Genomic DNA, 179,930 nt, shown 5'->3' on the forward strand with positions numbered 1-179,930 from the left:
GGACATGCTTCATCTATCGGTCGGCACGGTGAAGTCGCGGCTGCACCGCGCGCGAACGGCGGTCAACCGTCGGCTGTCCCAGGAAGCGTCTTGGACCGGGGAGGAAGAATGGACATGAAGGAACCGGTACATGATTGGGAGCGCCGCCTTGCGGGCAAGCCTCCCGTCAAGAATGGGTTCACCTCGGAACTCGAACGTAAAGTGAGGGAACGCATTCGAATGAACACGACTAAGCGAAAATCGCCCCTGCGGGCGGCGGCCGCCGGCATGAGCTTCGTCCTCCTGCTCGGAGGCGGGTGGTTGTACAGAGACGATATTGAGGGGCTGCTGCGCCCGGCTGCGACTTCGGACGTACCCGCGGCACTCAGCAAGGATCCCCTGGCGGACAAGGCGTATCGGTTGAAGGTGCAGCAGTTCGAGCAAATGAACACCTTCGAGTATTACCTGAAGAAGCCGTTCGTTATCCGGCACCCTTCCGTCCGCATGGACATGCTCAACGCCTCTTACGACCTGGCGGCAGATCCGGAGAAATTCGAGGCTTGGTTCGACAGCGAGCAGCCGGATTTCGTGCAAATTCCCATGAACGTGTATGCGAAGCTCGCGGCGGACGGGAAGTTGAAGCCGCTGGACGCTTTAATCAAGGAGGACCGATTCGATCTGGGCACGCTGCATGCGCCGCTGGTCGATTATCTTCGCCAAGCCGGCGGGAGCGGGGAGTTGTACGGCTTGTCCGCGGATTATGGCTCCTCGGCGCTCTACGTGAATGAAGACGTCTTCGCGGCCAAGGGCGTGCCGCTGCCGGCAGGCGAGCTGACCATCGGCGAGATTCTCCAGCTGGCGCAGCGATTCGAAGGTACCGGCGTGAATGGCTTGAGCACGGCGGACAGGAGCAATACATTCGCGATGGCGCAGCTGATCGGTCAGACGACGGGACTTCGGACATTGACCGATGCGGACGGCCGCTTGCAGGCAACCGTCGATTCCGATGCCTGGAGGAAGGTCTGGACGGAAGTCGCGGACGGGTATAACGACGGCTGGATCAACCAGTCGAAGCCGATCGACTACGGGAAGGGCAGCATATTAATGAAGGATCTTGCGAAGCAGGATACGTTCGTGCTCGGCCAAGCGGCAATGGCCATTAAGGAAAGCTATTATTACCAAAACCTCGAGACGTACGAGCAGGAAGGCGTCAAGACGCCGAACTGGTCGACGGTTCCCATCCATGTCGATGCGTCCGCTTCGAATCCGGATGCGTTTCTCAATACGCAGACCGTTTATGCGATAAATGCGGCTTCGACCCAGACGGATGCCGCTTGGGAGCTGCTTCGTTATGTTGTCGGAGGATCTTGGCGCACTGGCCTGGATGCGCGGAATATTCTAGCCCGGCAGCTGATGGCCAACAAGTCCGTCATGAACGAGGAAGGGAGCAAGCATTGGCAGGCATTCTACGATACGAAGGTCGACCCGGTCAAGGCGGCCAAGAGTATGGCGCTCAAAAGCAGCTCCTCATATATCAAGGCGGCAGGACTGGTCTATAAGCTTGGCGGCGAAGCGATGGATGCCGTCCTGAAGGGAACGTTAACCGTCGATCAAGCGCTCGGAGAGTTTCAGCAGAAGCTGGACGTTCAGCTTGCCGGCATCGGGAAGGAGGCGGAGAAGTGAGCCTGCTTCGCTCTAAGACCAAGTGCTGCGCGAAGAATGCGTTCGCGCTGCTAGCGAGTCTGCTGATTACAAGCCTGCTATTGGGCGGATGCGCGCAGAAGACGTCCGGCGGCGAATCCGCGGAGCAGGGAACGATACGCATCGCGCTTCCCAATAAGGATTCTTACGCGTACTGGCTCGGGGACTACGTATCGGCGGCTTACCCCGAGCTTAAGGTCGAGCTGATCGACATGGAGCCTGACTATAGAAATCCGGCGACGTTGGAGGAATACGAGCGGAAGCTGAAGGCAGAGAAGCCGGATCTGGTGCTGCTGGGGTTCTCGGGCAAATATCCCGGCTTGACGGCCGACGGGCTGCTGGAGGATTTGTCGCTGCGCATGAGCGCGGACGGAATGAAACAAGACGATTATTATCCCGGCATGCTCGAGAAGCTCAAGCGCGAGGGCGGCGGCAATTTGTACGCGGTCACTCCGGCGTTCCAAGCTTACGCGCTGTATTACAATGCGGATTTGTTTCATAAGTACAACGTAAGCCTGCCCCGAAACGGCATGACGATGATGGATGTGATGGACTTGGCCAGCCAGTTCGCCAGGGCGGGCAGCCATAAAGACGGCATCGTCGGGTATCATCAACCTTTCGGCAGCATGCCGAACCAACTTCTATTCACCTTATCGAATCGCGAAGGCGTGCAGGCCTATGATTTCAGATCCGGCCATGTCACGATCGATACGCCGGCTTGGCGGAAGATCATCTCTACCGTCGTCGAGCTCTATAAGAACGGCACGTTCTTGATGCAGGACGTGAAGGGCGAGATGATAGACGGCACGCTTACCTATGGACCCGATGAGGTGAACGAGGCGGATCTGTTCAAGAAGGGCAAGTCGGCGATGACGATCGCGGGGTATCATGACATGAGCGGGTTGAAATTCGAGACGGGCAGGGTCACGCCGCCCGTCAGCTCCGTGGATATGCAGCGATCCGTCGATATCAGCATGAACAACTACATGGCCATCCCTGCAGGCGCGGAGCGCGCTGACCTGGCGTGGGAGATTATTCGATTCATGCTGAGCGACTATGTCGCGAAGGTCAAATCCGGCTTGGACGAAGATATGCCGGTCAACAAAGCGTATATGAACTACGATACGGATCCCCTGCTGCCAGCGTTATACGAGATTCTGCCGAGCAATGAGCCATCGTCCGTATCCATGGAAGGGTATGATCCCAAGTTCACGTCGTTGTTCTTCGAGCTGGAGGACCGCGAAATCGCGGCGGCGGTGAAAGGCGAGAAAAGCGTCGAGGCCTGCATCGCGGCTATTCAGAAGGAAGGCCAGGCGCTCATGGATGCCGCCAAACCGAAGAAATAAGCATGGAAATCTGCGATGGCCGGTATTCATTTCCACAGGTCTTATGGTATAGTAAGTAAAGAATGGCCTAACAGGCAAAAGGAGCCGGCGGCAACCGACTCCTCGCGCGACTCACCGCTGTTAAGGGCGGAAGGCTCTGGTTCAGATATGAGATTTATAGTAGACCGCATACCTTTGCGAGAGGGCGGTCTATTTTTTTTTGAGGTAAGAGAGCAGTGCGAGAATAAACATGCCGAACGTGATCATCAGCGTTATCGCATCGTGTGTCTCCATGGCATCACCTCCCCTCGGGGAGAGCTAGCCGACCGCCCTTGCAAGCCACTCATCGCTTCTTCATTATATACGAACACAAGTTCGCATGTCCATCGTTATTTTGGGACATCTTGGCAGGGCGTTGGTCCTGTTTTAGGTGGCGTTAGAATTGTAGAGAACGGTGGCCGAGCATGTGACAGTGATTTGAAGGATATACGAACATGATTACCGTAGCAATCAAGGAGAAAGATCGGGAATATTATCAATCCGTTCGATACCTTCTACTCATGTAGTACATTTTAATTCCTCTGTTTTTTAGTGGTTACTTGCGATATGCTTATAGGTTGCGTGAAAGTTCAGGATAATCCGTGCAGAACGGGCAGGTGAGAAAAGTGATGTTAACCCGATTATTCACCCGATACCGCAATATGCTTATCCGTAGTAAAATCACGATCGTGTTTATTCCGATCGTTGTTTTGCCGCTTTTCGTCGTAATCTATACATCCAACTACGTTTTCACCAAATCGACCATCGAGAAAACGAAAGCGAATATCGCCGGAGAGTCAAGCTTGATCATCAGCCGAATCGATAGCTTATACAATAGCGTGGAGACGAGCTCCCGCGTCCTTACGGTGCAAATTAACAGCGCTTACCAGGAGAAGGCGAACAGCTTGGAGCTCCCGGAAGTTATGCTTCGCAATGAAATACAGACGGCGCTGAGTTTTAACTTGGATGCCTTTAAGGATATAGAGTCGATCGCCTTTATCGATACCCATGGGAGCATCTATGCTTCCAATACGAAATTGGGGAATAACCTGAACCTGGCAATAAAAAGCGAGATGGTCGCGAGCATTAAAAAGATTATTTCTCCGGTGCGCCTTTGGTTTCCGATGGAAATCAGAAATTTTCTGGTTACGGACGATAAAACGCCAATTCTTTCTGTGGGCAATAGAATCAACAATATAGATACGGGCGAGCTCCTAGGAGTTCTCGTATTCAATGTGAGGGAAGATACGATCTCTTCGATTTTTCCCAAAGACGAAACCTTAAACACTGGCGTATATACGTTAGTCGATAACACAGGGACAATTATTTCATCGCAGAACAAAGCGGACCTGCTGCAAAAGTCCATTGCCGATAAACGCCGCTATTTGGTTTCGACCACGTCCTTTTCCCAGCTGGGCTGGGAGTTAATCAATCAAGTTCCGCTTCGGCAATTGTCCAAGGACAAGCTTCAGAATTCGTTGATTATCCTCATCGTAGGGCTGCTTTGCACTTTGATCGCGGTATTCGGCGCTTTCTTCCTGTCGCGGCTTATTGCCAAGCCGATCGTTCAATTAACCCATACGGCCAAGCGGATACGCGAAGGGAACCTCAATACGACAAGCTTGATCCGAACTCAGGACGAGGTGGGTATTCTCGCAAGTGTATTTAATGAAATGATGGCACAGGTCAAATTGCTGCTGGAAAAGGTGGGGCAAGAACAGAAGAAAAAGCGCGAATACGAGTTTGCCTTGATCCAATCGCAAATCAAGCCGCATTTCTTCTACAACTCGCTGGATCTGATTTATGTGCAATGCGAATCGGGACAAGCCAAAGAAGCCGCCGAAACCACCATGGCTTTAGCCGACTTCTACCGGGTTTCCTTAAGCAAAGGCAAAGAAATCATTCCGCTTAAAGAAGAATTGCAGAATACGCAAGCCTATCTGTTTATCCAGAAGACGCGTTACTCCGATATCATCGATTTCAGCATCGACGTCGGCGAAGAGTTAGGGGAATATTCGATTATGAAATTAACGCTGCAGCCGCTTGTGGAAAATTCGATTTATCACGGTCTGCGAACGAAAAACGGCGGCGGCAAGATCGAAGTCAGCGGCTATAAGCAGCATAACGATATCGTTCTTGTGGTAGCGGATAATGGCGTGGGGATTCCGGCCGAGAAACTCCAGGAGCTTCAGGTATGGAATAAAGACGGTTCTGGCGTGCATTCTTTCGGATTAAGGAGCGTGAACGAGCGAATCAAGCTTTACTACGGAGAGGAATACGGAATCACGATTAACAGCGAAAAGAATGCAGGAACCGTGATAACCATTCGTATCCCTCAGCGTAGAGAGGTGTCGGATCATCAACGCGCCGGCTCGCAGATGACGATTTGAGGCGCCTCCGGCAACCCGGACGGAACCAGCATATAAGCCAAGGAAAATGCGTCATTCTCGGACAACCAATGGTCAGGACCATAACTTTCCGAGTAGACGGGTACTAAATGTAACGGACCGAACGTAATCCTCCGGGATAAAATAACATCCAGTTCAATCAGGGCCGGACCCTATTGCTGAGGCCGAATCCGTTCAGCAGTGCACCGCGATAGGGCTCATCGGTGAAAATGCCCTTAACGGATTTGCCGAACATATCTCCGCACGCTTGCTTATATTTATCATGCGTAAGCTTGAGAAATTGTTCGGTCGCTTCCCGGTTTAAAGTGTCCGCATAGGTAAAGCCGTTGTAGAAGCTTTCTTTCTCCATTTCGACGATCGTAAAAACCAATATGCTTGTTCCTTAGTACTCGGAGGGAGCGGATTGGGCATGCAGCTTTGTGGTGCCGTAGAAGGATAATTCCTCCATATGGCAGGAAAAAGCGGCAATAACCCCATCTTGCCATACAAAATCTTCTGCCGGCACGACATCCAATCGAATGAATATTCGCGCACGTGCGAGTAATAGAAACAGAGCCGGATTCCCTCTTCGCGGCATGCTTCCGCAAGCTCCAGCATCGGATCGCGTCCGAAAGGAGTCGCTTCCACGATATTATAATCGCTGACCCGGGTTCGAAACATCGAGAAGCCTTCATGATGCTTCGCCGTGATAACGATATATTTCATCCCCGTCTCCTTGGCCGTCCGCACCCAGGACCTGGCATCGAACCGCGCGGGGTTAAAGCGGATGGCCAGCTTCTCGTATTCCTTAATCGGAATTTGTTCCTGATACATGACCCACTCGCCCCGCGCCAGAAGGCTGTACAACCCCCAGTGAATAAACAAACCAAATCGGGCTTCGCGCCACCATTGCATTTTAAGATCGTGATCGTCCTTCATGAAATAAACCTCCCTTTATCGTGGATAGCGCATGTTGTTCGGATATGACATGAATTATAGCTAGCCCCCCTGATTACAAAAGCCACAATTCGGGCATCGCAATAGCAATATTCGGGACAATTTTGCCATGCGGGCAGCTTGTCTAAGACATTTTCCGGGTTCTATGTTATAACGGATGTACAATGACGATGATTCGAATGTCACAGTTCATGGAGGAAGACGGGATGTTCAAGGTACTGATCGCGGATGACGAAATGCATTTCAGGCACTATATGCGCAACGTGATCGATTGGCAGGAGCATGGTTTCGAGATCATCGGCGAAGCCAAGAATGGTCTGGAAGCGCTGGAACTGTCCGCGCAGCATCGTCCCCATATCGCGCTGCTCGATATCAATATGCCTTTTCTCGATGGCATCGCGCTGGCAGAGAAGCTTAAGGAACTTCATAAAGACATTCATATCGCGTTGATTACAGGCTATAGCGAATTCGAATATGCCAGGAAAGCGCTGCAACTCGGGGTGGAGGACTATATATTAAAGCCGTTTAAGAGAGACGATTTCTTAAGCACGCTGCTGCGGTTCAAAGCTAGGCTGCAGAAGCTGGAAGAAGAAGCGGCCCAAAGCAAGGATGATTCGTACTTCCTGAAAGAACGTTTCTTGAACACGTTGATCGGCGAAGAATACGATTTTATGGAAGAAGAGATTTTGCACATTTTCAGTCGGCAGGGGATTCGGATTCACTCGCCCTTGTTCCTTGTGGCCGCCATCGAAATCGATACTATGTACGAGCGATGGTCAAAGGCAAGCGAAATCGCGCTTTGGAAATTCGCCGTTGCGAACGTGCTGAGAGACATCGTGGTTTGCAAAGGAACGTCGCTGGTATTCAATGGCCCCGAGGGAAAGATCATTTCGCTGCTGAACTTTGCGGACGAGAAAGATAAGAGCGCGTTTAAGGCGAGCTTGTATCAGGAGTTTTGCGACTATGTAAAAAAATATTTTCGCTTTAGCGTCACGGTCGGGCTGGGCGATGAAATCATGCACATGCAAGAAATTCGCAAAGGCTATTTGGAAAGCTTGTTTGCCTTGCAGCATAAGTTGGTCGACGGTTCGGGAGCCGTGCTGGAATATGCGGCAATCGTGAATAGCGGAAGAAATGCCGACTTTAACCAAATGCAGCTGAATGATCGCATTCTCAAAGCGCTGCGCCGAAATGAACGAGACGAAGTGCAGGCCGGCCTGCAGCAAATCATGAAGCACATCAAGGACAACCGGCTTTCCGTCGATTTCACCTATGCGATCCTGATGGGCTTGGTATCGATCTGCTTAGCGCATATTACCGAAATGGGCGGCTCGATCGATCTGGTATTGGGCAAGGATTTCTATCCTTACCAAGAGCTTAGGAAGATGAGTTCGCTGGAGAAATCCATCGAATGGTTAATGGGCATCTACGAGAAAACCATTCGCAATTACAGCGGACAAATGTTGACGCGCTCGCAGAAGATCGTCGAGGGCGTGAAAGATTATATTCACATGCACTATATGGACGGCGAGCTGAACGTGGAGAGCATCGCCCATCATATGTATCTCGACTCCAGTTACATCCGCAAAGTGTTGGCCAAGGAATTGGAGATGAACGTGTCCGAATATATCACGTTGGTTCGCATGGAGCATGCAAAGGACTTATTGGTCCGGGGAAATATCAAGATTACCGAGCTGGCGGAAAAGGTAGGCTACAGCAAGGCGGGCTATTTTGCCAAATGCTTTAAAAAGCAGTACGGCGTGTTGCCAAGCGAGTATTCGGAGAGCTTGAATCCGCCAAAATGAGGGGAGAGATCTGCGGGGCAAGCCCTCGCCGATCTTTTTTTGTCCCGAATTTTGCTATCGGTTTGCACGATTTGTGGCTTTTTAAATGCTAGGGACGCAAGCTATAATCCATTCATAGCATAAGCGCTTGTGCTACTTCCTTACTAAAAATACGTTGGAGGGGTTTCTTAAAATGAGACGGACATACGCGAAATTCGTTTCCTTGGCACTGATCGCCTGTATGGCAATCGTGCTTGCGGCTTGCGGCAATTCATCGTCGAACAATAACGATTCGACGGCAACGGGCGCGAACGATTCAAAGACGGGTGCGACGGCCAATGCAACGAACGAATCAACGAATGATTCAACGAAGGATACAGCATCGAGTGCGGATAAGCCGGCCGAGCCCGTAACATTGACGCTGAATGCCCAATATTCGGCGCCGGACGAGAAACTTTCTCTTGATTACGCAATTGCCAAAATCAAAGAAGTATTGCCGAATGTCACCTTGGAGATTCAGCCTGCGAATGCAGACGACGGCACGCAGAAGCTGAAGGTGCAAGCGGCTACCGGGGATCTGCCCGATATTTTCGGCGTAACCCCCGAGATTATCGATCTCTTCAACAAATCGGGCGATATCGTGCAATTGGACGGCAATCCGGATATCGAGGATTTCAAAAGCAAAGTGTCTCCGGGCATGATCGACTCCGAATTGATGTACAAAGGCCATATCTATGCGCTGCCCATCTTCGGTTCCTTCTCGGTGGTCTGGTATTACAACAAGGATGTATTCGCGGCCAATAACGTCAAAGTGCCTACGAATTACGATGAGTTGACGGCTGCGGTGAAAGCGTTTACGGCGAAAGGGATCGTTCCGGTCGCCATGTTTGCCAAAGAACCGTGGCCGATCGGAGCCTACTTGGACAGCTTTATCATGAGAACGAATCCCGGCTCCACGTCGGACTTCTCCAACGGGGTGGCCAAAGCATCGGACCCGGGGTATAAGGAAGGAATCGAGAAAGCCGCGGCGCTCATCAAGCTCGGCATCTTCCAAAAAGGAGCAACCAGCACGGATTATGATTCGGCAAGAGCGATCTTTAATTCGGGCAAAGCAGCGATGCTGATTAACGGCGATTGGGAAACGCCGGACGGCATTACCGCGATCGGCGCGGATAAGCTCGGGATTCTGAATTATTATCCCGGAGCGGATGCGGGTAAAGAGGACGTCAATAAATATGCGATGGCCGGAGGCGGCGGCGTTGGCGGCTACGCGTTATCCGCCAAGACGAAGGACAAAGCATTGGGCATGAAAGTGTTGGCGCTGCTCGCCTATTATCAAGGGGAAGGCAGATACGTGAAAGGCGGCCATACCGACGTCATTATCAAAACGGACGGTTTGACGCCGGAAAATCCGCTTCCGGAGATCACCAAGGCGCTTGCGGCCGATCAGTCGAATTTTATCTACAAATCCAACTTTAACCATAGTCTTCCGAGCGCCTTCTCCAAGCCTTTCGGCGAATACTTGCAGAATCTGGTCGCAGGTCAATCCGCCGATAAATTCATCTCGGATACGGATAAGTTGATTGCAAGCCTGAAAAAGTAGGTTTAAGCCGACAAGAAGCAACGATAAAAATAAGCTCGAGGCGGAATAGCCCCTTATTCACCGGATATATTCCGTCTCGAGCCACTTAAGGTGATGAATATGAAGCACGGGATGGCCAGCAGATCGGCAGTATTGATTTTCACGTTGCCCGCAATATTGCTTTTTACGGTGTTTGTCATGTATCCCCTCGCGCAAACCTTCTATCGAAGCTTCTTCGATTGGGACGGGTTGACGCCGGGTACGTTTATCTTCTTGGACAACTTCAAGGAGATTCTCCATGATCCTATTTTCTATACCTCGTTATATAATGGGCTGTTTTTTGCCGTGATTCTCACGATCTTTCAATTTGTATTAGGCTCGTTTCTCGCTTTTGCCTTGTACGATCATAAGATTTTCGGGAAAAAGCTGCTGCGAATTTCCTATTTCATTCCGGTCATTCTCTCCGTTACGGTGGTTTGTCAATTATGGATGTCCATTTACAGTTCCCAATACGGCTTGCTTAATAAGATATTCGAATCGATCGGCATCTCGTACCGGCAAGATTGGTTAAGCGATTCCCACTTGGCCATATTCGCGGTTATTTCCGTCGCCGGCTGGCAATCCATGGGGTTTATGTTCGCTCTGATTTATACGGCCATTAAATCCGTGCCCGAGCATTACTTCGAGGCCGCCAAGCTGGAAGGCGCGACTAAATTTCAAATTCACACGAAAATTACCATTCCGCTTCTGGCAGAAACCTATCGGATGTGCCTCATGTTCTCGGTAGTCGGCGGGTTGAATGCCTACGGCCAAGTGGTTCTCATGACGAACGGCGGTCCCGGCACCTCTACCGCTACGCTTACCTTCGCCATGTTCCGTTCGGCCTATTCGCTGGACCGCTTCGGTTATGGATGCGCAACGGCAGTCATGCTCGTTCTGGAATGTTTGATTTGTATATTGATCATTAATAAATTGGTAGCGCGCGAAAGAATTACTTTCTAGGATGGAGTGTCGTGCCGTGCGAAAGACACGAAGGTTTAAAGTCAGTAATCCGATACTCAAGCTTTTTCTGTGGCTATACATGTGCATTTCGCTGTATCCGCTCGTGTATTTGATCTTCTATTCGCTTAAAACCAATGACGAGATCTTCAACACGAACCCGTTCGGAATCCCGACCAGCTTTCAGTGGGATAATTACGTGCGGGCGGTTCATGCATTCGATGTCTTGCTCTATATGAAAAACAGTGCCTTCGTTTCCGTGATTTCGGTTGCCGGCATCCTTTTGTTCTCGCTGACTTTCGCTTATGCGTCCGCCCGCATGGAGTGGCGGCTGCGGAAGCTGGCATCGACGTATATGATCGTCGGGCTTTTCGTACCGGGAGCGACGACTTTAATTCCCTTGGCGATTCTATTGAAGCATCTTCATTTGATCAATACGTTCGGCGCCTTGATTATTCCTTATATCGCCGGCAATCTATCCTTTTCGATTTTGATCTTTTACGGTTTCTTTCGAACCATACCCAAGGAAATGGAAGAATCGGCATTTATAGACGGGGCCGGCATCTATCGGACCTTTGCCCGCATCATTCTCCCTCTCGTCATCCCGGCATTTACCGTCGTGCTAATCTTGTCTTTTATAGGCGTCTGGAACGAATTCACCATTGCCAATACGTTTATTTCGAGTCAAAAGCTGAAGACGCTGCCCATCGGCTTGATTTTCTTCTCGGGAACTCATTTTACGGACTGGGGAGCGATGGGAGCTTCGCTCGTCATTGCAAGTATTCCCGTCATTGTCATTTACGTCCTATTCAGCGAGCAGATCGAACGAGCGTTAACGGTAGGCTCGGCAGTGAAATAAGCGGCAATAAGCGGCGCGTTTGAATGCCGCTTATTCTTTTTGAAGAAGTGGTAACGCTTTCGCGAACGCGATGCAGTCGCATGCAGATGCACGAAAGGGGGCGATATGACGAATTTTCAGGATGCATCCCGTCTTAGGCAGTCAGCAGCTTTGCAAAAAAATCAACGGAGGTAGAAGGACGATGAGAACGTTTGTGGCAGCGCATAAGCGCTTAAGCGCGATTACGATTCTAGGTTTCCTTGTCCCGGCCATCGGTTTGACCGCCGGTCCGGTTTCCGTCAGCGCCGCGACCAGCAAGACCATTACCGTCGATTTCAACGACGATAAGGGGGCGTTTAAAGCGCATACCGGATTTATCCTGACGCCCAATTACGACGTGCCGGACGGAAGGATCGTTCCGCTTAAGCCGGAAATCATCCGCGAGGACTCGAACGAGCAGGGATGGCTTATTTTCGGCAGAGACAACGGGTATAACCGCTTTAACGAATATGAATACAACACCCATAACCGGTTCAAGAATGCCTATGACAGGGCAACCAAATGGGGAGCTGAGTATTATCCGCTTTTGCTGACCAATCCCTCCTTTCTGCAAACGGATCCCTCCCAGAATAATGTGTATGGCATGCCTACCGATTTATTGAAGTATAAGCAGTGGGTTAAGGATTTTGCCCAGTTTGCCAAGGACAACAGCCTGAACGTCACTTATTGGGATTCCACGAATGAGCCTGAAGGCAGTATAGGGTACGCCAATGCCCGTACTTTATACAATTATCAATATGAGGCCATTAAAGAAGTCAATCCGAATGCGAAGCTGGCCGGACCTTCCTCCGTCTGGAATAATGTCGATGCGGTCAACGCATTGATCGACCAGGTCGCAGGAAACGGGAAGAAGCTGGACGTGGCCGCTTGGCATGAGCTAACGACGGGCGACGCCTGGAGCATCAATTCGAACCTTGCGGCGATTAAGGCGCATGCGGCTGCCAAACCCGCAGCGGGCGTCGGACAATACTGGGTGGAAGAATACCAGCAGAACGGCGAGGCGTATAACGCCTCAAGATTGGTAAGCTGGCTTGCGGCCATCCATGAGTACGGCTACGATCTTGGCATTCGCAGCACATGGAACAGCGCCAACTCGGCGAGCGATTATATGGTCTACAACGATACGGCAGCCAATAATGCCGCGCGGCAAACGACATGGTGGACGATGAAGGCTTATGCCGAAATGTCCGGCAGGCAGGTCGGGGTAACCCAGGACCATACGGTGAGCTCGGCTATCGCAGCCAAGGATACCGCAGCCGGGGAAGCCAAGATCCTCGTCAGCGGGCTGGACAGCGACGCCACGACCACGACGTTGAACTTGAACAATCAGCCTTTTGCCGGTTCGACGGTCCGCATCGATAAATATAAGGTAACCGGTACGGAGAACGATGGGCTGCAGCTTCAGGCTACCGAGAATCCTTCCTCCACTACGAACCTGAGCACGACGATCAACATGGCTCAAGGCGACGTATGGCTGATCGTTATTAAAAAAGCGGCAAGCGCTCCGGGCTCCTTCGTGCTGCAAACGCCGGATGACGGCGTTCCGGCAACGACTACGCCTACGCTAACCTGGCAGCAGGCCAGCGGAGCGACCGGCTACACGGTCAAGGTCTCGACCAACTACGATCTGTCCAGCCCCGTCATCAATACATCGGTGACGACGAACAGTTATACGGTCAGCTCGGCGCTGACTGCGGGCCAAACGTATTACTGGTCGGTAACCGCGACGAACGCGAACGGTTCCCTGCCCGCGGCTAACGGCATGGTCTACAGCTTCATTGCTTCCTCGAGCGCGAGCGTGCCGTCCGGCCGATTCAGCCTTCAGGTTCCGGTAGACGGAGAGACCGGGACGCCGCTTGCGCCGGTGTTCGGATGGACGAACAGCTATGGCGCAACCTCTTACAGGCTTCAGGTATCCACCAGCAGCACATTTGCGAGCACGGTTATCGATACGACGACCAACACGCCCATATCGGCCGCACAAGGAAACGTGGCCTATAACTACACGCCTTCCGCCAACTTAACGGCCAATACGACTTACTATGCCAGAGTGTACGCGGTCAACGCCAGCGGCTCGAGAATCATGAACGGTCCCGTCCATGTGTTCAAGACCGGGACGACCGGCGCGCCGCCAAGCTTCACGCTGCAGTCTCCCGCCAGCGGAACGACCGGCGTGTCCGTGGCAACCAGCCTGAAATGGAATATAGCCAGCGGCGCTTTCTTCTATAAGCTGACCGTGGACGACAATTCCGATTTCTCCAGCCCGGAATTCACGAGGGACTATATCACCACCAACGGATACACCTTTGCTCCGAATGAGCTGTTCCCGAACAAAACCTATTATTGGAAGGTCACTGCCTCAACCAAAGACCGCGCGTATTCCACCGTGGCTTCGAACAGCGGGCTCAGCTTTACGACGGACGGCTCGTTCGCCGCGGGACCCGTGGGAGAATGGATCGGCAACGAGCTATCCGGCAATACCGTATACGATTCGTCCGGCGGCCTGAATAACGGAACGCTCAGCAACGTCACGAGAAGCAATGACGCCTTGGTGTTTAACGGCACGAATAGCTCGGTCAATCTTGGCAATCCGTCCGCGTTGAATTTTACCGGCAAGATCACGATGTCGGCTTGGATTAAACCTAGTTCGATTACGGGAGCCGGGGCGATTCTATACCATCAGCAAACCAGTGGGGATTTTCCGCAAATGGTACTGCGGATAAACGGCAGCACGCTGGAGGGGGGGAGCTATTCGATCTCATCCGGCACTCATTTCGTCTCGATGCCTTTGACCTCCGGGGATTTGAATGTATGGATGCATGTAGCCTTAACCTATGACGGAACGGCTTGGCGCATTTATAAAAACGGCGTATTGGCGAACAGCTCGACCGATGCGCAGGGAGCCATCACGGTGTCCGGGAATTGGACGATTGGCGCTACCGCTTATGGCGATCAGTATTACTCGGGCTCGATCAAGGCCGTGAAAATATTCAATACGGCGCTTAATGGTACGGCCATTGGAAACGAGATGAACAAGGCGGAAAGAGGCCATTGGGTGCTGGGAGAAGGGACGGGGACAACGGCGAACGATACCTCCGGCAACGGATCGACAGGCACAGTAAACGGAGCTTCATGGGTTACCGGCCGATCGGGCTATGCGCTGCAATTCAACGGCACCGGCAATTATGTCGGATTGGGTTCGCCGTCTGTCCTTAATTTCAGCGGCAAGATTACGATGTCGGCCTGGATCAAGCCCAGCTCAATCACGGGGACCGGAGCGATTCTCTACCACCAGCAAACGAGCGGTGATAATCCGCAAATGGTACTGCGGATTAACGGCAGCACGCTGGAAGGCGGAAGCTACTCGATTTCATCCGGGTTGCATTTCGTATCCATGCCTTTAACCACAGGCGATTTGAATGTATGGATGCATGTAGCCTTAACCTATGACGGAACGGCCTGGCGCATCTATAAAAACGGCGTGTTGGTGAACAGCTCGACAGATGCCCAGGGGGCGATTACAGCGTCCGGAAGTTGGATGATTGGCGCGACTCCTTATGGGGACCAATTCTTCTCCGGACAAATTTACGATGCGCGCGTCTATAACTATGGATTGTCGGATGCCGCCGTCGCAGCGATTGCGCATTAAGCGATTCACGGGAGAGCGGGACGTGCCCGCTCTTCTCCTTTTGGAAGAGGGAGAGACTTCGCAATGAAAAAGGCGCGACGTATTTATTGGAAGTTGTGCGCGCAGCAAGGTGAGGAGGATTCAGAATGGAAAGCATTCAATGCACGAAACGCGTTGAACTGCCCATCGCGAAGCGTATCGTCTTTTTGGGGGACAGCATTACGGAGAATGGGACGTACATTCAGATGATCGATGCCTATTTTCAAAAGCATATGCCCGCAAGAAACTTCGAGTTCATTAATCTCGGCGTCAGCAGCGAGACCCTCTCGGGAGAAGACGAGTCGGACCATCCTTTTCCCAGGCCCTGCGTGCATGAACGACTGGATCGTGCGCTTGCCGAGACGCGGCCAGACTGGGTCGTGCTCTGCTATGGCATGAACGATGGCATCTATCACCCGTTCAGCGAGGAGCGATTTCTCCGCTATCAGTCGGGGTACATTCGGGCAGTGGAGCAAATTCAGGCTGCGGGAGCCCTGCCTCTTCTTATGACGCCGCCTCCGTTCGATGCCGCCACCTTCGAGGGGGAGCTTCAGCCGGCCGGCAGGGAAAGCTATGGCTTTCAGCGGCCATATGCGGGTTACGATAGAGAAGTTCTCGGGCGGTATACAGACTGGGTGCTGGATTACGGAAGGCGGGAGAAACTGGCGGTCGTGGATATCCGGGGGCCGCTGCTGCAGTGGATTCAGGTATGCCGCGAGCAAAATTCTGCCTATCGGTACGGAGACGGCATACATCCCGAAGCGGATGGGCATTGGGTGATGGCGCGGACGATACTAGCAAGGGTTTTCCATATTGAGTTGGAGCGGATACCGGCATGGATTGAACATCCGGAGTCGAGCGAGTATTATCGGCTGATTGGCGAACGCAGGCAATGGCTGGACGCTGCCTGGAGAGAGCATGTCGGTCATACGAACCCGAATAAAGCGAAGACGCCGGGACTGGTCGCAGCGCGCGAGCAGGCGCAGCGGCTTATGGTGTCGATCCGCGAAGCGGCCGATCGGGAGGGGGGAGAAACATCGCTCGCCGTCTCTGCCTGGAGCGGGGCGAAGCGAATGGACTTTTATCTCGATGGCAGGGAATGTATTTTGGTTGCTCCGCATGAGCCGGCGAAGGAGAAGCCGTGGGTCTGGCGCACCGAATTTTTCGATGCTTTTGCCGAGGCGGACCGCGCGCTGCTGCACCAAGGCTGGCACATTGCCTATATCCGACTAAGCAATCTATATGGGCATCCGGACGCGGCGGCCATGATGCGGTCGTTCCAGGATGAACTTGCCGCAACCAACGGGCTATCGGAACGGCCGGCGCTTTTTGGTTTCAGCCGGGGGGGCTTGTATGCTTTGCGTTATGCAGGGCTATATCCGGCCAAAGTATCTTCAGTCTATCTGGATGCGCCGGTCGTCGATATCCGAAGCTGGCCGGGCGGCTCGGGGAACGGTCACGGGTCCCCGGAAGAATGGAGCGATTGCCTGGGACTGTACGGCATAACAGCAGAGGAGGCCGGCGCAGTGACGGATGAGTTGCTGAACGGGATGACGAGAGCGGCTGAGAGCGGCATACCCATTCTGCTGATTTCCGGCGATTCGGATGAAGCGGTGCCGCTGGAGGAGAACGGTGCGCTGCTGGTTGCGAGCTACCGTGAGCAGGGAGGACGCATCGAACAAATCGTGAAGCCGGGCGGCAGGCATCATCCGCACGGCTTGCCGGATGTGGCGCCGATTGTCTCGTTTGTTACGGAGGCTTTTGCAAGTTATCACCCGGAAAGAGTAATCAAACCGACAACAAATTGCAGCGTATAGTTAACGCATTTATCGGAGTCGTGTGAACAAGGAGAGATTCGCATTGCACGCTAGCCAACCAATGGGAGGCGGAACCGCCGAGCACCGCGAACGGACGGATATTCCGCGTCATATCAGCAAGCGGGCGGAATGCTTTAACTATGAAGGATCTCTGCCGGCTTACGGGTTATTCGCCCGCCATGTTCGGGGATTAAGCTTGCACAACGTACGGATTGATACCAATGGTAAGCCTCTGACCTCTCACGCCAGTATTAATGTGGTTCGCAAGCGGATGTTCAATGAGGTTTGTGAAATTCCAAGAGACAAGGTTTAGGAAAAGGAGAGTCAAATATCATGCATCGTTTTCTGGAGTTCGCCGAGAGCGAGGTTCGGTTCGTGGATCCTGTCGGCTTCGAGTGGGCAAGCGGCGTCACGTTGAAGCGAACTTGGAACGGAGATGTCTGTTCCGTGACCGTGATGAACAGCCATTCATCCAATGCCGTAAGGATCAAAGAGATTGTCTTGTTCAAGGGGGCAATGCCGTTCAATCCTTCGACCGAAATATACGGCGAGGGTTATAGCAAATTATCGCAGTATGTCGGTACAGTGAGTAGGCCCCGGGATATGTGTCACTTCAGCGACCGCGCCCATTACAGGCTTCCAATAGTCGAGGGGCTTTTTACCGTCTACAATATGCTCTTGTTATCGCCGCAAGATGGAGACAAGGTTCTCATTGCCTTTGCTTCCTGTCATCGCTTTAGCGGGGAAATCCGATTTAACGAGCGTGAATATGAGATCGTACTCGATTATGAAGGGCTGGTGCTCGAACCGGGTCAGACGGTGGACCTGGAGGAGATTTTGTTCGCTTCGGGACCGGATGCGGCAACGCTGACGGACCGGCTTGGCGAAGCGATCAACCGGCATCATCCGAAGCTGCCTTTCCCGGAAGCGCCCTCAGGCTGGTGCTCTTGGTATACGTACGGACCCGAGGTGACGGAGTCCGATATTTACTCGAACCTTCAAGCGATCAAGGAGAAGCTGCCCGAGCTGAAGTACGTGCAGATCGACGAGGGCTATGCCGCTTACGAAGGAGACTGGCTCGATCAAGGCCAATCGTTCCCCGGCGGAATTCGCTCGTTGAGCGAGAAGATCCGGGAGCTGGGCTTCGAGCCGGCCATCTGGGTCGGTCCGTTCCTAGCGGAGATGAACGCGCGAGTCGTGCGGGAGCATCCCGAATGGTTCAAGCAGGATGGAGAGGGGAAGCCGCTTCGCTCCGATATCCACTCCTTCGGAGGCTGGTATCACGGACCTTGGTACATGCTGGACGGTACTCATCCGGGAGCGCAGGGTTATCTTAGACACGTCTTCCATACGATGCGTCACGAGTGGAAGATCAAGTATTTCAAGATGGACGGGACGATGTGGGGCGCTCTTCCGTTCGGCCGGCATCACGACCCGAAGGCGACTCGGGTCGAAGCTTACAGAGCCGGCATGAAGGCGATTCGGGAAGGAGCGGGAGAAGATAGCTTCCTGCTCGGCTGCAATGCGCCGATATGGCCGTCCCTCGGCACCGTGCACGGCATGAGGCTGTCGAACGACATCGCGCGCAATTGGGAGCATATCTCGCAGATCGCTAGAGAGATGTTCCGGCGCAATTGGCAGCACGGCAAGCTGTGGATCAACGATCCGGACGTCGTCGTGCTGGAGAATCAGACGAGGCGTCAGCTCGGTCCGGATGGGATGTGGATCGAATCATCCGACTCCGTTACGCCGGATGAGTACCGGTTTCACGCGACGGCGATATTCGCCTCCGGCGGCATGGTGTTATCGGGCGATAGCATTCCGAACATGCTGCCGGAGAGCGTGGAGATCATTCGGAAGCTGCTGCCGCCGGTGAACAAGGCCGCGATCTTCGAGGATACGATGTTCTCGGTCGGGTATACGCAGGTTCAGGACCGGGTTCTGGTCAGCGTGCTCAATTGGGAAGACGAGCCGAGAGATTTCCGCGTAAGGCTGGATGGCGCTTACCGTGTCACATCTCTCTGGACGGACGATCTGCTGGGCACGCATGTGGGCTCGCTGGAACTTACGTCTGTGCCTCCGCATTCCGGTTCGGTTTATGTTTGCGTTCCGGTAAGCGGAGAAGGATGAGGATGTAGCCATAACAATAATGCCGCGATTCTCGTTTCCTCAAGGGACGATAATCGCGGCATTATTTTTGTCGACTCAACGGGAGCTAATTCAGTTCGAGCCTTCCAAATACTCGGATGGATATATGCCGGTGATATTCTTGAAGATTTTATAGAAATAATCGGGATTCGGATAGCCGACCATGAGCGCGAATTCTTTGGTTTTGAGCGAACTGTTTTGCAGGAGCTCGACGGCCTTGCCGACCCTTAGCTCGTTCAAGTAGACCGAGAGTAGCTTCCCCGTCTCTTTCTTGAAGAGCTGGCCCAAATACGCGGTTTTCAAATGAAACTGAGTGGATAAACCTTGGCAGAAATTATGATCATGGACGTTGTGAAGAAGCGTTTGGAAAAAATCATTCTTAGTACTTGTGAAAATGACCCTTAATATACCAAGGTTTTTTCAGTCTATTTTCTCTGAATTAATGACGCCACCCATGTTGTTGTGATTTTTCATCATTAGCTGTAAATATTTCAAAAAAAGCTTTTGTTCCATCCATATAGCTCATACGCAATGGTGCATTTTTATTCGTTTGTTGTAATTATGCTTGGATCGTTTTTTATGGTTTATTCTGAGCATCCCACTGCACTATATTCGATGGCTTTCCTCCGCAAGCCTGCATCCGGTTCGTTCCAGACGGCGTAGTACCCCGCCGTTAGCGCAGCTATTTTTTCGCTAACTACATGCATCATACTCGTTCACCTGTCAGAAAGTACATCGGGGAAAAGGAAAGGACTTTCTAAGCCATTATTGAACGATCCTATTGCGAATCGCGAAAACGACAGCTTGCGTCCGGTCGTCGACGCCAAGCTTCCTCAGAATGTGATGGACGTGCGTTTTGACCGTGCTCTCCCCAATATATAGTTTGGCAGCAATCTCTTCGTTGCGCAGTCCGAAAGCCATTTGCTGAAGCACTTCGTGTTCTCGTTCCGTAATCGGTTCACCCGTCGAATTGCCGAGATCAATATCCGCCGTATTCACTCTTGCAGAGCGTACCACCCGAGACATTGCTTTGGAGGCAATGGCCGTGCGGAAGATTGCTTCCCCGCGGGAGGCTGCCCGAATGGCTTCAATCAGTTCTTCTGGCGAAGTGTCCTTAAGCAGGTATCCGATCGCTCCTGAACGGATGCCTTGGAAGACATATTCTTCGGTGTCAAACGTCGTGAGAATGATAATCTTGCAGTCGGGCCAGGCGGCCATAATATCGCGGGTCGCTTCGATTCCGCTGTATTCCGGCATCTGAACGTCCATGAGCAAGACATGCGGGCGGGCCAAGTCAGCCAATGTGACGGCTTCGCGTCCATTGGAAGCTTGGCCGACGACTTCCATGTCGGGCTGCGCATTGATTATATATTTGAATCCATGCCGGACCAGCAGCTGGTCATCTACAATGGCTACCCGGATCGGTTCAACGCTCAATTTTTTCACCTTCCTGCAACGGGTTGACAAGCGGGATTCGAATCGTCATTCGCAAGCCGTGTGGCTGCTGACTCCGAAGTTCGAACGAGCCTCCGATTCTCTCGCATCTGGCCATCATATTCATCATTCCGAACCCGGGCTGCGGAGGGGATTCGCTCCGGAATGGACCATTATCGGCAGCCGTCATCACGAGCTCCCTCTCGGATTCGGTGATCGAGACCTCAATTTCCGATGCGTTGGCGTGACGAATAATATTGGTCAGCGCCTCTTGCAGAATGCGATACAACGCTTCGGCAATCTCCGGCTGCCACTGTGTGATTGTGCCTTCCGTGACGAATCGAATATCGAGCCGACTCTGCTCCTTGACGGTCCGAATGAGGCTCTTCAAGGCAATCAGTCCGAGGCCCGCATCGTCTCGTCCCATCTGATGCACGACGCTGCGAACTTCCGTGAGGCAATTGCGGGCAACGTCCAAGACGGCTGCCATCGTCTGGTCAGCTTCCGATTCGTTGGCCTTGATCATATATGGCAGAGCCTGCAATTGTACGATAACGGATGTTAGACCGTGCCCAATCGAATCATGGATGTCGCGCGCGATCCGCGTTCGCTCCTCCAGAACCGCGAAGCGCAGAGAACGCACGGTGGCTTCCTCCAAATCGCGATGCATTTGTTGGAGATCTTGATGGGCTGACTCCAACTGAGCATGCATCTGACTGAGTTCGCGAATATAACGCTGCTGTGCTTGTTTGGATTCCCACCGCTGGTGAGTGGAGATGAGTAAGATGTACGTCACGAAGTGAACGAGAGTATAGGTAAGGATCTCATTCGGAACAAGCTGGCCTCCGATCTGCCAATTAGCCGCGTTAGCAGCCATTACGGCCGCGGCCAGGCCAGTGCGCAGAGATCCCGAGAATCGCAGCGCGATATGACCGATTAGGAAGTACCCAAGAAAGAAGATCAAGTAACTCTCGTCAAACGCAACGGAAGATAGGGCAGTTGCGGCCCATAACAGTGCTACAACGGCGACATGCCTTCGGGTAGGCTGGAGCCAGCGCGGAGGCGCCCAGAGAAATGCCAGATAGCCAATATGCAAAAACAGCGTCACCAAGGGAATGGAGACGCGTTCCACCGACTGATATAGAGAAGCCAGGAGCATGAGACTTAAGATGATGAGTCTAAACGGTCGCCTTGCAATCTTCATCTTTTTCAACAGTTGCTGGCTGAAACGGAAACAGGTTGCTATCAATGCTTACTACCTCAAAATCAAGTGGATTTTAAATGACGAACGTGCAATCGTTTGTATCTAGTATAATTTAAAAAGCGCCGCCCGCAAACACTTCCTACGGAAATAAAGAGCAAGGCATTGCTTATGAGGACCATGCGATGATCATTCCCTCCGAATTGATCGATGGCGAGACGCAGGAAAACGATGCCCGCAAGTATCGCAATTCCACCGATCGGACTTTGGGAAGTGATCGTTCTCGTGGCGGAATTCCAACGAACGTTGTCCATTTGACCTCTCCAGATACCTATCGCGAGTCCGATGACCACGCTGACTGCATAGAGGAAGATGTGAAGGAGATTAACGCTTTCGGTCTGCGTGGTTATCTGCAACACCAGGATTACATATAGAGCAGGCACGATCCAAAGGGTCGCCGGCCGGATGGTATTCTCGCGGGCCAGTCTGAAGCAGATGACAAGCATGATCAAGAGGTATATCCCATTGCCCAACATCATAAGGATTCTCCGTTCCTCGATTTATTTGGTTAACTCCATTATGAGCCGAGAACGAATTCCTTTCGTCCATCCATAGTTTTAAATTGCGGTTTTCCGTATCCACCTGCAGGTTGATATGGCGGGTTTCGCATTGACAATTTGAGCGGCAATTCGTATGATTCAAAATATTGTGAAAAAATGTAAATGGTGGCGAATAAGCATGGCGACAACTGGCCAGCGAAGCTGGACGAGGAACTGGAGGAGGCAGGTATTCGTTAAGATTTTTTCTACTCTTAGCTTACTTATGATAAAACTCCCTTGAAAGGATTCAGTTTACTCACTCAGACTCAGGAATTCGCAGGATTTCATCCTGTAGTTAAGTTGAATCTCCCGATAATTCATGTTTCTTGTCTTCGGTTTTTTCAAGTTTGCGTTTGCAATCAATTCATGAGTATTGGAGGAAATCATGATGATGAAGCTTCTCTATTATTTAACTTTTGCTTCCTCGTTGGGGGCCGGCTTGCTTGCTGGTGTATTTTTCGCTTTCTCGGTCTTCGTCATGCAATCGCTTGCCAAGCTTCCTACTGAACAAGGCATATCTGCCATGCAGAGTATCAATACAACGATTCTGCAATCGTCCTTTATGGTGGTCTTCATGGGTACAACTGTCTTAAGTGTCTTTTTGGGGATCCTTTCATTTATCAAATTTGGAAAAATAGGCGCGTTATACGTGATTGCTGGTAGCCTGCTCATCTTTGTCGGAGTGTTTCTGATGACAACTTTATTCAATGTACCGCTCAACGATACTTTAGCCTCCGTAACCTCCGGGAGCGCAGAGGGGGCACAAGCGTGGAAGGACTATTTGGACAGTTGGATGCCGTGGAATCATGTGCGGACGATTGCTTCTATCATGGCGCTGATTTTCTTTATCATCGCAATTCGCAGGTGGGAAGTATAGCGGTAATGAGGCCGCTCGATAGAGCGAAGCTGGTTTTGAACCATTGTTGAAAACTTTCTTTCATTTATTACAAGTGTTCGTGGCGGACTATACTGCAAAGGATGGCCTATTGACCAAAGTACCACCGATTTCTGGCATTTACGTTAGTTCAGTACAAACGCAGCGATTGGAATTTGCGATTAATGTGCCGATTTGTTTAATTACCATTCGTCAATTGAATAGAAGCAAGAATGATCGCTTCAATCTCACACGTTTGGGAAAGTGAAGATTATGGACGGTCCCTTCATTGAAACGAAGGAGACGATCGGTAGTGCTTTTCTCATAGAAGCACGGGACATGGAGGAAGCGGCCAGGATTGCTTCCTTACAGCTGGGAACCATCTTCAGCTTTCACTTTATTGGACAAACCACAGCGTCTATCGCTCTGGTTGCAGCGGGTGTTTTGCTGCTATTGAAAAGAAAGTCCGACGATACCCCCACCTATTAAAGCTTGCCTGACCCTCGGATACCCGTTTGACGGATTGAATAATAGAAGAGAGGCTGCAGCAAGGTCATAGACCTTGCTGCAGCCTCTCTTTTTTGGGTTCTTCCCATGATACTTCAAGCAAGTAGGCGAATGCATCAGTAACACTAGCGGAGCTTTTTTCATACGTATATGTCATGAACGATTATCGGCATATGACCAGTTTAGGCTAGTTCATTTGCATTTCCGATTTTGCGGGTACCGATGATCATCACATGAACAAATAACGGAGGCTACTAAGATGAATGAATTCAAGAACGATCTTTATAATCTGAATACGGATGCGTTTAAAGCGAGCGGCATGACGCCGAATGCGGGTCAAGGTCAAGTGGATCCGAATAATGCTCGTCTGTGTGTCGGCTTTTGCATCGGCTTTTGTATCGGCTTTTGTTCATGCGGCGGCTGTGGCGGCTGCGGCGGTTGCAGCAGTTGTGTCAGATGTGGAGGTTGTGCCACCCGTTGCGCCGGTTGCGCCGGCTGCGCCCGTTGCGGCGGCTGTGCCCGCTGCCGTTAATAAGCTAGCTATGGCGTGCGAATAAAGGTTCAAGACACCTCTGCTAACGCTTTTGGGATGCAGGGGTGTCTTTCTAAGCATGTGCTGGCATGACGGACAAATAGCCTTACATACCTTTATAAAGGAAGTCATATGACTACGAATCGTTAATTTCATAATAAGGAGGAATGAAATCTGGATCCTTCTACGCGCCTTAAAGTAAGAGGAGATACTTTTTTTCTCCCCAGCTCGGACGGAAGCGTCTATTTCCGCAACAATATCGGTTCATTTCGGATGGAAGGCAGCACGATTGATCAATGGATCGAAAAACTAATACCTGTATTTAACGGTGAGCATTCGATGCATGATTTAACGGATGGGCTGCCGGAGCAACACCGTGATCATATTTATGAGATTGCAAACGTCTTGTATGCGAACGGTTTTGTCCAAGACGTAAGTCAGGATCGCCCGCATCAGCTGGAAGAGCATATTACTAAAAAATATGATTCCCAAATTGAATTTTTGAACAGCTTTGACGGGTCAGGTGCATACCGATTTCAAGTATATCGTCAGTCCAGCGTACTTGTTGTTGGAGCTGGCACTTTTTTGGTTTCGCTCGTCAAATCATTATTCGAGTCTGGATTGCCACGATTCCACTTGCTAAGCTTGAACTCGGACAAGGCGAATCGACAACGGATTTTGGAGCTGGAGCAGCATTATCGTAATTTCGATTCGGAGGTCAAGGTGGAAGAGACCAGTTTGCCGAAGGATGGGAAAGTGGATTGGTCTTCGATTGTACAGCCTTATGCTGCCGTATTATTCGTATCGGATCAGGACGGGGAACCGGAGCTAAGATTGCTTAACGAAATTTGCCGACATACAAATAAGGTCCTGCTGCCGGCTGTTATTTTTGGGCAAGCCGGTCTAGCGGTTCCGCTGTCCTATTCGAATTCGGAGGGCGATTGGGAATCAGCATGGCGCAGAGTCCATCATTCTGCCATGTATAAGGATTCGAGCGTGCACACGGCTTCGTCCGTTTCGGAATCGCTGCTCGCTAACGTAATCGTCTTCGAATGGTTGAAAACAGCAGCAGGAGTAACAAAACTTGAGAAAAACAATAAATTATTTCTACTGAATTTAGAGACGCTGGAAGGGAACTGGCATTCGTTTCTTCCCCATCCGGTAGTTAATGGCCGACAATTCATCGAGAAGGTCGAAGATGTCGAGCTGCAAGCGGGAGCGGACTCAGCGAAACGAGCTTCAAGCGAATTGCTGCCTTTCTTCAGTCAGCTGACATCAACGGAAACAGGCATCTTCCATAAATGGGAGGAAGGGGAGCTGCGACAGCTGCCGCTTTCGCAGTGTCGTGTTCAGCCTGTTGATCCTCTGTCGGACGGCCCTGCGCTTGTGCTTCCCGAAATGATTTGCAATGGTTATAACCATGAGGAGGCACGAAGGGAAGCGGGTCTTAGCGGAATCGAAGCTTACGTGTCGCGTATGGCGAACGGCCTGCCGATATTCGACGAGATTGAAAGCGTAGGTGCCGGCGAGACGATCGAAGAGGGCGTCTGCCGCGCGTTGCAAAAGTATTTAATGGATGCCCGGATCAAGTTGTACGAAGCTCATACACCGTCTATCACGCTGGCGAAGCTGAGTCATGTAGGGGATAAACGATGCCGTTACTATATCAATGCCTTAACCACGATGCAAGGAGCACCAACGTTCGGACTGGGTAAGGACATATTCGGTTTTCCTAACGTGTGGCTGCAAGCAAACGACCGGTGGTATGACGCCGCCGATCTCACTGTTACTCGGGCACTTCGGGGCGTATTAAGGATTGCCTTGCTTGATGCTCAAAACAAGGCCGATCCATTTGCGGGGAACGTGCATCACGTTTCAATAAATGTCAAAGAATCCAATAGAGACGATCTGTCTATACCCGCTTGCGATCCATTCGAGCATCGAGAGGTTTTACGGATGGCTATGCAGCAGCTGAATGGCATCCGCAAGCGTCTGCAAGTGTTCGACATAACTTCAGAACCTTTTTTCAAGGAGGGGCTGGCGGGCGTATACGGCATCTCGCTTCGAGAGGAGGTTGAAGAATGAGCGCTATTGTGGCGATTGTTGGCGTAGGCCAGCTTGCGGACTTTGTAAACGATATATTGTCTGCAAGTTGTCAGCTTGTAAGGGTGAACGGAATGGCTTCCGAGTTGCCAGAAATGGCTGATCTTGCGCTCGTGCTAAGCGACGGCAACGATTCATCCTCTCATCTTATGGCCGAGGAGATATTCAAGCAATCCGGTATTCCGTGGCTGCGCGGTTTTGTGGCATTTGGTGAAGGCGTCATTGGTCCGCTTGTCGTTCAAGGGAAGGCAGGCTGCTCGCAATGCGCCGATTTGCGGCGTTTAATGGCCGGAAATGACCGGAAGGACATGTGGGAGCTGCAGCATTTGTTCATGCATGGAGAAGTTTTTCCCGATAGTTGGTCTTCTCGAATCGGTCTCTTGCATATGGCTCATCTGATTGCAGCAGAAGTCCATAACTTTCTTATCCGAAATACCGCTCATCTTGAGAATCATATCAAGCTCATACATTTGCAAACGCTCAATAGCTCGGCTCATTTTTTTTTACCGGATCCGCTGTGTGCCGTATGCGGAGAAATACCGGATGACACTGCCATAGCTTCGCGAATAAAGCTGCAGCCTAGCCCGAAAATCAGTGAGAACAGCTACCGCACCCGTTCGATGGCAGAATTGAAGGCGGTTCTTTCCGATGATTACCTAGACAATCGCAGCGGTTTCTTGAATGGAAGAATGATCGACCTTATGTCGCCATTTGCTGACGCTAGCATCATTTTACCGATGTTCTCAGGGGATGAAGGCTGCGCAGGGCGCACGCATTCTTTTGCGGACAGTGAAATGACAGCGATATTGGAAGGTTTGGAACGTTATTGCGGCATATCGCCTCGAGGAAAGAAGACGGCGGTTCATGACAGTTATCATCATTTAACAGAGATTGCGCTGGACCCCTCTCGAGTAGGAATACATGATAAGGCGCAGTACGAGCGGCCCGATTTTCCGTTTCAACCCTTTGATCCACACAGGAAAATCGATTGGGTGTGGGGATATTCGTTCTTGCAGGAGAAGCCTCTTCTCGTGCCGGAGCTGCTCGCTTATTACAGCTCCGGCTGTGGCCACGGCTTTGTATACGAAACCTCGAATGGCTGTGCTTTAGGCGGAAGCTTGGAGGAAGCTATATTTTACGGCATATTGGAGGTTGTAGAACGGGATTCGTTTCTAATGACGTGGTATGCGCAGCTGCCGCTCGCTCCTTTAGATCCCTATTCCTCGGGTGATCTTGAAATGAATTTAATGGTGGAGCGGCTGCGCGATGTCGTCGGTTACGATGTGCATTTGTTCGATTCGACGATGGAGCACGGCATTCCAAGTGTGTGGGCGCTTGCCAAAAACAGAACGGATCACGGCGTAAATATGATTTGCGCCGCTGGAGCGCATCCTGATCCCGTGAGAGCGGCAAAAGGTGCCATTCATGAGATTGCGGGCATGCTGCTTGCGTTTAACGAAAAGCTGGAGGCCAATCGCGAGCAATACGAACGAATGCTGCATGATCCTTTTCTCGTACGGCAAATGGAGGATCACTCCATGTTGTACAGCTTGAAGGAAGCAGAAGAACGTCTGAATTTCCTGCTCGATCATAATCGTCCCGTTCTCGCGTTTAAAGAAGCTTTTCAACCAAGGGAACAGCATGCGGATTTAACCGATGAATTAAACCAGTTCATCCAAACTTTCAGAGAGCTGAATCTAGAGGTAATCGTTGTTGATCAATCGACGCCGGAGACGCTGAGAAATGGGCTTCATTGTGTGAAGGTGCTTATTCCCGGCATGCTTCCCATGACGTTCGGGCAACACCTTGTCCGCTTGACCGGCCTGGAGCGGGTGCTGCGAATACCAGCAGAGCTGGGCTATGCGAAGGAGCGGCTTAAGCTGGAACAGCTTAATCGTTATCCGCATCCGTTTCCATAAGCAGCTTCTTCTCGTAAACGTCGGTTTTCCTTGTGCGGGGACTTAGGAGGAGGAGAAATGAGTCTAAAGGCATTTTTGCATCAATTGCAATACGAGCCTGACAAAACCAAACCACAAGATGCAGAGGTTGATTGGGAGAACGCGCCTCTGCCGTATAAGCTATATCGTCATTTGCCTGTATTTCCCCTCGCTTCCGATATTCCGCTGCAGCTAACGGGCAAGCGGGAACGAGGGAAGCCGACATTGCGGGATATCGGGTATTTTCTTTGGTACACCTTTGGTCTGGCACAGCTTAGTCAATCGGTTGCAGAGCAATATTCGGGGGAGGAATGGGCCAGCTCATTCCAGCATTGCAGACGATTTGTTCCTTCAGGCGGAGCGCTGTATCCGAGCGAAATGTATATGTATTTAAAGCTGGAGGAGTTGCCGAATGGCATTTATCATTACGATGCGGCCCATCATCGTTTGGTTTTATTGCGCGAAGGCCAATTTGATTCGTATGTGGGCAAGGCCTTAGGCGATCGTTGCGAAGTAACAAGCTGCTTCGCAGTTGCTTTTGTATCGACATTATTTTGGAAAAACTTTTATAAATACAATAATTTCTCTTATCGTTTGCAGGGACTGGACGCGGGTTTGTTAATCGGCCAGCTGCTTGAGGTGGCGAAGCGCTTCGACTTTGAGACGGGCGTGTACTTTCAGTTTCTTGACCGTGCCATCAACCATTTACTTGGACTGCCCGAGGCAGAGGAAAGTGTATATGCTGTCATTCCGCTTGCGGCAGATTCAAGCATGGAGTGGTTCCGCCATGACAGCGGACATAACAATCGGGTATCGTCAGCAGAATTATGCAGCGAGCTTCCAATTCTGAAGCATGACCACTATATGCGTTCAAAAAAAGTATTGGACTATCCGATGCTGACCGAGCTGAATGAAGCATCCCTGTTGGATTCTGCCCTTTCATTTAAACAGTTAGGAAGGGAGCAACAGGCGGTCCATCAAAACGATGATCATTTGTTGCCTCGAGTAAATAGACTGACGTATGATTTAGCAGCGGTATGCAGGCAGCGTTACTCGCCAGAAAATGAATTTGTATTGGAAGCGATGAGCGAGTCGGATTTGGCGGCACTATTGCAGGAGAGTATGACTTCCTATCCCTATCGAAATGATTTGGATGGTTCGATCCAGAGTCCGATACCTCGCGTAAGGCTATATGGCTGCTTTTATGGCGTTGAAGGCATTCGTGACGGCGCCTATCATTATGATGGTTTAGCGCATGCGTTGCAGCTTGTTAGGACCGGCGATCAAAGGCCATGGCTGCAGGATGGGATGTCTCTGGATAACGTGAACTTATTCCAGGTGCCGCTAAGCTTCCATGTGGCGGGTGATCGGGGACATCTTCATGCCGAGCTTGGTTACCGCGGCTACCGGATTCAACAAATGGAAACAGGAATGTTGGTTCAGCGCTTGCTGCTCGCTGCCGGTGCATCCGGAATGGAAGGACGTCCGCTGCTGGGATTCGACGTTAGTTCCATGAATGAGCTTTATGGATTGCCTCCGCTTGGACAAACGAGTTTGATCCAAATCCCGATCGGCCCGTGTCGAAATCGTTCACGGCTTGAGGGCAGTTTATCACAATAATTGATTTTGATAAAAGGCAGATTGAATGCCAATCCCATTCAATCTGCATTTATCATTTTATGGCTGTGTAACTGCTGCCTTCGTCTGCGGTACAACAGTTTGTTGGGATGCGACCGGCGAGGTGAAATGGTGAAGGTGATGATGCATATGCATGACAGGATGAAACCAAGCATGATGATAATCTAATGTTGTGAGCTCCCATCCATCATGATGATGATGGTCATCGAAGAACATGTGTTCATCCGACATTTCATGCATCATGGGGTCGAAATGATCCATCATCGGATGATAATGACCCATCATGGGGTCGAAATGATCCATCATCGGATGATAATGATCCATCATGGGGTCAAAATGATCCATCATCGGATGATAATGATCCATCATGGGGTCAAAATGATCCATCATCGGATGATAGTCATCCATCATGAGATGATAGTCATGGATGTGGTGGAAGTCGTGCATGTAAGGAAAGTGATGCATGTGATCAAAACCTTGATAGGGGGGCTGAGCCTGGGTCGGGCTTGCTTGCATTTGAGGGCCCTGGGTCGGGCTTGCTTGCATTTGAGGCCCCAAAATAGCCTGGGTCGGGCTTGCTTGCATTTGAGGCCCCAAAATAGCCTGGGTCGGGCTTGCTTGCATTTGAGGCCCCAAAATAGCCTGGTTCGGGTTGGCTTGCATTTGAGTTCCCAAAATAGTCTGGTTCGGGTTGGCTTGCATTTGAGGTCCCCAATTGGCCTGGTTCGGGCTGGCTTGCATTTGTTGGTAATGCCTGGGCATAACAGCCGATTGTGGCCTATAAGATTGATTGCTTATCATGGTGTGCCTCCTTTTTATCATACTCTACAATATGCTTTGAACGAAAAAAGGGCACTTATCCCTATAAATTGGGCTGCAACCTTAGACATTTAAGAATCTGCATAATTCAAATACCCAGGAGATCGATCATATTTCTACCACTTCATGGACAGGTTGAATGAAGGAATGTGGGAGCGCAGACTCTCAATCAATTTCTTCTCTATCATGACGTTATCCTCCCTCTATGGAGAATCACTTTGCTCTTAAATGCTCGCGTTTTCTTAGATGTTGACCGAGTGTTCTTCTTCGCAGCTAACATCTCAATGTTCACGGCGATCAACCCTCCCGCATCTCGACAGCAAGAAAATGAACAAGTTGTTGAGAACCATTTAATCGGTGGGGAGATTTATGATGATAAGGCACAATATCGATGGGAGGGTAAGAAGGTAGAGGATTGCAGGAAACGAAAACCCAAGAACCAGGTCACCGTAATGTTACATAGGCATAGAAAGGCAAAATCGGTTCGAAATCGGGTCTGTCAATTATTTTTTGAGGATACATATCTTTTTATTATGTTGGCTTGCGACTAAATTAAGACCGCCATTGTGAAGTGCCCCAAGTTATGTCATAGCTATCACCGGGATCTCCTTCGTGGAGCGGAGCCTGGGGCCGGTATCCCGGCGCCGCTCGTGCTATCCGGTGAACGGTGGGCGGAGTCCGAGGCCGTTCGACGCTTCTTTATGAAGAGAAGTACGGGACGATCATGTGCATTACGCAACGTTCCGCGAATGAACTGACCATTGAGCTCATTTTCTGGATGAAAACGCCATTCAATCCTGTTTATCATATCGTAAAGCGCTGTGCTGTCCGTTTGCTTCTCGAAAGGAAATCAAGACCTGGGGGAATATCATCTGGAGCTGTTGGAAGAGTGGGTGACGACGGAGGCGGCGATCGGGCATCCGCGGAAGGGGATCGGTTTAAAAGGATTCATTGGGGCCTTATCCTTTCGAAAAGTCTCGGCCGGAAGTGGAGGCCGGTGGAGTCGTCGAAAAAGAAGCGGTGAATATGATGGTTTTCCTTTCTAAAAGCAAAGGAGGTATCGTGAAGCTGGAAACTAAGCTTGCAGTTCGAGTGGATCGAATTTAAACGCGAGTAATCGGCAAATGAGGGGCTGGCCGGAGCAAAGCAGTAGGGCGGTGAGCGGGAAAACTGCGAATGTACAGGTTTCCCGGCTGAATGTCCCGCTTCAAGCTAATTCTAGGCTCAACCATGTTTCGCTTTAGTCCTGCTACGTTTCGTCGTTCCCCTTCACGGTCTCCTTATACTCCGTCGGGCTGCATCCTGAATATTCTTTGAACACTTTGGAGAAATAGTGCTGATCGTAGAAGCAGAGCGCGTCCGACAGTTCCTTGATTTTGATGGCGGGATTCGATCGGATGACCTTGCGCGCCTCGGCGATTTTCAGGTCCAAATAGTAATGCATCAGTGTGCTGTTCGAATGCTTCTTCATCACCCGGCTGATATAAGAGGGACTGACGTGAAAGGCGGCAGCCAGGTCGTTCATCGACAACGGCGTGTAGAGGTTGGATTTGAGATGGGCGTCGATCTGGCGGAATAGCTCGTAGCCGCCCTTCTTGTTCAGCGACTGCTCCTCGGTGAACCGCCGCTCGAACAGGTCCAGCAGCCCTGCGCAGAAGTCCGCGTAGCTCGGCAGGTCATAAAGCCGCTGCACGCCGGCGTGGAATTTTCCATTATTTTGATCCAAAGTCGGGAAAGCATTCACGATGTGTTCAACAATAAGCTGTAGCTGCGCGATACGCAGATTCTTCTTGCCCCATTTGACGAGCTGTTCGGAGAGCTGCAGGAGAAACGGTTCCTTCTGCAGCTTGCTGATCATATCGACGTAACGGGCGGCTATCCGTTCTGCATCCTCGCCGGCGTCGGCCGAGCGAGAAGCGGGGTGCGCCTCGTCCGCCAGCACGGGCTCCGCGATGGTCATCCGGCTGTCGAGCAGCTCGGACAATGTCTGGCTGCAGTCGGCTAGCTCCTTCGGATTCACGGGATAGAAGCGGCCGGCGATCGATGCCGACATGCCGGCTTCCTCTAATGCTGCGCGAATGTCTTCGAGGCGTTCCATCGGACCCGCATCGTTCAGGAAGGCCGGATCCGTCAGCGCCAGCAGCAGCCGCGGCTTCTTCGCCGCGAACACCCAGAAGGGATGAGGCGCGAACGCCCGTCCCAGCAGGGCTTGAACCTGCTCCGGTCCCCATGCGAGTACGGACGGACAGAAGTACTGCAGCTGCATGATCAGGACAAGCTTCTTGTTCCGGAAGAACTCCGGTCCCAGTATCTGCTCCGACCTGGCTGCCGGATCGATGATGCCGCTAAGTCCAGTAAATTCCGCCTCATACTCCTCCCTGATCTGGGCGATGACCTTCTCTATGACCTCGATAAAAGCGCTGCGCTCGATCGGCTTCAGCAAGTAGTCGGACACCTGAAGATTGATCGCCTTCCGCGTATATTCGAAATCGTTGTACCCGCTGATCAAGACAGCCTTCAGCCGGGGGTTGACTTTCTTCGCTTCGCTGATTAGCGCGAGCCCGTCCATCTTCGGCATACGGATGTCCGTCAGCAAGATGTCGACTTCATGTTCGTTGAATGCCTCCAGCGCGTCCGCGCCGTTCGGGGCCGTATGTACGATCTGGACCGGCAGCCCCGACGTTGTGATCAGCTCCTTCAGATTTCGCATAATCGGCTTGCTGTCTTCCGCGAGAAGAACTCGGTACATGGCCGCGCTCTCTCCTTCCCTCCAGGCTAGCTTTAGTAGAAATCCTTCGTCATCGACGCGATGATTTGAATCGTGGCGCCGACGTTCTCCCCGTTGTACATATTGAAGAACAACCGGTTCCGGTACATCAGTTCCAGCCGGCCCACGGTGTTCACGATGCCCATGCTGCCGATCTTCACCGGCTGCTCAACCGAGTTTTCGGCTTTGATTCGCTCGAGCGTCCGCTTGATGTCTTCCTCGGCGAAGCCTTGGCCATTATCGCTGATCTCGATGGCCCACAGTCCGTTGTAGAGCTTGATTTTGATTTGGATTCGCCACGGCGGGTCCGTCTGTTCGAAGGCATGCTCGATGCAGTTCTCCACGAACGGCTGAATGACGAGACGAGGAAGCAGAATGGATTCCGCGGCGGGGTCCATGTCGATCTCCCACTCTAGATCGTCCTCGTACTTCTGCTGGATTAACGCCAGATAATGCTTTGTATGCTCGATCTCATCCCTCAGCGTCACATGCTGGTAGGGCGAGCTAACGACATACCGCAGGCTCTCCGAGAGGTGCTTGCACATCTCGGTCACGACGTTCATGCGGTTTTCCTGCGCGGCGATGCTGATCAAATACAGCACGTTATGAATAAAATGCGGCGCGATCTGCGCCTGCAGCGCCGAGTTCCTCGCCATGACCTCCTCGTGAAGGGCCAGCTTCTCCCGTTCGATGGAGGACTGCAGCCGGTCGAGCAGCTCGCGGAAGGCCTCATTGAACAGGAAGAATTCGTTGTTGTACAGCCGGCTGTCCGTCTTCAGGCTCAAGTTGCTGTAGCTGATCTGCAGCACCTGCCTGCGCAGCTTGCGAATCGGAAGGACCAGACTCTTGGACGTAAAATAAATGTATAGGAAGCTGAACAAGGTGAGCGAGACGAACAGGATAACCGCGATATTCCGGACGGAGTTGACCGAACCAAGTACGGATTCGCGCGGAATGACGGTATATACGGTCCATTCGGTATGTGATGACTTATAGTAGGCAATATAGTGGCTCTGCGAATCCGTATAAATGCCCTGCTCCTTCGCAGCGGGCCGAATATTGCCGCGATCCTTCGCGAAGTCGCCGCTTCGGGACTGAATCACCAGCCCGTCTCGGTCATCCATCACGTAGACGGAGCCAAGATTTCCCGCATCTGACAGTTTGCGCAAGTCGGTGTCGTCCATCAGAATGGACAGATAGCCGTAGACGGTGCCGTTGATGTCGATGATGGAGCGGATGAACGATACGGGTTGCCCTTCTCCGGAATGGATCACATAAGCGCTGGTCTGAAGCCGGCGCCTCCATTCGAAATCGGCCAGCACCGGCTTGAGGGGCGGCGACGCTTCGTAACCGATATATGTGGCTACTTCCTCGCCCTTAAGACCGTAGATGACGATATCGCGAATGTTCATGCTGGGCCCTACGGCTTGAAACATAATGTCGCTGAGTATCCGGTACTGGTTCAGGGCTTCTTCGCTCTGGGACTTCTTCGTAAGTGCGCCGAACGAGAAGATCGCGCGGTTCGAGAGAATGCGCTGCGACAGCTGGTTCTGCGTATCGATATAGTCGTCGAGACGCTCGGAGATCATCGCCGTCGCCAGCAGCGTGTCTTTGATCGTTCGTTCCTTGGTCGGCTTGATGACGAGCAGGTTCGTAAAGATCAGGAAGCTGCCGAGAACCAGCGCGAGCAGCAGGCTGAAGATCACGATCAGCCTGCCGCGGAGGCTGAACTGAGGCCGCTTTCTTAAGAACGAACGGATCACCGGCAGTAATTCCTTTCTGGACGAGTCTTGAGATTTACCACCCAATATAGCACTGACCGGCGCGTTAGGCAACCGGTGGCGGTTCATAATAATACACATAAAGAGTCAACCACGAACATGTACGTTGACGGTCGGCTGGCTTTATAATTCAAGTGACATTGTGGAGGGGTTTCATCGTGAGAAACCAATGGAGAAGACTGGCCAAAGGCTTGCTGCTAGGAGGAGTGCTGCTGAGTTCCGCTGCATGCGCCGGCCCCGGAATACAGGAGATGAATTCGTATATGGTGCCGCCGGAGCAGGTGGGGGACGATACACAAACCATCGAACTGGCAATGACCAAGAGCTCGAAGAACGCCGTCTTTGTTTCCGAGGCGGTGACGAGCGAATTCGAGAAGCAGACGGGAATCCGCATCAAGCTTCAGCTTCTGCCCACCGAACAGGTGTCTTCCGTACTCAAGACCAAGTTAGCCGTCGGAGAGGCGCCGGACCTGATCTTGTATAACTTGAACACGGCCGCTTTCGAGCTGAACCTCGAGAATAATTTCGAGGCCCTCGACGGCGAACCTTGGGCACCCAGGCTGGTGAGCAAGCAGCAGCTATCTTATAACGGGCGAATGTACGGTTTCCATCTCACGCAAGACGCCGGGCAGCAAGGGATCGTTTATAATAAGAACATTTTCCGTCGGCTTGGCTTAAAAGTGCCGCGGGATTTCGGGGAGCTTCTGAAGGTATGCGCGGCCATCAAAGCGGCGGGCATCACGCCGTTCTTCATGCCCTTCAAGGATGCATGGGCGACCGAGCTATGGACAAGCTCTGCCTTCGCCGATTATGCGAAGAAGAACGACCCGATGCTGTGGTCCGATATCAATGCGGGCCGGAGAAAGTCCGCGGACATTCCGGCGTTAACCGCGATTACGCAGCAGCAATACGACCTCTATAAGCTGGGCTATACGAACAGCAACGTTCTAAGAGACAGCTACGATATGGCGGTCGATAAATTCATCGGCGAGGGAGCGGCCATGATGACGATGGGGGACTGGTTCATCGCCGACGTCCTCCAGAAGGTCCCGTCGATGGACCTCGGGTTGTTCCCGGTCCCCTATGCGAGAGGGGCGGATCTGGCGATCAGCCCGCTTGGGGGCCAACTGTTCATCCCTAAGAAAGCGAAGCATATGGCCGAAGCGAAGCGCTTCCTCGAATTCCTGGCGTCGAAGGAAGTAGCGCAGGAGATTATAGACCGTAACGACTTTATCTCGAATCTGCGCGATGTTGCGACTCCGGAGCAGCCGGCCTACAAGCAGGAAATCTTTGAGCGTTATATCAAGCCGGGACGGACCGTGATGACGGCCGCTTCCAGCCAGACCGTAGATCCGGGAGACAAGTGGAAATACTTGCAGGATATGTTCGCGGGCGGGATCACGGCTCATGAAGTGTGGGTCAAATGGGATAAACGCTTCGAGCAGCTGATGAAAGAGAAACAAGCGCTGGGCTTCTGGTAAACCGGTTGAGGAAAGTGTTACAAGGGGGAATGGGCATGAGAATCGGAATGGACTACTATCCCGAATGGGACGCGGAAGAGATGTGGGAGGCCGATGCAGGCCGGATGAAGGACGCCGGCGTCTCCATGGTCCGAATCGGCGAGTTCGCGTGGAGCCGGATGGAGCCGGATGAGGACCGGTTCGAATTCGGTTGGCTCGACAGGGCCATCGAGGTCATGCACCGGCACGGCATCGACGTCATTCTCGGAACGCCGACCTCCGCTCCGCCCAACTGGCTGATGGAGAAGTATCCGGACGCATACCTGATCGAGAGCGGCATGCAGCCGCGTTACGAAGGAATCCGCGGCCACCGGTGCGTCAACAGCCCGTCCTTCCGCAAACGTACGGAGCGGATCGTCACCGAACTGGCCGTCCGTTACGGCGGACATCCGGCCGTGATCGGCTGGCAGACCGACAACGAATTCGAAATGACGTTATGCAACTGCGGCTCCTGCGACGCGAAGTTCCGGGAATGGGTGCAGCGGAAATACGGCACATTGGAGAACGTCAACCGGGAATGGGGTCTTGTGGTTTGGAGCGGCGAATACTCCAGCTGGAGCCAGGTGCATACGCCGCGCGGCGGCAGGATCCAGCTGAATCCGTCCTTCCAGCTCGACTATCACCGGTTCCAAAACGAGTCGATCGTAGACTATCAGCGGATTCAGATCGATATTCTCCGCCGGCACTGCCCGAATCAATTCATTACCCACAACATGTGGGAGTCGCCGCTGCCGATCGATTATAACAGCCTCTTCGAGGAATTGGATTTTGCGTCGGCCGATTATTACATTACAAGCAGTCCGAAGCGGCTGCCCACATCGCCGTACAGCGGTGCCTTCTTCCTCGACCGGACGCGCGGCCTGAAGCGCCGCAACTTCTGGCTCATGGAGACGATTGCCGGCGGAACGTCGGGCGGCTGCTGGGGGCCGATGGGACGGACGACGCAGCCGGGATTCATGCGGGCCGTCATGTGGCAGAGCATCGGCAGAGGCGCCGACAATATCGTGCACTTCCTCTGGCGGGGCGCGGTTGCCGGCGGCGAGCAGCTGTCAACCGGCCTGCTGCATCACGGCGGCAAGCCGCCGGCCCACCGCTACTCGGAGTTTCTGCAGTTCTCCCGCGAGGTGAACCGGCTGTCCGGACAGCTGGACGGTACGGCCGTGCCGTGCGAGTCGGCAATCCTGTATTCGCATGAGCAGCACCGCGCTTTCCAGATCCAGCCGCATATCGAAAGTGGCTTTCAGTACGAGAGCATCCTGAAGTCCTACCACGGCGCGCTTGTCCGGCTGGGAGCGGGTACGGACGTTCTGCACTGGACGGAACCTCTTGACGGCTACAAGCTGGTGGTGGCGCCGTATTTGTACCTGATGGACGAAGAGATCGCCGCTAGGCTGAAAACGTTCGCTGATTCGGGAGGTACACTGATTCTGACGTGCCGCAGCGGTATCAAGAATCTCAATAATACCGTCTGGCCGATGGAGGTACCGGGACCGCTGGCCGAATGCTCGGGACTGATCGTGGAGGAGTGGGACGCGCTCTCCTCGGACACGGTGCCCGTGCAGATGAATAACGGCAAAACGTACCTCTGCTCGCAGTGGGCCGACATTATCGAGCCGGCCGGAGCCGAGCCGATCGGCTGGTATCGCTCGGAGTATTACGCCGGCAGAACGGCCGTAGCCGTCAACCGGTCCGGCAGCGGGTCCGTCTATTACATCGGCGCGAATTTCGGGCAGGACTTCCTGGCCGACCTGTTCGGCGGCATCCTGAATAATTTGAATATTCCGCATATTCAAGGGCTGCCGGAAGGGGTTCAGGCTTCCGTTCGCCGAAGCGGCGATGCCTCTTATCTGTTCCTGACCAACTTTACGACTTCCGACCAGACGATCGTACTGGACCGGGCGTACAAGAGTATCCTGTACGAGGGGACCGCGACCGAACGCATTTCGCTGAAGCCGTTCGGCGTTGACATTTTATCATACCGCTAGATAAGGAGAGGTTCCGAAGTGCCCAATACCATCCAAGCGCAATCCGGACCGGGCGCAGTACCGGTCAAGAAGCGGGCGTTCGAAATTCGCAACAAATATAAGCTGTTCCTGATGGCACTGCCGTTTCTGGTGCTGGTCTTTATATTCTCCTATATGCCGTTGTACGGCTGGACTTACGCTTTCTATAACTTCCGGCCGGGCATCCCGCTGGCCGTGTCCGACTTCGTCGGCCTGGAGTGGTTCAGATCGATATTCGGCAATCCGACACAGCGGGGGGAAGTGCTGCGCGTCATGCGCAATACGATGTCCATGAGCTCGCTGAACATCTTGGCCTCCGTCCTGCCGGTCATCTTCGCCATCTTCCTGAGCGAGATGCGGTCGCAGCGCTTCAAGAAATACGTCCAAATTCTGACCACGCTGCCGAACTTCATCAGCTGGGTCTTGGTCTACTCGTTCGCCTTCATGCTGTTCTCGGTAGATAACGGGCTTGTGAACCACATTCTGATCAACTTGGGATTTATCGACAAAGGGATCGGCTTCCTCGCCTCCGATAGCCACACATGGCTGAAGATGGCACTGTGGGATTTGTGGAAGGGACTCGGATGGGGAGCGATTTTGTACATCGCCGCAATCGCGGGGATTGACCAAGAGCTGTACGAAGCCGCACGGGTGGACGGCGCAGGCAGGTTCCGCACCATCTGGAACATTACCGTACCGGGTATTATGCCAACGTACTTCGTGCTGCTGCTGCTGACGATCGCCAACTTCATCAACAACGGCCTGGAGCAGTATTTCGTCTTCCAGAACGCGATCAACAAGAACCATATCGAGGTGCTTGACCTCTACGTTTATAATACCGGCTTGGTCGGCAACAACTTCTCGTTCGCCACCGCGGTCAGCATGCTGAAGTCGGTCATCAGCATCATCCTGCTGTTCTTTGCGAACGGCATGTCCAAATTGCTCCGCGGCGAGAGCATCATTTAATCCGATCAGCAAGGAGAGACACGTATGCAAAAGAAGCTTAACACTGGCGACGTCGCGTTCCATACCGTGAACTACATCGTCTTTGCACTCATCGCGCTGCTCTGTATTTTTCCGTTCTATTACTTGTTCATCAATACGATCAGCAACAACGACTTGAGCAGCAAGGGACTGATCACCTTCTATCCGAAGGAGGTCCATTTCAGCAATTATTCGCAGGTGCTGAAACTTCCGAACTTCATGCATTCCGGATTCATATCGCTCAGCCGGACGGTCATCGGCACGGCGGTATCCGTATGCGGGGCGGCCTTCCTGGGGTTCCTCTTCACCAAACAGGAGATGTGGGGACGGAAGGTGTGGTACCGGTTCCTCGTCATCACGATGTACTTTAACGCGGGGATTATCCCATGGTACATGACGATGCGCAGCCTGCACCTGACGGACAACTTCTTGGCGTACATTCTGCCGGCGATCGTCTCGCCGTTCTACGTCATCCTGGTCAAGACGTTCGTGGAGTCGATTCCGCTGGCGCTTCAGGAGTCCGCCCAGATCGACGGCGCGGGCTATTGGGTCATCTTCACCCGGATCATTTTCCCGCTGATCACGCCGATTCTGGCCACGATTGCCATCTTCTCGGCCGTCTCGCAGTGGAACTCGTTCACCGATACGCTGTTCCTCATGTCCAAGGAGAAGTTGTTCACGCTGCAGTACGTGCTTTACAAATATATGAACGAGGCGTCCTCGCTGGCGGCCATCGTGCGGAACTCTTCGGGGGGCCAAGGCCTCGATTTGGCCAATATGCAGACGTCGACCTCGATTCGGACGACCGTGTCCATGATCGTCGTGCTGCCGATTCTGCTGGTCTACCCGTACTTCCAGCGTTTCTTTGTCAAAGGGATCATGATCGGGGCCGTGAAGGGATAACCTTCCGCCCAGGCTCCTCCGACTTTATTGAAAGGGGTGAGGCCCGCCTTAGATTTTCCGTAAGCTTGTTGTTCGAAATGAGGATTTCACTCAACCTAGGGAGGTCTTTTACAATATGGCTAAATCGCTTACAAAAGTGAAAGTCGTCGCAGCCGCAACTGTTCTGATTATGGGAGTGTCGGCTTGCGGCAACGCAGAGAATGCGGGCAATGCGGGTACAAATGCAGGCGGCAACGCGGCAGCAGGTGCCGGCAACGCAAACGCAGCGAAAGAAACGTATCAGATCGAGGTGCTCTCGCAGCTTGCGAACTTCGCCGGCACGCAGGGCGGCTGGTACGGCAAGGTCCTGAAGGACAAATTCGGTCTTGAAATGAACATTACGGCTCCGAACCTCGCGGGCGGCGCAGCGAAATTCGCGACGCTCATGGCATCGGGCGACCTTGGCGACCTTGTCGTGTTCGGCAATGACGGCCAAGAGTATCGTGACGCCATCAAGGCGGGCTTGCTGCTGGATTGGACGAAGGACGGCTTGCTCGAGAAATACGGCAAAGACATTCTTGCAAACGTTCCCCAAGCGATCGAGAAGAACAAGCAGAACTTCGGCGACGGCAAAGCGGTATTCGGCGTCGGACATGATGCGTCGAACATGCCATCCGGCCCTTCCGAAGGCAACACGATGACATACCAGATCGATATGCGCTGGGATCTGTACCAGAAGCTCGGCAACCCGAAGATGACGGAGATGGAGGACATCCTGCCTGTTCTGAAGAAAATGCAGGAGCTGGAGCCGAAGAGCGATTCCGGCAAACCGACTTACGGTCTCTCGCTGTGGGGCGACTGGGACGGCAACTACATGACGCTCGCGAAGCAGCCGGGAACCATCTACGGTTATGACATTTCCGACGGCTTCAACCAAGGCACGCTGCTTGAGATTTCCGCGAACGAAGAGAAATACCAAGGCATCCTGGAAGACAACAGCTACTACCTGCGTTCGTTGAAATTCTACTACGACGCCAACAAAATGGGCCTCCTGGATCCGGACTCCATGACCCAGAAGTTCGATGACGTCGTCAATAAGTACAAAGACGGCCAAGTACTGTTCTCCTGGTTCCCATGGCAGGACAGCGCTTACAACACGCCTAACCACACGGATGCGGGCAAGGGCTTTGAGATGGTCGGCATCGGCGCGCAGAAGATCTACTCCTACGGTTACTCGCCGTTCGGCGGCAACCGCGTCTGGGCGATTGGCGCCAAGGCGAAGCATCCGGAGCGAATCATGGAATTCATCAACTGGCTGTATACGCCGGAAGGCATGATGACGACGCTGGACGGACCGGAAGGCCTGACGTGGGAAATGAAGGACGGTAAAGCCGCGCTGACCGATTTCGGCAAGAAAGCGCTGAGAGACACGTCGCAGCAGGTTCCTGCAGAGTTCGGCGGCGGCACGTACAAAGACGGCGCTGCGCAAATCAACAACACGACGCTGAAGACGACGACGACGAACCCGAATACGGGCGAGCCGTACGACTGGAATATGTGGTCGTCTGTGCTGAAGGATAACCCGAACCCGGTTGATAAATCGTGGCGCGAAGCAACGGGTGCCCTGACTCCGAAAGAATTGCTGACCAAGAACAACCAAATCGCCGTCAACAATGCGGTTTCCTCGACGGAAGCACCGGCGGTTATGGACACGATGCTGTCGCAGAAGTTGAGCCAAGTGGGCGCGGTCATCAAGGAATACTCCTGGAAGATGATTTACGCCAACGACGACGCGCAATACGACCAGCTGAAGAAAGAAATGATCAAGAAAGCGAAAGGTCTCGGCTATGACGAGATCATCGACTGGACGGTCGTACAGACGAAGAAAGTATTCGAGCTGCGCAAGCAATCGTAATCAGACATGGGCTGCCGCCCGAATCGACCCGGTCGGTTCGGGAAGGCAGCTCTTATCAATTTAGCGCGCCTAGCCAAGTTAGGCACAACTTGCCGGTGGAAGTCCGGTCGAGGTAGGAGCCGAGATCGCGGATAAGGTCGGTTGTCAGCATTCCTATTTCAATAAAATTTTCAACGGGAGCGCAGGCATGATACCGATGCAATACCGCGAGCAGAACCGATACGACTAACGAAGAAGTGGAACGTTGCAATTGCAGGAATGAGAGATTAAACATGCCTTGTTCGGCACGCGTGCGATGGCACACGGAAGGACGGAAGGACGGAAGGACGGGAAACGGAAATGATCAGATTATTCGAGACGCATCATATTAGGCCGGTAACCGAATTGGACGGTTTATGGGATTTCGCAACGCTTCCCGGAAATGAGGAGGATACCGGTGAATATCCTTACAGGCTTGTCGTCCCCGGCTGCTGGGAACAGCATTCGGAGCTCGCTACGTATCGCGGGCGGGGCGTCTACAGACGGATGATCCGGATCGACGAAGCGGTCTCCTTGCGATTGGCGTTCAAGGGCGTCAGCCATACGGCCAAAGTCTTCTTCGACGGGGAATTGATTACCGAGCATTATAATGCTTATACAGCCTTCACGGCAAAAGTGCGAGGCGTTCAGCCGGGGCTCTACGAGTTGCGTGTCGAGGCGGACAATTCATTCGGCGAAGCGTCTTCCTTGCATGTCCCGAACGACTATTACACGTACGGCGGCCTGATCCGGCCCGTCGCGCTGGAGAAGATCGGCGACTGCTATCTAGAGGACATAAGGTTTATCCCGTCTTGCCACGAGTCCGGCTGGAGCGGAGAAATCACGGCCGCCGTGTGCAACGATTCGCCGCACGCTAGGACCGTTCAGCTGCGGGGGACATTAGGGCAGGAGATCTTGGATTTCGGTTCGATAACGCTGCTGCCCGGTCCCGGGAAGGTCACGACGGTAACGCGTACGTTTCGTTTCGCGGACGTTATCCCCTGGTCGGGCTCGACGCCTCGGCTATACGAGTTGCAGCTGGAGCTGATGCTGCCGGGAGTGGCGGAGCCCTTTGACGATTTGGTAGAGCGGGTCGGCTTCCGGGTCGTCGAAGCGCGGGAAGGCGCGATTCTGCTTAATGGCGAGCCCGTCTTCCTGAAGGGGTTCAATCGTCATGAAGATCATGCCTTGGCCGGACCTTCGCTGCCGCTTTCGCTCATGGTCGGCGATCTGGAGCTCATGAAAGGAATGGGCGCGAACGCCGTCCGGACGAGCCATTATCCAAACGATGAGCGCTTCCTGGACCTGTGCGACGAGCAAGGTTGGCTGGTTTGGGAGGAGAATCACGCACGCGGCCTCAGCATCGAGCAGATGCGGAATCCCAATTTTATTTCACAATGCGAAGCCGTCAATCACGAAATGGTCACGCATCACGTTAATCACCCGTCGATCATCATTTGGGCGATCCTGAATGAGTGCGCAAGCGATACGGAGGAAGGACGCGAGCACTACCGCAGGCAGTTGAATCAAATCCGTGGACTGGACTCCAGCCGTCCGCTTACTTTCGCCTCGCATCACCGCGAGAAAGAGAAATGCTTCGATCTTGCTGACATCGTCTCGGTGAACGTGTACCCGCAGTGGTATACGGATGAAGATCCCGGTGAATTGTGCGACCGCGCAAGGGCATGGGCGGATGAACTGGGCGGCAAGGGAAAGCCGATGATCGTCAGCGAGTTCGGGGCGGACGGCTACTACGGTTTTCGTTCTCCGGCCCGGGTGAAGGGCTCCGAGGAACGGCAGGCGGACATCCTGGAGCTTAATCTGGCCGCCTACTTGAAGCGCCCGTATTTATCGGGCTTGTTCATCTGGCAATTCTGCGATTGCCGGGTCACGGAAGCGACCGGATGGCTGCTCACCCGCGCGATGACGAAGAACAGCAAAGGCGTAGTCGATGAATATCGCCGTCCTAAGCTGGCATGCGACGTTGTGAGGAAGTATTATAACGGTCAATAACAGCGCGGCAAGTCTGAATCGCTCGCGCCGACGAAATGGGACAGAAAGAAGCTGAAGGAGCGGTTGCTGCTTCAGCTTTTTTTGGTGTCTATTGCGCGATACGCCCGAGTGACGGTGAGGTTGTGAAAGGGCAACAGGCGGCGAATAATCTGCTAACGGCATCACGGTTTCTTTCGCTCGATTGAATGAAGGAAGACTGTTTTAGTAGGGAACGTACAAATCTCCTTTCCTTCAGATGTCATGACACACGCAGTAATAGAGTCTTTATGAACATCCATTCCACATGCGCGTTCAATTAGAACATCCATTGAAAGATTCCTTTCTACGGCTCTGTAATTGGAGCTGGTGGAACAACCAAAATAGGTTAATCTACCATGAGTGTTTCCCCAAAGGAGAGCGACATTCTGTGATGCACCGTGGTCGTTGGAGTCAGAAACATTCGGTAGTTCCCGACCGTCAACGTTTGAAACACTAGTTCCAGCCGTATCATTAATGGAAGAATAGGTGGTAATATATGTAGGTGAACAAATTCCAGTGCCTCAGGATCAACGTAAGTTAGAAATTCATTTCTCCAAAGATGGCTGGGGCAACATGGCGTATCGGGAGACGATAGTTCAACATCATGAGCGCTGCAAACCTGGCTGTCCTTCGTTACGCTACGGTATTTTAAATCCAACATGTGGTATGAATAGAACAAAAAAGGTGATTATGTGGAACTAATCAGAGTTTCTTTCGAAAAGAAAATGGTATTACGCAATCTTATGGAATTATATCAGTACGATATGAGCGATTTTGAAGACAGCGGCGAAGATGATGTAAATGAGCACGGTCTCTTTGACTACAGGTTTCTGGATTACTATTGGACAGAAGAAGGACGTTACCCCTTCTTTATTATGCAGTTTGGTAAGTTGGCGGGTTTTGTTTTAGTTCGGCAAACTACAGAAGGTGCAAAAAAGAAATTTTCCATTGCAGAATTTTTCATATTAAGAAAGTACCGGCGCCGTGGGATCGGTAAAGAAGCAGTGTACACGGTATGTGAGATGTTTAAGGGCAATTGGAGTGTCTCATGGCTTGAAAAAAACTTGCCAGCGAAGACCTTTTGGACGAAGGTGATTCAAGAATATTCAAATGGAAATTGTTCCGAATCCTCACATGCAGGAAAGCCGTCGTTAGTGTTTTCCTCATGATTCATTAAACTCCCTCGGTAAAATGTAGTTTTCTCACGAATGCTCGCTTATTCGCAGGATCTCTCCAACGGATAAAACGTTATCCGGATAGAAGAGAGCTGTACCGTCGAATTCGGCAACCGAAGCGCATGCAGGAACAGAAGGGGCGAGTTTTCGCTCCTTTTTTACTATGCTGTTGCACGTTGCTCCACGTACCTCCGGAGGCTTTCACTCCCATTTCTCGACGGCCCTTTCATTCCTTCGTAACGCCTATCCGATGGGTGGAGGCCGGTTATCCTGACCGTACGGGTCTGTGCCCTTTTGTTCAACGCAATCCGGTACTCCGTGCAGTCTTGAGATCCCGCGAATAAGCCAATATTCGTACTAGTTGGAGAAGTGGTTAAGCAGCAATAAAACAACCCGCGCTAAGCGCGGGTTGTTTATGCTTGATCCGGATGTACAGGAACTCGCTGAACGTGAAAAGCTAGATCGGCTTGTCCGATCTAACTTTATTCGGGCGGCTAAGCACCAAGCCGGCGAGCAGTCGCGTAGTTTTTCTTCCAGTACGTCGAGTTGATGCTCGAGATCTTAACGCCGCCTGCTCCGTACGTATTAAGCATTTTGCCATTTCCGACATAGATGCCGACATGGCCGATGAACTTGCCGCGGCTCGGCACTTTGAAGAAGACGAGATCGCCTTTCTTCAGATTCGACTTTGAGACGTAACGGCCGACTTTCGCCTGATTGCGCGCCGTGCGCGGCAGATTGTAACCGAGCTTTTTAAATACGTGTTTGGTGAAGGAAGAGCAGTCAAAGTAACGTGTCGTCGAAGTACTTGCGCCGAATTTATAGGGTGTGCCGAGGTAATTGTCGCCGTAGTTGATCAGCTTCGTTGAGGCCGTCGACGAAAATGCGTTCGCCTTCTGAGCTTGTCCGAAACCGAGTGCCGTAAGGCCGATCGAGGCGCATAGCCCTACGGCGAGTATCTTGCTTGCAATTTTCTTCAAGTTCTTCATGATGAGTCTCCTTTATACTGTGGAATTAGTACATATGCTAGCTGCATGACTACTATAGCAGAATAAACATTTCCTAAGAGTTTCCACGAAGAGACGAAACCAGCGCAGCAGCAAGGTTTAAACGTCTCTATGAAAAATTAATGAGAAAGTGCTCATCATAGAACTAATGTGAAGATCGGTAGTGAAATCCTCATTATCATCGGTTGAAAAATTCCCCACTCACATCCGGCATACGCTCTGGAGAGAGTCGAGATTGGTTTAATTATCGCTCCGGATTCTTTTTCCTCATCGTCCGCCGGCATAGAAAAAGAAGGGCTAGACGCCCCTCTCGGCAAAATGCTGCTATCCTCTATCCTCGGCCGAATCCTATTTCAACGCGCAAGCCATTCCCGCAGCTGCGCGTCCTCCGCTTCGGTCAGTGGCCCTTCGCCGACGGCCCGCAGATTGGCGTGAACCCACTCCGCCTTGCGCATAGAAACGACGACATGGTCGACAAGCGGCTCGGCGGCGACCCAGCGTAACAGGATGGCGGCAGCGGCGTCCTTGTCCGCTCCGATCTCATCCAGCTTCCATCCGCGGACGAACGGCGACAAGGCGATCGCGTCCATCCCCAGCGATCTCGCCGTCTCGAACAGCTCCTTGGCGTCTGGATGGAACGCATTGTACGGCGCCAATACGGCAGATACCGGATGAGCGGCCGGAAGCTGCCGCAAATGCCCGAGCCGCGCCATGCCGAGCGCCACCCGCTTGACCTTGCCCGCTTGCACCCAGTCCTGAGTAAGCACCAATTCTTTCAGGAGCTTCGCGGTATCGTCATGGGCGTGAATTACCAGGAGATCGATCGCGTCCGTCTGCAGTTCTTCCAACATAAGGTCGATATGCTGCGGTTCGTACGGCGTATAGTCGACCAGCTCGTGTTCCCGGCCGGGCTGCTTGAAGAAATTCCATGCCATGATCTTTGCTTCGTCCCGCCGGCCGAGCCGTTTCAGCACATGCCCGAGCGCGACGCGTTCCTGATAATACGTCGTGTCGATCAAGGCGATGCAGTTATCGAGACAATCGGCGACGATCGCGCACTGCTCTTCGAACGACGCATGGGGATCATTTCCAAGCTCCTCGATGAATGAATGTCCGCCTAAGCCCAGCTTTGATTCCTTGCTCATGATTTCCTAGCTCCTCTCTTCGCTCGGTTCGCTACGTTCAATCGACGATCGTTCCGTCCTGCGTGAATTCTTGGATGAAGGTGCCGAAATTATAACGCGGTTCATACCCGAGCTCCGCGCGTTCCCGCGATAAGTCCATCGTCTCGAGCCGGGCAGGCAGCTCTAGATGATAGGCTTCAATGAGCATCTTCGCACCGGTGTACAGCCGTTCCCGCGTGTGGCGGGAGAGGCCGCGTAGGCAAGCTTGTCCGCTTCGATGAACGCGTCATTCCGCACAATATGATACCTGCCGTAAACATCCACGTCTTCGGCCGCTTGATCCAAAGCGCCAGGCTCGCGGACATCCGCCGGATAGAACGGCAGCGTCTTATCCATCGCGGCGATATCCGACAAAAGGATCTCGTGCTGCGCGCGCAGCGCTTCGGCCGCGCCGGAGCCAACGTTCCCGGTCGCGCCGGTAATCAATAGCTTCATCTGCGTGTCCCCTCTCCATGACGGTCGTCTTCAGTATACCAGCGCGCGCCAGAGTCTGATAAGAACTGAAAAAATGATTACTCAGTAACCTTGAAGTAAGTAAAGGCCTTCACCATCGGTTGAGCCGCGAAGGGAATTCGCCGTTCTTCTACCGCTCGAAGAGCGAGAGGTTCTCCTTGACCGACACCAATGGAACCTCACGGTTTTGCAGCCTTATTGTTACAGTTATTCATGGAAAATAACAGTTTCTTCAAAGACCAACTTAATTACCTTCATACAAGATTGCTTGATTTACTATAATGTCCCTGGAGAATATTAAGAAGAACCTTGAAAATTGGACAAACATAGGGAAGGGAGCGGCCGTATATTCCCCATCCTCTAATAAGATGATGATTATGAATAATTCCCATTCCCTGGAACACCCGGCTGTTCTGGACAAGATTCCGATTAGCCCGATCAAACACATGCGGTCAATTCGTGGCCGTGCGCGGGCAGGTTATTTCATAATTCCGGTCGAGATCCTATGATGCTTCAAGATGATTGCCCTGAAATATTGCTCCTGTTCTCGGTTTTTGAACGACGCTTTGGGGATGTACCAGAAGTTGCGCTTGTCGTGGAATAATAAATAAAATTCTGCGTTCTCCCAGACGTTTACGAGATAATCGACGTTAATTTTAGAGCTTAGTTCAGGCGCTGACAACGAGAGTTCCATTTCGTCGAAAGCAAATGTAAACAGCTGGTTGTAGCGGGGATCTTTCATTTTCCTGCGGGGAGCAAGGACGAATTTCTTCCACGCATCGAATGCGGAGAGAATGACGACGGTGGGTATGGCGACCCAAAGAAGCCACGGATCCCACATTGCGATGGCAGCTAGGAAAAGCAGCATAATAAGCGCAAATACCGATATCGCGATCAGATTTCTTCGCACGTGAAAATAATGCGCCCTGTTAACCTGCTTTAACGACGACCCGAAATTAAACTGGATTTCCTGCATGGGCTCTCTCCGCTCATTTAAGATAGTTCTGCGCATATGATGGCTTCATGACACGTACGCCGAAGTGTCGATTATACGCATTACTCTATCAATTTTAGCATATTAACGGAGCTCGATTGCATAGCGAAAGGGGGATTCGATGCGTACGTATGGAATTGTTGGACTTATCCTTTTCTCCACCTTATTAGTCGGCTGCGGCTCGCGTGAAGAGGTAGTGGTCCATCCGACGACCGAAGTATCTGTTACTAAAGGCGATTTCACCTACCGCCTCGTGACGGCGAAGCCCGAGTACAGCCGCGGGGAATCAGTTCCAATTTACGCGGAGTTGACGTATAACGGAGATGAAGCGAGCGTCACAATCAACCATTTCGCTTCGCTGTTTTATTTTCCAGATTCAGGAGCTGAAACCGGGCTATGCCATCGACTACGCAATGAGTGATGCCGGCGCTAGCACATTACGCTGTGAATGGCTTTGCCGATTTTTCCTTGGCGGGCAGGCAGGCAGGTGCGAATCAATGCGCAGATTGATTTTCTCATTGATTAATTTACCTTGTTAAGCTGGGGGACTTTTAACTCATTCAGCTCTGGGAACTTTAGTTGAATCACTAAACTCAGGGCGTTTTTTAATCAGAGTAAAGGAGACCATCACATGTCGGTTAATAGATCGGTCATAAATTGGTTGCTTGATTCTGACCCTTCGATCCGTTGGCAAGTCATGCGTGATCTAATGAGTGCGCCTGCGGAGGAGGTAGCGGCCGAGCGCGCGCTGGTTGCCAGAGAGGGCTCCGGCGCTCGGCTGCTCGCATTGCAGAAGTCTGACGGATCGTGGGCCAGCGCGGCGTGGAATCGCGGGTGGGACTCCACGATGCACGTCCTGTCGCTGCTGCGAGAATTCGGTCTCGATCCGGCGAGTGAGGAGGCACGTCGAGCGGTTGGACGGGTAAGAGATCGAGTGACGTGGCAGGGATGGGACTTGGATGGCACGTGGCGGGGAGAGGAATGGAAAGGCAATCCCTTCTTCACGGGCGAGGTCGAGCCTTGCATCAACGGACAGGTGGCGGCGAGCGGCGCCTACTTCGGTCAGGATGTCGAGCGAATCATGAACCGTCTCCTCGGCGAGCAGCTGCCCGATGGCGGCTGGAACTGCGAGGCCGGAGGCGGCTCCCTGCGGTCTTCGTTCAACACCTCGATTTGCGTTTTGGAAGCCTTGCTCGAATACGAACTGGCCGGTGGGAGCCGTACCGAGGTGACGGAGGCCCGCGTCCGCGGGCAGGAGTACCTCCTTGAGCGAAGACTCTTCCGGCGGCGATCGACAGGCGAGGTCATCGGGCAAGACCGGAAGGGCGGTACCGACTGGACGCGCTTCTCCTTCCCGACCTGGTGGCACTACGATGTGCTGAGGGGACTTGAGTACTTTCGCAGATCAGGCGCCGCTCCGGACAAGCGCTTGGCCGAGGCGGTCGAGCTGGTGGAGTCGAAAAAGGGCGGTGACGGCCGGTGGTCACTCGAATACCAGCACCCGGGCACAATGGCGGTCGAGGTAGACGAGGGCGAGGGCCGACCGAGCCGCTGGAATACATTGCGCGCATTGCGGGTGTTGGATTGGTATTCAGCAGGTAAAACTTAGCTTACGTTTGAACAAACTATAATGGAATGAAGACACCACGGCAGCCGCCACACGAACGGCTGCCGATGTTCATTGTAGTAACGGGGAACTTTAGAACAATGAAAATTAGTGATGGCGAATAGCCGTCTATAATGAAGAAGGTGAGTGACTAATGAAGCTTATCAGTATCCTGGGAATAGTAGTGGGAATGGCAGGTTCGATTGTACTTGCAATAATCGGATTCACTGATGTTCACAATTTCGGTACTGATACAAGTGAATACCATAATGCGATGATATTAATTAAGTATGGTTTAGCACTCACACTAATATTTTTCGTTACATGGTGGCTAATGTACAAACAATTTTGGAAGATATGCCTTACAATTGGTTTTCTTTGTACAGCTTTATCAGTGCTCGGAATTTTTAGTATTGGTCCTTATATTATTTGGGGGTCTTTATTTATCTTCATATATAGCTTAATAAATCTAATTAGATTAAGTCACATTAACAAAGGTAATTGAACTCCCTCGTTAAAATGTAGTTTTCTCACGAATGCTCGCTTATTCGCCGGATCTCCCCAATGGGAAATGGCTACCCGGATAGAAGAGGGGACGTACTGTCAAGTTTGGCAACCGAAGCGCATGCGGGAACAGAAGGGGCGAGTTCTCGCTCCTTTTTTCTGCTTTGTTGCACGCTGCTCCACGTACCTCCGGAGGCTTTCACTCCCATTTCTCGACGGGGCGATGCCCTTTCATTCCTTCGTAACGCCTATCCGGTTGGTAGAGGCCGGTTATCCTAACGGTACGGTCTGTGCCCTTTTGCTCAACGCAATCGGTACTCCGTGCAATCTTGAGATCCCGCGAATAAGCTAATTTTCGTACGAAAAGAGAAGGGTCTAAGCAGCTTGTTTCAAAGGATGAGCTCGATCCGATTCGTAAGCTTCACCGCTTCGTACCATGGCAAAACGGGGGTCTCATTCCCGTTAATTTCATTTACATAGTCTGAAGATAATACTTGCACCGAACGGTTTATCGGTGTGGATCAAAATAGTGCAAGTAGAGACTAGCACTTATATATTAAAATAGCTAGAACGATTTCAATGAGGAGGAACAGAAGGTTTTTCATATTTATTAATGAGATAGAGCGTTCAATTCTCAGAACTTGGAGGTCACGAGCATGCAGAAAGCGGACATGGTTTTATTTGATACTGATATTCATAACGAAATCGCTGATCAAAGGCAATTGTTACCTTTCTTGCCCGAGATCTGGCACAAACAGTGGATGCAAGCTGGTACAGGCATCGGAATGCCATTCTTCTCACCAGTCGGTGTGCTTAGAAGGGATGCCATAACGGAGTCTGGAGGAACACCGGGGAGCGATCCTTCAATAATCGTCAAGGAGCATTTGGATCTGTATGGTTTTCGTTATGGGTTATTGAACTGGGGACGGGCGATCGAAATGTCGATTCATCCGGATCCAGACTATGCCAATGCCATTGTATCCGCTCATAACGATTTTATGGAGACGGAGTGCTTAACTACGGATTCTCGATTCAGAGGCTCGATCGTGATCAACCATTCTGATCCTGCAGCTGCAGCAACAGAGATTGATCGAATGGCTGGGCGGCATGGCTTTTTACAGGCCATTATGTGCAGCGCCTCGCGTATGCCGTTCGGCCAGCGTTTCTACCATCCGATATACGAAGCTGCCGAGCGCAACGGCATTCCGATCGCTATTCATCCCGGAACCGAAGGAAGAGGTATCTCGGGAGCGCCGACACCATCTGGCTATCCGACTCGTTATATGGAATGGCATAATATTCTTCCAACAAACTATATGACCCACGTTAACAGTCTTGTATGTGAGGGGGTATTTGAAAAATTTCCAAAGCTTAAATTCATATGTATCGAGGGAGGCATTAGCTGGATTCCTCACTTGATGTGGAGAATGGATAAAAACTACAAAGGGTTGCGCGCCTCAGCCCCTTGGCTAAAAGGACTACCGTCGGAATATATTCGAGAGCACTTCTATTTCACAACGCAGCCAATTGAAGAACCTGACAACAAGCGACATCTGGAGTATTTAATTGAAATGGGCGGATTGGAAGACAAGATTATGTATGCCAGTGATTATCCTCATTGGGACTTTGACAATCCGCAGGCTGTTATGAGAGCATTTTCCCCAGCTATCAGGGGTAAGATCATGGGTGAGAATGCTCTCCGCTTATATAAGGTTGGAACATAACGATTGGAGGCATCTGCGATGACAGTGCATTTTGTAGCCAATGAAGCTAGTATCGTTGATGGGAAGCCGATGATCGTTGAGATCCAAGGAAGGTCGATCGGCGTTTATCGGATCAAGGGCGAATTATTCGCTTTGCACAATTATTGTCCGCATGCAGGAGCACCGTTATGTAAAGGAGCTGTCGAAGGAACCGCTTTGGGGTCGAACGTGTATGAATACACATTCGGACGTAAGGGAGAAATCGTTAGATGCCCTTGGCACGGTTGGGAGTTTGATATTAAGAGTGGAATCTCTTTACATGATCCGGCTGTACGGGCTAAGAGCTATAAGGTCGTTGTAGAGGAAGGGAAAGTAGGCATTGTGCTGCGATGAAGACATAAATTAGTTAGTTTCCGCAAGTATGTAATATCCAGTTGAATGTTTTCAAGATTTAAATGAAGAAATCAAAATAATACAAGATTTCGCTTTTTAATCCGCTATAATAAGATTTATGAAAACGCTTTTATGACTGGCGATTGCGTTTTGTCGAAACGTTTTCGCACATGCTGTATTTTTTCGAATCGAAACACCTTGAAAGAGAAAAGGGAGGATTCACATGAAAAAGTGGGCAGGCATTACTCTTGCTGCTGCTCTGACGGTCGGCGCTCTCTCAGGCTGCGGCTCAGACAATAACAGCAACAATGGATCAAGCGGCAATAAAGCTTCGTCCGGCAATAATGCATCTTCATCCGGTAATAACGCAGCTTCCAACAAACCTGGCAAAGTAACGACAATCGATTTCTGGCAGTTGGATGGAACGGGGACGCAAGATTTTTATGTCACATTGATCAAGCAATTTGAGCAAGCCCATCCTGATATCAAAGTCAAAATGGCGAATATTCCAGAAGACGGCTTCTTCGAGAAGCTGAACGCTTCGTTCGCAGCAGGCAAAGGCCCTGACATGTGGGGCGGCTGGTATTCCACAGATGAATTCGAGCGTGGATACATAGCTCCACTTGATGAGTTCATCGCGCGCGACAATTATGATATGAGCAAGTATTTCCAACCGGCGACAGCGCTTCGTCTGCAAGGCGCGGACGGCCATTACTATGGTCTGCCTCGCGATATGTCTAATGCAGTCATTTACTATAACAAGGATTTGTTTGATAAATACGGCGTACCATACCCGAGCCCGGATTGGACGCTTGACGATTTCCACGATGCAGCCAAGAAGCTGACGCATACGGATGAAGGCGTGTACGGCACAGACCTCTTCGCGAGCGATTTCAACGCCATTACAGGCAATCCGATCATCTGGAATATGGGCGGCGACGTTGCGAGTGACGACGGCAAGAAGGTTAAAGGCTTCGTCGATTCCCCGCAAATGATCGAGCTGTTCCAATACGCGCAGACGCTGTCCAAGGAAGGCGTTAACGCTCCGTCCTCGGTTATGCAAACCGCAGGTGACCAAGGTCCGTTCTCTGCCGGCAAAATCGGCATGTCACTCGGCTTCTTGTGGGGCTATAACGATGTGAAGAAAGCAGCGTTCAAAGCCGGCGCAGTCGCATTCCCGAAAGATGCAGGCAGCGACCTCAACTTTTCATGGACAGAGGAAGTCAGCTGGTACATGAACAACAAGAGCGAGAAGAAGGACGCGACTTGGGAGTTCATGAAGTACTTGTCCAGCCCGGAGGTCGGCAAACAGGCAATCGATACGAAGTTCATGTGGGGCCCTCCAATGCCAAGCGTTTGGGAAGAGAAGGGACTAGAGCAGGATGAACTGCTGAAGGTATTCCTGGAGCAAGCGAAGCTGAAGACGAAAGCGCCTTCGTACGACCGTAACAGAACGTGGAACGAAGTTGGCGGGATGTTCACCCAAGCTTATACGGATGTCGTGAACCCCGTAGATGGCAAATCGTATAAGGATCCAGCGGCAGTATTGCCGAAAGTGGCGGATGAGATGCAAGCGAAGATTGACGAACTGCTCGCACAGCAATAATTCTTGCAGCTTAAGTTAGACCATATGTATGTCATAACGTTTCGACCCTATGCGCAGGCTTTGCATGCGCATAGGGTTTGTTTCCTTACAAGAACTAAGGATGTGATCGTATTGGAAAAGCTGCTGGAGAAGAACCTACTGGATCCGGAAACGGAAATTCATTACGCCTATCACAAATCGATCAAGTCGATCACCGATATGCACGACCATGATTTCTACGAAATCTTTCTTATCACGAAGGGTACTGTCATGCATCTCATCAATGGGAAGAAGGAGCGTCTTGAAGCAGGCACGCTTTGCTTCGTCAGGCCATCTGACAAACATTGTTATGCGGGTGATGGCAACCGTTCGGTAGAAATGCTCAACCTTGCATTTTCTTCTCGTATGGTAATTGCAATGTTCGCTTTTTTGGACGGCGGCATTGAAATGGATCGTCTTCTGAATGGTCCGATGCCGATGGTTAAACAAATTGGGACGTATCAAACCGAAATTATTCGCGACAAAATCCATGAGATTACGGTTCTTCCAGGCATGCATAAGAAACAGATTCGTTCTGAAATTCGCGTGCTTGTTGCAGATATAATGATGAGCTGCTTCTCAGATCGCCCAGACGCTCTAGCAGCAGTCGCTGTGCCGGATTGGCTGGTCGATCTCGCGAATGAAATGCGGATTAAAGAAAACTTTGCCGAGGGACTGCAGCGGCTGTACGAGCTGTCGGGCAAAAGTCCTGAGCATCTGACTCGTGTCATCAAGAAGTGCTTCGGCAAGACGCCGACGGAATGGATTAACGAAATCAGGTTGCAGTATGCAGCAAACTTGCTTATGCAGACCGACGATGCGATCGTTGCCATCTGTATGGAAGCAGGGTATGAGAATCTCAGTCATTTCTACCATCTGTTTAAGGAACGTTACGATTGCACACCGGCGAAATTCCGCAAAGGAAATCGCAAGGTGGCGATCCCGGCATCCGGTCAAATGGCGCAAAGCTTTTATGAAATGCCGGAATATCAAAATAGAACAAAATCGCGTTCCGTCTAAGACAAGATTGAGATGAAGGCGCCCCCTATAATGAAGATATCGAAGTAAAAACGATTTTACATTTCATTTTCATTCATCGAGGGGAGAGAGCAATTAATGACTTCTAAAATAACCGCAGAAGAAGTTGCATTCTATCGGGAGCATGGCTATTACCTGTACAAGAAACCGGTTTTCTCCGCAGAGCAAATGGCAAAGCTTACGTCTATCTTCGAAGAACAGCTGGCGGAGAAGGGCGATAAGCTCTCGGATGAACTGGATACGCCGCACTTCCGCGACCCGCGCTTGCTGGAGTTTTTGCTGTCAGATGAAGTGCTTGATCTGGTTGAGCCGATTATCGGTCCGGACATTATTCTTTGGTCCAGCCATTTTATTTGTAAAGATCCATACAAGGGCCGCCAGACGCCTTGGCACGAAGATTCCGCCTACTGGAATGGACGCTTCGATAAGTACGACAACATCGTCACGATCTGGCTCGCCATTGACCGCAGCAATAAAGAGAACGGCTGTATGCGGGTCATACCTGGCACCCATCACAACGGCTTCTCCGAATACGAAGATGTCGATATGGCGATCAACACGTTCCATGCCACGATCAAAAACATCGATGAGTCGCAAGCGGTCTATTTCGAGCTTGAGCCAGGTGAATGCTCGCTGCATGATTCCCGAATTATCCATGGCGCGACAGCAAATACAAGCCCATATCGCCGCTGCGGGTATACGATGAGATTTTTGTCTGCAGATACGAAGGTCGTTCCGGAGAAGAATGAAAATTGGCAAATCTTCTTGGCACGTGGCCAGGACCGTGCCGGAAATCAGTATGTGAACGTGAAGTAAATGAACCAAGTAATGGATGAACGTTAGGCCAAGAAGAAGTGCATCGGAAGAAGCATAAACTGCTCTTCCCTTGGCGATTTCGCACGTCCAGTTGCGTAAACGTTTTGACAAATTTGACGGTAAATGGGGGGCTATTATGGCAAATGCACGCATGAGCAAGGCCGATCGAAGGGAAGAGAGATTTGGGTTTTTGTTCATCTCTCCCTGGCTAATCGGTTTCATTGTATTCGCAGTTTTTCCGATTATCGCATCGCTTCTCATTAGTTTTATGAAATGGGACATTTACCGATCACCCTCATGGGTCGGCTTTGATAACTTCAAACATCTGTTCCATGACAAGCTATTTTACAAATCGATGCGCGTTACGCTCGTATACAGTGCTTTTGCAATTCCGCTTGGCCTGATCTTCGGACTTGCCTTGTCGCTGCTGCTCAACCTGAACATTCGGGGCATCAATACGTACCGGACCTTGTTTTACTTGCCATCCGTCATCTCGGGCGTAGCCATTGCCATGGTGTGGAAATGGATCTTCAACAGTGACTACGGCTTGCTGAACTACATGCTTTCGCTAATCGGCATTCACGGACCGAAGTGGCTGGAGGATCCAAACTGGATTCTGACAACTTATATCATCATGAGCCTTTGGGGTATTGGCGGAAGCGCGATCATCTTCTTGGGCGGTCTGCAAAATATTCCAGGGCATCTGTACGAAGCAGCTAAAATAGACGGAGCAAAGCTGCTTCAGCGTTTCACTAAAATCACACTTCCGCTCCTTACGCCGACACTGTTCTTCCAGCTCCTCATGGGCATTATCGGCTCGTTCCAAGTGTTCACGTCAGCGTTTATGATGAATGGCCGATCCGGCAGTGCGGGAGGTCCTGAGAATGAAGGATTGTTTTATATGGTTTACTTGTACCAGAAAGCGTTCAAGTCATTCGACATGGGCTATGCATCCGCCATGGCTTGGGTTGGCGGACTGATCTCATTCGTCCTGGCAATCATCGTCTACAAGTCGCAAAGCAAATGGGTGTTCTATGATGCCGACGACAACAACGGGAAGGGGAAAACGGCATGACCTACCGCATCCGCAAATTCGCCGGATCGAGCATATCTCATCTTGTTCTGGCTGCGCTGTCGCTTGCTTGTCTGATTCCTTTTATCTGGATGATTTCCACTTCATTGAAGACGAAGGCCGGCATGTGGGAATTTCCGCCCCGGTGGATTCCATCGCCACCGCTCTGGCACAACTATTACGACGCATTCAAGCTTGCGCCATTCGGCACCTACATTACGAATACGCTTACACTTGAAGTGCTGACCATCGCGGGTCAAGTCATATCTTGTACGCTCATCGCATACGGTTTCTCCAGATTCCGATTTCGCGGACGCGACGCCCTGTTCTTTCTCATGCTAGCGACCATGCTCATTCCCGAGCAAGTCATGATGATCCCGACGTTCTTGTTCTACAGCAAGCTCGGGTGGGTCGATACGTATCTGCCGCTCGTCGTTCCGGCGTTCTTCGGCAATGCGTTCTATGTCTTCCTCATGAGACAGTTCCTGCTGACGATTCCGAAGGATCTTGACGAAGCTGCCAAAATCGACGGTGCGAACGAGTTTCAAATTTTGTGGAAGGTACTCGTTCCGATTCTTCGGCCGTCGCTGACGATCATCGTTGTGTATACGTTTACTGGTGTCTATAACGACTTCTTGTCGCCGCTCATTTACCTCAATTCGCCGGAGAAGTTTACGCTTGCCATCGGACTTGCGAACTTCGTTTCATCCCGGTCAACAGAGTGGAACTTGCTCATGGCTGCATCGACGGTCATTCTTCTTCCGCTGCTTCTCATCTACTATATGGCGCAGAAGAATTTGATTGGCGGTATCGCGAGCCTTGGCATCAAAGGTTAACGAGGGGGAACAGACGCTTGAAAAAGACGGCTTTGCTGCATCCGGAGCTATCTCAGTTAATTGCATCACTTGGCCATACGGACAAAATCGTAATCGCGGATTGTGGTTTGCCCATCCCCCGCCATGTTAGACGAATTGATTTGGCACTCGTACAAGGCATTCCGAGTTTTGTCGATACACTGCAAGCGGTACTGAGCGAGCTTGTCGTTGAAGCTGCCGTAATTGCGGAAGAATGGCTGAGCAAGTCTGACGGGGTACAGGAGCGGGCGTTCGCCATGCTAGACGGTCTTCCAATTACGAAGCTTCCGCATGAAGAATTCAAACGATTCATTTCGGAAGAAGCTGCTGCCGTCATTCGTACAGGCGAGAATACGCCGTATGCGAACATGATCTTGCAAGCGGGCGTCGCTTTCGAAATATAAGCTGCATTAAAGGAGTGAATAGGCAATGAAAGCAGCCGCAATATTCGGCCCTGGCGACGTCCGTGTGATGGACATTGAGAAGCCGGTGCCTGGTCCCGGGGAATTGCTAGTTGAAGTGAAAGCATGCGGGCTTTGTTCCTCGGAGCTTGGCATGTGGGTCGATTCGAATTTCAAGACGGATGAACCGATCTTCTTCGGCCATGAAGTGAGTGGAAACGTTGTCGCAGCCGGCGAAGGAGTAAGCAAGTTCGCAACTGGCGACCGCGTGACCATCTTCACTGATCGAGGAGGCTATGCAGAGTTCGTCACTGTCCCGGAGGATTGGGCGATTAAACTCGCTGATCATGTTCCGTACGACTGGGCGCTCGGTGAGCCAATCGGATGTGCGATGAATGGAGCTTCAAGGTCCGGCATCGAGGTAGGCGACTCGGTCGTGCTGATCGGCATCGGCTTCATGGGCGGACTAATCCTGCAAGGCGCGCGCTTGAAAGGCGCGTCGCGTATCATCGCCGTCGATACGCGTCCGGAATCATTCGAGCTGGCTAAGAAGCTTGGCGCGGATTATGTGATCGACGCAAGAGAGGGAGATGCCATGCAGCGCATCCTTGAGCTGACCGGCGGAGAAGGAGCCGACGTCGTCATCGAAGCGACCGGTAAGCAGGGTGCGCTCGATATGGCGACCGAAGCGGTACGAATCCGCGGACGGCTTGTCATCTTCGGCTACCACCAGGGAGGCAAACGCACCATTGACGTGCAGGCTTGGAACTGGAAGGGACTCGACGTAATCAACGCGCATGAGAGAGATCCTCAGGCATATCTAAAGGGCATTAGAACCGGCATGAAGCTGCTCGAAGCTGGCCAGTTGGACATCGCACCGCTGCTTTCTCACTATTTTGAACTCAAAGATATTAACCGCGCTTTTCAGCTTGCTAAGAGTAAACCGGACGGTTTCTTGAAAGCCGTCATCACATTTTAACGTCAAAGGGGATCTATAAGCGATGAGAAGATTAAAAGTTGGTTTGGTTGGACTTGGCGAGGTTGCTCAAATTACGCATTTGCCTATTCTAGAAAATCTATCGGATCGTTATGAAATTGCGGCGTTGTGCGATATTTCTCCAGCCCTGCTTCAAGTGCTGGGCGAGAAATACCGCGTGACGAACCTGTATACAGACTACAAGGCGATGGCAGCTCAAGAAGATCTCGATGCAGTGTTCGTCCTCAACAGCGATGAATACCATGCAGACTCGGCGATTCATGCGCTCAAGCACAATAAGCATGTATTGATCGAGAAGCCAATGACGCTCAATCATGCCGATGCCGATGCAATGATCAAGGCGCGCGATGAAGCTGGCGTGCAGGTGATGGTCGGTTACATGCGCCGTTTCGCACCTGCATTCACAGAGGCGCTGGAAGAGATCAAGACGCTCGGCCCGATTCAATACGCGAAGGTTCGCGACATCATCGGACCTAACCGCAAAATCATCGATCAATCGAGCACGGTGTTTCGATTCACGGATATTCCGAAAGAGCTGATGGATGATCGCTTTGCGCGCCGCTCGGCAATGATTAAAGAAGCGATTGGCGAAGTGCCCCAGGATATCTACAACGCGTACGGACTTCTCGCCGGCTTAAACAGCCATGACTTGTCCGCCATGCGCGAGCTGCTTGGGATGCCGAAGCGTGTTGTTTCGGCGGCACAATGGAACGGCGGCGGATACATAACTGCCATTCTTGAATTTGACGGCTATTATGCGACATTCGAGACGGGCGTAGACGAACAGTGCCGCTTCGATGCTTCCATCGAGGTGATGGGCAAGTATAAGCAGCTGAACGTCAAATACGATACGCCTTATATTCGCCACCTGCCGACGACGCTGGAAGTGAAGGAGACGGTCGGCGAGCAGTACAACGAGTACGTGAAGCGTCCGACATTGAAGGATCCTTACACGGTTGAGCTTGAAGCCTTCTACGAAGTCGTTACGAAGAACATTGCTCCGAAGACGACGATTGAGGACTATAAGCAGGATCTGGACATTTTCAAAATGATTACGGATGCGCTGCTCGCGAACGAGCCAGAAGCGATTGATGTAAAGCTTGAAGTTTAAGGAGGGTTTCAGCATGGCCGACACGAAAAAATTGCCGCTTAAACAGTGGGCGTGCGGAGACGTCGTGTATACATTTGGCCAGGAGGATGGACGGCTTCACGCCGTCCAAGTCCGCGGCAAAAGTGTATGGCAGGGCGAATTGTCGCTCGATATCGGCGCTGACGGCACGTATGGGACGAGGCGTCTTGAATGGCACAGCTTTGAAGGTGCCAATACATGGGAGCTGCCTCGGATTGTGCCGGCGGATAGTGAAGGTGCAGAAACTCAGTGGCAATTCGTTGGCTGGGACGAACAGGATGAAGAGGTAGTAAATAGTGGCGTTACTATGGCTCCGGCGATTCTGGCTGCCCGATATCGCACTTCCGGACTATCATTGTCGGTTCGTTATAGTGCGACGGGAACGAATGCAGCAATCGGTGCGGTATTCGAGAATACTGGTGCCGCTACCATTCATGTGAACGGCGTTGCTTTTATGGCGAGCCAGCAGCTTGGGGCGGGCGGAACCGAATTTGATTTCCCAGGCAACGTACCTTACAAAGTGTTCGAAGCTTCAGCGCTAGACGACAGAATGCCTATCGAAACAGGGCTTGTTAATCCGGTTGTTAGGCTGAAGTCTGGCGATGAGCGGACGAACTTCATCTTCGTGGATGAAGAAGAGAAGTGGGGGACCGGCGTTTACCGTGATGGCGATAGGCTGCATCTGGTGAACCTTGCAGCGGTAGAGGCGAATCTGGCACCGGGCGAGAAGCTCGCATGCGGAACGCTATATATTCAGCCAATCGGAAGCGGCGACTCATTAGAACCGATACGCGAGTTGTACATCGGCAAAGGCTGGATACCGCCAACAGACGGTCATCGCGAAGGCGTGCTCTATTCCTGTCATCCGCATGGCACGATGGATTCGAACTTCCCGATTAACCGGGATATGGCTGCTTTTGCAGATGAGCTGCCGGCTCTTCGTGATATGGGTATCGATCATGTCTGGGTACTTCCGATTTTCGAGCATTTGGAACGCGGCGTCTATCATCCTACGGATCAGCGGATTGTGGACGAACGCTACGGCGGCGACGAGGCGGTCGAAACGTTTAGCCGCAAGCTGCACGAGCTCGGTATGACACTGCTCTTCGACTATGTTCCGCATGGTCCAGAGCTGGAGGATCCGCTAGGCATCGAATTCCGCAGATGGGCGTCCCTCCGCAGAAACGGTGAGCCGCAGATCGAATGGAACTGCTTGAGCTTCGATATGGCGAATCCCGAATACCTCGAGTATGCGAAGGAGCTCGTCAAGGAGCATGTCGAACGCTTCAATGTCGATGGCGCACGGATCGATTGCGCGATGGGCGGCTTAACGAATTGGCGTCCTTGCGGCACGAATCGTCCGAGCAACTCGAATCTCAAAGGCGGCATCGAGATCAGTAAAGCGATCCGCGATGGATTCCTCGAAGCAGGCAAGAAGCCGCTCTCGACGCCGGAGAATTTCAATCCGGTGCCGGCGTACGCGCCGTACACCGATGTGTTCTACGATATGGCGCTGTATCGAGTGTTCTTCGAGATGGAGGCGGAGGGCTTAGCTCCTGTCGACTTCGCGCGCGAGCTTACGCGCTGGCTGGAAGCCGAAATGCTGAGCAATGTTCCGGGCTACGTGAAGCTGCGCTTCTTAGGTAACCATGACACGGTATCGTGGGTGTGGAACAAGTCGCGTGCCACTGCGTGGTACGGCGAAGAGCGGGCGAGAGCGCTCTGGGTGCTGCTCAGCTGCATCGACGGGATGCCAATGCTCTATCAAGGTGACGAAGACCCTTCGATCTATATGAAAGAAGGACCGGATTTAAGAGGCTTCTTCCGAGAGCTGTTCCAAATGCGGGGGCAGTACCTCAATAACGATTTCACAACGGAATATGTATATACCGGCACGCCTGTCGTTACCTTCTGGCGGAAGAACGGAGCGGACACGCGGTTCATCGCGGTCAACCTATCGAACGAACCAGTAACGTTCGCTGCTCCGGCATCGCTGTCAGAAGCCGTGATCGTATACGGGAGTGCGGAGTCAAACTCGAATGCGGGTGGCGATACTGCAACAATCGGTGCCTATGGAAGTGCGGTATGGTCGATTTGAGAAAAAAAAGGCAAGCAGTAAAGGAGTGTTCTGACGATGGAACTGGAGCAATACGATGTGATCGTCGTTGGAGCAGGCGCCATGGGCATGTCCGCCGGGTACCACGCAGCTCGAGCAGGGCGAAGGACGCTCCTGATCGACGCGTATGATCCGCCGCATGCACAAGGTACGCATCATGGCGAAACACGGATAATCCGCCATGCTTACGGTGAGGGCAGGGCGTATACGCCGATGGCGCTCCGTGCGCAAGCGCTCTGGTATGAACTGGAGCGGGAAACCAGCCGCAAGCTGTTTCTGGAGACAGGTTTCTTGCAAGCCGGCGAGCCTGGTTCCCAAATGCTGACCGAGATGCAAGGCAGCGCCAAGGAGCATAGGCTTCCGGTCGAAGTACTGAACGGCTGTGAGATCAAGCGGCGGTGGCCCGGATTGGCACTTCCAGACTCGTTCGTCGGCTGTTACGAAGCGGGCAGCGGCGTGCTGCTCAGCGAAGCTTGCGTGCAAGCCTATCGGGATGCGGCTGTCGCGCGCGGTGCCACGATGCTGCCTAACACTCCGGTAATCGCGATTCATCCGAATAAAGAAGGTGCGGAGGTTGTGACTGCGTCAGGGAAGCTCTATCGGGCCAAGTCGCTTATCGTGACCGCAGGCAAGTTCGCCGGTCCGATGCTCGCGAAGCTTGGCTTGAGCCAGATGCCGCTGTCGCCGCTTCGCAAAACGGTGGAATGGTTCAAGCCGCTCACGGAGGATTATGCGCCGGACACATTCCCTGCCTTTCTGTTCGATCTCCCCGAAGGCATCTTCTTCGGTTTCCCGGATATCGGAGGCGAAGGCGTGAAGGCAGGACGGCATGACGGAACGATTCGGCCGATGCCGGCAGACGGCCTTCTGCTGCCTCACGGTACGTTCGAAGACGACGGCCAAGACTGCGCTGCATACATTGCGCGTTATATGCCAGGCATCAAACCGGAAATCATCAAAGGCAGCGCATGCACCTATACAATGACGCCGGATGAGCACTTCATACTTGACCGCCACCCGGATTATCCGCATATCGCGATTGGCGCCGGATTCTCCGGTCATGGCTTCAAATTCGCCAGCGCGAACGGCGAAATATTGGCGAAGCTGGCCGCGGGCGAAGACCCTGGTTTCGATCTTTCTTTATTCACACTGCGTCGCTTTAATCCCTAAACGCCGGAAAGCTGAAAGGAAGGCTGAAACGACTATGGAACGCGGCATTTACTTCGATGCATGGTACCGGGATGAACATTGCTTCCACCCGAGCTTGCCGATGCGCAGAACGCAAATGGTAGAAGATCTCAAAGATTACGAGGCGACGCTGCTCGTCTGGTCCGCTCTAGGCGGAGGCAGCCTGTCGCTCCCTTATTTGGAAGAAGAGGCGTACGGCGAAGTACCGCAGCGCCTTCGCGTATATGGCTATATGAACGACCAAGAGTTTATTCGCGAGTGCGACAAGCACGGCATCAAAGTGTTCGGCGTCGTGTTTGAAGTACAAGGCTGGGAGTTCCCGGCGGAAATCAGCGAAGACGGGACCCAACTGCTAAGCTTGAACATTCTCCGCGGTGAAGGCAACAAGACATGGTACGGGTTGCGCGAGTTCAGCCAGGACAAATATCCGAAGCTATTCAAAAAGACGTTCCGCGATTACTTCCCGGATGGTCTTACGAACAGTGCTGGCGAGCCGGTGACCGACCTGTGGGGAGAATGCGCAGCGCGCAAATGGGACGGCACTGCTGTTCATGCAGCTTGGGTCGAAGTGGTCGGTTATGAGCAAATCTGCTATCAGATGTGCCGCAACAATCCGGTATGGCGGGCATATTTGAAGAAGATTATCGAGATTCAAATCGATGCTGGCGTTCACGGCGTCCATCTGGACGAATGCGAGCTGCCGATTACGGCGATTAATTACGGCGGCTGCTTCTGCAAGGACTGCATGAAGCCGTTCAGTGCCTATCTGAAAGAACGCCAACAGCTTGGATTGCTGCCGGCCGAGTTTGCCGACATGGACTTCGACACGTTCCACTATGGCGAATACATCAAGGCGAACGGCATCGATTTCCCAGGACCGAATCGCGGGGCAATTCCGCTGTTCTCGGACTATTTCCAATTCCAGATGAAAATTATGACCGGTTACTTCAAAGAGCTGACCGACCATGTCCGCGCTTACGGCAAGTCCAAAGGACGCGACGTGCTGGTGTCGGGGAATTTCTTCCACGTTATGCACCAATACATGCCGCTGCAGCCTGAAGTGGACATTATCGCGACAGAGATGCGCAATACGCTGTACCGTCAAGCCTACTGGTACCGCTATGCGAACGGCTTCGCCGGCGGCAAGCCGATGACGGTCGTCGAGAACCCGTACGGCGGTATCGTACCGGAACTGCTTGAGAATTTGAAGAATGGCCGCATGGCAGAGCAATTCCAGCTCATGCTGCTCGAGGCGACGACGTTCGGCTGCAATTTGTCGATTCCATACGGCGGCTGGATGGGGAATACGATCCGCGACGCGTTCTATGCGCCGAAAGAGCCGACGATGGCGGTGCAGCAGTTCCTCAAGAAGAATGATCACTTGATCTCGAACATCTCCGGAGCTGAGATCGCAGTTAACTATAGCTATCCAAGCTACTGGCATCGGGAGAATGATGCCGTAGGCGATGACGGTGACCAAGCGACGATGCTGTCATCCGCGGTAAACAAGGACGTCATCATGCCGTTCTGGGATATTATTCGACAGATGAGCAAGCAGCATGTGCCGTATGATGTCATCATCTCGGATGATGGGGAGCTGTTCCAAGACGAATTTACGCTGGATCGCCTCTCCAAGTACAAATGCCTCGTGCTTCCGGATAATGACATCATGACCGCGAAGCAGCTTTCAACGGTGCTTGAGTATCTAGATGGCGACCGCAAAGTCGTCGTTTACGGACGACTCGCGAACAACGGCAGCGAAGAAGCACGCGCACTCGCTGCGCGCGTTCTTTCACATCCGGGTACGCAGATCTGCGAGGAGTCTGACAAGCTGTACGGCTTCATTACAGCCATTCGCGGCATGCTGCCGAACGCTAAGTTCCAGATCGAAGTCGACGGATCACCGGACATCGGAATTAACCCGCATGCCCTTGAGAACGGCGGCTTAGCGGTTCATCTTGTGAACTATGGCTTTGACCGCCAGCAGGATTGCGTTGTTCCCGTTACAGCCGCATTCCGAGTGAGGACACCGCGAGCAGTAACGGAAGTAACGGTCCACACGCTGAACGGTGAAGACCTTCAAGCCGAATGGCGTTACGATGCCGATTCGGATGGCTGCCTATCCGTACAAATCGCCAAGCTACCGCTATACGCGCTCGTAGAATGCAGGATGGTGTAGCCGATGAAATTGCTGCGGGTGAAATCATTGTGGGAGTACGTCTCTTTCGAAGGCTCACCGCTTGCGATCAGACTGGGCGAGGATAGAGGTGCACTCTTCGCGCGAATTGCGGAAGCCGGATACGGGGCGGTCGAAAGTCCGCTCCCCGTACCCGATCAAGACAATCTATTCAAAGAACTGCTGAGAACGAACGGGCTCAGCTTTATTGCCCAAACGCTTACAGATGGACCTGATCACGCGGCTTCGTTCCGAGCTCAGGCCGAGCGTGCAGCTTCATTTAACCCGATGTTTATCGTATCGCAAAGCTCAAAGGACAGTGACTCGCTCAGCGACCAGCTGCATTACTTCGAGCAGGCGCTGCAGACGGAAGATGCGATCGGTCTTGCTGTTGCGCATGAAACGCACCGCGGGCGGGCGCTTTATACGCCGTGGAACACAGCGGAGCTATTGAACAGGCTGGATTCACTAAAGCTTAACGCGGATTTCAGCCACTGGTGCTGCGTGACGGAGTCGCTTCTGGAGAGCCATGCGAGTGCAGTTCATCTAGCCTGCAGCAGATCGGTTCATATTCACGGACGAGTCGGACACGCCGAAGGCCCGCAGGTTGCGGATCCACGCGCACCGGAATACGCTCGTGAGCTGGCGGCACATGAGGCTTGGTGGAAACAAATCGTACGCGCAAGGCTCGCTGCGGGTGCGGATACGATTACGTTCACTCCGGAGTTCGGACCACCGGGTTATATGCCGACGCTACCTTTTACAAGGCAGCCGGTTGCTAACCTATGGGAAGTCAACTTATGGATGGCAGAGCGTTTCGAAACGCTTGCAATGAACTGGGCGGAGGAATTCGCGAGAGAAGGAGCGGTGGAGCATGAGTAAAGTGATTAGCAGCGCGGAAGCTCGGCAGTGGACGGTCGACAAGCTTGCCGAAATCGGCGTCGTGCTTACGGAAGACGAGAAACAACATGTCGAAGTGGCGGATATGGGGCTTGGCGAGCTGGCATTAAGCGGGCTTCAGCTCATTACCTATATCAACAACGAGCGGTACTGCGCGAAGGATCTGGTGCTGATGCCAGGCCAAACTTGTCCAGAGCATCTTCACCCTCCGCTCTCGGCGGAAAATCCCGGCAAGATGGAGACGTTCCGCTGCCGCTCTGGCGTTGTTTATTTATATGTGGAAGGGGAGGAAACGCCGCATCGCAAAGCGAATCCTCCAGTACGAAGCGAAGCCTTTTACACCGTCTTCCATGAGATTGAGCTTCATCCCGGGGAGCAGTACACGATTAAGCCAAACACGCTTCATTGGTTTCAAGCGGGGCAAGAGGGTGCGATCGTGTCGGAGTTCTCGAGTGCAAGCCATGATGAATCGGATATTTTCACCGACCCGCGCATTCAGCGCTTGCCGGTTGAAAGTTAGTAACCTTAAAGTCCACTCCCCGCGATGAAGGTGGGATACGATGAAAGCGACCATTAAGGAAGTAGCCAAAGAAGCGGGAGTGTCGATTTCGACGGTCTCACGCGTGCTCAATGGCAGAGACAGAGTAAGCCGCCATACGATTAATCGTGTGCGGGAAGTTATCGAACGTCTGCAATTTCAGCCGGACTTCGTCGCGCGCACTATGATTATGAAGAAGACGAGCACGATTGGTCTCGTCGTTCCCCAGCTATCCAATGAATATTGGGCTTTCATATCCGAAGTGATTCAAGATGAGCTTTGGGCGCATGGGTATACGACGCTTATTTGCTCGACGGATAATGAACCGGAGAAAGACAGCGCGTATTTGAAAATGTGCCTCGAGCGTCGAATGGATGGCGTCATCTACTGCTCCTCTCCGCACTACAGCTCGGAAACGAACGAACAGATCGACGCGCTGAAGGCAGCGGGCGTTCCTATTGTCTCGCTTGACCCGAGTATATTGGGCGTAAGCTGCGTTGTCGGTGATCATATGCAAGGCACGCTTACAGCGGTTGGGCATTTGATCCAGTGCGGCTATAGCCGTATCGCTTATATCGGAGGACCGGCGGTTTCGATCGAGCGCGAGTTTGGTTACCGCAAGGCGCTTATGATGTATGGCTATCAAGTGGATGAAAGACTGATTCGGCTAGTAAAGGGCCAGTCGTTTGCGGACGGCTACGAGGGGCTGCAATCGCTTCTATCGACAGGCATTTCGTTCGATGCACTGTTCTGCGGCAATGATCTGCTTGCTTTCGGTGCGATAAAGGCGATGGAAGAAGTGGGCATCCGTGTACCGGACGACGTTGGCGTTATTGGATTTGACGATATTTTCTCGGCGCGGCTGTTCAAGCCGGCACTGACGACCGTGAGACAACCGATTCAGGACATCGGCCAAGAGCTCGTTAATCTGCTGCTTCTGGCACTGGAGACAGAGCCGGAACGGCGTACGGTACGCAAAATCGTCATACCGACGGAGCTTATTATCCGGGAAAGCTCGGGCAGCGGACCCAAAAAAAGATAGCAAAAATACTGTCTTATTTGAATGCCGAATGCCGCCTCGCGAACAGCGTGTGCGGTATTCGTTTCATAAAAGGGGAGCGTGATCGGATGAAGACGATTAAAGTTGGAGTCGTAGGCATTGGGGCAATTGCGCATATCTTTCATCTGCCTAATTATAAGAACCATCCGCAAGTGGAACTTGCTGCAGTAGCCGACATTGATTTCGGACGCGCGCAGCAAGCGGCTGAGCAATGGGGAGCAGTGGCTTATGAATCTGCGGAAGCGATGTTTCGGGAAGCCGGACTTGATGCGGTGAGCATCTGTACGTTTAACAAAAGCCATGCGGAGCTCGCTATTGCGGCACTTGAGACGGGGCTCGATGTGCTCGTGGAGAAGCCGATGACGGCAACTGCCGAGGAGGCGGCGCGACTCGTCGAAACGGCAGAGCGGACGGGGCGCATACTGATGGTCGGCATGAGCAGCCGCTATCGCCATGATGTTCGCGCGCTGAAAGGCATTGCGGAGTCGGGCGAGCTTGGCGATATTTATTTTGCCAAAGCAAGAATCATTCGCCGTCGCGGCGTGCCGAAAGGCTGGTTTACATCGAAGGAGCTGTCTGGCGGCGGACCAATGATGGATATCGGCGTTCATGCGCTTGATGCGGCGTGGTGGCTAATGGGGATGCCGGATCCGGACAATGTACTCGGCAAGCTGTTCCACCGGATTGCACCGTACGAAACGAAGGTGAATGGCTTCTACGAGGCAGCATCGGTGGATAACAAAACCGAGGAAATCTATGACGTTGAAGATTTCGGTACGGCATATATTACGTTCGCGAATGGCGCGGCATTGACGGTCGAGGCGAGCTGGGCAGCCAACGGAGCGCAGGATGATGCGATGAAGATTGAGCTGTACGGCACGAAGGGGGGCGCAAGTCTGGATCCGCTGTTCCTCTTTAAGGAGTCGAATCTCGTACCCGTTGAAAGCAGTTTGAAAGTGGAAAGCAACGACTATTACAAAGAAGAAATTGATCATTTTATCCAGTGCGTCATTCACCGTGAACAGCCGGTTTCGGATGCTCGCCAAGGGCTGACGATTATGCGGATATTGGATGCGATTCGAGTTTCTTCCGAAACGAACGGTGCTGCGAAAGCAGCGAGCGTGGAGTAATGAGCCGCATCTATGCAGGCGTTGATGTCGGCGGGACAGGGACGGTAATCGGCCTGTTCGACGAACAGCGCCATTTACTTGTCAAAGTGCAGCTCGATACGCTCGGCAGCAATCGGGAACGGTTTGGAAATGCAGATGCGTATACAAGGATGGTTGCTCAGCATATACGGGATGCAGTAGCGAGACTGCCGGGAGATCCGGCGACGCTCGTCGCGGCAGGCTTCGGTATTCCGGGTCAAGTGAACCCGGAGGATGGCGTCGTATCGGATGCGACGAATCTAGGCTGGAGGCATGTTCCTTTTGCGTGGATGATGGGGGATCTTCTTCAGGTCCCCGTTCGGATCGACCACGATGTTCGCACGTTCGCGAAGGGCGAGCTTATGGCTGGTGCCGCTCAAGGGCGAAGTCACGCGATATGCCTGACAATCGGGACGGGCATCGCCGCTGCGATCGCGATAGATGGAAAACTCGTCCGCGGCGGCCATAACCTCGCTGGCGAGATCGGTCATGATGTCGTGACTGGCTTGACGCGCCAATGCCCTTGCGGGAAGATCGGCTGCCTCGAGACCGTCGTCTCAGGTCCAGGCATCTCGCGCCTTGCTGCTGCAGCCGGATTGACCAGCTGGCAGAACGAAGGGGGGATCCCAACGGCTGAGGATGTGGCCCGGCATTGCTCGGACCTTAACGAGCAAGCGCTCGGTATTTATCGTTACGCTGCTGAACTTTTGGCGGAAAAGCTGGAAACGGCTGTTGCGCTGCTGGATCCTGAAGTAATTGTCATCGGAGGCGGTGTCGCGAAGGCAGGGGAGCCGTTTCTCGGGCCAATTCGGGAACGACTGCATGATCGGTTTCCGTGGCTGAGAGGCAAGCTGTCTGTCATGCATGCAGAGCTAGGAGACGAGGCGGCATTGATTGGCGCTTTTCATCATGCATATGAAGCTTAGAAAAGGAGCTGCGAATGGCTTGGACTTGGCAACGACGGCTTATGTGAATGCGGAGTTATATACTGGCTATGAGCTGATTCGTGGCGGTGGATTTATAGCAGCAGGAGACGGAGCGATCGTGTCTGTCGGCAGCCCGAGTTTGATAGAGTCAGAATTGGCAAAAGCAGATCGAATCATAGATTTGGATGGCAAAATCGTTCTGCCCGGCTTCGTCGATGTCCACGTGCATGGCGGAGGCGGCTATGATCTGCTGCGAGGTGAGCCGGAGGACTATCGCGGTGCGGCGAGATTCCATGCCTCGCACGGTACGACTGCAATGCTTGCAACGACCGGCGGGGCGCCTGAGCGGACAACCCTTGGGATACTGCTCCATGCGCTGCAAGCTCAGACAGATAGGACATATGACGGTGCCGACTATATCGGCGTCCACTTGGAAGGCCCGTTTCTGAACCCGGTCCGTAAGGGCGCGTTCGACGAGTCGCTGCTCCATCCGCCGGATCAGGGCGAGATAGAGCGGTATATCGAGGCTTCCGGCGGTACGATTCGCCTCATTACGGTCGCTCCCGAGCTGGCTGGCGGCGAACCATTCGTAAAGTGGCTGACCGCTCAAGGCATCCGCGTTTCGATTGGGCATTCGAATGCTACCTATGAACAGGCGCTTCAGGCAATCGAGTGGGGCGCGTGTCATACAACCCATCATTTTAACGGGATGAGTCCCTTTCATCATCGCGATCCGGGCGTTGCAGGGGCGGGGATGACGCAGACGAGCTTGACGACGGAGCTGATTGCCGATGGCATTCATGTTCATCCGGCGGCAGTGCGATTCTTATTCGACCTGAAAGGCACATGGAATGTATGCGTCATTACGGACGCGGTTTTCCAAGCGGGCCTGCCTGACGGCGATTACGGAGAAACGGTCGTTTCTGAAGGCAAAATCTACATGAAAGGGACCGAGACGCTGGCAGGCAGCTCGGCTACGATGCTCCATTCGCTGCGCCGCGTGCTGGACTATACCGGGCGCACGCTCGGTAACGTGCTTCCGTCCTTTACCATCGTTCCGGCACGAGAAGCGGGAGCGGATAAGCGCAAAGGCTCGCTCTCTGCAGGGCTTGATGCGGACTTTCTCATTTTGGACGATCAACTGACTTTATTAGAGACGTATGTCCGAGGGCACCGCGTCTATAAGAAGGAGAAATGAACCTATGCTTAAGATCGGCATCATTGGCGCGGGCATGATGGGAGGAACGCATGCGTCCACATATGCGAATATCTACGGCGTGGAGCTTGTCGGCGTGGCTGATGAAAGAGTAGAAGCGGCTCAGAGGCTGGCTGCTGAGCATGAGGCTAGAAGCTATGGTTCTATTGAGGAGCTTATTCAGGTCGAGAATCCGGATATCATCGATATTTGCTTGCCTACTGATTTGCATAAGGCGCATGTCTTATATGCGGCTTCTTGCGGGAAGCATGTTTTCTGCGAGAAACCGATTGCGATGTCGGTCGAGGATGCGCTCGAAATGACTGAAGCTTGCAGCGCGGCCGGAGTTACGTTCATGATCGGTCATGCGCTGCGTTTCTCTCCGGACTATCAGATGGCGAAAGAAATTGTAGAAGAAGGGAAGCTTGGCACCATCGGCACGGTGCGGATGATTCGTGAAGGTGCTCCGCCTGGATGGTCGGCATGGTTTAAGGATAAGTCCCGATCCGGCGGCGTCATTGTCGATCTCGGCATTCATGAGCTGGATTGGCTCCGCTCTACATTCGGCGAGCCACTGCGGGTTTATGCCAAGATTGCGGAAGAGGGGCTCCCCGGCGAGCATGCCTTCGTCTCGATTCGGATGAAGAGCGGCGTCATCGCGCATCTGACGGCGAGCTGGGCGCTGCCGGACGGATTCCGTTCCTTCCTTGAGCTTGCGGGAACCGAAGGTCTAATGAAGCTGGATTCGGATGATCATAAGCCGATTGCCGTTACACGCAGGGGTGCAGGTGCAGAGCTGCCGTCGTCATCGTGGGAGAGTCCGCTGAACCGTTCTCCTTACGAGATTGAGCTTCGGCATTTTGTCGATTGTGTTCGCACGGGAACCGAGCCGCTCGTTACGGGTACAGATGCTGCGAAGTCACTCGAGCTGGCGCTTGCGGCCCTTCGATCCGCACAAACTGGCGAAGTTGTCACATTCGAATAGAGGAGGAAGACAAACGGATGAGAATCGGAATTATCAGCTTCGCTCATATGCATGCTTGGTCTTACGCGCATGCGATTAAGCGCAATCCGCATGCCGAGCTAGTCGGTATCGCCGACGATGACGCGGAACGCGGTCAACGTATGACAGCGGAGTTCGGCACAGCGTGGTTCGCGTCTGAGGATGAACTCATTGCGTCCGTGGATGCAGTTATCGTCTGCTCGGAGAATAGCAAGCACGCCGCATATACAATTGCAGCAGCGAAGCAGGGCAAGCATATCCTATGCGAGAAGCCAATCGCCACCAATGTAGAGGATGCCAAAGCGATGATTGCTGCCGCTGAAGAGGCTGACGTACAGCTTATGATCGCCTTCCCGTGCAGATTCAGCACGGTAGCGCAGCGGATGAAAGAGCGTATTGCATCCGGCGAGCTCGGCTCTATTGTCGCCTTCGGAGGAACGAATCGAGGCTCGATGCCATGGGGCTGGTTCGCAGACAAGCAGCTGGCGGGCGGCGGTGCCGTTATGGATCATACCGTTCACGTGCTCGATGTAATGCGCTGGTATATGCCAGGCGCCGAGGTGACGGAGGTATACGCAGAAGTCGATAATCGATTCCATGTTGATGCGGGAATTGACGATTGCGGACTGCTCACGTTCTCTTTTGACAACGGCGTTATTGCTTCACTCGATCCTTCTTGGTCACGACCTCGCTCGAATCCGGTTTGGGGTGATTTAACGCTGGATCTTGTTGGTACAGAGGGAAGCGCGAAAGTTGACCTCTATAAACAGAATATGACGCTTCACTCCGATGATACGCTGAAGACGACGGCGCCGTTCTGGGGAGATAATCCGGACCAAGGGCTTATCGATCATTTCGTAAGCTGCGTCATCTCGGGAAATCCTGTCTCCGTGACGGGGACGGATGGATTACGTGCACTCGAAGTTGCGCTTGCGGCATATAAGTCTGCTGAGTTAAAAACACCGGTTTTTTTAAACGCGTAATCATGACCAACCGAACAATGAAGGGAAGAGCACCGTTACTCTTCCCTTCGAATTATTTTGCTATTCTTAATCTCCGTAACCTCGAAGGTGTATATCCTCCCGCCATGGTCAGCCGTAATAATATCTCCTGCTCGTATTCCAAGTGAATTAATAGGGGGATTGCTCATACATGCTTCGTGTCTCCTCGGTCGATATGAGGTCGAATTCGCCGTAAATTGCCCGAACCAATTTCTTTCAACGTGGGTTAATAATGACAAGTTTACTATAAAGAAGCGATAGTAGAAGAGAGGAAAAAAGCAAATCAAAACTAGAAAGTGTAGGGTAGTAAAATAAGTGTCACTTCTTCTCAATTGTGCTAAATTCGTTCAGACTGCCTGTGGGGCGGTCTTTTTTATTTGCATTTGCTCATTAGATAAAGAGAAACTTGGTTAGATAATTAGGGGCTATGATTTTGTGTGTATTTATTCAAATGTTGTATTTAGGTGTGTGAATTTCTAATTTATCCTGAAACGAGAGCAGTTCTCGTTTGTATTCGGGATAATGGTGAAATAACACCAACGGAGAGACGCGGTTTCGCAGTCCTATTGTTACAATTATTTATGAAAGATAACACCTGTTTTTGTGGGTTGGTGCCATAATAACTGAGAACGTTTAAAGAGTTTCTGATCGTGAATTTTCAGGCATACAGCATGAAACGAATAAAAATCACCGGATTCCCTCAACCAGGTGGTCACACATTAATAGCGTTTCATCGATCATACGCATGATTGATTTAATAGTTTTGTAATCATTCTGTTCTGCCGGATACGATATAATCACAGCAAGGCAGAAATCGATCGGCAGCAACGGAGGGTTGAGCTATGTCAATCAAAATATTAATCGCGGATGACGAATCGAATATTAGAGATGTTTGCACCCGATATTTAGAGCGGGAAGGCTATGAAGTCATCACGGCGGGGGACGGCGAAGAAGCGCTGCGGTTGTGGGCTCAAGCGTCGCCCGATCTCCTCATTCTCGATGTCATGATGCCGAAAACAAATGGATTTCAAGTCTGCGAGGAAATTCGCAACATGCATGATACGCCCATCATTTTATTAACGGCGAGAGGCGAGGAAAACGATCGAATCGTTGGCCTCACCATGGGGGCCGACGATTATATAACGAAGCCTTTCAGCCCCAGAGAGCTGGTGCTGCGGGTGAAGTCCATTCTCCGCAGGCTGCGTTCCGTTCAATCTCCTAAACAGGAATCGCTTGCTCGAATGGAGAAAGAAACGATCTCTTTTCCGGGACTCGTCATTCATTTACCCAGCAGAAAGGTGGAAGTTAACGGCGTTCGGATTGATTTGACCGTTAAAGAGTTTGAGTTGCTTACGCTGCTCGCGACCCATCCTGAACAAGCGTTCTCGCGCAGCCAGCTGCTGAATAAAGTGTGGGACGTCGATTATTATGGGGATATGACAACGGTAACCGTTCACATCAGGCGTCTTCGGGAGAAGATTGAAGCCAGTCCGTCGGAACCGAACTATATCAAAACCGTATGGGGCATTGGTTATAAATTCGAAGGGCGTGAGGCGAGATGAAGCCGAAACTTCGGTTCCGGTCTTATTTACTGCTCCTCAACGGAATCAGTATAACGATCATACTGGTAAGCGTCTTCGTCATTTATCGCTATATGCTGCTATCCTGGAATGAGTACAGAATCATTACCTTGATCACCATTGGCGCGGCTGCCGTTTCGCTTATTGTTCATGCTTTGCTGACACGTCCTCTTGCCAAATGGATCCAAGTCTTGGCGAATGATACGCAGCGCCTGGCAGAAGGCGATTTCAATATTGATGTGCCTCGAATCGGGCCTATGGAATTCCAGCAATTGGCCGGCCAATTCAATCAAATGTCCGGCAGGCTGCGAGATATGTTCGAAAAACTCCGCGCATCCGAAGCGGCTCGTTCTGAGCTCATCGCGAACGTGTCGCACGACTTGCGTACGCCGATGTCATCCATTCAATCGTTCGTAGAGGCGCTGCAGGACGATGTCATTCAAGATCAGGAAACATTCGGACGATACCTGCAAACCATTCGACTGGAGACACGAAGATTGAATGGGTTGATCGAAGATTTGTTCCAGTTATCTCGAATCGATGCCGGAGTGATCGAATTAAGACAGCAACCGATTGCGGTCGATAGTCTGTTCGTGGAAGTATTGCAAAGTCACTATATGCTGTTGAGCGAGAAAAATATCGAGGTCGAGGTACGGGTGCCTGACGATACTGGCATCGTGTGGATTGACGATTTTGAAATCAAACGGGCACTCGGTAATTTGATGCAAAACGCCATTCAGTACACCGCAGTCTCATCGAGAATCGATCTAGAAGCCAGAGCATGTTCCGATGGCTTTGTGGAGCTATCCATAAGGGACCAAGGACCGGGAATAGAAGAGAAAGAAATAGAGCGGGTGTTTGATCGGTTTTATCGAACGGACCCCTCACGGCGCAGAGAAGGCGGCGGAGGCGCAGGTCTTGGCCTGGCGATCGTTCAATCGATTGTTCGTCGACACGGCGGACAGGTCGGCGTAGAAAGCCGGCCAGGAGAAGGGAGCCGCTTTTGGCTCACTGTGCCTTTGAGGAGAGTCCTTTGAAGTTAATTCTTTTGTAAGCCTTGCTTTATTCTTCCTTAAGAGCCGTTCGGTATATTGATACCGAAGAACCAAACAACCTTAAGGAGGAGTTTCCAATGATTAAAATGAAAAGAACAATTGCAGCATCCGTTCTCGCCATGGCGCTTCTTGTTCCGGGCATCGCCGAAGCCAAGGACATGATGCCAATGGAAACGAAGTCAAGCACGATGATGGAACAGGATAAGATGATGGACATGAATAATGTCGTACCATTGCGAATGTTTGCAGAGACGCTCGGCTATAAAATCATGTGGGACATGAAAGATCGCTCCATTACGTTAACGTACATGGGGACGGACATGAATATGGGCATGAATGCGGAAAAGGAGATGTCCGATAAGTCTCCGATGATGATGAGCGATAGGTACACGATCAAATTAATGCTGGATTCGAAAGCGATCATGGTCGGCATGGATAAAAAGATGCTAAAACAAGCCCCAATGCTTATGAACGGAAAAGTATATATAAGCAAAGAGGTCGTAACCATGTACTTGCTTGCTCCTTTTATGATGAATTCCATGAATTCCATGTAGTGGATGTCTATATAAAGTCCAAGAGGCCCATGACTAGTCATGGGCCTCTTCATCGTGTGCCATCTGCTTAAAAAGACGCCTTTTTTGGCTTTCCCCGCGCCTGACCTATAATATGTACGGTTCCTTCTTTAATCCGTGTAGTGTGAACGGTTTTCTTTTATATTATCATTTGAATTGAAAATTCGGAAAAGGAGGATTCGTTTGGTTAAATGTAAACGCTTAACTTACTTTGGGAGGGGAAGTAAACGCGATGAATAAGCGGTTTAAGCAGATTTTGATGGCAGTGTTTGCGGTTGTATTGTTCTTGCAGCAGGTTGGGATCATGCAAAAGGCAAGTGCGGCCAGTACGGATGGGAGCTATTTCCTAAAAGTTCAAACCACAGGCGGGCAGCAGTGGGATGGCGCGCAACTAGACACAGGGGCAAGCGGCTTAAACCTCGTTGCCGGCACGGCCTACACCTTCTCCTATGACTTATACACCCCCGACCAAGATGTGGCTGGCATCGTTCTACAAACGAACGGAAACTACAACTGGATTAAAAATACGGGAGCTTTAAGCGCGGCAAGCCCCGCTTGGACTTCATATACGGCGACCTATACGTATCTTGCGGCAAGCGGCGGACAGATTCAGTTTGTTAAAACCGGCGATAGCGGAGCTACGGACGCAAAGAATATAACGTACTTCATCGACAACTTTGTCGTAAAAGACGCGGCAACCGGCAATGTTGTATACACGGCCAGCTTTGACGACCAATCTACGGACGGTTTTGCGCCGAATGGGAGTGCCGCTTTGTCTGCCGTTAACAGCATTGGTGGTGAAACAACACCGACCACAAACCCGGATGTTCTCTCCTTGCCAAGCATTAAGAATACGTACCCGAATTATTTGATGGGCAGCATCATCGGACCCTATTACATGCAAAACCCGATCATGTCCGTCCTGAAAGCCCAGTTCGGCGTCGTGACGCCCGAAAACGCGACGAAGCCGGCTTCGCTGATCGGCACCAGCGACGCTACGCATAACGTTGCGGATCTGAGCTTTAACGAAGCGGACACGGAACTTCAGAGCGCGATCGACAATGGCCTGAAAATACATGGGCATACGCTCGTCTGGGAAGGGCAGTCGATTCCGTGGCTAAACAACGCCAAGATCTCCGACTCCGACCCGACTCCGTCCAACCCGGGTCTGACCGCGGCTGGGGCGTATGCGAACATGAACGACTATATCCACGCGGTTCTCTCGCATTTTGACGGCAAGTTCAACGCGGACACGCAGAACATCATCTCGTGGGACGTCGTCAACGAAGCGTTCGGGGGTACCGTTCGCGACAGCTCGCTGGATCCGAAAGACTGGCACAGCTACCTGAAGGCCACCCCGTGGCTGCAGGCGACGGACGATAATTACGTCGAACAGGCGTTCAAGGATGCCCGTGCAGCGGAGCCGAATTACAACGTCCTGTTGTACTACAACGACTATAGCATGGATGACCAGAACAAGGCCGCGGCAGTTCGCGACATGGTGAAAGACATCAATGACCGTTGGGCTGCGGGACACCCTGGTAAGCAGCTCATTCAGGGAGTCGGCATGCAAGAGCATAACGGCCTCGGAACCAACCCCAACAATACGCGCAAGACGATCCAGATGTTCAAGGATATCGGCGTCAAAGTCTCTATCAGCGAATTAGACATCTCCGCCGGCACGGGCGGAACGCAGACTGCCGACCAGAAAACAGCCCAAGCGGCACAGTACGCGCGGTTGATGCAAGTGTATACCGATCCCGCCTTCAAGGACACGGTGCAGCGCATCACATTCTGGGGACTGACAGACACCAACAGCTGGTTATCTTCCGGCAGCCCGCTGCTGTTCGACGGCAAACTGTACCCGAAAGACGCGTTCTACGCCGTGATCGACCCGGCCGGATATCTCGCGAATTATCAAGCACCAGAGAAGCCTCCGGGGGGCAAAACCTCGACAGCCGCGAAGGGAACGCCGAACATCGACGGCACGATGGACGACATTTGGAAGACAATATCGCCAATCGCAATCGATGTTACGCAGGCAGGCAACACGAAAGCGGGGACGATTATGCCGACGGCTGCCGCCCGCGTGTTGTGGGACGACGCGAACCTGTACGTATTCGCGCAGGTGGCCAAGGATCCGTCCGAACCGTTGGACAAGGGGAACGCAAACCCTTGGGAGCAGGATTCAGTCGAAGTAGTCGTTGACCTGACGAACGGCTCTAGCGCCATGTACTCGAACGCTTCCGGACATTACCGCGTTCGCTATGACGGCTTTGCGTCGGTAGACGCAGGCATGACGGATAATCAGGGCATTCCAACGAAGATGACCTCCGCGACGACATACGACGAGACGACGAACGCCTATACCGTCGAGATGCGGATTCCGTTTATCCAGATTACGCCCGCGGTTGGAACTCGGATCGGCTTTGACGTTCAGGTGAACGACGCGAAAGCCGGTGCACGCATTGGCGCGTTCGCTTGGAACGACGCTAGCGGAACGGCTTATCAGGATCTATTCAAGATTGGCACGCTGCAGCTTGCCGCAGGGCCCGACACGGTACCTCCGGTAACCACGGACAACGCCCCAACCGGGTGGCAGACCCATCCCGTGAACGTGGCTCTCCAAGCGACCGATGCAGGCAGCGGAGTTGCTTCCACCTATTACAGCCTGGACGGAGGAGCCTATACCTCCGGCGATTCCATATCGATTGCTTCGGAAGGGATCCACGCTCTTCGCTACTACAGCGAGGACCGGGCTGGCAACAAGGAAGCGGCGAAGGAGAAGATCATCCAGATCGATCTGACGGCTCCCGCGATCACGATGCCGGACATTGCGAAGGTTCTAATCAGCGATGCCCTGAACTACCCGATCGCGGTATCCGATGCAGCTAGCGGCTTGGATTCGGTGTCCGTCACTTTGGACGGAGTGCCTGCATCCACCTTGATTAAAGCGGCGCCGCTGACTCTAACCCTCGGAATACACCCCATCGTCGTGACGGCTAGCGATAAGGCGGGGAATTCCGTTACGCTCACAAGTCAAATTACCGTGTATATGGATACCGCGCATCTGAACTCGTTGTTCCAATACGGCATAGACAACGGCTTCATTACGACGCCGGGGCTGGTAAACAGCCTGTTAGCGAAGGTGAAGCAGGTGCAAGCGGCCGGCACCGACGCCAAGAAGGCAGCCAATGCCTTGAACGCCCTCGGCAACGAAGTGAGCGCCCAGTCGGGGAAAGGACTGAAGGCCGGTTACGCGGAATTGGTGCAGAGTGTCCTTAAGTCTCTAAGCAATAAGTAAGTTGAAGCAGCAAGTAAGCTGAAGCAGCGGTGCGCATTGAAGCTGCAGGATACAACTGCAGCGCAGAACTGCCCGCATGCGATTATCGCGCGCGGGCGGTTTTTGATTTTCCGGCAAAGGACGGCCATGAGCATCTATAAGCGATCAACTAGTAAACGATCGTTAAGTAAGTAAAGAGATGCGCGTTGTTCGCGGGTTTTCCGGATGCCTATAATGAAAGCGTATCCATAATACAGCAAAGGAGAGTCGCGGTGCGCATGCGCAACTTCGGTATCAGAAGCATGTCGATGAGAAAATTTTTATATATATCGCCTTTTATGGTTCTTCTATTCACGTTTGCCTATTACCCGCTATATGGGTGGGTTTATGCCTTCTTCGACTATACGCCGCCGATTCCGCTGTCCCAATCGCCGTTTGTCGGATTGCGATGGTTTCGGTCCCTGGTCGAAAACCAGGTAAAGATCGATCAGCTGCTGCAGGTGATCAAGAATACGTTGGGCATGAGCGGTCTGAATCTGCTGTTCTCTTGGCTGCCCATGGTGTTTGCCATCTTTCTGACCGAGATCAAGGCCGTTCGTTTCCGGAAGTTCATCCAAACCGTCACGACCCTTCCGAACTTTATCAGCTGGGTATTGGTCTATTCGCTGGCCTTCTCCATGTTTTCCAGCGAAGGGATCGTGAATGGCATGCTCCGCCAGCTGGGAATGACCGATTCGCCGATTTTATTCCTCCAGAACTCCGACCATGTGTGGTTGACGATGTGGTTGTGGACGACCTGGAAAGCGCTAGGGTGGTCGGCCATCCTGTACATCGCCGCGATTATGGGAATCGACGATTCGCTTTACGAGGCGGCCCACGTAGACGGCGCGACAAGGATGCAGGTAATCCGGCATGTCGTTCTGCCGAGCATGCTGCCGACGTATTTTGTGCTGCTGATGCTGCAAATCGCCAGCTTCCTGAACAATGGTCTGGAGCAATATTTCGTTTTTCAGAACGCGTTCAACAAGGACAGCATTCAGGTTCTGGACTTGTACGTGTATAACCTGGCCATGGGCGGAGGCAGCTATTCCGTGTCCGTCGCGATCAGCATGCTGAAGAGCGTAATCAGCGTCGTGCTTCTCTTCTCGGTGAACGGCCTGTCCAAAATGTTAAGGGGAGAGAGTATCGTATGAGCGCTAAATTGGCCGACCCTGTACCGAGTGCGGAGCATCGGAGCCGATTGGAGAAGAAGACGGGCTTTCGGCTCAGCGCGACGGACAAATTCATTTCGGTTGTCATCTATACGCTGTTTTCCCTGTTCGCCTTTGCCTGCGTGTACCCCTTTTACTCCATCATCATCAACACCATAAGCGCCAACGATATCAGCGCCAAAGGCGATGTCGTATTCTTGCCGAAGCATATTCACTTCCAAAACTACGTGGACGTGTTTAAAATACCGGGGCTTGGCACGGCGGCGATGGTATCTCTGGGAAGAACGGTGATCGGAACGTCCCTGACGGTAGGCGCGTCAGCCTTCCTGGGATTCATGTTTACGCAGGAGGATATGTGGGGGCGGAAGTTCTGGTACCGATTCACGATTATCACGATGTTCTTCAACGCCGGGATTATTCCGTGGTATTTGACGATGCGGTCGCTGCACCTGACCAATAATTTTCTGGCCTATATTTTGCCGACGATCGTTGCTCCCTTTTTTATCATACTGGTTAAGACGTTCGTGGAATCGACGCCAAAGGAACTGCAGCATGCCGCCAGCATCGACGGGGCCGGAATCATGACCCTGTTCTTCAGGATCATACTCCCGATAAGCAAGCCCATTTTGGCGACGGTAGCGATTTTCGCGGCCGTGGATCAATGGAACTCCTTCCAGGACACGCTGCTGCTTGTGACGGAAAGCAAACTCTACAGCTTGCAGTTTATTCTGTACAACTACATCAATCAGGCGAGTTCCTTATCGACCATGGTCAACCTGCAGAACGCCGGCTCGACGGCAATGGCCAGCCTGGCGACCAAGCAGACGACGACTTCGATCCGAATGACGGTGACCATTATCGTCGTCGCGCCTATTTTGCTGATTTATCCGATTTTCCAAAGGTTTTTCGTAAAGGGAATTATGATCGGTGCGGTGAAGGGCTGACTTGCGCGTGCACCATTATAATAAATTGACCATGCGGGGGTAGCGAATGAGTAGAAGCAGGAACGTTGTTAAGAAATCGATGACGGTATCGGCGGTAGGTCTGTTCTTGGTATCGGCTGCATTAACCGGGTGCGACAGTGGATCGGACAATGCGCCGGCATCGAGCGAGCCGACCGGATCCGGCGCGAATACAGGCGAATCCCAAAACGCCGGCACCGTGGATCACAGCAAGCCGATCACCATTACCGTATTCGATAATGCGGCCAATTACCAAGGCGAGCAGACAGGGTGGTACGGCAAGCTTGTCAAGGACAAATTCAATATCACCTTGAACATTCTCGCACCGCAGGTGGCCGGCGATCAGCTGTACAAGACCCGGACGGCGGCCGGCGATCTCGGGGATCTCCTGATCGTCGATAACAGTCAATTGGAAGAACTGATTCCGGCGGGGCTCGTCATGGATATGACGGATAAGCTCAAGAATACGAAGTACCTGTCCCAGTACGTGGACAACCATTTTAAACCGTTCAACGCCGCCTTCGACAAAGTGAATCCGGAAGGCAAGATTTATGGGCTGCCGACATTTGAAGCCGATACGTCGCCGACGACCTTTTCCGAAGAAATCCCTTACTCCAGCCCGATCATGCCCTGGGATTACTACAAGGGAGTCGGGGCGCCGAAGCTGAACGATCTGAACGATCTGCTGAACGTCCTGAAACAGATGCAAGCGAAATATCCGAAGACGCCGGATGGCAAGCCGATCGTCCCCATTACCCTATGGAAGGATTGGGATGGAGGCAGCATGGAGAACGTCCGCTGGCTGGGTAACTGGTACGGTTACGAGCAGCCGGACGGGACATCGACCATTCAGTTGAATGCCAAAGGAGATATCGTTCCGCTCGTCGACGACAACAGCATGTACAAGAAGATTTTGCAGTTTTATTTCAACGCCAATCAGATGGGGCTGGTCGACCCCGACGCGCCGACGCAGGATTGGAACAAAGTAGCCGAGAAGCTAACCAACAAGCAGGTTCTCCTCTTGTGGTACTCCTGGCAGCGGGGGTTCTATAATTCCATCGAGAGAGGCAAGGAAGGGGACGGCAACGTAGCGGTTCCGATCGCCGATTCCCGCATCATTCAGAGCAGTGACGCTTATTACGGCAACGGAAGAGTGTTCGCGATCGGCGCGAAAGCGAAGAACTCGGATCGCATCATGGAATTCATGGATTGGCTCGCCTCTCCGGAGGGGCTGCGCTATTACACGAACGGCTTTGAAGGCTTCAATTACGAGAAGACGGCCGACGGCAAGTTTAAGCTGACCGAAGTCGGACAGACCGCTTTCCAGAAAAACACGCCCGTTCCGGCGGAGTACGGCGGCGGCGGATACCAGGACGGCCAGAGCAAGATCAACAGCATGATCATGAGCGACTTTGTCATCGATCCGGATACGAAGGAATTCTATAACAGCAATTATTGGAGCGCGACGATCGAAGCGAACAAGACGGCCCTGACAACGGATTGGCAGAAAGCGTACGGCGCCGAGAACGCGACGGACTACTACCTGAAGAACAACATGATCGATGTCGTGCCTAATATCAACACGAGTCTTGGAACCGATTCGTCGGATATCAAAAATAAACGCAGCCAGATCTCGGACTATGTGAAGAACACCTCATGGAAAATGGTGTTCGCGAAAAACCAAGCGGAATTCGACCAGCTTTGGGCAAAGCTGCAGAAGGATGTTGACGGCCTCGGCTGGAAGGACGTCGTATCCGCGGATACGGCGAAGGCTCAGAAAATCGTGAAAATGCGTGCCGATGCATTAGCCGGCAAGTAAGATCCGACCTAATTGAATCGAGGAGGGATATGTATGCGTTCCATCATATATATCCCTTCTTTTCTTGCAAGATATTGAAGGGAGAGATCAGTATGCTTCGAACCGTACAGGTAGAGAACGGCGCGATTCAGGGACTGCCGGCGGCCGACCCCCGGATTACGAGCTTCAAAGGGATTCCGTTCGCCGCGCCTCCCGTAGGCGACAACCGGTGGCGGGCCCCGCAGCCGGCCCGGGATTGGAACGGCGTGCTCAGAGCGTATGAATTCGCGCCGGTTCCCATGCAGGTCAGGCAAGAAATCGACGTGAACAACATTTACACCAGGGAATGGTCAGTAGAGCCCGACATCGCCATGGGAGAGGACTGCCTCTACCTGAACGTATGGACGCCGGCCAACTTCGCAGACGAGAAGCTGCCGGTGTTCGTCTGGTATTTCGGCGGCGGCCTGCAGGTCGGCCATACCGCCGAGATGGAGTTCGACGGCGAGCGCATCGCCCGCAGAGGCGTCGTGGTCGTCACGGTCGGCTATCGGCTGAACGCGTTCGGATTTCTGTGCCATCCGGAGATTACGGCGGAATCGCCGGAAGCTCCCGCGAACTTCGGGCATCTCGACCAACAAGCCGCAACGCGATGGGCCAAGCGCAATATCGGGGCTTTCGGCGGCGATCCGGACAACATTACGATCGGCGGGCAATCGGCCGGGGGCGGCAGCGTCATGAACCAGCTCGCGTCGCCGCAGAACGAGGGACTCTTCCGGAGAGCGATCGTTCAGAGCGGGGTATTCACGAAGCTTTACCCGGGAATCGGTTCGCCGAATTTTCTGCGCGATCTGGAGACGGCCGAACGGGAAGGCGTTCGATTCTTCGCGTCTCTCGGCGTGTCCTCGCTTGCGGAAGCCCGGAAGCTGGATGCGGTTGATGTCCGCGACAAATACTTGGCGTCCAAGGCATTTTGGGGCACCGTCGTCGATGGCAAGTTTAACGTAGGCGACGCGTTCCAATTGTTCCTTCAGAACAAGCGCTGGCCGGTGCCGGTGCTATTCGGTCATACCTCCTCCGAATTTTTCAGCGTTCCGGAAGCCGGCACGATCGAGGATTTCAAGAAGATGGCGGCCGATCTGTTCGGCGATGACGCCGAAGCGTTTCTGACGCTTTGCGGCGCGCATTCGGGCCGTTTGGACGAGGTCGCGAAGAAAGCTTCGGCGAGCGGCATCGAATACGCCATACGGGTTGCCGGACAGGCCAATGCCGATTCGGGCGCCAATCTCCCGCTGTACTATTACAACTTCGACGCGGATATCCCGGGATGGGACGACCCGGGAACGTTTCATTCGGTGGATCTCTGGTTTTTCTTCGAGACCCTCGCCAAATGCTGGAGGCCGTTCGTCGGCAAGCATTACGATCTGGCGCGGCAGATGTGCCAATACTGGACGAACTTCATCCGCAGCGGCGATCCTAACGGTCCGGATTCGACGGGAGAGGAGCTGCCCAGATGGGAGCCCTATACGCCGGAAGCGCCGTACGGCATGCGGTTCGCGGATCGAGCCGAATTCGCCAGAGAACAGCCGGGCGAGCTGATGAAGTTCCTCGTCGCGCACTACTTCGGGAAAATCGGATGACCGTGGGCAAGCCAGGCCGCGGTACTGCCGGAAGAACGCAAGTACAACAGCCAGTATAAAGATGTGCGTTGTCCATTCCTTTCCCGCCAGAATATAATGAGAGCGTAACCAAAGCAGTAGCAAAGCCGATGAAGAGGGGATGGCTATGAACAAAGTCAGGGTTCGTCCGATTGCGGCTTTGGGGTCGGCCATAGTGCTCATGGCGGGGCTGTCGGCCTGCGACGGCAGCGAGAACAACGTCGGCATAGGCGTCAATGCTTCCGCCACGGAAGCGGCTGCGGGTCCCTACGGCAAATACGACCCGCCGATCGAGATTACGACCGTGCGCAATCTGAGCGATATCGTCGAGAACAACGTCCTGAGCGTTCTGAAGGACGAGAATTTCGAGAATAACCGTTGGACTCGACTTTACTTCGACCAGCTCGGCATTAAGATCAACTATAACTGGGTCGTGAAAGGCAACGACACCTCGGATCCGTACTTGCTGAAGGTGAACGTGATGTTGGCCTCGGGCGACCTTCCGGACATCATTCCGGTGAACGCCACTCAGCTCAAGCAGCTCGCGGACTCGGGTCAAATCGAAGACATGACGAACCTATACGAAACTTACGCTTCTCCTCAACTCAAGGAGATTCTCTCCGAGGAGGGACAGGGACCGTTCGACGCCGCGACGTTCGACGGCAAGCTGATGGCCGTTCCGCAGACGGGTTCCTCGATCGAACAAGCCCAGTTCGTCTGGATTCGCACGGACTGGCTGGACAAGCTGGGCCTGCGGCCGCCGAAAACGATGAAAGACATCCTGGCGATTTCGAAAGCGTTCTCCGAGCGCGATCCCGACGAAAATCACAAGAAAGACACGTTCGGTCTCGCCATCACGAAGGAACTGTTCGGAGGCTCCATGGGGCTTGAGGGTTTCATGGCAGGCTACGGCGCTTATCCGAATATTTGGCTGGAGGATTCGGCGGGCAAGCTTGCGTACGGCAGCGTTCAGCCGGAGATGAAGAAGGCGCTTCAAGCCCTGCAAACCATGTACAAAAACGGCGAGCTGGATGAGGAGTTCGGCGTCAAGGAAGGCACCAAGGTATCGGAAGTCATCTCGGACGGGAAAATCGGAATGGAGTATGGCCAGCAATGGAATTCCATCTGGCCGCTGCAGTTGAACAAAAACAACGATCCGAACGCCCAGTGGCGCGCGTTCCCGATCGTTTCGGAATCCGGCGACCCGGCGAAGGTTCCGCTCAAGTTCAGCACGACGAAGTTTTTCGCCGTCCGCAGCGGCGCCGCGCATCCCGAGGCCATCATCAAGCTGTTCAACATGCATGTCGAGAAGAACTGGGGCGAGACCCAGGAGAACGAGTACTATTACGCTCCGCCCGATGCGGAGAGCGTATGGCAGCTATCCATGGTGCAGCCCGCGCCGACAAAGAAAAACCTGGAGCTGTTCCGAACATTGGACGACGTGCGCAGAACGGGCGACAAGGCGATGCTGACGGGCGAAGCGAAGGCGATCCAGCAGAAGCTGGACGCCTATGCGTCGGGTTCCAAGCAAGGATTCGCGCTATGGGGCTGGGAACGTATCTATGGGCCCGAAGGGGCGGAGGGCATCGTCGACCAGTACGACAAAGACGATCAATTTCTCTTCGATAAATTCGAGGGCGCCCCGACCGCAACGATGGTGGAACGGCAAACGACGCTGGAGAAAATGCAAAACGAAGTGTTCGTCAAGATCATCCTCGGCGCGCCGATCGAGGAATTCGACAAGTTCGTACAGGATTGGGACAAGCTTGGCGGCGAGCAGATTACACAGGAAGTCAACGATTATTACGCATCCCACGCATCCCTGAAGAAGCAGCCCCTCGTGAAGGGATAGGATCGAATCGACTAGACAGTTTAGGGGTTGAAGGCGGGCCATGATTAAAACACCGATGTTCTCGATCCGGAACACCCTGTTTCTTCGCTTGATTTTTACCTTTTTGCTCATCTTGATGCCCCTGATCATTCTGGGCGTGTATCTGTACCAATGGTCGATTCATACGGCGAGAGAGGATATCGCCAAGACGGCTGCCTCCCAGACCGCCTTCTATCTAACCGATCTCGAGAACGAGATCGAGCGAATCAAGCTGCTGCAATTCGGCCTGCTCGAAGACGAGGACCTGAACAAGCTGACGCTCCTCTGGAATCGTATGGGGGTGATAGAGAAAACCGACAAAATCAATTCGCTGCGCAATCGGCTTTATCTTGTTCAGAACAGCAGCAAATATATCAAAAAAGTAAGCGTTTACATCAATCCTATCGGGCGCGTCGTTTCGTCCGTCGACGGCGTAAGTCCGCTCGAAGAGGCGCTTTACGAAGACGTTCTCTCCGTTTACGGCAGCCGGAATACCCGGATCATCGAATGGAGGAACGGCCTGTATCTCAGCGCGGCAAAACCGAGCGGAAGACCGAAGGGACAACCGTTATTTATCGTCGAGATTGAATTGGACCAGCAGAAACTAACGGAAGCCTTGGCTCAATTCAACACGTATTCCGGAAGCGGCACGCTGCTCCTCACGGCGAACGGCGGCATCCGGCTGGCGAGCGGCTCCGTCGTATCCTTCCTGAAGGAAGCTTCCTTGTACGTCGAACAGAAGAAAACCCCCGACAACTCCGGCGAAGCCAGAACGTTCGGAGGGCATTTGTATTACACCATCCATGCCGGCTCAGGGAAGCTGGATATGGCGATTTATCGGTTCATCCCCTCCGAGGTCATACGAAAGCCTTTGGACAAATTCTATGCTTGGGCTTGGCTTTTCGCCGCGGCGGCGTTCGTTATCGTCGCCATCTATGCGATGTCGACTTATAAGTTCATTCACAAACCGCTGCTTCGGCTCGTGAAGAGCTTCCGCCGCGTCGAGAACGGCGACTTGGAGCAGGTCATCACGCACGCATCCAAAGATGAATTCGGTTATCTGTACAGCCGATTCAACCAGATGGTCGCCAACCTGCGGTCGCTGATCGACCAGGCATACAGGCAGAAGCTGATGGCGCAGCGGTCTGAGCTGAAGCAGCTTCAATCGCAGATCAATCCTCATTTTTTGTTCAACAGCTTGTTTATTTTGAGCACGATGGCCCGAACGGGCGATATGGAACGGGTAGAGCAATTTACGATCCAACTCGGCGAATATTTTCGCTTCGTGACCCGCAGCGCCTCCGACGAGATCTCGCTCGAGCAAGAAATTCATCATGCGCGCACGTATATGGATATTCAGCTCCTTCGCTTCTCTAGGCGCATCCGCGCGCGGTTCGAGGAACTCCCGGAGGAAGCCGCGCATGCGAAAGTACCGCGGCTGGTCGTACAGCCGATTATCGAGAACGCTTTCGAACACAGCCTGGAGCGCATCGAGAGGAATGGATTGATCGTCGTACGCTTCGAAAGCAGGGACGATGAATTCCGTATCGTCGTCGAGGATAACGGCAACAACTTGTCCGAAGAGAAGTTGGGCGAATTATCCAGGGCTTTGGCCAACCGGGACGAATATGCAGAGACGACGGGGATGGTCAATATCCATCGCCGCTTGACGATAACGTTCGGCGAGAGGGGCGGCGTCCGGGTCGCCCGAAGCGAGCTTGGAGGACTTCAAGTGACGATTCACTTTCCATGGGAGGGACAAGCCGATGTACCGTTTGCTGATCGTCGATGACGAAGAGATGATAACCGATGGACTGTACGAGATTTTGGCCGGCTGCGACTTGGATCTTGATCTGTGCAAGGCTTACTCCGGCAGGGAGGCGTTGAGCTGGCTTCATCAAACCAGGGTGGACATCGTGCTGTCCGATATCCGGATGCCTGGAATCGACGGGATGCAGCTGCTGTCCATCATCAAGCGGAATTGGCCGCATTGCCGGTTGATCTTCCTGACCGGCTACAGCGACTTCGATTCCGTGTACCGGGCCATTCAGACTCCTGATGTGCAATACCTGCTCAAAAGCGAAGGTTATCCGAAGGTCATTCAGGCGGTCGGCCAAGCCGTGGCGGAGCTGGATGACAGCCTGCGCGTGAACGGTCTCATCCAACGGGCGCAGGAGAAGCTCAAAACGCTGGAAGTGCTGGCGCGCGGCGAGTACTTTCGCCATCTGCTGCACGGCGCGAGTCCGGCGCCGAGCCTGGCGGCGGACTTCCTTAAGCTGAATATCCCTCTAGATGCCGACAGACCGATTTACCTGGCGCAGGGAGATCTTTCCCGGATCTCCTCTGCCGTGTCGTCTTATGCCAACCGGCATGAATCGGCCATGGCCATCATGCTGCTGGCCGAAAGCTTGCTGAACGGCCAGGTTCGGAGCCTCGGCATGATCGACCGCTTCGGGGACCCGCTGTGGCTGATTCAAGAGTCGGCTGACCGAGCATACGGGAACGAAGCGGAAGAAGGCGCCTCCGTCCTCCCTTATTTGGTAGGTCAATTCGAACTGATCCAAAGCTCGTGTTCGAAGAGCCTGGACCTCTCCGTGGCCGTCACGCTGGCGGATCGGCCATGCGATTGGACGAAGCTGTCTGGAACCTATGACAAAATGAAGCGGCAGCGGCAGATACGAACCGGAGACGGCGCTCAAATGGTGCAGACGGTAAACATGGAGGCTTCCTGCTGTGCGAAAGAGCGTTCGCCGCGGGACAAATCGGACGCGTTGTCCGTGCATCTGGATGCCGGCAGACGGGACGAATTCCTCCTGCTGTTCGATGAGTTGACGCAATCGGAGCGAGACAACGGCGCGCCCTATCTGCTGGAGCTGTATTACACGATCTCGCTTGTCTTATTGTCGTACGTCAACAGATGGGAACTGGAGAATCAGGTCTCCGGCGTCTCGGCTCTCATGCGCCATGACGAATTCGAGTCGTGGAAGGAGGCGTTCGCATTCCTTCGGACGACGGCTATGGCGCTGTTCGAACTGCGGAGTTCAGGCGAAAGCAACCGGGCAGCCGAAGCGATCCTGAAAGTCCGCGCTTATATAGAGGGCCATCTGGACGAGGATCTGTCGCTGGTCCGCCTCGCCGGTTACATTCACTTTAATCCGTCGTATTTATCGCGTCTGTTCAAGCAGGAGTGCGGCGTCAACCTGTCTGAGTATATCGAGGCCGCGCGAATCGAGCGGGCCAAGGAATTGCTGAGGAACGATGAATTGAAGGTGTTGGAAGTCGGGGTTCGGGTCGGCTACGAGGCGTCCCAGTCGTTCACCCGCTTTTTCAAAAAAACCATGGGCGTAACGCCCGTGGAGTACAGGGATGCCTCAAGAACGGTACGAGAAATCCGGTAGAAATTTGAAAAGCCTTCAGGAATAACGACTAACGGACGCTACGACAAGGAGTGAAGGTATGAAGTTATTGCTCACATCCGCAGGGATTCTTAATAAAAGCATGCACGACGCGCTAGTCGACATGCTGGGCAAGCCGATCGCCGACTGCAACGCCCTGTGCATCCCCACCGCGATGTACGGACACCCTTGGGTCGGCCCCGGCGTCAAAGCCTGGGAGTTCGTCAGCGGGAATTCCGAGAATCCCATGGTCGGCCTGGGCTGGAAGTCCGTCGGGGTCTTGGAGCTCACGGCGCTGCCAAGCATCAGCAAGGACCGCTGGGTGCCGCTGGTTCGGGAGGCGGACGTCCTTCTGGTGTCGGGGGGTGACGCCCTCTATCTGTGTCACTGGATGCGGCAGTCCGGACTGGCAGACCTGTTGCCGTCGCTGCAGGCCGTTTATGTGGGGATGAGCGCCGGGAGCATGGTGATGGCGCCTAACATTGGGGAATTCTTCGTTGGCTGGACTCCGCCGACCGGCGGCGATGAAACGCTGAGCCTGATTGATTTTGCGATCTTTCCGCATCTGGACCACGAGTTGCTGCCCGGAAACACCATGGCTGCCGCGGAGAGATGGGCCGCCGGGATGCAAGGGCTGGCATATGCAATCGATGATCAGACCGCCATCCAAGTAATCGACGGGGCAGTCGAAGTTATTTCCGAAGGGAAATGGAACTATTTTTCGGCCTGTATTCAAAAGGGTTAATCACCCTATATGTAAGACACCATGAGGCAGCCATTCTCAGATATAGATTGGCTGCCATCTTCAATGGATTTTTGATAAGAGGATGACTATTATGAAGCGGTATAAGTTAGACTGGCGCTAAATGAAAGTTGTGTGATATCTGCCGCAGAGGGATCGGTCGCCGCAAACGTTCTAACGCGAATTCCGATTCGATCACCCGCGGAAACTATTAATGAGCCAAGATTGATATTCGTCGCACTACGGAAAGTACCGGCTGTAATGATATTATTCGGAAATCCGAATCTTACCGAACTCGTTAAAGGGGTTGTTAGATAAGGGGAAGAACTATGATCAATCCCATTATTAGGAGCAGACGGTGATCGGAATACCGTAAAATCATATTGAAGACCGAGCGTATTAATAGAGACCACGGAAGCAACCAATAGATCTGCACTAATTTGTAGATTTTGAACTGTGCCCGCAAAGGGAATCGGGAAAGCAAAGCCGCCTGCTTCAGGTGGCATTGTCGATTCTCCAGAACCGTCAATAACCTCAACGGTATGATTGCCAAAACCCATTAATATTGGAGCGGCCGATACTACTGCAGCTCCGCTAAGAATGATCCCCGTTGAAAATGGAATGATTCCTCCAGTTCCGGCCGGTCCAGCCGGTCCTGTTGGTCCAAGTAGACCTTGGGGGCCAGGGACTCCGGTTGCTCCTGCTGGTCCTGTCGCACCTGTTGCTCCTGCCAGTCCAGCTGCTCCAAGAGCTCCTGCAAGCCCGGCAAGTCCAGCAGGCCCCACCGATCCGATAGCACCCGCAAGGCCCGCAAGTCCAGCGGGTCCGACTTCGCCGATTGCACCTACAAGCCCTGCAAGGCCAGCCGGTCCAAGTGCGCCTGCAAGCCCGGTTGCTCCGGCTGCTCCAATTGCGCCTGCAAGTCCTTCAAGCAGTTGTTGTCCTTCCGCCGGAGGTCCAGGAGGTCCAGGCGGGCCTTGAGGACCGCGCGGGCCGGGAGGTCCAGGAGGACCGTTATGTTTGCCCATATTTTTCATCTCCTTGTTTCGACACTGATTCAGCATATTAACAGCCTATAGACGGAGACACAGCAAATACCTATATTAATAAAAATAGGCGACTAGAGCTTGCTGAAGCTGAATAAATGGTTTTAACATCAGCTTCTATCCGGTAGAACTCTCAGCGTGTCAGGACGGAACGTTCATAGCGGTCTGAATGTTTTTCAGGTCGAGCCGTCCATTCCTACCGCATCGATCACGACATCGGCGCCGCCTTTGGTCATTTCCTTGAGATTGTTGCGGATATTCTTATCTTGTTCGAAGTTTACGATTTCCACATGGTTGGTTCGCTTCGGATGCTGTAAGCGGTAATCGGCATAGCCGACGGCTATAACCCGCTTTGCTCCTATCAGCCAGCAGAATTTCTGGGCTAGAAGTACGGCAGGCTCGGCAGAGTCGCCTTCAGAAGGCTTCGGCTTGTGCCGAAGCCTTTTGTTTTTGAGATGTCTCGGACATTTCTCGAAAAACTGAAATCGAATAGAATAGCCAAGCATTTGAAAACGTTTCTAACATATATAGATAATAGCCGTTCGAATGCGTGGGGAGGAACTAGAAAACTATGTTAGCTACGGAAGACTATTTCGGTCATTTCGAAACCGTTTATTTATTTTATGGGGCTATGCCTACGGGCGTAAGCGTATCGGAAACCGGGCGTATCTTCGTTTGCTTTCCGAAATGGGGAGATGACGTTAGATTCACGGTAGCTGAAATTGTCGGGAGGCGGTTACAGCCTTATCCTGATTTGGCAACGAACACGATCAACCCTTTGAATAGCACGATGTCCTTCATCAGCGTCCAAAGTGTATTCGCCGATGGAAGGGGAACGTTGTGGGTGCTGGATACGGCTGCACCGAATTTTTCCCAGCCCATTCAAGGAGCGGCAAAACTAGTCGCGATAGATTTAAAGACGAATGCAATTCGAAACGTATATACGTTTGCGGAAGATGTCGTCTTGCCGACAACGTATTTGAACGATGTCCGGTTTGACTTTCGCGTCGGTAAATCAGGTTACGCCTATATAACGGATTCTTCTTCCAAAGGTCCAGGCGCTATCATAGTCGTGAATTTAGAAAATGGAAATGCGTTTAGACGGTTAAACGGAGCCAATTCAACGTCGCCCGATCCGTATTTTTTACCGAAAGTGGAAGGCAAAATACTGATGAATCGGAACGCGGACGGTTCGACATCTCCCTTTCGATCGGCCTCCGACGGTATAGCGATCTCCCCCGATGGAAAACTGTTGTTTTTTTGTCCATTGACCAGCCGTCATCTATACGCGATCCCAACGGAAGCCTTAAGAGACAGAACGATAACGGATTTTAACTTGCAATATCATGTGCAGTATCGGGGAGAAAAAGGCGCGTCCGATGGAATGATAACCGATGCACAAGGAAACGTTTACGCCGGAGACTATGAAAACGATAGCATTCGCAAGATATTGCCGAATGGAATAATGGAAACGGTCGCGCATGATCCGAAAATTTTATGGCCCGATACTTTTTCCATTGGTCCGGATCGACACTTATTTGTAATTGTGAACCAACTGCATCGGCAGGCAAGATATCATTATGGAAAAGACCTGCGACAAAAGCCTTATGGTTTACTGCGCATAAAAATCGATGAATTGCCCGCTCCTTCTTTCTGAGGAGGATGGAAGAAGGAGGTTTGCTGGAGTTTGCTGCGTTTTACAGGAATTCTAAACAATCCTGTAGAGCTTAAGAAATGAGCTTTGTAAAAAAGGAAGCCTCGGTATGACGGGTTTGTCGAGAACACGTCAGGGAGGAGCTTTAACTATGAAGTTTAAGAAAATAGACGAACAAATCAACGGATTGAACGAATTACCACCTCGCATCTCGTCGTAAAGGATCGACGTGACAATACCAACGCAGCAAAACCCCTGCGACTACTCGCTGGGGTTTTCGTTCTTCTCAAAAAAGAGGAGCCTGCCGTCCGGTGTTAACGGGCCTTATCCATATCATAGCTATTGTACCCAGAAGGGTGATGCAACAGTGTTAGATGATAGTCAGCCAGATTAGAAAAAACGTCCGCACAAAACGATTACCAACAAAATGTACAGAACAAGCAGTCCGCCTACACCATACCCGCCAAATCCGCCGACTGACCCGCCGCAACCAACTCCGCCTACGCCACCAACGTTACCATATCCCAATATGGTCAGCTCCTTTTGTTTAGGTACACGGCAGTATATGTGTATTCGGGCATGTTGTATGGGCTATTGTCAGAAAGGGGCAAACGTCTAGAATACAAGGCCACTGGCAATACCGGGAAGCCGACTGACTTCGATGCCCTGCTGTCACGAATATGCGCAGCAGCCGCGTGTTGGACAACTTAATGCGGAGGCGTTTGAGGAAACGAACCGATACACGAAGGTCATGCCGGCGCAGGGCAGCGCGGTTCGTGCTCGATCATCAAGCGGACATGAATTTTGTGCAATTGGATATAATATGCCGGTACAAAATGAAGAATATAAGGAGCGAAATTAAATGGGAGTCTTAAGCGGTAACCCTAAAGATGAACCAATGCATTATGGAGAAATTTCCAGTGTTTGGATGGCCTCAACAACAGCAAAAGGCGTTGTATCCTGCTACCAAGCCTATTTAAACCACGCTGGAGACAAAGACCTTAAAAAAGTACTCGAAGATCTTATTGATCAAGCAAAGCTAGAGATTAAAGAATGTGATGCATTACTTATTGATAACGGAATTTCCCCTGCACCAACAATGCCGGAAAGACCACAAGTTAAACTCGAAGACATCCCTGCCGGGGCAAGATTTACTGATCCTGAAATAGCTGCTGCACTTTCTGCAGATACTTCCATCGGCCTAGTCGCTTGCAGTCAAGTAATGGGACAATCAGTTAGAGTGGACATTGGAGCTCTATTTGCTAAATACCATCTCACTAAAGCGGCATTTGGTGTTACATTACTCCACCTAAACAAGGAAAAAGGTTGGTTAATTCCTCCTCCTCTCCAAGTAAAGCGACCTGAGACCGTTAACGCATAAATTCACGATCCCGCTCTTTGAGTGGGATTCTTTTTCTTCTAGTTGCTTATTACTTAATATTCATTGAGTTACCCGGTCACGGGCAGACAGCAAAGTTAGTTATCATTGGCCGGCGAGATTTAACTGGCGGCTTATTCGTCATCCTTAGGTCGATGTCAGCGCGGTGAAGAATGAAGCAGGATGAAATCAAAGCCAATGGGAATTCTATTATTGACCGATCGTTAGAATTGGTTTAGCAATCGAGAAAGGCGGTGAAACGATGACAACGAGTCGTGGACATCAAGGAGCCCATGGAATCGGACAAGCGGAGAAGCAGCTGAACCGGCAAGCGAACGCGGCTGAAACCATTCAAGGATCCAATTCTACAGACCAAGAGGTGCTTGAAGCTAGTAACGAACCATCGCATATGTTGGATGAAGTAATCGACGTCAACAATGATTAAATCCTTGACTGCAAGCGGACAAAAAGATATGGAATTCATGCCGCGCTCTGCGCGGTTTTTTAATTTCATATATTCCCCCCGGAAGAAGAATAGAGTTATGGAAAGCATGTCTTATTCGTTTCGAAACGGGGGCGGTTTTCCATGGAATTATCCACGGCATCGGTCGCAATGTTAGGAATTGGGACGGCAGTGCCGGATCATATACTCGACCAGTCGGAAACGGCGCAGCGTTTGACGGACGCTCTTGGCAGCACCACCGACGCCGCCCGCTGGGCGAAACGGATCTTTAAGAAATGCGGGGTTCAAACTCGTTATACGTGCGAGCCCGAGCTGCTCATGCCTGCCGCAAACAACCGGTATTTCGCCCAACTGTCCGGGCTGCCTGTACCGACCACGGCAGAACGGATGGCTGCTTATAAACGAGCTGCGGCGCCGCTGGCACTGCAGGCGGCTAGGAAGGCAATGGCCGATGCCGGCGTCGAACCCGAAGCCGTTACGCATCTGCTGACGGTCAGTTGTACCGGTCAGTTTCTCCCGGGTCTGGATACGGTGCTTGTCAGGCAGCTGGGACTATCGCTCTCGGTAAACCGTATTCCGTTGACCTTCCTAGGCTGTGCGGCAGGACTAAAGGCGATCGGCATGTCGCGGGATATCGTCGCCGGGCATGCGGATGCCGTCGTGCTGGTTGTCAGCGTCGAGCTGTGCACGATCCATATGCAATCTTCGCCGGATCGCGAAGCCTTGTTCGGAGCATCGTTCTTCGGAGACGGCGCTTCCTCCTGCGTCATCGGCAGAGCAGGTCAGGCGAGCGGACCAGTATTCGCGCTGGGAGAGGCGCACAGCGGCCTCATGCCCGATACGGCCGGCGAGATGATCTGGGAAGTAGGGAATTTCGGCTACGATCTCTACTTATCTCCGCGAATCGCCCAGCTGATCGGGAATCGGATTCCCGGCCAACTTGCGCCGCTCTTGCGGGAAGACGGTCCCTTGCCCGGAATCTGGGCGATTCATCCCGGGGGGAAAGGCATTATCGACGCACTTGAAGAAGCGCTCGGATTGTCAGCGCGCCATACGCGGTTCAGCCGTGATGTGCTTCGCGATTACGGCAACATGTCCTCCGCGACGATTCTGTTCGTATTGGAAGCGATCCGCCAAGCGTTCGTGCGAGAATCGGCCGCCAGAACGGAAGGGTTCTGCCTGGCTTTCGGGCCAGGCCTCTCTTGCGAAACCGTACCGATCACTTACCTCCCCGCAACAGGGGCAGTAGCGATCGGCGCCGAGGCAAGGGCGGCTTCCCATGCTTAGGCTGTTACGCGAACGTGCCGCTTCGCGCGAGCTTATGGACGACCCGGCACAGGACGGAGAAGAACTGAAGGTTGCGCTGCGGCATCTTCGCAGATTGAACCGTCTCTTCCGCGCGGCTTCCCCGATGCTGTACGGGGTTGCGCGGCTATGGACGGAAACCGGCAAACCGAGGCGACTAACCGTGCTCGATATCGGAGCGGGCTCCGGCGATATCAATGCGGCCCTGCTCCGATGGGCCGATGCGCGGGGGATCGAACTTACGGTAACGCTGGTCGACCGGACGCAAGAGGCCTGCGCGGAAGCAGCCGCCTATTACGCGGACGAGCCCCGAATATCGGTCATGTGCCGCGACGTGTTGGATTTGGACGAGCAAGCGGCCGATATCGTGACGGGTTCCCAGTTCGTTCATCATTTCGCATCGAAGGAATTGCCGGACGTGGCTTCCGCGATGCTGAGAGCTTCCAGAATCGGTATCGTTATACAAGATATTCATCGCCACTGGCTGCCGTGGGCGGCCGTGTGGCTTGCGGCGCGGCTCGTCTCGAATAACCGTTACATTCGTAACGACGGTCCGTTATCCGTTGCCAAAGGCTTTCGTTCGGAGGATTGGAGACGATTGAACGAAGCACTGGGCAGGCCGGGATTACGCTATGCCTGGCGGCCGTTGTTTCGTTATGTCGTGACCATTCGCAAGAGCGGAGGGAGCGCGAATGAGCGATAGCCGGACATTGGACGCCGCGATTCTCGGCGCGGGCATCGCAGGCAGCTGCTTGGCGATTCTGCTGGCAAGGCGAGGCTGGAAGGTCGCGCTGATTGACCGCCAATCCTTTCCGCGCCATAAGGTCTGCGGGGAATTCTTGTCTCCCGATGCGGTCGAAGCGCTGGTCGCCTTGGGCTTGGAAGAACGTCTTCAATCGCTTCGGCCTGCCGTTATTCGGAGCGCTCGTCTCGATTTCGGAAGCAGGAACCCGGTTAACGCGCAGTTGCCGGGCGCGGCGTGGGGGATCAGCCGTTATGCTCTCGACGCGGCGCTGCACGATGAAGCGCGGCTCGCCGGAGCGGATGTCGCGACGGGTACCGCAGTCGGGGCCGTCCGCTTATGGGACGGCGGATACGAACTGGATATGAAGCGAGGCGCAGCACAGGTATCGATACGGTCCAGATCCGTGATCGGAGCGTGGGGAGGAAACGGGCGCATTCCGGATATGCCGGGCGCGCAGCGGAGGCGACTCTCCCCTTGTCCCTACGTTGGGGTCAAGACGCACTTGTCAGGCATCGAGCTGGACGGAGAGCTGGAGCTTTATTTTTTTGCCGGCGGGTATTTGGGGCTGTCTTCGGCAGGGGATGGCATCGTCAACGCCGCGGCATTGCTCGACCAACGGTCATTCCGGCATGTGCCGTCAACGGTAACCGGCTGGCTGGAGGCGGCCGGTCAGCGCAATCCGCGGTTGGCGAGGCGGATAGCCGAAGCCAGACCCGCCGGCGGCACGCAAACCGCCGTCGCGCCCGTGCGTTTATTCGACCCGCCGCTCGCCTGGAACGGCATTCCCTTGATCGGCGATGCCTGCGTGACGATACCGCCCTTGTGCGGGGACGGGATGTCGATGGCCATCCGTTCGGCGCAGCTCTGCGCGATATCGGCTGACCGCTGCTTGCGCAGTCAAACGACGCAGGAGCAGTGGAAAATCGAATATACGAAGGCGATCGATCGGCATTTCCGCCATCCGCTCCGATGGGGCAGGCTGCTCCAGCGCGTCGCGGGCAATCCTTCGTTCACGATCCTGGCGGCTGCCGCTGCCGGACGTCTGCCGAGCGTCGTCGCTCGGTTGGTGAAAGCCACCCGGCTCGGCAAAACGGAAGTCCTCCCATGGTAAGATCCCTCCGCGAATCCGGGATGCCGCCGCTCATCGGACCGCTTGTCCGGCTGTCCGTCCGTCATCCTTCCGCGATCGTGTTCCTCTGGCTGGTGTTTATCGCCTTGTTCGGAAGCTTCTCTTCGAAGCTTCCGTCCGTCGCGCAAGAGCACGGGTTAACGCCGGCCGGAGATGCCGAGTACGTGCAGCGCCAGATCGCTTTCGACTATGGCATTCCTCCGAATCCCGTCCTCCTCGTGTTCGAATCGGATGAGAGAGGCACCGCTCCGGCTTTTCGCGCTTTTATTGCGCACGCGCTGCAAACCGTTCATGCGCTGCAAGGCATCTTCGTCGCTGCTTCGCCGCTGGAGCAACCAGGCATGCTGAAGGCGCACAGCGCGTATGCCATGCTTGCCTTGGACGACGGCTCGTCGGCGATCGATGCCGGATTAATGGATGAGCTGAACCGCCGATTGCCTAGGGAGGAGCATTACCGCGCCGGCTTGACGGGCAATCCCGTCGTGCAAGGGCTCGTGAACGAAGCAAGCCGCGAAGATTTGGCGAAAGCGGAACGGTTCGGCATCCCAGCCGCGTGTCTGCTCCTTTGGCTTGCGTTCGGCGGGCTGCTGCCGGCGCTTATTCCCGTCGTGACCGGCATCGTCGCGGTGACCGGAACGATGGGACTGCTTTATTTCGCAGGCAAACACGCCTCGCTGTCCGTGTTCATCCTGGATGTCGTACCCATGGCCGGCCTTGCGCTGTGCCTGGATTTTGCGCTGATGATCGTCAGCCGCTTCCGGGACGAAGTCGCGGATTATCCTCCGGACCAAGCGGTGTTCCGAACCATGGCGACTTCCGGCAGGGCGGTGGCATACTCCGGCGCCTGCGTCGGAGCCGGACTGGCAGGCACCTTGTTTATCCCGCTGCCGATGTTCACGAGTCTCGCTCTGGGGGCGACGGCGGTGACGCTCGTCTCGCTGCTGGTGAATGTCACGCTGGTCCCGGCCATTCTCGTCCTGACTGACCCCTATCTGCGTCGGAAACCGAAACGCCGCCGCGGCCGAGCCTCGCTTTCCGTCTGGGAGAGGCTGCCGCGATTCGCGGCGAAGCGTCCGGTAGGAACTTGCTTGCTCTGCGGCGGCCTCCTGCTGGCGTGTCTGCTTCCGCTAGGCGGCATGCGCGTGGCGGTGCCGGACGCGGACTCGCTTCCGCGCGGCGATGCGGCCAGGGCGGCTTATCATGCGTACCGCGAGAATTTTTCTTCCGACGCCGATGCGGAAGTCGACCTGCTGCTGCGTGCGGAGGACGGTCGATGGGATGGAAGAGAACAGCGGGGATTGGAGGATTTCCGAGCCGCAATCGAGGAGGATCCCCTCGTTCGATCCGTGTCCCTTGTCCAGTATCCCGAGCCGCCGGAAGCGGCGGAACAATCGCTGCGAGCTCGAAGCGGAGCGTTCGGAGAGACAAACGCCGGCCGATGGATGTGCGTCATGCTCCGCGGAGACCCGGCTTCCGCGGAAGCGAGAAACTGGGTCCGGGATTGGCAGGGCGGCGCGGCGCAGGGATCGCTGATCGTGTATGCCGGAGGAGAAGCCAAATACGAGCAGGAGATCTACGACGCGGTGGTCGGACATCTCCCGCTTGCGCTGGGGTTCGTACTCGTCGCCACTTACGTCTTGTTGTTCGCTTCATTCCGTTCTGTCTTCATTCCGCTCAAGAGCTTGCTGATGAATACGATCAGTATTAGTGCCGCGTTCGGCGTATTGGCGTTGGCTGCCCGGTTCGGGTTGTTCGGCATGGAAGCTGGACGCGTGGCGATCATGATTCCCGTCTTTATTTTCGGACTCGTGTTCGGAATCAGCATGGATTACGGCGTGTTTCTGATTTCCCGCATTGCCGAGGCTTACGCCAGGACGGAGGACAACGCGCTTGCGATTGCGGAAGGCAGCGGCCAAAGCGGCAAAATCATTTCCGCTGCCGCCGCCATCATGATCGCGGTCACGCTGCCGTTCGCATGGGGACGGATCGAAGGCGTCAAACAGCTCGGCATCGGCATTTCGACGGCCATCTTGATTGACGCAACCATCGTACGGATGCTGCTCGTGCCATCGCTTATGAGCATGCTGGGGAAATGGAACTGGTGGGGTCCGAGAAGACAAGGAAAGCGTTGAGGTGCCGCTGAACGGCTCATGGCGTGAAATGCAAACAGGTCATGAATAATTTTCCATGCCTTGCACAAGGCTAATCAGGTCGTTTATGGACGTCGCTCAGAATCATGACATATCCAACATGAAGGAGAATTTCCTTGACACCGATTCAGTTACCGCAATTTCCAGCGTCTTATTGGACAGCATCTCAACCGGAGCGCGCCAGCTACCCGAAGCTTGACCAAGATATCGAAACGGAGGTCGTCGTCGTAGGCGCGGGCATCGCGGGGATCACGGCCGCGTATGTACTCGCTCGGCAAGGATATCGCGTCGCGCTCGTGGAAGCGGGGGAAATCCTGAACGGAACGACGGCCCACACCACGGCCAAAATAACGGCCCAGCATGATTTAATCTACGATGAGCTGATCAAGTCGAGCGGAAAAGACGATGCGGGATTATATTATCAAGCTTCGGCAGAGGCGATCGCGTTCATCAAGCAAACCGTGGAAGACCAAGGCATTTATTGCGGTTTCACCGAGCAGGATGCTTACGTCTATACGAATGCCGAGGCGTACCTGTCGAAGCTGGAAAACGAAGCCAAGGCTTATGAGGACCTCGGCATTCCCGGAGCCTACCTCGACCGAATCCCGTTATCCGTTCCCGTGCTGGGCGCCGTGAAAATGAGCCGTCAGGCGCAGTTTCATCCCCTGCAATACTTACGGAGACTCGCGGAATTAGTCGTGGAAAAAGGCGGGGAAATCTATGCGCATACGACGGCGGTGGAAGTGAGCCCCGGGGACAACCCCGTCGTCATTACGAGCGACGGTCATAAGCTGAGCTGCAGATTCGTCGTATCCTGCACCCACTTTCCCTTCTATGACGGGCATGGGTTTTACTTCTCCAGGATGCATGCGGATCGTTCTTACGTGTTGGGACTCGAAGCGGAAGACGCGTATCCCGGCGGCATGTATCTCAGCGCGGAGGATCCGAAACGCTCGATACGATATGCTGATATGTCCGATGGATCCAAACTGATTATCTTAGGCGGACAAAGCCATAAAACCGGACAGGGCATCTGCACCATTCACCATTACGAGGAGCTGCAGAAGTTTGCCGAGGAACATTTCCGGGTGAAAGAAATCGCCTACAGATGGTCGGCCCAAGACCTGGTGACCGGCGATAAACTGCCGTTTATTGGCCGCATCACGGCCTCCTCGCCGAACGTCTTCATCGCGACCGGTTTCAGAAAATGGGGAATGACGAACGGAACGGCAGCCGCTCTATTGATCAAGGATCTGATAACGGAGGGGGAAAGCCGTTATGAACGGCTGTATGCGCCTTCGCGCCCGCTATCGCTCAAAACGATCGGCAGCTTCATCTCCGATAACGCGGATGTCGCCAAGCACCTGATCGGCGGCAAGCTGCAGCATGCCACCCGACGCCCCGATCAATTGGCCATCGACGAAGGGGCAATCGTTCAAGTGAACGGGAAACGGGCTGGCGGTTACCGGGATCAAGACGGCAAGCTGCATGTCGTGGATACGACTTGTACGCATATGGGCTGCGAAGTGGAGTGGAACAACGGGGACCGAACATGGGACTGCCCGTGCCATGGATCGCGGTTTTCCATCGCGGGCGAGGTTATCGAAGGCCCGGCGGAGAAGCCGTTGAAGCAGCTTCAGGCGTAGTCCGATTACGAATGGCCGAGATTGACGGAGAGACCCAGAGGTACGATTTCGTGGTGTGTTCACGCTGTGTTCGCCTCCAGGTTAACATGGCTATTTCACGGGCTGTTGGCTGCCCGAAGAGATTTCTCCGGCTGGTATTGCCAATCGGTCGAACTGTTCCGTTAGTCGCTTCAACCCCGCCTGCAGCTCATGCCCGAACATCGGATGGCCATGCCCGGTGATGGCTGCCTGAGGGTTGAGATCGGCGATCTTTCTAACGGATGCCCAGGCGTGCTGCCAGTCGAATGTGAAATAGGCGGGAGGGCCGTGCACTTCCTTTTCCTGGGTTAACACTGCCCAGGCCGATTCCTGTCTAACGGTTATAAACGCGTCCCCGGCGATGACGATACGGTCACTTTCGCGGAATAAGGAGATATGCCCTTTGGTATGCCCGGGCGTATGAATCCATCGCCATTCCGGAAGCTCGCGAATGGTTCCGTCTTCGGGAAGCTCCCGAAGAAAATGCCGAACGTCGATTCCCTTATGCGGATACAACGGGGAAACGGCTGCCATCAGCCCGCCTCCGACGGATGGATCGGCGGCCGGGTAGTCTTCCCGTCCATTCAGATAGGGCATTTCCAGCGGATGCGCGTATACCGGAACATTCCAGGTCTCCAGCAGATTCTTCAACGAACCGACGTGATCGAAATGCCCATGCGTCAATAGGATGGCGCGGGGAGGCCTATTCGGGCCGAATCGTTCGGCGGCCGCAGCCCGAATATTGTCCCCAAAGGTCATGAGACCTGTATCGACCAGAACCCATGCCTCTTCTCCCGGAACTCCGATAAACGCAATATTGGCAATGGCTGTCCGTAGGTAATCAAGATCTTCCGGTAACCGATTCATCGTTTCAACTGCCCCCTTTTTTCCTGTCTTGTCTAGTCTGGAGCGACGCTGCTTATTCGAAGTAGTCCGCTTGGACGTGCTGATAAAAGCTGTAAAGAACGAGTATAATGTTTCTCTTGTCAGCGATACTTATCCATGCTTACGCATACTTCAATTCCTGAATGGGAAAACCATTAACGGTTCACGGTTCGCCAATTCGATCGAGGAGTTGACTTTTATGAAGAAAGTGAAATATCTAGTTGCGTTTTCAGTGCTCAGCGTCTTCGCGTTGCTGCTAGGCACGGGAATATTAAGTGCTGCAGGCTCGAATCACGCAAACAACATGACCTCCCCGGCTACCCCAAGCAACCCGTCTTTTGACGACCGTTCGATGAATAGTTACAATACGAACTCCACGACAGGCGGAAATTACAGAACGAATGCCGTCAACGATGATGACAATGATTTCAGTTGGGGCTGGTTAGGGCTCTTGGGTTTAATCGGCTTAGCCGGATTAAGAAGCCGTAATCATGACCGTAATCCCGAGCGCTCTTAGCACATGTACTCTTGAAAGGGCTGTGACTTTATAAAGTCACAGTCTTTTTAGCGTCAGCGTCATTTTCGAATAGAGGCAGAATTCCACGGCATAAGCTGGATTTACCGGCTGCCGGATGGAAACTTAAGCATGCGGATGGGATAAAAAAAAGCCCATTTCCGATACTTGCCCATACACTATGGACCAATAAACATATACTGCGATGTACCTAAACTAAAGGAGTTGAACACATTGGGATATGGTAACGTTGGTGGCATAGGTGGCATAGGTGGCGTAGGTGGCGTAGGCGGTTACGGCGGCGGCTTCGGCGGTTTCGGTGCAGGCGGAATTCTTGTCCTGTTTATTCTGTTGGTCATCATCTCGCGAGGATGTTTCTAAACGACAAGGACTCCATATATATTCTGCGGCATCCGCTTTCCTAGGTTCAAACAAACTTGCCAACCGGACGGCAAGCCTCCCTTATCGAGACGATATCATGCAAGAAGAAGCACCTCTTCGGAGGTGCTTTTTATATTCAACGCAAAACAAATAACAAAAGAAAATTACGAGCGCGAGTTCTTATCCGAGACCTGTTTTTGGCGGCGAAGTAGAAACGGTTGCCCGAAAAGTAGATTTGCTTTCACCGGAAAGCGGGGAACGGAGGAGGCTTGTTGCCGCCTAGACATAGTTCGCCGGCGATACGCCCGTGATTTTCCTGAAGGCTTTGTAGAAATTCGAGTAATCCTCGAATCCGGTCATGGCGCATACCTCCCCGGGCGGGAAGCGCAGCTTCAGCAGTTCGATCGCTTTCGCGATTCGCTTGTGCGTGATGTACTGCTTGAAGCTGAAGCCGGTCATGCGCTTGAACAGATGGGAGAAATGGTAACGATTCATATGGAACTGCTCCTCGATATGCTGCAGCGTGAGCGGCTTGTACAAATGCTGATGAATATAGCTGACGATTTGCTCGATTCTTGCATTGTAGTCGCCGTCAAGGGCGGTAGGAAGCACTTGGGAGGCGATGACATCATTGATCCGAATCAGTAAACGGATAAACGCCGTCTCGATCATGAGGTCGCGGGCCGGATGGCCGCTGCGCTGATGCTCCTCGATCTCGCTGAAAAACCGCGCCAATTGCGCCTGCTCCACGAGACGGCTCGGCAGCCAATTGAAGCTTCCGGGCTTCTTGCGCTCGAAGTATTGCAGCAGCGAATAATCGCCATGGCTGTAAGGGCTGCAAAATTCCGGGGTGAAGAACAGGATAATCCGCTCGTACTCCGAATCCGATGCGAAATACGGCCTGTGCATCTCGCGGTTGTTCAGAATAATGATATCGCCGGGATTCAGCGTATAGTTCCGGTCTTCGACCTGGTAGATGACGTTGCCCGATACGAGATAGTAGATTTCGTAACGCGCCTGCATGTAGGTGTGATGCTGGTCGTCATGGGGAGATCGCGTCAGCGTGCGCTGGTAGGTGAAGTCGCCGTTACGCAGGCTGACGGCAGCGATCGTCTCGGTCATCTTGCCCCTCCTCTCGGCCGATTCATAATCGGCAAACTCGAATCGCAACTTTTGCAATGTTTTACGCAAACTATACCATTTCGGCCGAGAGACGTTCAACGTAAACTCGAAATGAATCACCGTGCACGGCAATAATGATCGTTATGTTATGGAGGAGATGGCATGCAAGGTCTGCTGACGGAGAACAACCGATTTATCGAGGATACGTGGAAACGGATCGTGGACAAGGTGGCCGTAACGTCGGCCCGCATCAAAGACGGCATGCCGTATACGACGCATGGCGGCATCTACGACGACTGGCAGGATAACGCTTCCTGGTGGACGAACACGTTCTGGACGGGCATGCTTTGGCAGATGTATGCGGCGACGAAGGACGAGACGTACAGACATTACGCGCAGAGCATCGAGGAGAAGATGGACGCGGTGCTGCATGGGTACGACGGGCTGCATCACGACGTCGGCTTCATGTGGCTGCTGTCGAGCGTGATGAATTACGAGGCGACCGGCGAGCAGCGGGCGCGGCGGCGGGCCATGCTGGCCGCGAACGTGCTGGCGGGCCGGATGAATATTGCCGGCGGCTACATCCGGGCATGGAACGGGGCCGGCAACGAGGGCTGGGCGATCATCGACTGCATGATGAACATTCCGCTGCTGTTCTGGGCGAGCGAGCAGAGCAAGGACGAGCGCTTCAAGCATATCGGCCTTCTGCACGCGGACAAGACGCTCCGGCATTTCGTAAGGGAAGACGGCTCCGTCAATCACATCGTCGCCTTCGACCCGCAGAGCGGCGAGGCGCTGGACACTCCGGGCGGGCAGGGCTGCGAGAGCGGGTCTTCATGGACGAGAGGCCAGAGCTGGGCGATCTACGGCTTCGCGCAAGCTTACCATTGGACCGGGAAGTCCGACTATCTGCACGCGGCGAAACGGATCGCGCACTATTTTCTGACCGGCGCTGCGATGAACGGCTATGTACCGCCTTGCGATTTCCGGCAGCCGGCGGATTCGCCGCTGCTCGACAGCAGCGCGGGAGCGATCGCGGCCTGCGGCCTGATCGAGATCGCGAAGGCCGTGCCCGAGCCGGAGCGCCGCCTGTACCTGCAAGGGGCCTTTGCGATCTTGAAAGCGCTGGCAGAGAAGTGCGCCGTCTGGGATTCGTCCGACGAGTGCCTGCTTACGAACGGCACGTCCGCTTTCCATCGGGGCGGCAACGATCGCGCCGCCGTAGCGAACGGCGCGCTGATCTACGGGGATTATTATTTCGTCGAGGCGTTCGCGAAGCTGCGGGCGATGGCGGGAACGCGTTCATGATCACGTATACCTTCTAGGAAATCCGCGATTCTGCACAACGCCGCCCGGCCCTCGTCTACTTCCGTTTGACGGCGAGGAGCCCGACGCCGAAGAGCGGATTTCACTGGGTTTCACGTTAACGGCAGCAGGCTAGGCAAGCGGGCGTCATGATTCTATCCAACCAAAGAAACGAGTTCAATAGGTTAGGATCGCGGCGTTATGAATTTTGCATGCAGACAGCCCCGCCAATCATCGGCGGGGCTATTTCGTTATTTACGGCCGCCGGTCCCCCGATGCGGTATCGGGGCGGCAGTTCAATTGATCGATTTGCACTATCCATGTCGCTTGTTCTGATCTAGTTTCCGAATGGAATCGCGAAGCACGAGTTCCGTCGAGAGCGCGATCTTCTTCTGGATTCTGGCCGGATGCTTCCACATCTCGAACAGCAGCTTCGCGCCTTCATGGCCGAGCGCTTCGAAATTTTGCTTGACCGTGCTCAAGGGGACTTTCGCGAATTTGGAATTTTCGAAGTCGTCGAAGCCCATGATCGACAGCTGCTCGGGCATTACGATGCCGTACGCCGATAATCGGTCGATGACTTCTAGCGCACGCCGATCGTTGGCGCAGAAGAGGGCGGTAAGATTCCCTTTCTCGATCTCGTCGACAAGGAAGGCGTAGTCCAAATCATGCTGAAAAAACAACAGCGCTTCGCTCGCATCCAGCTTGGCGTCGAACATGGCGCGGCGATAACCGTTGTAGCGCTCGATCTCGGAGCTTAGATGAAAATCGAATGCGGCGAAGCCGATATTCCGGTGGCCGTTGGCGATGAGATGCTGCACGGCTTCATAGACGCCGTCGTAATTGTTGCAGGTGATGCAGTCGACGGAATAACCGGAGGGGACGCGGTCGATCATGACGTACGGGATCGCGTTGTTTCGCAATTCCTTCAGATAGCCCTTCGCGGCATTCGGATTCCCGGAATAGATGAGCAGCCCGCAATTGTCCGACTGGATGAGCTTGCCGACAAGCTCCCGTTCCTGATCGAAATCATTCTCGACGAATTCGATGATCAGCTTGCAGTTCTGCTGGCTCAGATAGGACTGGATGCCTTTGATGATTTGCATGTGGGAGCTGTCGTACATTTCATGGCCTGCGGCGATGATGAACGTCACGTAACCGAAGGTGCGTTCGGGAGCGGGTTCCGGATTGCTTGCCACGAAGCTGCCTTTTCCCCTGACGCGATAAATGATTCCCTCGTTAACCAAGTCGTTCAAGGCCTTCCGCACCGTAATCGAACTGACGCCAAGCAGCTTGGCATATTCGGCTTCGCTCGAAAGCCGGCCGTCTTTGCCAAGATCGGTTTTCTCGATTTGCATGAGTACGTATTCCTTGACCTGCTGATACTTCGGCGAGATTGATTCGCTCACTCCTGCTTCGCCTCCCACCTGTCCATGATCTCTAGCCTAACTATAAGATAATTCGACAATAAAGTATACTAACTTAATCAGAATATATATGATAACTTTCGTTTGACCTCTTAAAAATTATGTGTTAAATTTTGGACATAGTATAACAAGGACGAAGAGGTGAGTGGTAATTTCCATGTTTGAACCCACCTGAACGCAAGATTTCTATCTAATTTTACGGGAAACAGGTAAAATTCATTTTTGTAAGCGTTATTACAAAAATTGAAGTGCGGAAAGGTTTTTCTTGATGGCGTTTGTTTTTATTTAAGTTAGTATACTATGTATTTGCGATTGTTGAAGAGGAGGGCTCTCATTGCACGCTGCAAATCGAAGCGCGTTTACCCGGATTTGGAGGTATCGTTATCTGTATTTGATGGTTCTGCCCGGGTTTCTTACGGTGCTGATCTTTTGTTACTTCCCGATCTACGGCATTCTCATCGCGTTTAAAAATTTTAACGCCGTCGAGGGCATATGGGGAAGTCCATGGGTTGGCATGAAATACTTCAAAACGTTCATTCACGATCCGATGGCAAGCGGCGTGTTGAAGAACACCTTGCTTCTGGGCGTCTATTCGCTGCTGTGGTCTTTCCCGGCGCCGATCATTCTCGCTTTGCTGTTCAACGAGTTGAAAAGCAAGCGTTTTAAAAAAATCGTGCAGACGGTCTCGTACTTTCCGCACTTCATATCCATCGTCATCGTTGCAGGCTTGATTCAGATCTATACGTCGAGGGACGGCTTCATCAACGACATCTTCGCTTTCTTCGGCGCGGAGCCCACTTCGCTGCTTCTTGATCCGAACTGGTTCAGAACGATCTTCATCTCATCCGGGATCTGGCAGGGCGTCGGGTTCGGGGCGATCATCTACTTGGCCGCCATGAGCGGAATCGATACGACGCTGTACGACGTGGCCGAAGTGGACGGAGCGGGCAGATGGAAGAAAGTGCTTCACGTCACGTGGCCTTCGATTCGGCCGACGACGGTCATCCTGCTCATCTTTGCCATGGGCGGCGTCTTGGGGACGGATTTTCAGAAAGTCATCCTGCTTTACAATCCTGCGACGTATCAGGTATCGGACGTCATCGGATCTTACGTCTATCGGCAGGGCATCATGGGCGCGCAATATTCGTATACGACCGCGATCGGCCTGTTCATGTCCGTCATTTCTTTTGTCATCTTGTACATCACGAATTTAATAAGCCGCAAGGTTTCGGAGACGAGCTTGTTCTAAGGAGGGAGAATCTTGAGGAAAGAAACGTTGGGCTCCAGGGCGTTCGACATGGCGAATATCCTGGTCATGCTCTTCATCCTGGTTGTCGTGCTGTATCCCGTGCTGAATATTATCGCTACTTCCTTAAGCGGATCCCGCGCCGTATCCATGGGCAGCGTGTCGATTTGGCCGAAGAACTTTAATCTCCGGGCGTACGAGGGGATCTTCAAGGACCGCTTCATCTATACGGGCTACTTGAATTCCATTCTGTATTCGCTCGGTTCGACGGGCATCATGCTGCTGTTTACTTCCTTGTTCGCTTACCCGCTCACCATCTCGGGGTTCGTGGGCAAAAAGTTTCTGACGATCTTTCTGATGATCACGATGTTTTTCAGCGGCGGGATGATTCCGACGTATTTGCTGATTCGCAACCTGCATCTTCTGGACACGCTGTGGGTCATGATTATTCCGGGGGCGGTCGGCGCGTACAACGTGTTCCTGTTCCGAACGTTCTTCATGAATATCCCATCCGAATTGAAGGATGCGGCGCATATCGACGGAGCGAACGAAGTCGGGGTCCTGTTCAAAGTCATCCTGCCGCTGTCCAAGCCGCTGCTTGCGACATTCGCCTTGTTCGGCATCGTAGGCAGCTGGAACAGCTGGTTCGAAGCGCTCATCTATCTGCAGGACCAGGCGAAGTATCCGCTGCAGCTCATCCTGCGCAATTATCTGTTTACGCTCGATAATAACGCGATTCAAGGCAGAGTCGGAGCCGGCAATGTTGCCATCAACTCGCCCGGAACGACGCTCGACCCGAAATCCGTGCGAATGGGCGTCATCGTCATCACCATGTTCCCGATCATGGTCATCTATCCGTTCTTCCAGAAGTACTTCACGCAAGGCATGTTCGTCGGCTCGATCAAGGGCTAGGGAATAGCTGCGGATACGAGATGTTTGAGAAACGCTGGGAAGCGCGCGCCTATTGTTCTTCGGCATCTTTATCATAGTCTCACAACTTTTATCTAAAGCGGGGGATAAGTATGAGCAAGAATGCAAAGTCGCTTGGCTTGATCGCGGCAGCAGCCATTTTCGTTTTATCGGCGGCCGGCTGCTCCAATTCGAATTCGAACGCGAACTCCACTGCGCCGGCCAATACGGCGGACGGCACGACCACGGGCACGACGAACGACGACGCGAAAGGCGCTAACGGTTCATCGGACGCTTCGAACGCCGAGCCGCTTAGTTTTTCCGTCACGCTTCCTGCCAACGGGGTCGACAACTCCGCGAGCATGATTCAGAAGGAATGGCTGAAATTGATGGAAACGAAGATGGGACGAAAGATCGACATCAAGTGGAACTACATTCCTTCATCCGACTACGACCAAAAAGTGAAGCTGATGATCGCCAGCAACGACATGACGGACTTCTTCATGACGCCGCTCTTCTACGATACTTCCGATATGGCCAAGAACGGTCAAATCATCGATTTGATGAAATACAAAGACGACATGCCGAACTATATGAATTACTTGGGCCAAGTGAAGAACGGCATGACCAACGTTACGAATGCGAACGGTCAAATGTTCACCTTCAAAGAAACGTCTTTTCCGAGATTCGAGAAAGACAAAGGCATGCTGATTCAAAATGTATCCGCATACCGGTATGACCTGTTCCAAAAGAACAACATCAAGATTCCGACGACGCTCGACGAAGTGTACGACGCGGCCAAGCAGCTCAAGCAGCTGTACCCGAAAGAATATCCGATCAATACGCGATGGAACGACCTGCGTTCCCTGTTCCAAGCGAATCATGTCGTCAACGACATCTATTGGGACGGAAGCAAGTTCGTCTACGGAATCTTCGAACCGGGCTACGAGGAAGCGCTGCAGTTCGCCAATAAGCTGTACGCGGACAAGCTGCTGGATCCGGAGTATCTGACGGATACGGACGACACGTTGAAGCAGAAAGCGCTGAACGACAAGAACTTTATTTGGCTGGCGCAATGGTTCACGGATCCCGCGAACTATACGAGAGAGGCCAACAACGGCAAAACTTACGCGGTGTCGCTGTACCCGGACAATCCGAAGTACGGCAAGTCGTGGCAGAACGTGGCCAACGGCAATACGCCGGATCTCGGCTGGGGGCAGTACAGCATCAGCTCCAAAGCGAAGAACCCGGAAGATATCGTCAAGTTCGTCGACCTGCAGTATGATCCGGAAGTCATCCGCCTGCTCACATGGGGCATCGAGGGACAAACCTATACAATGGTAGACGGCCAGCCAAGCTTCACGGACGAATTCAAGAAAGCGGCCGATCCATGGGTCGTCGGAGACAAATACGGCATTCGCGCGAGCAAGCATTATTCGCCGGGTCTGGAAATTTCGAGCGATTCCAAGGCGTTCGTCGATTTCGCGGCCATGGACTACACCTATTTCGACGGCAAGTACGAAGAGACGCCGATCGAGAAGTCCGCTTATCTGAGAAGCCTGCCGATGCCGGACAACGATTTCGTTCCTTCTAATTATACGGCGCCGGCCATTCAGTTCACGCCGGACGAGAGCCAGCAGATCTCGGAAGTCATGACGCCGGTCAAAACCTACATCCAAACCGAGGAATCGAAATTCGTGACCGGCAAGGAAAGCTTCGCGGACTGGTCCAAATTCATCGATAAGGTCAAGGGAATGGGCGACATCGACAAAGTGTTGAAGATTTACAACGACGCTGCGGAAAGAGCGCTGCATTAAGCGATAGAAGGCTATTAAACGAACGATGTCCCGCCGCAGGCGAATCGCTTGCGGCGGGACATCGTTTTATTCGGCGCTTTATTGGTTGATAGCAAGGAGCGGACCGATGCGGTTCGCTCCGTTTGCGATCTTCGGCAAGCGCGTCGCCGCAGCCGGGGACAGAATCTATACGCACCCGAGCATGACGGAGATTTTGAACGACTTATTGACGCAAGTAGAGCTGCCGAACGGCAAGACCATAACCGAATAAGGAGCGAGAGCCCCATGAATTCGTTTCGGGAAAAGCCTAACGGTTGTCAGCGTCGCTAATCCTCCGAATGCACGGCTAAAAAAATTCTAACGGTTGTGACAGACGTTATTTGACGAATAGAGGCTGATTTCACGACAACCAAAGCGTAATAGGCCTCCTGGCAACCATTAGAGATATAAAGTGGGCATTTTGAGCCGATTAAGCTTCTGTACAAGCGTTAGCCGTAAGGAGCTTAGGTTTAGGGTGATTATCGAAAGCAGGACGATAATGCCTGGCAACGGCGATCGGCAAGACAACCCCATACAGTTCCGCGATGGTTGACGTGATCGACATTCTGCAAAGATGAAGCCCGCTCTTCATCCGTTCGTATTCCCAGGATTGAAATGCAACATGGTCATCGAAGTCATACGGCGTCCGCAAGAAGTATTGCGGAGGTCGTTTTTTGTTTGGAAGCCGAGCAAGAAGGCAAGTTGAAAGCAGCGCGAAATGATGTCCGCTAAGCGGCGATCAGGTTATAATAGAGGCATTGCGGCAGAGGGAAGCAGAGGTCGGAACGAGGAAGGGGAGGCTGCCTTGAACAACAGAAAAGCCGGGAAATTCCGGGACAAGGTTCTTAGCCGGCGGTTGAAATGGATCGCGGTTCTGAGCTTAGCCGCATGCTTGACGTTCGCCGCGGCCGGCTGCACGAAGTCGCAGCAGGCGGACGGCGATGGCGGCGCGGATCTGGACGAATTGATCTGGTATTACCCGCAGAACAAGGCGAATGCCGACTTGCAGCTGGTGAACGACGAAGTCAACAGGCTGATCGCGGACAAAGTCCATGCGAGGGTCAAACTGCAGCCCGTCGATTTCGCGAACTACGAGCAGAAGCTGAACACGCTCGTGGCGGCAAGCGATCCGATGGATATCGTCTGGACCTCGAACTGGTTGTTTCCCTGGGACGCCAATGCCCGGAAAGGCGTGTTCCAGCCGCTGGACGAGCTGCTCGAACGCGACGGACAGAAGCTGAAGGCGTCGATGTCTCCTCGATTCTGGAACGACGGCAAGCAGGATGGCAAGCAGCTTGCCGTGCCGAACTACCAGATCGCCGCTACCCGCCCGAGCTTGATCATCCAGAAGCGGTTCGTCGATAAATACAAGCTCGATCTCGGCGCGATCCGCAAGATCGACGATATCGAGCCGTTCTTGAAGCAGCTGAAGGAAGGGGAGCCGGGCATCGTCCCGTTCGGCACGACGAGGGGCTTCTATACGAACCACATCTACGGCATCGACTGGCGCGCGACGGTGTATCGCAACGATGCGGCCTACCGGGTTCTTCCGGACGTCACGCCGGAGATGAAGCAGAACTTCGCGTTGGTTCACGCCTGGTACGACAAAGGCTACATCAATCAGGACGCCGCGACGCTGAATAACGTGTCGGACGTCTACAATAAGGGCAACACGGCCGTATGGTTCGATTTTACGGGAAAACCGGGCTCCGAAGCGGAGTTCAAGGCAGGCGACGGCGGCTTCGACGTCGTGCTCGTTCCGCTGGCGAAGCCGTCGTTCACCGGCGCGGCCAGCTCGATGAACGCGATCAGCCGGACATCGAAGCATCCGGACAAGGCGATGCGGCTGCTCGAGCTGGTGAACACCGATAAGCAGCTGTACAATACGCTCGTCTACGGGATCGAAGGAAAGCACTATACGCGACTGGACGGCAATTACGTCAGGCTGAATCCGGATGCCGGGTATTTCACGAACACCGATTGGGTATTCGGCAACATCCGCAACGAATATTTGCCGGAGGGCGCGCCCGCGGACAAAATCGAACAGACCGTGCGCATCAACGACGAGGCGGAGGTATCCCCGTACTACGATTTCGTGTTCCGAACGGACGATTTGAAGGCGGAGCTCGCCAACGTGAAAGCGGTGAACGACGAGTATTATGCGGCGCTCGCAACCGGAACGATCGATCCGGCGAAATATTTGCCGATCTACGAAGAGAAGTTGAACAAGGCCGGCAGCGAAAGGATTCGAGCGGAGAAACAGAAGCAGCTGGACGAATGGGTGGAGGCGAAGGGGAAGAAGTGACCCCTTGATCCATAAGCAGGCCAACCAATAAGGCAGAGAACGACGGCGCTGACCACGCCGTGCGGTTCTCGGCCTATTCGGCGTTTCCGTTATCGTTCTCCGCGAACGAGAGCGCTCGCGGCATTCCGCGGCCCGCGCGGACTTCAGTCAGTAAAATGCAGATCGTTTACTCGAAGCGGCGATAAAAGTACAGTTTTTGCACTGTTTTAGAGACGCGGTTTTAGCTATCTTGATCTCAGGCAAGCAGCCCAATCCAATCGTCGCAGGCAAGGAGGAAGACATCTCATGAAGCGCAAGAAGGCATTCCGGTTTTTCGGCAGGAACATCGAACTGTTTACGCTCTCGCTCCCCGCAGTGATCTATATCTTTATCATGTCGTACATCCCGATGTTCGGGGTCGTCATCGCGTTTAAGAATTATAGATACGACAAGGGAATTCTCGGCAGCGAATGGATCGGCTTCAAAAACTTCGAGTTTCTATTCAAAACGGAAACGGCGCTCCGCATTACCCGCAACACCGTGCTGTATAACCTGGGGTACATGGCGCTCACCACGATCGCGGCGCTCACCGTAGCCATTCTCCTCAACGAGATCGCCAAGAAGTGGCTCAAGGTTTATCAGACCGCGTTGATTCTGCCCTTTTTCCTGTCGTGGGTCGTCATGAGCTACATCACGCTGGCGTTCCTCGACCACGACAACGGCTTCATCAACAGCTGGCTGGCGTCGGCGGGCATGGAGAAAATCCAGTGGTATTTCGAAGCGAAGTACTGGCCCTACATTCTGAACATCGTGCATTTGTGGAAAGCGATCGGCTTCTCGGCGATGGTGTACTACGCGGGCATTCTCGGAATCGACGGCGAGCTGTACGAAGCGGCCCGGATAGACGGAGCGAAGCGGATGCAGATGGTGACGAACATTACGATTCCCCAGTTGACGCCGCTGATCATCATTCTGCTTATTCTCAGCATCGGCAACATGTTCCGCGGCGACTTCGGCCTGCATTATTTTATCCCGAACAACAACGGAATGACGTTCGCGACGACGGATATTATCGACACGTACATCTATCGGGCGCTCAGCGAGATCGCCGACGTCAGCATGGCTTCCGCCGTAGGCTTGTACCAATCGTTCGTCGGCTTCGTCCTGGTCGTCGTCGCCAATTTTACCGTAAGACGATTTAACGAGGACAATTCTTTGTTCTAAGGAGGGAAACACGCCGTGCTAGCCAAACCAACCCAAGCGGTCTGGAGTCAGCTGATCATCCATGCCGTTTTCATCCTGATCACGATCGTCATGCTCGTTCCGTTCGCCCTCGTGATCATCATCTCGTTCTCCGACGAGCAATCGATCCTGCATAACGGCTTTCGGCTCATTCCGGATCAGTTCAGCGCCAAGGCCTATCACTACTTTCTGAAAACGCCGGACACCATCCTTCGGGCCTACGGCGTGACGATCATCGTCGCCGTCATCGGCACCTGCATCAGTCTGATCCTGACCTCCACGATGGGGTACGTGCTGTCGAGGAAGGATTACGGGCTGCAGCGGGCGACATCGTTCTACGTATTCTTCACGATGCTGTTCAATGGCGGTCTTGTGCCGTTCTACATTCTGGTGACCCAAATCCTGCACTTGAAAAATTCGATATGGGCGCTAATTATCCCGGGATTGCTGAGTCCCTTCTACGTGCTGATCATGAAGGGGTTCATGTCGAAAATTCCGACCGAGATCATCGAATCGGCGAAGGTGGAGGGAGCGCGCGAGTGGCGGATCTACATGAAGATGATCCTCCCGCTCTCGAAGCCGGCGCTGGCTACGCTGGGGCTGTTCATTCTCTTCAATTATTGGAACGAATGGTTCAACGCGCTGCTCTTCATTAATAACGAGCAGCTGGTGCCGCTGCAATTGCTGCTCGTGAGAACCATGAACACGCTTGATTTCATCACGTCGCGTCCCGAGTTCGCCACCGCCATGGTATCGCTCAACGTGGACATGGGGGATTTTCCGAAGACGTCGGCTAAATTCGCGGTCGCCGTTCTATCGGCCGGACCGATGCTGCTGGTGTTCCCGTTCTTCCAGCGGTTCTTCGTGAAGGGACTGACGATCGGCGCCATTAAAGGATAAGCAGCCATTCGCGGATGGGCAAAGCCGGGAGGGAGGGGAATCAAGGGAAAGGATTCGGCTTCTTGTATCCGCTTTCATATGCTTTCATAAGTGAAGGGTCATCTGGATCACCATTTTAAGGGAGGGTTTAAATTGACAACGAACATCAGAAAAAGAACGCCTTTGAAGTTGATGTCGCTGCTCGCGATCAGCTCCGCCATCGCCATTGCCGTAACCGGCTGCGGCAGCAACAACTCGGGGAACAATGCTTCTTCGTCCAATAATGCGGCCGCGTCCAATAATGCTGCCGCGTCCGACAATGCGGGTGCATCGGACAACGCGGCCGCGTCCGACGACGCAGCTTCGACCGATAAGGAGCTCAAGCCGGTCGAGCTGACATGGTACTACCCGCAGAACAAAGCCAATCCGGATCTGCAGCTGGTGAACGATGCCGTCAACAAGATCACGGAGGAGAAAATCAACGCGAAGATCAAGCTGATGCCGATCGACTTCGGCACCTACGAGCAGAAGATGAACACGATCGTGGCCGCGAACGAAGAGACGGACATCATCTGGACGTCCAACTGGCTGTTCAAATTCGATCAGAATCAGAAGAAAGGCGTGTTCCAGCCGCTCGACGATCTGCTGAAGAACGAAGGACAGCAGCTCTACCAGACGATGGAGGAGAAATTCTGGAACGATGCGAAGATGGACGGCAAGATCTACGCCGTGCCCAACTACCAGATCTCGGCTACGCGGGTAGGACTGGTCGTTCAGAAACGTTTTGCGGATAAGTATAACCTGGACATCAATGCCATCAAGAAGATGGAAGACATCGAGCCTTTCCTGAAGCAGATCAAGGATAACGAGCCGGGAATCGTTCCGTTCGGCACCACGCGCGGCTTCTACACCGGGTATCTGTACAACATCGATCCGAAAGGGCCGGTGTACAAGGACGATGCGACCTTCAAGGTGCTTCCGGACGTGACGAACGAAATGAAGGACAACTTCAAGCTCGTTCACTCCTGGTATACGAAGGGCTACATCAATAAAGATGCCGCTACGCTGAAAAACGCAGCAGATGCGTATAACAAGGGCAACACGGCGGTTTGGTTCGACTTTACCGGCAAGCCGGGCTCCGAGGTGGAATTCAAAGCGGCGGACGGCGGCAACGACGTCGTGCTCGTTCCGCTGGCGAAGGCGGTCTTCAGCGGCGCGGCCAGCACGCTGAACGCGATCAGCCGGACTTCCAAGAACCCGGAGCGAGCGATGAAGTTCCTGGAGCTGGTGAACACGGACAAGGAACTGTACAACACGCTCGTGTACGGAATCGAAGGCAAGCATTACGCGAAGACGACCGGCAATTTCATCAAGATCAATCAGGATGCCGGCTACTTCACCAACACGGACTGGATCTTCGGCAGCATCATTAACGAGTACTTGCCCGAAGGCTCGCCGGCCGACAAGCTGGAGCAGACGGGGAAAGTCAACGCGGAAGGCGAGGTATCCCCGCTCACCGGGTTCGTCTTCAATACGGATCCCGTCAAGACGGAAACCGCCAACGTCAAAGCGGTCAACGACGAGTACTATGCCGGTCTCGCGACAGGCACGCTGGATCCGGAGAAATACCTGCCCATCTATGAAGAGAAGCTGAAGAAAGCCGGTTCCGATGTCATCGTAGCCGAGCGTCAGAAGCAGCTGGACGAGTGGCTGAAGGCGAACGGCAAGAAATAGGCTTGGCGAACGGACCCATGGAATGCCGGGCTGACTCCCTCCGAACCGACAGGTTAGCGGGAGCGGCCTAGGTTTCCCATGGGCATTGTTCGAGGAGGAGATCGCTTCAGTCGATCATGCCGAACAAGAGAATGAGGGAGGACTTCAAGTGAAGATTGCCATGCTGCAAGGAAGAGACAAGTGGAAGCGGGTATTCGGGCCGGAGCATCTGGCGCAGCTGCGCGAGCTTGGCGAGCTGACGCTCAATGAGGAGGACGGCAACCCGTCGGAGGAGCATGCACGCGCATTGATCGCCGGTGCGGACGTGGCGATTACCTCATGGGGATGCTGCCCGCTGACCGAGCGGGTGCTGGAGAACGCACCGGATTTGAAGCTCGTCCTGCATGCGGCGGGAACCGTCAAGCCGATCGTGACGGAGGCGATGTGGCAGCGCGGAATTCGCGTAGCCAACGCCACCGATGCGCTTGGCAGGGGAGTGGCGGAGACGGCGCTCGGCTTTACCATCGTATCGCTCAAGGACATGTGGCGGCTCAGCGGGGAGACGGCCGCAGGCGGCTGGGGAGACGGCTCGCGCGTGCGCGAAGTGTTCAATCTCACGGTCGGGGTCGTCGGAGCAGGACGAGCGGGTTCCCACTACATTAAGCTGCTTCGGCAGTTCGACGTCAGGATCGTGCTCTACGACCCGTTCGTCGGCGAGGAGCGGGCCCGCGAGATGGGCGCGCAGAAGCTGGAGCTGGAGGAGCTGCTGCGGGAAAGCGACGTCGTCTCCATTCACCTGCCCTCTCTGCCGGAGACGTATCGGATGTTTAACGCCGAACGGCTGGCGATGATGAAGGACGACTGCGTGTTGATCAATACGGCCCGCGGTTCGGTCATCGACGAGCAGGCGCTCGTGGCCGAATTGAGCAAGGGAAGGTTATTTGCCTGTCTCGACGTCACCGATCCGGAGCCGCCGCAAGAGGATCATCCGCTGCGGAGGCTGCCGAACGTGATCCTGACCCCGCATATCGCGGGCGCCGTCAACAATGGCCTGGGCCGCATCGCGAAGTCGGTGGTGAGCGAGCTGCGGGCATATCTCGGCGGCCGCCCCCTGGGCGGAGAAGTTCGGGAGGAACAGATGCATTTGCTGGCTTAAGGACGACCTTCTGTCGCGGCATCAAGCCTAACGGGACATTTCCTTGCCGGTTCAATTCGGATCTTCGGCCCGCACGCAAGCTTGAGGCGCAGGTTCCGACGCGCCAGCGTACACCCTTCGGTCATCCGGAGGGTGTATAGCCGCAAAAAGGGAAGTAACCGTTCCATGTTGAAATACGTATAGGCGAGCCGCGCTGCGAGCGGGATGCCGGCGATTCGAACGCTATAGGAAGTCGTGGATGAGGGGATGCGCCGATGAACAACTACTTGCGCAAGTATCGGGAACGGAAATACTTCATGCGTATCATACTGTCGATCAACCTGCTTATTATTTCCGTCATGCTGGCCTCTTTGCTGTCCGCGTTTCTGTATTCGAAGAAGATCAGCTTGGATTCGCAGCAGGAAGCCAACGAGAAGGTCCTGTCCCAGATCAACTACAATATTACATACATGAACGAGACCGTGAAAAACTTCGCCATCTCCATGTTCTACGATACCGACATGGCCCATTTGCTATTCAGCGGCGAAGAAGACGCGTTCGAAGATACCGACCGCATCAACAAGCTGACCAAGACCATCGCCTATAACTCCTTCATCCACTCCATCGTGTTCTATAACAGCAAGCGAAACCAGTTCTTCTCGAGCGGCGACGACGCGATCACGAGCTCGACCAGCAACCTGATGAATCGGATCGACGAATTCCTGAGCGGCGGCAGCCGGATCTTCAAAATGCAGTTGATGCCGCTTCGCTACGTACCCGACCTCAAGCATCCGGAGCGTACGCAGCAGGTATTCTCCCTGTACATGTACGATTCGCTGGATGCCTTTTCGAAGAAAGAGAGCGCGCTGATCATCAACGTCAAGCCGGAATGGCTGTTCGAGAAGCTCGAGCTCATGAACCGGCAGTCCTCGAACCGATCCAACCGGATATTCGTCCTGGACCAGAATAAAGAGGCCTACAGTCCGGACATTCAAGACGATCAAGATCTGGGTGGCCTGAAGGACGAGGTGTATCGGCAGATCGCTGCTTCCCACCGCCAGGTTTCCCAGTTTACGTATATGGCCGGCGGCGAGAAGCAAATCGTCAACTACATCGTGAACAGCTCCGTCAACTGGGTGGTCGTCGATGTCGAGCCTTATGTGGGCGTTCTCTCCGCGGTCGATCAGCTGAAGGTCATCTTCGCCACGGTCGCCGCCATCTGTCTCGTGCTCGCCGTCGTGGCCTCCTTGGTCGTCTCGAATCGGCTGTATTCGCCCATCAACGGGCTGCTCAAGCAGACGAAGCGGCTGCCGGGCGGCGAGCCTGATCGTACGAACGAGCAGGACGAGATCAGCTACATCTCGCATATCTATAACCATCTGATCGAGAAGCTCATGACCGAGCGGACGAAGCACGAGAGCAACGAAGCGATCGTGCGCTCCTATTATCTGCGCAAGCTCGTGACCGACAGCGGGGCGTTCACGTCCGAGGAATGGGCCGAGTGCGTGCGGGGCGGATACGTGAACGCCGATCTGGAGAAGGCGAGCATCGTCGGCGTCCTCAAGTTCGATCGGTACGAAGAGCTGAAGGAGAAAAGGCACGGCGTGGACGTGAATCTTTTGAATTTTGCGGCGTCCAATATCCTCCGGGAATATATATCGGAAGAGCTGCGCGGGGACGTCGTCGACATTCGCGGCGAGCATCTGGTGCTGTTCTTCGAGGCCGGCGCAGGCCCGGAGGAGAGCTACGCTGCAATCACGAGGCTGTTGAGGCAGGCGCAGCAAGTCATCGGCGATTACTACCACGTCACCTTCACGGTTGCGCTGAGCGATATCGCGCCCCACTACCGCAAGCTGACGGCCAGCTACGAGAAAGCGTTGGATTACTATCTGTACAAAATGAATTTCGGCCTCGGCTCCGTGATTACGCCGGAGATGGTGCAGGGCAATCTCGTCAATGCGGAATCGCACATCCCGCTTGAGCTCGAGCGGAGATTCGCGGAAGCGATCAAGGCAAGCCATCCGGAGAGCGTCATCCAGGAGCTGGAGCAGCTGCGCCGGCTGATTGCGGGGATGAGCTCCGACGCCGTCGTGCAATCGGTCATTCAACTCGGCATCCTGATTAAACAGACCGTCCGCGAAATCAACCAGAACAAGCTGTCGCCGCTGCTCATCGACCTTCGTTCCATCGATCGGCTCGTATTCGAGAAGGAAACGCTGGACGAGATCTTCGCGGAGTTCGGCACCATCCTCGGCGCGATCTTCGAGGATCAGAAACGCGGGACGGAGACGAAGGATCACTTTATCATCGATACGATCAAAGACGTGATTCAGGCGAATTACGCCAATCCGAATCTGAGCCTGCAGGAGATCGCCGATATGCTCCGGATGTCCGCCGCTTACGTCGGCCGCATCTTCAAGAAGCAGGAGACCATCTCCGTCTCGGATTACATCAACGAGATTCGGCTGCTGAAATCCGTCATGCTGCTCGAGAACAATAACCAGCCGGTGAACGAAATCTCCGAGAAAGTCGGGTTCAGCTCGCCGAGCTACTTTTTCAAGCTGTTCAAGAAGCGTTTCGGCACGACGCCGAAGGATTACCGCATCAAGAAGTCGCTGTCGTTGTAGGCAGACCTTTCGAATCGCCATCGTGCACAAAAGTTCAAATTGTTCATTAATTCGGTGAAAGAAAGTGCGAATCTTGCACTTTCTTTCGTTATTTCCGGGGGTTACGCTGGTGCTAAGTCAAGCGAACAAAGGGGATTGCTTATGCAGGATGTAGTTGGATTCGAGACGCGCTGTCTGCATGCCTTGGTGAAAGTATTTCCGGACGAGGAGCTTCGGGAGCAGCCGTATACGCGGGGCTCCGCCCTGCGCGGGGAGACGTTCGATTTTCAGGTGGCTTATCGGGCGCCCGCATTGACCAAGCCGATCCGGGTGAGCGTCGCTTCCGCCTTGGGCGCGGACATTACGCTGCGGGAGGTCGGCTTGGCGCCGTCGGAGCTCCCCTGCCAGCGCCGCCATGACGATAACGTGCTGCGGGTCACGCCGGGCTTGTACCCCGATCCGCTGTATCCGATCGACGAAGAGCAGGGCGTTACGGGGATCCATTACCAGTGGAGAACCGTCTGGATAAGCGTGGAGCTGAATGAAGGGACGCCGCCCGGAACGTATGCGGTGACCGTGCGGTTTGCGGCGATGACGGGAGAGAAGTTCGGCGAGGAAAGCTTTCGGTTGGAGGTCATGCCGGCCGTGCTGCCGCCCCAGACGCTTATTCACACGGAGTGGTTTCATGCCGACTGCTTGGCGAATTATTACGGCGTCGACGTGTTCGGCGATGCGCATTGGCTGCTGATCGAGCGGTATATGCAAACCGCCGTGCGGCACGGCATGAACATGGTGCTCACGCCGCACTTTACGCCGCCGCTGGATACCCAGGTCGGCGGCGAACGCCCGACGGTGCAGCTGGTGGATGTTCGGAAGGAGGAGGACGGCACGTATGCATTCGGCTTCGGCCGGCTGCTGCGTTGGATCGAACTGTGCGACCGGGTCGGCATTCGGTATTTCGAATTCTCGCATCTGTTTACCCAATGGGGGGCGAAGCACGCTCCGAAAGTGATGGCGGAGGAGCAGGGCGAGCTGCGCCGCATTTTCGGCTGGGAGACGGATGCGGCAGGAGAAGCGTATATGTCGTTTCTTGGCCGGTATCTGCCTGCCTTGATGGAGTTTCTGCGAGAGCAGGGGCTTGAGGAACGGTGCTACTTTCATATCTCGGATGAGCCGCTGCTCGAACATATGCCCTGGTATCGCAGCGCGAGCGAGCTGATGCAGGCTCACCTGGGGGATATGCCGATCATCGATGCGCTGACCCATTACGACTATTATGAGCAGGGGCTCGTGAAGCGGCCCGTTCCGGCGAACGATCACATCGAACCGTTTCTCGAGCGGCAGGTGCCGGAGCTGTGGACGTATTACTGCTGCGTGCAGTACCGGCAAGTATCCAACCGGTTCTTCAACATGCCGTCCGCCCGCAATCGCGTGATCGGCGTCCAGCTGTACAAGTTCCGGATCGCCGGCTTCCTGCATTGGGGCTACAACTTCTGGAATACGCAGTATTCGCTGCAGCCGGTCGACCCGTATCGCGTGACGGACGCCGGACGGAGTTTCCCTTCCGGAGACGCCTTCCTGGTCTATCCGGGGAAGGAAGGGCCGGTAGAGTCGATCCGCATGGAAGTGTTCTATGAGGGGCTGCAGGACCTCAGGGCCTTGCAGCTGTTGGAAAGCCTGGCCGGTCGCGACCGGGTGCTGGCCATGATCGAAGAAGGACTCGCGGAGCCTTTGACTTTCAGCCGGTATCCGACCGACGCCGAATGGCTGCTCGGGCTTCGGGAAAGGGTCAATGAGGCGATAAGGGATACATCGGAGTCGAACCGAAGGGGAGAGAGCAATGAAAGCGGAGAATACATCGAACGTCGAGAATAAACCGAGCATCGAGAATACATCGAACGTTGAGTACAAATCGAACGTCGAGAATAATGTGAGTGCCGAGAACGAATCGAGCGTCGAGAATAAAGCGAGTGCCGAGAATAAACCGAGCGTCGAGAATACATCGAACGTCGAGTACAAATCGAGCGTCGAGAATAAAGCGAGTGCCGAGTACAAATCGAGTGCGGAGAACGAACCGAGCGCCGAGAATACATGGGACGCTGAAACTAAACCAGTGGAAGTGATTATCGTGGGCGCGGGCAGCCGCAGCATGAATTACGCGAGCTATGCCCTAAGCCATCCGGATCAGATGCGGGTCGTCGGGGTGGTAGATCCGAATGCCGACCGGCGCGCGCATACGGCCGAACGTTATGGATTGGCGGCGGATATGACGTTCGCGAGCGTGGAGGAACTTGTCGCGCGGCCGCTGCTGGCGGATGCGGTGATCAACGGGACTTTGGACGCGCAGCACGTGTCGACGAGCTTGCCGCTGCTGCGGAAAGGCTACGACCTGCTGCTCGAGAAGCCGATCGGGATCGCGGAGGACGAGGTGCTGGAGCTGTATCGCACGGCGCAGGCTTACGGCCGCAAGGTCATGGTCTGCCATGTGCTGCGGTATGCCCCGTTCTACGTGGAGCTGAAGCGGGCTCTGGAGGCAGGCACGATCGGAGACATCCTCCACATCCAGACCGAGGAAAACGTCGACTATCATCACATGGCCACGGCGTTCGTTCGCGGCAAATTCTCGAATATGGAGCGGGGAGGCTCGAGCTTCCTCATGCAAAAATGCTGCCATGACCTCGACCTCATCACCTGGTTTCAATCGAAGGTGCGGCCGGTCAAGGTGAGCAGCTATGGCGGCCGCTCGTATTTCAGGGAGTCGCGGGCTCCTCAAGGTTCGGGAACCCGCTGCCTGACCGACTGCGCGATCGAAGAAAACTGCGTATACTCGGCGAAGAAGCTGTACGTGGACCATCCGCTCTGGCCCGTATACGTGTGGCCTCGTTATCTGGACGGCGTGCGGCTCGGCGACGAGGAGAAGCTGGAGAGCCTGCGCACGGATAACCCGTTCGGCCGCTGCGTCTGGCGATGCGATAACGACATCGCCGATCATCAGGCGGTCATGATGGAATTCGAGAACGGAAGCACCGCCGTTCACAATCTGGTCGGGGGGGCTGCGAAGGCCTGCCGCACCGTGCACATCACGGGAAGCAAAGGCGAGATCTACGGCGAGCTTGAGGAAGGGTTCTACGTGGTGCGCCGCCCGGATCTGCGGGAAGGCGGCGTATACAGCGAGCAGCGCGTCGATATTCCGGTCAGCCGCGACATGCATGGCGGCGGCGATCACCGGCTTGTAGAGGATTTCGTGCGGGTGGTGCGCGGAGACGCGTCCGCCCGATTCTCCACTTCCCTGGAGCAATCCATCGTCGGGCACCTCGTCGGCTTCAGGGCGGATGCCTCCATGGTATCCGGGCAGTCGCTGCCGTTCGATTGGAGCGACGGAGTAACGCAGGGGTAGTCGCGGAGAACGAAGAGAGACCATCGAGAGAAGCTTCGGGGGGAGTCGCGGGGAACGAAGAGGACCATCGGGCGAAGCTTCGCGCGACGAAGTAACGCAGAGGTAGTCGCGGGAGACGAAGAGGACCATCGGGCGAAGCTTCGCGCGACGAAGTAACGCAGGGGTAGTTGCGGGAGATGAAGAGAGACCATCAGGCGAAGCTTCGCGGATGCCAGACAGCGCCGCGAAGCTTCGCTCTTGGCGTTTGCGGGGATAGAAGGACGCGATGGCATCAGGCAAGAAGGGCGAGAGGGGTTGCAGAATGTTGATGGAGGTTGCCGATGCATGCCATTATGTCCTGCTTGCTACCAGCACCGACCCTAAACCTAAGCATCCTCCGGCTAACGATTGTATGGATCGCTAATCGGCTCAAAATGCCCGTTTTCTATCGCTAACGTCTGCCAGGAGGCTTATTGTGCGATTTCCGCGAGTAAATCAGCCTCTATACGCCAAATAACGTCTGTCACAAACGTTAGCTTTTATTTAGCCGCGTTTTTGGAGAAATAGCGCCGCTGACAACCGTTAGGCGTTGGTGCTGGCCCGAGTTTTAGTTAAACGATAGGTAGCTTGCGCCTAAGGCTCGAAAAGTTGCATTAGAGTCATCAATTGGGGCTAGCGGAGGTCCATGAGGCTCGAAAAGTTGCATTAGAGTCATCAATTAGGGCTAGCGGAGGTCCCTGAGGCTCGAAAAGTTGCATCAGAGGCATAAATTAGGGCTAGCGGAGGTCCGTGAGTCTCGAAAAGTTGCATAAGAGTCATCAATTGGGGCTCGCGGAGGTCCGTGTGGCGCGAAAAGTTACATCAGAGGTATAAATTAGGGCTCGCGGAAGACCATGAGGCTCGAAAAGTTGCATCAAAGGCATAAATACAATCCAAAGAAACCCTCCGTCTTGTTAAAGACGGAGGGTTTCTCAATTATCCGAGGCTGCCGTTAGACAGCTTGTTCAGGAATCGCAACGAATCGAACGAACTCCATCGTCGTTCTCGCACGTCCTTATTTGCCGGACTGGTCATGGGGAACGGTGACCACGCTCGTCACGACGGTCTCGTTGCCCGCGTTGTCGGTAGCCGTATAAGTGACGGTATAGCTGCGATCCTTCTCGGCGCGCAGACTGAACGACGCAGCGGAAGTACCGATTTGCGCTTGAATGTCGTCGGCGCCGGCGTTAGGGTCGCTGCAAGCGATGGAGGTCAGGATGACCGACTTCACGCCGGACTCCGCATCGCTTGCGTTCACGGTGGCTTGGACGGGAACCATCTTATGGTTCGCCGGCCAAATCGACGTTTTGTCCAGCGTCACCGTCAGCGTCGGAGCTGTCCGGTCAACGCCGGCGCCGATGGATTTGACGGCTTCCGCATTGCCCGCTTTATCGACGGAACGATATTGGACCGTTGGATTGCCGCCTTGCCCGAGCGAGATAAGACCGGTATAGGCGGTCCAGTCCCCGCTGTCTCCGATTCGATATTCGGTTCTCGCGATGCCGGACAGATTGTCGGCCGCCAAGAGGGCAACCGCGGCTGGCGTGCCGTCTACGGCTTCGGCGATCGTGGAAGGAGGCGTCAAGTCCGCAAGGAACGATACGTTCGCTTCTTTCGTTACGCCCCCGAGCGTAACGGTGGCATGGACCGAAGTGATGCCTTCTCCGGCTGCGGTTACGATGCCATGGCCATCGACGTTCGCGACCGCGGGATTGTCGCTATCGTATACGATCGTCGCTTGGCTCAAATCCGCTGGATTCCCGTCGGTTCCCAAGCCCGTCATCGTTAGTGCCGCCGAGGATCCGGCTCCCAGGTACATGCTGTCCGCCGTCATCGCAACGGAAGAAAGCACTTCTTCCACTTGCACGTTCAGTTCCGAGATGACCGCCTTGACCGGAGGCTTGCCGCTTCCCGAGAACATCCCGATCCCGACCAGGAAGTCGGTTCCCTCGAATTCCACGTTCGCGGAACCGATGGACTGCCACCCCGCGTCTTTAAAGTAGTAGCCCGTGACCGTATTGCCTTCCTTGACCAGCTTCATCCGGAACGGGGCGTTGATGCTTTTGCCCGCGTAGTCCAGGAGCAGCCCGGTCGCCGAACCCCAGTATTGCTGCTGGGCAGGAGGCTTCTGCGCGTCCGAGATGCTCTCGTCATTGCGGAATACGTACCGGAGCACCTTGCCGGTGCCGTCCGTTCGGAACTGAACATGCTTCGAGTCCGCCGTATCCTTGGCGCGAATCATCAAGCCGACCGATGCCGGATCCGGAAAATCGAAGGAGTCGATGGTCGCCGTCAGCGTGACTTTAATATTAGGATCGGATAAATGAACGCCCTTGCTCAGGTAGACGAAATCATCCGATTTGTCCCAAACATTGTCCCCGACGCCTACGAGCGAATAACTGCCGTCGGCACCGACCGTGACGAAGCCCTTGCTGTGGGGGCCGTATTGCTTAACCGTCCAGCCTGTCGCTCCGGTATCCGTGCCGCCGTCAGGGAAGACAGTCAAGGTCTGAGCGGCTGCTTTGGTAATCCCGTCCAACGAGACCGTCGCGGACAGGGTGACTTGACCTTCCGACAGGGCCGTCACCGAGGCGGCGCCGTTGCTTACGCCATTAATGCGGAGGACCTGGGGGTCGCTGGAAACCACCTGAACGTCGGCTGCGGAGAGATCCGCCGGCAAGCCGTTCTGCAGCGATCCGGCCAGACTCAGCGTTTCTTCCTGCCCGACCGTGAACAGATTCGTCGGCGACGCGAACTGCACGTCCTTCAGGAGGCTTTGGCTCACGCCCGAATCGAACGGCGTGTTTTCGATCAGACCGGTATCGTCCGCGTAAGAAATGCCCGTTGCCGATCCGGGCTTATAGATGCGCACCCTGGCATCCGTATTCGTTGGCCCCGTTCGGAACGTGATTTCTTTGCGAACGAACTGCGTATCCTTGGACGTGATATCGATCGCGGTGCCGCCGTAATTGAATACGCCGAGAACGATGGATTCGCCGGGCTCGTTGTACACCCAGGCCACGAATTTATAGTCGGTGTCCGGCTTGAGCCCGGTGATTTTCTGCTCCACGCCGGCCCCGCCGGGGCCCAGCTTCAGACGGAATTGCCTTCCTCTTACCTGCCAGTCCGGAGATGCGGGGACTTGCTGAACGTCGGTGGTGCCGTTCGTCGTCCATTTCAGCCAGTTGTCCGTATTTCCATAGAAGCCGCTGTTCTTGATCAGGTTCATATAGGCCGTATCGACGGGAACGTAGGACGCGCTCGGAGGATTGACGAAATCCGGGCCTGCCGTCCAAGCGGTGCCGCCGAATTCATAAGCGCCCGCATCCGGGGCCGGACCTGCGTAACCGTCCGTGATTCCTTTAATGACCGCTCCCGCGTTGATCGCCGTCGAACCGGAAGCCAGCCGGAAGTCGTTCGAAGCGGGATTAACGAAGTTTACGCCGATGCTCGACGTCGTGTTGAACCCGTTCGCCGTGTCCGCCGTCAAGGAGACGCCGTTCGTGAAGATGTTATTGAACACCCGCGATCCGAACAGCTCTTGATTATAAGGCGGGGACCCCCAATATCCGACGCTGTTCGTCGTATTGTTCACGACCGTATTATTGTAGATGAGTCTGTAATTGCCCGGCGTATTGAGCTGAATGCCCACGTCGTTATTGTAGATGACGTTATGGTGCGCCACGACGTTGTTCGCGTAATTATCGAAGTAGAGGCCGACGCTCATATCCGAGCCCTTGCTGTCGTGAATCAGATTATGGTGAATGTTGCTGTTGCCCATATCGAGGCCCCAGCTATAGAGCAGCGCGCCGTCGCGGGAGAGCCACATGCCTTTCGAGATGTCGTTATACGAAATCTCTCCGCTGCCCGATCTCCAATAGATATTGAATCTGCCGGAATCCCGAATTTCGTTGCGGCTGATCAGGTTGCCGGTCCCGCTCGAAAGCTTGACCAAGGGATCGTAGGAGGCCATGTAGCTGCCGTCATGAATGACGTTGTTCACGATGCGGTTGCCGCTGCCCTCGATATTGATCAACGTGCCCGAGGAATAGGCGATCGTGCTGTTCTTGATTTCGTTGTTGTCGCCAACGATGCTGAGTCCGCCATTAAGCTGATCGGGGTTCGTCGTATTCTGCGAAAAGTTGGAGAAGTATACATAGTCCGCCTGAATGCCGTCCAGGACGTTATTGCTCGAACCGTTCATCGTAATGTTGGCGGCGAAGGTATGGACCCCCTTCACGACAATGTTCGATTTTCCGTTCAAGTTAAAGGCCGTCATGCGCTTCTTGACCTCGACGTTGGCGGGAACCCCGCCGTCCGGCGCCCACAAGTACACTTTCTTCGCTGCCTCGTCCACATACCACTCGTTAGGCGCGTCCAATGCGCCCAGAATGCCGCTGAGGAAATACGTGCTGCCGAGGCGGGGATAAAGCTCCGCATAATCGCCCGTAATCGGTTCGTATGTGAGGGTATGGGTCGTGCTGTTATAGCCCGCAACCTTGCTGGTCATGCCCTGGTAGGCGTTCCCGCCTCTCTCCCACACCAAGGCGTTCTTCCAAAAGTCGGCGGGCTGCGTCAGGGCGGAATCCACGATGGACGTTGCCGATCCGGCATCCGCGGTAGCTACGCCCGCTTTCAGCCCCGGCAGCGTGTAGGCGCCTATATTCGGCCAGCGCGCTTCCCAGAGAGGGGCAACGGCGGCGCCGTTAGTAACGAACAGCTGGTTTTCTTTGCCGAGACTCCAAGCCAAATCGGTTTTGTAGATATTGCCTACATGCTGCGTCCAGCCGCCGATAGGTTCGGTACCGCTTACGATAACATCCGCGCCGGGAGCCGTCCGAAAGGTGATGGGCAGGCCGCTGCTGCCGGACGCAGCGGGAGTAACCGTCTCCCGGTATGTACCCGACGCGATGATGCACGTATCCCCGGCCTTCATGAGTTGGGCGCATTTATTGATGGTCTTGAAGGGGGCCGCCTCTGAATCCCCTGCTGCGGAGTCGTTTCCGTTCGGAGCCACGTAGTAGGTCGTTTGGGCTGCGAATACGCTGGCCGCGGGCAGCAAATCGCCGATGAAGCCAAGCGTCAACGTTAACGCCAAGCCTATACCCAGCTTCGTTTTTCTTCTCATTACGCAATGCCTCCTCGATAAGTTGTATGGACATTATCCATACTTCTAACTTATCAATTCGCCCGATAATAGAAAGTCCAATATCCGCACTTTACTCTTGGATCATGCTGCATAATCTATACTTTTGTGAACCGCGGAATTTGGCGAGCGCGATCGTCTTGAACACAGGATGCATACGCGGAATTTCGAAGCCTCCCGTACCGTTAGTTGAGAAAAGTGCAGATCTGGCACTTCTTTTTACTTGAAGGCCTTGTTAAGGTTAAGGCACCGGCAAGCGGCCAGCTGCAAGGGCACGGCGGAATTGAGGCAGCGGCGTTTGTTTCCGCCTTGGCTGAGGCGGCCGGCCGCCAACCCAGCGAAGAGCGATGAATAGGAGGCAAAAGCATGCAAGCGCTGCGAATCGGAATCGTAGATCTGGACACGTCGCATCCGAACGGTTGGGTGCCGATCATCAAGGAATTAGGCCATCGGGTGGTGGCGGTGTTCGACGGGGGAACCGTTCATGAAGAAGGGTATGCCTCCCGGTTCGCCGAGAAGCACGATATCGGCGTGGTGTGCGAATCGTTGGAAGAGATGGCACGGCTCGTAGACGCGGCAATTATCCATAGCGTGAATTGGGACCTGCATGTCGAGCGCGCCCGTCCGTTCGTCGAGGCGGGCAAAGCCGTAATGATCGATAAACCGATGGCGGGCAGCATGCACGACATCCGGCAGCTCCTGGAGTGGGAACGCGGCGGCGCCCGCATTACGGGAGGCTCTTCGTTAAGCGTCTGCGAGGAGGCCGTCGAATGGCATCGGCAGCATGATCCGAACGACCCGATCGTGACCGTGCTGGCGGGCTGCTCCGTGGATGAATTCAATTACGGCATCCATGCGTTCTACTTCCTGCAGGCGATCATGGGGCCGGGAATCGAAAGCGTACGATCCGCGGGCGCGCATCTGCAGCATCAGATCGAACTTCGATGGCAGGACGGGCGCAAAGGATTCCTAAGCGTCGGGGCTACGCAGGGATACTTGCCCTTCTATGCGACGATCGTGACCGGGCATACGGTGAAGCATCTGCAAGTGGACAGCAGCCGATTATATCGTGCTTTCTTGAAAGCCAGCCTGCCCTACTTGGCTGGGGACGCGGAGCCCGCCGTTGCGCTAAGCCGGCTGCTGGAGGCGGAGCTCGCCGCGGCGGCCGCGAGAAAATCCATGTCGCTGGGCGGGCTGCAGGTCGCCTTAACGGAACTATCGGACGAAGATCAAGGTTACGACGGGGCGGCTTTCGCTGCGCAATACCGAATGAAAGCGAAGGGACAATAAAATGATCACGATCAGGAACACGAGTCTTACGGTTGAACGGGAACCGCTGCTTGCTCCATTCGGCTTCAAAGGCGGGTATGTGAACGAGCTCTGGCAATCCATCGTGACCATGGAGGATCGGGATGGGGATACCGGCGTCGGGCTTGGCGTCCAGAGCATTCTATGGTCCGATCCGCAGGTCTATAAACGATGGGGCAACGAACGCGGCAATGTATTCATGAACGAGATTACCCGCCATGCGTTGACGGCAGCTCGGAACGCCTCATTCAATACCCCGATGGACATGCTGGATCCGCTGGCGTCGCAGGCCCGGGAATATGCGTCCCGCGCTTGGGACGGGAACCCGCTCAGGGCGACCTTCGCGCTTAACGCGCTCGTTCCCGTCGATCATGCGGCATGGATGCTGCTGAGCCATAAATCACCGGGGGCTCGCTTCATAGAACTCATTCCGGAGGCGTACGGAGCGGCGTTGACAGCACGGCATGAACGGCTTGCCTGCACGCCGGTCGTATCTTACGGGATGACGGAGGCGGATGTCACGGCGCTGCTGGACGAGGGATATTTCGTGCTGAAAATCAAATTGGGCTCGGACCCGAATCAGGACGGAGATCCCGAGACCATGCTGGCCTGGGATATTCATCGGCTGACGGAGATTCACCGGATCGCGGAGAATCGCGTCTGTCTGCATACGGCTACTGGAAAAATCGCCTATTACCTGGACATCAACGGGCGGTACGAGAGCAAGGAATTGCTGCTGAGACTGCTGGACGCGGCGGAGCGAATAGGGGCCATGGAGCGCATTCTATTGGTGGAAGAACCGTTTCCGGAGCACGTACGCGTGGATGTTTCGGACATTCCTGTCAGGGTGGCGGGCGACGAAAGCGTGCATGACGAGAAGGATGCCTTGGAGCGCATCCAAATGGGATACGGAGCCTTTGCCTTAAAACCGGTCGCCAAGACGATGAGCATGAGCCTGCGCGTCGCGAAGATTGCCGGCGAGCATGGCATTCCGTGCCTCTGCGCCGACTTGACCGCGAATCCGATCCTGGTGGATTGGAATAAGAATCTTGCGGCGCATCTGCCGCCCGTGCCCGGACTTTCCATGGGCTTGATCGAATCCAACGGCAGGCAGAACTATGCCAACTGGGAAGCCATGAAGGCGAAGCATCCCATGCCGGACGGCAGCTGGATCGAGGCCGTGGACGGGCAATTCCGCCTGCCTCCCGAATTTTACGCGCATAGTGGAGGCCTGTTCGGCCGCGGCAAGCTTGGCTAACTGCAAGTCCAACAATACCCTGGGGAGGGAAAGAAACTGAATACGATCGAGCAATTGGAAGCGAAACTAGCGGAACCGTCGGAAGCGTTAGCGGCAGACCTGAAGAAGATCGAAGGAGATATCGTGCTGCTCGGCGTCGGGGGGAAGATGGGACCGAGCCTGGCCCGTCTATTAATGAACGCGATCCGAGCAGCGGGGGTCGACAAAAGAGTGATCGGGGTATCCCGATTTACCGAAAAAGGCCTTCGCGAGCAGCTCGAAGCGGAAGGCGTGCAGACGATCGCCTGCGACCTGCTGGACGACGAGCAGCTCCGGAAGCTGCCCGAGGTCCCGAACGTCATTTACATGGCGGGCAACAAATTCGGCACGACCGGCAACGAATCGTTCACGTGGGCGATGAATGCGTATCTGCCCGGCCGGGTGGCCGAGAAGTATCGAAAGTCGCGCATCGTCGCGTTTTCCTCGGGCAACGTCTATCCGTTCACGCAGGTCGGTTATGGCGGGGCGAGCGAAGCGACGTCCCCTGCGCCGATCGGGGAATACGGGCAATCGTGTTTGGGCCGCGAGCGCGTTTTCGAACATTTCGCTAAGAAGCATCATATCCCGATGGTCATCTATCGGCTCAACTACGCCATCGACATGCGGTACGGGGTCCTGCTCGAGGTCGCCGAATCCGTGAAAGCCGGCAAACCGATCCATCTGGCGACGGGCTACGCGAACGTCATCTGGCAAGGGGACGCCAACGAGATCGCCATCCGATCCCTGCTCGCATGCGAGACGCCGGTCCGATTCCTGAACGTTACGGGACCGGAGACGGTGTCGATCCGCTGGGCGGCGGAGGAATTCGGCAAGCGTCTCGGCATCGCGCCCGTCTTCGAAGGGTCGGAGTCCAACAGCGCGCTGCTGAACAACGCTGCCCTATGCCAGCAGATGTTCGGCTATCCGCGAGTGTCGCTGCTGCAAATGATCGACTGGGTCGCCGAATGGGTGGCAGCCGGCGGACCGACGCTGAACAAGCCGACCCACTTCCAGGAAAGAAAGGGGAAGTTTTAAGCAATGAGCAGCTTCCGACCCTTAAACGCCGAGCAGCACCAGGCCTTTCATGACGGTCTTGTCATTCCCGCCCATCCGCTCGCGCTGGATGAACGCAGGCAGCTGGACGAGAAGCATCAGCGCGCCTTAACCCGCTATTATATCGCCTCGGGTGCGGGCGGCGTCGCCGTCGGGGTTCATTCCACCCAATTCGAGATTCGCGAGCCGCGATTCAACTTATACGAGAAGGTGCTGAGGCTAGCCTCGGAAGAGGTCGACCGCGCGGCGCTGCAGCGTCCGTTCATCCGGGTCGCGGGCCTATGCGGTCCCGCGGAGCAGGCGGCGGCCGAAGCCGAGATCGCCGCAGGGTTCGGTTACGACGCGGGGCTGCTCAGCATGGGCGGGCTCCAAGGATTATCCGAAGCGGACCTGTTGAAACGGACGGAGAGAGCAGCCCAAGTCATGCCGATCATCGGCTTTTATTTGCAGCCTTCCGTCGGGGGCAAGCTCTTCAGCTTCGACTTCTGGCGGGCGTTCGCGGACATTCCCGGCGTCGTCGCGATCAAGGTCGCGCCGTTCAACCGCTACCAGACGATCGATGTCGTCCGCGCCGTATGCTGCTCCGAACGTCGGGACGAGATCGCGCTGTACACGGGCAACGACGACAATATCGTGAACGATCTGCTGACCAGGTATCGGTTCAACGTGAACGGGCGGACGATCGAGAAAAGAATCGTCGGCGGCCTGCTCGGCCATTGGGCGGTATGGACGCGCAAGGCGGTCGAGCTGCTCGAGGAAATCAAATCCGCCCGCAAGCACGACGTCATCCCGCTCGATTGGCTGTCCCGCAATGTCGAAGTGACGGATACGAACGCCGCCTTTTTCGATCCCGCGCACGGGTTCGCCGGGTGCATTCCCGGCATTCACGAAGTGCTGCGAAGGCAGGGCCTCCTGCGGGGAACATGGTGCCTGAATCCGCAGGAGGAGCTTTCCGCGGGACAACGGGAGGAGATCGATCGCATGTACGCGGATTACCCGCATCTGAACGACGATGAATTCGTGAAAGCCCATTTAGCCGATTGGCTTGCGTAAGGAGGCTGCCCGATGCGATTCAAGGACGTATTCTCTATCATCGGGCCCGGCATGATCGGACCATCCAGCTCCCATACGGCCGGGGCGGTCCGATTGGGCCGGGTGGCGGGCCTGCTGTTCGGCGGTTTGCCGAAGCGGGCCGAAATCATGTTCTACGGTTCGTTCGCGGCCACGTACGCCGGACATGGAACCGACTTGGCCGCCGTCGCCGGCCTGCTGGGGTTCGATACCGACGACGAACGCATTCCGGACGCGATCGAGCTCGCGGAGCAGGCGGGCATGCGCATCGCGTTCCGTAAGGCAAGCGTTCCGGCGGCGCATCCGAATACGTTAACCGTCGCGCTTCGCAAGGGGCGGAGACATGTCCGGATGACCGGCTGCTCGATCGGAGGAGGGAGCATCGAAGTATCGGAAGTGGACGGCTTCGAGTTGAAATTCACAGGGAACTACCCGACGCTGATCGTTTTTCATGACGACCGGCCCGGCATGCTGGCCGCTATCACGCGGCTGCTCGGCGATGCCGGGGTCAACATCGGCTACATGGACGTCGACCGCAAATCCAGGCTCGGCGAAGCGGCGACGGTCATCGAATCGGACGCTGCCATCCCGGCCGAGCTTAGGAAGCGGGTCGGGCGGATCGCCGACGTGAAGAGCGTGGGATATATTGACTTGAACGGCGGTGCGGCAAATTGAAATTCCGAACTTTAAAGCAGTTGGAGCGCCTGTGCGCGGACGAGGGCAAGCCGATATCCGCGATCATGCTCGAAGAACAGGCGCGGGAATCCGGGCTCGCGGCGGAGCAGGAGTGGGACAAAATGAAATCCTACTACGGCATTATGAAGGAAGCCGTGCGCAAGGGCATCGTCTCGGAGCGGTTATCCCGCAGCGGCTTGACCGGCGGAGACGCGAAGAAGGTGCACGAATATACGCGCCGGGAAGAGGCTTCGCTCGGGCCGCATGCCGGCGCGGCGATGGCATACTCGCTCGCGGTATCGGAAGTGAACGCCTCCATGGGCCGCATCGTCGCCACGCCGACCGCGGGCTCGTGCGGCATTATCCCGGGCGTGTTCGTCAGCAGCCAAGAGCGGTTCGGCTGGGACGACGATCATATGGTGGCGGGGCTGTTTTGCGCCGGCGCGCTCGGTTACGTGATCGCGAACAATGCTTTTATTTCCGGCGCCGAGGGAGGCTGCCAAGCCGAGGTCGGTTCCGCGATCGGCATGGCTGCCGGCGCGCTCGTGGAGCTGAAGGGCGGCAGTCCGGCGCAAGCGGTTCATGCGGTCGGCCTCGCGCTCAAAAACACGCTCGGACTCATCTGCGATCCGGTCGGCGGATTGGTGGAGATTCCGTGCATCGTCCGCAACGGGTTCGGGGCCGTGAACGCTTTGGCCGCGGCGGACATGGCGCTCGCCGGCGTCCGCAGCGCGATCCCGTCGGACGAAGTCATTCAGGTCATGCTCGAGGTCGGCAGCGCGATGCCGGACATCCATCGCGAGACGGCCGGAGGCGGGTTGGCCCAAACCCCGACGGGCAAAGAAATCATGAAGCAGCTGGCCGGTGCTCGGAAAAAGCGTTAGGCAGGTCCGAAGGAACCGTCGCATCGATCCTTTCCGCGGCATTAGGTTACGATGTACCACCCCAATATAGAAGAGGACGCAGCCACCGGTTTAGAGGGGCGCGTCCTTTTTTTATTGCCGTTACCGGTCTATCAAACGACGGGAAAACCGTCTATAAACTTCTCCCCAGCAGCGCCCCGACCTGTTCAGCCATCATTTTCGGCGGATGCGGCATTTTATTCTTAATCCACCACTCTACGATACCTACATAGGCGGTACCGGCGTATTGCAGCATAACGTCTTCGCTTAATTCCGCGTTTTTCCCGCTTTCGCGATCGATTTCTCCTTTGAATCCTTCCATGACGTAATCAAGCAGCCGGGCCCTGAAGGAGGGAGCCCCTTTGCTGGCTAGCATCGTCGAAAAAAACAGATGGTTTTTCTCGAAATACTCGAAGAACGGCACAAGCCCGCTGCTCCAATCCAGTTTACAGGCCCATTCATCCATTTCGCTTAGCTCGTTCATATGCGTCTCGATCAGTTTATCCAACAAATCGTATTTGTCCTGATAATGCAGATAAATGGTTCCGCGGTTTAAGTTAGCTTGGTCCGCGATATCCTGAATGGTTATTTCGTCGAAGCTTTTTGCGTTCATCAAGGCAATAACGGCAGTTCTCAAGGATTCCTGCGTCTTTGCAATGCGTCGATCCACTTTAGCCATCGTAACCCCACCAAACTTCTGTATGATAATGAACAGATTTGAATATTTTGTTGATATCTTAACACTTCGTCGTATATTAACCCTTGAACGGCGGATATTTACAATTATAATAATAGACATACGTTGATTAATCAATATACTTTGTTTAGACGCCCGCTGTCGCTTTCAGAAGTCGCCCGTCGTATCATCTGCACCGATCGTCATCCGAATCACTCATCAAACTTCAGGAGGTACTACCATGGTTATCGCTAACGCACGCGCAGCATTCAGTCCGGAAGGTCCATTCCAAACGACTACGATCGAGCGCAGGAATCTGGAGCCGCATGACGTGCTCATCGAGATCAAATACGCCGGCATTTGCCATTCCGACATCCATACCGTTCGCGGCGATTGGGGACCGGTAAACTATCCGCTCGTTCCGGGTCACGAGATCGCCGGCATTGTCTCGCAGGTGGGTTCGGGAGTCAAGAAATACGCCATCGGCGACCGGGTGGGAGTAGGCTGCATGGTCGATTCCTGCGGCGAGTGCCATAACTGCCATCAGGGAGAGGAGCAGTATTGTCTCAACGGAATGACAGGCACTTACGGCGCGATCGATAAATACGGGCAGCATACGCAGGGCGGCTACTCCACGCATATTGTCGTCACCGAGGACTTCGTGGTCCGTATTCCGGACGCGCTCGATCTTGACGTCGCCGCGCCTCTGCTGTGTGCCGGCATCACGACGTATTCGCCGCTGCGCCACTGGGGAGCCGCTCCCGGCAAGCAGGTTGCGGTCGTCGGCTTCGGAGGGCTTGGACATATGGCCGTGAAGATCGCTCATGCCATGGGGGCGGAAGTGACGGTCTTATCGCAAAGCTTGAAGAAGAGAGAAGACGGCTTGCAGCTTGGCGCCGACCATTATTATGCGACGAACGATCCGGAGACGTTCAAGGCGCTGGCCGGTTCGTTCGATCTCATCGTGAATACGGTAAGCGCGAAGATCGATATCAATGCTTACCTGTCGCTGCTGGCGCTGGACGGCACGCTGGTCAATGTCGGTGCGCCGTCGGAGCCGCTCGACGTGAACGTATTCTCGCTGCTCGGCCATCGCCGTTCGTTCGCCGGCTCGATGATCGGCGGGATCCGCGAAACGCAGGAAATGTTGGACTTTTGCGCGGAACACGGCATCGCGCCCGAGATCGAGACGATTGCAGCCGATCGGATCGACGAGGCTTGGGAGCGCGTGCTCGCTTCCGATGTCCGCTATCGGTTCGTGATCGACATCGGTACGATGGGGAATGCATAACGCGTCATTCTAGCACGCGTAACATCGGGGGCACGCCAATAGGGGCGCGCCTCTTTATATGTGGCAGAATTCAAACGCAAGTATAGTTATCGTGAAAAGAGCGATCCGGCTTTATCGGACAGTCCAGGGCTTCGTCGGCCTTGGACTGTCTTTTTGCGTTAGAGGCGACTTGGCCTCGTTACAAGATCCCCCTCCTGACGTCAAGTTCGGGGCTGTCCAGGCGCGTTTTGTACGGAAAAAAACCACATGAGCAGTCCGCCATAGAAGGAAAATGAGTTTCTAGCAGTAGAACCGGGCCGTTGATCATGGCATGCTGTTCCTAAATCGGAGGTGAATGACTCATGCGGTACGAACATCGCAATCGAAGAATAGCTTGCCATTATGATTGTAAACGTTTGCATTATTCGTGGTGCAAATGAAAAACATGAACAAGGGGGTGGAAGGATGACTCGCATAGCAATCAAAAAGACGATGGCGGTCGCCATGACGCTGATGATGATCTTGAGCCTGGTACAGGTTCCCGTATTCGCGGATAACGTCGATGCAGGGGACGACACGGGCATTTCTCCGACCGGAGCGGAGACGACCCCGGGGGACATCAAGGTCACCAACTTAGGGCAGATCATGCAGGACGCCGACAATTGGGAAACGGTCAGCATGGATGCGGCGAGCAGCATGACGCCGGCGCTGTTCAATATGGTGTTCGGCGCTCCGCAGCAGCAGGTGAACGGGACAGGCACATGGGCATCGCATCTTGTTTATGCCAAGCCGATTCCGTCAGACACCGCATGGGCGTTCGATATGCAGTTGAACACGCTGGGCAGCGACGCTCAATTCGGCTTTAAGGCGCGGACGACGGCGTTGGCTTCGGACACTTACACGCCTCGGATGTATTACGTCCGCTATTCCTCGGCTAACGGAGGCACCCTGCAGCTGCGGCGTTCCAACCCGGACTGGACGGAGACCACGCTCGCGGAAGTGCCCAACGACGGCTTGCTCGCCGTCAACGCGAAAGAAGAAATCGTCGTCGGGGCAATCGATGTGGACGGCGGCGTGAGACTCGTATTCGAGATCAACGGCGTCTCCGTGTTCGATGTCGTCGATACGGGCGCGGACTTTGCGCCTGCCGACGGCGAGAAAGCGGGCTACCCTGCAATTACCGACCAATCGCAAGGCTTTGAGCTCTATTTTCAGGGACTTACGGGCCAGACGGGCGGAACGGCCAATAACGCTCAGATTACCCCGGCCAACACGGACACCTATCCCATAACGCCTCTTGATACCGGAAGCGGCACGGCGGGGGACTATCAGCTCACCAACATCAACACGCTGATGAAGAGCGATGCAATCGCCAACTGGCAGGCACATCCGTCATCGACCGGCGATCGCGTCGACGCCTCCAACCGAAGCGTCATTCTTACTCCGGGGGCACAAAATACCGCGGTCAACTGGAGCAATTCTTTTTCCTATATGCAGCCTGTGGACAGGAACGCGGTCTGGGCATTCAAAGGGAAAATAGACGCGCTGGGGGGCGGGTGGATCGGATTCCAGCTCCGCGCGAAGAAGCCGTTAGTAGACGATTCCAGCACGACCGACTACTTCTTCAGGCTTGCGGGCGATCGGTCGCAATGGGATCTCTACAGGGTCACGAACGGCGCCGAGCAGAAAATCGTCGCTTCGGTGGCCAACGCTGCCGCCAAGCCCGGCGTGGTTCAGAACTACGAGCTCGGTTCGCTTGACGTAGACGGCGGCGTCAGGCTGATCCTGAAGATCGCGGGCAAGACCGTGTTCGATATCGTGGACACCGGCGCTTCTTACGGCGATCCCGCTCCCGAACCTGTGGCGCCCATCGACCAGGACGGCTATCTAACGGTCAACATGTATGGCATGACCGGCTCGGCGTTTACGATTTCCCCCGCAGACGGCCCGGTCAAGTCCGTGACCGTGGATCCCGTCAAGCTTGACGTCGGCAAGGGCGGGAACGCCAGCTTCGCCGCCGCGGTGAGCGTTGCGGAGGGTTCCGGCGCAAGCACGGACGTGACCTGGTCCGTTCAGGGAAACACCAGCGCGGGCACGGCGATTACCTCGGACGGCGTGCTGACGGTCAGCGCCGACGAAGGCGCCGGCGTGCTGACGGTGGTCGCCGCCTCCGTGGAGGACGAGCTCCAATCCGGCACGGCGATGGTCATCATTCCGGAAAACTTCGCGTACGGACCGTCGGAGCTTTACGTGTCGCCGGATGGAAGCGACACGAACGACGGCAGCATCGGCAGTCCGTTCCATACGCTGCAGAAAGCCAAGGACGCCGTGCGCGCCTACATGGCGAATGAGATGGTACCGGCCGGGGGAATAACCGTGTACCTCAGGGGCGGGGAGTACGTTATCGCTTCTACGGTCGATTTCGAGGCGGCAGACTCCGGTACGGCGGATAAGCCGGTCACCTATAAGGCGTACGACGGAGAAAACGTCATCTTCTCCGGCGCGCAGACGATACCGGGCTCGGCCTTTGCGCCCGTGACGGACCCGAGCGTCAAGGCCAGGTTATACCCGAACGTCGCGGACGGCGTGATGCAGGTAGACTTGAACGCGCTCGGCATCCCGAGCTCGCAGTGGGGCAGCATTCGCAGGGCAAGCCCCAACACCTTAGACGATCCGGATTCGACGCAGATGTATGTCGACGACATGCGTCAGACGCTCTCCCAATGGCCTAACCAAGGCTATGCCGAGACCGGCAAGATTACCGCTCCGCAGGGCAGCGCCGGGGCGACGTTCTCGTATGCCGACTCCCAGCTTATCCCCGAAACCGCCGACAGGTGGGCGCAGGCCGATCAGGCTTGGGCTTCCGGCTACTGGTATTGGGATTGGTTCAACGATTCGATGCCGGTTACGGCCAACACCTCGGACAGAACGCTGACGCTCGGCAGCACGTCCGATTACGGAGTGGCGAGGGACAAGCGCTTCTATGTGTTCAACCTGCTCGAAGAGATCGATAAACCTGGCGAATGGTTCCTTGATAGGGACACGGGCATCTTGTACTACTATCCGACCACTGACGATCTCGCGGCCAGCCACATCCAGCTTGCCACGCTCGACAAGAATATGATCCTTGTCAACGGAGCGAACTATTTGAGTTTTGAAGGCCTTACCTTCGAGGCGACGAGCGCGGCGGCCTTTACCATCAGGAACGCCGACCATGTCGTGGTGGCGGGCAGCACGTTCAGAAACCTGGGCGGCAAGGTCGCGGACATGAAGGGCACGACGAACTCCGGGTTCACCGGCAACGATATCTATGACCTGTCCAAAGGCGGAATCTATATCGACAGCTCGGGCGACAAGGCGAACTTGACCGCCTCGGGCGACTACGTGACGAACAACTACTTCTCCAGGTTCAACCTGGTCAGCAGGACGTACACCCCGGCGATCAGCGTCAAGACGGGAGCGGTCGGCGCCAGGGTGGCGAACAACGTAATCCATGACGGGCCTCACGCGGGACTGCTGGTCGGAGGCGCTAACAACGTCTTCGAGAACAACGAACTGTACGACCTCGTCTCGGAGTCCGACGACGCCGGCGCGATATACGGCGGGCGCAACTGGACCGACGTTAACCTCACGTTCCGGAACAACCTGATGCACGACATCACCGGGTTGGCAGGCAAGAACAGCGCTTACGGCATCTATTTCGACGACAACATGGGCGGCGAGGTGATCCAGAGCAACATGTTCTATAACGTGAAAACGCCTGTTTTCGGCCATGGCTCCTGGGGCAACCGCATCGACAGCAACGTGTTCGTCAACAGCGCCACGCCGATAAGCATCATTAATTACAACTGGAACCAAGGCAACCAGGATCAGATGGTTGGCCAGTACGACGCGATCGGCCAAGACAATCCCGCCTGGAACGCCGCGTACCCTTGGTGGTCGGCGAGAGGCGACGCGATAAACGCGCTGAATCCGCGCGGCGTCGGCCGGAGCGATGAGATGAATTCGGCAAAGGACAATGTCGTCACGAACAACGTCAGCTACGATTCCGGGGCATTCAACATCGCTTCCTCGGCTCAACCGACGTTGATCCAGCAAGACAACGTGACCTTGCCCGACGCCGGCGCATTTAACGATCCGTCCGTTCACGATTACTCGCTGCCTCAGGCGCCTCCGGGTATCGGCAGCGGATTCGTCAGTCCGGACTATGCCTCGATCGGGCAGTACATCGACCAATATCGAAGCAGCATTTTCGTTATGAACGATTTCAGCCTGACGTATCCGTTTAACGGCACGACGGACGTGCAGACTTACAAGCTCGACCTCATGTGGAACCACGCCGTCGGCGCGACCGATTACAACGTCGTCGTCGCGACCGACCCCGGCCTGGCGAACGTCGTGTTTACAGGCACGACCAAGAATACCTCCATCGAGGTTGAGGGACTGGAGTATGGCGGAAAGACCTATTACTGGCAAGTAGAGGCCGTCGGCGCTTCGGCGAAGAACCCGATCCGGAAACTCGACGAAAACGGCGTGTACAGCTTTACCACGGCGTTGAACGAGATTGCCGATACCCTGCTTCTGAGCGCGCAGATCGCGGTTAGCCAGAATTACCTCGGCAGCGTTACCGTCGGCACGGCAACCGGCGAATATCCGCAAGCGGCATACGATGCCTTCGCCGCGATCATCGCGGATGCGCAGGCTCTTATGGCCGAACCCAACGTTCCGCAAACGACGATCGACGCCAAGATCCAGAGCCTGAAAGACGGCATGGACACGATGGAGACAGCGAGAATCAGCGGTCTGGTGGACTTGAGCACGCTGATGGACGACGCGTCCGGGTGGAAGACGTCCTCCGGGGCGCAATTCAACCTGGCCGGCGCGCCGAACGAAACCATCGCCTTTACGGGCAGCTATCTCGGCTTCGAGGGGCATGAGCTTCCCAACTACGCCGTTTGGCATTTCAAGATGCAGCTAGGCAGCCCCGGAGACGGCTGGAACAACGACTGGTTTGCGATCTCGCTTCGCAACAGCAATACCATCGGGGACCCGTGGGGCGCCACGAATTACCTGCTCGGCTTTAAGCAGGACGTATTCGAGCTCCAGAAGTTCGGCGGAGCGTCCAGCCTGGGCGATTATCAGGTTCCCAATGACGGAATCTTCGAGCTGGGCAAGGAATACGACATGCAGTACGGGGTGTTGAATACCGCCGCCGGCACCAGGATCATCGTCAAAATCGACGGAACTACGATCTACGACTATTTGGATAATTACGACGGGACGACCAACAGCAATATTCCGGTCTCCGGCTATCTCGGCTTCCATCTATACGGCGGCCTGAGCGCTCTGCCGCTCAAGCTTTCTCCAGGCGGCGAGGCTGCGCCGGCAACGACCGACAAGGCGGCGTTGTCGACTGCGATCCAGACGGCGAACGGCCTACACGAAGCGGATTACTCGGCAGCAAGCTGGACCGCCCTGCAGGATGCGTTGGCAGCCGCGAACGCGGCGAACGAAGACGGCGATGCGACGCAAACCGACGTCGACGACGCGGCAGCCGCGCTGCAGGCAGCGATGAACGGTTTGGCTCCAGCCGTAACCGAGCAATCCGCTGCTCAGATCGCGGCAGGCATCGCCGGGATCGCAGCGCCGGCGAAGGATGCGACGGCATTGACATTGCCAAGCGTACCGGCAGGCTACACGGTGGCGATCAAATCCTCCAGCGATCCGAGCGTGATCGGGACAGATGGTTCCGTTACGCCGCCAAGCGCGGAGGCAACGATCCAACTCGTGCTGGAAGTGACGAGAACGAGCGATGGCACGAAGGCAGTTACGGGCATGCTCGCCGTAACGGTGCCGGAGAAGACCTATGTCAACCCGGGAACTGGAACCGGAACTGGAACTGAAACTGGAACGGGAACTGGAACCGGAACCGGAACTACGAATACAGGGTCGAAACCTACGGCCGATAAACCTGTATTCAACGAGAAAGTAATCGTGGCTGTGATCAAGGAGATATGGGCTCGCGAGCAATCTGCGACTTCCGTGGCCTTCTCCGACGTAGCCGCGGCTTCGTGGAGCGCATCGCTCATCGAACGCGCCGCGAAAATCGGCATCGTTAACGGCTACGAAGACGGCTCGTTCCGTCCCGATGCGCCGATCACGCGCGCGGAGTTCGCGGCCATGCTGGTGAAAGCGCTGGGCTTGCAGCCGAGAGGGGCTTCGGCCTTCACGGACACGGAGGGCCACTGGGCTTCGGGCGCGATCGGTATCCTTCGTTCTAACGGGTTGTCCGTTGGTTACGGCGACGGTACGTTCCATCCCGATCAAGAGATTACCCGGGCCGAAATCGTGGCCATGCTCGCTCGCGTGACTGATTACGTGACGCCTGCAAAACCGTTGTTCTCGGACTTGAACGGAAACTGGGCTTCGGACGAAATTAATGCATTTGCCGCAGCGGGCATCGTGAACGGCAGCGGCGACGGTACATTTGCCCCGAACTCCCCTGCTTCCCGCGCCGAGTCGGTGGCCATGATCATCCGCATGCTGGAGACGGTACTGGCAGATTAACCGTCAGTACCGGTCACGGTATAGAAAGGATCAAGCGCGGTAACGCCCTCGCTCCGTGGGATGTCCCGTTAGCCATTGCCGGGACATCCCTAAATTACGGCTAACATAAGAAACCTTTCCTTGGTCAAATGGAGGCGCCGCCCGACCATACGCCAAAGGAAAGGTTTCTTTGTACGTTCAACCTGCCATATCCGACTGCTCATCTGTCGTTTTTCCGTTCAAAACGCATCGGAGCGGCGCCTTCGGAGCGGCCGGGGATTCCCAAACGGGCGCTTCCGTAATAGAATCAGATGAAAGTGCTCTCAGACGGATGGTGATGACAGGATGAAATTGTTGGATCTCTATCGCTCGCGCAAATATTTCATGCGGCTGGTCTTCTCCTTTGCTTTGCTTGCTTCCATCCTGTTGATCGTGTTCGGCTCGCTGTTTTATTCCTTCTCCCAGCGCAGCGCGATGAAGCTGCAGCTGGAATCGACCGGCAAGGTACTCAAGCAGGTCAATTACAATATCGATAATTTGTACGATGCCGTGTTGAATTTTACGATCTCGACGTTCTCGGACCGCGATATTTCGGTGCTGATGCAAAACCGGGACATGGATATTTTCGATCTGTACAACCGGCTGCAGAAATTCGACTATATCGTCAACTCGAACCTGTTCGTCGATTCGCTCCTGATTTACAACGGGCATAACGGATGCTACTATATCTCGCCGCAATCCGTGCCGGTGCAGTGCGCGGCAGGCAGCCAATCCAATATATTGAAGCGCTATCAAAACGATCATGCCGAGATCCCGGACATGAAGTTTATGCCGGTTCAGGTGTCGGAGAACAAGGAACAACGGAACTTGCTGACCCTGTTCAAGAAAGAAGCGGGCAGCATCCTGATGGTCAACGTCAAGCCGCAATGGTTGTTCGATAACGTGCGCGCGATCAACGGGCTGGCCGACAGCGCGCTCGGCGATGTCATGATGTTCGATGCGGACGGCAAAATGCTGGAGAAGGATGCGTCGGACGGGGGCGATGCCGCCGCGAAACAGGCCGTTATCCGCCAGATCGACGCCAAGAAGGAGCCGGAAGGCTATTTCACGCTCGGAAGCGGGAACGGCAAGAAGCTCGTCATGTACAGCACCTCGGCCACGACCGGCTGGCGGATCGTCGGCATGCAGTCCTACAAGGCCGCGTTCGGGAGCCTGGATCAGATCCGAACGTTCTCGTTCCTGCTGCTCAGCGGGTTCATCGTGCTGACGTTGTTCGCGTCGACGTTCATCTCCATGAAGCTGTACAAGCCGATCGGCAGCCTGATGCAGTCGCTGCGAACGATGCCCGCGCGGATCGACGGCGTCGGGGGCAAGGACGAGCTGGCGTTCCTGACGTTGTTCAACCAGCGGATGCTGGAGGAAATGGCCAAGCTGGAGCAGGGCAATAAAGCGACCGAAAGCATCGCAAGGGACTATTTCCTTCGTCGGCTGCTGCTGGAGCGGCAGAAGATGAGCGGGGAGGAATTCTCGGAGCAGGTCCGGCTGCACGGACTGAAGCTGACGGAAGCGAACGGCGAGTATATCGTCTGCCTGCTCCGCATCGACAACGCCCTTGTCGGGGGGGAAACGGCCGAACTGCATAAGTTCGCGGTGCAAAATATTGCCGAGGAAATGTTCCATTCCTTCGCGCTTTCGGTCAGCGTGCAGCTCGGAAACGAGTTCGTGACGATGCTGCTGTCCGTGCCGCAGGCGGCCGAGCAGCGGCTCGGAGAGCTGCCGCGGGCGATCGCGAAGCTGCAGGACGTCGTGCGCAGCTATTACCACATCGGGCTATGCGCATCGGTCAGCTCCGCCGTGGACCACCACGAACGGCTGTCGGAGGCATACGAGCAGGCGCTCCTGCTGTCCGAATACCGAATGATCTACGGGCGAACGGCCGTCATTACGCCGGAGCTCGTCGCCGTCAACGAGCGGGGCGACGAGACGCAGCTGGACGATGCGTTGGAGAAGAAGTGGCTTGAATCGATTCGCACGGGCAACATGAACGCGATCGAGCAGCAGCTCGTGAAGATATTCAAACGGTTGACGGACTTCCGCATCGACCATCTACTGCAATCGCTGCAGTACCTGACGGCGATTACGGTTAATCATTTGAAGGACATGCATTTGGACGACACGCATGCCGTCAAGGCGTCGCTGCTGTCCTTCAACCGCCGCGTGATGGAGCGGGAAACGCTGGACGACGTGCTGCTGCAGTATATCGATCTGTTCCGGAAGGTCACCGAGCCGCGGCAGACGAGCACCGACGACAAAAACCGCATCTTGGCCGCCGCCCTCAAGGAAGCGATCGAGAAGCATTATTCCGACCCGAACCTGAGCCTGCAGTTCCTGGCGACGAAGCTCAAGATGAGCAAGGCGCATCTCAGCAAGGTATACAAGCAGTGCGAATCCGAATCCCTCAACGATTACATCAACAAGGTGCGGATCATGCGCGCCGTGTCCGAGCTGCAGAACACGGACACCACGATCTCGCAAATCATGTTCAATGTCGGCTTCGTCAGCGAGAGCTACTTCTACAAGATCTTCAAGCAGTCGATCGGCGCGACGCCGCGGGAATTCCGGACGAATCACGCGCTTAGCAAGGACTGAGAGGAGGGCGTCGAGCTTCCGCAAGGCCATTCGGTTGGCATGCGGGAGCTTTTTTTATGGCCGCCGGGGGGCAAGAAGCCGAGTCGCTCCAACGATCGTCGCAGAATCGGGGACGTCATTCGGCCGCCGAAGGGTCCGATGCGCGCCGCAAGCAGAAAAACGGGCATTGAGCAGTCCGTTTGTTCAGCTTTTTGCGGTTCCAGCAGTGGGAGCCGGCCTTCCGCGATGCCATACTGTGGACAGGAAGGAGGTGACGGAAATGCAATGGCTTGCACGTGAATGGAGACACGTCAAGAAGAACCGGGAACTGCTGCTGCTGAGTCTCCCGGGCTTCGTCTACAAATTTATTTTTTACTATTTGCCGCTGCTGGGCCTGGTAATCGCTTTTCAGAACTACAACTACACGAAAGGCCTGTTCGGAAGCAAGTGGGTCGGGCTGCATAATTTCAAGTTTTTCTTCGAGTCCGATTTGGCTTGGCGGGTGACGCGCAATACGATTCTGTACAACGTGGCGTTCATCGTCCTGACGACGATATTCGCGTTGGTGCTCGCCCTCATGATGAACGAATTGTCCAAACGGTGGTTCAAGATGCATCAGACGGTCATGTTCTTGCCCTACTTCTTATCGTGGGTCGTCGTCGGATACATCGCGATCGGGTTCTTCGATTATCAGCATGGCGCGCTCAACACGGCATTGGCGTCGTTCGGAATCGACCCGACGAACTGGTACCAGAAGTCGAGCTACTGGCCGACGATCATGATCGTCGTGCAGCTGTGGAAGGCGGTCGGCTTCCAGGCGCTCATCTATTATGCGGGCATTATCGCCATCGACCCGAGTTACTATGAGGCCGCGCGCATCGACGGCGCGACGAAGTGGCAGATGATTCGCAAGATCACGCTTCCGCTGTTGACTCCGCTCGTCGTCATCTTGCTGATCATGGCGGTAGGTAGCATTTTCCGCGCGGATTTCGGATTGTTCTACTACGTCCCTAACGACTCGAGCTTCCTGTACCCGGTAACGGACGTTATCGATACGTATGTCGTGCGATCGCTGCGCACCATCGGCGACGTCAGCATGTCGACCGCAGTGGGGCTGTACCAATCCGTCGTAGGCTTGCTCCTGGTATTGGTCACGAACTTCATTATCCGCAAGATCAACGAAGAGAACGCACTCTGGTAAGCCGGCATGAAAGGAAGTAAACGCAATGAAGCAAACGCTCACCGGCGGACGAGCGGTCGTGAATGCGATCTTCTGCTTGATATCGATCGCGATGATCATCCCGTTCCTCCTCGTCATCTCGATTTCGCTGTCCGACGAACAATCGCTCCTCGAGCACGGGTATAAATGGTTCCCCGAGAAATTCAGCACGCTCGGCTACCAGGTCATGCTGCGCTCCTCGCACGCCATCGTGCACGCCTACGGCGTCACGATCCTGGTTACCGTCATCGGTTCGCTGGCCGGATTATTGTTGACGGCCATGACGGCTTACACGATCTCGCGGAAAGACTACCGGTATCGGAAGCCGCTCACGTTCTACGTGTTTTTCACCATGCTGTTTCAGGGAGGCATCGTTCCCCTGTACATCCTGATGACAAGATATCTTCATCTGCGCAACTCGGTCTGGGCGCTGGTCCTGCCGCTCTTGATCAGCCCGTTCTACGTCATGATCATGAAAGGGTTCCTGGGCAAGATTCCCGGCGAGATCATCGAATCGGTCAAAGTCGACGGGGCGAGCGAATGGCGGATTTTCTTCCAAATCGTCCTGCCGCTCTCGAAGCCGGCGCTCGTCACGGTCGGCCTGATGCTGTCGTTCGGCTACTGGAACGATTGGTTCAACGGCCTGCTCTTCATCGACGATCCGAACAAGGTACCGCTGCAGCTTCTGCTGTACCGCAATATGAATGCCATCGAGTTTCTGAAAGCCACGGCCATCGCGCAGCATTTCAATATCGACGTATCCAAGCTGCCGAGCCTGTCCGCGAGGATGGCAATGACCATTCTGGCCGCAGGGCCGATGATGATCGTGTTCCCGTTCTTCCAGCGGTATTTCGTAGGCGGATTAACCGTTGGGGCTATTAAGGAATAATTCAAACTATCCATGGGGGGATTAAGAAATGGTTACATCGTCAATGGGCAAAAAAATGTGGGGGTCGGCGCTGGTCGCATGCTTGATGTTCGGTCTCGCGGCTTGCGGAAACAATGGAAACAATTCGAATTCCGGCGATGCAGCGAATGCGGCCAACGCCGATACATCGGGCAACGCGGCAGCTAACGGCAATACTTCCGCCGGCGCGACGAACGGCACGAATGCTTCCGGCGATGCCGCGGATGCATCGAAGCTGGAACCGGTAGATCTGACCTGGTATTATTTGCAGCCCGGCGCACAATCCGATCTGAGCTCGATCGAAGACGCCGTCAACAAGATCACGCAGGCCAAGATCAACGCGACGGTCAAATTAAAGCCGATCGACGGCGGCGAGTATAACCAGCGCATGAACACGGTCGCGGCTTCAGGCGAAGCGTACGATATCGGCTGGACGTCGAACTGGCTGTTCGATTACGTCGGCAATGCCAACAAAGGCGTATTCAAGCCGCTCGACGACCTGCTGGACAAATACGGCGTCGAGCTGAAAGCTTCGCTGCCGGACTTCATGTGGGAGCAAGTGAAAGTAGGCGGCCATATCTACGGCGTGCCGAACTATCAGAGCGTTACCGGCCGCGAAGGCTTCGTCGTGCCGCAGGACATCATCGACAAATACAAGCTGGATCTCTCGACGGTGAAGAAATTCGAAGACATCGCTCCGGCGCTGGACGCGATCAAGAAGGCCGAGCCGAAAATGTCGCCGATCGTCATGGACCGCAACGGCATGTTCGGTTACCTGATCAATTCCCAAGGCATCGATTCGATTCCGGTCACAAGCCAAAACCCGATCGGCTTCTACAATACGGACGACACGGTCAAGCTGTTCAACGTGTATGCTTCCCCTGAATTCAAGCACTACGCCGAAGTCGTTCGCGACTGGTACCAGAAGGGGTACGTCAATGCGGACGCGCCGACGAACAAGTCGGTGGACGACGTCACGAAAGCCGGCCAAGGGTATATTACGTATTCGAACGGCTTGAATCCCGGCTCCGAAGTATCTATGTCGAACAATCGCTACAACGGCAAGCCGGTCGTATTCGCGCCGCTGACCAACTTCCTGATTAGTTCGAACCCGGGCATCGCGACGGTCAATGCCATCAGCGCCAATTCGAAGAACCCCGAGCGCGCCATGATGTTCCTGAACCTCGTCAACACGGACAAGGAACTGTACAACCTCCTGTCGTTCGGCATCGAAGGCAAACACTACGACAAAGTCGGCGACAATACGGTCAAAGTGAAAGAAGACGGCGGCTACGCGAACAACTATCCATGGGTATACGGCGACACGTTCAACGGTTACCTGATGGACGGCCAAGCGGCGGACACGTTCGAAGTCCAGAAGAAGACGAACGCCGAAGCGACACCGACGAAGATCGTCGGCTTCAAATTCGATACGAGCAGCCTGACGGCGGAAATCGCCAACGTGCAGTCCGTTCTCGACGAATACATGCCGGGCCTCAGCACGGGCGCCGTCGATCCTGCCAAGAAACTGCCCGATTTCCTCGACCGTCTGCAAAAAGCGGGCATCGACAAGATCGTCGCCGAAGCGCAGAAGCAAGTGGACGCCTGGAAAGCGAGCAAGTAGTCGCCTTATATTCAGCATGAAAGCAAGCTAAAGCGAGTCAGGAATCATAATCGACAAGGAAGCCATAAACCAGCCTGCCCGGCGACCCTGCCGGACAGGCAAGCTTATGGAGCGGGGGTCAGGGACATGCATTCATCAGCCAGGGAAGCTAGGCTTCAAGCGTGGTACCGCGATGCGCGCATCGGATTGTTCCTTCATTGGGGCATGCGCACCGGCGACTATGACCGGGATCCGTTCGATCCCGGAACGCCCTATGCATACGAGACGGTCGAAGCCTTCGAGCAGGCGGCCGCCGATCATGGCTGGAGCGCGCAGCGGTGGGTTTCCACCGCCGTGCGTCTTCGGGCCAAATACATCACGCTCGCCACGTTTCACTGCGACATGGGTTATCTCAAGATTTGGCCGTCCGACGTGCCGGGCAGCGCGTGCACGAAGCGCGACTATTTGCGCGAGATCATCGATGCCGCCGCGGCGGAGGACATTCGGATCATCATCTACATCAACCGGGATGCGAAGCATGCCCTGCATCACGGCGTGCAGTGGCTTGACCGGGAAGCCTACCGCGCGCACAAAGGCGACGGGGACATCGATATCACGGCGAGGGACGGCTATCTCGATTACAGCAAGGACGTGATCGCGGAGCTGATGGAACGTTACCCGGAGATTGCCGGCTTCTGGTTCGACGGCTATCACGACAAGCTGGAGGCGCAGGACGCGTTCGCATGGATTCACGCCATTCGCGATGACGTCGTGCTGATCAACAACGATTTCAGCCACGGACCTGTAGCGGACGAAGACGCGATGGCGCTGGAGGATTTCGGCAAGCTTTGCTCGCCGGAGTACGACTACGCCAGCGGCACCTGGACCGGGCCGCATGACAAGGAATTCGCGTTCAAAATGAAATGGGACTGGTTTTACCTCGGCGAGGGCAAGCCGGACTGGGGCGCGTACGAGCTCAATTACGCGAACGTCGCCGACGACAGGGAGTTCGTCAAGCGGATCGTGACCATCGCGGGCTCTTCCTGGAACGCGCATCTGGGCTACGGGCCGAAGATCGGCGGCGATTTCCCCGATCTGGTGGAACGCTTCACGGCTCATTTCGAACGGTACCTATCCTGGGCGTCCGAATCGATCTACGGCACGTACGGCGGCGGGTACGACAAAGGCGGCTTCCCGCCGGGCCATTGGGCGGACGGCGCTTACGGCGTCACGACCGTATCCACGGACGGGCGGGCGCATTATATTCACGTGCTTACGCCGCCGGAAGGTTCGGAGCTGCGCCTGCCGGACGCGGGTTATATCGTCGAAGGCGCGGTCGACCTGAAGAGCGGGGACCTCCTGGTTGTCGCGCAGGAAGAGGGCTGGCTGACGTTGAGCGTGCCGTCGTGGTCCGCGGCGGCGGAAGACGGCGACACGGTACTCAAGCTGACCGTCGCCGCGGAGACCCGTCTCGTGCCGCGCCATGAATTGACGGCGAGCTGCAGATGGGAGATGCCGTACGCGCCGGCTTCGAACGTGCTCGATCCGCATTACGACCGATGGTTCAAAGGCGCTGGCGCCACGGTATGGCCGCAGTCGATCGACTTCAAGCTGGCCGCCGCCACGGAAGTCCGCGGGCTCGTCCTGCTGCAGCCGGAATCCGGAGCGGTGCAGAACGGCGGCTACGCGGCGCCGCTCAGCGAACGAATCAAGGCGTACGAAGTTTATGTCAGCGAAGACGGCGCGGATTGGGGCGAGCCGGTCGCGACCGGCGAGCTGCGCAATCAGCGCGGCAAGCAAGCGATCCTGTTTCCGCCGGTTTTGGCATCCTGCATTCGGTTGACGGCCAAGAATAACCACGGGGGGACGGGGACGTTTCAATTGATTTATGCAGACGTGCTGAAGCGCTAGCTTCGGGCATGAAGCGCGTCCGGCATTGCGAAGCCTTTGCCGGGCGCACCATACAATTAGGAGGGATTATGATGGGAATCGGCGTTAAGGGCAAGGAAGTTCGAAGCGAGACAAAGCGCGGCAAGCGCAAGCGCGTTATGGCTGCGTTCTCATCGTTCGCAATCATGACAGCGCTTGCATGCGGCGTCGCGGCGCCGCAGGCCGTTCATGCGGCCTCGAATTATTACGTTGCGCCAAGCGGCAGCGACGGCAATAACGGCACGTCGCTCGGCACGCCGTTCAAGACGATTCAGAAGGCGGCTTCCGTTGCGGCGGCGGGCGATACGGTCTATATCCGCGGGGGAACGTACCGCGAGACGGTAACGCCGGCCAACAGCGGAACGACGGGCAGTCCGATCGAGTACAAGGCATATCAGGGCGAGGACGTGCTGATCTCCGGCCTGGATGCGGTCAATACGAGCTGGACGAACTACACCGGCAATATCTACTATACGAACTACGCGATGGGCATGGGCGACGAGAACGCCGTCTTCGTCGACGGCGGCAGCATGACGTACGCCCGCTGGCCGAACAAGACCGGCGCGAGCCCGATGACGAACGACGGCGCCGCCGTCGGCAGCGGCAGCTTGACGAGCATTGCCGATACGGGGATGCCGAACCAAGCCGCCGGGTGGTATAACGGCGCGATCGTCTGGTCGATCTCCGCCGCCAAATGGACGGCATGGGGAGCGACGGTGACGAGCAGCGGAAGCGGTACCGTCAACTTCGCCATTCCGGGCGACATGGGCGATTATTTGAACCCGGGCGATACGACTCGGGGCGACAAGAACTATTATTATCTGGCCGGCAAGCTCGGACTGCTCGACGCCGAGAAGGAATGGTTCTACGATCCGTCGAACGCCCGCCTGTACCTGTACGCGCCGGGCGGGGCTAGCCCGACCGGCAAGACGGTCGAGGTCAAGGCCAGACGGCAGGCGATCGACCTGACGGGCAAATCGAACATCCGCTTCACGGGCATCGACATCAAGGGGGCGGAGATGAAGATCACCGGCGACAACAACGTGATCGACGGCATGACCGCCTCGTATATTTTCTCTCATAACGCGCGCGGCCTGTATCATACGCATCCGGTTGCGGATGACGGCATTCACATCATGGGCAATAACAATACGGTCAAGAACGGCGATTTCGGCTACAGCGACGGCAACATCTTCCTGCTCGACAAGGGCTCGAACAACGTCATCACGAACAACTATATTCACGACGCAGACCGGAACGGCAATTACGACGCGCCGGTGCGGCTCGAGGATAACGGCTACAACGACCGCAATTATACGACGATTACCTACAACACGATCTACAATACGGGTCGATCGGCAATTCACTTCACGCGGCCGGGTTATTTCGAGCATAACGACGTTTATCGCACGAACATCGTCGCCGACGACGGCGCGCCGGTCTATCTGGGCGGCGACCTGCTGAATTCGACGGTCGCGTACAACGTCATCCACGACATTTACTGGCAGAGCGGAACCAGGACCGGCGTCGTGCCGGCTGTCTATATGGACAACGGGACAGACAATGCGATTGCGCACCATAACGTCATTTACAACATTGGGCAGGACGCGGCGTTCCGGATGAACGCGCCGACGAACGGCGGAAGGTACCTCTACAACAACACGGCTTACAACGTGCCTTCGACGCTCGTGACGATGGCCGGCACGCCGGCGTTCGCGCAGGACAACAACCTGCTCAACGCGGCTTCGTCGAACTTCGCCGATGCGGCCAACCATAATTTCCGCCTCGTGTCCGGTTCGGGCGCCGTCAACGCAGGCTCGGTCCATGCGCCATGGACGAACGGATACGCGGGCGCCGCGCCGGACAAGGGCGCCTACGAATACGGCAGCGCGGACTGGACGGCAGGCGTACAGGGAGGCGGTTCATCCCCGGCCCTTCTCGGCTACGAAGCCGAAATGCCGGCGAATACGCTGGCCGGCGGCGCGTCCGTCGCTGCCTGCGGCGCATGCTCGGGCGGCAATGACGTGAAGAACGTGGGAAATAACGCGGGCACGCTGCAATTCAACAACGTCAATGTCGGCAGCGCGGGTACGCGGACGATGACGATCTCGTACTTAAACGGCGACGTCTCGGCGCGCAGCGCCTTGCTGAGCGTCAACGGCGGCACGGCGATGACGCTGAGCTTCCCGCCGACGGGCAGCTTCGGCACGGTCGGGACGATCGCGGTGAACGTCGCGTTGAACGCGGGCAGCAATACGCTGAAGTTCTACACGAACGCGGCGGGCGTGTGGGCGCCGGATTTTGACCGCATCGCCCTGCAGTCGACGGAACTGGAAGCCGAGGCGCCAGGCAACGCGCTTGCGGGAGGCGCGTCCGTCAACGCATGCGCCGCATGCTCGGGCGGCAGCGACGTGAAGAACGTGGGCAACAACGCGGGCACGCTGCAGTTCAATAACGTGACGATGACGGGCGCCGGAACCCGCACGCTGACGATCGCGTACCTGAACGGCGACGCGACGGCGCGGAGCGCGCTCCTGAGCGTCAACGGCGGCACGGCGACGACGCTGAGTTTCCCGCCGACGGGCAGCTTCGGCACGGTCGGGACGATTACCGTCTCCGTCACGCTGAACGCGGGCGGCAACACGCTGAAGTTCTACACGAACGCGGCGGGCGTATGGGCGCCGGACTTCGATAAAATCACCGTGTATTGATCGCTGGCGAAGCGAGAATGAACGAGCGGCGAACGAGCGGCGAACGAGGGGAAGGACAGGGGGATCGGCCTGACGGCCGGTCCCTTTTGGTGTTTCCCGGTCCGGTTCAAACGCAGGCTCTTCCAACGAATCGTAACTATCCGGTATGCAATTCCAGGCGGATTGGGGTATCGATCGGAACATCGTGTTATATCGCCGCCCATGAAAACGCTTCATAATGAGGGGGATTACATATCGAAGGAGGCGCGGATGATGATGACGCGGCAATTGAAGAAGGCCACTCTGATGGTGTTGCTTGCAGCGCTTGTATTCACGACAGGCTGGCATTCCACCGCAAAGGCGTTTGCGGAAGGCGCGGCCGGACCGCAAAGCTACGAAGCGGAAGCGGCAGGCAACGCGATGACGGGAAACGCGGAGGCAGGCGACTGCGAGGCATGCTCGGGCGGCAAGAAGGTCGGCGGCATGTACCAAGGGAGTTCCTTGCAGTTCAACGATATATCCGCGAGCGAAGCGGGCACGTACACGCTGAAGGTCTACTATATTTCGGGCGACCCCCGTTCGGCGAACGTCAGCGTGAACGGCGCCGACAAGCAGTACGTGGAGTTTCCCAAAACGGCGGATTGGAGCACGGTCGGCAGCTTCGACGTGACGGTCGAGCTCAAGGCCGGCAGCAATACGGTGCTCATCGACGATAACAATTGGTACGCGCCGGATATCGACCGGGTCGAGGTGAGCAGCGGAACGGGCGATCCCGGAGATCCGGGCACGCCGCCGGCCGGGGTCGCGTACGAAGCGGAATCGCCGGACAACGCGCTGGCGGGCAACGCGGAGATCTCCACTTGCGGCGGCTGTTCCGGCGCGAAGAAGGTCGGCAACCTGTACAACGGCAGCTCGCTGCAATTCAACAAGGTCAATGCGGACAAGAGCGGCAGCTATCTCGTCACGGTCTCGTTCATATCCGGCGATCCGCGGGCGTTCTACGTCAGCGTGAACGGCGGCGAAGCCCAGTATTACGATTCGCTGAAGACGGCCGATTGGAATACGGTCGGCACGATTCAACTGCCGGTTACGCTGAACGCCGGCGAGAACACGCTACTCTTCTCCGACGGCAGCAGCTACTCGCCGGACATCGACAAGATTCAAGTAGCGTTAGATGAAGGTACGGGCGGCCCCGTCGACGAGGACGAAGGCAGCATCGGCGATCCGCTCGCGAAGCAGACCTTCGGCACGATCGAGGTGACGCCGCATACGAGCGGTCTGGTCGTCGGCAACGGGCAGTATAACGTGACGTTCCATTCGTCCACGGGCTACCTGGACTATGCCTGGACGAACGGCCAAACGCTGCACGGCGTATACGGATCGGTGAAAATAGGCGACGACACGCTGACGACGAAGAGTTACGGCGCGCACGCCTTCGACACGACGGCGATCAAGCCGCTGCAGGACGAATTCGGAACCGGGATCGAACTGACCTTCATGCATACGGAGGCAGGCAAGCCCGCGCTGAAGCAGGTCTATCAATTCTACGACGGGCAGGCGTACTTCCTGACGAGACTGGACGCGACCGGCGATCAATCAATCAGCACCAACTACATCGCGCCGATCGTCGTCAACCGCACGGGCGGCGTCGACACCGGGCATGATGCGGATAACCGGGCGCTCTCCGTGCCGTTCGATAACGATGCGTGGATTCGCTACAAAGCGCAATCGGTCAACCGGGCAGATGCCAGCTACGAAGTGACGGCCATCTACGACAATGCGTCCCGGAACGGCCTCGTCATCGGCTCGGTTACCCATGATACATGGAAGACGGGCATCGAATGGAAAGGCACGGGAAACAAAATCAATCAGTTCGCGGTGTACGGCGGCGCCTCCTCCACGGTGACGCACGATACGCAGGCGCACGGCAGCATCAGCGGCACGACGGTGTCTTCGCCGACGATCATGGCCGGCGGATTCGCGGATTACCGCACCGGCATGGAGCAGTACGGCGATGCCAACGCGCGGATCGCTCCGCCGCTTCCGCTCGGTCCGGAACTGCCGCAGGGCGTTCCGGTCGGCTGGAACAGCTGGGGCGCGTTCGGCAGCGACTTGAGCTATCAGGACGTGATCGACACGTCCAATTACTTCAAGGAGCACCTGGGCGAGCTCAACAATAACGGCGCCGTTTATATCAATCTGGATTCCTACTGGGACAACCTGACGCAGGAGCAGCTTGGCCAAGCGGTCGCCGCCATCAAGCATAATGGGCAGCAAGCCGGCATTTACTGGGGGCCGTTCGTCTACTGGGGGAACAACATGAGCCAGACGGTCGAGGGGACGAACGGTCAATACACCTACGGCGACATCGTATTGAAGGACCCATCGGGGAACCCGCTGCCGACGCTGGACGGCGCCTATGCGCTGGATCCGACCCATCCCGGCACGAAGCAGCGCATGGACGAGTATTTGAACCGGTTCAAAGGACTGGGCTTCACGTTCATCAAGCTGGATTTCCTGACCCACGGGTCCTTGGAAGGCGTTCACTTCGATTCGAAGGTCACCACGGGCATTCAAGCCTATAACGAGGGCATGAGCTACATGAACGAAGTGCTGGACGGCTCCATGTTCATCAGCGAGTCGATCGCGCCGATCTTCCCGTCGCAGTACGCGAACAGCAGACGGATCTCCTGCGACACGTACGGCGCGATCAACGAATCGGAATACGAGCTCAATTCGCTCACGTACGGCTGGTGGCAGAACGGCACCATTTACGGCTACACGGACCCTGACCATATGGCGCTGACGCGGGCGCGGTCTTTGGAAGAAGCGCGCAGCCGCGTCAACTCGGCCGTCATCTCCGGAACGGTGTTCCTGAATTCCGATGACGTCAACAACGAGACGGCGCAGCAATATATGCAGGAGCTGTATACCAATCCGCGCATCAACCAATTGGCGGTCAAAGGCAAAGCTTTCCAAGCGGTGGAGGGCAATACCGGCGCGAATGCCTCGGATGCGTTCGTGCTGCGGGACGGCAGCGATGCGTATCTGGCCGTCTTCAACTACAATCCGAGCCAAGCCGCCGATAAAACGATCGATCTCGCGCGTGCGGGACTCACGGCAGGCCAATCGTACACGCTGCTCGACCTATGGAGCGGCGATTCGTCCACGTTAAGCAGCGGATCGCTCGCCTTGACGCTCCAGCCTGCCGGCTCGAAGCTGTTCCGATTAACGCCGGTTCCCGTCGTATCGAATCCGGGGTCGGGCAATACGAATCCGGTTCCGCCGGTGACGACCGACCCGAAGGACCGGGCAGAGCAAGACATTGACGGCAAAGCAGGCGGCTCCCTGAGCTTGAAGGGCAGCATCTCGATTCAAGTGCCCGCTGGGGCGTTCGCAGGCACCGGCAAGCTTGCCGTAGTCGTGGTACCGCAAGGCGAGGAGCCGTCGACCGAAGGCTATCAATCGGCCAGCAGGGTCATCGATCTGACGTACAGCCAGGGATCGACGTTCGGTGCGCCGGTTCAGCTCACGTTCGATTATGATGCGAAGGCCGTATCGAACAAGGATGCCAAGCCTGCCGTGTATTACTATAACGAGCAGCAGCAGCGTTGGATCTACGTCGGCGGAACGGCGAACGGCGACGGCACGATCACGGTGTCGGTCAATCATTTTACGAAATACGCCGTATTCGCGTATCAGGGGAAGTCGTTCAACGACTTAGCGTCCCACTGGTCGGCATCCTACGCCGAGCGCTTGATCGGCATGGGGAGCATGAAAGGGTACGAGGACGGGAGCTTCCGTCCGCACGATGCCGTTACCCGCGCGCAATTCGCGGTTATTCTCTCGGGCTCGCTCGACTTAAAGCCGGCCGCGGGAACCGACGGCGCCAAGCCGTTCGCGGATGCGGCCGCGATCCCGGCATGGGCGGCAGCCGGCGTGAAGGCCGCGCAGGAAGCGGGCTTCATGAAGGGCTCGCCGACGGCGGGAGGCACCAGCTTCAACCCTCAGCAGCCGATGACCCGGGCGGAGCTGGCCGTCGTGCTGGCGCAGCTGGCGCTGAAGTCCGACGCATCAACGACTGCCTACCAAGACGCGGCGGCGATCCCGGCTTGGGCGGCGGCAGCCGTCACGAAGCTGCAGCAGTCGAAGCTCATGACAGGTTTCCCGGACCAAACTTTCCGTCCGTCAGCGACCGTGTCGCGCGCAGAAGCGGCCAAGGCCGTGGCCTTGCTGCTTGAAGCGCTGCATATCTAGACTGAGAAAGGGCGGGGAAGTCTCGAATCAAGCCCTTATTCCCGCTGCCGCGTGAACTCGACTGACCTCAAAAATAAAACAGCAGCAGCCAAGGACTCATACGGATTGAGAGACTCCTAACGGAAGGGCAATGCGTGTGACAAGCAAAGGTTCTCAAGGGCTTTTGAGGGAATTTGATCTTCATAGTCCACATTATCCTAAACAATACAAAACCCTCATTGATCTAGATCAATGAGGGTTTTTGGCTTCGCTATTGGTGGATTGGCTCTTATGCATTCCGGCTTGAGAACGTTGCCTACAATTTAGAAACGTTTGGAAACTTCCTTAGCGCGCGCGATTGCTTTTTCTTTAATAGTCGGAGCTTGCGCTTGTGATTTTAGTGCCGTTCCTTCAACAAAAATCGCCTCAATAGATTGAATTCCGTAGAATTGCAAAACCTTATTCATATAGCTGTATCCCATTTCAAGTGGAGCTAAAGGACCTTCCGAATAAACAGAACCACTAGCCTGAATGTGTAAGACTTTCTTGCCGGTCAACAGACCTTCAGGGCCGTTTTCGGTATATTTAAAAGTCTTACCCGGAATCGAAGTCGCATCCGTGTATGCTTTCAAAATCGGCGGGACCGTGAAATTCCACATCGGTGAAACATATACGTACTTATCGGCAGCCACGAATTGATCGACAATTGCCTCAAGGCGAGCCACTTTCGACTTCTCGGCATCCGTCAGTTGATCGAAAGACGAACCCGAACGAAGCTTTTCCCAACCTCGTAAAACATCAGCATCAAATTGCGGAATATTCTCTTTGTACAGATCCAAATGAACAATTTCATCGCCCGGATTTGCCTCGCGGTACGATTCGATAAACGCTTTGCCTACCGCGAGGCTATACGATGATTGAGGATCGAGAGGGTGTGCGGTGATATACAATACGGTTGCCATGAGTCAAAACTTCCCTTCTGTAACAGCATATTTATACTCCCGGGGATAATCATATTACATATACTTACTTATTTTAAGTAGGCACAATAATGTGGTATAGTATTAAAAAGGATACTGTCAGGGAGGCTGAGATATGCGAAAGAACTCTGACCAATGTCAATTCGTCGTAGCATTGGATTCGATCGTCGGCAAATGGAAACCGCTTATTCTTTACCATTTGCTTCAAGGCAAACCTTTGCGCTTCAATGAGCTAAGAAGATTGCTGCCCGATATCACCCAAAGGATGCTTACGCTCCATCTGCGCGAATTGGAAGAGGAAGAGATCGTCAAACGAGTCGTCTATCCGCAAATCCCGCCGAAAGTGGAATACTCCATCACGGAATACGGCACGAGCCTGTCTCCGATTTTGGAAACCTTGCATCAATGGGGTGTGGCCCATGTTGAGCGAAAGCAGCTCAAAAAGGAGAAAAATGAACGAACGGAAACGGACTAGCGTTTGACATTACGCTGTTCCGTTTCATTCTGCTCCGAATTACAATGTAACGAAGCGTTTACGAGGCATGTTTGGCGACGCGTCCTCACAAGCGTAATTGCAAATACGAGGCGCAGCCAAAGCTTTCGGCGCAGTTGCGAACAAACCGCAAAAGGTCCATTCAGGCATAACTCCTGAATGGACCTTTTGCGGTTTCTGCAACATTAGGCCGGGGCGTAATGTTGTTTTGAAAAACACCATTGGAACAAGGAGCGAAGCAAGACGAATGATTCTGGAGAAGCGCCAGCGTTCGCCTTTGTTACCGAATTCCAACCATGTCCAATTGTTCATGGGATCCGGTAACAACAGCGATCGAAAGAACATTCGTCTGCGCAGCGGAACTGTGGAAAAGAACTTGTTTTTCAATCTCACAGCACGCCCCGAGCCGGCAGCCGGATTTGGACGCTCGTCCCGATCCCCAGCCGGCTCGCGATAGACACGCCATAGCCTTCGCCGAACGCGAGCTTGATCCGCTGATCGACGTTCGAGATGCCGTAGCCGATCTCGCCCTTGGCCTGCAGCTTCTCCAGCGTCTCGCGCGTCATGCCCATGCCGTCGTCGACGATGGCCACGATGATGTCGTCGCCGTCCCGGAAAGCCCGGATGATGATGGTGATGCCGCAGTCGTCGTCCCAGATCGCGTGGTTGATGCAGTTCTCCACGAACGGCTGCAGCGCGAGCTTGACCGTATGATGCACGAGCACCGCTTCGTCGACTTGGAAATACACGTGCAGCAGGCCTTCATAGCGGATTTGCTGGATCGACAGGTAATATTTCGTCAGGTTGAGCTCCTCGTTGAGCGAGATCATGTTCTTCCCTTTATTGAGGGATATCCGATAAAATTTCGCCAGATGCGAGACCATATCCTGAATTTTCGGGTCCTTATGCTGCATGGCCAGCGCCGAGATCGAGGCGAGGGTATTGTACAGGAAATGGGGATTGATCTGCGCCTGAAGAATGTCCATCTCCGCTTCCTGCTTGGAAATTTCCTTCTTGTATACCTCGTTGATCAGATTCTTGAGCCGGCCGGCCATCTTATGAAGCGCGAACGACACTTGGCCGATCTCGTCATGTCCCATCGGCATGGTCTCCAGCTCGAAGTCCTCCCGTTCCATGCGGCGGATGCTCTTGAGCAGCGATTCGAACTGTTTCGTCGACAAGCGGGCGACCAGATAAATCAGAATGACGCTGAACAGGATGCAGATGGAGGCCATGACCAGAATCCGGTTGGAGGAGGCGATCGCCGGCGCCATGAAGCCGCTGTAAGGCACGATGGAAACGGTCTTCCAGCCGTTCGAGCTGGTATCGTACACGACGAGCACCTTCTCGCCTTTGTAGGTGCTCTCGAATCGGCCGTTCGCGCCGGACTTGAACTGCCCCGGCAGGAGCCGGCCCAAATCGGTATTCAGCAGGCTTTTGTCCTTGCTGGAGATAATGATGCCGTTCTCGTTCACGATGAAAATATCTTTGTTGCTGTCCTCCTTGCCCATCAGCGCGTAAAGATCGGTTTCCTTCACGTCGATCGTCAGGACGCCGTACGGAAAGTTCAGGCTGTTGTAGTTCAAATAACGGACGAGCGTGAACATCGGCTGCGGCTCGGTCAGCAGCGAGGCGTCCTGGGTGCCGGGCGTAATCGTGAAGATCACGTTGCCGTACGTATGCTGGACTTTGGTAAACCACGGCTGCTGGCGAATGGAATCGTCCAGCTTCTTGATGAACAGATTATCGAGCGGCATCTTCGGATTCGTCGAGTAGATCGCGATGCTGCTGACCTCCGGGTTGGTAGTGAGGACATTGTTCATCACGTTGTCGATATACCGGTAAGCGTCGAGATAATCCGAGTCGCCGTTGTACGCCTTGCTCAAATATTCTTGCAGGGTCGCATCCAGATAGAGCGACGCCGAGATTTTCGAATAGTTGTTCAGCTTGCTCTGCAGGTTGCTCGTGATTTGGGACGTGGCCAGCGTCATGCCGGAATAGGTCTGGTTAATGAGCTGCTCCTTGACCGACTGATACGAATAAGAGACGAAGAACAGCAGCGGGAGAATCGAGACGAGCAGGAACAGACTGAACAATTTGCCCCTCATGCTGAGGTTGAGAAACGGTGCGGTAAGATGGATGAACCATGAGCGCAGCATCATGCGGCAGTTCCTTTCGCCTACAAGTATTTCTTGCGGTATTCGTTGGGCGTGACCCCTTTATGCTTCTGGAAAAGCGAGCAGAAGTAGGACACGTTCTCGTAGCCGGCCGCCCGCGCGACCTCGTGGATTTTGAGCGATCGGTCCTTCAGCAGCTCCGATGCCTGCCCGATCCGCACCTTCGTCAAATATTCCAAGATCGTCTCGCCGGTCTTCTGCTTGAACAAGGTGCGGATGTAGTTCGGCGTCAGATAGACGCGTTCCGCCAGATCGTCGACCGTCAGCGCCTCGCCGTACCGTTCGTGAATCAGCGCGGTGATCTGATGGACGACGTTCAGATTCCTGTCCTGATCTTTCTCGCGAATGACGGCCATGATGCCGCCGGTCCAGGAAAGGAGGTAGGCATGCAGCTGCCCGACCGACTCCGGCTCGGTGATCGTCTTCCAATCGATCGCGAGCGGGCTGGCGCCGCCCGAGGCGCGGTTCTCGAGCAGCGGCGCATAGCGGCGCTCGATTTCGGAGATGACCTGCATGGTGCCGGCGATGATGGCGTCCCTGCTCGTGCGGTTCATGGCGAAATGCCGGAAGTAAGCGCCCAGCACCGCTTCCGCTTCGGCGGAACGGAGATGCGAGACGGCATGGTTCAGCTGCTCGGCGACGTCCATGGCGTGAAGAGCCGAGCCGGGCGCGGCAGGCGCATGGGCGGCATAGCGGATAACGCGTCCCGCTCCGCTGTAGAACTTGTCGCCGTTCGCTTCCCTGGCTTCGCCGAAGCGATCGGGAAGCTCCTCCAGATACCGCCCGAGACGCGAGATGCCGACGGACAGCACGACGCCGAAGCGATTGCCGGTCTCCTCGACGATCTCTTCCATTAACGCCTCCAACCCTTCGTCCTCCGCGTCGTCGTAGAGATAAGAGAGGGTGCAGAAGCGCTGTTCGTCCAACGGCCAGACGTAGGCCGGCGCCTGCATTCCGGCAAGCTTGCCCGCGGTCAGCGAGAGGATCGCTTCCCGATGTCTGCCGGCCGGCGCCGCATGCGCGGCCGCTCCCGTCCCGCCCCCCGGTAAGGACCCTCCGACCGTTCCGTTCAATCCCGCCGATCCCGCCGTCCCGGCCGATGCCTCCCATACGGCCGGATCGAGCGCATCCAAGCTGCAGACCCCGACCCGGTATCGGCCGATCGTCGGCAGCGGATGGGGAAGCATGCCGATGCGCCGGACCCATTCCCGGCGCATCTCTTCGTCCTGCTCGGCGGCGAGGGAACGGACGAGCTTCTCCTTCGTCGCTTCCGACGATTCGGACAGCTGCTTATCCTCCTGGCATTTGAGAATGACCCGCTGCATGAGCTGGGCCAGCTCGGCGGCATCGACCGGCTTGAGCAGATAACCCATCGCCTCGATGGTCAGCGCGGCTTTGATATATTGAAATTCGTCGTGTCCGCTCAGGAAGACGATTTTGACGTTCTTGTCGAGCTGCTTCGCTTTCGAAGCGAATTCCAGGCCGTTCATGATCGGCATGCGGACGTCGGTCAGAATGATGTCGGGCTTGCATGCCTCCATGACTTTAAGCGCGTCCCGTCCGTTCTTGGCCGTGCCCGCCACGACGATGCCCATGTCTTCCCAGCGTATATAATGCGCGATCGCGTTCAGCTCCAGTTTCTCGTCGTCCACAAGCAGAATTTTGTACAAGCGAAGCACGCTCCCATCGTAAAATACATACCGGATTCGGTTGTTTCATTGTAAGATTTGTAACGGTTTTCAACAATATCTCCCGCGGAGATGTGTAGGTTTGCGTCGCGTTTCCGTGAATCGGGTTATGGATGCGCTTCAATCGGCCCACTTATAATGGGGATACGAAATCGAACGCGACATAGGAGCGGCCGTCATTTGAGGAGGAAAGGCATGGAAGCGTACCTAGACAAACAACAGCCTCCCGCAATCGGGGGCAAAGCCAAAGCGCGCAAATGGCGAAAGATGAAGCAGCAAAAATACTTGTATCTGATGATTTTGCCCGCGCTGATCTGCACGATCATCTTCTCATACGGGCCGATGTTCGGCTTGTATATGTCCTTTATCAACTATTCTCCCGGCGGAGGCTCGTTCTTCCACCAGTTCTTTCACAGCAAATTCGTCGGACTCGAATGGTTCGACTACTTCTTCACGAACGGCGATTTCTACAGGGTCATGCGCAACACGCTCGCCCAGAGCTTGCTGTCGCTGCTGATCGGTTTCCCGGCTCCGATCATTCTCGCGATCATGATCAACGAGGTCGGCCGCGGCATGTTCAAGCGCATCGTCCAAACGGTTTCGTACCTGCCGCATTTCGTCTCCTGGGTAATCGCGGCGAACATCATCGTCACCGTGCTGTCGTCCGGCGGCGTGATCAATGAAATCCTGCAGTCGCTGCACTTCATCGACAAGCCGATCACCTTCCTGCAGAACGGCCATATGTTCTGGTGGATCATCGCCTTCTCGAACACGTGGAAAGACATGGGCTTCAACGCCATTATCTATTTGGCGGCCATCGCGGGCATCAATCCGGAGCTGTACGAAGCGGCCCGGGTGGACGGCGCGAACCGCTGGCGGCAGATGTGGAACGTGACGCTGCCTTCGCTCAAGCCGACGATCGTCATTCTATCGATTCTTGCCGTCGGCAACGTGCTGAACGCGGGCTTCGACCAGCAGTACCTGCTGCAGAACACGACCGTGCTTGAATACTCGGATGTCATCGACACTTATACGTACCGGTACGGCTTGCAGAACGGCATGTTCTCGTACGGCGCGGCCGTCGGATTGTTCAAATCGGTGGTTGCCTTCGTCCTGGTCGTTCTCGTGAACGCTTGGTCCAAGAAGGTCAACCAGCAATCCCTGTATTAATTCACCGGAAAGGAGGACGAAGACTTGACAGCATCCAAGAGCTACAGCGATCGCATCTATCTGACATGCGTATACGTATTTCTGACTTTCGTGTTCGCGATCACGTTTTATCCCTTCTGGAATATTCTCGTGCTGTCCTTGAACAGCGCGGACGATTCGGTCAGGGGCGGCATCTACTTATGGCCCCGCGCCATCAACTTCGACAGCTACAAGCAAATCTTGCAGGACGCGGAAATCCTGAACGGGCTCAAAGTGACCGTGCTGCGAACATTGATCGGCACGCCGCTCGCGCTGGCCGTCATCAGCCTGCTGGCCTTCGCGCTCAGCAAACGGGACCTGGTATACGGAAGAACCATCACGCTGTTCTTCATCTTCACGATGTATTTCGGCGGCGGCTTGATTCCGTACTACATGATTCTGAAGAACGTGCATCTCATCGACTCCTTCATGGTGTACATCTTCCCGAATCTGATGAACGTGTTCTTCGTGATCATCGTGAGGACGTTCATGCAGGAGCTGCCGCTCGAAGTGGAAGAGTCGGCCAAGATGGACGGCGCGAACGACGTACAGATCTACTGGCGGATCATCCTCCCGATCTGCGTGCCCGTACTGGTCACGATCGGCTTGTTCTCGGCCATCAACCATTGGAATTCCTGGTTCGACTCCTACGTGTTCACGTACAAACCGAACCTGAAGACGCTGCAAGCCGTGCTCGTGAAGATTCTCAATCAATACCAAACGGAATCTTTCACGTCAAGCGCCAACCAGATGGCAGATTCCGCCAAACGCAATGCCGTCTCGTCGGATACGATCCGGATGGCCGCGACGATGGTGGCGACGCTGCCGATCATCATGGTCTATCCGTTCCTGCAGCGGTACTTCGTGAAGGGCATGACGCTCGGCGCGGTCAAGAGCTAAGAGGGTGGATATAGGCCGGCTTCCCCGGAGGCCCTGAAACATTTCCAGCATTCGAACATTAAAGGAGGTGAGCGTTCCCCGCTCCAACGGAGCCGTCTTGCACGCCGGAATTTAAGTATGGTAGTATACAATTCTCACAGGGGGTTTTCTCACATGCCAGGATTCAAAAAATGGGGCACGCTGTCCCTTAGCCTCGCCTTGGTCGCCTCGATCGCGGCCGGCTGCGGAAGCAACAACGGCAACAACGGCAATAACGCGAATCAAGCGTCCGACGCAGGGTCGTCGAACAACGCCAGCGCATCGAACGATGCGGCGGGCAACAAGCCGGCTGAAGATTTGTCGCCGCTCAAGATTACGTTTTTCGATAAAAATACTGGTGACGCTTTCACCAACGACGTCGCCAAAGAAATCACGAAGCGCACGGGCATCACGGTCGAAATCCAGCAGCCGACGGGCAATCCGACGGAGAAGCTGAACCTCATGCTCGCCAGCGACGACCTGCCGGACATCGTGCTGATGGATCGCAGCGGCGACGTCGTGAACAAATACATCTCGACGGGCGCGCTTATTCCGCTCAACGACCTCATCGACAAGTACGGTCCCGACGTGACGAAAATGTACGGGGACACGTTGAACAAAACCCGCTACACGGACGGCAAAAACTACTATTTGTCCAACTGGTACGGGATGTCGGAAGGCGAGCCGGTATTCGGCTTCAACCTGAAGATGGACTTCCTGAAGGAGCTGGCGCCGGACAAGGCGGCAGGCGGGCAGCCGTTCACGGCCGACGAGTTCGAGCAGCTGCTGAAGGATTTCAAAGCGAAGTACCCGACGGTCAATGGAAAACCGACGACGGCCCTGACGATGGACGGCTCCAACATGGGCGCTGTAACGGGCACGTTCAAGGGCATGTTCGGCATGAAGACGTACTATGAGACGGACGGCAAGCTGCAGTACGACGTGGAAGATCCGAAGTACAAAGAAATGATCCTCTATATGAACAAGCTGTACTCGGAAGGGCTTATCGATACGGATTGGGCGATCAACAAGAAGGAATCCTGGCTGCAGAAGCTGTCTTCGGGCACCGTATTCGGCACGACGGGCGCTTACTGGGATCTGGGAACGGCGAACACGGCGCTCAAGAAAGACGGCGGCGAAGAGAAGCAGTTCTTCGACTATAAAGTCGTCGGTCCCGGCGTAGATCCGGCCAAGACGACCTACGGTCCGCAGGGCTCCCTCGGCTGGGATGCGATCGGCATCACGAAGGCCAACAAGAATCCGGAGCGCACGATGCAGTTCATCAATTTCCTGGCGAGCGAAGAAGGCCAGTACCTGCTGCAATGGGGCGTGGAAGGCAAGCACTGGGACATGGTGGACGGCAAGCACGTGCCGAAGCCGGAAGTGCTGAAGGGCTTCAAGGACGACTGGAACAACTACACCAAGACGACGGGTATCCGCAAATGGACCTGGTTCATCAAAGCGGGCAAAGGCTCGGACGGCACCGTGTACGACCTGGCAGGCCGTTATGAGCGCAGCGAAATCGACAAGATGGCCATCAAGAACTTGGGCGATTCCGTATGGAACACCGATACGTACGACAATCTCGGCCCGCAGGGCGGTACGCCGGAAGCGCTCATCTCGCAGAAGGTCAGCGACACGATGACGCAGAACATCACGAAAGCCATCATCGCCAAAACGCCGGAAGAAGCCGGCAAAGTGTTCGACAAGATGCTGGCCGACATGAAAGCGGCAGGCAGCGAGAAAGTCGAGAAGATCATCAACGACAACTACCAGGCACGACTGGCGCTTTGGAAATAATCATCATGACGAGAGGAGGTCGGCCGAACAGGGCCGGCCTCTTTGTCTCGACGTAACCGGAGGCGGAGAAGAATGACGATAACGAGAATGGAGCGGGAACAAGCCGTGGCGATCGGTAACGGTCACGTGCGCGTCGAATGCGATCTGGCAAACGGGACCGCCCGTATCGAATGGCTGGATTCGGCAAGCGTGCGCGGCATCCAAAGCCGGATTCGATTGGACGGCCGGATGGTCGCGACGAAGGATGCGGCGGGACGTTCCTATCGGTTCGAGGAGACAGCGGATGCTTTCGGAACGGGCGCGCGATTGCTCGTGCATCACCGGATGGACGAGCGGCTGGAGCTTGTGCAAAGCTTTGCCGTCCATGACGGCTCGAAGGAATGCTTCGTGCAGGTAAAGGCGTTGAGCCTGAGCGGGGAAGCGCTCGCGACCAATTATATCGCGCCGGTCTATTGCGACGGCGAAGGCGCGGACGGCGTGCTGAGCGTGAAAGCCGGGGCCGCGGATTCCGAGGAACAAGACGCGCTGCTGGCGCTGCTCGTGCCGTTCGACAACGACAAGTGGGTACGCTATGAATCGGTCGCGATGCCTGGGCATCTGGAAAGCTACGAAGTATCGGCCGTGTACCGTAACGCTTCCCGGCACGGGCTCGTGTTCGGTTCCGTGACCCACGATACGTGGAAGACGGGCATCGGGGTCGAGAGCGCTGCGGGGCAAGCGGTGCAGCGGCTGGAGATCTACGGCGGCGCGTCGAGCGACTATACGCGCGACACGATTCCGCACGGCATCGTCGCGGGAACCGAAGTCGCGTCCCCGACGATCTGGCTCGGCGCGTTCGACGACTACAGGGAGGGGCTGCAAGCCTTCGGCGAAGCGAACGCGCGCATCGAGCCTCCGCTGGCGTGGGAGGGGACGGTGCCTTTCGGCTGGAACAGCTGGTCCGCGGTCGGCGACAAGCTGAGCTACGAGAGCTATACGCGCGCGTCCGACTTGATTCGCGAGGTCCAGCAGCAGGGCTTTCACGACCAAGGCGTCGTCTACTTGAACTTCGATTCCTTCTGGACGAACCTTACGGCCGGGGAGCGGCGGCAGGCCGTCGAGCATGTCCATCGGAACGGACAGAAGGCGGGCACGTACTGGACGCCGTTCGCGTACTGGGGCAAGAGCGAGGAAGCGGGGAATCGGATCGTCGAAGGCACGGACGGACGCTATACCTATGCGGATCTGCTGCTGCGCGACGAGGAAGGCCGCGTGCTGCCGGATCTGGACGGCGGACTCGCGATCGATCCCACCCATCCGGGCAATCGGATGCGCACCGAATGGACCTTGCGGAATTTCGTCTCGGAAGGCTACGAGTACGTGAAGCTGGACTTCATGGCGCATGGGACGCTGGAAGGGCGGCATCATCATCCGGATATGCGGACGGGCATCCAGGCGTACCGGTACGGGATGCAGCATATTTGCGAGCTGCTCGATCCCGCGCGGATCGGCCGGCCGTTCTTCATCCATTTGTCGATCGCGCCGCTCTTTCCCCATCCGTACGCGCACGGCCGCCGCATCTCCTGCGATGCGTTCGGCGAGCTCAAGGACACGGAGTATATGCTGAATTCGCTGACGTACGGCTGGTGGATCAACGATACGCTTTACCGGTTTAACGATCCCGACCATACGGTGCTCTACAAGAGCTATAACCATGAACCGACGACGGAGCACGAAGGCCGCAGCCGGTTGAACGCCTCGATCATCGCGGGCACGCTCATGCTGATGGGCGACGACTTCCGGATGGAGGAGGCGAGCAGACGAGCGCGCGCGTGGCTGTCGGCGTCCGAGCTGATGGCGATCGCCCGCAAGGGGGAGACCTTCCGGCCGCTGGACGGGAATACGGGTCAGCGGGCCGCGGATATCTTCTACCGCAGGGATCGCTCGCCGGAAGGCGCGGAAGTCATCCATGTCGCGGTATTCAACTACGACAAGGAACGGTCCGCTGCCAAGACGGTCGACTTGGGACGAATCGGCCTCCCTGCCGGTACGGCGTATCGCTGCGAGGAGCTGTGGTCCAACGAAGCGAGCAGCGCGGAAGGCAAGCTTGTGGTCTCGCTGGCGCCCGCGGAGTCGGTGATGCTGCGGCTGAGCGCGATTGGCTGAAGGTTGGTGTTGGATATTTATAGGAAAAAATGCGGAACAGCCCTGAGGTTTTTCCGCGTTTTTTTGATGGGCCAGCATTTTATGGTTCTATTCCGTCATAACTTAATAAGTACCCAGCACGTAGTTGATGTCCGGTTTGTTAATGCCCATCATTTAACGACGAGGAGATGTAAATATGGGTAAAGTGAACGGTCGTCCTGGACCTCCTGGACCGCGAGGTCCTCAAGGTCCTCAAGGTCCTCCAGGGCCTCCAGGGCCTCAAGGACCTCCAGGGCCTCAAGGACCTCCAGGACCCACGGTAGAGGGACCTCATTTACTTCAAGAATTCGCAGGCGCAGTTGGCGCGGCTGGACCTGCAGGTCTTGCAGGAGCACTTGGGCCGGCTGGTCTTGCAGGACTTGCAGGGGCGCTCGGGGCGGCTGGACCAGCAGGACTGGCAGGACTGGCAGGAGCACTTGGAGCAGCCGGGCTTGCAGGTGCGGTTGGCCCAGCAGGAGCACCAGGACCTACTGGGCCTGCAGGGCCTCAGGGGGCAGAAGGGCCTCAGGGACTGATAGGGCCGACGGGACCGGCTGGTTCCTTTTCGGTCAATCGGATCTATGTCGCTAATTTCAATAGCAACGATGTATCCGTAATCGATGGGGCCACGAATGCGGTCGTCGCCACGATTCCCGTGGGGGTTAACCCGACAGGGATAGACGTCAATCCTTTAACCAACCGCATATACGTGTCGAATGTGAACAGTGCTGAAGTAACCGTAATCGATGGAGCTACCAATTCCGTCATCGCCACTGTCCCTGCAGGGGACGGCTCGGGAGACGTAGCGGCCAATTCGGCCACCAACGCCATATACACGGCAAATTTTAATAGCAATGACATTACCGAGATCAATGGTTTGACCAATACCGTGGTCGTTACTATTACGCCTGTCGGAGGAAATCCGTTCCCGACCGGAATCGCCGTCAATCCGTTCACCAATCGGATTTATTTGGCATGCTTCAATTCCGACATCGTTTCTGTCATTGACGGAGAAACCAATGCCGTGATTACTAACATTCCGGTCGGGGTTAATCCGTTCCGGGTAGGGGTGAATGCGGCAACGAATCGGATTTACGTTTCGAATTTTACCAGCAACTTCGTATCCGTTATTAACGGGTTTACCAACGCCGTAATCGCGAGCGTTCCGGTTGGGATTACGCCGGCCGAAGTGGGCGTTAATCCTGCCGATAATGCGATCTATGTTCCCAGTCGGGACAGTAATATTGTTTCCGTCATCAGCGGTCTCACGAATGGGGTCATTGCCGCTATAGCGGTCGGAAATAGCCCGAATGGGGTAGGGGTCAATCCGAAGACGAATCTAATCTACGTCACCAATCAGAATGATAATACCGTTTCCGTTATTGATGGCGTAACGCAAACGGTGATTGCTGTCATACCGGTAGGGGCGCGCCCTTTTGCAGTAGGCGTAAATCCGTAGAAACTTCTTACAAAAGGCGGTGATTAGTATGGAGGAAGTTCGAACGTTAGAAGAATTAATCGAACGGTTGTCTAAGCTAACCAAAGAAGATTCAATCTGCCAGGTTTCGATTCCCGGAAAAGGGACGTTCACGATCGTCCTGCAAGAGGACTATCGAACGGTGAATAATCGTCTCGATGATGAGAACAATGGGCGAGTTACGTCGGTATCCGAATTATCGAGGAATCCCTTTCTCTAAAAATTGAATTATAGAGTGGACCGCAGACTGGCGAAATGATTTGGAATCGTGATTGCGCTAAAGGGATCGATTTCTCAATAACGACGGTCTGATAAAACGGCTGTCAGGTTATTCCATTCTATACATGGCCCGCCTTGCAGAAATTTGTTATATAACCTCGCGTTCGGAACCGTTCCCGATCCGGTACCCATCCGGAATTCAATGACGGCACCTAGCCAAGTAGCCGGCTTCGCTATGGCCACGCTCCCGTTCACGATTGTCGAAAACGGACAACTAATGAGATTAAGGACCGCGAATCCTTGGCTTTTTAAACGATCATTTCAACTATCGTCTTATGGTCCGATGGCGGCAGCCGAGAACGAGGGGGGACACTGTACGAGGAATGAAAGCACGAAAAACGGTTGCTAGGGCAACCGTTTTTTCTTTGCCTTGGATACTCGCTGTCATCCAATACTAATTCAATTTCTTAAGCAAGATTGAAGCATTGACGTTAATTTCCGTTCCGCCGGCCAAAGTCTGAAGGGTAACTGCGGAAGCTGAAGTATGATTTCGGAGCGTTAGAATACCGCCGGAAGGAATAGCAACGATGACCTGCCCGACGTTTTTCTGCGTACCGGCTCCCGTTCCGTATGTGGCTCCTGCGATCGCATTGCCATTGAGCAGCAAGGTAAACTGATTTGGCTCTACGGCTGTTACGTTAAACGTAACCTCATAATCGCCCGGAACGGTAACTACAATTTGGGAAGTACCGGGAGCATGCGTAATACCGGGCGTAAGAATGCCATTCGTATCGAAAAGAACATCTGCATTTACCGGAACGACTTGGGCTAGTAAATTGTACACATATCCATACTGCGATAAGCCAAAGCCCGTGGCTCCATTAGCACCTGCAGCGCCGGTTGCTCCCGTTGGTCCTGTTGGTCCGGTTGCTCCTGCAAGACCAGCCGCTCCAAGTGCTCCGGCAAGTCCTGCCAATCCGGCAGGTCCGGCTGCTCCTAGAGCTCCGGCAAGTCCTGCCAGGCCCGCTGGCCCAAGTGCTCCCGCAAGCCCTGCAGGTCCGGCTGCTCCGATTGCTCCTGCAAGTTGTTGAAGTAATTGCGGTCCTTCCGCTGGAGGTCCGGGAGGTCCTTGGGGCCCTCTCGGTCCTGGAGGTCCAGGCGGACAATTGCATCTGCCCATGACTTCATCTCCTTATTCATTTAGATGCCTAACCAATGCCGACATTGCCAACGTTGAAGCTTCCACATACGTCCATCTTAATACAACAATAAAGCACAAAAATATACCTATAGTAGTTGCTGATAATGTAATCACCTACATAACGGAATCATTATCATCTCCTACATTTTGGATATTTAATAGGTTATGTAAGGGTTCTGGCTAATGCTTGGATATATGCCAGGGAGACATTTGATCAACGTCATTTGTCATGCGCAGCAGGCCATGATGAGCAGCTGCTTGTTCAGCTATAACAGGTTAATGCAACATGCTTTTGAGTTGCATCATGTATCGCCAAGCGGAATAAACTTCAAAAAAGAAGAGAAATGCCTCTACCGGCAAAATTACGCCTCATACAAACGGTCAAAAGGCGTTCAGCCTGCATAAAGGAGAGCATACACCTATGGGAAGATTTCGAGGTCCTCCGGGGCCACCAGGCCCGCAAGGTCCGAGAGGTCCGAAAGGTCCGCGAGGTCCCGAGGGTCCACAAGGCATTTGCTCCCCGTGCCCTACGGGCGCTCAAGGCCCTCAAGGCGTAACCGGTCTAACCGGGGCAACTGGCGCTACGGGAGCGGTCGGGACTACAGGCATGACTGGTGGGTTAGGGGCAATAGGCTCAACGGGAGTCACGGGTGTAACTGGGGCAACAGGAATTACAGGCGTCACTGGTGAAACCGGAGTAGCAGGAGTAACAGGAGCAACAGGAGCAACAGGAGCAACAGGAGCAACAGGAGCAACCGGTGAAACCGGTGGAATAGGCTTAAACGGAGTTACAGGTGCAACTGGTGTGGGTGCGACGGGAATAACAGGACCGACCGGGGCAACCGGAGTCACAGGAGCAACGGGTGCAGGTGCGGCGGGAATAACAGGAACAACAGGAATAACTGGGGTAACCGGAGTCACAGGAGCAACGGGTGCGGGTGCAACAGGAGCAACAGGAGCAACCGGGGTAACTGGAGTCACAGGAGTAACAGGACCAACGGGCGCCATTGGAGAAGCCGGGGTAACAGGAGAAACAGGAGCGACGGGAGCAATAGGGGCAACTGGAGTAACAGGAGCAACCGGGGCAACAGGAGCGACAGGAGTAAATGGAGTCACGGGTGTAACAGGACCAACGGGAGCCACTGGAGAAACCGGGGGAACAGGAGCAACAGGCGCCACAGGGGTAACTGGATTCACTGGATCAACGGGTGTAACTGGGGCAACTGGGCTGACCGGGGAAACCGGAGTCACAGGAGCAATAGGAGCAACGGGAGTCACTGGAGAAACCGGGGGAATAGGAGCAACTGGCGCCACTGGAGCAACAGGAGCAACGGGGCCGACCGGAGTCACAGGGCCAACGGGAGCAACTGGAGAAATCGGACTAACAGGAGCAACTGGAGAAACTGGAATCACAGGATCAACGGGTGCAACTGGGGCAACCGGCGCCACAGGGGTAACTGGATTCACTGGATCAACGGGTGTAAATGGGGCAACTGGGCTGACCGGGGCAACAGGAGCAACAGGAGCACCAGGAGCACCAGGAGCAACAGGAGCAACAGGAGTCACAGGAGAAACAGGAGTAACAGGAGCAACGGGAGCAACCGGGGGAACAGGAGCAACAGGAGCAACTGGGCTTACCGGGGCAACCGGAGCAACGGGAGCCACTGGAGAAACCGGGGTAACAGGAGCGACAGGAGTCACCGGTAGCGTATTAGGCTTTGCGGATTTTTTTGCATTAATGCCTCCAGATAATGCAGCAACGGTAGCTCCGGGTACTGACATCAGTTTTCCGCAAGATGGACCTACTAGTGGAGGGGCGATCGTCCGTACCAGTCCCAGTACGTTTAACCTGACTGCGATTGGGACTTATATGGTCTTGTTTCAGGTGAGTATAGACGAAGCGGGTCAACTGATTTTGACGCTAAACGGTGTGGATTTAGCCTATACGGTGGTCGGGCGGGCAACAGGCACTTCTCAAATTGTTGGCATGGCCCTTGTACAAACAACAGCCCCCAATTCAATTCTCACATTGCGAAATCCAGCCGGCAATGCTGCTGCATTAACGATTACTCCAGTTGCAGGAGGAACAAGACCTGTCTCCGCGCATGTTGTTATCACACGACTTGCCTGATGAAATTGAATTGAAAAGCAATTTAGAAATCCGCACAGAACTGCAGTTCATATGTCTAAAGCATATGAAACGTCATCCAGGGCCCATCTTTTGATGGGTCCTTTGTGTTGTCTGAAGAAACACGTCTAAAAGTAAGGCGGACTGGGCTGGCGAACGCCGGAACTGCTGTAAGAAGTGAAGAATTCGAATACATTTTTACTTTGACAAGCTGTGCCTGATGAAAATGCCTTCGTGAACGAAAGGCAGGGTAGCGCTGGTCGGCTAGCAGGATACTGCGCCTCTCCCGCTGTAGGCAGGGGCGGATCGCTGGCCGTCGACGGGGGCGCCGCTTTAGCCGATTCTTTCCAACAATGCGATGGCGATTACGAGCTCGCGTTCCAAGCATACAATAAGAGCTTCCGTCCGTTCATCGAGGACGTGCAGGCGAGCGCGGCACAATTCGGCCTGGAGTTTCTTGTCCCGCGAACGGAAGAAGCCATTCGTGCAAGAAATTCGCAGCCGCCTTCCGACATCGGACTTGCCTAAGAAATGCTTAGGGACAAGCCATACGCGTTGAAGGACTGCAAATCGTAACCGACAGGCTCCCCGTACGGTAGACAGGCGTGATCTAAAAAGGCTACTAGCGTGAGGAGGCCGCTGAAAAAGTGAAAGAAGGAGTAAGCTCTCCATTTTTGAGGAGCTTGCTCCTTTTTTTCTTTATAATTAAAGCAACATGAGAGAGTGCGGGTGACGAGATGATTCAACAACAGCAGGAAATGATGGTTAGCCCATACGCA

131 protein-coding genes and 3 pseudogenes (1 of these 134 cut by a window edge) are annotated in these 179,930 nt (G+C 54.6%); 107 read left to right on the top strand and 27 right to left on the bottom strand.

Going from position 1 to position 179,930, the window contains the following annotated elements; all coding sequences use genetic code 11:
- The 3 genes in view from GT003_RS07250 to GT003_RS07260 are tightly spaced (each overlapping or abutting the next) and all read left to right on the top strand, a layout consistent with a single transcriptional unit that may run on beyond the window.
- Nucleotides 1-118 carry the end of an RNA polymerase sigma factor gene (locus GT003_RS07250; protein WP_338045943.1) on the top strand. 458 nt of this gene lie to the left of the window's left edge, so the window shows 118 of its 576 coding nt (coding positions 459-576); its start codon lies off the left edge, out of view; it ends in the stop codon at nucleotides 116-118.
- On the top strand, nucleotides 115-1,662 hold the full coding sequence (locus GT003_RS07255; RefSeq protein WP_161695937.1) for an ABC transporter substrate-binding protein: 1,548 nt from the start codon (nucleotides 115-117) through the stop codon (nucleotides 1,660-1,662). The genes GT003_RS07250 and GT003_RS07255 overlap by 4 nt, the downstream gene beginning before the upstream one ends.
- Nucleotides 1,659-3,026, top strand: a complete 1,368-nt coding sequence (locus GT003_RS07260) for an extracellular solute-binding protein (RefSeq protein ID WP_161695939.1) — start codon at nucleotides 1,659-1,661, stop codon at nucleotides 3,024-3,026. The genes GT003_RS07255 and GT003_RS07260 overlap by 4 nt, the downstream gene beginning before the upstream one ends.
- A 189-nt stretch (nucleotides 3,027-3,215) precedes the next feature.
- Here GT003_RS07260 and GT003_RS32435 read toward each other — a convergent pair whose 3' ends face one another.
- Nucleotides 3,216-3,299 carry a putative holin-like toxin gene (locus tag GT003_RS32435; protein ID WP_275589161.1) on the bottom strand — a complete coding sequence of 28 codons (84 nt, stop codon included), beginning with the start codon at nucleotides 3,297-3,299 and terminating at the stop codon, nucleotides 3,216-3,218.
- Nucleotides 3,300-3,646: 347 nt separating this feature from the next.
- Between GT003_RS32435 and GT003_RS07265 the strand changes: the two genes are divergently transcribed.
- The gene (locus GT003_RS07265) at nucleotides 3,647-5,434 is read left to right on the top strand and encodes a histidine kinase (RefSeq protein ID WP_161695941.1); all 1,788 of its coding nucleotides are present in this window, start codon (nucleotides 3,647-3,649) and stop codon (nucleotides 5,432-5,434) included.
- 318 nt (nucleotides 5,435-5,752) lie between these two features.
- Here GT003_RS07265 and GT003_RS07270 read toward each other — a convergent pair whose 3' ends face one another.
- Nucleotides 5,753-6,370, bottom strand: coding sequence for an alpha-L-fucosidase (locus tag GT003_RS07270; RefSeq protein WP_161695943.1), 618 nt, complete (start codon nucleotides 6,368-6,370; stop codon nucleotides 5,753-5,755).
- Nucleotides 6,371-6,558: 188 nt separating this feature from the next.
- Between GT003_RS07270 and GT003_RS07275 the strand changes: the two genes are divergently transcribed.
- The 7 genes from GT003_RS07275 to GT003_RS07305 all read left to right on the top strand — a co-directional run bounded on the left by GT003_RS07275 (nucleotide 6,559) and on the right by GT003_RS07305 (nucleotide 19,265).
- Complete coding sequence (locus GT003_RS07275; RefSeq protein WP_161695946.1) at nucleotides 6,559-8,193, top strand: response regulator; 1,635 nt, start codon at nucleotides 6,559-6,561, stop codon at nucleotides 8,191-8,193.
- Between the two features lie 172 nt (nucleotides 8,194-8,365).
- The gene (locus tag GT003_RS07280; protein ID WP_161695948.1) at nucleotides 8,366-9,775 is read left to right on the top strand and encodes an ABC transporter substrate-binding protein; all 1,410 of its coding nucleotides are present in this window, start codon (nucleotides 8,366-8,368) and stop codon (nucleotides 9,773-9,775) included.
- Between the two features lie 177 nt (nucleotides 9,776-9,952).
- Nucleotides 9,953-10,756: a carbohydrate ABC transporter permease gene (locus GT003_RS07285; RefSeq protein WP_239565852.1), complete on the top strand. Its 804-nt coding sequence runs from the start codon at nucleotides 9,953-9,955 to the stop codon at nucleotides 10,754-10,756.
- A 16-nt stretch (nucleotides 10,757-10,772) separates the two neighbouring features.
- Nucleotides 10,773-11,612, top strand: coding sequence for a carbohydrate ABC transporter permease (locus GT003_RS07290; RefSeq protein ID WP_338045935.1), 840 nt, complete (start codon nucleotides 10,773-10,775; stop codon nucleotides 11,610-11,612).
- 181 nt (nucleotides 11,613-11,793) lie between these two features.
- The gene (locus GT003_RS07295) at nucleotides 11,794-15,300 is read left to right on the top strand and encodes a LamG-like jellyroll fold domain-containing protein (protein WP_161695954.1); all 3,507 of its coding nucleotides are present in this window, start codon (nucleotides 11,794-11,796) and stop codon (nucleotides 15,298-15,300) included.
- Between the two features lie 125 nt (nucleotides 15,301-15,425).
- On the top strand, nucleotides 15,426-17,135 hold the full coding sequence (locus tag GT003_RS07300; protein WP_161695956.1) for an SGNH/GDSL hydrolase family protein: 1,710 nt from the start codon (nucleotides 15,426-15,428) through the stop codon (nucleotides 17,133-17,135).
- 333 nt (nucleotides 17,136-17,468) lie between these two features.
- Nucleotides 17,469-19,265 carry a glycoside hydrolase family 36 protein gene (locus GT003_RS07305; protein ID WP_161695958.1) on the top strand — a complete coding sequence of 599 codons (1,797 nt, stop codon included), beginning with the start codon at nucleotides 17,469-17,471 and terminating at the stop codon, nucleotides 19,263-19,265.
- A gap of 90 nt (nucleotides 19,266-19,355) precedes the next feature.
- On the opposite strand, the gene GT003_RS07310 is transcribed toward GT003_RS07305, so the two are convergent.
- The 3 genes from GT003_RS07310 to GT003_RS07320 all read right to left on the bottom strand — a co-directional run bounded on the left by GT003_RS07310 (nucleotide 19,356) and on the right by GT003_RS07320 (nucleotide 21,966).
- Nucleotides 19,356-19,691, bottom strand: coding sequence for a helix-turn-helix domain-containing protein (locus tag GT003_RS07310; protein WP_346266591.1), 336 nt, complete (start codon nucleotides 19,689-19,691; stop codon nucleotides 19,356-19,358).
- Nucleotides 19,692-20,048: 357 nt separating this feature from the next.
- Nucleotides 20,049-20,720 carry a response regulator gene (locus GT003_RS07315; RefSeq protein WP_161695962.1) on the bottom strand — a complete coding sequence of 224 codons (672 nt, stop codon included), beginning with the start codon at nucleotides 20,718-20,720 and terminating at the stop codon, nucleotides 20,049-20,051.
- Nucleotides 20,710-21,966, bottom strand: a complete 1,257-nt coding sequence (locus GT003_RS07320) for a sensor histidine kinase (protein ID WP_161695964.1) — start codon at nucleotides 21,964-21,966, stop codon at nucleotides 20,710-20,712. Before GT003_RS07320 ends, GT003_RS07315 begins: the two co-directional genes overlap by 11 nt.
- 137 nt (nucleotides 21,967-22,103) lie before the next feature.
- On the opposite strand from GT003_RS07320, the gene GT003_RS32440 reads away from it, so the two are divergent.
- The 7 genes from GT003_RS32440 to GT003_RS07355 all read left to right on the top strand — a co-directional run bounded on the left by GT003_RS32440 (nucleotide 22,104) and on the right by GT003_RS07355 (nucleotide 30,090).
- Nucleotides 22,104-22,352 (top strand): hypothetical protein, encoded by a 249-nt coding sequence (locus GT003_RS32440; RefSeq protein ID WP_239565851.1) that lies wholly within the window; start codon nucleotides 22,104-22,106, stop codon nucleotides 22,350-22,352.
- Between the two features lie 550 nt (nucleotides 22,353-22,902).
- Nucleotides 22,903-23,394 carry an anthrone oxygenase family protein gene (locus tag GT003_RS07330; RefSeq protein ID WP_161695968.1) on the top strand — a complete coding sequence of 164 codons (492 nt, stop codon included), beginning with the start codon at nucleotides 22,903-22,905 and terminating at the stop codon, nucleotides 23,392-23,394.
- A 261-nt stretch (nucleotides 23,395-23,655) separates the two neighbouring features.
- Nucleotides 23,656-23,880: a YciI family protein gene (locus GT003_RS07335; RefSeq protein ID WP_338045934.1), complete on the top strand. Its 225-nt coding sequence runs from the start codon at nucleotides 23,656-23,658 to the stop codon at nucleotides 23,878-23,880.
- 277 nt (nucleotides 23,881-24,157) lie between these two features.
- Complete coding sequence (locus GT003_RS07340) at nucleotides 24,158-24,430, top strand: heterocycloanthracin/sonorensin family bacteriocin (RefSeq protein ID WP_161695970.1); 273 nt, start codon at nucleotides 24,158-24,160, stop codon at nucleotides 24,428-24,430.
- 174 nt (nucleotides 24,431-24,604) lie between these two features.
- On the top strand, nucleotides 24,605-26,515 hold the full coding sequence (locus GT003_RS07345) for a putative thiazole-containing bacteriocin maturation protein (protein WP_161696216.1): 1,911 nt from the start codon (nucleotides 24,605-24,607) through the stop codon (nucleotides 26,513-26,515).
- Complete coding sequence (locus GT003_RS07350) at nucleotides 26,512-28,452, top strand: TOMM precursor leader peptide-binding protein (RefSeq protein ID WP_161695972.1); 1,941 nt, start codon at nucleotides 26,512-26,514, stop codon at nucleotides 28,450-28,452. The genes GT003_RS07345 and GT003_RS07350 overlap by 4 nt, the downstream gene beginning before the upstream one ends.
- Nucleotides 28,453-28,509: 57 nt before the next feature.
- Nucleotides 28,510-30,090 (top strand): SagB family peptide dehydrogenase, encoded by a 1,581-nt coding sequence (locus GT003_RS07355; protein WP_161695974.1) that lies wholly within the window; start codon nucleotides 28,510-28,512, stop codon nucleotides 30,088-30,090.
- 57 nt (nucleotides 30,091-30,147) lie between these two features.
- Here the strand turns inward: GT003_RS07355 and GT003_RS07360 are convergent, their stop codons facing one another.
- From GT003_RS07360 to GT003_RS07370, 3 genes are all read right to left on the bottom strand, one after another.
- Entirely contained in the window at nucleotides 30,148-30,909 is a 762-nt protein-coding gene (locus GT003_RS07360) for a hypothetical protein (protein ID WP_161695976.1), read from the bottom strand.
- A 1,267-nt stretch (nucleotides 30,910-32,176) separates the two neighbouring features.
- Nucleotides 32,177-33,676: a response regulator transcription factor gene (locus GT003_RS07365; RefSeq protein ID WP_161695978.1), complete on the bottom strand. Its 1,500-nt coding sequence runs from the start codon at nucleotides 33,674-33,676 to the stop codon at nucleotides 32,177-32,179.
- 32 nt (nucleotides 33,677-33,708) lie between these two features.
- A complete protein-coding gene (locus GT003_RS07370; RefSeq protein WP_338045933.1) occupies nucleotides 33,709-35,457 on the bottom strand; it encodes a sensor histidine kinase in 1,749 nt (582 codons plus the stop codon).
- 176 nt (nucleotides 35,458-35,633) lie between these two features.
- Here GT003_RS07370 and GT003_RS07375 point away from each other — a divergent pair, with 176 nt between their 5' ends.
- The 7 genes from GT003_RS07375 (at nucleotide 35,634) to GT003_RS07405 (ending at nucleotide 45,997) form a co-directional block, all read left to right on the top strand.
- Nucleotides 35,634-36,956: an extracellular solute-binding protein gene (locus GT003_RS07375; protein ID WP_161695980.1), complete on the top strand. Its 1,323-nt coding sequence runs from the start codon at nucleotides 35,634-35,636 to the stop codon at nucleotides 36,954-36,956.
- A gap of 35 nt (nucleotides 36,957-36,991) precedes the next feature.
- Nucleotides 36,992-38,980 carry a beta-galactosidase gene (locus tag GT003_RS07380; RefSeq protein WP_239565850.1) on the top strand — a complete coding sequence of 663 codons (1,989 nt, stop codon included), beginning with the start codon at nucleotides 36,992-36,994 and terminating at the stop codon, nucleotides 38,978-38,980.
- An 18-nt stretch (nucleotides 38,981-38,998) separates the two neighbouring features.
- The gene (locus tag GT003_RS07385) at nucleotides 38,999-39,964 is read left to right on the top strand and encodes an ABC transporter permease (RefSeq protein ID WP_338045932.1); all 966 of its coding nucleotides are present in this window, start codon (nucleotides 38,999-39,001) and stop codon (nucleotides 39,962-39,964) included.
- 24 nt (nucleotides 39,965-39,988) lie between these two features.
- Nucleotides 39,989-40,885 carry a carbohydrate ABC transporter permease gene (locus GT003_RS07390; RefSeq protein WP_161695984.1) on the top strand — a complete coding sequence of 299 codons (897 nt, stop codon included), beginning with the start codon at nucleotides 39,989-39,991 and terminating at the stop codon, nucleotides 40,883-40,885.
- Nucleotides 40,886-41,000: 115 nt separating this feature from the next.
- Complete coding sequence (locus tag GT003_RS07395; RefSeq protein WP_161695986.1) at nucleotides 41,001-42,779, top strand: type 2 periplasmic-binding domain-containing protein; 1,779 nt, start codon at nucleotides 41,001-41,003, stop codon at nucleotides 42,777-42,779.
- 339 nt (nucleotides 42,780-43,118) lie between these two features.
- Nucleotides 43,119-44,810: a glycoside hydrolase family 2 protein gene (locus GT003_RS07400; protein WP_161695988.1), complete on the top strand. Its 1,692-nt coding sequence runs from the start codon at nucleotides 43,119-43,121 to the stop codon at nucleotides 44,808-44,810.
- 710 nt (nucleotides 44,811-45,520) lie between these two features.
- Nucleotides 45,521-45,997, top strand: coding sequence for a GNAT family N-acetyltransferase (locus tag GT003_RS07405; protein WP_161695990.1), 477 nt, complete (start codon nucleotides 45,521-45,523; stop codon nucleotides 45,995-45,997).
- A gap of 500 nt (nucleotides 45,998-46,497) precedes the next feature.
- Here the strand turns inward: GT003_RS07405 and GT003_RS07410 are convergent, their stop codons facing one another.
- The 5 genes from GT003_RS07410 to GT003_RS07430 all read right to left on the bottom strand — a co-directional run bounded on the left by GT003_RS07410 (nucleotide 46,498) and on the right by GT003_RS07430 (nucleotide 49,623).
- Complete coding sequence (locus GT003_RS07410; protein ID WP_161695992.1) at nucleotides 46,498-46,992, bottom strand: C40 family peptidase; 495 nt, start codon at nucleotides 46,990-46,992, stop codon at nucleotides 46,498-46,500.
- Nucleotides 46,993-47,363: 371 nt separating this feature from the next.
- Nucleotides 47,364-48,155: an aldo/keto reductase gene (locus GT003_RS07415; protein WP_161695994.1), complete on the bottom strand. Its 792-nt coding sequence runs from the start codon at nucleotides 48,153-48,155 to the stop codon at nucleotides 47,364-47,366.
- Nucleotides 48,156-48,192: 37 nt separating this feature from the next.
- The gene (locus GT003_RS07420; protein ID WP_161695996.1) at nucleotides 48,193-48,342 is read right to left on the bottom strand and encodes a hypothetical protein; all 150 of its coding nucleotides are present in this window, start codon (nucleotides 48,340-48,342) and stop codon (nucleotides 48,193-48,195) included.
- Entirely contained in the window at nucleotides 48,318-48,629 is a 312-nt protein-coding gene (locus tag GT003_RS07425) for an NAD(P)-dependent oxidoreductase (protein WP_161695998.1), read from the bottom strand. The genes GT003_RS07420 and GT003_RS07425 overlap by 25 nt, the downstream gene beginning before the upstream one ends.
- Before the next feature lie 496 nt (nucleotides 48,630-49,125).
- Nucleotides 49,126-49,623, bottom strand: coding sequence for a YcxB family protein (locus GT003_RS07430; RefSeq protein WP_161696000.1), 498 nt, complete (start codon nucleotides 49,621-49,623; stop codon nucleotides 49,126-49,128).
- A gap of 139 nt (nucleotides 49,624-49,762) precedes the next feature.
- Between GT003_RS07430 and GT003_RS07435 the strand changes: the two genes are divergently transcribed.
- The 36 genes and pseudogenes from GT003_RS07435 (at nucleotide 49,763) to GT003_RS07605 (ending at nucleotide 93,155) form a co-directional block, all read left to right on the top strand.
- On the top strand, nucleotides 49,763-50,062 hold the full coding sequence (locus GT003_RS07435) for a hypothetical protein (protein ID WP_161696002.1): 300 nt from the start codon (nucleotides 49,763-49,765) through the stop codon (nucleotides 50,060-50,062).
- Nucleotides 50,063-50,272: 210 nt separating this feature from the next.
- Complete coding sequence (locus GT003_RS07440) at nucleotides 50,273-51,250, top strand: prenyltransferase/squalene oxidase repeat-containing protein (protein ID WP_161696004.1); 978 nt, start codon at nucleotides 50,273-50,275, stop codon at nucleotides 51,248-51,250.
- A 1,157-nt stretch (nucleotides 51,251-52,407) separates the two neighbouring features.
- Nucleotides 52,408-53,475: an amidohydrolase family protein gene (locus tag GT003_RS07445; protein ID WP_161696006.1), complete on the top strand. Its 1,068-nt coding sequence runs from the start codon at nucleotides 52,408-52,410 to the stop codon at nucleotides 53,473-53,475.
- Between the two features lie 18 nt (nucleotides 53,476-53,493).
- Entirely contained in the window at nucleotides 53,494-53,847 is a 354-nt protein-coding gene (locus GT003_RS07450) for a Rieske (2Fe-2S) protein (protein ID WP_161696008.1), read from the top strand.
- Nucleotides 53,848-54,070: 223 nt separating this feature from the next.
- Nucleotides 54,071-55,453: an ABC transporter substrate-binding protein gene (locus GT003_RS07455; protein WP_161696010.1), complete on the top strand. Its 1,383-nt coding sequence runs from the start codon at nucleotides 54,071-54,073 to the stop codon at nucleotides 55,451-55,453.
- Between the two features lie 111 nt (nucleotides 55,454-55,564).
- A complete protein-coding gene (locus GT003_RS07460; RefSeq protein ID WP_161696012.1) occupies nucleotides 55,565-56,491 on the top strand; it encodes a helix-turn-helix domain-containing protein in 927 nt (308 codons plus the stop codon).
- A 96-nt stretch (nucleotides 56,492-56,587) separates the two neighbouring features.
- Nucleotides 56,588-57,325, top strand: a complete 738-nt coding sequence (locus GT003_RS07465; protein WP_161696014.1) for a phytanoyl-CoA dioxygenase family protein — start codon at nucleotides 56,588-56,590, stop codon at nucleotides 57,323-57,325.
- Between the two features lie 136 nt (nucleotides 57,326-57,461).
- A complete protein-coding gene (locus GT003_RS07470; RefSeq protein WP_239565849.1) occupies nucleotides 57,462-58,400 on the top strand; it encodes a carbohydrate ABC transporter permease in 939 nt (312 codons plus the stop codon).
- A complete protein-coding gene (locus tag GT003_RS07475) occupies nucleotides 58,397-59,233 on the top strand; it encodes a carbohydrate ABC transporter permease (protein WP_161696016.1) in 837 nt (278 codons plus the stop codon). Before GT003_RS07470 ends, GT003_RS07475 begins: the two co-directional genes overlap by 4 nt.
- A gap of 17 nt (nucleotides 59,234-59,250) precedes the next feature.
- Nucleotides 59,251-59,655, top strand: a complete 405-nt coding sequence (rbsD, locus tag GT003_RS07480; protein WP_161696018.1) for a D-ribose pyranase — start codon at nucleotides 59,251-59,253, stop codon at nucleotides 59,653-59,655.
- Nucleotides 59,656-59,680: 25 nt separating this feature from the next.
- The gene (locus GT003_RS07485) at nucleotides 59,681-60,631 is read left to right on the top strand and encodes an MDR/zinc-dependent alcohol dehydrogenase-like family protein (RefSeq protein WP_161696020.1); all 951 of its coding nucleotides are present in this window, start codon (nucleotides 59,681-59,683) and stop codon (nucleotides 60,629-60,631) included.
- A 22-nt stretch (nucleotides 60,632-60,653) separates the two neighbouring features.
- On the top strand, nucleotides 60,654-61,760 hold the full coding sequence (locus tag GT003_RS07490) for a Gfo/Idh/MocA family protein (RefSeq protein ID WP_161696022.1): 1,107 nt from the start codon (nucleotides 60,654-60,656) through the stop codon (nucleotides 61,758-61,760).
- A 13-nt stretch (nucleotides 61,761-61,773) separates the two neighbouring features.
- A complete protein-coding gene (locus tag GT003_RS07495; protein WP_161696024.1) occupies nucleotides 61,774-63,876 on the top strand; it encodes an alpha-amylase family protein in 2,103 nt (700 codons plus the stop codon).
- A 36-nt stretch (nucleotides 63,877-63,912) separates the two neighbouring features.
- A complete protein-coding gene (gene solA / locus GT003_RS07500) occupies nucleotides 63,913-65,064 on the top strand; it encodes an N-methyl-L-tryptophan oxidase (protein ID WP_338045931.1) in 1,152 nt (383 codons plus the stop codon).
- A 34-nt stretch (nucleotides 65,065-65,098) separates the two neighbouring features.
- Entirely contained in the window at nucleotides 65,099-67,261 is a 2,163-nt protein-coding gene (locus GT003_RS07505) for a hypothetical protein (RefSeq protein WP_161696026.1), read from the top strand.
- A gap of 3 nt (nucleotides 67,262-67,264) precedes the next feature.
- Nucleotides 67,265-68,140: a sugar phosphate isomerase/epimerase family protein gene (locus GT003_RS07510; RefSeq protein ID WP_161696028.1), complete on the top strand. Its 876-nt coding sequence runs from the start codon at nucleotides 67,265-67,267 to the stop codon at nucleotides 68,138-68,140.
- The gene (locus GT003_RS07515) at nucleotides 68,133-68,678 is read left to right on the top strand and encodes a D-lyxose/D-mannose family sugar isomerase (RefSeq protein ID WP_161696030.1); all 546 of its coding nucleotides are present in this window, start codon (nucleotides 68,133-68,135) and stop codon (nucleotides 68,676-68,678) included. Before GT003_RS07510 ends, GT003_RS07515 begins: the two co-directional genes overlap by 8 nt.
- A 40-nt stretch (nucleotides 68,679-68,718) precedes the next feature.
- Nucleotides 68,719-69,738 carry a LacI family DNA-binding transcriptional regulator gene (locus GT003_RS07520; protein ID WP_161696032.1) on the top strand — a complete coding sequence of 340 codons (1,020 nt, stop codon included), beginning with the start codon at nucleotides 68,719-68,721 and terminating at the stop codon, nucleotides 69,736-69,738.
- Nucleotides 69,739-69,824: 86 nt separating this feature from the next.
- Complete coding sequence (locus tag GT003_RS07525; protein WP_161696035.1) at nucleotides 69,825-70,886, top strand: Gfo/Idh/MocA family protein; 1,062 nt, start codon at nucleotides 69,825-69,827, stop codon at nucleotides 70,884-70,886.
- Nucleotides 70,886-71,830 (top strand): ROK family protein, encoded by a 945-nt coding sequence (locus tag GT003_RS07530; protein WP_161696037.1) that lies wholly within the window; start codon nucleotides 70,886-70,888, stop codon nucleotides 71,828-71,830. Before GT003_RS07525 ends, GT003_RS07530 begins: the two co-directional genes overlap by 1 nt.
- The gene (gene nagA, locus GT003_RS07535) at nucleotides 71,820-73,028 is read left to right on the top strand and encodes an N-acetylglucosamine-6-phosphate deacetylase (RefSeq protein ID WP_239565862.1); all 1,209 of its coding nucleotides are present in this window, start codon (nucleotides 71,820-71,822) and stop codon (nucleotides 73,026-73,028) included. Before GT003_RS07530 ends, nagA begins: the two co-directional genes overlap by 11 nt.
- 4 nt (nucleotides 73,029-73,032) lie before the next feature.
- Entirely contained in the window at nucleotides 73,033-74,010 is a 978-nt protein-coding gene (locus GT003_RS07540; protein ID WP_161696041.1) for a Gfo/Idh/MocA family protein, read from the top strand.
- Between the two features lie 17 nt (nucleotides 74,011-74,027).
- Nucleotides 74,028-75,011, top strand: a complete 984-nt coding sequence (locus tag GT003_RS07545) for a Gfo/Idh/MocA family protein (RefSeq protein WP_161696043.1) — start codon at nucleotides 74,028-74,030, stop codon at nucleotides 75,009-75,011.
- Nucleotides 75,012-75,871: 860 nt separating this feature from the next.
- Nucleotides 75,872-76,591 carry a response regulator transcription factor gene (locus GT003_RS07550; RefSeq protein WP_161696045.1) on the top strand — a complete coding sequence of 240 codons (720 nt, stop codon included), beginning with the start codon at nucleotides 75,872-75,874 and terminating at the stop codon, nucleotides 76,589-76,591.
- Nucleotides 76,588-77,646: a sensor histidine kinase gene (locus tag GT003_RS07555; RefSeq protein ID WP_161696047.1), complete on the top strand. Its 1,059-nt coding sequence runs from the start codon at nucleotides 76,588-76,590 to the stop codon at nucleotides 77,644-77,646. The genes GT003_RS07550 and GT003_RS07555 overlap by 4 nt, the downstream gene beginning before the upstream one ends.
- Before the next feature lie 95 nt (nucleotides 77,647-77,741).
- Entirely contained in the window at nucleotides 77,742-78,218 is a 477-nt protein-coding gene (locus tag GT003_RS07560; protein WP_161696049.1) for a stalk domain-containing protein, read from the top strand.
- Between the two features lie 322 nt (nucleotides 78,219-78,540).
- A pseudogene (locus GT003_RS33125) lies at nucleotides 78,541-78,840 on the top strand (carbohydrate binding domain-containing protein); the annotation flags it as partial.
- Between the two features lie 231 nt (nucleotides 78,841-79,071).
- Nucleotides 79,072-81,540 carry an endo-1,4-beta-xylanase gene (locus GT003_RS07565; protein ID WP_239565848.1) on the top strand — a complete coding sequence of 823 codons (2,469 nt, stop codon included), beginning with the start codon at nucleotides 79,072-79,074 and terminating at the stop codon, nucleotides 81,538-81,540.
- 287 nt (nucleotides 81,541-81,827) lie between these two features.
- On the top strand, nucleotides 81,828-82,712 hold the full coding sequence (locus GT003_RS07570) for an ABC transporter permease subunit (RefSeq protein WP_239565847.1): 885 nt from the start codon (nucleotides 81,828-81,830) through the stop codon (nucleotides 82,710-82,712).
- Entirely contained in the window at nucleotides 82,709-83,674 is a 966-nt protein-coding gene (locus tag GT003_RS07575; RefSeq protein WP_239565846.1) for a carbohydrate ABC transporter permease, read from the top strand. The genes GT003_RS07570 and GT003_RS07575 overlap by 4 nt, the downstream gene beginning before the upstream one ends.
- Before the next feature lie 46 nt (nucleotides 83,675-83,720).
- Nucleotides 83,721-85,511, top strand: a complete 1,791-nt coding sequence (locus GT003_RS07580; protein WP_161696055.1) for a type 2 periplasmic-binding domain-containing protein — start codon at nucleotides 83,721-83,723, stop codon at nucleotides 85,509-85,511.
- 92 nt (nucleotides 85,512-85,603) lie between these two features.
- A complete protein-coding gene (locus GT003_RS07585; RefSeq protein WP_161696057.1) occupies nucleotides 85,604-87,127 on the top strand; it encodes a carboxylesterase/lipase family protein in 1,524 nt (507 codons plus the stop codon).
- Between the two features lie 145 nt (nucleotides 87,128-87,272).
- On the top strand, nucleotides 87,273-88,997 hold the full coding sequence (locus GT003_RS07590; RefSeq protein WP_239565845.1) for an extracellular solute-binding protein: 1,725 nt from the start codon (nucleotides 87,273-87,275) through the stop codon (nucleotides 88,995-88,997).
- Nucleotides 88,998-89,037: 40 nt separating this feature from the next.
- Complete coding sequence (locus tag GT003_RS07595) at nucleotides 89,038-90,807, top strand: histidine kinase (protein WP_161696061.1); 1,770 nt, start codon at nucleotides 89,038-89,040, stop codon at nucleotides 90,805-90,807.
- On the top strand, nucleotides 90,782-92,413 hold the full coding sequence (locus GT003_RS07600; RefSeq protein WP_161696063.1) for a response regulator transcription factor: 1,632 nt from the start codon (nucleotides 90,782-90,784) through the stop codon (nucleotides 92,411-92,413). Before GT003_RS07595 ends, GT003_RS07600 begins: the two co-directional genes overlap by 26 nt.
- A gap of 58 nt (nucleotides 92,414-92,471) precedes the next feature.
- A complete protein-coding gene (locus tag GT003_RS07605; RefSeq protein WP_161696065.1) occupies nucleotides 92,472-93,155 on the top strand; it encodes a Type 1 glutamine amidotransferase-like domain-containing protein in 684 nt (227 codons plus the stop codon).
- A gap of 89 nt (nucleotides 93,156-93,244) precedes the next feature.
- Here the strand turns inward: GT003_RS07605 and GT003_RS32445 are convergent, their stop codons facing one another.
- The 3 genes and pseudogenes from GT003_RS32445 to GT003_RS07615 all read right to left on the bottom strand — a co-directional run.
- Nucleotides 93,245-93,658 carry a hypothetical protein gene (locus tag GT003_RS32445; RefSeq protein ID WP_239565844.1) on the bottom strand — a complete coding sequence of 138 codons (414 nt, stop codon included), beginning with the start codon at nucleotides 93,656-93,658 and terminating at the stop codon, nucleotides 93,245-93,247.
- A 74-nt stretch (nucleotides 93,659-93,732) separates the two neighbouring features.
- Entirely contained in the window at nucleotides 93,733-93,996 is a 264-nt protein-coding gene (locus tag GT003_RS32450; protein WP_239565843.1) for a hypothetical protein, read from the bottom strand.
- A gap of 387 nt (nucleotides 93,997-94,383) precedes the next feature.
- Nucleotides 94,384-94,596 (bottom strand): annotated as a pseudogene (locus GT003_RS07615) (zinc-binding dehydrogenase); the annotation flags it as partial.
- Between the two features lie 173 nt (nucleotides 94,597-94,769).
- On the opposite strand from GT003_RS07615, the gene GT003_RS07620 reads away from it, so the two are divergent.
- The 8 genes from GT003_RS07620 (at nucleotide 94,770) to GT003_RS07660 (ending at nucleotide 104,668) form a co-directional block, all read left to right on the top strand.
- Nucleotides 94,770-95,855, top strand: coding sequence for an L-dopachrome tautomerase-related protein (locus tag GT003_RS07620; RefSeq protein ID WP_161696070.1), 1,086 nt, complete (start codon nucleotides 94,770-94,772; stop codon nucleotides 95,853-95,855).
- An 859-nt stretch (nucleotides 95,856-96,714) separates the two neighbouring features.
- Nucleotides 96,715-97,233 (top strand): DUF3231 family protein, encoded by a 519-nt coding sequence (locus GT003_RS07630; protein WP_161696074.1) that lies wholly within the window; start codon nucleotides 96,715-96,717, stop codon nucleotides 97,231-97,233.
- Between the two features lie 259 nt (nucleotides 97,234-97,492).
- A complete protein-coding gene (locus tag GT003_RS07635) occupies nucleotides 97,493-97,675 on the top strand; it encodes a hypothetical protein (RefSeq protein ID WP_161696076.1) in 183 nt (60 codons plus the stop codon).
- A 168-nt stretch (nucleotides 97,676-97,843) separates the two neighbouring features.
- The gene (locus tag GT003_RS07640) at nucleotides 97,844-98,980 is read left to right on the top strand and encodes a type III polyketide synthase (protein WP_346266592.1); all 1,137 of its coding nucleotides are present in this window, start codon (nucleotides 97,844-97,846) and stop codon (nucleotides 98,978-98,980) included.
- The gene (locus tag GT003_RS07645) at nucleotides 98,973-99,701 is read left to right on the top strand and encodes a methyltransferase domain-containing protein (RefSeq protein ID WP_161696080.1); all 729 of its coding nucleotides are present in this window, start codon (nucleotides 98,973-98,975) and stop codon (nucleotides 99,699-99,701) included. Before GT003_RS07640 ends, GT003_RS07645 begins: the two co-directional genes overlap by 8 nt.
- Entirely contained in the window at nucleotides 99,691-100,854 is a 1,164-nt protein-coding gene (locus GT003_RS07650) for an NAD(P)/FAD-dependent oxidoreductase (RefSeq protein WP_161696082.1), read from the top strand. Before GT003_RS07645 ends, GT003_RS07650 begins: the two co-directional genes overlap by 11 nt.
- Entirely contained in the window at nucleotides 100,848-103,004 is a 2,157-nt protein-coding gene (locus GT003_RS07655) for an MMPL family transporter (protein ID WP_161696084.1), read from the top strand. The genes GT003_RS07650 and GT003_RS07655 overlap by 7 nt, the downstream gene beginning before the upstream one ends.
- A 134-nt stretch (nucleotides 103,005-103,138) precedes the next feature.
- On the top strand, nucleotides 103,139-104,668 hold the full coding sequence (locus GT003_RS07660) for an FAD-dependent oxidoreductase (RefSeq protein WP_170312151.1): 1,530 nt from the start codon (nucleotides 103,139-103,141) through the stop codon (nucleotides 104,666-104,668).
- A 90-nt stretch (nucleotides 104,669-104,758) separates the two neighbouring features.
- On the opposite strand, the gene GT003_RS07665 is transcribed toward GT003_RS07660, so the two are convergent.
- Nucleotides 104,759-105,553 carry an MBL fold metallo-hydrolase gene (locus tag GT003_RS07665; protein ID WP_161696087.1) on the bottom strand — a complete coding sequence of 265 codons (795 nt, stop codon included), beginning with the start codon at nucleotides 105,551-105,553 and terminating at the stop codon, nucleotides 104,759-104,761.
- A 217-nt stretch (nucleotides 105,554-105,770) separates the two neighbouring features.
- On the opposite strand from GT003_RS07665, the gene GT003_RS07670 reads away from it, so the two are divergent.
- Entirely contained in the window at nucleotides 105,771-106,088 is a 318-nt protein-coding gene (locus GT003_RS07670) for a WGxxGxxG family protein (RefSeq protein WP_161696089.1), read from the top strand.
- Nucleotides 106,089-106,745: 657 nt separating this feature from the next.
- Here GT003_RS07670 and GT003_RS07675 read toward each other — a convergent pair.
- On the bottom strand, nucleotides 106,746-107,588 hold the full coding sequence (locus tag GT003_RS07675; protein WP_161696091.1) for a helix-turn-helix domain-containing protein: 843 nt from the start codon (nucleotides 107,586-107,588) through the stop codon (nucleotides 106,746-106,748).
- Nucleotides 107,589-107,750: 162 nt separating this feature from the next.
- On the opposite strand from GT003_RS07675, the gene GT003_RS07680 reads away from it, so the two are divergent.
- The gene (locus GT003_RS07680) at nucleotides 107,751-108,896 is read left to right on the top strand and encodes a glycoside hydrolase family 88 protein (protein ID WP_239565842.1); all 1,146 of its coding nucleotides are present in this window, start codon (nucleotides 107,751-107,753) and stop codon (nucleotides 108,894-108,896) included.
- A 311-nt stretch (nucleotides 108,897-109,207) separates the two neighbouring features.
- On the opposite strand, the gene GT003_RS07685 is transcribed toward GT003_RS07680, so the two are convergent.
- Nucleotides 109,208-110,302: a LacI family DNA-binding transcriptional regulator gene (locus GT003_RS07685; protein ID WP_338045930.1), complete on the bottom strand. Its 1,095-nt coding sequence runs from the start codon at nucleotides 110,300-110,302 to the stop codon at nucleotides 109,208-109,210.
- Nucleotides 110,303-110,714: 412 nt separating this feature from the next.
- Between GT003_RS07685 and GT003_RS07690 the strand changes: the two genes are divergently transcribed.
- From GT003_RS07690 to GT003_RS07745, 12 genes are all read left to right on the top strand, one after another.
- On the top strand, nucleotides 110,715-111,569 hold the full coding sequence (locus tag GT003_RS07690; RefSeq protein ID WP_161696235.1) for an ABC transporter permease subunit: 855 nt from the start codon (nucleotides 110,715-110,717) through the stop codon (nucleotides 111,567-111,569).
- Nucleotides 111,570-111,581: 12 nt separating this feature from the next.
- Entirely contained in the window at nucleotides 111,582-112,478 is an 897-nt protein-coding gene (locus tag GT003_RS07695; protein ID WP_161696093.1) for a carbohydrate ABC transporter permease, read from the top strand.
- Between the two features lie 110 nt (nucleotides 112,479-112,588).
- Nucleotides 112,589-114,292: a type 2 periplasmic-binding domain-containing protein gene (locus GT003_RS07700; RefSeq protein ID WP_161696095.1), complete on the top strand. Its 1,704-nt coding sequence runs from the start codon at nucleotides 112,589-112,591 to the stop codon at nucleotides 114,290-114,292.
- A 106-nt stretch (nucleotides 114,293-114,398) separates the two neighbouring features.
- On the top strand, nucleotides 114,399-114,542 hold the full coding sequence (locus tag GT003_RS07705) for a hypothetical protein (RefSeq protein ID WP_161696097.1): 144 nt from the start codon (nucleotides 114,399-114,401) through the stop codon (nucleotides 114,540-114,542).
- Between the two features lie 573 nt (nucleotides 114,543-115,115).
- Nucleotides 115,116-116,615, top strand: coding sequence for an ABC transporter substrate-binding protein (locus GT003_RS07710; RefSeq protein ID WP_161696099.1), 1,500 nt, complete (start codon nucleotides 115,116-115,118; stop codon nucleotides 116,613-116,615).
- Between the two features lie 285 nt (nucleotides 116,616-116,900).
- Nucleotides 116,901-117,818, top strand: coding sequence for an ABC transporter permease (locus GT003_RS07715; protein WP_161696101.1), 918 nt, complete (start codon nucleotides 116,901-116,903; stop codon nucleotides 117,816-117,818).
- A 15-nt stretch (nucleotides 117,819-117,833) separates the two neighbouring features.
- Nucleotides 117,834-118,736 (top strand): carbohydrate ABC transporter permease, encoded by a 903-nt coding sequence (locus GT003_RS07720; protein WP_338045929.1) that lies wholly within the window; start codon nucleotides 117,834-117,836, stop codon nucleotides 118,734-118,736.
- 132 nt (nucleotides 118,737-118,868) lie between these two features.
- Nucleotides 118,869-120,449: an ABC transporter substrate-binding protein gene (locus tag GT003_RS07725; RefSeq protein ID WP_161696103.1), complete on the top strand. Its 1,581-nt coding sequence runs from the start codon at nucleotides 118,869-118,871 to the stop codon at nucleotides 120,447-120,449.
- Nucleotides 120,450-120,597: 148 nt separating this feature from the next.
- Entirely contained in the window at nucleotides 120,598-121,584 is a 987-nt protein-coding gene (locus GT003_RS07730; protein ID WP_161696105.1) for an NAD(P)-dependent oxidoreductase, read from the top strand.
- Between the two features lie 254 nt (nucleotides 121,585-121,838).
- Nucleotides 121,839-124,190 (top strand): helix-turn-helix domain-containing protein, encoded by a 2,352-nt coding sequence (locus GT003_RS07735; RefSeq protein ID WP_161696107.1) that lies wholly within the window; start codon nucleotides 121,839-121,841, stop codon nucleotides 124,188-124,190.
- A gap of 141 nt (nucleotides 124,191-124,331) precedes the next feature.
- On the top strand, nucleotides 124,332-126,044 hold the full coding sequence (locus GT003_RS07740) for a DUF4091 domain-containing protein (protein WP_161696109.1): 1,713 nt from the start codon (nucleotides 124,332-124,334) through the stop codon (nucleotides 126,042-126,044).
- Complete coding sequence (locus tag GT003_RS07745) at nucleotides 126,010-127,566, top strand: Gfo/Idh/MocA family protein (RefSeq protein ID WP_161696111.1); 1,557 nt, start codon at nucleotides 126,010-126,012, stop codon at nucleotides 127,564-127,566. The genes GT003_RS07740 and GT003_RS07745 overlap by 35 nt, the downstream gene beginning before the upstream one ends.
- A 1,033-nt stretch (nucleotides 127,567-128,599) precedes the next feature.
- Here the strand turns inward: GT003_RS07745 and GT003_RS07750 are convergent.
- Nucleotides 128,600-132,712 (bottom strand): OmpL47-type beta-barrel domain-containing protein, encoded by a 4,113-nt coding sequence (locus GT003_RS07750; protein ID WP_161696114.1) that lies wholly within the window; start codon nucleotides 132,710-132,712, stop codon nucleotides 128,600-128,602.
- Nucleotides 132,713-133,096: 384 nt separating this feature from the next.
- Here GT003_RS07750 and GT003_RS07755 point away from each other — a divergent pair, with 384 nt between their 5' ends.
- From GT003_RS07755 to sdaAA, 6 genes are read left to right on the top strand one after another with little or no spacing between them, the layout of a single operon-like run.
- Complete coding sequence (locus GT003_RS07755; protein ID WP_161696116.1) at nucleotides 133,097-134,020, top strand: Gfo/Idh/MocA family oxidoreductase; 924 nt, start codon at nucleotides 133,097-133,099, stop codon at nucleotides 134,018-134,020.
- A gap of 1 nt (nucleotide 134,021) precedes the next feature.
- Nucleotides 134,022-135,296: an enolase C-terminal domain-like protein gene (locus GT003_RS07760; protein ID WP_161696118.1), complete on the top strand. Its 1,275-nt coding sequence runs from the start codon at nucleotides 134,022-134,024 to the stop codon at nucleotides 135,294-135,296.
- Between the two features lie 36 nt (nucleotides 135,297-135,332).
- On the top strand, nucleotides 135,333-136,349 hold the full coding sequence (locus GT003_RS07765; RefSeq protein ID WP_161696239.1) for an NAD-dependent epimerase/dehydratase family protein: 1,017 nt from the start codon (nucleotides 135,333-135,335) through the stop codon (nucleotides 136,347-136,349).
- 3 nt (nucleotides 136,350-136,352) lie between these two features.
- The gene (locus GT003_RS07770; RefSeq protein WP_161696120.1) at nucleotides 136,353-137,420 is read left to right on the top strand and encodes a dihydrodipicolinate synthase family protein; all 1,068 of its coding nucleotides are present in this window, start codon (nucleotides 136,353-136,355) and stop codon (nucleotides 137,418-137,420) included.
- A 12-nt stretch (nucleotides 137,421-137,432) separates the two neighbouring features.
- Nucleotides 137,433-138,113 carry an L-serine ammonia-lyase, iron-sulfur-dependent subunit beta gene (sdaAB, locus tag GT003_RS07775; RefSeq protein WP_161696122.1) on the top strand — a complete coding sequence of 227 codons (681 nt, stop codon included), beginning with the start codon at nucleotides 137,433-137,435 and terminating at the stop codon, nucleotides 138,111-138,113.
- The gene (gene sdaAA / locus GT003_RS07780; protein WP_161696124.1) at nucleotides 138,110-138,997 is read left to right on the top strand and encodes an L-serine ammonia-lyase, iron-sulfur-dependent, subunit alpha; all 888 of its coding nucleotides are present in this window, start codon (nucleotides 138,110-138,112) and stop codon (nucleotides 138,995-138,997) included. The genes sdaAB and sdaAA overlap by 4 nt, the downstream gene beginning before the upstream one ends.
- 151 nt (nucleotides 138,998-139,148) lie before the next feature.
- On the opposite strand, the gene GT003_RS07785 is transcribed toward sdaAA, so the two are convergent.
- Nucleotides 139,149-139,694: a TetR/AcrR family transcriptional regulator gene (locus tag GT003_RS07785; RefSeq protein WP_161696126.1), complete on the bottom strand. Its 546-nt coding sequence runs from the start codon at nucleotides 139,692-139,694 to the stop codon at nucleotides 139,149-139,151.
- A 238-nt stretch (nucleotides 139,695-139,932) separates the two neighbouring features.
- Between GT003_RS07785 and GT003_RS07790 the strand changes: the two genes are divergently transcribed.
- From GT003_RS07790 to GT003_RS07830, 9 genes are all read left to right on the top strand, one after another.
- Nucleotides 139,933-140,982: an NAD(P)-dependent alcohol dehydrogenase gene (locus GT003_RS07790; protein WP_161696128.1), complete on the top strand. Its 1,050-nt coding sequence runs from the start codon at nucleotides 139,933-139,935 to the stop codon at nucleotides 140,980-140,982.
- Nucleotides 140,983-141,426: 444 nt separating this feature from the next.
- Nucleotides 141,427-147,528 carry an S-layer homology domain-containing protein gene (locus GT003_RS07795; RefSeq protein ID WP_161696130.1) on the top strand — a complete coding sequence of 2,034 codons (6,102 nt, stop codon included), beginning with the start codon at nucleotides 141,427-141,429 and terminating at the stop codon, nucleotides 147,526-147,528.
- A gap of 324 nt (nucleotides 147,529-147,852) precedes the next feature.
- A complete protein-coding gene (locus GT003_RS07800) occupies nucleotides 147,853-150,156 on the top strand; it encodes a helix-turn-helix domain-containing protein (protein WP_161696132.1) in 2,304 nt (767 codons plus the stop codon).
- Nucleotides 150,157-150,415: 259 nt separating this feature from the next.
- Nucleotides 150,416-151,336 (top strand): ABC transporter permease, encoded by a 921-nt coding sequence (locus tag GT003_RS07805; RefSeq protein ID WP_161696134.1) that lies wholly within the window; start codon nucleotides 150,416-150,418, stop codon nucleotides 151,334-151,336.
- A gap of 25 nt (nucleotides 151,337-151,361) precedes the next feature.
- Nucleotides 151,362-152,243, top strand: coding sequence for a carbohydrate ABC transporter permease (locus tag GT003_RS07810; RefSeq protein ID WP_161696137.1), 882 nt, complete (start codon nucleotides 151,362-151,364; stop codon nucleotides 152,241-152,243).
- 28 nt (nucleotides 152,244-152,271) lie between these two features.
- Nucleotides 152,272-153,885 (top strand): ABC transporter substrate-binding protein, encoded by a 1,614-nt coding sequence (locus GT003_RS07815; RefSeq protein ID WP_161696139.1) that lies wholly within the window; start codon nucleotides 152,272-152,274, stop codon nucleotides 153,883-153,885.
- 126 nt (nucleotides 153,886-154,011) lie between these two features.
- Nucleotides 154,012-155,775, top strand: coding sequence for an alpha-L-fucosidase (locus GT003_RS07820; protein WP_161696141.1), 1,764 nt, complete (start codon nucleotides 154,012-154,014; stop codon nucleotides 155,773-155,775).
- A gap of 71 nt (nucleotides 155,776-155,846) precedes the next feature.
- Nucleotides 155,847-158,504, top strand: coding sequence for a right-handed parallel beta-helix repeat-containing protein (locus GT003_RS07825; protein WP_161696143.1), 2,658 nt, complete (start codon nucleotides 155,847-155,849; stop codon nucleotides 158,502-158,504).
- A gap of 252 nt (nucleotides 158,505-158,756) precedes the next feature.
- The gene (locus GT003_RS07830; protein ID WP_161696145.1) at nucleotides 158,757-162,740 is read left to right on the top strand and encodes an S-layer homology domain-containing protein; all 3,984 of its coding nucleotides are present in this window, start codon (nucleotides 158,757-158,759) and stop codon (nucleotides 162,738-162,740) included.
- Nucleotides 162,741-163,042: 302 nt separating this feature from the next.
- Here the strand turns inward: GT003_RS07830 and GT003_RS07835 are convergent, their stop codons facing one another.
- Nucleotides 163,043-163,681 carry an FMN-dependent NADH-azoreductase gene (locus GT003_RS07835; protein ID WP_161696147.1) on the bottom strand — a complete coding sequence of 213 codons (639 nt, stop codon included), beginning with the start codon at nucleotides 163,679-163,681 and terminating at the stop codon, nucleotides 163,043-163,045.
- 133 nt (nucleotides 163,682-163,814) lie between these two features.
- Here GT003_RS07835 and GT003_RS07840 point away from each other — a divergent pair, with 133 nt between their 5' ends.
- Complete coding sequence (locus tag GT003_RS07840) at nucleotides 163,815-164,174, top strand: winged helix-turn-helix transcriptional regulator (protein ID WP_161696149.1); 360 nt, start codon at nucleotides 163,815-163,817, stop codon at nucleotides 164,172-164,174.
- A gap of 407 nt (nucleotides 164,175-164,581) precedes the next feature.
- On the opposite strand, the gene GT003_RS07845 is transcribed toward GT003_RS07840, so the two are convergent.
- Both GT003_RS07845 and GT003_RS07850 read right to left on the bottom strand, forming a co-directional pair.
- Nucleotides 164,582-166,354 carry a cache domain-containing sensor histidine kinase gene (locus GT003_RS07845; RefSeq protein WP_161696151.1) on the bottom strand — a complete coding sequence of 591 codons (1,773 nt, stop codon included), beginning with the start codon at nucleotides 166,352-166,354 and terminating at the stop codon, nucleotides 164,582-164,584.
- Between the two features lie 17 nt (nucleotides 166,355-166,371).
- Nucleotides 166,372-168,039: a response regulator transcription factor gene (locus tag GT003_RS07850; RefSeq protein ID WP_161696153.1), complete on the bottom strand. Its 1,668-nt coding sequence runs from the start codon at nucleotides 168,037-168,039 to the stop codon at nucleotides 166,372-166,374.
- A gap of 285 nt (nucleotides 168,040-168,324) precedes the next feature.
- On the opposite strand from GT003_RS07850, the gene GT003_RS07855 reads away from it, so the two are divergent.
- The 6 genes from GT003_RS07855 to GT003_RS07875 all read left to right on the top strand — a co-directional run bounded on the left by GT003_RS07855 (nucleotide 168,325) and on the right by GT003_RS07875 (nucleotide 175,585).
- A complete protein-coding gene (locus GT003_RS07855; protein ID WP_420831451.1) occupies nucleotides 168,325-169,227 on the top strand; it encodes an ABC transporter permease in 903 nt (300 codons plus the stop codon).
- A 24-nt stretch (nucleotides 169,228-169,251) separates the two neighbouring features.
- Nucleotides 169,252-170,145: a carbohydrate ABC transporter permease gene (locus GT003_RS07860; RefSeq protein WP_161696157.1), complete on the top strand. Its 894-nt coding sequence runs from the start codon at nucleotides 169,252-169,254 to the stop codon at nucleotides 170,143-170,145.
- A gap of 153 nt (nucleotides 170,146-170,298) precedes the next feature.
- The gene (locus GT003_RS07865; RefSeq protein WP_161696159.1) at nucleotides 170,299-171,963 is read left to right on the top strand and encodes an extracellular solute-binding protein; all 1,665 of its coding nucleotides are present in this window, start codon (nucleotides 170,299-170,301) and stop codon (nucleotides 171,961-171,963) included.
- Nucleotides 171,964-172,035: 72 nt separating this feature from the next.
- Nucleotides 172,036-174,108, top strand: a complete 2,073-nt coding sequence (locus tag GT003_RS07870) for an alpha-galactosidase (RefSeq protein ID WP_161696161.1) — start codon at nucleotides 172,036-172,038, stop codon at nucleotides 174,106-174,108.
- 338 nt (nucleotides 174,109-174,446) lie between these two features.
- A complete protein-coding gene (locus GT003_RS32455) occupies nucleotides 174,447-174,662 on the top strand; it encodes a hypothetical protein (protein ID WP_239565840.1) in 216 nt (71 codons plus the stop codon).
- A gap of 41 nt (nucleotides 174,663-174,703) precedes the next feature.
- Nucleotides 174,704-175,585, top strand: a complete 882-nt coding sequence (locus GT003_RS07875) for a beta-propeller fold lactonase family protein (protein ID WP_428842592.1) — start codon at nucleotides 174,704-174,706, stop codon at nucleotides 175,583-175,585.
- Nucleotides 175,586-176,276: 691 nt separating this feature from the next.
- Here GT003_RS07875 and GT003_RS07880 read toward each other — a convergent pair.
- Nucleotides 176,277-176,798, bottom strand: a complete 522-nt coding sequence (locus GT003_RS07880; protein WP_239565839.1) for a BclA C-terminal domain-containing protein — start codon at nucleotides 176,796-176,798, stop codon at nucleotides 176,277-176,279.
- 20 nt (nucleotides 176,799-176,818) lie between these two features.
- Nucleotides 176,819-177,022, bottom strand: a complete 204-nt coding sequence (locus GT003_RS32460) for a hypothetical protein (protein ID WP_239565838.1) — start codon at nucleotides 177,020-177,022, stop codon at nucleotides 176,819-176,821.
- A 437-nt stretch (nucleotides 177,023-177,459) separates the two neighbouring features.
- Here GT003_RS32460 and GT003_RS07885 point away from each other — a divergent pair.
- Nucleotides 177,460-179,154: pseudogene (locus GT003_RS07885) on the top strand (collagen-like protein); the annotation flags it as partial.
- Nucleotides 179,155-179,385: 231 nt separating this feature from the next.
- On the top strand, nucleotides 179,386-179,679 hold the full coding sequence (locus GT003_RS07890) for a hypothetical protein (protein ID WP_161696169.1): 294 nt from the start codon (nucleotides 179,386-179,388) through the stop codon (nucleotides 179,677-179,679).
- Here GT003_RS07890 and GT003_RS32235 read toward each other — a convergent pair.
- Nucleotides 179,676-179,930, bottom strand: a 255-nt coding sequence (locus tag GT003_RS32235; protein ID WP_211676300.1) for a hypothetical protein, incomplete at its 5' end; no start/stop codon positions are given. The two genes, GT003_RS07890 and GT003_RS32235, sit on opposite strands and share 4 nt — an antisense overlap.

The organism is Paenibacillus sacheonensis, from assembly GCF_009909195.1.
Taxonomy (GTDB): Bacteria; Bacillota; Bacilli; order Paenibacillales; family Paenibacillaceae; genus Paenibacillus_Z; species Paenibacillus_Z sacheonensis.

Bases quoted from the DNA above. Each gene is read 5' to 3' on its own strand.
- nagA (WP_239565862.1), top strand. From the start codon at position 71,820: ATGAAGCTTAGAAAAGGAGCTGCGAATGGCTTGGACTTGGCAACGACG.
- GT003_RS07825 (WP_161696143.1), top strand. From the start codon at position 155,847: ATGGGAATCGGCGTTAAGGGCAAGGAAGTTCGAAGCGAGACAAAGCGC.
- GT003_RS07805 (WP_161696134.1), top strand. From the start codon at position 150,416: ATGCAATGGCTTGCACGTGAATGGAGACACGTCAAGAAGAACCGGGAA.
- GT003_RS07470 (WP_239565849.1), top strand. From the start codon at position 57,462: ATGGCAAATGCACGCATGAGCAAGGCCGATCGAAGGGAAGAGAGATTT.
- GT003_RS07680 (WP_239565842.1), top strand. From the start codon at position 107,751: ATGCAAGGTCTGCTGACGGAGAACAACCGATTTATCGAGGATACGTGG.
- GT003_RS07270 (WP_161695943.1), bottom strand. From the start codon at position 6,370: ATGAAGGACGATCACGATCTTAAAATGCAATGGTGGCGCGAAGCCCGA.
- GT003_RS07585 (WP_161696057.1), top strand. From the start codon at position 85,604: ATGCTTCGAACCGTACAGGTAGAGAACGGCGCGATTCAGGGACTGCCG.
- GT003_RS07620 (WP_161696070.1), top strand. From the start codon at position 94,770: ATGTTAGCTACGGAAGACTATTTCGGTCATTTCGAAACCGTTTATTTA.
- GT003_RS07410 (WP_161695992.1), bottom strand. From the start codon at position 46,992: ATGAAGAACTTGAAGAAAATTGCAAGCAAGATACTCGCCGTAGGGCTA.
- GT003_RS07505 (WP_161696026.1), top strand. From the start codon at position 65,099: ATGGAACGCGGCATTTACTTCGATGCATGGTACCGGGATGAACATTGC.
- GT003_RS07380 (WP_239565850.1), top strand. From the start codon at position 36,992: ATGAGAATCGGAATGGACTACTATCCCGAATGGGACGCGGAAGAGATG.
- GT003_RS07445 (WP_161696006.1), top strand. From the start codon at position 52,408: ATGCAGAAAGCGGACATGGTTTTATTTGATACTGATATTCATAACGAA.
- GT003_RS07300 (WP_161695956.1), top strand. From the start codon at position 15,426: ATGGAAAGCATTCAATGCACGAAACGCGTTGAACTGCCCATCGCGAAG.
- GT003_RS07280 (WP_161695948.1), top strand. From the start codon at position 8,366: ATGAGACGGACATACGCGAAATTCGTTTCCTTGGCACTGATCGCCTGT.
- GT003_RS07350 (WP_161695972.1), top strand. From the start codon at position 26,512: ATGAGCGCTATTGTGGCGATTGTTGGCGTAGGCCAGCTTGCGGACTTT.
- GT003_RS07255 (WP_161695937.1), top strand. From the start codon at position 115: ATGAAGGAACCGGTACATGATTGGGAGCGCCGCCTTGCGGGCAAGCCT.
- GT003_RS07525 (WP_161696035.1), top strand. From the start codon at position 69,825: ATGAAGACGATTAAAGTTGGAGTCGTAGGCATTGGGGCAATTGCGCAT.
- GT003_RS07705 (WP_161696097.1), top strand. From the start codon at position 114,399: ATGCGGTTCGCTCCGTTTGCGATCTTCGGCAAGCGCGTCGCCGCAGCC.
- GT003_RS07515 (WP_161696030.1), top strand. From the start codon at position 68,133: ATGAGTAAAGTGATTAGCAGCGCGGAAGCTCGGCAGTGGACGGTCGAC.
- GT003_RS07580 (WP_161696055.1), top strand. From the start codon at position 83,721: ATGAGTAGAAGCAGGAACGTTGTTAAGAAATCGATGACGGTATCGGCG.
- GT003_RS07540 (WP_161696041.1), top strand. From the start codon at position 73,033: ATGCTTAAGATCGGCATCATTGGCGCGGGCATGATGGGAGGAACGCAT.
- GT003_RS07295 (WP_161695954.1), top strand. From the start codon at position 11,794: ATGAGAACGTTTGTGGCAGCGCATAAGCGCTTAAGCGCGATTACGATT.
- GT003_RS07450 (WP_161696008.1), top strand. From the start codon at position 53,494: ATGACAGTGCATTTTGTAGCCAATGAAGCTAGTATCGTTGATGGGAAG.
- GT003_RS07465 (WP_161696014.1), top strand. From the start codon at position 56,588: ATGACTTCTAAAATAACCGCAGAAGAAGTTGCATTCTATCGGGAGCAT.
- GT003_RS07675 (WP_161696091.1), bottom strand. From the start codon at position 107,588: ATGACCGAGACGATCGCTGCCGTCAGCCTGCGTAACGGCGACTTCACC.
- GT003_RS07595 (WP_161696061.1), top strand. From the start codon at position 89,038: ATGATTAAAACACCGATGTTCTCGATCCGGAACACCCTGTTTCTTCGC.
- GT003_RS07865 (WP_161696159.1), top strand. From the start codon at position 170,299: ATGCCAGGATTCAAAAAATGGGGCACGCTGTCCCTTAGCCTCGCCTTG.
- GT003_RS07485 (WP_161696020.1), top strand. From the start codon at position 59,681: ATGAAAGCAGCCGCAATATTCGGCCCTGGCGACGTCCGTGTGATGGAC.
- GT003_RS07475 (WP_161696016.1), top strand. From the start codon at position 58,397: ATGACCTACCGCATCCGCAAATTCGCCGGATCGAGCATATCTCATCTT.
- GT003_RS07510 (WP_161696028.1), top strand. From the start codon at position 67,265: ATGAAATTGCTGCGGGTGAAATCATTGTGGGAGTACGTCTCTTTCGAA.
- GT003_RS07440 (WP_161696004.1), top strand. From the start codon at position 50,273: ATGTCGGTTAATAGATCGGTCATAAATTGGTTGCTTGATTCTGACCCT.
- GT003_RS07490 (WP_161696022.1), top strand. From the start codon at position 60,654: ATGAGAAGATTAAAAGTTGGTTTGGTTGGACTTGGCGAGGTTGCTCAA.
- GT003_RS07600 (WP_161696063.1), top strand. From the start codon at position 90,782: ATGTACCGTTTGCTGATCGTCGATGACGAAGAGATGATAACCGATGGA.
- GT003_RS07305 (WP_161695958.1), top strand. From the start codon at position 17,469: ATGCATCGTTTTCTGGAGTTCGCCGAGAGCGAGGTTCGGTTCGTGGAT.
- GT003_RS32460 (WP_239565838.1), bottom strand. From the start codon at position 177,022: ATGAATAAGGAGATGAAGTCATGGGCAGATGCAATTGTCCGCCTGGAC.
- GT003_RS07670 (WP_161696089.1), top strand. From the start codon at position 105,771: ATGAAGAAAGTGAAATATCTAGTTGCGTTTTCAGTGCTCAGCGTCTTC.
- GT003_RS07835 (WP_161696147.1), bottom strand. From the start codon at position 163,681: ATGGCAACCGTATTGTATATCACCGCACACCCTCTCGATCCTCAATCA.
- GT003_RS07395 (WP_161695986.1), top strand. From the start codon at position 41,001: ATGGCTAAATCGCTTACAAAAGTGAAAGTCGTCGCAGCCGCAACTGTT.
- GT003_RS07800 (WP_161696132.1), top strand. From the start codon at position 147,853: ATGAAATTGTTGGATCTCTATCGCTCGCGCAAATATTTCATGCGGCTG.
- GT003_RS07435 (WP_161696002.1), top strand. From the start codon at position 49,763: ATGCGTACGTATGGAATTGTTGGACTTATCCTTTTCTCCACCTTATTA.
- GT003_RS07590 (WP_239565845.1), top strand. From the start codon at position 87,273: ATGAACAAAGTCAGGGTTCGTCCGATTGCGGCTTTGGGGTCGGCCATA.
- GT003_RS07645 (WP_161696080.1), top strand. From the start codon at position 98,973: ATGCTTAGGCTGTTACGCGAACGTGCCGCTTCGCGCGAGCTTATGGAC.
- GT003_RS07575 (WP_239565846.1), top strand. From the start codon at position 82,709: ATGAGCGCTAAATTGGCCGACCCTGTACCGAGTGCGGAGCATCGGAGC.
- GT003_RS07425 (WP_161695998.1), bottom strand. From the start codon at position 48,629: ATGAAGCTATTGATTACCGGCGCGACCGGGAACGTTGGCTCCGGCGCG.
- GT003_RS07275 (WP_161695946.1), top strand. From the start codon at position 6,559: ATGATTCGAATGTCACAGTTCATGGAGGAAGACGGGATGTTCAAGGTA.
- sdaAB (WP_161696122.1), top strand. From the start codon at position 137,433: ATGCGATTCAAGGACGTATTCTCTATCATCGGGCCCGGCATGATCGGA.
- GT003_RS07400 (WP_161695988.1), top strand. From the start codon at position 43,119: ATGATCAGATTATTCGAGACGCATCATATTAGGCCGGTAACCGAATTG.
- GT003_RS07830 (WP_161696145.1), top strand. From the start codon at position 158,757: ATGATGACGCGGCAATTGAAGAAGGCCACTCTGATGGTGTTGCTTGCA.
- GT003_RS07810 (WP_161696137.1), top strand. From the start codon at position 151,362: ATGAAGCAAACGCTCACCGGCGGACGAGCGGTCGTGAATGCGATCTTC.
- GT003_RS07650 (WP_161696082.1), top strand. From the start codon at position 99,691: ATGAGCGATAGCCGGACATTGGACGCCGCGATTCTCGGCGCGGGCATC.
- GT003_RS07870 (WP_161696161.1), top strand. From the start codon at position 172,036: ATGACGATAACGAGAATGGAGCGGGAACAAGCCGTGGCGATCGGTAAC.
- GT003_RS07570 (WP_239565847.1), top strand. From the start codon at position 81,828: ATGAGAAAATTTTTATATATATCGCCTTTTATGGTTCTTCTATTCACG.
- GT003_RS07755 (WP_161696116.1), top strand. From the start codon at position 133,097: ATGCAAGCGCTGCGAATCGGAATCGTAGATCTGGACACGTCGCATCCG.
- GT003_RS07845 (WP_161696151.1), bottom strand. From the start codon at position 166,354: ATGATGCTGCGCTCATGGTTCATCCATCTTACCGCACCGTTTCTCAAC.
- GT003_RS07495 (WP_161696024.1), top strand. From the start codon at position 61,774: ATGGCCGACACGAAAAAATTGCCGCTTAAACAGTGGGCGTGCGGAGAC.
- GT003_RS07530 (WP_161696037.1), top strand. From the start codon at position 70,886: ATGAGCCGCATCTATGCAGGCGTTGATGTCGGCGGGACAGGGACGGTA.
- GT003_RS07790 (WP_161696128.1), top strand. From the start codon at position 139,933: ATGGTTATCGCTAACGCACGCGCAGCATTCAGTCCGGAAGGTCCATTC.
- GT003_RS32435 (WP_275589161.1), bottom strand. From the start codon at position 3,299: ATGGAGACACACGATGCGATAACGCTGATGATCACGTTCGGCATGTTT.
- GT003_RS07740 (WP_161696109.1), top strand. From the start codon at position 124,332: ATGCAGGATGTAGTTGGATTCGAGACGCGCTGTCTGCATGCCTTGGTG.
- GT003_RS07365 (WP_161695978.1), bottom strand. From the start codon at position 33,676: ATGTACCGAGTTCTTCTCGCGGAAGACAGCAAGCCGATTATGCGAAAT.
- solA (WP_338045931.1), top strand. From the start codon at position 63,913: ATGGAACTGGAGCAATACGATGTGATCGTCGTTGGAGCAGGCGCCATG.
- GT003_RS07605 (WP_161696065.1), top strand. From the start codon at position 92,472: ATGAAGTTATTGCTCACATCCGCAGGGATTCTTAATAAAAGCATGCAC.
- GT003_RS32440 (WP_239565851.1), top strand. From the start codon at position 22,104: ATGATCATTCCCTCCGAATTGATCGATGGCGAGACGCAGGAAAACGAT.
- GT003_RS07630 (WP_161696074.1), top strand. From the start codon at position 96,715: ATGGGAGTCTTAAGCGGTAACCCTAAAGATGAACCAATGCATTATGGA.
- GT003_RS32445 (WP_239565844.1), bottom strand. From the start codon at position 93,658: ATGCCACCTGAAGCAGGCGGCTTTGCTTTCCCGATTCCCTTTGCGGGC.
- GT003_RS07715 (WP_161696101.1), top strand. From the start codon at position 116,901: ATGAAGCGCAAGAAGGCATTCCGGTTTTTCGGCAGGAACATCGAACTG.
- GT003_RS07785 (WP_161696126.1), bottom strand. From the start codon at position 139,694: ATGGCTAAAGTGGATCGACGCATTGCAAAGACGCAGGAATCCTTGAGA.
- GT003_RS07355 (WP_161695974.1), top strand. From the start codon at position 28,510: ATGAGTCTAAAGGCATTTTTGCATCAATTGCAATACGAGCCTGACAAA.
- GT003_RS07760 (WP_161696118.1), top strand. From the start codon at position 134,022: ATGATCACGATCAGGAACACGAGTCTTACGGTTGAACGGGAACCGCTG.
- GT003_RS07655 (WP_161696084.1), top strand. From the start codon at position 100,848: ATGGTAAGATCCCTCCGCGAATCCGGGATGCCGCCGCTCATCGGACCG.
- GT003_RS07360 (WP_161695976.1), bottom strand. From the start codon at position 30,909: ATGATAAGCAATCAATCTTATAGGCCACAATCGGCTGTTATGCCCAGG.
- GT003_RS07770 (WP_161696120.1), top strand. From the start codon at position 136,353: ATGAGCAGCTTCCGACCCTTAAACGCCGAGCAGCACCAGGCCTTTCAT.
- GT003_RS07340 (WP_161695970.1), top strand. From the start codon at position 24,158: ATGAATGAATTCAAGAACGATCTTTATAATCTGAATACGGATGCGTTT.
- GT003_RS07560 (WP_161696049.1), top strand. From the start codon at position 77,742: ATGATTAAAATGAAAAGAACAATTGCAGCATCCGTTCTCGCCATGGCG.
- GT003_RS07855 (WP_420831451.1), top strand. From the start codon at position 168,325: ATGAAGCAGCAAAAATACTTGTATCTGATGATTTTGCCCGCGCTGATC.
- GT003_RS07735 (WP_161696107.1), top strand. From the start codon at position 121,839: ATGAACAACTACTTGCGCAAGTATCGGGAACGGAAATACTTCATGCGT.
- GT003_RS07635 (WP_161696076.1), top strand. From the start codon at position 97,493: ATGACAACGAGTCGTGGACATCAAGGAGCCCATGGAATCGGACAAGCG.
- GT003_RS07665 (WP_161696087.1), bottom strand. From the start codon at position 105,553: ATGAATCGGTTACCGGAAGATCTTGATTACCTACGGACAGCCATTGCC.
- GT003_RS07555 (WP_161696047.1), top strand. From the start codon at position 76,588: ATGAAGCCGAAACTTCGGTTCCGGTCTTATTTACTGCTCCTCAACGGA.
- GT003_RS07430 (WP_161696000.1), bottom strand. From the start codon at position 49,623: ATGCAGGAAATCCAGTTTAATTTCGGGTCGTCGTTAAAGCAGGTTAAC.
- GT003_RS07420 (WP_161695996.1), bottom strand. From the start codon at position 48,342: ATGCTCATTGAAGCCTATCATCTAGAGCTGCCTGCCCGGCTCGAGACG.
- GT003_RS07795 (WP_161696130.1), top strand. From the start codon at position 141,427: ATGACTCGCATAGCAATCAAAAAGACGATGGCGGTCGCCATGACGCTG.
- GT003_RS07690 (WP_161696235.1), top strand. From the start codon at position 110,715: ATGGTTCTGCCCGGGTTTCTTACGGTGCTGATCTTTTGTTACTTCCCG.
- GT003_RS07750 (WP_161696114.1), bottom strand. From the start codon at position 132,712: ATGAGAAGAAAAACGAAGCTGGGTATAGGCTTGGCGTTAACGTTGACG.
- GT003_RS07550 (WP_161696045.1), top strand. From the start codon at position 75,872: ATGTCAATCAAAATATTAATCGCGGATGACGAATCGAATATTAGAGAT.
- GT003_RS07700 (WP_161696095.1), top strand. From the start codon at position 112,589: ATGAGCAAGAATGCAAAGTCGCTTGGCTTGATCGCGGCAGCAGCCATT.
- GT003_RS07745 (WP_161696111.1), top strand. From the start codon at position 126,010: ATGAAAGCGGAGAATACATCGAACGTCGAGAATAAACCGAGCATCGAG.
- GT003_RS07545 (WP_161696043.1), top strand. From the start codon at position 74,028: ATGAGAATCGGAATTATCAGCTTCGCTCATATGCATGCTTGGTCTTAC.
- GT003_RS07520 (WP_161696032.1), top strand. From the start codon at position 68,719: ATGAAAGCGACCATTAAGGAAGTAGCCAAAGAAGCGGGAGTGTCGATT.
- GT003_RS07330 (WP_161695968.1), top strand. From the start codon at position 22,903: ATGATGATGAAGCTTCTCTATTATTTAACTTTTGCTTCCTCGTTGGGG.
- GT003_RS07640 (WP_346266592.1), top strand. From the start codon at position 97,844: ATGTTAGGAATTGGGACGGCAGTGCCGGATCATATACTCGACCAGTCG.
- GT003_RS07415 (WP_161695994.1), bottom strand. From the start codon at position 48,155: ATGAGCAAGGAATCAAAGCTGGGCTTAGGCGGACATTCATTCATCGAG.
- GT003_RS07815 (WP_161696139.1), top strand. From the start codon at position 152,272: ATGGTTACATCGTCAATGGGCAAAAAAATGTGGGGGTCGGCGCTGGTC.
- GT003_RS07840 (WP_161696149.1), top strand. From the start codon at position 163,815: ATGCGAAAGAACTCTGACCAATGTCAATTCGTCGTAGCATTGGATTCG.
- GT003_RS07455 (WP_161696010.1), top strand. From the start codon at position 54,071: ATGAAAAAGTGGGCAGGCATTACTCTTGCTGCTGCTCTGACGGTCGGC.
- GT003_RS07390 (WP_161695984.1), top strand. From the start codon at position 39,989: ATGCAAAAGAAGCTTAACACTGGCGACGTCGCGTTCCATACCGTGAAC.
- GT003_RS07820 (WP_161696141.1), top strand. From the start codon at position 154,012: ATGCATTCATCAGCCAGGGAAGCTAGGCTTCAAGCGTGGTACCGCGAT.
- GT003_RS07285 (WP_239565852.1), top strand. From the start codon at position 9,953: ATGTATCCCCTCGCGCAAACCTTCTATCGAAGCTTCTTCGATTGGGAC.